The 230,686-nt window shown below is 42.3% G+C and carries 197 protein-coding genes, 8 pseudogenes and 1 riboswitch (2 of these 206 only partly in view); of the genes and pseudogenes, 165 read left to right on the top strand and 40 right to left on the bottom strand.

The annotated features are described in order from the left end of the window. The 8 genes from ACYQ3Q_RS04620 to ACYQ3Q_RS04585 all read left to right on the top strand — a co-directional run. Window positions 1-107, top strand: partial view of a glucose-1-phosphate adenylyltransferase gene (locus ACYQ3Q_RS04620; protein ID WP_459927478.1) — the 3' portion only. 1,084 nt of this gene lie to the left of the window's left edge; the window shows 107 of its 1,191 coding nt (coding positions 1,085-1,191); the start codon falls outside the window, past its left edge; its stop codon occupies window positions 105-107. A gap of 22 nt (window positions 108-129) precedes the next feature. Next, window positions 130-1,251: a glucose-1-phosphate adenylyltransferase subunit GlgD gene (gene glgD / locus ACYQ3Q_RS04615; protein ID WP_459927477.1), complete on the top strand. Its 1,122-nt coding sequence runs from the start codon at window positions 130-132 to the stop codon at window positions 1,249-1,251. Window positions 1,252-1,272: 21 nt separating this feature from the next. Beyond that, window positions 1,273-2,688: a glycogen synthase GlgA gene (gene glgA / locus ACYQ3Q_RS04610; RefSeq protein ID WP_459927476.1), complete on the top strand. Its 1,416-nt coding sequence runs from the start codon at window positions 1,273-1,275 to the stop codon at window positions 2,686-2,688. Between the two features lie 227 nt (window positions 2,689-2,915). Next, window positions 2,916-6,389 (top strand): bifunctional glycogen debranching protein GlgX/4-alpha-glucanotransferase, encoded by a 3,474-nt coding sequence (locus ACYQ3Q_RS04605; protein WP_459927475.1) that lies wholly within the window; start codon window positions 2,916-2,918, stop codon window positions 6,387-6,389. A 281-nt stretch (window positions 6,390-6,670) separates the two neighbouring features. After that, window positions 6,671-6,940 (top strand): HD-GYP domain-containing protein, encoded by a 270-nt coding sequence (locus tag ACYQ3Q_RS04600; protein WP_459927474.1) that lies wholly within the window; start codon window positions 6,671-6,673, stop codon window positions 6,938-6,940. Window positions 6,941-7,589: 649 nt separating this feature from the next. After that, complete coding sequence (locus tag ACYQ3Q_RS04595; protein WP_459927473.1) at window positions 7,590-8,222, top strand: hypothetical protein; 633 nt, start codon at window positions 7,590-7,592, stop codon at window positions 8,220-8,222. A 103-nt stretch (window positions 8,223-8,325) separates the two neighbouring features. Beyond that, window positions 8,326-9,681, top strand: a complete 1,356-nt coding sequence (locus ACYQ3Q_RS04590) for a sigma-54-dependent transcriptional regulator (protein ID WP_459927472.1) — start codon at window positions 8,326-8,328, stop codon at window positions 9,679-9,681. A gap of 53 nt (window positions 9,682-9,734) precedes the next feature. Next, window positions 9,735-9,998 carry a hypothetical protein gene (locus ACYQ3Q_RS04585; protein WP_459927471.1) on the top strand — a complete coding sequence of 88 codons (264 nt, stop codon included), beginning with the start codon at window positions 9,735-9,737 and terminating at the stop codon, window positions 9,996-9,998. 150 nt (window positions 9,999-10,148) lie between these two features. On the opposite strand, the gene ACYQ3Q_RS04580 is transcribed toward ACYQ3Q_RS04585, so the two are convergent. The 3 genes from ACYQ3Q_RS04580 to ACYQ3Q_RS04570 all read right to left on the bottom strand — a co-directional run bounded on the left by ACYQ3Q_RS04580 (window position 10,149) and on the right by ACYQ3Q_RS04570 (window position 13,832). Beyond that, window positions 10,149-11,873 (bottom strand): SulP family inorganic anion transporter, encoded by a 1,725-nt coding sequence (locus ACYQ3Q_RS04580; protein ID WP_459927470.1) that lies wholly within the window; start codon window positions 11,871-11,873, stop codon window positions 10,149-10,151. Between the two features lie 864 nt (window positions 11,874-12,737). After that, entirely contained in the window at window positions 12,738-13,346 is a 609-nt protein-coding gene (locus ACYQ3Q_RS04575; protein ID WP_459927469.1) for a hypothetical protein, read from the bottom strand. Between the two features lie 318 nt (window positions 13,347-13,664). Continuing rightward, the gene (locus ACYQ3Q_RS04570) at window positions 13,665-13,832 is read right to left on the bottom strand and encodes a hypothetical protein (RefSeq protein WP_459927468.1); all 168 of its coding nucleotides are present in this window, start codon (window positions 13,830-13,832) and stop codon (window positions 13,665-13,667) included. Window positions 13,833-14,184: 352 nt separating this feature from the next. Here ACYQ3Q_RS04570 and ACYQ3Q_RS04565 point away from each other — a divergent pair, with 352 nt between their 5' ends. From ACYQ3Q_RS04565 to ACYQ3Q_RS04550, 4 genes are all read left to right on the top strand, one after another. Next, a complete protein-coding gene (locus ACYQ3Q_RS04565; protein WP_459927467.1) occupies window positions 14,185-15,726 on the top strand; it encodes an ATP-binding protein in 1,542 nt (513 codons plus the stop codon). Window positions 15,727-16,380: 654 nt separating this feature from the next. After that, window positions 16,381-17,838 (top strand): SLC13 family permease, encoded by a 1,458-nt coding sequence (locus ACYQ3Q_RS04560; RefSeq protein WP_459927466.1) that lies wholly within the window; start codon window positions 16,381-16,383, stop codon window positions 17,836-17,838. Between the two features lie 236 nt (window positions 17,839-18,074). Next, window positions 18,075-18,698: a hypothetical protein gene (locus ACYQ3Q_RS04555; protein WP_459927465.1), complete on the top strand. Its 624-nt coding sequence runs from the start codon at window positions 18,075-18,077 to the stop codon at window positions 18,696-18,698. A 44-nt stretch (window positions 18,699-18,742) separates the two neighbouring features. Then, the gene (locus ACYQ3Q_RS04550; RefSeq protein ID WP_459927464.1) at window positions 18,743-19,078 is read left to right on the top strand and encodes a hypothetical protein; all 336 of its coding nucleotides are present in this window, start codon (window positions 18,743-18,745) and stop codon (window positions 19,076-19,078) included. A 33-nt stretch (window positions 19,079-19,111) separates the two neighbouring features. Here ACYQ3Q_RS04550 and ACYQ3Q_RS04545 read toward each other — a convergent pair whose 3' ends face one another. Beyond that, window positions 19,112-19,354: a hypothetical protein gene (locus ACYQ3Q_RS04545; RefSeq protein WP_459927463.1), complete on the bottom strand. Its 243-nt coding sequence runs from the start codon at window positions 19,352-19,354 to the stop codon at window positions 19,112-19,114. A 316-nt stretch (window positions 19,355-19,670) separates the two neighbouring features. Here ACYQ3Q_RS04545 and ACYQ3Q_RS04540 point away from each other — a divergent pair, with 316 nt between their 5' ends. The 37 genes and pseudogenes from ACYQ3Q_RS04540 to ACYQ3Q_RS04360 all read left to right on the top strand — a co-directional run bounded on the left by ACYQ3Q_RS04540 (window position 19,671) and on the right by ACYQ3Q_RS04360 (window position 59,433). After that, window positions 19,671-20,138: a hypothetical protein gene (locus ACYQ3Q_RS04540; protein ID WP_459927462.1), complete on the top strand. Its 468-nt coding sequence runs from the start codon at window positions 19,671-19,673 to the stop codon at window positions 20,136-20,138. A gap of 84 nt (window positions 20,139-20,222) precedes the next feature. After that, window positions 20,223-20,786: a universal stress protein gene (locus tag ACYQ3Q_RS04535; protein ID WP_459927461.1), complete on the top strand. Its 564-nt coding sequence runs from the start codon at window positions 20,223-20,225 to the stop codon at window positions 20,784-20,786. A 1,013-nt stretch (window positions 20,787-21,799) separates the two neighbouring features. After that, complete coding sequence (locus ACYQ3Q_RS04530) at window positions 21,800-23,098, top strand: sulfite exporter TauE/SafE family protein (protein WP_459927460.1); 1,299 nt, start codon at window positions 21,800-21,802, stop codon at window positions 23,096-23,098. Further along, window positions 23,095-23,808: a hypothetical protein gene (locus ACYQ3Q_RS04525; protein WP_459927459.1), complete on the top strand. Its 714-nt coding sequence runs from the start codon at window positions 23,095-23,097 to the stop codon at window positions 23,806-23,808. The genes ACYQ3Q_RS04530 and ACYQ3Q_RS04525 overlap by 4 nt, the downstream gene beginning before the upstream one ends. 317 nt (window positions 23,809-24,125) lie before the next feature. Then, entirely contained in the window at window positions 24,126-24,695 is a 570-nt protein-coding gene (locus ACYQ3Q_RS04520; RefSeq protein WP_459927458.1) for a universal stress protein, read from the top strand. Window positions 24,696-24,783: 88 nt separating this feature from the next. After that, window positions 24,784-25,371, top strand: coding sequence for a hypothetical protein (locus tag ACYQ3Q_RS04515; RefSeq protein ID WP_459927457.1), 588 nt, complete (start codon window positions 24,784-24,786; stop codon window positions 25,369-25,371). A 317-nt stretch (window positions 25,372-25,688) separates the two neighbouring features. After that, on the top strand, window positions 25,689-25,892 hold the full coding sequence (locus ACYQ3Q_RS04510) for a DUF3006 domain-containing protein (RefSeq protein ID WP_459927456.1): 204 nt from the start codon (window positions 25,689-25,691) through the stop codon (window positions 25,890-25,892). Window positions 25,893-25,908: 16 nt separating this feature from the next. Beyond that, entirely contained in the window at window positions 25,909-27,138 is a 1,230-nt protein-coding gene (locus ACYQ3Q_RS04505; protein WP_459927455.1) for an MBL fold metallo-hydrolase, read from the top strand. A 532-nt stretch (window positions 27,139-27,670) separates the two neighbouring features. Beyond that, on the top strand, window positions 27,671-28,666 hold the full coding sequence (locus ACYQ3Q_RS04500) for an arsenic resistance protein (protein ID WP_459927454.1): 996 nt from the start codon (window positions 27,671-27,673) through the stop codon (window positions 28,664-28,666). 46 nt (window positions 28,667-28,712) lie between these two features. Next, complete coding sequence (locus ACYQ3Q_RS04495) at window positions 28,713-29,603, top strand: NAD(P)-dependent oxidoreductase (RefSeq protein ID WP_459927453.1); 891 nt, start codon at window positions 28,713-28,715, stop codon at window positions 29,601-29,603. Window positions 29,604-29,673: 70 nt separating this feature from the next. Continuing rightward, window positions 29,674-30,582, top strand: coding sequence for an NAD(P)-dependent oxidoreductase (locus ACYQ3Q_RS04490; RefSeq protein ID WP_459927452.1), 909 nt, complete (start codon window positions 29,674-29,676; stop codon window positions 30,580-30,582). Window positions 30,583-30,825: 243 nt separating this feature from the next. Further along, complete coding sequence (gene hpsG, locus ACYQ3Q_RS04485; protein ID WP_459927451.1) at window positions 30,826-33,312, top strand: (2S)-3-sulfopropanediol dehydratase; 2,487 nt, start codon at window positions 30,826-30,828, stop codon at window positions 33,310-33,312. Between the two features lie 112 nt (window positions 33,313-33,424). Then, window positions 33,425-34,360, top strand: a complete 936-nt coding sequence (locus ACYQ3Q_RS04480) for a glycyl-radical enzyme activating protein (RefSeq protein ID WP_459927450.1) — start codon at window positions 33,425-33,427, stop codon at window positions 34,358-34,360. Between the two features lie 133 nt (window positions 34,361-34,493). Beyond that, complete coding sequence (locus ACYQ3Q_RS04475) at window positions 34,494-34,829, top strand: DUF3870 domain-containing protein (protein ID WP_459927449.1); 336 nt, start codon at window positions 34,494-34,496, stop codon at window positions 34,827-34,829. A 197-nt stretch (window positions 34,830-35,026) separates the two neighbouring features. Beyond that, the gene (locus tag ACYQ3Q_RS04470; protein ID WP_459927448.1) at window positions 35,027-35,269 is read left to right on the top strand and encodes a 4Fe-4S dicluster domain-containing protein; all 243 of its coding nucleotides are present in this window, start codon (window positions 35,027-35,029) and stop codon (window positions 35,267-35,269) included. Between the two features lie 2 nt (window positions 35,270-35,271). Then, window positions 35,272-36,414, top strand: a complete 1,143-nt coding sequence (locus ACYQ3Q_RS04465; protein WP_459927447.1) for a 2-oxoacid:acceptor oxidoreductase subunit alpha — start codon at window positions 35,272-35,274, stop codon at window positions 36,412-36,414. Beyond that, window positions 36,411-37,235: a thiamine pyrophosphate-dependent enzyme gene (locus ACYQ3Q_RS04460; protein ID WP_459927446.1), complete on the top strand. Its 825-nt coding sequence runs from the start codon at window positions 36,411-36,413 to the stop codon at window positions 37,233-37,235. Before ACYQ3Q_RS04465 ends, ACYQ3Q_RS04460 begins: the two co-directional genes overlap by 4 nt. Next, the gene (locus tag ACYQ3Q_RS04455; protein WP_459927445.1) at window positions 37,235-37,780 is read left to right on the top strand and encodes a 2-oxoacid:acceptor oxidoreductase family protein; all 546 of its coding nucleotides are present in this window, start codon (window positions 37,235-37,237) and stop codon (window positions 37,778-37,780) included. Before ACYQ3Q_RS04460 ends, ACYQ3Q_RS04455 begins: the two co-directional genes overlap by 1 nt. Beyond that, window positions 37,773-38,336: a 2-oxoacid:acceptor oxidoreductase family protein gene (locus tag ACYQ3Q_RS04450; protein WP_459927444.1), complete on the top strand. Its 564-nt coding sequence runs from the start codon at window positions 37,773-37,775 to the stop codon at window positions 38,334-38,336. The genes ACYQ3Q_RS04455 and ACYQ3Q_RS04450 overlap by 8 nt, the downstream gene beginning before the upstream one ends. Next, the gene (locus ACYQ3Q_RS04445; RefSeq protein ID WP_459927443.1) at window positions 38,326-39,468 is read left to right on the top strand and encodes a 2-oxoacid:acceptor oxidoreductase subunit alpha; all 1,143 of its coding nucleotides are present in this window, start codon (window positions 38,326-38,328) and stop codon (window positions 39,466-39,468) included. The genes ACYQ3Q_RS04450 and ACYQ3Q_RS04445 overlap by 11 nt, the downstream gene beginning before the upstream one ends. Continuing rightward, on the top strand, window positions 39,469-40,299 hold the full coding sequence (locus tag ACYQ3Q_RS04440; RefSeq protein WP_459927442.1) for a thiamine pyrophosphate-dependent enzyme: 831 nt from the start codon (window positions 39,469-39,471) through the stop codon (window positions 40,297-40,299). A gap of 70 nt (window positions 40,300-40,369) precedes the next feature. After that, entirely contained in the window at window positions 40,370-41,542 is a 1,173-nt protein-coding gene (gene sucC / locus ACYQ3Q_RS04435; protein WP_459927441.1) for an ADP-forming succinate--CoA ligase subunit beta, read from the top strand. Then, window positions 41,526-42,404 (top strand): succinate--CoA ligase subunit alpha, encoded by an 879-nt coding sequence (gene sucD, locus ACYQ3Q_RS04430; protein ID WP_459927440.1) that lies wholly within the window; start codon window positions 41,526-41,528, stop codon window positions 42,402-42,404. Before sucC ends, sucD begins: the two co-directional genes overlap by 17 nt. Before the next feature lie 518 nt (window positions 42,405-42,922). Next, the gene (locus tag ACYQ3Q_RS04425) at window positions 42,923-43,930 is read left to right on the top strand and encodes a tripartite tricarboxylate transporter substrate binding protein (RefSeq protein WP_459927439.1); all 1,008 of its coding nucleotides are present in this window, start codon (window positions 42,923-42,925) and stop codon (window positions 43,928-43,930) included. A gap of 93 nt (window positions 43,931-44,023) precedes the next feature. Continuing rightward, on the top strand, window positions 44,024-44,506 hold the full coding sequence (locus ACYQ3Q_RS04420; RefSeq protein WP_459927438.1) for a tripartite tricarboxylate transporter TctB family protein: 483 nt from the start codon (window positions 44,024-44,026) through the stop codon (window positions 44,504-44,506). A 17-nt stretch (window positions 44,507-44,523) separates the two neighbouring features. Beyond that, entirely contained in the window at window positions 44,524-46,011 is a 1,488-nt protein-coding gene (locus ACYQ3Q_RS04415) for a tripartite tricarboxylate transporter permease (RefSeq protein WP_459927437.1), read from the top strand. A 107-nt stretch (window positions 46,012-46,118) separates the two neighbouring features. Beyond that, a complete protein-coding gene (locus tag ACYQ3Q_RS04410) occupies window positions 46,119-47,807 on the top strand; it encodes an aldehyde ferredoxin oxidoreductase family protein (protein ID WP_459927436.1) in 1,689 nt (562 codons plus the stop codon). A gap of 105 nt (window positions 47,808-47,912) precedes the next feature. Beyond that, the gene (locus ACYQ3Q_RS04405; RefSeq protein ID WP_459927435.1) at window positions 47,913-48,515 is read left to right on the top strand and encodes a succinate dehydrogenase cytochrome b558 subunit; all 603 of its coding nucleotides are present in this window, start codon (window positions 47,913-47,915) and stop codon (window positions 48,513-48,515) included. 45 nt (window positions 48,516-48,560) lie between these two features. Beyond that, the gene (gene sdhA, locus ACYQ3Q_RS04400; RefSeq protein ID WP_459927434.1) at window positions 48,561-50,297 is read left to right on the top strand and encodes a succinate dehydrogenase flavoprotein subunit; all 1,737 of its coding nucleotides are present in this window, start codon (window positions 48,561-48,563) and stop codon (window positions 50,295-50,297) included. A gap of 12 nt (window positions 50,298-50,309) precedes the next feature. Next, window positions 50,310-51,062: a succinate dehydrogenase iron-sulfur subunit gene (sdhB, locus tag ACYQ3Q_RS04395; RefSeq protein ID WP_459927433.1), complete on the top strand. Its 753-nt coding sequence runs from the start codon at window positions 50,310-50,312 to the stop codon at window positions 51,060-51,062. A gap of 356 nt (window positions 51,063-51,418) precedes the next feature. Further along, window positions 51,419-52,629 (top strand): annotated as a pseudogene (locus ACYQ3Q_RS04390) (IS110 family RNA-guided transposase). Window positions 52,630-53,133: 504 nt separating this feature from the next. Then, complete coding sequence (locus ACYQ3Q_RS04385) at window positions 53,134-53,994, top strand: amidohydrolase family protein (protein WP_459927432.1); 861 nt, start codon at window positions 53,134-53,136, stop codon at window positions 53,992-53,994. Between the two features lie 39 nt (window positions 53,995-54,033). Beyond that, entirely contained in the window at window positions 54,034-54,927 is an 894-nt protein-coding gene (locus ACYQ3Q_RS04380) for an NAD(P)-dependent oxidoreductase (protein WP_459927431.1), read from the top strand. Window positions 54,928-54,987: 60 nt separating this feature from the next. Beyond that, entirely contained in the window at window positions 54,988-55,902 is a 915-nt protein-coding gene (locus ACYQ3Q_RS04375) for an NAD(P)-dependent oxidoreductase (RefSeq protein ID WP_459927581.1), read from the top strand. A gap of 101 nt (window positions 55,903-56,003) precedes the next feature. Then, window positions 56,004-57,221, top strand: coding sequence for an MFS transporter (locus ACYQ3Q_RS04370; RefSeq protein ID WP_459927430.1), 1,218 nt, complete (start codon window positions 56,004-56,006; stop codon window positions 57,219-57,221). Between the two features lie 479 nt (window positions 57,222-57,700). Continuing rightward, window positions 57,701-58,576 carry an ABC transporter ATP-binding protein gene (locus tag ACYQ3Q_RS04365; RefSeq protein WP_459927429.1) on the top strand — a complete coding sequence of 292 codons (876 nt, stop codon included), beginning with the start codon at window positions 57,701-57,703 and terminating at the stop codon, window positions 58,574-58,576. A 50-nt stretch (window positions 58,577-58,626) separates the two neighbouring features. Then, complete coding sequence (locus ACYQ3Q_RS04360; RefSeq protein WP_459927428.1) at window positions 58,627-59,433, top strand: ABC transporter permease subunit; 807 nt, start codon at window positions 58,627-58,629, stop codon at window positions 59,431-59,433. Window positions 59,434-59,445: 12 nt separating this feature from the next. On the opposite strand, the gene ACYQ3Q_RS04355 is transcribed toward ACYQ3Q_RS04360, so the two are convergent. Next, window positions 59,446-60,630 carry an MFS transporter gene (locus ACYQ3Q_RS04355; protein WP_459927427.1) on the bottom strand — a complete coding sequence of 395 codons (1,185 nt, stop codon included), beginning with the start codon at window positions 60,628-60,630 and terminating at the stop codon, window positions 59,446-59,448. Between the two features lie 275 nt (window positions 60,631-60,905). Between ACYQ3Q_RS04355 and ilvB the strand changes: the two genes are divergently transcribed. Beyond that, complete coding sequence (ilvB, locus tag ACYQ3Q_RS04350) at window positions 60,906-62,606, top strand: biosynthetic-type acetolactate synthase large subunit (RefSeq protein WP_459927426.1); 1,701 nt, start codon at window positions 60,906-60,908, stop codon at window positions 62,604-62,606. After that, window positions 62,603-63,106 carry an acetolactate synthase small subunit gene (gene ilvN, locus ACYQ3Q_RS04345; protein ID WP_459927425.1) on the top strand — a complete coding sequence of 168 codons (504 nt, stop codon included), beginning with the start codon at window positions 62,603-62,605 and terminating at the stop codon, window positions 63,104-63,106. Before ilvB ends, ilvN begins: the two co-directional genes overlap by 4 nt. 81 nt (window positions 63,107-63,187) lie before the next feature. On the opposite strand, the gene ACYQ3Q_RS04340 is transcribed toward ilvN, so the two are convergent. After that, window positions 63,188-64,048 carry a DUF4474 domain-containing protein gene (locus tag ACYQ3Q_RS04340; protein ID WP_459927424.1) on the bottom strand — a complete coding sequence of 287 codons (861 nt, stop codon included), beginning with the start codon at window positions 64,046-64,048 and terminating at the stop codon, window positions 63,188-63,190. A gap of 142 nt (window positions 64,049-64,190) precedes the next feature. Between ACYQ3Q_RS04340 and ACYQ3Q_RS04335 the strand changes: the two genes are divergently transcribed. After that, on the top strand, window positions 64,191-64,415 hold the full coding sequence (locus ACYQ3Q_RS04335) for a DUF6765 family protein (protein WP_459927580.1): 225 nt from the start codon (window positions 64,191-64,193) through the stop codon (window positions 64,413-64,415). Between the two features lie 145 nt (window positions 64,416-64,560). Here the strand turns inward: ACYQ3Q_RS04335 and ACYQ3Q_RS04330 are convergent, their stop codons facing one another. Next, the gene (locus tag ACYQ3Q_RS04330) at window positions 64,561-64,836 is read right to left on the bottom strand and encodes a hypothetical protein (RefSeq protein WP_459927423.1); all 276 of its coding nucleotides are present in this window, start codon (window positions 64,834-64,836) and stop codon (window positions 64,561-64,563) included. A gap of 187 nt (window positions 64,837-65,023) precedes the next feature. Here ACYQ3Q_RS04330 and ACYQ3Q_RS04325 point away from each other — a divergent pair, with 187 nt between their 5' ends. The 7 genes from ACYQ3Q_RS04325 to ACYQ3Q_RS04295 all read left to right on the top strand — a co-directional run bounded on the left by ACYQ3Q_RS04325 (window position 65,024) and on the right by ACYQ3Q_RS04295 (window position 73,612). Beyond that, window positions 65,024-66,817 carry an McrB family protein gene (locus ACYQ3Q_RS04325; RefSeq protein ID WP_459927422.1) on the top strand — a complete coding sequence of 598 codons (1,794 nt, stop codon included), beginning with the start codon at window positions 65,024-65,026 and terminating at the stop codon, window positions 66,815-66,817. Further along, window positions 66,789-67,421 (top strand): DUF2357 domain-containing protein, encoded by a 633-nt coding sequence (locus tag ACYQ3Q_RS04320; RefSeq protein WP_459927421.1) that lies wholly within the window; start codon window positions 66,789-66,791, stop codon window positions 67,419-67,421. Before ACYQ3Q_RS04325 ends, ACYQ3Q_RS04320 begins: the two co-directional genes overlap by 29 nt. A gap of 208 nt (window positions 67,422-67,629) precedes the next feature. Continuing rightward, complete coding sequence (locus ACYQ3Q_RS04315) at window positions 67,630-68,478, top strand: class I SAM-dependent methyltransferase (RefSeq protein WP_459927579.1); 849 nt, start codon at window positions 67,630-67,632, stop codon at window positions 68,476-68,478. Window positions 68,479-68,773: 295 nt separating this feature from the next. After that, complete coding sequence (locus tag ACYQ3Q_RS04310; protein WP_459927420.1) at window positions 68,774-69,904, top strand: BMP family ABC transporter substrate-binding protein; 1,131 nt, start codon at window positions 68,774-68,776, stop codon at window positions 69,902-69,904. A gap of 167 nt (window positions 69,905-70,071) precedes the next feature. Next, complete coding sequence (locus ACYQ3Q_RS04305; RefSeq protein WP_459927419.1) at window positions 70,072-71,601, top strand: ABC transporter ATP-binding protein; 1,530 nt, start codon at window positions 70,072-70,074, stop codon at window positions 71,599-71,601. Continuing rightward, complete coding sequence (locus tag ACYQ3Q_RS04300; RefSeq protein WP_459927418.1) at window positions 71,598-72,683, top strand: ABC transporter permease; 1,086 nt, start codon at window positions 71,598-71,600, stop codon at window positions 72,681-72,683. Before ACYQ3Q_RS04305 ends, ACYQ3Q_RS04300 begins: the two co-directional genes overlap by 4 nt. Beyond that, entirely contained in the window at window positions 72,680-73,612 is a 933-nt protein-coding gene (locus tag ACYQ3Q_RS04295; RefSeq protein WP_459927417.1) for an ABC transporter permease, read from the top strand. The genes ACYQ3Q_RS04300 and ACYQ3Q_RS04295 overlap by 4 nt, the downstream gene beginning before the upstream one ends. Before the next feature lie 158 nt (window positions 73,613-73,770). On the opposite strand, the gene ACYQ3Q_RS04290 is transcribed toward ACYQ3Q_RS04295, so the two are convergent. Next, a complete protein-coding gene (locus tag ACYQ3Q_RS04290; protein ID WP_459927416.1) occupies window positions 73,771-75,987 on the bottom strand; it encodes an N-acetylmuramoyl-L-alanine amidase in 2,217 nt (738 codons plus the stop codon). Window positions 75,988-76,173: 186 nt separating this feature from the next. Next, window positions 76,174-77,013, bottom strand: coding sequence for a site-2 protease family protein (locus ACYQ3Q_RS04285; RefSeq protein WP_459927415.1), 840 nt, complete (start codon window positions 77,011-77,013; stop codon window positions 76,174-76,176). A 244-nt stretch (window positions 77,014-77,257) separates the two neighbouring features. Here ACYQ3Q_RS04285 and ACYQ3Q_RS04280 point away from each other — a divergent pair, with 244 nt between their 5' ends. From ACYQ3Q_RS04280 to aguB, 4 genes are all read left to right on the top strand, one after another. Next, window positions 77,258-77,545 carry a hypothetical protein gene (locus tag ACYQ3Q_RS04280; protein ID WP_459927414.1) on the top strand — a complete coding sequence of 96 codons (288 nt, stop codon included), beginning with the start codon at window positions 77,258-77,260 and terminating at the stop codon, window positions 77,543-77,545. Window positions 77,546-77,713: 168 nt separating this feature from the next. Beyond that, window positions 77,714-77,881 carry a hypothetical protein gene (locus ACYQ3Q_RS04275; protein ID WP_459927413.1) on the top strand — a complete coding sequence of 56 codons (168 nt, stop codon included), beginning with the start codon at window positions 77,714-77,716 and terminating at the stop codon, window positions 77,879-77,881. A 545-nt stretch (window positions 77,882-78,426) separates the two neighbouring features. Further along, the gene (locus ACYQ3Q_RS04270; RefSeq protein WP_459927412.1) at window positions 78,427-79,467 is read left to right on the top strand and encodes an agmatine deiminase family protein; all 1,041 of its coding nucleotides are present in this window, start codon (window positions 78,427-78,429) and stop codon (window positions 79,465-79,467) included. A 1-nt stretch (window position 79,468) separates the two neighbouring features. Further along, window positions 79,469-80,356 (top strand): N-carbamoylputrescine amidase, encoded by an 888-nt coding sequence (gene aguB, locus ACYQ3Q_RS04265; protein ID WP_459927411.1) that lies wholly within the window; start codon window positions 79,469-79,471, stop codon window positions 80,354-80,356. A gap of 450 nt (window positions 80,357-80,806) precedes the next feature. Here aguB and ACYQ3Q_RS04260 read toward each other — a convergent pair whose 3' ends face one another. Beyond that, entirely contained in the window at window positions 80,807-81,385 is a 579-nt protein-coding gene (locus ACYQ3Q_RS04260) for a hypothetical protein (protein WP_459927410.1), read from the bottom strand. 96 nt (window positions 81,386-81,481) lie between these two features. On the opposite strand from ACYQ3Q_RS04260, the pseudogene ACYQ3Q_RS04255 reads away from it, so the two are divergent. From ACYQ3Q_RS04255 to ACYQ3Q_RS04225, 7 genes and pseudogenes are all read left to right on the top strand, one after another. Continuing rightward, a pseudogene (locus tag ACYQ3Q_RS04255) lies at window positions 81,482-82,043 on the top strand (citrate/2-methylcitrate synthase); the annotation flags it as partial. 132 nt (window positions 82,044-82,175) lie between these two features. After that, a complete protein-coding gene (locus ACYQ3Q_RS04250) occupies window positions 82,176-82,823 on the top strand; it encodes a LysE family transporter (RefSeq protein WP_459927409.1) in 648 nt (215 codons plus the stop codon). 246 nt (window positions 82,824-83,069) lie between these two features. After that, window positions 83,070-84,809 (top strand): methyl-accepting chemotaxis protein, encoded by a 1,740-nt coding sequence (locus ACYQ3Q_RS04245; protein WP_459927408.1) that lies wholly within the window; start codon window positions 83,070-83,072, stop codon window positions 84,807-84,809. A 433-nt stretch (window positions 84,810-85,242) separates the two neighbouring features. After that, window positions 85,243-85,695 (top strand): hypothetical protein, encoded by a 453-nt coding sequence (locus ACYQ3Q_RS04240; protein WP_459927407.1) that lies wholly within the window; start codon window positions 85,243-85,245, stop codon window positions 85,693-85,695. Window positions 85,696-86,287: 592 nt separating this feature from the next. After that, window positions 86,288-86,872, top strand: a complete 585-nt coding sequence (locus ACYQ3Q_RS04235; RefSeq protein WP_459927406.1) for an accessory gene regulator ArgB-like protein — start codon at window positions 86,288-86,290, stop codon at window positions 86,870-86,872. Between the two features lie 3 nt (window positions 86,873-86,875). Continuing rightward, window positions 86,876-86,998 (top strand): cyclic lactone autoinducer peptide, encoded by a 123-nt coding sequence (locus ACYQ3Q_RS04230; protein WP_459927405.1) that lies wholly within the window; start codon window positions 86,876-86,878, stop codon window positions 86,996-86,998. Window positions 86,999-87,139: 141 nt separating this feature from the next. Continuing rightward, the gene (locus ACYQ3Q_RS04225) at window positions 87,140-88,948 is read left to right on the top strand and encodes a two-component system sensor histidine kinase NtrB (RefSeq protein WP_459927404.1); all 1,809 of its coding nucleotides are present in this window, start codon (window positions 87,140-87,142) and stop codon (window positions 88,946-88,948) included. Between the two features lie 4 nt (window positions 88,949-88,952). Here ACYQ3Q_RS04225 and ACYQ3Q_RS04220 read toward each other — a convergent pair whose 3' ends face one another. After that, a complete protein-coding gene (locus tag ACYQ3Q_RS04220) occupies window positions 88,953-92,198 on the bottom strand; it encodes a DEAD/DEAH box helicase (RefSeq protein WP_459927403.1) in 3,246 nt (1,081 codons plus the stop codon). 323 nt (window positions 92,199-92,521) lie between these two features. After that, window positions 92,522-92,607: riboswitch (cyclic di-GMP riboswitch) on the top strand. A 59-nt stretch (window positions 92,608-92,666) separates the two neighbouring features. Between ACYQ3Q_RS04220 and ACYQ3Q_RS04215 the strand changes: the two genes are divergently transcribed. The 16 genes from ACYQ3Q_RS04215 to ACYQ3Q_RS04140 all read left to right on the top strand — a co-directional run bounded on the left by ACYQ3Q_RS04215 (window position 92,667) and on the right by ACYQ3Q_RS04140 (window position 111,222). After that, complete coding sequence (locus tag ACYQ3Q_RS04215) at window positions 92,667-93,749, top strand: HD-GYP domain-containing protein (RefSeq protein WP_459927402.1); 1,083 nt, start codon at window positions 92,667-92,669, stop codon at window positions 93,747-93,749. A gap of 169 nt (window positions 93,750-93,918) precedes the next feature. After that, window positions 93,919-94,506 (top strand): hypothetical protein, encoded by a 588-nt coding sequence (locus ACYQ3Q_RS04210; protein WP_459927401.1) that lies wholly within the window; start codon window positions 93,919-93,921, stop codon window positions 94,504-94,506. 245 nt (window positions 94,507-94,751) lie between these two features. Next, window positions 94,752-95,507 (top strand): phosphatase, encoded by a 756-nt coding sequence (locus ACYQ3Q_RS04205; RefSeq protein WP_459927400.1) that lies wholly within the window; start codon window positions 94,752-94,754, stop codon window positions 95,505-95,507. Between the two features lie 147 nt (window positions 95,508-95,654). Continuing rightward, window positions 95,655-97,046, top strand: coding sequence for an aspartate kinase (locus ACYQ3Q_RS04200; RefSeq protein ID WP_459927578.1), 1,392 nt, complete (start codon window positions 95,655-95,657; stop codon window positions 97,044-97,046). 16 nt (window positions 97,047-97,062) lie between these two features. Continuing rightward, the gene (locus ACYQ3Q_RS04195) at window positions 97,063-97,518 is read left to right on the top strand and encodes a YbaK/EbsC family protein (RefSeq protein WP_459927399.1); all 456 of its coding nucleotides are present in this window, start codon (window positions 97,063-97,065) and stop codon (window positions 97,516-97,518) included. Between the two features lie 151 nt (window positions 97,519-97,669). Then, window positions 97,670-98,620 carry a DMT family transporter gene (locus ACYQ3Q_RS04190; RefSeq protein ID WP_459927398.1) on the top strand — a complete coding sequence of 317 codons (951 nt, stop codon included), beginning with the start codon at window positions 97,670-97,672 and terminating at the stop codon, window positions 98,618-98,620. A gap of 140 nt (window positions 98,621-98,760) precedes the next feature. Next, window positions 98,761-100,953, top strand: coding sequence for a DNA topoisomerase III (locus tag ACYQ3Q_RS04185; protein WP_459927397.1), 2,193 nt, complete (start codon window positions 98,761-98,763; stop codon window positions 100,951-100,953). 246 nt (window positions 100,954-101,199) lie between these two features. Continuing rightward, window positions 101,200-102,396 (top strand): ABC transporter substrate-binding protein, encoded by a 1,197-nt coding sequence (locus ACYQ3Q_RS04180; RefSeq protein WP_459927396.1) that lies wholly within the window; start codon window positions 101,200-101,202, stop codon window positions 102,394-102,396. Window positions 102,397-102,538: 142 nt separating this feature from the next. After that, window positions 102,539-103,420, top strand: coding sequence for a branched-chain amino acid ABC transporter permease (locus tag ACYQ3Q_RS04175; RefSeq protein WP_459927395.1), 882 nt, complete (start codon window positions 102,539-102,541; stop codon window positions 103,418-103,420). Window positions 103,421-103,433: 13 nt separating this feature from the next. Continuing rightward, window positions 103,434-104,402 (top strand): branched-chain amino acid ABC transporter permease, encoded by a 969-nt coding sequence (locus tag ACYQ3Q_RS04170; RefSeq protein WP_459927394.1) that lies wholly within the window; start codon window positions 103,434-103,436, stop codon window positions 104,400-104,402. A 2-nt stretch (window positions 104,403-104,404) separates the two neighbouring features. After that, window positions 104,405-105,187, top strand: a complete 783-nt coding sequence (locus ACYQ3Q_RS04165; protein ID WP_459927393.1) for an ABC transporter ATP-binding protein — start codon at window positions 104,405-104,407, stop codon at window positions 105,185-105,187. A 15-nt stretch (window positions 105,188-105,202) separates the two neighbouring features. Next, on the top strand, window positions 105,203-105,940 hold the full coding sequence (locus ACYQ3Q_RS04160; RefSeq protein WP_459927392.1) for an ABC transporter ATP-binding protein: 738 nt from the start codon (window positions 105,203-105,205) through the stop codon (window positions 105,938-105,940). Window positions 105,941-106,120: 180 nt separating this feature from the next. Continuing rightward, window positions 106,121-107,104 carry a glycyl-radical enzyme activating protein gene (locus ACYQ3Q_RS04155; protein WP_459927391.1) on the top strand — a complete coding sequence of 328 codons (984 nt, stop codon included), beginning with the start codon at window positions 106,121-106,123 and terminating at the stop codon, window positions 107,102-107,104. A 161-nt stretch (window positions 107,105-107,265) separates the two neighbouring features. Beyond that, complete coding sequence (gene hypD / locus ACYQ3Q_RS04150) at window positions 107,266-109,623, top strand: trans-4-hydroxy-L-proline dehydratase (RefSeq protein ID WP_459927390.1); 2,358 nt, start codon at window positions 107,266-107,268, stop codon at window positions 109,621-109,623. Window positions 109,624-109,642: 19 nt separating this feature from the next. Next, a complete protein-coding gene (locus tag ACYQ3Q_RS04145; protein ID WP_459927389.1) occupies window positions 109,643-110,713 on the top strand; it encodes a DUF2157 domain-containing protein in 1,071 nt (356 codons plus the stop codon). After that, complete coding sequence (locus ACYQ3Q_RS04140) at window positions 110,710-111,222, top strand: GDYXXLXY domain-containing protein (RefSeq protein WP_459927388.1); 513 nt, start codon at window positions 110,710-110,712, stop codon at window positions 111,220-111,222. Before ACYQ3Q_RS04145 ends, ACYQ3Q_RS04140 begins: the two co-directional genes overlap by 4 nt. A gap of 369 nt (window positions 111,223-111,591) precedes the next feature. Here the strand turns inward: ACYQ3Q_RS04140 and ACYQ3Q_RS04135 are convergent, their stop codons facing one another. From ACYQ3Q_RS04135 to ACYQ3Q_RS04125, 3 genes are all read right to left on the bottom strand, one after another. After that, window positions 111,592-112,731 carry an acyl-CoA dehydrogenase family protein gene (locus tag ACYQ3Q_RS04135; protein WP_459927387.1) on the bottom strand — a complete coding sequence of 380 codons (1,140 nt, stop codon included), beginning with the start codon at window positions 112,729-112,731 and terminating at the stop codon, window positions 111,592-111,594. 263 nt (window positions 112,732-112,994) lie between these two features. Next, entirely contained in the window at window positions 112,995-114,671 is a 1,677-nt protein-coding gene (locus tag ACYQ3Q_RS04130) for a fatty acyl-CoA synthetase (RefSeq protein WP_459927386.1), read from the bottom strand. 90 nt (window positions 114,672-114,761) lie between these two features. Further along, window positions 114,762-116,405: a long-chain fatty acid--CoA ligase gene (locus ACYQ3Q_RS04125; protein WP_459927385.1), complete on the bottom strand. Its 1,644-nt coding sequence runs from the start codon at window positions 116,403-116,405 to the stop codon at window positions 114,762-114,764. Window positions 116,406-116,733: 328 nt separating this feature from the next. On the opposite strand from ACYQ3Q_RS04125, the gene ACYQ3Q_RS04120 reads away from it, so the two are divergent. The 7 genes from ACYQ3Q_RS04120 (at window position 116,734) to ACYQ3Q_RS04090 (ending at window position 125,261) form a co-directional block, all read left to right on the top strand. Beyond that, window positions 116,734-117,645: an AMP-binding protein gene (locus ACYQ3Q_RS04120; RefSeq protein ID WP_459927384.1), complete on the top strand. Its 912-nt coding sequence runs from the start codon at window positions 116,734-116,736 to the stop codon at window positions 117,643-117,645. A 156-nt stretch (window positions 117,646-117,801) separates the two neighbouring features. Further along, complete coding sequence (locus ACYQ3Q_RS04115; protein ID WP_459927383.1) at window positions 117,802-118,953, top strand: thiolase family protein; 1,152 nt, start codon at window positions 117,802-117,804, stop codon at window positions 118,951-118,953. A 35-nt stretch (window positions 118,954-118,988) separates the two neighbouring features. Next, window positions 118,989-119,756 carry a 3-hydroxyacyl-CoA dehydrogenase gene (locus ACYQ3Q_RS04110; RefSeq protein ID WP_459927382.1) on the top strand — a complete coding sequence of 256 codons (768 nt, stop codon included), beginning with the start codon at window positions 118,989-118,991 and terminating at the stop codon, window positions 119,754-119,756. 102 nt (window positions 119,757-119,858) lie between these two features. Further along, on the top strand, window positions 119,859-120,995 hold the full coding sequence (locus ACYQ3Q_RS04105) for an acyl-CoA dehydrogenase family protein (RefSeq protein ID WP_459927381.1): 1,137 nt from the start codon (window positions 119,859-119,861) through the stop codon (window positions 120,993-120,995). Window positions 120,996-121,021: 26 nt separating this feature from the next. Then, entirely contained in the window at window positions 121,022-122,185 is a 1,164-nt protein-coding gene (locus ACYQ3Q_RS04100) for a CaiB/BaiF CoA transferase family protein (RefSeq protein ID WP_459927380.1), read from the top strand. A 238-nt stretch (window positions 122,186-122,423) separates the two neighbouring features. Continuing rightward, the gene (locus tag ACYQ3Q_RS04095) at window positions 122,424-124,502 is read left to right on the top strand and encodes a sigma 54-interacting transcriptional regulator (RefSeq protein ID WP_459927379.1); all 2,079 of its coding nucleotides are present in this window, start codon (window positions 122,424-122,426) and stop codon (window positions 124,500-124,502) included. Window positions 124,503-124,637: 135 nt separating this feature from the next. After that, window positions 124,638-125,261: a DUF2680 domain-containing protein gene (locus ACYQ3Q_RS04090; RefSeq protein ID WP_459927378.1), complete on the top strand. Its 624-nt coding sequence runs from the start codon at window positions 124,638-124,640 to the stop codon at window positions 125,259-125,261. Window positions 125,262-125,761: 500 nt separating this feature from the next. Here ACYQ3Q_RS04090 and ACYQ3Q_RS04085 read toward each other — a convergent pair whose 3' ends face one another. The 3 genes from ACYQ3Q_RS04085 to ACYQ3Q_RS04075 form a co-directional block, all read right to left on the bottom strand. Continuing rightward, window positions 125,762-126,073, bottom strand: a complete 312-nt coding sequence (locus tag ACYQ3Q_RS04085) for a zinc-ribbon domain containing protein (RefSeq protein ID WP_291300189.1) — start codon at window positions 126,071-126,073, stop codon at window positions 125,762-125,764. 206 nt (window positions 126,074-126,279) lie between these two features. Further along, a complete protein-coding gene (locus ACYQ3Q_RS04080; RefSeq protein ID WP_459927377.1) occupies window positions 126,280-127,893 on the bottom strand; it encodes an ABC-F family ATP-binding cassette domain-containing protein in 1,614 nt (537 codons plus the stop codon). A gap of 221 nt (window positions 127,894-128,114) precedes the next feature. Continuing rightward, window positions 128,115-128,471, bottom strand: a complete 357-nt coding sequence (locus ACYQ3Q_RS04075) for a carboxymuconolactone decarboxylase family protein (RefSeq protein ID WP_459927376.1) — start codon at window positions 128,469-128,471, stop codon at window positions 128,115-128,117. A gap of 141 nt (window positions 128,472-128,612) precedes the next feature. On the opposite strand from ACYQ3Q_RS04075, the gene ACYQ3Q_RS04070 reads away from it, so the two are divergent. Together ACYQ3Q_RS04070 and ACYQ3Q_RS04065 are read left to right on the top strand one after the other, a co-directional pair. Then, entirely contained in the window at window positions 128,613-128,852 is a 240-nt protein-coding gene (locus ACYQ3Q_RS04070) for a DUF2164 domain-containing protein (RefSeq protein ID WP_034143132.1), read from the top strand. Window positions 128,853-128,967: 115 nt separating this feature from the next. Further along, window positions 128,968-129,468 carry a GNAT family N-acetyltransferase gene (locus tag ACYQ3Q_RS04065; RefSeq protein ID WP_459927375.1) on the top strand — a complete coding sequence of 167 codons (501 nt, stop codon included), beginning with the start codon at window positions 128,968-128,970 and terminating at the stop codon, window positions 129,466-129,468. Between the two features lie 52 nt (window positions 129,469-129,520). On the opposite strand, the gene ACYQ3Q_RS04060 is transcribed toward ACYQ3Q_RS04065, so the two are convergent. Further along, window positions 129,521-130,873 (bottom strand): ATP-binding protein, encoded by a 1,353-nt coding sequence (locus ACYQ3Q_RS04060; protein ID WP_459927374.1) that lies wholly within the window; start codon window positions 130,871-130,873, stop codon window positions 129,521-129,523. Between the two features lie 433 nt (window positions 130,874-131,306). Here ACYQ3Q_RS04060 and ACYQ3Q_RS04055 point away from each other — a divergent pair, with 433 nt between their 5' ends. Next, the gene (locus ACYQ3Q_RS04055; RefSeq protein ID WP_459927577.1) at window positions 131,307-133,079 is read left to right on the top strand and encodes a MutS family DNA mismatch repair protein; all 1,773 of its coding nucleotides are present in this window, start codon (window positions 131,307-131,309) and stop codon (window positions 133,077-133,079) included. Between the two features lie 121 nt (window positions 133,080-133,200). Next, window positions 133,201-133,680: a 2-thiouracil desulfurase family protein gene (locus ACYQ3Q_RS04050; RefSeq protein WP_459927373.1), complete on the top strand. Its 480-nt coding sequence runs from the start codon at window positions 133,201-133,203 to the stop codon at window positions 133,678-133,680. A 3-nt stretch (window positions 133,681-133,683) separates the two neighbouring features. Here ACYQ3Q_RS04050 and ACYQ3Q_RS04045 read toward each other — a convergent pair whose 3' ends face one another. Then, entirely contained in the window at window positions 133,684-133,917 is a 234-nt protein-coding gene (locus ACYQ3Q_RS04045) for a DUF2249 domain-containing protein (protein WP_459927372.1), read from the bottom strand. A gap of 579 nt (window positions 133,918-134,496) precedes the next feature. Here ACYQ3Q_RS04045 and ACYQ3Q_RS04040 point away from each other — a divergent pair. From ACYQ3Q_RS04040 to ligA, 5 genes are all read left to right on the top strand, one after another. Next, window positions 134,497-136,515 (top strand): methyl-accepting chemotaxis protein, encoded by a 2,019-nt coding sequence (locus ACYQ3Q_RS04040; protein ID WP_459927371.1) that lies wholly within the window; start codon window positions 134,497-134,499, stop codon window positions 136,513-136,515. A gap of 103 nt (window positions 136,516-136,618) precedes the next feature. Continuing rightward, a complete protein-coding gene (gene asnS, locus ACYQ3Q_RS04035; protein ID WP_459927370.1) occupies window positions 136,619-138,010 on the top strand; it encodes an asparagine--tRNA ligase in 1,392 nt (463 codons plus the stop codon). A 470-nt stretch (window positions 138,011-138,480) separates the two neighbouring features. Continuing rightward, entirely contained in the window at window positions 138,481-141,831 is a 3,351-nt protein-coding gene (locus tag ACYQ3Q_RS04030; protein ID WP_459927369.1) for a UvrD-helicase domain-containing protein, read from the top strand. Window positions 141,832-141,892: 61 nt separating this feature from the next. Continuing rightward, the gene (locus ACYQ3Q_RS04025) at window positions 141,893-142,825 is read left to right on the top strand and encodes a putative manganese-dependent inorganic diphosphatase (protein ID WP_459927368.1); all 933 of its coding nucleotides are present in this window, start codon (window positions 141,893-141,895) and stop codon (window positions 142,823-142,825) included. Window positions 142,826-142,979: 154 nt separating this feature from the next. Continuing rightward, on the top strand, window positions 142,980-144,962 hold the full coding sequence (ligA, locus tag ACYQ3Q_RS04020) for an NAD-dependent DNA ligase LigA (RefSeq protein WP_459927367.1): 1,983 nt from the start codon (window positions 142,980-142,982) through the stop codon (window positions 144,960-144,962). A gap of 224 nt (window positions 144,963-145,186) precedes the next feature. Here the strand turns inward: ligA and ACYQ3Q_RS04015 are convergent, their stop codons facing one another. Continuing rightward, on the bottom strand, window positions 145,187-145,795 hold the full coding sequence (locus ACYQ3Q_RS04015; RefSeq protein ID WP_459927366.1) for a hypothetical protein: 609 nt from the start codon (window positions 145,793-145,795) through the stop codon (window positions 145,187-145,189). Between the two features lie 217 nt (window positions 145,796-146,012). On the opposite strand from ACYQ3Q_RS04015, the gene ACYQ3Q_RS04010 reads away from it, so the two are divergent. The 6 genes from ACYQ3Q_RS04010 to nifV all read left to right on the top strand — a co-directional run bounded on the left by ACYQ3Q_RS04010 (window position 146,013) and on the right by nifV (window position 152,102). Beyond that, a complete protein-coding gene (locus ACYQ3Q_RS04010; RefSeq protein ID WP_459927365.1) occupies window positions 146,013-146,531 on the top strand; it encodes an RNA polymerase sigma factor in 519 nt (172 codons plus the stop codon). Window positions 146,532-146,537: 6 nt separating this feature from the next. After that, window positions 146,538-147,308: a DUF4367 domain-containing protein gene (locus ACYQ3Q_RS04005; RefSeq protein ID WP_459927364.1), complete on the top strand. Its 771-nt coding sequence runs from the start codon at window positions 146,538-146,540 to the stop codon at window positions 147,306-147,308. Between the two features lie 231 nt (window positions 147,309-147,539). Then, window positions 147,540-147,824: an Asp-tRNA(Asn)/Glu-tRNA(Gln) amidotransferase subunit GatC gene (gatC, locus tag ACYQ3Q_RS04000; RefSeq protein WP_459927363.1), complete on the top strand. Its 285-nt coding sequence runs from the start codon at window positions 147,540-147,542 to the stop codon at window positions 147,822-147,824. Window positions 147,825-147,846: 22 nt separating this feature from the next. After that, window positions 147,847-149,337, top strand: coding sequence for an Asp-tRNA(Asn)/Glu-tRNA(Gln) amidotransferase subunit GatA (gene gatA, locus ACYQ3Q_RS03995; protein WP_459927362.1), 1,491 nt, complete (start codon window positions 147,847-147,849; stop codon window positions 149,335-149,337). 10 nt (window positions 149,338-149,347) lie between these two features. Then, window positions 149,348-150,772, top strand: coding sequence for an Asp-tRNA(Asn)/Glu-tRNA(Gln) amidotransferase subunit GatB (gene gatB / locus ACYQ3Q_RS03990; protein ID WP_459927576.1), 1,425 nt, complete (start codon window positions 149,348-149,350; stop codon window positions 150,770-150,772). Window positions 150,773-150,965: 193 nt separating this feature from the next. Beyond that, a complete protein-coding gene (gene nifV / locus ACYQ3Q_RS03985; protein WP_459927361.1) occupies window positions 150,966-152,102 on the top strand; it encodes a homocitrate synthase in 1,137 nt (378 codons plus the stop codon). Window positions 152,103-152,372: 270 nt separating this feature from the next. Here nifV and ACYQ3Q_RS03980 read toward each other — a convergent pair whose 3' ends face one another. Further along, window positions 152,373-152,678 (bottom strand): hypothetical protein, encoded by a 306-nt coding sequence (locus ACYQ3Q_RS03980; protein ID WP_459927360.1) that lies wholly within the window; start codon window positions 152,676-152,678, stop codon window positions 152,373-152,375. A 7-nt stretch (window positions 152,679-152,685) separates the two neighbouring features. Here ACYQ3Q_RS03980 and ACYQ3Q_RS03975 point away from each other — a divergent pair, with 7 nt between their 5' ends. The 21 genes and pseudogenes from ACYQ3Q_RS03975 to ACYQ3Q_RS03875 all read left to right on the top strand — a co-directional run bounded on the left by ACYQ3Q_RS03975 (window position 152,686) and on the right by ACYQ3Q_RS03875 (window position 175,864). Beyond that, window positions 152,686-153,321 carry a putative nucleotidyltransferase substrate binding domain-containing protein gene (locus ACYQ3Q_RS03975; RefSeq protein WP_459927359.1) on the top strand — a complete coding sequence of 212 codons (636 nt, stop codon included), beginning with the start codon at window positions 152,686-152,688 and terminating at the stop codon, window positions 153,319-153,321. 485 nt (window positions 153,322-153,806) lie between these two features. Continuing rightward, the gene (locus tag ACYQ3Q_RS03970; RefSeq protein WP_459927358.1) at window positions 153,807-154,325 is read left to right on the top strand and encodes a cob(I)yrinic acid a,c-diamide adenosyltransferase; all 519 of its coding nucleotides are present in this window, start codon (window positions 153,807-153,809) and stop codon (window positions 154,323-154,325) included. Continuing rightward, complete coding sequence (gene meaB, locus ACYQ3Q_RS03965) at window positions 154,322-155,266, top strand: methylmalonyl Co-A mutase-associated GTPase MeaB (protein ID WP_459927357.1); 945 nt, start codon at window positions 154,322-154,324, stop codon at window positions 155,264-155,266. Before ACYQ3Q_RS03970 ends, meaB begins: the two co-directional genes overlap by 4 nt. 5 nt (window positions 155,267-155,271) lie before the next feature. After that, a complete protein-coding gene (locus ACYQ3Q_RS03960; RefSeq protein WP_459927356.1) occupies window positions 155,272-156,909 on the top strand; it encodes an acyl-CoA mutase large subunit family protein in 1,638 nt (545 codons plus the stop codon). 21 nt (window positions 156,910-156,930) lie between these two features. Beyond that, on the top strand, window positions 156,931-157,338 hold the full coding sequence (gene icmB, locus ACYQ3Q_RS03955; RefSeq protein WP_459927355.1) for a coenzyme B12-dependent isobutyryl CoA mutase small subunit: 408 nt from the start codon (window positions 156,931-156,933) through the stop codon (window positions 157,336-157,338). 6 nt (window positions 157,339-157,344) lie between these two features. Further along, window positions 157,345-158,130, top strand: a pseudogene (locus ACYQ3Q_RS03950) (enoyl-CoA hydratase/isomerase family protein). A 64-nt stretch (window positions 158,131-158,194) separates the two neighbouring features. Next, complete coding sequence (locus tag ACYQ3Q_RS03945) at window positions 158,195-158,713, top strand: DUF6125 family protein (protein WP_459927354.1); 519 nt, start codon at window positions 158,195-158,197, stop codon at window positions 158,711-158,713. 577 nt (window positions 158,714-159,290) lie between these two features. Continuing rightward, complete coding sequence (locus ACYQ3Q_RS03940; protein WP_459927353.1) at window positions 159,291-160,526, top strand: L-lactate MFS transporter; 1,236 nt, start codon at window positions 159,291-159,293, stop codon at window positions 160,524-160,526. A 116-nt stretch (window positions 160,527-160,642) separates the two neighbouring features. Next, window positions 160,643-161,941: an acetyl-CoA hydrolase/transferase family protein gene (locus ACYQ3Q_RS03935; RefSeq protein ID WP_459927352.1), complete on the top strand. Its 1,299-nt coding sequence runs from the start codon at window positions 160,643-160,645 to the stop codon at window positions 161,939-161,941. Between the two features lie 253 nt (window positions 161,942-162,194). Further along, window positions 162,195-163,928 carry a sigma-54 interaction domain-containing protein gene (locus ACYQ3Q_RS03930; protein WP_459927351.1) on the top strand — a complete coding sequence of 578 codons (1,734 nt, stop codon included), beginning with the start codon at window positions 162,195-162,197 and terminating at the stop codon, window positions 163,926-163,928. Between the two features lie 397 nt (window positions 163,929-164,325). Beyond that, a complete protein-coding gene (locus ACYQ3Q_RS03925; protein ID WP_459927350.1) occupies window positions 164,326-165,624 on the top strand; it encodes an acetyl-CoA hydrolase/transferase family protein in 1,299 nt (432 codons plus the stop codon). A 26-nt stretch (window positions 165,625-165,650) separates the two neighbouring features. After that, window positions 165,651-166,838, top strand: a complete 1,188-nt coding sequence (locus tag ACYQ3Q_RS03920) for an acetyl-CoA C-acetyltransferase (RefSeq protein WP_459927349.1) — start codon at window positions 165,651-165,653, stop codon at window positions 166,836-166,838. A gap of 38 nt (window positions 166,839-166,876) precedes the next feature. After that, window positions 166,877-168,016, top strand: coding sequence for an acyl-CoA dehydrogenase (locus ACYQ3Q_RS03915; protein WP_459927348.1), 1,140 nt, complete (start codon window positions 166,877-166,879; stop codon window positions 168,014-168,016). A gap of 24 nt (window positions 168,017-168,040) precedes the next feature. Continuing rightward, on the top strand, window positions 168,041-168,886 hold the full coding sequence (locus ACYQ3Q_RS03910) for a 3-hydroxybutyryl-CoA dehydrogenase (protein WP_459927347.1): 846 nt from the start codon (window positions 168,041-168,043) through the stop codon (window positions 168,884-168,886). A 69-nt stretch (window positions 168,887-168,955) separates the two neighbouring features. Beyond that, window positions 168,956-169,738, top strand: a complete 783-nt coding sequence (locus ACYQ3Q_RS03905; RefSeq protein ID WP_459927346.1) for a short-chain-enoyl-CoA hydratase — start codon at window positions 168,956-168,958, stop codon at window positions 169,736-169,738. A gap of 53 nt (window positions 169,739-169,791) precedes the next feature. Further along, window positions 169,792-170,934: an acyl-CoA dehydrogenase gene (locus ACYQ3Q_RS03900; protein WP_459927345.1), complete on the top strand. Its 1,143-nt coding sequence runs from the start codon at window positions 169,792-169,794 to the stop codon at window positions 170,932-170,934. 223 nt (window positions 170,935-171,157) lie between these two features. After that, complete coding sequence (locus tag ACYQ3Q_RS03895) at window positions 171,158-172,336, top strand: acetyl-CoA C-acetyltransferase (RefSeq protein ID WP_459927344.1); 1,179 nt, start codon at window positions 171,158-171,160, stop codon at window positions 172,334-172,336. A 286-nt stretch (window positions 172,337-172,622) separates the two neighbouring features. Beyond that, a complete protein-coding gene (locus tag ACYQ3Q_RS03890) occupies window positions 172,623-173,330 on the top strand; it encodes a CPBP family intramembrane glutamic endopeptidase (protein WP_459927343.1) in 708 nt (235 codons plus the stop codon). A 39-nt stretch (window positions 173,331-173,369) separates the two neighbouring features. Continuing rightward, window positions 173,370-174,671 (top strand): 23S rRNA (uracil(1939)-C(5))-methyltransferase RlmD, encoded by a 1,302-nt coding sequence (gene rlmD / locus ACYQ3Q_RS03885; protein WP_459927342.1) that lies wholly within the window; start codon window positions 173,370-173,372, stop codon window positions 174,669-174,671. A 352-nt stretch (window positions 174,672-175,023) separates the two neighbouring features. Further along, entirely contained in the window at window positions 175,024-175,281 is a 258-nt protein-coding gene (locus ACYQ3Q_RS03880) for a hypothetical protein (protein WP_459927341.1), read from the top strand. A gap of 208 nt (window positions 175,282-175,489) precedes the next feature. Beyond that, window positions 175,490-175,864: a hypothetical protein gene (locus tag ACYQ3Q_RS03875; protein ID WP_459927340.1), complete on the top strand. Its 375-nt coding sequence runs from the start codon at window positions 175,490-175,492 to the stop codon at window positions 175,862-175,864. Window positions 175,865-175,909: 45 nt separating this feature from the next. Here the strand turns inward: ACYQ3Q_RS03875 and ACYQ3Q_RS03870 are convergent, their stop codons facing one another. Beyond that, complete coding sequence (locus ACYQ3Q_RS03870) at window positions 175,910-176,710, bottom strand: helix-turn-helix domain-containing protein (protein WP_459927339.1); 801 nt, start codon at window positions 176,708-176,710, stop codon at window positions 175,910-175,912. 119 nt (window positions 176,711-176,829) lie between these two features. On the opposite strand from ACYQ3Q_RS03870, the gene ACYQ3Q_RS03865 reads away from it, so the two are divergent. After that, the gene (locus ACYQ3Q_RS03865; RefSeq protein ID WP_459927338.1) at window positions 176,830-177,744 is read left to right on the top strand and encodes an HNH endonuclease signature motif containing protein; all 915 of its coding nucleotides are present in this window, start codon (window positions 176,830-176,832) and stop codon (window positions 177,742-177,744) included. Between the two features lie 717 nt (window positions 177,745-178,461). Here ACYQ3Q_RS03865 and ACYQ3Q_RS03860 read toward each other — a convergent pair. Continuing rightward, window positions 178,462-179,964, bottom strand: a complete 1,503-nt coding sequence (locus ACYQ3Q_RS03860; protein ID WP_459927337.1) for a phospholipase D-like domain-containing protein — start codon at window positions 179,962-179,964, stop codon at window positions 178,462-178,464. Window positions 179,965-180,151: 187 nt separating this feature from the next. Between ACYQ3Q_RS03860 and ACYQ3Q_RS03855 the strand changes: the two genes are divergently transcribed. After that, window positions 180,152-180,322, top strand: coding sequence for a hypothetical protein (locus ACYQ3Q_RS03855; RefSeq protein WP_459927336.1), 171 nt, complete (start codon window positions 180,152-180,154; stop codon window positions 180,320-180,322). Window positions 180,323-180,486: 164 nt separating this feature from the next. Here ACYQ3Q_RS03855 and ACYQ3Q_RS03850 read toward each other — a convergent pair whose 3' ends face one another. From ACYQ3Q_RS03850 to ACYQ3Q_RS03825, 6 genes are read right to left on the bottom strand one after another with little or no spacing between them, the layout of a single operon-like run. Beyond that, the gene (locus tag ACYQ3Q_RS03850; protein WP_459927335.1) at window positions 180,487-180,690 is read right to left on the bottom strand and encodes a DUF1657 domain-containing protein; all 204 of its coding nucleotides are present in this window, start codon (window positions 180,688-180,690) and stop codon (window positions 180,487-180,489) included. 31 nt (window positions 180,691-180,721) lie between these two features. Further along, window positions 180,722-181,075 (bottom strand): stage V sporulation protein AE, encoded by a 354-nt coding sequence (spoVAE, locus tag ACYQ3Q_RS03845; protein ID WP_459927334.1) that lies wholly within the window; start codon window positions 181,073-181,075, stop codon window positions 180,722-180,724. Between the two features lie 12 nt (window positions 181,076-181,087). Next, window positions 181,088-182,092, bottom strand: coding sequence for a stage V sporulation protein AD (spoVAD, locus tag ACYQ3Q_RS03840; RefSeq protein WP_459927333.1), 1,005 nt, complete (start codon window positions 182,090-182,092; stop codon window positions 181,088-181,090). Further along, on the bottom strand, window positions 182,093-182,572 hold the full coding sequence (gene spoVAC, locus ACYQ3Q_RS03835) for a stage V sporulation protein AC (protein WP_459927332.1): 480 nt from the start codon (window positions 182,570-182,572) through the stop codon (window positions 182,093-182,095). It abuts the gene before it with no gap. Window positions 182,573-182,590: 18 nt separating this feature from the next. Continuing rightward, window positions 182,591-183,448, bottom strand: coding sequence for a DUF421 domain-containing protein (locus ACYQ3Q_RS03830; RefSeq protein WP_459927331.1), 858 nt, complete (start codon window positions 183,446-183,448; stop codon window positions 182,591-182,593). A gap of 14 nt (window positions 183,449-183,462) precedes the next feature. Then, window positions 183,463-183,669 (bottom strand): DUF1657 domain-containing protein, encoded by a 207-nt coding sequence (locus ACYQ3Q_RS03825; RefSeq protein WP_459927330.1) that lies wholly within the window; start codon window positions 183,667-183,669, stop codon window positions 183,463-183,465. Window positions 183,670-184,261: 592 nt separating this feature from the next. Between ACYQ3Q_RS03825 and ACYQ3Q_RS03820 the strand changes: the two genes are divergently transcribed. From ACYQ3Q_RS03820 to galU, 5 genes and pseudogenes are all read left to right on the top strand, one after another. After that, a complete protein-coding gene (locus tag ACYQ3Q_RS03820) occupies window positions 184,262-184,678 on the top strand; it encodes a hypothetical protein (RefSeq protein WP_459927329.1) in 417 nt (138 codons plus the stop codon). Window positions 184,679-184,861: 183 nt separating this feature from the next. After that, window positions 184,862-185,590 (top strand): YetF domain-containing protein, encoded by a 729-nt coding sequence (locus tag ACYQ3Q_RS03815; RefSeq protein ID WP_459927328.1) that lies wholly within the window; start codon window positions 184,862-184,864, stop codon window positions 185,588-185,590. Window positions 185,591-185,602: 12 nt separating this feature from the next. Continuing rightward, window positions 185,603-185,968 carry a DUF4363 family protein gene (locus ACYQ3Q_RS03810; RefSeq protein WP_459927327.1) on the top strand — a complete coding sequence of 122 codons (366 nt, stop codon included), beginning with the start codon at window positions 185,603-185,605 and terminating at the stop codon, window positions 185,966-185,968. Between the two features lie 85 nt (window positions 185,969-186,053). Further along, window positions 186,054-186,338 carry a hypothetical protein gene (locus ACYQ3Q_RS03805; RefSeq protein WP_459927326.1) on the top strand — a complete coding sequence of 95 codons (285 nt, stop codon included), beginning with the start codon at window positions 186,054-186,056 and terminating at the stop codon, window positions 186,336-186,338. A gap of 234 nt (window positions 186,339-186,572) precedes the next feature. Further along, window positions 186,573-187,386, top strand: a pseudogene (galU, locus tag ACYQ3Q_RS03800) (UTP--glucose-1-phosphate uridylyltransferase GalU); the annotation flags it as partial. Between the two features lie 31 nt (window positions 187,387-187,417). Here galU and ACYQ3Q_RS03795 read toward each other — a convergent pair. Then, window positions 187,418-188,488 carry a DUF3231 family protein gene (locus ACYQ3Q_RS03795; protein ID WP_459927325.1) on the bottom strand — a complete coding sequence of 357 codons (1,071 nt, stop codon included), beginning with the start codon at window positions 188,486-188,488 and terminating at the stop codon, window positions 187,418-187,420. A gap of 671 nt (window positions 188,489-189,159) precedes the next feature. Between ACYQ3Q_RS03795 and ACYQ3Q_RS03790 the strand changes: the two genes are divergently transcribed. The 5 genes from ACYQ3Q_RS03790 to ACYQ3Q_RS03770 all read left to right on the top strand — a co-directional run bounded on the left by ACYQ3Q_RS03790 (window position 189,160) and on the right by ACYQ3Q_RS03770 (window position 195,846). Then, window positions 189,160-189,549 carry a helix-turn-helix domain-containing protein gene (locus tag ACYQ3Q_RS03790; protein WP_459927324.1) on the top strand — a complete coding sequence of 130 codons (390 nt, stop codon included), beginning with the start codon at window positions 189,160-189,162 and terminating at the stop codon, window positions 189,547-189,549. Window positions 189,550-189,553: 4 nt separating this feature from the next. Further along, on the top strand, window positions 189,554-190,366 hold the full coding sequence (locus ACYQ3Q_RS03785; protein ID WP_459927323.1) for an ImmA/IrrE family metallo-endopeptidase: 813 nt from the start codon (window positions 189,554-189,556) through the stop codon (window positions 190,364-190,366). Between the two features lie 298 nt (window positions 190,367-190,664). Continuing rightward, window positions 190,665-192,347, top strand: coding sequence for an IS1634 family transposase (locus ACYQ3Q_RS03780; protein ID WP_459927322.1), 1,683 nt, complete (start codon window positions 190,665-190,667; stop codon window positions 192,345-192,347). Window positions 192,348-192,905: 558 nt separating this feature from the next. Further along, entirely contained in the window at window positions 192,906-194,672 is a 1,767-nt protein-coding gene (locus ACYQ3Q_RS03775) for an IS1634 family transposase (RefSeq protein ID WP_459927321.1), read from the top strand. 202 nt (window positions 194,673-194,874) lie between these two features. Further along, window positions 194,875-195,846, top strand: coding sequence for an abortive infection family protein (locus tag ACYQ3Q_RS03770; protein WP_459927320.1), 972 nt, complete (start codon window positions 194,875-194,877; stop codon window positions 195,844-195,846). 35 nt (window positions 195,847-195,881) lie between these two features. Here ACYQ3Q_RS03770 and ACYQ3Q_RS03765 read toward each other — a convergent pair whose 3' ends face one another. From ACYQ3Q_RS03765 to ACYQ3Q_RS03755, 3 genes are all read right to left on the bottom strand, one after another. Next, window positions 195,882-196,769 carry an IS3 family transposase gene (locus ACYQ3Q_RS03765; protein ID WP_459927319.1) on the bottom strand — a complete coding sequence of 296 codons (888 nt, stop codon included), beginning with the start codon at window positions 196,767-196,769 and terminating at the stop codon, window positions 195,882-195,884. Further along, window positions 196,723-197,061 (bottom strand): transposase, encoded by a 339-nt coding sequence (locus tag ACYQ3Q_RS03760; protein ID WP_459927575.1) that lies wholly within the window; start codon window positions 197,059-197,061, stop codon window positions 196,723-196,725. Before ACYQ3Q_RS03760 ends, ACYQ3Q_RS03765 begins: the two co-directional genes overlap by 47 nt. Window positions 197,062-197,183: 122 nt before the next feature. Then, window positions 197,184-197,891 (bottom strand): two pore domain potassium channel family protein, encoded by a 708-nt coding sequence (locus ACYQ3Q_RS03755; RefSeq protein WP_459927318.1) that lies wholly within the window; start codon window positions 197,889-197,891, stop codon window positions 197,184-197,186. A gap of 479 nt (window positions 197,892-198,370) precedes the next feature. Here ACYQ3Q_RS03755 and ACYQ3Q_RS03750 point away from each other — a divergent pair, with 479 nt between their 5' ends. Both ACYQ3Q_RS03750 and ACYQ3Q_RS03745 read left to right on the top strand, forming a co-directional pair. After that, window positions 198,371-199,099 carry a DUF421 domain-containing protein gene (locus ACYQ3Q_RS03750; RefSeq protein WP_459927317.1) on the top strand — a complete coding sequence of 243 codons (729 nt, stop codon included), beginning with the start codon at window positions 198,371-198,373 and terminating at the stop codon, window positions 199,097-199,099. A gap of 12 nt (window positions 199,100-199,111) precedes the next feature. Further along, window positions 199,112-199,476: pseudogene (locus ACYQ3Q_RS03745) on the top strand (DUF4363 family protein). A gap of 724 nt (window positions 199,477-200,200) precedes the next feature. Here ACYQ3Q_RS03745 and ACYQ3Q_RS03740 read toward each other — a convergent pair. Further along, complete coding sequence (locus tag ACYQ3Q_RS03740) at window positions 200,201-201,976, bottom strand: reverse transcriptase/maturase family protein (RefSeq protein ID WP_459927316.1); 1,776 nt, start codon at window positions 201,974-201,976, stop codon at window positions 200,201-200,203. A gap of 670 nt (window positions 201,977-202,646) precedes the next feature. On the opposite strand from ACYQ3Q_RS03740, the gene ACYQ3Q_RS03735 reads away from it, so the two are divergent. The 3 genes from ACYQ3Q_RS03735 to ACYQ3Q_RS03725 all read left to right on the top strand — a co-directional run bounded on the left by ACYQ3Q_RS03735 (window position 202,647) and on the right by ACYQ3Q_RS03725 (window position 205,781). Next, entirely contained in the window at window positions 202,647-203,516 is an 870-nt protein-coding gene (locus ACYQ3Q_RS03735) for a C1 family peptidase (RefSeq protein WP_459927315.1), read from the top strand. Between the two features lie 504 nt (window positions 203,517-204,020). Continuing rightward, the gene (locus ACYQ3Q_RS03730) at window positions 204,021-204,641 is read left to right on the top strand and encodes a hypothetical protein (protein WP_459927314.1); all 621 of its coding nucleotides are present in this window, start codon (window positions 204,021-204,023) and stop codon (window positions 204,639-204,641) included. Between the two features lie 27 nt (window positions 204,642-204,668). Then, a complete protein-coding gene (locus tag ACYQ3Q_RS03725) occupies window positions 204,669-205,781 on the top strand; it encodes an IS91 family transposase (protein WP_459927313.1) in 1,113 nt (370 codons plus the stop codon). Between the two features lie 344 nt (window positions 205,782-206,125). Here ACYQ3Q_RS03725 and ACYQ3Q_RS03720 read toward each other — a convergent pair whose 3' ends face one another. Next, window positions 206,126-206,623, bottom strand: a complete 498-nt coding sequence (locus tag ACYQ3Q_RS03720; protein ID WP_459927312.1) for a GNAT family N-acetyltransferase — start codon at window positions 206,621-206,623, stop codon at window positions 206,126-206,128. Window positions 206,624-207,561: 938 nt separating this feature from the next. Between ACYQ3Q_RS03720 and ACYQ3Q_RS03715 the strand changes: the two genes are divergently transcribed. The 3 genes and pseudogenes from ACYQ3Q_RS03715 to ACYQ3Q_RS03705 form a co-directional block, all read left to right on the top strand. Next, window positions 207,562-207,981 (top strand): putative zinc-binding protein, encoded by a 420-nt coding sequence (locus ACYQ3Q_RS03715; protein WP_459927311.1) that lies wholly within the window; start codon window positions 207,562-207,564, stop codon window positions 207,979-207,981. A 77-nt stretch (window positions 207,982-208,058) separates the two neighbouring features. Beyond that, on the top strand, window positions 208,059-208,883 hold the full coding sequence (locus tag ACYQ3Q_RS03710) for an MIP/aquaporin family protein (RefSeq protein ID WP_459927574.1): 825 nt from the start codon (window positions 208,059-208,061) through the stop codon (window positions 208,881-208,883). A 97-nt stretch (window positions 208,884-208,980) separates the two neighbouring features. Beyond that, window positions 208,981-209,167: pseudogene (locus tag ACYQ3Q_RS03705) on the top strand (DUF1287 domain-containing protein); the annotation flags it as partial. Between the two features lie 214 nt (window positions 209,168-209,381). Here the strand turns inward: ACYQ3Q_RS03705 and nifJ are convergent. Together nifJ and ACYQ3Q_RS03695 are read right to left on the bottom strand one after the other, a co-directional pair. Then, a complete protein-coding gene (nifJ, locus tag ACYQ3Q_RS03700) occupies window positions 209,382-212,996 on the bottom strand; it encodes a pyruvate:ferredoxin (flavodoxin) oxidoreductase (RefSeq protein ID WP_459927310.1) in 3,615 nt (1,204 codons plus the stop codon). A gap of 322 nt (window positions 212,997-213,318) precedes the next feature. After that, complete coding sequence (locus tag ACYQ3Q_RS03695; protein WP_459927573.1) at window positions 213,319-213,573, bottom strand: pro-sigmaK processing inhibitor BofA family protein; 255 nt, start codon at window positions 213,571-213,573, stop codon at window positions 213,319-213,321. A 288-nt stretch (window positions 213,574-213,861) separates the two neighbouring features. Here ACYQ3Q_RS03695 and ACYQ3Q_RS03690 point away from each other — a divergent pair, with 288 nt between their 5' ends. Genes ACYQ3Q_RS03690 through ACYQ3Q_RS03680 form a run of 3 tightly spaced genes read left to right on the top strand, consistent with a single transcriptional unit; the run spans window position 213,862 to window position 217,080 of the window. After that, a complete protein-coding gene (locus ACYQ3Q_RS03690; protein ID WP_459927309.1) occupies window positions 213,862-215,094 on the top strand; it encodes a tyrosine-type recombinase/integrase in 1,233 nt (410 codons plus the stop codon). Further along, on the top strand, window positions 215,091-216,041 hold the full coding sequence (locus tag ACYQ3Q_RS03685; protein ID WP_459927308.1) for a tyrosine-type recombinase/integrase: 951 nt from the start codon (window positions 215,091-215,093) through the stop codon (window positions 216,039-216,041). Before ACYQ3Q_RS03690 ends, ACYQ3Q_RS03685 begins: the two co-directional genes overlap by 4 nt. After that, window positions 216,034-217,080: a tyrosine-type recombinase/integrase gene (locus tag ACYQ3Q_RS03680; RefSeq protein ID WP_459927307.1), complete on the top strand. Its 1,047-nt coding sequence runs from the start codon at window positions 216,034-216,036 to the stop codon at window positions 217,078-217,080. The genes ACYQ3Q_RS03685 and ACYQ3Q_RS03680 overlap by 8 nt, the downstream gene beginning before the upstream one ends. A 160-nt stretch (window positions 217,081-217,240) precedes the next feature. Here ACYQ3Q_RS03680 and ACYQ3Q_RS03675 read toward each other — a convergent pair. Continuing rightward, window positions 217,241-217,524, bottom strand: a pseudogene (locus ACYQ3Q_RS03675) (reverse transcriptase domain-containing protein); the annotation flags it as partial. Window positions 217,525-217,937: 413 nt separating this feature from the next. Here ACYQ3Q_RS03675 and ACYQ3Q_RS03670 point away from each other — a divergent pair. From ACYQ3Q_RS03670 to ACYQ3Q_RS03650, 5 genes are all read left to right on the top strand, one after another. Next, window positions 217,938-218,309, top strand: a complete 372-nt coding sequence (locus ACYQ3Q_RS03670; protein WP_459927306.1) for a Na-translocating system protein MpsC family protein — start codon at window positions 217,938-217,940, stop codon at window positions 218,307-218,309. Window positions 218,310-218,445: 136 nt separating this feature from the next. After that, window positions 218,446-218,970: a 5-(carboxyamino)imidazole ribonucleotide mutase gene (purE, locus tag ACYQ3Q_RS03665; protein ID WP_459927305.1), complete on the top strand. Its 525-nt coding sequence runs from the start codon at window positions 218,446-218,448 to the stop codon at window positions 218,968-218,970. Continuing rightward, window positions 218,967-219,848, top strand: coding sequence for a phosphoribosylaminoimidazolesuccinocarboxamide synthase (locus ACYQ3Q_RS03660; protein ID WP_459927304.1), 882 nt, complete (start codon window positions 218,967-218,969; stop codon window positions 219,846-219,848). The genes purE and ACYQ3Q_RS03660 overlap by 4 nt, the downstream gene beginning before the upstream one ends. A gap of 102 nt (window positions 219,849-219,950) precedes the next feature. Next, window positions 219,951-220,487, top strand: coding sequence for a carbonic anhydrase (locus ACYQ3Q_RS03655; RefSeq protein ID WP_459927303.1), 537 nt, complete (start codon window positions 219,951-219,953; stop codon window positions 220,485-220,487). Between the two features lie 671 nt (window positions 220,488-221,158). Next, window positions 221,159-222,040 carry a DEAD/DEAH box helicase gene (locus tag ACYQ3Q_RS03650; protein ID WP_459927302.1) on the top strand — a complete coding sequence of 294 codons (882 nt, stop codon included), beginning with the start codon at window positions 221,159-221,161 and terminating at the stop codon, window positions 222,038-222,040. 562 nt (window positions 222,041-222,602) lie between these two features. Here the strand turns inward: ACYQ3Q_RS03650 and ACYQ3Q_RS03645 are convergent. After that, window positions 222,603-223,376, bottom strand: coding sequence for a formate dehydrogenase subunit gamma (locus tag ACYQ3Q_RS03645; RefSeq protein ID WP_459927301.1), 774 nt, complete (start codon window positions 223,374-223,376; stop codon window positions 222,603-222,605). Continuing rightward, complete coding sequence (locus ACYQ3Q_RS03640) at window positions 223,357-224,427, bottom strand: 4Fe-4S dicluster domain-containing protein (RefSeq protein ID WP_459927572.1); 1,071 nt, start codon at window positions 224,425-224,427, stop codon at window positions 223,357-223,359. Before ACYQ3Q_RS03640 ends, ACYQ3Q_RS03645 begins: the two co-directional genes overlap by 20 nt. Window positions 224,428-224,694: 267 nt before the next feature. Here ACYQ3Q_RS03640 and ACYQ3Q_RS03635 point away from each other — a divergent pair, with 267 nt between their 5' ends. From ACYQ3Q_RS03635 to ACYQ3Q_RS03600, 8 genes and pseudogenes are all read left to right on the top strand, one after another. After that, window positions 224,695-225,693, top strand: a complete 999-nt coding sequence (locus tag ACYQ3Q_RS03635) for an arsenic resistance protein (protein WP_459927300.1) — start codon at window positions 224,695-224,697, stop codon at window positions 225,691-225,693. A gap of 304 nt (window positions 225,694-225,997) precedes the next feature. Then, window positions 225,998-226,252, top strand: a pseudogene (locus ACYQ3Q_RS03630) (thioredoxin family protein); the annotation flags it as partial. A 72-nt stretch (window positions 226,253-226,324) separates the two neighbouring features. Then, the gene (trxB, locus tag ACYQ3Q_RS03625; RefSeq protein WP_459927571.1) at window positions 226,325-227,278 is read left to right on the top strand and encodes a thioredoxin-disulfide reductase; all 954 of its coding nucleotides are present in this window, start codon (window positions 226,325-226,327) and stop codon (window positions 227,276-227,278) included. Window positions 227,279-227,418: 140 nt separating this feature from the next. Next, complete coding sequence (locus ACYQ3Q_RS03620) at window positions 227,419-227,571, top strand: hypothetical protein (protein WP_459927299.1); 153 nt, start codon at window positions 227,419-227,421, stop codon at window positions 227,569-227,571. Window positions 227,572-227,590: 19 nt separating this feature from the next. Beyond that, window positions 227,591-228,211 carry a methyltransferase domain-containing protein gene (locus ACYQ3Q_RS03615; RefSeq protein WP_459927298.1) on the top strand — a complete coding sequence of 207 codons (621 nt, stop codon included), beginning with the start codon at window positions 227,591-227,593 and terminating at the stop codon, window positions 228,209-228,211. A 207-nt stretch (window positions 228,212-228,418) separates the two neighbouring features. Continuing rightward, window positions 228,419-229,780 carry a radical SAM protein gene (locus ACYQ3Q_RS03610; protein ID WP_459927297.1) on the top strand — a complete coding sequence of 454 codons (1,362 nt, stop codon included), beginning with the start codon at window positions 228,419-228,421 and terminating at the stop codon, window positions 229,778-229,780. 12 nt (window positions 229,781-229,792) lie between these two features. Beyond that, window positions 229,793-230,404, top strand: a complete 612-nt coding sequence (locus ACYQ3Q_RS03605; RefSeq protein ID WP_459927296.1) for a DUF1847 domain-containing protein — start codon at window positions 229,793-229,795, stop codon at window positions 230,402-230,404. 23 nt (window positions 230,405-230,427) lie between these two features. Next, on the top strand, window positions 230,428-230,686 hold the 5' portion of the coding sequence (locus tag ACYQ3Q_RS03600) for a DsrE family protein (RefSeq protein WP_459927295.1). Its footprint extends 86 nt past the window's final position; 259 of the gene's 345 nt are visible here — the first part of the coding sequence; its start codon is at window positions 230,428-230,430; the stop codon falls past the right edge of the window.

Genomic DNA, 230,686 nt, shown 5'->3' with positions numbered 1-230,686 from the left:
AACCAGGCCCTATTCCCAATCAGTCTGGAATTACAGTCCTAGAGGACCATTATGTGCTCGAGAAAGGCTCTGTCATCCAAGCGGGCAGCAATCTAAATGCATGTTAAGATAAACTAAGGGGGAAAGAAGATGCATAATGCCATTGGTATCCTGTTTGGAAATAACAGTTCGGATATTTTGCAGGGGTTAGCGTTCCAACGATCAATAGCGGCGGTTCCCTTTGGAGGACGATACCGTTTATTGGATTTTGCTCTCTCCAGCATGGTTAACTCTGGAATCAGGACGATTGGATTAGTGACCCCTCGCCATTATAGGTCGTTGCTTGATCACTTGGGGGCCGGAAAAGAATGGTTTCTGGATCGGAAATCTGGCGGATTATTTATCTTACCTGGAGCAATTCAAGGGTTATCAGGACAAAGTGGAAAGTTTAGATTAAAAGACTTACAGCTTAATTTTGAGTATCTGCAGAAAGAATTCTGTGAAAACATCATTATCAGCGGGTGTAATCACGTTTTTAATATCAATTATCAAGCAGCTTTAGAGATACATGAGACTAAGCAGGCGGATATTACTCTATTCTATAAAGAAAGCACAGATTCTGTGGCGATGGCGGGAAAAGAACACCTGATTATCGGAGATAACCAAGAAGTCCTTGATATTCTGGGAAATGATACTGCAGAGGCTAGTGGACAAAACGTGGCCTATTTTGTGGATATGTTAATTATTCGGCGCAAGCTACTTTTAGAAATTATTGAAGGTTATAGATCGATTGAAACCGTGAACCTTATGGACGCTATTTATGAAAATATTCGTTCGCTTAAACTATTTGGGGTTCCTTTTAAGGGCTATTTTGGAACCGTAAATTCCGTCAAAGATTATTTCGACAGAAGTATGGAATTACTCAATCCAGAGATTCGCAAAGAAGTCTTAACAGGTCAGGATCAGATTCATACCAAAATTGTGGACAATCCTCCGACTAAGCACGGTGCTCAGGCGAACGTATCAAACTCTTTAATTTCAAGTGGGTGTACTATCGAAGGAGAGGTCCATAATTCAATTTTAGCTCGAGGTGTGATCGTTGAATCGGGAGCCATAATTAGAAACTGTATTATTATGCAGAAGTGTAAAATCGAAGCCGAGGCTAGTTTGAATTATGTTATTCTCGATAAGTTTGTTAAAGTTCACTCAGGCAATGTGTTGAAGGGAAACAAGAATACTCCCTTGGTCGTACTTAAAGGCTCATTAGTCTAAGATTGAGAGAAGAGGGATTATATGAAGATTGTATTTGCAATTGCGGAGGCAGATCCCTTTGTCAAAACTGGTGGTCTGGGTGAGGTTGGCGGTTCCCTTCCGAGTGCTTTGCAAAGACAAGGTGCTGACGTACGTGTTATTATGCCCAAGTATAGTGTTATCCCCGAACATTTTCGTAAAGAACTTAAACATATTAATCGTTTTTCTGTCCCTTTGGCTTGGCGTCGACAATATTGTGGACTGGAAGAATTAACCTATAAAGGTGTTCGTTATTACTTCATTGACAATGAGTATTATTTTAAGCGTGCCAATCTCTATGGGGAGTTTGACGAGGCAGAACGATTTGCTTTTTTTTCTCGGGCTGTGTTAGAAAGCCTCCTTCACATTCCGGAATTCAATCCGGACATTATTCATTGTCATGATTGGCATACGGCTCTGATTCCTCTGATGCTCAAAGAGTTTTATACTAAGAGTCCCCTCTATTATTCGATTAACACAGTGTTCACCATTCATAATCTGAAGTATCAAGGGATTTTCCCTAAAGAGGTTCTGACAGATGTGATCGGGTTGGATGAAACCTTTTTTACAGAGGAGACTCTAGAATTTCACGGTGCAGTTAATTTCATGAAAGCGGGTCTTCTCTATGCAGACTCGATTACAACGGTGAGTCCTACCTATGCTCAGGAAATACAAAATTCGTTTTACGGAGAGAAGCTGGAAGGGATTTTACAAAAACGCAAGGATTCTTTGGTAGGAATTCTCAATGGCATTGATTATGAGGTCTATAACCCTGATACGGATCCTTATCTTGTTGCCCCACGAGCGAAAGACGACAATAAAAACGATTTACAAGTTAGTTTAGGGCTTCCTGTCCGAGGGGATCTACCCATACTAGGGATGGTCAGCCGCTTGGTTGATCAGAAAGGACTGGATCTGCTTAGCTTCGTTATGGAAGAAATTCTGATGCTGGATGTCCAAATGGTGATCCTTGGGACAGGAGAACAACCTTATGAGCAGAAGCTGCAAGCGTTTGCTGACAAATATCCTAAAAAAATTGCTTTCAAAAGAGAATTTAATGATCAATTAGCGCATAAAATTTATGCTGGGCTTGATATTTTACTAATGCCTTCACTCTTTGAACCCTGTGGTATATCCCAAATGATTGCTATGCGTTATGGAACGATCCCGATCGTACGGGAAACGGGAGGGTTAAAAGACACGGTGATTCCTTATCAGGAATTGACAGGGGAAGGTAATGGCTTTAGTTTCTCAAACTATAATGCTCACGAATTATTGTTTGCTGTACAGCGGGCGGTTAGGCTCTATTACTCCGACCAATCAGCCTGGACTAAGTTGAGAGAAAGTGCTATGAAACGGGATTCAAGTTGGGCCCCATCTGCCTATGCATATACAAAAATTTATGAGTCACTGTTATAATGGGCGGCCGCCTTCGCTTCTCACCATCCGTGGCTACAGGGACACTCGGCCATCACGGCGCCTTGCCATCCATGGCGGTGTTCTAATCTCGAACATCCTTGTTCGAGTCATGGCCAGCGCTTCTCCGCAATGCTAACACGTGCGAAGACAGTGTCTTCGGGCGCCAGCCAAGTTTTCTTAATAGCTCAGACAGAACGAACTAAGGAAGATGCGGTAGGAGTGTGGAAATGAGTTTTTTTATATATCATGACTCCCATAGTCTAGACTACCGTCAGCCCTTTGGAGCGGTAACTTGTGGACAGATGATTAGGATTCGTTTAGATCTGAGCTCAGAAGTTCCTATAGAGTCCTTGCATTTACGCCTCTGGGAGAGAGACCGGGAGCGATTAGTCCCAATGTGTCCAATATCTGGGGAGTTTTCCGAACAAAGGGTCGTGTTTGAGGTGGAGTATGAGGCCCCAAACACCCCCGGACTTGTCTGGTATTATTTTAGGCTTCAAGTCGGTGGACAAACCTACTGTTATGGCAATAATGTGGATAAGTTGGGAGGGGAGGGACACCTCGGGAATGAAGAGCCTCCTGCCTACCAAGTGACTGTCCATAGTCCCTCGGAAGTTCCGGCTTGGTATAAACGGGGAATCATGTATCAGATCTTTGTGGATCGCTTCCATCACGCCCATGAAGATGGGTTCGTGCTATACCCCAGAAAAAATGCCCTCTTACATGCTGATTGGTATGACACTCCCTTCTATATTAAAGACGAACAAGGTAGAGTAACTCATTGGAATTTTTTTGGGGGGAACCTATTAGGGGTTATTAAAAAACTACCTTATCTCCACGAGTTAGGGATAAGCATCATTTACTTTAATCCGATCTTTGATGCTCCTAGTAATCATAAATATGATACTGCGGATTATCACAAGATCGATCCTATGTTTGGAGATGAAGAGCTCTTCGAGCACTTAATCAAAGAAGCTAGGCAATACGGAATGGCTATCGTGTTGGACGGTGTGTTTAGTCACACAGGGAGTGACAGTGTCTATTTTAATCGCTATAATACTTACCCTAGTGTGGGTGCTTATCAGTCAACAGAGTCTTCCTATTATCTATGGTATCAATTCAAGCCCAACAGCCAAGAGTACCAGTCGTGGTGGGGTGTTGATGCACTGCCAGAAGTGGATGAACTAAACCCTTCCTATCAAGAATTCTTATTCGGTGCTGAGAATGGGGTTATCCAAAAGTGGATGAAAAAAGGAATTGCTGGTTGGCGGTTGGATGTGGCTGACGAGCTTCCGGATGAATTCATTCGAAAATTGAGGCAAACGATCAAAACCATCAATCCCGAAGCAGTTCTCATAGGGGAAGTATGGGAGGATGCCTCTAATAAAGGGAGCTATGGTAAACTTCGCGAGTATTTTTGGGGTTATGAGCTGGATGCTACGATGAATTACCCTTTCCGAGATAGTTTCCTTGGCTTCATGCTTAGTAAAACTACTTCAAGCTTGGTTCATCAGCAAGTGATGAGCTTGTATGAAAATTATCCCCGGGAGAATTTTTATGGGGCTATGAACCTGATCGGAAGTCACGATCGGGAGAGGATCTTAACTCTATTAGGGGAGGCTCCCGATGAACAGGCTTTGATAGAAACTGAGAAGCAGAGCTATAGGCTTTCTCCAGAGGCTCGAAAACTTGCCGTGCAAAGGCTTAAGCTAGTTAGTCTGATCCAAATGACCTTTCCTGGTGTGCCTTGTGTGTATTATGGGGATGAAGTGGGACTGGAAGGATATAGTGACCCTTATAACCGCGCAACGTACCCTTGGAATAGGGAAGACCAAGCAATCTTGCAGTGGTACAAAACGGTGATTCGCCTGCGTCTCGAGTATCAGGTATTACAGTCGGGTGATTTCCAGTCATTTTACTCTGAGCCGGATATTTATGGTTTTAAACGGTCTGATAGAGATGAGGAAATCATAGTCTTGATTAATCGCCATGCCACGCAAGCTAAGGAAATCACCTTGCCCTCGACTTTGCACACTAATCTGATAAAGGGTCCCTTCGTTATAGATTTACTGAGTGGGCAGATTATCACTGGACAGACGGCACAAACCCTTAACCTAGGCCCTTTGTCAGCCCAAGCTTTATATTGTAAACAAAGCCTACCAGCATTTCCGCTTCAAAACTTGGGGCGTTCTTGCGGAGTGTTAATGCACATTAGCTCCCTGCCTTCGGACTTCGGGTCGGGAGATATGGGCGAAGAGGCCTATCGTTTTATCGATTTTTTAGTTGACACTGGTCAATCTTTGTGGCAAGTGCTGCCTTTAAATCCTGTCGGGTTAGGGGATTCTCCCTATCAAAGCGATTCTGCTTTCGCTGGAAACCCGAGGCTGATCAGTCTGGAAGGTTTGGTCCGGGAGGGCCTTCTCGCAGCAGATTTTGCTGAGGAGTTGCAACTGTCAGAGTTGTCAGCTGAAATGTTTAAAGATGCTAGTCTGCGAAAAGCGTTTAAAGTCTTTAATGCTAAACTCCAAGAACAAGGTCAACTCCAGGACCAAACTCAAGACTCCGATCGAACTGGGCCAGAGTTTAGGTTTCTTGCTCGGCAGAACTATTTGAGATTTCAACAGGATCACCGGGAATGGCTGGATGATTATGCTCTATATCGAGCTTTAAAGGCTCATTTTGGGGACATAGCCTGGTATGATTGGGAACAAGAGCTTGCTTGGCGCAACACGGAGAGGGTGGCGGAGTATGTCCGACTGCTTGAGGACGAGGTAGAATTTAATCGTTTTGTTCAATATGCTTTTTATTATCAATGGCAAGGGCTTCGGCACTATGCCAAAGCAAAGGGAATTAAATTAATTGGGGATATCCCTATTTTTGTCGCAGCCGATAGCTGCGACGTATGGGTAAACCACCGGTTTTTCAAACTGGACGAGGGCGGCAGACCTGCCAAAGTAGCGGGAGTTCCTCCCGATTATTTCAGTAAGACGGGTCAGTTATGGGGAAATCCAGTCTATGACTGGGATGTCTTAGGGTTAGAGAATTACACTTGGTGGAAGCAAAGAATCAAACTTGTTCTCGGGCTTTTTGATTTTATACGTCTTGACCACTTCCGAGGATATGAGGCTTATTGGGAGATTGAGGCCAAGGAAGAAACAGCGATGAACGGACGATGGCTAAAAGGACCAGGGAAACGGTTTTTTGAAAGTCTATCTGAGGAATTCGGGGTGTTACCCTTCATTGCAGAGGACTTGGGAACCATCACACCGGAAGTCAACGTGCTAAAGCGAATTTTTGGTTTTCCAGGTATGAAAGTTCTACAATTTACCGCGCTAAAGGAGATAATCTTCGAAGAAGATTCTAATCTGATCTATTACTCGGGTACTCATGATAATGATACTTTGGTGGGATGGTATAAATCGACCTGGACAGATGAAGAGAAGGCTAACTATACTGGAGAAGATCATAAGGATGGTCCAAAAGAAGCCTGCCGTAAACTGATTAAGGATTTGTACAGAACTCCAGCCCCTTGGGTTATCATTCCAATGCAAGATATCCTGGGTTTAGACGCAGACGCTAGGCTGAATGTTCCAGGGACGATCGAAGGGAATTGGCAATGGCAGCTGAGTCAGGATCTGTTGACAACTGAAGTGAAGGAGTGGCTTCGTTCTATTGCTAGGGAAGCGAAGAGACTGCCATAGGTAGGGAGTAGCGAAACTGAAGTTTTCGCTACTCCCTTTTTTCATATAAGTTGCTATCTAATGCAGTCCTTCTTGGCCATTCCCTAATGGGGGATTATGCTTTGAATCCTAGGAGATTTATTATCTTAAGTGAAGGATATCTAAAGATTTTTGTCGAATTCAGTGGAGCTGATATGAAGAAAAATCTACTATCTTGAGACAAGCAAAAAGAATAACCTGAAAGAATATGCCGTAGATTGCTTATCGAATACAAACCTATTTTAGAGAAAGGAGGTAGCGAAGTGCGAGGAGTAAGTGTTGAGCTTGCGCTAGGTGCGCTGCTCCATGATGTGGGAATTGTCAATTTGCCTAAAGAGATTATTAATAAAAGAAGTCTATTAACGAAGGAAGAATTAGAGTTATACCATACTCACACGACCCAGGGCTATGATCTCATCCGTAAAAAGAGAGAAACCAGTATAATCATTGCCCATATGGCTTATCAACATCATGAATGGTTAAACGGTAAAGGTTATCCGCGCCAATTAAAAGGGGCAGCTATTATTGAATAGCTCATTTTTTGCAAGGCGTGAAACAGTTTCTAGAACTGCAAATACTAAAGTAGCTATGGTACACCCACTTCTTGTAAGTGGGTGTCTTAGTTTCTGCATTAGTCTATCCTTCGCATTATCCCAGGGCCTTGGCTAGCTTTAAAAAATCTTGTAATAACCAAGGGGGATTACGCTTAAATTGATTTGCTGAAAATAAAACGATCATAATGATAATCATTAATTATGGTCAATTAATTTATATGAGGAATTTTTAGCTAATTTTATGAAGGTAAGAATAATAACCGTGCAAACTGAACGAAAATGAGGTCTTAAGAAAGGCCGACTCAAAATTCCACCAGAGATAATCCCCAATAAAATCTTCTAGCTTGAGATATCTCAAGCATGTTTCATAACATATCTTAATTAAGAACATACTGATATTCTATAGACATAATCGTGTCCATAATGATAATCTTTAATTGTGATCAAAATCACACATGAAAGTAGAAGGAGGTTGATAGGACGAAACCTGAAGTTAGCTCAATGTCAATCAGTTTTTTTCTTGACTATAATTATAAAGCTGTCTTTAAAGACCGCTAAGAAATTTGATCGTAGTCTTAAAACCGAGCTAGAGATGTGACCTGACAATAAAAGAAAGGTGGGGTACGATATGTCCTGCTTAACTTTCAATAACAATCAATTTAATGGGGACAATATGAAGAGGGAATTAGGAGATAGAAACTATCCAATCTGGCTGTTAATAAATCCAAAATACCCTGCAGTTCGCTATGATATTTGGAGACCTGTGTTAGATGAGATCCAGGACAGAGTATTTAGAGATTTTCAAACCAGGATAGATACTTCAAATCTTTATATTAGGAGCGCTGTCGTCGATGGCGGAATAGTTCCGAATACCTTAAATTGGTGGGGTAAGGAAGTTGCCAAAGAAATTGAATATTACAGGGCAATTGTTCAAGAACACAAGCCTAAAATGCTGATCTCTTTTGGTGCTTTTCCTTTTGAATTTGCAAGGCGTGTCTTCGAAATTAAACCGGAAAAAGGACCTAAGGCTTGGAGCACTTCTATTTTGAAAAATGAGTTCGAGAAATCTATTGATGACTTTGATATAAATCAAACAAACAGGATTCCCTTACTACGTCGAGTCATTGCCACTGATAAGTTCATAGAAACCCGTAATATTTTATCTCCGACTGACAGTGAGACTTACTTTCAACACGTTGGGACTAAGATCGCTGAAAAGATTATTGAAAACAGGGATCAGCTAGATATTTGGATAAAGTGAATCGAGTACTAACCGTCTGAGGATTACTAATGCTGAAAGCGCAGAGCCCTTAACGAATGAATGGTGGTAACTCACTTTCCGTTAAGCGAAGGAAGTGTTTTTATTGAATAAGATTCTTATCATTGATGATGAAGAGCATCTGTGTTGGGCTCTCGGGAAAGGCCTCCGTCAGGAAGGATATCAGGTGATAACTGCCACCGGGGGGGGAGAAGGCTTAGAACTAATCCAGAATGAAACACCTTCCTTGGTTATTCTTGATCTCAAAATGCCTGAAATGGATGGGTTAGACGTATTGATTAAGGCCAAAGAGCTTATTCCGAAGCTTCCGGTCATTATGATAACTGCCCATGGGTCAATTGACACTGCCATAGAAGCCATGAAACTGGGGGCAATTGACTATATTACCAAACCATTTGATCTTGATGAGCTCAAGTTAGTCGTAAAACAGGCCTTAAAGGTTAATCGTTTACGGGAAGAAGTTGTTTTTCTACGCTCTGAACTAAACAAAAAACACGGCCGAATTTTAGGCAACAGTTCAGCGATTCAAGAAGTTAATACACTAGTCGAAAGGGTAGCCGACAGTAATGCCACGGTATTAATAACCGGGGAAAGCGGGACAGGCAAAGAGGTTGCGGCGCTGTCGATTCACAACCTAAGCTATCGACGTGAAAAATCCTATGTGCCTATTAACTGTGCTGCACTACCGGAGTCATTACTGGAAAGTGAGTTGTTTGGCCATGAGAAGGGTGCCTTCACAGGTGCTGTGGTTCGAAAAACGGGTCGTTTTGAACTGGCTGATAAAGGAACACTTTTCCTTGACGAGGTCACTGAAATGCCACTGTCTATGCAAGTAAAGCTGCTGCGAGTTCTTCAGGAAAGGCAGTTTGAAAGGGTAGGCGGTACAGATAGTATTAAAATTGATGTAAGGGTAATTGCGGCTACTAATCGAGATCCGATGGATTGTATTAAAAAAGGGACTTTTCGTGAGGATCTCTACTACCGATTAAATGTTTTACCGATTCACATTCCCCCCTTAAGGTTAAGAACTGAAGATATCCCCTTGTTGGTGATGCACTTTCTGCAAAAATTTAACCCCTCTCAGGAACAAATGATCTCTCCTGAAGCCTTGGGGTTACTGATGAACTACGAGTGGCCTGGGAATATCCGAGAGTTACAGAACGTGATTGAAAGGTCTGTTATTCTCTCTCAGGGAAATGATATCAAAGTACAGCATTTACCAAAGGAAATCCAAAAACTTGAAAACAGTAAAAATGCGGCCGATCGTGGTTTGATTCTTAATTTCCCAGACAAGGGGATATCTTTTGATGCGGTGGAAAGAGAGCTGATTCTTAAGGCTCTTGAGAAAAGTACTGGGAATCAAACTAAAGCGGCACAACTGCTAGGCCTTACTCGATCGGCGCTTCTTTATAGGGCTCAAAAGTACCAAATCAAGTTGTAGGAAAACCACGAAATTGGTTACGATTGGCTAATTATTTCTAAGGGAGGTATATCATGAAGGTCACCTCTAAGTGCAGCCAATGTATTATGGAACAGTGTCCTATTCGCTCTAATCTTCACAAGATAATTCAAGAGGTCATAAAAAATGCAGAGGCTGAAGTAAAACAATTGACACCTAAAGAGATAGATTACATGATTCTTACGGACATTTCGATAATCCCTACTCGATGTGAAAATTATCAATGCCGTCAGGAGTCGCCTGAAGAACGGGATCGTTTATTCATATTTAGAAACGACATGGCACCAACGTCTATATAATTAACTAGGACATTTACGGTTCTATTCTGTGCGAAGTGAGGAGAGGAAAATACATTCAATATCTAAAGATGTGCTTCCCCTTAAGAGAAACTTTGATCTCTTAGGGGGATTATGTTGTCCCATCAGCCAGAGTTATAATAACACTTTCAATTAGCAGGTGCGAACAGATCTCTCCTCAGTCTTATAACTCACGTTTCTGACAAAGGAACTGGCTTCGTCCAGAGCCTTCCCGGATGTGGCAAATACCTCATCGTCTTCCATATAGATATTTTCATGCCCGACATAATCGATAATGTGCATTTTATTTAACATCCTAAGAATTTTAGGTGTAACTCCAGATAGAATAACCCTCTTTTTTTCCTCTAAAGCTCTGTTAATAAAAGCCTCGATAACTTCCAATGCCGTAATATCGATAATTGAAACAGCCTTGAAACGTATGAGGAAGACTTTAGAGTTGGAGTAAGAGTCACTCAACTTCTTGTCGAGATCGGCCGAAGAACCAAAATATAGATTCCCTTCTAGTTGAAGGATTGAGATAGATGTATCTTGGCCATTGACAAGCTGTTCCACAAATCGCCCGTCACTCCCTTTAACTGGTTCAAGTGTTCTGACGGTTGCCACGCCTGAATCTTTGAGGTAGAGCAATAATGAAATTGCAACGCCTGCATAAATAGCTTGTTCTAAATGAGGTGCAAAGATTGTGGTTAACATGGTTGCTAATAATACTATCCCATCATTTCGGTTCGTTGTTAAGACTTTTGTCAGGGTTTTTTTGTCAATCATGGAGTAAGCAACTAACATGATAACCCCAGCTAAACTCGCATTAGGGATATACCTGGCAAAGGGTGCTAAGAAAACTAACACGACGAGAATTATTACACCTACTAATACACCCGTTAGCCTTGTTTTCCCACCGTTTTGGTAGGTTATGGCAGAACGTGTGAAGGAGCCAGAGCCCGCGATACTGCTAAAGAAAGAGCCTCCTAAGTTCGCCATACCCTGGCCAATAAATTCCTGGTTAGGGTCTATCTTTTGATGCGTTTTGGAGGCTATGGCCTTGGAGATGGATACAGCTTCAACCAGACCAATGATAGCGATGACCATTGCACCTGCTCCTAAATCACCGATAGCAGTGAGAGTAAAATTTGGCATACTTAACGGTGGGATGGCCTGTGGTATTTGCCCTACAACCTTGACTGCATATTTTTCCAATCCTAAAACCATTACTAAAATTACTGAAAAAATAACACCTAATAATGCTCCTGGCAAATTCTTGTTAATTTTCTTGCATATTAATATAACTGCCATGGTAAACATACCAATCCCTAAGGCGTGATAATTGATTTTTTCGATATTTTGGAAACAGGCGACAACTTTACCGATACTAGAAAGGTGACCACTTGGAAGCGTAAGGCCCATTAAGTTATTAAGCTGCCCCATTGCAATAATGATACCTGCCCCAGCGGTGAAACCAACTATGACTGCGTGGGAAACATAGTTGACTAGGGAGCCTAGCCTTAGTACACCCATTGTAAGTTGAATAGCGCCTACTAAAAAGGTTAAAAGAAATAAGTTAGCATAGAAGTTATCATTCCCTGCAAAGGGTATCATATAAGAAGCAATCAAGAGACAGATAGCGTTCGTGGGTCCAGTTGCTAACTGGTTGGAACTACCAAACGATGAAGCCAGAATTGTTAGCACAATACCTGAATATAAGCCATAAGCGGGGTGAACACCTGCAATCATAGCATAAGCCATGGTTTGTGGTAACGCGACGACTGCAACCGTTAGGGCAGCAATTAGATCAAAGCGAAGGTTCTTTCTGTCATAATTGATTAAGGTATCCAAAATCGGGATAAATTTAATGATGCTCATCATTATACCCCCAAGCATATTTTGTTTAACCCATTAGCTAAACTCGCTCAAGTTTTAAAGTTTGAGAGGAATTAGTTCGTGAAATATGGTACTTTTTAATGTAAAATGATGTCAGCTACAGATTTTGAATGCACTAGGGTATGACGACTGACAGTAATACCGTCCTCGAGATTATAATTAAGAATTGGCATTGTTAAGTTTTGCTGTTCACCAAACATGATGAAATGAGGTAGATCTGTATTTTTTGTTCGCTTGACAACTCTTATTGAGTATCCTGTCAGGGAATCGGGATGTTGATTGATAATCTTCAAAGAATGAAATTTTTTGATTCTATCCAACATCATCACCTCACTAGAAAATTATCCCCCTACAATCACTGGGGATATTCCATTAACTCGAATCTTTGCCTTGTATATGGGGAAGAGCAAATGCCCGGAACTCATACCTGCGTAAAAGACTTGCAACTTCCGCTGATTGTGCTTTTTATATATAGATAGTTTTTATTGTTTGTATTCGAACAGTTACAAGTTGATTGTCTGATTTCACACACAAGGAAAAATGGATTGTCAAACAAAGACAGAGAAGAAGGCGTAGCTTATCAAAGAATTGACGGGAAAGCGTCCAATGAACAAGAATAATAAAAGGATCGAGGGCGCCTCGGTCGCTCATACGGCGCCCAGACTTTTTGAACCAGTTGCTTTGGGGCGAAATGATGACATTAAGTCAATTTAGCGCTTTGTCTAAGGTTTCTTCATCACAATGCCAGAGCCAATAACCGAAGAAAACCAAGAACCCCCAAAAAAATTTCCAAGCACCCATATTTATCGTCCTTTCTCCATTGCAATCTCTTCTAACTGTCGCTTATCAAATCCATAGTTTAAGACCATCCTTGTTTTCAATAATCTTTTCAGCAATCTTGGTTGCAATACCATGATAGTAATTTTCACTGTCTTCCCAATCTTTAAGGCTCTTAGTTTTCTTCGTTACTCGACAAACTAAAGGAATCCAATTTGTATGGTTTATATCAAAGTTCGCAATAGATCGTTCAAATTCATCCGCTATGTTACTAGTATTCCAATACTTAGGCCCATTCTCAGGCCTTTGAACGAAGACACGCCTCACAAACTCATTTGTAATGGTACCGAAAGTAATTAGAAGTTTGGGTTGATGTTCGAGGACACTTTCCCTTAAGAATGCAATTTCTTGAGCTACTTCTGCTTCACTTGAAGCATCAGGAACTCTTCCAATATCGCTAATCGTATTCATTATGAAAATATTTTTACTATTAATTCTGGCATGGAGTTTACGATATACCTGGTCCTGAATCTCATACATTATGAGAGACCAAATATCGTAAATATCAGCAGGATATTTGGGATTAACTAATAGCCAAATCGGACAAGATCTATCTCCGGATTCTTTATTCATTCTATCAACAAACGTTAAATCATTATTAAGTACACAGCTGGACAAACAAATCCCACCTTTCAATGCTAAATCGACTATAATTGTGTAAAGAACGAATGCTTAGTTCCATCAGAATAATATGCATTTAAGGAACTGAATCCTTATTTCAAATACCTCCTTTTCCTACACCTGGCTTGGAAATTAAGAGAAATGCCGAGGGTGTTTATAGGTATATAAAAAGTTAGATCAGATAAGGATAAATAATCCGAGCCCTTAAGATATCGAAGTTAAATGCTTGCATATGATCCATATAGTTTATTAATAATGAATTTAATGATTTGATATAGACGGAATAATGTTATAATGTTAGTCTTGGTTTACCTTCTACCGTAACATTGCGCTGACTGCTACCTGATCTTGAATTTTTTCCTTGTTTAGAGAGTGGAATTTTCTCATCACTTCCACAATAAGCTTGCTCGTTTCTATCTCATTGTGGATATTGCATGAATCAAACACTTCTTGAACCCATTCGATGAATTGAGTAGTATTCATAAGAATTACCCCCTCCTTAAATTAAGTTATCTCTCCCTATTGTTTAACATGAGACCCATGAAAATATTGGTTCTTACACTTTGATGTATTCAAGCAATACTTACCTTTGTTTTCAGTATCACTTGTGTAGTTATTTATGCAATTATCATGCCAGCTATTTTACCCCTTTTTCGGTTATGTTTTGTATGTTTTCAGACATCTCAATCTGTGGAAGACTAATTCCTTGAGCCCAGATTTACCTTAGGCAACTCTTAAGTCTACTACTTGTGCTCTTTAAAACAGTCAATAGGTTTTGTTTGATTTTGAACAGCTGGAAATGAATTGCCTGAATTCATGCAGAGGAGGCGTTGGCATGTTAAGAATTCTGAAAAATAAATCCTTCGCTTCTCAAATAATGATCACTGTTTCTGCCATCTTATTAATCCCCATTCTAGTGATGATGTATGACATCTTTTTTTCTGGTGCCAAAGATGAAATGCTTTTAAAAACAAAGGAAGAGCGATTGGGTACCATGGTTAATGCCACAGTTCAAGGATTAACAGAAGTTCTGGACCGTGCAAATGTAGAATTCAACTCCTCTCTCGCTCTTATGGATACAAGCTTAATTGCCAATGCCTTTGATATAATTGCTAAACCCTTGGCAGATGCAAACCCTGGAGTACGCCTGGGCCTTTACATTCCTGAAACAAATGACCTATTCGTTAATGGTTTTCTCCACCAATACAGGCCTCAAACACCCGAAGAAATCAAAGCGAGAGAATATCGAATTTTAGACGAAGCTTCCTCAGGTCTAGTCGCTGTTAATGCTACCAAAAAACCACTTTCTCGTATCACCGGGTCACTAGGAAACCAAACCTTTGAATATTTAATGCCGGTAATGCAGCAGGGAAAACTAATTGCCATAGCTTGGGCAGACGAGCAGGTTCATCCGGTCTTTGCCCAGAGTAGGCAATTTAGCCTAATCACTCGATACCTGACGCTTTTTGGACTGATCTTTGGTCTGGGAGCCGCTCTTTATGTCATTCATAACTTGGCCACTGAAGTACAGATGATTAAAAATGGAATCCTGCGCATGCAGGAAGATAGTGACAAGAGGCTACCTGCCATGCCGGGGGAAATCGGAGAAGTCGTCCAAGCCATTAACAATATGGCTGATAACCTAAAGAAAAAGAAACGACTGGAAGAAGAATTAACTAGATCAGAAAGACTCGTAGCACTTGGTCGCCTCGTGACAGGAGTTGCGCATGAATTAAGAAATCCCTTGGGGATAGTTAAAGCGACTGTCCAAGTTATGGAGGGAGAATTTAAAAATCAAGAGGAGTTGAAGGAATATACTCAGGTTATTTGTGAGCAAATCGATCGCGGCAATAATGTTATTAAAGAGTTGTTGGATTTTGGTCGTCCTAGTAAACCTATCGTTAGTCCCACCGAGTTGAATAGTTTATTAGAATCCGTTCTTACCTTTACCTATCCAATGTTACGGCAAAATAAGATTGGGCTGGAGAAAAGGTTTGAATCAAATCTTCCCCTAGTAAACATTGACATGGATCGAATGAAACAAGTTTTTGTTAATTTGATTATAAATGCTATTCAAGCAATGCAAGGTGGAGGTAAACTCATCATCAAATCAATTGTCAAAGAAGAGACCATTGAAGTATTTTTTATCGATTCGGGTTCCGGCATCGAGGCCAATGATCTTCCTCGGATTTTTGATCCATTTTATACGACAAGAGATGATGGGACTGGTCTAGGGTTGTCTATCAGTTATCAAATTATTCACATGCACATGGGTAGAATTTGGGTTTCTGAAACTTCCCCTAAAGGGACTACATTGGTGGTAAGTATACCTAAATCGAACCTACATCCTATAAAAGAGAGTTTATTACTTTATTAGACTCAAAGTGAAAAAAATTGCTACGAAGAAAAACCACTTTTTCTTCGTAGCAATTTTTTTGATAATAGTTCTAATTAATTATGAAAGAATTGAATGCTCATACTTATAGTCTTTAAATGCGGTGGAGAAGATTCAGGGAAGGAAACACTTAACGTGTAGCACCTTTTTCCTAACGAGAAAGAGCAAAGGATCAAAAATAATGATAATTTCAACTGATATCAGAGAAAAAGCTCCTATAGTGTTTGTTTTGGCAATAGCTTAAATCGATTAAGAGCATATTGAATTGCTATAGACGCAATGCAATCACAATGATAACCTTTACTTGTGAGTATAGTCACATAACAGAAGTGAAAGGAGGTTGGTCTGACTTAATGACTTCCGAGGAAGTTTCTAACCTTTGTGGCTGTATGGGCCTTTAGTGATTGGAGGGATAACATGGACAAAACAAAGTTGGAAAGTGTTTCTAGTCACAAAAGATTCTAATAAAAAAGCAGCCTCGAAAGGCCGCTAAGAAATTTAATCGCAATGATATTATATCATAAATGAAGGAAAAGTGTGTCAAGTGCTAAGTGATTTTTCTAGTAAGGTGGTCGTTAGTGCCCCTTAGGACAGCATAAATAGGCACCTTAAAAAAAGAGAGAGGGGTGTAGAAATATGAGTGGCAACAATACAAAACGAATTTTCTTTATTTTGCTGGGTATAGCATTATTTTTGGTATTCTTTTATGCTCCACAATTTGGACCGGCGGTAGATCCCAGCGGTAAAGCCTTTGAGTTAAGTCAACAGGGTAAAGCAGCAATTGGTTTATTCTTTCTAGCCAGTATTTGGTGGGTATTTGAAGTAACTCCCATCGGGGTTACTAGCCTAATGATTGGTGTTGTTCAAGCCTTATTCCTAATTCGTCCAGCTAAGGAAGCGTTTAGGGATTTTATGGATCCCACGGTGGTATTTATTTTAGGATCTCTACTCATTGGTTTAGCTTTCACTAAAGCCGGAATAACTAAGCGAATCGCATATAAAATGTTAGATGTGGTGGGTGAAGATACCCGAAAGATTTTATTAGGAGTCTTTGTTATTACGGCATTATTAACCCATATTATGGCTCACACTGCCGTAGCGGCTACTATGTTTCCGATTTTAGTAACAATTTTGGCCTTGTATAATGGAGAAAACTCCGATGGCAAACCTACCAAATTTGGTAAGGCTTTGTTCATAGGAATGGCCTACACTGCAGGTGCAGGAAGTATCGCTACTCTTCTAGGTGGGGCACGTAACCCTGCAGCAGTAGGTTTCTATACTCAGTTTACTGGTAAAGAGGTTTCTTTTGTTGACTATTCCATTCACATGGCCCCTTTTGGATGGGCAGCAGTATTTCTGGTTTGGGCACTGTTATTGATCATTTACAAGCCTGAAAAAACTCATATCCCCGGCTTACGTGCTAAGGCTAGATCCGAGTATGCAAAACTTGGACCAGTTAGTAAACAAGAAAAATTTGTTGGGACCGTGGTGTTCTTTGCTTTGGCAATGCTTGTATTACAAGCCGTTATCCCGGCTTTAAAGACCATGGACCGTTCTGTTCCGTTGCTGCTCGCGGGAATATTATTCTTCCTCGCCAATGTATTGACGGTTGAGGATCTGGAGAAGAAAATCCCTTGGAACATCGTTTTATTATTTTCCGGTGCCATGAGTATTGGTTTCTGCCTATGGCAGACAGGTGCCGCTCAATGGATTGCGATCAAGTGGTTAGGAATGATATCTGGTGCACACTGGTTAGTGTTCTTGTTAGCTGTTTGCTTCTTAGTACTGATCATGACGAATTTTATTATGAATGTGGCAGCTATTGCAATTACCCTACCTGTAGCTCTTGTTATGGCTCAGTATCTAGGCGTTAATCCAGAGCTTGTTCTCTATGGTGCCGTAGCAATGGCGGGTATGCCTTTCTTACTGCTGATTGGTGCAGCTCCTAACGCAATGGCCTATGAATCTAAGCAGTTTACTACAGGCGAATTTTTCGTGAGTGGTATTCCTGCAAGTGCACTAATCATGGGCATCCTGGTAATCATGACATTTACCTACTGGCCACTGGTAGGTTTGGCTCCGCTTCTGAAGTAGATAAGGATATGTATTAAGAACGACTTAGATAATAGTTAGAATCGAGGGAAGGTGTCTTCTCAAGAGCAAAAAAAAACAGCCTCGAAAGGCCGCTAAGAAATTTAATCGTATCTAAATTATATCACAAAATTCTGAATATGAGAAGCCGGTTATCACAACAAATGTTAACAGATTCACGTCAAATGATTTGTTAATTGGGTCGAAGTAACCTAAAACTATGAAGGGTGGGGGATTCGTTGGCCGGCTTTTCACGCGATAAATATATCCCTTTAGTTGACAGGGATTCAGGAGATAAGAGCTATCCAATTTGGCTACTAATTAATCCAAAATACCTTGATGTTGTCAATTATATTTGGAAACATGTGTTGGATGAGATACAAGACAAAGTTTATAGGGAAATACATTCCAGAATTGAGACGACTAATATATACATTAGGAGTGTTGTCAGTGATTGTGGAATAGTCCCTAGTTCATTAAATTGGTGGGGAGACGAAGTAGTTAGAGAAATAAAGTTATTAAGGAATTGTATTTTGGAATACAATCCTAAGATGCTGATTTCTATTGGTGGGTTTCCCTTTGAATTCATGCGACGAGTCTTCGAGATCAAGCCAGAAAAAGGACCTAAGTACTGGGGTTCTTCAATTATAAGGAATGAATTTGAAAGATCAATTGAGAGTTTCGATGTAAACCATACAAATCTGATTCCCTTACTTCGACGAGTAATTGGGAGTGATATAGGCTTAGAAGCAGATAATTATTTGAGTCGCAATGACAGCGAACAATACTTTCATGATGTTGGAACAAAAATAGCTGAAAAGATAATTGAAAATAAGGATAGTTTTAAAATATGGGTGAAATAGAAAAATGATCAAAACAATACTTTTTAAGATTGTGGGGATGGACAATGGAAGTTAGATGTGTGGCTAGGATTGATTTCACGTCTCTCCAGGCGTTGAAGACGTTCATGAGGATAGTGAAAGAAGCCGGTGGAAGCGTTTCTATCAGTGGTGAAATGCCGGATAATTGCGCAATATTAGACAATCCGATTCTTATTCCTAATATCGAATTAGAGAGGATATTTAGTTCAGAGGTCAAGGATGACGTTACTTCATCAATTAATGTAGAGAGAGTCAAAGTAGTTCTGAACTTAGAACCTAGCGATAAGACAGAGAAATCAGCTGCGTGTACACTATTAGAATCTGTTGCTAATTTCCCAGGGTTCGCCACACGTGCCAAGTAAAACCGTTTATAGCCGTAGCTAATTGTTTTCGCCTTAGAAATACCGTCCTAGAAAGGACCCTGCTTGCTTTAAGTGGTAAGGATCTCCACCGCAATCCAAGAATTGTTCATAGTGATAAACCCAATCATCAATTTCCGGAACGACTTCTTTCAAGGATCTAATGCCCAAAATCTTGTAATACCAATACATCATTTGAGAGTTAACAAGCTTTGATGAGTTGCAGTACTTCTTTTCAAATTCTAAAAGTAATTCCAAGGATACATTAGCATTTTCCATACTATCTCACCTTCTTTCTTTGAGACGGTTGTCAAGCTCTTTCTAATAACTAGAATTACCATTGTATAAATTAATTATAAGCATTTTGTTTTCCTATATACGTGATAAAAATACAATGATAATCTTTAATTAGGACTATTTAGACAATAAGATGCAAGGAGGCTAGATTTTCAAATTGTAGTCCATGAAGAAATTAGGCCTTGGTATTAATAGAAAGCAGACTGAAAAGGTCGCTAAGAAATTTAATCGGTTTTCGTTATGACGTAGAAAAAATCTTAAACTTAACATTTCGCTCCAAGTGAAAGGAGGGTTAATAATGAGAGAAGAATCCCTTAATTATGGGGTCAGGCACACTAGAGGCACGTTTTTAAATGTTGTACCAGTGAATCGACCGGAGGGTGAGCGTAATTTCAAGTTTGAATTATATAATAATCGGGTCCGGGCCAAACGGCCTATAGCAACTCTTACGACAAATGTGGGGACAGTTTTCCTAGAAGGTATGGTCAAACGATCGTTTAAAGCAACTATGGAGATTAGACCGGATGTGCCATTTAGCCAAGAAGAGTTACACGATCTACCAGCTGACGTTGCCACACTGATGATTCGGGAGTTAGGCGGTAACCCCTCAGAAGAACAGTTTATTATTCAAATAACTTGCCCGATCAGGGATGCTTCAGGCGAAAAGAAAAATCATATTGTTTCAGAAACTTGGATGAGCGGTAATATAGATTTTAAGCATTACAATATTTTTTCCAACAGTTCTTTAATCGCATCTTTTGGGTAAGGGCTTAGGCCTCAGAATAGTAGCTAAAGCGCGAAAAACCTTATACCAGTTAAGTGTTGTACTATTTGAGAAAGGGTATTTGAGATGAATGAAGCAAAGTTTAATGTACTTCTTTACTCGAATGAGTCACAGCACGACTTTTGGGGAGTTGTATACTCCGCTATTTTATTAACGAATATGCCTAACATGCATTTAACCATTGTGCAGCTAAAAGAAAGCAATGACGGCTCAATGGGTGCTAAAAATAGTCTCATTAATTCTTGGCCGATCAGCCCACCCTTGAACTGGATGATAGATATTATGGGCGAGGCTGATTCGGGCGCTATAAGTAGGTATAATGAAATTCTAAGCAAAACCAATGAAGTTTTTTTAAATAGAGCGGAAGACGTAAGTCATCAAGTGATATATTGCAATCCGAGTATTCCCGAGGCGGTAGACGCACTTCTCGAGTATACAAGAAAAAAGTCAATTGCCCTAATAGTTATTAGCACTCGGAGACTTACAACTCTAAAAGACTTAATTTTTGGCAGTTTAGAGCATACCTTACAAAATAGGTCACCAATTCCGGTATTGTCGGTTAAGAATCTACCTCTCGATTTTCCTAATAGTATGAGATCAAAGACGAACCTGAAGGTTATCCGAAAATGACTTGCAAGAGAGAATTTGCTCAACGACTTGGTTACCAAGAAGCCTAAAATTGATCTTAATTTTATAGTATTGAGATTTATTAGAAGTGTTGCATTTGCTACACTTCTTTTTATATCCACTTGACGCCAGCGGCACCCGACCATCACCATTCATGGCCATCGTTTGATGCAGGAGACTTTGTCAGGTAATCATTTTTTTGAATTGGACAAGAAAGTCATTAGATATTTCAATTATGAGGGATTTGTTCTTTATATTCATTAATATGGGGTTTGAGAGATTTTTCCCATTACAAGAGTACAATCATTCGAATTCTTAACGACCGATTTTGGTAATCATCAATTTCCAAAATCGGTCGTTGATTCACGTTTAAGACACCTTCTTTATTAGTAGGTGTTCCGATTTTTGCTTCGGTAAAGCCGCTATACCTAATACGAACACTTAACGGCGATGGGGGTAAGTGCCCAATTGAAGCCTGGATGTTAAGCTTAAGCTGAACGAGTTCACTTATGTATCACAAAACTATCTAGGTAGGAGTAACTGGGCTTGCTTCTATTATAAATAACGCACGATTTTGGCGTCATGACACAAATTAGGGGATTATTCCATAGATATCATTGATTGTGGGGATATGTATTAACTATAGACACCTCTGGAATGCAGTGCTAAGGTTAACTTGTGAAAGGAATTTCTAAAGAAGGAGAGGTGAGCCATTACTTTTGTTTTCATATAGGTCCAGATAATGAAGAAAAGGAACCTGTCTATCTTGAAGTGTTTTAAGCAAAAAGTTAAAACTAAATATTGCCCTAAAAATCACAAATTACAAAAAAGTGGAACGCGTTTGATCAGTTTAGCAATGAAGTTCAAGAGGCCGTTCTCAAAAAAAAGCAGTCTGTAAAAGACCGCTAAAAGAATTTGACATTAGTTATTATATCATAAATCTCCGAAAAAGTGAGGTTTTGTAATAACTAAAAGCTCCAATTGAACTAAAGATCAATGGAGGAGGGAAGACGACTATGAAAATTTTATACAACTCTTTAATGGGCGCCGCTAGGGCTCATGCTCAATGGGAGATTGAAACTTCCTTTAATATTATCAAAAACAGGAAGAAATTATTGATACTGTTCATAATGGCCCTGCCCTTGCTTATTCCAGCAATGGCTCATGCTGCAGCTACTCTACCGGCCTTTATCGGTGGTAAAGCTGCCTTCGGACCATCCTATTTTTCACCGGAAACTTTTTACGGCTCCATAGCCGTGGGTGTCATTGCAGGTCTTATTACAGGCTGCATAGGAGCTGGCGGGGGCTTTGTTATCACGCCTGCGCTGATGAGCCTAGGAGTAAAAGGAATATTGGCAGTAGGGACTGACATGTTTCACATCTTTGCTAAGGCAATTATGGGCACCACCCTGCACAAAAAAATGGGTAACGTTCATGCGGGTCTGGCCATCGCCTTTTTGGTTGGTTCTGGACTGGGAGTCACAGGCGGCGGTAAGTTAAATCGCGAATTATACAATTTCAACCCTGTAATGAGCGATTTCGTAATAAGTGCTATATACGTGGTTCTGTTGGGATTCCTGGGATTCTTCGCTATGGGAAAATATTTTGAAAATAGGAAAAACGCTCCTAAGGACGGTGGCGACGCTCACGGAGGCCCAGAGACAATGACATCACTAGGAGTTAAGCTACAATCCATAAACCTTGCTCCTATGATTAAATTTGATGAGCACATGGTCCCCGGCGGAAGAAAGATATCCGGCATCTTTGTAGCAATATGCGGAGCATTGACGGGCTTCTTAGCTTCAATACTAGGTGTTGGCGGCGGTTTCGTTACCTTTCCAATGTTTGTTTATGGTCTCGGAATCTCCACCGCAACCACTGTGGGCACAGATATATTTCAAATTATCTTTACAGCTGGTTACGGTTCCATTGCACAGTACGCTATCTACGGTTATGTATTCTACACCCTAGCCATGGGTATGCTACTGGGTTCGTTATTCGGCATCCAAATAGGCGCCATCACCACCAAGGTGGTCCCCGGTACGCAGATCCAGGCCTTCTATGCCTTGGCCATAATGGCGGGCTTTGTCAACAGACTATTTGCTTTACCCGAAAAATTGGCAAAAATGGGCTATATCACTATGACCGACTCTACTGGCGCGTTAATCAACTCGATAGGAGTCTGGTTATTCTTCGGCCTAATTTCCATCTTTGCCGTCTGGATTATAGGCACATTTATTGTTAATATACCGAAGCTTCGGGCAGAGTCTGCTGCGGATGATGTTAAGGTTACCGAAGGAGGTGTTACCCAATGAGTGTAGTTCGAAACAAAAAGACTTTTGGCATCGGAGTTGCATTGCTCGTGAGTTTTGTACTAGTCTACGTTGGCATGATGTCTCCCAACTTCGGTAATGGCAGAAATGGTCTGGAATACGCAGACGATATGTTTAACTCTTTGTCAAAAGGCTCGGCCTATTTCATGAAAGACGCTCAAAAAGTTGCTGATAGTCAAAAGGGAAAAAACATCAACCTCACCGTTAAAGCTTCATCACCCGCAGATGCCGAAAAATGGGGCAAATTATACACTACAGCTGGCGCCACTGTGACTGTTAAAGAATCCTCAGTGACCATCGATGGAGATTTTGGCAAAATCCTAGGCGCCGTCGTAGCTGATAGCGACTTAATGTATCACAATGATAGTAAAACAGTGGAAGCAAAATATGGTTACGATGGCCGTGAAGCAACCTACAACTGGAACAGCTCATTAAAGAAAATTGATGCCGCACTGAAAGCTAAATCGCAGTTTCTAGAAGGATCTGCCTTGCTCAAAGTGCAGCAAAAGGCCCTTGAGCCGGGCTACAATTACTATGGAGTAGAAATAAAGAAGGTAAGTGAGAATAAAGGAAGTCTCATTTTCCTGCTCAGCTTCTACCTTGCATACACGTTATGGTACGGTTTTGGACTCTTTTACCTCTTTGATGGTCTTGGTATTGTCGTTGGAAAATCGAAAAAGAAGGTAGCCTGAAATTGAGAATTGAGACCAAAAGGTTGTCTATTATTTCATGAGACTTTTCCTTTTGCTACTACTAGTACCAGAGCCGGAGTTTTATCCAGTTTTCAAGACCTACTTCTAAGTTGGGCTGGGTTCACCGTTAAGTAAGCTTCAGACGGGTAGACGTCCTACCAAATATCAGTGTTCTTTTGGGGACATTAGTCTCTACTGGAGACTAATGTCTTCTCGCCGGTAAGTGTTGCTTTTGGGATAGCTGCTTCGGCAAAAGTAATCCTCAGCACGATCGTATTGATTAAGAGCGGTGCGCTTCGATGAAAGGAGTATTTGTTATGAATGATGCTAAGTTTAACGTACTCCTCTATTTTAATGATTCACAGCAGGCCTTTTATGCGGCTGTTCATACTGCTATACTACTGAAGAATATGCCCAATATGCATTTGACTGTCGTACAGGTGCAAGAAGGCTGTGAAGACTCTAAAATTACAGAATATAGTTGGATCGATACAAGAGACCTAGTAAATTGGGCTTTGGCAAGAAGTAACGGAAAGGGAATTAAATATCGTTGGCCGATAAGTTCAACCTCGAATTGCCTGAAGCATGTTTTTGACAGATCCAATGTCTCTGTTAAAAACAAATATCATGAGATTCTCTCCGATACTAACGGGGTATTTTTAGAAAGAGCAGAGAACGTCAATCATGTTATGATATATTGCAATCCAGGTATTTCTGAGACTTTAGCGGCACTTTATGACTATGCCTCGAAAAATTCTTATAATTTGATCATTATGGGTACACAGGGGCTTACTACATTGAAAGTTTTGCTTTTTGGTTTGTTAATCAATAACTCTCCAATACCCTTGATGTTAATTAAAAAGCTTCCCCAAGTTTTTAATAAGTAATTAGATAAGGTTTTTAGAAAAACCTGTTAAACCGAGTTTCATGTTCTATATTTTTCAGCCTTAATCTAATTGATGAGGGGACTGTGAGATGATTAAGAAAGAGTCCGGGGAAAGAAGTAATCCAATTTGGGTATTATTTAATCCAAAACACCCAATAAGCCACGACAATTGGACACCTGTATTAGATGAAATTCAGGATAAAGTATATAGAAAAATAAATACTAGAATTGAAACTTCGAAGATTTATTTAAGAAATGCTGTTAGCGATAGCAGGATTATTCCTAATACTTTAAATTGGTGGGGACCCGAAGTAGCTAGAGAAATCGAGTTGTTCAGGGAAATTGCCTTTGAGTATAAACCAAGAATTCTTGTTTCTCTAGGTGCTTTTTCTTTTGAGTTTTTGAGACGTGTCTATGAGATAACACCTGAAAAAGGGCCTAAGGCTTGGAGTACTTCAAACTTAGGAGATGAATTCGAAAGATCAATGGAAGGCTTTAATATTTATAAAACGAATCTTATTCCCTTACTCCATCGAGTTGGAGCGAATTCTAGTTTTATAGACACGGATAATCATTTTTGCAGAAAAGACGGTAAAAATTACTATCGTTATGTTGGTAGTAAATTAGCTGAAAAGATTATTGAGAACAAGGAACATCTCAATATTTGGATTCAATAAAAGGTCGGTTTTACTTATTAATCGGTCTTCAAGGGTTACTTGAGGACCGATTGAATTAAAACCAAAGCAAGCAATAAACCAGATAATCAATTTAAGGGGTCCTATGTGTCATAAATCCTTCGTGGTAGACTAAGATTATCTACTATGAAAGGATTTTATTTGTGAGACTAACACTTCTACTTTTGCTTATAATGTTCTATGCTCTTATTAGAACTGGATAAAAGGCGTAGTCAGGGACCATGGAATTGTTCATAGTCAATGATATAATTGTACTACGACTGTTGGGGGATTTCATGTTGACTTGCAAGGAGGTAACAATGTTAATCATTGATCGATTTGAAGGAGATTGGGCGATTATCGAAACAGAAAATCGTGACACGTTTAATTTGCCACGCATCGTTTTACCACCAGGGATTAAAGAAGGGGATGTAATAAGCATACAGGTGGGTATTGACGTAGTAGCGACAAAGGAACGCACAGAAAAATCTAAACACAGGTTAGATAACCTCTTTGATGAGTAGGAATGGAGTTGCTTAATTGTTCTTTCGGAATAGGCGGGTTAGCTTACCGCTGATTATCTTATCTTTCTTTCTTCTTGCTGGCTGTGGTACAACAGACAAGGCGATGCCACTTGGTACGGCACCCAATCAAACCCTATTACAAGTCCATTTCCTTGATGTTGGTCAAGCGGATAGCATTTTAGTGATTGCCCCAAACGGCCAGACAATTCTTGTAGATGGTGGAAATGCTGATGACGGTCCTGGGATAGTAACTTATCTGAAATCCCAGGGAATCAAGGAACTTTCAGCTATCGTTGCAACCCACCCACATGAAGACCATATTGGTGGACTAGATAGCATCATGCACAGCTTTCCGCCAAAACAGGTTTATATGACAAATGGTACTTCTAATACAAAAACGTATGAGGATTTTATTTCGGCAGTCAATGTTAGCGGTGCTAAAAAAATTAGAGCGAAAGCTGAAGTTAAGCTAGATGTGCCAGGAATCTCAGGAATATTCCTGGCACCTAATAGTGACGAATATGACGATCTCAATAACTACAGTGCGATCTTAAAGATCACCTTTGGGAAGGTTTCCTTCCTATTAACAGGGGACGCAGAGGATGTTTCAGAGACAGAAATGTTGAGTCGTGGGCAGGATTTACAGGCTACAGTGGTTAAGGTTGGACACCACGGTAGTACGAGTTCAACGACAAGTGTGTTTCTAAAAGCTGTTTCTCCAAAGTACGCAGTGATATCCGTTGGAGCAAATAACAGCTATGGGCATCCTGCTCAAGGGACGTTAAATAAATTAGCTAATTCTGGGGTGCAAGTCTATAGAACAGATCAAGACGGAACTATAGTTGCCACTTCGGACGGAGATACAGTAAAGTTAACTTCTTCCAGCCCTTCGTCCAGCCCCAAACCCGAACTGACAGTTCCTGCAATAGCTACTGGTTCGACTGGTTCGCTAATGATTTCAACGATTGATTTAAGGGGTGAAGTTGTTACCTTAATAAATAGTAATGATAAAGCGCTTAATCTTACTGGTTGGAAGTTAGTTAGCGAAGCAGGCAATCAAACATTTATTTTTCCATCGGGTACAATATTACCTGGGGGTGGGACGCTTAAAGTTGTAAGCGGAAAAAATGCACAAGCACAAGCTGGAACAAATGTCCTGGTTTGGACGGAATCAAATATCTGGAATAATGAGAGCGATCCAGGACTGCTTTACAATGCTCAGGAGCAGTTGGTATCCCGAAAATAGAGTATATCCAGCTGAACCGAGCATGTTAGATTCGATGAATGAATCTGACCCCAATATTGTAAACATCAGTCCATTTCATTAAACTAGAAATAAGGCAGGAATTTTCTGCTTTATTTCTATATACCAGTGAATAAAGAATTTTAAAATAATTTCCTACATTGATTCTTGACAAAACAATGTTATATTAATATAATTTAATAAATCCATAAAGTATTATTATTAATTGAATATTCTGGGTAACCTTCTGACATTGAGCTCAAACTTAATGTTTATAAACTAGGTTAAAGGCCCAGTATGCCTAATATAATTGGCGTACTAGGCTTTTTTTATTTTAACTATTTTAATTTTTATTTAATAATTTTATTTAAAATTAATTAAATAAAGAAAGTTTTACACTCGGGAAATGAGGATTAATTCAAGACTGAAAAAAGAAGATCATAAATAATAGGAGTTACAATTTGATAAAAGCGTATCCATTTCAGAAAAACCTAGAGATTAACCAACAATTTTTGGATGAGGAGAAATTTAAAAAATGCATATAGCAAAACTTATTAATAAGCACTTATTTATTCTTTTGATGGCTGTTATTTGTTTAGGACTGGCCTTGGGCTCTCTGTACCCCAAAAGTGGCGAATATTTGGAATCATTTTACCCGATTACACTTTTTATTATGCTTTATCCAATGATGGTAGAAATTAAGATTAATGAAGTAGTCAAGGCGTCTAGACGAATAAGTTTCATAATACTCATTATGATTTTAAACTATATTGTTTCTCCTCTCTTAGCAGCACTTCTCGCGCATATATTTTTATCCGGTTACCCTGACTTTGCTATAGGACTCATTATTAATGGAACGGTTCCTTGTGGCGGTATGATTGTAGCATGGACGGCCATGTCCAAAGGCAATGTGCCGATGACCGTGGTGATAATGGTTATAAGTATGCTGGCTGGCATTGTAGTGATTCCGTTTTGGATTTTGGTTCTGGCCGGGCAATATGTTCCGATAGACGCATGGAAAATGTTGCAGACTATACTGTATACCATTGTAGGGCCTTTGCTCCTTGGGCAATTAACTAGAACATGGTTAATAAAAAAATGGAGTGAGGAGAAATTAGCCCAAATTAGACCAATATTTCCAGCTGTTTCGGCTATAGGATTGTTTATGGTATTCTTTATTGCTATGGTATCTCAATCAACTGTCTTGTTTAACAACCCCAGATATTTGGGTCTAATAGCTTTACCATTGACGGCTTTCTATTTTCTTCTTCTAAGTTTAATTATCCTTTACGCTCGCTTTACCCGAATGGATTATCCGGATATGATATCTTTATTCTACGGAGTAGGCGGTAAAAATGCTGCCATTCCTTTAGCACTTGCTGTGGTTTTCTTTTCACCATTGACGATTTTCCTGCTAGCAGCAAAACTAGTAATTCAGATCACTTTCCTAACTGGATTTTATAAGATAACTCCATATTTAGAGGTATATTGGATCAATGTATTGCAAATTCCAAATCAGAAAACTATTTAAGAATAAGCAGGTGATTTGCAGTACACTTGCTGAAAGGAGAAATATGGTGGAGAAAATAGGTATTATTGGTTTAGGAACAATCGGTTCTCTAATAGTGAAGCGGTTATTGGAAAATGATACAGAAATGATAGTTTATGATAGGGATCCAAATAAGATGGCATCACATGAACAGTTAGGGATAAAACTAGCTGTTTCTCCAGCAGATGTGGCTGCAAATAGCAGTTTTATTATAAATTGTGTTGCTGATGCACAAACAGTAGAGGATGTATTAATCGGCAATAATGGAGTCATTGATACTATACAACCGGGAAGTGTGGTAGTGGATATGTCCACATCCACCCCAAATACAACAAGGAGAGTTGCCGAATTTTTAGATAAAAGAGGTGCAGATATTATTGATGCGCCTGTTAGTTTAGAGGTTACTACAAACGGAAAAGATATCCGATCCTTTATGATTGGAGGAAAAGAAGAGGTTCTTGAACGTTGTCGCCCGATACTTAGTATTCTGGGAACGGATATTATTCATGTCGGAGATTTGGGTTCTGGACATGTGGTTAAAGCGATTACTACAATGATGTTAGGGGCCAATTTGGTTGCTGCTGCAGAAATAGTCGCACTTGGAGTAAAAGTGGGTTTGGACAGTAAAAAGATGTTAGATGTCATAAATGTAAGCAGCGGTGAGAGTTTTGTAACGTCCAATCACTATATCAAGCATATTTTACCGGAAACTTATGACTCAAATTTTGCAATGGGGCTTATGCTACAAAATATTAGTATTAGTACTCGAATTGCACATGAAATGGATATTTGTGCTTTAGTGGGCACACGCATTGAGGAGATTTATGCTATGGCTTGTTATCATGGGATGGTGTCTGAAGATAGTATCAAAATCGTTCCATATATAGAACGTTTGATGGGATTACAATCTAAGATTTAATAATTATATTCAAGACAAGAGAATTTCGAAATTATAATAAACTGGTTAAGTCAGAAAGGAGTGATAAGCGTTGGAACGAATCGGTTTTATAGGTCTTGGAGCAATGGGGAATTTAATGTGTCGACGCTTATCGTTAGTAAACCAGCCGATATCGGTGTATGACGTTAATCAAAAAGCGGTTGACAGCATGTTAGAGGTCGGTGTGGAAGCAAGGAAATCGCCTGCAGAAGTGGCGGAATACAGTGACATTGTTCTAGCTTCGCTGCCTAATGAGTCCGTCGTTGAGACAGTAGTATTTGGAGAAAACGGTTTGTTGTATGGGATGAGACCTGGAAGTGTATTCGTGGATTTATCCAGCTCCACTCCCGCAATGAGCCAAAAAGTAGGGAATGCTTTATCAGCTAAACGGGCTGAAATGATTGATGCTCCTGTGAGTCGTGGAGCAACTGCTGCAAAAGAAGGAACCCTTTCTATAATGGTAGGGGGCAAATTAGAGGTCATGGAACGTTGTCAATTTATACTTGAACAACTTGGAACGGATATTATTTATGTTGGGGATTTGGGTACAGCCCATACTCTAAAATCATTAAATAATTTACTCTCTGCTACAAATTTAATTACCTCCATAGAAGGAATAATTATTGCTTCTAAAGCAGGAATCGACCCTTATAAATTTATTAAAGCTGTTAATGCCAGCAACGGATGCAGTAATATGACCACTGTTAGGTTTCCCAAATATTATTTACCGCGAAAATTTGATTCAAATTTTGCTTTGGGCCTAATGTATAAAGATTGCTCAATCGCGTTAGACCTGGCTAGACAATTAGGAACACCAATGCTGTTTACAAGTCTAACTCAACATCTTTATGCTATGGCAATGTGCAAAGGAATGGGAGGTGAAGACAATACGAAGATTATGCTACTAATGGAAGAGTTAATGAATAATACCAGATCATCCTTTCAATTTACCACAAAGTAATATTATAATAATTAATGATTGTACCCTATTGACAATTCCTAACCATCTTAGATATACTTCTAATAAGAATTCATAATATTTGCTCTGGGTGGCCTACTAACATTGAGCGAAAACTTGATGTTTCTAAAATAGGTTAATAGCCCAGTATGTCAAAGCTTTTTTGACATACTGGGCTATTTTATTTATTCAAGTTTATTGAGTGACAAATTCAGAAAAATCTATTAAAAAGTGAGGGCCAAAGATATGGAAGCCACAAAGATACTAACTCCGCAAGAAGAACGGATTACAAAAGGGTTACACAAAGAAGAATTAACCTCAGTCGACGGTAAAAACAAAAGATCAAGAGTCAATAAGCTCCTGGAGAAATTTACCTTTAGAAAACCGCGGATTGATATACAAAGGGCTGTGCTGTTTACGGAATCCTTTAAAGAAACTGAGAGCTTACCGATGGTGTTAAGATGGGCAAAAGCCATAGAGCATACCATGAAGAGTCTTTCGTTAGTCATTGACGATAATGAACTTATTGTAGGTACCTGTGGAGGTACTGGAAGACACAGTATTCTCTATCCTGAGTTGAGAGGAACCTGGTTTGAACATGGTTTAGAAGCGCTTAAAAAACAAGGTTCCTATTTGGTATTAGATGAGGATATTCAAACAGTCAAAGAAAAGGTAGTTCCATATTGGCGCGGCAAGACGGCCCATGAAACCTATATAAGTTTTCTTCCTGAAGAAACAAGATATCTAATCTACGGTGAAGATAATTATGGCGCCTCGGGCTTAATGCAGGATAACTCAAATATCAACGCATCACTAAACTGGGCTGTCGATTATAAAAAGGTCATAGAGAAAGGATACTTAGGCATTAGACAAGAAGCTGAAGAGAAGTTAAACTCTCTAGATGTTATTGATCCTAGTAATCATATTGCAAAAGCTCCTTTTTTAAAGGCTGTGATAACTGTTTGTGATGCTATGATAGCGTTTGCTAAAAGGTATGCCGACCTAGCGAGAGAAATGGCCGAAAAGGAACAAAATGAAACAAGGAAGAAAGAATTAGAGGAAATTGCTCAAGTTTGCGATTGGGTTCCTGCTCATCCTGCTCGCACATTCCATGAAGCAGTTCAATCCCAGTGGTTTACTCAGATAGGCTGTAGAATTGAGCAACCCACGACGGGAATAATTTCAAACGGAAGAATTGATCAATATTTTTATCCTGCTTTCCAAAAGGATATGAATGAGGGGCGGATCGATGAGGATAGTGCCCTTGAGCTGTTAGAGTGTCTTTGGTTGAAGATCGCTGATTTTGTACCAGTGAATTCTACAAATGCAATGTCTTTTTGGGAGGGATATGCTCACTTTGAGCAAACTCTGCTTGGTGGTCAAACTAGAGAAGGAAAAGACGCCACTAATGATTTATCCTATTTAATTTTGAAATCTAAGCAAGAGTTCCCTCTTCATTATCCCGATTTGGCAGTAAGAATCCATTCCCAAACTCCTGAGCCCTTTTTACGTGAGGTATGCCAATTAATTAGAGAAGGTACGGGTTTCCCTAAGCTTCTCAATGATGAAGAGATTATCCCTCATCTATTAGCAGAAGGCGCCTCCTTAGAGGATGCCCGGGATTATACAGGATGCGCTTGTACAGAAATTCGAATGATTAATACGAGTACCTATATGGCTGTTGGTGGAAATATTAACTTACCGGCTGCCCTAGAAATGGCAATGAATGATGGGGTTGTTAAACTTAAGGACAAGGAAGAGCGCTTGGGAGTTTCATCAGGAGACTCAAAAGAGTTTGAAACATTTGACCAGTTAATGAAAGCGTTTGAACAGCAAGTTGAATACCTAATGAAGCATTTTTATATTCGTCAAACAGCACTTGAAATGACCAACGCCATGAGACTCGCCGCTCCCTTGGCCTCGGGCCTCCATGATGTTTGCATGGATGAACTCACGGACATTCACCAACCATTAAAAGGAGGTGTCTCGGCTGATACGGGTAATATTAACTTAAATGGTTTTGGAACGGTGGTAGAATCCCTTGCAGTTATTAAGAAACTTGTCTACGATGATAAACTAGTCAATATTGCGGAGTTATTAGAGGCCTTGCAATCAAATTTCGAAGGGAAAGAACCCCTTAGGCAATTACTCCTTAACGCACCTAGATATGGGAATAACGATGAGCAAGCGGATGCAGTCGCACGCCGAGCTGATGAAATGTTCTTAACTCTTGCTCGGAAGTTCAAAACTCCAAACGGTCATCAATATATCAAGTTTGTACCTGTCACATCTCATGTAGGAATGGGTGCAGCGCTTGGAGCAACTCCAAATGGACGTAAAGCCGGAGAGCCTCTATCGGAAGGAATCTCACCAAGCCCAGGTGCCGACATGAAAGGGCCACTGGTTACATTACTATCCATTGATCGTGCCAAAAGTAGGAAATACTCCAATAGTCTTGCTCGATTGTTAAATATCAAACTCAGTCCACAAGTTGTTGCTGAAGAAAAAGGGTTAAAGGATCTTATGTCATTAGTAAGGACGTTCTGTGACCTGAAATTATGGCATCTCCAATTTAACATCTTAAATAGTGATATCTTACGAGCAGCTCAAAAGAACCCCGAAAAGTATCGCAATTTGATTGTTCGGGTGGCAGGATATAGTGCTTACTTCGGAGATTTAAGTCCAAAGCTACAAAGCGAAATTATTAACAGAACTGAACACAGTTTTATGTAGTAACCCCCAGGCCTAGTGACTATTTTTACCCCTCGTTATCTTGAGTCTTTGAGTAGGATAACGAGGGGAGCATAAGAACTTACGGTTAAATATGATTAAACGGGGTAAAAGTATGGTGAATAATCAAGGAAAAAGAGTAGGTAACGTTTTTAATATTCAAAAGTTTTCGGTCCATGATGGACCAGGAATCCGAGATTTAATCTTCTTAAAGGGTTGTCCTTTAAAGTGTAAATGGTGTTCCAATCCAGAATCACAGAACTTAGGCTCGGAAATTGCCTATATACAGAAGCGCTGTCTTGGAATAGAACAATGTGGCTATTGTGTTAGAGTCTGTCCGACTGATGCGATTCAAGCGGACTCTGAAACAGCGTTTGCTAAAATTGATAGACTAAAATGCAATAATTGTGGTAAATGCGTTGATGTTTGTCCACCTAAAGCGATCACATTCTTTGGTAAGCCAATGACCGTGGATGAAGTCATAAAAACAGTTCAACAAGACCATGTCTCATGGCGAAGTGGTGGTGGAATAACGATAAGTGGTGGTGAATTACTGCTACAAGCCGATTTCGTTCACGATCTATTAAAGGAATGTAAGAGATACGGAATTGATACAGCTATAGAGACGTGTGGCTATGCTAATTGGACCGATGTTGAAAAAGCATGCGAATATGCTAACCTAATTTATTATGATATAAAGTCTCTGGATACGGAAAAACACAAAGCCTTCACGGGTGTCCATAATGACCTTATTCTTAAAAATCTATTAAAAATCTCTGAACGATTCCCAGCAACTCCTCTAATTGTACGAACTCCATTGATCCCCGGATTTAACGATTCTGACGAAGATATCAAGGCAATTATTGAGTTTATCGGACGGATTAACAATTTAACAAACTACGAAATCATACCGTATCATGCTTTTGGTGAGGCAAAGTATCTGCAGCTAGGTAGAGACTATACATTATCGCATCTTGAGGTACCGGATAAGGAGCATGTAGAGCATTTAAACAAACTGGCAAGGACTTTATTAAATGTTTCTGGTGAGTAATATTGGTAAGGTTTAACAAGAAAATGAATCTTCGGGTTAAATTCTTAAAATTCAGAAGAATTTACAATTGAAAACTTCCTTTGTGTATGGTAGATTAGTAAAAAGGATTGCCATTTTGAACTTGGAGGTATTAATGTACAATTTAAACGGTGAAGATTTTGTTTTAGTAACTGGATTTGCGCAGACACCTAAGGGGACCCCCTTAAATGAAACTTTAAAGTATATCAGTGCTATATTAGTTATTGATAGAAAGACTAATTGTATTGTGGAATCGGATTTTGGAGTAATCTCTAAGTTAACAAATCAATTCTTACAAACTACAATTAATGGCTACTGTGTAGACGAACCTTTTGAAGATTTTGTAACTAAGACTAAACAATGCATTTCAGTCCCATCGTTAGGAGCGATTCAGCAAGCGGTTAAATCTGCCATTGATCGATATAAGGATTCTTTTGACTACCGAAAGTAAGTAACGATTAAACACGTAACCTATAAAGTATAGCCAGCTGGTTATCTGTGGGTACATGTCGATAAAACTTGTATCTTTTAGCCGATAATACCCAGCGCAAAAATCTATCACCAAAATGTGATAGCAATTTGCTTGGGTATTTTTTCATATTTTCCCTTGGATAGAGGAGCTATGAATTAATTTGAGGAGGTCAGACAATGAGTAAAAATGTGGAGAAGATTCATGTCGATGCTATTCTATGTAAAGGATGTAATCTTTGCATAGACTTTTGCCCAAAAGGGGCGTTAAAGCCCAGTGAAACGATGAACAAAAAAGGGGTATTCCCGGCAGTAGTTGATGAAGAAAAATGTAATCTTTGTGGAACCTGTACCATGTATTGTCCAGACTTTGCAATCTTTAAAGGGCAAGATTCCAGCCCTTTAGAATCTAAGGGGGTTTAAGGATGAAGGGGAACGTGGAATTCATCCAGGGAAATATTGCCTCTGCCAAAGGTGCAATAGCAGCTGGTTGCAAGTTTTTCGCCGGTTATCCAATTACGCCTTCTACCGAAATTGCGGAACATATGTCTAAAGAGTTACCTAAAGCTGGAGGGTACTATGTTCAAATGGAAGATGAAATAGGCTCCATGGCTTCTCTGATAGGTGCTTCTTATACGGGTTTAAAGGTGATGACTGCAACCTCAGGACCTGGGTTCACCTTAATGATGGAAAACCTTGGGAATGCAGTGATCGAGGAAGCACCTTGTGTCATCGTCAACGTGATGCGGGGAGGTCCAGCAATTGGACAAGCGACGAAATCAGCTCAAAGTGATGTAATGCAAGCCCGTTGGGGTAGTCATGGCGATTATGAAATTATTGCCTTAGCACCCTATTCAGGCCAGGAAATGTTCGACTTAACCGTTAGGGCCTTCAATTTAGCGGAGAAATACAGAGTTCCGGTAATTGTCTTAGCAGATGAAATTCTGGGTCATTCTAGGGAAAAGGTGATCATTCGAGATCAATCTGAGCTGGAAATAATCAACCGTAAGAAGCCACACACCCCACCTGGAGAGTATAAAACGTTTCAACCGGATGAGGATATGATTCCACCGATGGCAAGTTTGGGTGAGGGTTATAGAATTCTTGTAGAACCTCAATCTCATGATGAAACAGGTCGAAGAGCAGCTCATATTCCAGAAGCCCATGATAAGTTGATTAGACGTTTGTGTGCGAAAATAAATGATAATGTTGATGAAATTGCTGAAATCGATGCAAGATTTATGGAAGATGCAGAGTCGGCTATCATTTCTTTTGGCTCTGCCGCACGCTCTTCATTAGGAGCTGTAAAACAAGCAAGAGCCCAAGGAATAAAGCTCGGATATATAAGACTTAAAACAATTTGGCCATTCCATGAAGCCCGTATCCGTGAGTTAGTAAAAAATCAAAAGGCCTTGTTTGTGGTAGAAAACAATTTAGGAAAAATATATCGAGAAGTCCAGCGGGCTTGCAGAGACCTAGTCAGTGACATAGTGTCGATACCGAAAATAGGTGGAGAGATGCATACCCTTGAAGAAATATTAGAGCCTGTAAAGAAGGTGATGGCATGAGACACCCCTTATTAAAACATATCAGAGAAAGTGAATTACCCTTTATTTTTTGCCCGGGTTGTGGAAGTGGTATAATCTTGCGTACTGCCTTGGAAGCAATGGTAGAGGGCGAACGTAAACTAGAAGACTATGTACTCTTATCGGGAAGTGGTTGTAACGGCTGGATAGCCCCGCCTATAAATATGGATGTCTTGCATACCAATCATGGACGGCCGATTGCCTATGCAACAGGTGTCAAAATCGGTAGACCACAGTCCAAGGTGGTCGTGTTTACAGGGGATGGAGATTCAGCTGCTATCGGTGGTAATCATTTAATCCAGGCAGCACGGCGTAATATTGATATGTTGGTCATTTGTATCAATAACAATAACTATGGTATGACCGGTGGCCAGTTATCCCCAACCACACCTTTTAAGGCGAATACCGTAACGAGCCCTTATGGAAATCCAGAACCGCCCTTTGACCTCTGTAAACTTGTCGAAGCGTGTGGAGCAGGTTATGTAGCAAGATGGACAACGGCTCAACCAGTACAATTGAAAAAGGCTATTGCCAAAGGCTTATCCTTTAAGGGCTTTGCCTTTATTGAGGTAATTAGCCAATGTCCAACTCAATTTGGTCGACGTATGGGCTACAAGAGTGCTGGGGAAATGGTAAAACAGTTTAAAAGTGAAGCCAAGACCTATAACGGTCCCGAAGGTTTACAGGCCTATAAAGACGGAAAAATCCCTGTTGGTGAATTTGTCAACAGAGAGCTGCCGGAGTTTTCTGACATAATTCACACTATTACTCGGAATGCTATGCAAACGGGGGGTGAGAACTAGTGGCTCGCATAGAATGTAGAATCACGGGTTTTGGTGGACAAGGGGTTATCTTAGCAGGGGTTGTGCTAGGTTTAGCGGCAATCTTAGATGGCAAAAATGCTGCTCAAACCCAGTCCTATGGTCCTGAAGCGCGGGGAGGTGCTGCTCGTTCGGATGTGGTTTTTCTAGATGGAGAAATCGACACTATACAAGTTACTAAACCTAATATTATTATTGCTATGTCTCAGGAGGCCCATGATAAGTATCTAAAAGGCAAAGCCTTTGATTACGCGTTTATTGATTCAAGTATCGTCCAAGAGTATGATAGGGCTCCTAACGTTTATGCACTGCCGATTACCCAACAAGCTGTAGATGAATTAGGCTCAAAGGTTGTGGCTAATATGGTGATGCTAGGATTTGTTAATAAGATCGCTAAGATTTCCTCTGACGATTTATTAAGGACGGCCGTTGAAAACTCAGTACCTCCTAAAACTAAAGAGTTAAATCTTCGGGCAGTTAATTTGGGGTTGGCTCTTGCTGAAAGGAGGGAAGCTGAAAATGGCTAAATATGAGATACGTTTCGGAGGCTTTGGAGGACAAGGCGTGGTCCTGGCTGGAGTAGTTTTGGCAAAGTCAGCAAGCTTAGAAGAGGGTAAAAATGCTGTTCAAACTCAGCTTTATGGTCCCGACAGCCGCGGAGGCGGTGCAAGGTCTGAAGTGGTTATTTCTGAGCAAAAAGTTGATTATCCTAAAGTTGGATTAGCGGACTTGCTAGTCTTGTTATCTCAGGAGGCAGCCGAAAAATACAGTTCTGAGCTAAAGGAAGAAGCGATTATTATCTATGATCCTGATTTAGTTAAGCTGGATAATGGGAAAAGCTCAAAACAATATGCTGTGCCTGCCACCAAGATCGCTCAAAACTTAGGGGTAAAGATTGCCGCGAATATGGTAATGCTTGGTGCGGTAGTAGCAGCTTCCAACATTGTCTCCTTGGAATCACTGCTGAAAGTCATTGCGAGTAGTGTTCCTACCCAAGCCAAGGAATCAAACTTAAGTGCTGCAAAAGAAGGATTTAGTTGTGTAGAAGTGCTTAAAGGAGGGAGGGGAGACCGTGAAAATTAAAGGACGCCAATTTTTGCAGGGCAACGAAGCGGTTGTCGAAGCTGCCTTAGACGCCGGATGCCGCTATTTTGCGGGTTATCCAATCACACCTGCTTCTGAGATTGCTGAATATATGGCAAAAAGGATGCCCCAGCAAAAGGGGATCTTCATGCAGATGGAAGATGAATTAGCCTCGATGAGTGCCATTATGGGTGCTTCATGGGCTGGAGCAAAAGGAATGACGGCTTCTTCAGGTCCTGGTTTTTCCTTGATGCAAGAAAGCATTGGTATGGCTGTGATGACGGAAACACCCTGTGTTGTCGTGGATGTACAGCGTAGTGGTCCTAGCTCTGGTCAGGCAACCCGTGTCGCCCAAGGCGATATAATGCAAGCAAAATGGGGAAGTCACGGTGACTATGAAATTATTGTCCTTTATCCTAATTCCGTCCAAGAACTCTACGATAAGACAATTGAGGCTTTCAATTTGTCGGAGAAATACCGAACTCCAGTGATTTTACTGAGTGATGAAATAATTGCTCATATGCGCGAAAATATAGATATTCCGGAGACTGTAGAAATTATTAATCGCAAAACACCGCGGCCAGAGGATAAAGAGAACTTCCTACCCTGGAAACCTGATGCAGATGGGATACCACCAATGGCCAAGTTTGGCGACGGCTATAAAATCATGGTTGAAAACAATACCCATGATTATAGTGGCAAAACAAACCAAACGGATGCCAAACTTCATACTGAACTAATCTATCGTTTGAGTAATAAAATCTTAGACAATAAGCAGGATATCATCAAAACGGAAGACCTGTTTCTAGAGGATGCTGACTTAGTTGTAATATCATGCGGTTGTGTCTCTCGTTCCGCTTTGGAAGCAGTAAGGATAGCCCGGGGAAAAGGACTTGAAGTAGGATACTTAAGACTAATTACCATTTGGCCTTTTGCTGATGAGCAGATTGCTAAAGCCGCGCTGACGACTAAAAAGATGTTAGTCGCTGAAATGAACACGGGTAAACTGCTTCGTGAGGTTAAACGAGTAGTCGATCCTTACGAAGTTGAAGTCTCACATTTGCCGAAAATTGGCGGCGATTATCATACCCCAGGTGATATTTTGGCTTCCATCGAAAAGGCGGTGAAATAAATGAGTGTAGTTACTCAACAGCATCCAGCGTTTAAGTATTTACGTAAAAGTGCCTTTCCTCATATATGGTGCCCTGGTTGTGGGAATGGGTTAATTTTAGCGGCCATCGTCCGGGCTATTGATGAGTTAGGGATTGATATTGATAAAACTAGTTTTATTACTGGCATAGGATGCTGGGGATTAACAGGAAATTATATAAATAGTGACTGGTTACATGGGCTACATGGTAGAGCTCTGCCACTCGCAACAGGGCTGAAGGTCATGAATCCAGAACTCAAGGTATTTGCCCTAACTGGCGATGGTGACTTGGCGGCGATTGGTGGCAACCATTTTGTTCATGCGGCACGTAGAAACGTCGACTTGATCACCATAGTGTCCAATAATATGATCTATGGTCGTACAGGAGGGCAAGTCGCCCCAACAACACCTGTAGGCATGTTTGCTTCAACCTCACCTTACGGTAATGTTGAGCAGCCCTTTGATCTTTCAAACTTGGCAGAAGCCGCGGGTGCCACCCATGTAGAACGATGGACAGTGATGCATTCTAAACAATTAACAGAAGCTATCAAGCGTGCGATTCAGCATAGAGGGTTTTCTCTGATTGAGGTGCTTTCTCCTTGTCCCGTACAATTTGGCAGCAAGAATAAGATTGGGAAACCGAGCGATTTATACCGCTGGTACAAAGACTTAACAGTGACTAAAAAGCAGGCTCAGAACATGTCCCCGCAAGAACTTAAGGATAAATTCGTGGTAGGGGAATTAGTTAAGAAAGAAAATGTTCCTGATCTGAGCGAACAATTAAAGAAGGTTCAAGACTTCTTTGCGGAGTAAACTTCCTTTTGACAGTAATTGGAATTGACTAATTTAAAAGATTAAAAGAATTCAGATGGGGGAATAAAGAATGCTTTTATATGAAGTTGAGGGAAAAGCGGTGTTTAAGTCCTTTGGTATCCTTGTTCCCCGGGGCGAAAAAGCAACAACTCCGGAAGAAGCAAGGCTAGTAGCCCAAAGCCTCGGCAGCGAGGTTGTTTTAAAGGGTCAGATTTCGTCAGGTGGGCGGGGTAAGGCTGGTGTGGTTAAGTTTGCCCAGACTCCTAACGAAGCGGAGAGCATTGCCAAAGACTTATTCTCAAAAGTTATTAATGGAGAGCAAGTTAAACTTCTTTTAGTAGAAGAAAAGATTAATATAGCAAATGAGTTATATCTTGGTATAACTCTCGATCCTGCCCTGCAAAAGCCAGTCATCATCGGCTGTACTGAAGGCGGGATGGATATTGAAGAGGTTGTAGAGAAATATCCGGATAAAATTGTCAAGTACCCATTGGATGTATTAAAGGCTTTCAAAGTGCACTATGCCTATGAATTTATGAAAGAATTAGGATTTAGTGGTAAACAATTGACTAAAGCCGGAGATATTTTAGTTAAGCTCGTAAGAGCCTATTTTGAGTATGATGCCATAACTGTTGAAATTAACCCTCTGGTGATAACCAAAGAAGGAGAGATTGTTGCAGCAGATTCTAAATTGGTTGTGGATGATTCAGCTCATTACAGACATCAAGAACTACCCTGGGAGAGGCTCGATGAAAGTCTTAAACCTTTAGAAAGGGAAGCGAAAGAGGCAGGCTTTCCCTTTGTATTACTAGAGAACGAGGGAAATATTGGTATTATTGGTGGGGGCGCCGGGGTCGGCTTAGCAACGATGGATACCATTTATCATCATGGGGGAATACCTGTTAACTTTTTAGATACTGGTGGTGGGGTTACTCGAGAGAGGATGGCCAAAGCGGTAGAGGTAGTACTAAAGAGTCCGGGTGTAAGAGGAGCTATTCTCAATCTTTTTGGTGGAATCAATAATTGTGCCATTATGGCTCAAGGCGTGATTGATGAGTTAGAAAAACAGACGGTAGATATACCAATTGTCGTTAAAATGAGAGGGCATCATCAGGAAGAAGGTTGGGAATTGCTTGAAAAATCCAAGGTCCCTCTCGTCAAATATGGCTCTACAGATGAAGCCGCCGCACTACTTATGAAACTTGTTCGAGAGAGGAGTGAAGAAAATGTCTGTGCTAGTTGATGAAAATACTAAAGTTATTATTCAAGGAATCACCGGCAAGCACGGTTCTCATCACACTAAGCTCATGCAGGAATATAATGCGAAGGTTTTAGCAGGAGTTTCCCCTGGTAAGGGTGGCTCGGAAGTTTATGGCGTACCCGTATTTGATACTGTTAAGGAAGCTATTAAGCAACAACCGGATATTAATGCTTCGTTCATCATAGTCCCCCCTGCTGGGGTATTGGCTGCCGCTGAGGAAGCGATTGAGAACGGGATACCCTTAGTTGTGATTATTACCGAGCACGTTCCCGTACACGATACCCTAAAAATTAAATGGCTGGCAGAACAGAATGGAGCTAAGGTTGTTGGGCCGAATACTATTGGGGTAATTAGTCCTGGAAAATCTAAGGTGGGGATTATGCCTGGCTATATTTATAGTCCTGGTAACATTGGGGTTATCTCAAGGAGCGGAACCATGACGCATGAGATCTCTTCAAATTTGAGTTATCACGGAATTGGTCAGTCTACCTGCATTGGAATTGGCGGTGACCAAATTAATGGTTTTACCGCAGTTGATGCTCTAGAATTATTCAAAGATGATGAAGAAACTAAAGGAATCGTTCTAATTGGAGAGATTGGTGGAAGCAACGAAGAGTTAGTGGCAGAATACATTGAAAAAACCGGTTATCCAAAACAGGTATACGCCTTCATTGGCGGTCAGTTGGCGCCTCAAGGCAAGAGGATGGGTCATGCAGGGGCCATTGTGCAAAAAGGCAAGGGTACAGCTCAATCAAAGATGGAAGCTCTCAGCAAAGCAGGAGTAAAGGTTGCTAAGACGATTGATGAGTTAGTAAACACGATCAAATTTGATGTAAATGGTTAAACGAATGAGTTTAATAATTAAGAGCAAAACTGAATCTAACGACTTATCGTAAATATTTGACAAATTAATACTTGTTTTTTTTAGAGTATAGTGTTAAATTTTAAGCAAGACATGGTAAAGGCAATACTCTGAATCTTATAACTGCTGGTTACCTGTGGATAAGGCCTTTAAAAACTTTATCTATTAGCCGGTAATACCCAGCACAAAAGTCTATCGAATAGGTAGGTTTTTGTGCTGGTTTTTTTCCTCTAACAATTATTGTAAGGTAATTAGACAGAGTTAAGTATGCCCAAACCTTCTAAGAGGCCAGACTTGAAGTTAGGCTTTCTTTAGAAAAGATTTATCGAATTTTGCCTAAAACTAATTAGATTGACTGGAAGGGGGAGATTACACCTATTATAGGTACAAATTATTATTGTAGATCCTAACTACTAGTTGCAGAGGTGAATGTCACAAGCAAAATCCGTAAAAAATGACTTCGTAAAGAATAAGTGAAGATGAAGGAGAGGGAAATGAACATGAAAAAATTCCGACTACCAATCTTGGGGCTCGCGCTGTTATTTATGCTATCTTCAGTAGTGGGTTGCGGTTCTAAAACAAACAGCACTAGTGATACCCCGACTAAGAAGGCTGAGTCTTTCCCCACAAAAGGGATATCCTTAGTTGTTCCATATGCAGCAGGTGGTGGAACTGATATGGTTGCTAGGATTCTAGCTACCCAAGTGGAGAAGGAGCTAGGTCAAAGTGTTACAGTTGTGAATAAACCAGGTGGAGGTTCTGCACCAGGTATGCTCGATGTGTCTCAGGCAAAACCTGATGGTTACAACCTTGTAATAGTTGCTCCTCCAGTAGTTGCAATGAGCCGCCTTGGGCAAGCAAAAATAAGTTATAAAGATCTTCAACCAGTAATTGGAGTTAACAACGACTATTTTGCAGTGACAGTTGCCAAGGACGCGCCTTGGAATACGATTCAAGAATTCATTGAGTATGCGAAGAAGAATCCGGGTAAGGTTCAAGTAGGAACGACTACTCCCGGTGGGGCATGGCATACTGCGGCTATAGCACTGGAAGATAAAACAGGTATTGATTTGAAGATTGTACCCTTTGAAAAAGGAGCACCACCGGCAATTGCAGAAATGTTAGGAGGCCATTTGGAAGCTATTACTGTCAGCGTTCCTGAAGTAGCAGCTAATGTAAAAGGTGGAAAATTGAAGATTCTTGCAGTAGCAGGTAACGAAAGAATAGAAGATTTTAAAGATGTACCGACCTTCAAAGAGGCAGGCATTGATGTTCCAGCGATTGGTGCCTATAGAGGAATCATGGCTCCTAAAGGGACTCCAGACGATGTCGTTAAAACGTTACACGATGCCTTTAAGAAAGCCGTTGACTCCAAAGAAGTAGTAGACTTTTTAAAGAAAAATATCTATGGTAAGATGTACCTTTCAACGGCGGATTGGACTAAGTTCTTAGAGAATGAGGATAAAATCTTCGTTGAGCTACTGGAGAAGAATAAGGATATGAAGTAGCCCATGGTTTTCCTTATTGATTTTGAATTTTCTATTTAAAGGGGCGGGAATAACCCGCCCTTGTCCCCAAACTTATATTGTGGGGTGAAAGCAATGTCCAAATTAACTAAATCTACCGTCAATATTTTGATCGCACTTGTGTTTTTGTGTTTAGCTATCTATATGTATACTGAGACATCACACTACCCAGCACCCCCTGAGGGCATGCTTGGTCCTGCTTTTTTCCCACGTTTTATTGCGCTTACAATGGGAATTTTGGCCCTAACCCTACTTGCTATTTCAGTAATAACAAAGGACAAGAGCAGGGCAAATTTGACGGAAGATATCGATGGTAAAAAATCGCTTATCTTCATCATAGGCATGGTTTTATATGTAGCACTATTGGAACCTCTAGGATTTATAATTTCAAGTTTTATATTTATGTCGTTTTTAGTTATGTTAATGCAAAATTTTGCAAAGCAAGCCTTACTGAAGTCAATAACACTTTCTTTAGTATGTGTATCTGCAGTGTACTACCTTTTTGGAGAGGTTTTTGAAGTAGCCTTACCTACAGGAATTCTTAGTACATGGTTTTAGAGTAAAGGGGTGAGGAAATGAATGAAAGTTTAATGGCTGCTTTCTCTATGGCATTCTCCTTCGAGTCTTTAGTTTATATATTTCTAGGGGTTTTTGGCGGAATAATTGTGGGGGCACTGCCTGGGTTAACTGGCACGATGGGAGTGGCCATCTTAATCCCGTTAACGTTCGGAATGCAGGCGCATGAGGCTCTTCTATTGTTGGCCGGCGTATATAATGGTGCGATGTATGGTGGATCGATTTCGGCTATCTTAGTTAATATTCCTGGTACACCTTCTTCACTTGCCACTAATATGGATGGTTATCCCATGGCTCAACAGGGTAAAGCTGGGAGAGCTTTAGGGTTGGCTACAGTAGGGTCCTTTATTGGTGGCACATTTAGTGTGATTGTCTTATCCTTAGCGGCACCTAAAATTGCTCAAGCTGCGCTGATGTTTAGTAACCCTGAGTACTTTGCTCTAGCCGTTTTTGGACTAAGTATTATTGCTGGTATTTCCGGAAATTCCATATTAAAGGGTTTGATTGCAGGGTTATTGGGGATGTTTTTAGCTACTATTGGTATGGATCCACTTGTAGGCTATGAAAGATATACCTTTGGATCGGATCGACTATTAGGTGGAATTGATCTACTTCCACTTATGATTGGTCTTTTCGGATTATCTGAAGTAATGGGACAAGTTGTTGATATTAAAGAATATAAAGTATTAAAGCAGAAGTTGACAGACTTTGTTCCAAAGTTATCCCTTCTCGCTAAACATTGGTTTACGATATTGCGTTCGTCGGTAATCGGCACCTTTATTGGGGCGGTACCGGCTGCTGGTGGTCCTATCGCAGCACTTTTAGCCTATAATGAGGCTAAGAGAACCTCGAAAAATCCAGACAACTTCGGAAAAGGTGAGGAAGAAGGGGTCATTGCGGCTGAAACGGCTAATAATGCCACATGCGGTGGCGCTCTTATTCCACTCTTAACATTATCCATCCCAGGTGATGGAGTAACCGCGGTCATGCTCGGAGCCTTTATGATTCACAATGTACAACCTGGTCCACTCCTGTTCAAGGAAAATGCCGATTTAGTTTATACGATATTTATGGGTATGGGAATTGCCAATGTATTTATGTTAATTCTAGGATTGGGTGCCTTAAGATTTTTCGCAAAGATTATTAATACACCAAAATATTATTTAATGCCAGTTATTGTGCTTTTGTGTGTCGTGGGATCGTATAGTGTGAGAAATAGTATGTTCGATGTGTATACAATGTTGTTTTTTGGTGTTCTAGGTTTCGTTATGGATAGGATAAAGATTCCTGTTGCCCCCATTATTTTAGGCTTGATTCTTGGCCCTATGGCTGAAGCAAACTTCAGAAGAGCACTAATCTCTAGTGATGGGGACTATTCAGTATTTTTTACCTCTCCCATTAGTGCTGTAACGCTAGCAATTACGGTCTTAGTTTTGGTGCTACCAATCATCAAAAAGGCATTAGCCCTCCGCTCAGTTACTAAGTAACTATGTATGGACGCGACAAATTGCTTTTTATCAGCCCCAAACGGGGCTCCATTTAACTTTTCTTTTAAAATAATATAAAACAAGCACCAAATTGGAGGTGAGTAGAGATGATACTTCGTGTCGATATGGCTAATCTTACCATTGACCATGAACCAGTTAAAGAAAAATACAGCTTGCTCGGTGGACGGGCATTGATTGCCCGGTTTTTGCTAGATGAAGTTAACCCGACCTGTGAACCCTTAGGCAGGCATAACAAACTAATCTTTGCTCCCGGCCTGTTAGGTGGAAGCAAGGTGTTTAGTTCTGGCCGAATCTCAATTGGGGGAAAAAGCCCACTCACCGGCGGTGTCAAAGAAAGTAATGGCGGTGGGGTCGTTGGCGTAAAATTAGGCCGTTTAGGGTATAAAGCGATTATTATTGAGGAACTTCCTCAGAACGACCAGAAGTATTTGTTATATGTCAATCAAGAGGGGATAAAACTATTACCTGCCAACGACTATTGGGGATTAGGAGTCTATGATACGGCTGCAAGGCTCCGAGAAAAGTTTGGTAAATCTATTGCCATCTCCTGTATTGGACCGGCGGGTGAGAAAAAGTTTTTATCCGCTGGAATCGCAAATACTGATACAGAGGGAGTCCCTAGTCGCTATAGTGGACGTGGTGGTTTGGGTGCAGTCATGGGTTCTAAAGGAATTAAAGCTCTGATTATTGATGATTCTGGGGTCAAATCAATAGAGCCAATCCACGCAGAGAAGTTTAAAGCAGCCTTAAAAGAGTATGCCCGCTTGTCTGGTGAATCTCCAGTAACTCAAGTTTATACTAAGTATGGGACGGCGGCTACTTTGCAAGTAGCAAATGCTCTGGGAGGTTTGCCGACTAGAAATTTTTCTGCAGGTGTCTATGAAAAGGCAGAAGTGATTAGCGGTGAACATTTATATGACGTTCTTGTAGAACGCAAAGGAAAACCTTCACACGCTTGTATGCCAGGCTGTATCATTCGTTGTTCAAATGTCTATGTCGATAAGCAGGGAAAGGAGATTGTATCTCCGTTAGAATATGAAACCATTGCTTTAATGGGCTCGAATTTAGAGATTGATGATTTTGATGTCATTGCTCAACTAAATTACCTATGTAATGATTACGGTATAGATACCATTGAAACTGGCGCAACTCTAGGGGTTGCTATGGACGGAGGTCTGCTAGCGTTTGGGGATGCAGAGGGTGCGCTTAACTTAGTTCACGAGATTGGGAAGGGATCATTAGTTGGTCGTGTGCTAGGCATGGGGGCTCAGATCGCTGGGAAGGTTCTTGGGGTAAGTAATGTTCCGGTAGTTAAAGGACAAGCTATGCCGGGCTATGAACCGAGAGGAATCAAAGGGACAGCCGTGACCTATGCCACATCCCCAATGGGAGCAGATCATACTGCTGGGATTACAATCAGAGCTAAAGTTGACCATCACTCTCCAGAAGGGCAAGCGGGATTATCTCGAAAAGCTCAGTATACTGTCCCTATTTGGGATGAATTAGGGCTGTGTTTATTTGCTTCTGCAACCCTAGGACCAAACTTAGAGTTATTATGTGAAATTATTAATTCACTAATGGATCTGGATCTAGATGAAGCAAAGTTATTCGAATTAGCGGCTAATACGGTTCAGTGGGAACGGGAATTTAATAAAAGAGCTGGCTTTACTAAGGCTGATGATCGTTTACCAGAGTATTTCCGTGAAGTTAACAATCCAGCGAATAATTGTGTCTTCGACGTCAGTGATGAGGAATTGGATAGTGTACACGAGTAAACAAGACAGTGACAAATTCTCTGAGAAATTGGACTTAAATATAGAAGCGGATTACGGATTGAATCATCCTGTATGCTGGAATAAGTAGAGAGGAAAGGTAGATAGATGACTACATTGACAAGCCCTTACCACTTTTTGATTCGTCGAGTTCATTCTTTGTTAGGGTTAGTGCCCATTGGAATATTTCTCCTGTTTCACATGTTTTTGAATCTATCAGCCCACTTTGGAGCGGCACTCTATGACAAGGTCATTGAAACTATGCAAAGTGTTCCCGGGATCTTCATTATTGAGCTAATCGTAATTTTCCTGCCAATTGCCTTCCATGCTATCTATGGTGCTTGGGTGGTCTATACAGGACAAGGTAATGTCTTGCGCTATCGTTATGCACGAAATTGGTTTTATCTAATTCAAAGGGTCTCAGGAATCTATACCGTTCTTTTCGTGATTGGCCATGTCTATGCTTTACGCTTTGGTGAAGCGAACTTTGCTGCTATGCAAAGTTTTGTTGCTAATTCAGGGGGACTTATTTTTTATGCCTTAGGAATTCTATGCGCGATGTTCCATTTCACGAACGGGTTGTGGGCGTTTGCCATTACTTGGGGAATAACAGTAGGGCCTAATGCTCAGAGAATATGGTCATATGTATGTGCAGCAATATTCGTTTTAATGTCTGTTATCGGGCTGATTGACTTAGCAGCCTTCCTATAATGTTCTGAAATCTTTATACCAGATATTCAAGAGAGGGGATAAGATGTGAGCAAGGTTATCGTAGTCGGCGGGGGACTAGCAGGATTAATGGCCACTATTAAAATCGCAGAAACTGGGACACCTGTCGATCTATTCTCTTTGGTTCCGGTGAAGAGATCTCACTCTGTCTGTGCTCAAGGTGGTATCAACGGAGCCGTTAATACCAAAGGAGAAGGAGATTCACCCTGGGAACATTTTGATGACTCAGTCTATGGCGGGGATTTTCTCGCGAATCAACCGCCAGTCAAAGCAATGTGTGAGGCGGCACCAGGAATTATACATTTGATGGATCGGATGGGGGTAATGTTTAATCGTACTCCTGAAGGACTTTTAGACTTCCGCCGTTTCGGGGGGACAAAGCATCATCGCACAGCCTTTGCTGGAGCTACTACCGGACAACAATTGATATATGCTCTTGATGAACAAGTTCGGCGCTTTGAAGTTGAAGGGTTAGTTCAGAAATATGAGGGCTGGGAATTGCTTTCTGCAGTGCTTGATCAGGGAATCTGCAAAGGGATAATCGCCCAGAACCTAAAAGATATGAGCATTCAAGCTTTCGCAGCAGATTCCGTAATAATCGCCACAGGCGGACCGGGTATGATTTTTGGTAAAAGCACGAATTCAACCATCAATACGGGTTCTGCTGTTTCTGCCCTTTATCAGCAGGGTGTGAAATACGCCAATGGCGAGTTTATTCAGATCCATCCTACCGCTATTCCTGGTGAAGACAAACTAAGGCTAATGTCAGAGTCAGCTCGTGGGGAGGGTGGACGAGTCTGGACCTATAAGGAGGGGAAACCCTGGTATTTCCTGGAGGATATGTTTCCTGCTTATGGTAATCTTGTTCCTCGTGACATTGCAACTAGAGCTATTTATCAGGTTGTGTTCGATTTAGGGTTAGGTATCGATGGAGAAAACATGGTTTACCTAGACCTGTCTCATAAAGATCCAGAAGAACTACAGATTAAGTTAGGCGGAATTCTGGAGATTTACGAGAAGTTTATTGGGGATGATCCCAAGAAAGTCCCGATGCGGATTTTCCCGGCCGTACACTACTCTATGGGTGGACTATGGGTAGATAATGACCAAATGACCAATATCCCAGGTCTGTTTGCAGCTGGAGAGTGTGAATATCAATATCACGGAGCTAACCGTTTAGGTGCCAATTCTCTTCTCTCGGCTATCTATGGCGGAATGGTGGCAGGGCCAAAATCACTTGAATATATCAAGAATAATAAAGTTAAGCCCGCTTCTGTAGATGAACTTGTCTTCAAAGACCAGAAAAAGCACGAGGAAGAGAAATGGGCGAAGATTCTAAACCTGAAAGGAAAAGAAAATCCGTACCTCTTACATAAGGAACTCGGCGATATTATGACTCAAAACGTAACGGTTGTACGTTATAACGATAAATTAGAAGAGACTGATCAGAAATTACAAGAGATTATGCAGCGTTGGCATGATCTTAAGCTTATTGATGAGGTTCGCTGGAGTAATCAGACAGCCCTGTTTATCCGGCAACTATGGAATATGCTGGAACTGGCTAGGGTGATTACTATTGGGGCACTAAAACGTAACGAAAGCCGAGGAGGCCATTATAAGCCGGAATTTCCGGAACGTGATGATGAAAACTGGCTTAAAACCACCATTGCTACCTGGACGACCGGAGGACCAGAGTTCAGTTATGAGCCTGTAGATGTCTCACTAATTCCGCCGCGAGCCAGGCGTTATGATGTAGAGAAGTAAGGGGGGATAAATATGACTGAGCAAACAACAATTCGCTTAAAAATACGTCGCCAAGGTGGTCCAAACACCGCAGCATGCTGGGAAGAGTTTGAACTTCCCTACAAGCAGAAAATGAACATCATATCCTGTCTGATGGAGATACAGAAAAATCCTGTCAATGCTAAGGGCCAGATAACAAACCCAGTAGTATGGGAATGTAATTGCCTCGAGGAAGTATGTGGAGCTTGCACTATGAATATAAATGGTCAAGTACGGCAGGCTTGCTCTGCTTTAGTAGACCAGATAGAGCAACCAATTGTACTTGAACCGTTGAGCAAGTTTCCGCTCATCCGCGACTTGATGGTAGATAGGACGATTATGTTTGAAAACTTGAAGAGGGTTCACGCTTGGATTGACATCGATGGTACCTATGATTTAGGACCAGGTCCTCGGATGGCCGAGGTTAAAAGACAATGGGCGTATGAACTCTCCAAATGCATGACCTGTGGTTGCTGTATGGAATCCTGCCCACAAGTCAACTCACGCTCTAAATTTATCGGTCCTTCGGCAATCTCTCAAGTTCGCCTGTTTAATGCTCACCCAACCGGTGAAATGCATAAGCACGTTCGATTAGATGCACTTCTTGATGAGGGCGGCATTGCGGACTGTGGTAATGCTCAAAACTGTGTGAGAGCATGTCCGAAGGAGATTCCTCTGACCACTGGAATTGCAGAGTTGAATAAGGACGTTAATAAGTATGCCGTGAGTCGGTGGCTGAATAAATAGGAGTTTCTTAATATAAATGTTCGGGTTAGTCTTTTAGTGTTGGGTTCAAGCGTAATGCTCTTTAATAGGCTAAAAGCCCAGTATGGTTTTATAGGCATACTGGGCTTTTTTGAACTAATCAGACCCCCATGCCGCTGCGCGGCACCACTGATGGATGAAAATTTTGTCCATAATACTACTAAGGCTGGCGAAGGTAGGTCGAACTTTCTTGGTGCCGCGAGCCCGTTAGTCAGACGGACCACATCGACCTGGTGTATCGCAGATTGTTGCTCCTTCGGGAAGCACGCAGGGCAGAATAACCCGTATTGGTTGTTGCACCAGCCTTAAACAAAACCAGTCTAAGGAGAAGTTATGGTATGGAAGTCTTGCATGAACGTTGTTGCGGTCTGGATGTGCATAAAAAGAGTATCACAGCCTGCATCATCACTCCCAAAGGAAAGGAGATTCGAACATTTACAACAATGACCCGGAATCTAATCGAACTGTGTCAAAAGCAACCGCAGCACCCATGTCGCGATGGAGAGTACGGGTGATTACTGGAAACCTATCTATAACCTTTTAGAACTAGAGGACCTACAGCCGATGGTAGTCAATGCTCAGCACATAAAAGCAGTGCCTGGACGGAAAACAGATGTTAAAGATGCCGAGTGGATTACGCGTTTACTGCGTCATGGTCTGGTACAAGGGAGCTTTATCCCGAACCGAGAGCAAAGAGAATTAAGAGAGATCGTCCGCTATCGACGAAGCATCATTGAAGAAAGAACGCGGGAAGTGAATCGTCTCCAAAAGGTATTAGAGGGAGGTAACATAAAACCATCCTCTGTAGCTTCAAATGTTTTGGGCGTATCTGGGCGAAATATGCTGGAAGCTATGATCAATGGAGAAAACGACACTTCGGTTTTAGCGGATTTTGCTCAAAAGGCGCTAAAGGCTAAAAAAGAACAATTGAAACTTGCACTAGAGGGACGACTCGGAGCACATCAGTTGTACATGATGGAGAAGCAATTAGCTCATATCGATTAAATCAATGAACTAATTAGCAAGTTGGACGATGAAATCGAGAAACGTATGAGCCCTTTTACGGAAGACCTGAAGTTATTGGATTCCATACCCGGAGTTGGAAAACGAACCGCTGAACAAATTATAGCGGAAGTTGGTACAGATATGTCACGATTCCCTACACCAGGCCACCTATGTTCGTGGGCTGGGATGACTCCAGGTCATGATGAAAGTGCAGGAAAAAAAGTCCACCAAGACGCGTAAAGGAAACAAGAAGCTACGAAGTGCCCTGACTGAAGCAGCAAAAGTGGCGTCTCGTACGAAAAACACCTACTTATCGGCTCAATACCATCGTATCGCGGCTCGACGAGGAAAGAATAAAGCGGCGATAGCTGTAGGACATACTATACTATCCCTAGTACATATCTTGTTAACGCGAAAACAAGAATATGTGGATTTAGGATTCAACTATTTTGACGAACGCAAGAAAGACATCTTGATTAGAAATTCGATCAAAAGACTGGAGTCCTTTGGTTTAGTAGTGAGTGTCCAAGAACAAACGGCATAAAAGTAATCAAAAAAACTATAACTAAGTTAAAGAATAGCCCGGGTACTTTGTTTTATAGTCATTAAAGTACTAACACTTACTCTTTTTAAACGGTAACCTTAGGGCTTGGTTTCCTATTGTCAGAACGAAAATCATACTACTTTTTGAATTTTCAGGGCAGAAAGTATAACTTACGTTACATACTTTCTGTAGCATAAGTGCAACTAGGCGGCCGCCTCGCCAAGGCTTAGCACCAGCCAAGTTTTCTATATACTAATCAGACCCCCATGCCGCAATGGGGCACCACTGAAGAATGGAAAACTTATTTTCCAGGGCAGAAAGCATAACCTAAATGCAATATACTTTGAGTGCAACTAAGGACCGCCTTCGCCAAGGCTTGGCACTAGCAATGTTTCTTTATACTAGGCTCCCAAGCCGCTAACGGCACCATCAAAGAATGAAAACTAATAATAACAAGAACTGAATAGCGCGAAGTTCAAGCTTAGTTACAAAGGAGTTATAGTAATGATTATTGATTTTAGAATTAGGCCCCCTTTTGGTAGTTTTCTAGATGCTATTATGTATAGTGATATTCAACGAACTGCTAACTTTTCAGAAAAAATGGGGATGTATCAAGCTGAGTCTGTTAATAAGAAATCCATGGACCTTATGATTAAAGAGATGGATGAGGCAGGAATTGATATTGGTGTTATTCCTGGCAGGAAAGCAAATCCCAAAATGGGAATTGTAGCGAATGAGGATATTGCTATTCTACTTAAGGAGTATCCGGAGAGGTTTATTGGGTTTGCTGGGATTGATCCGACTAATCACAAGGACGCTTTACGCGAGATCGATGATTTAGTAACAGATGGACCGTTTAAAGGGGTTGTGCTCGAGCCAGGGGTGTTGACCGAGACTATGTATGCAGACGACCGAAGAATCTACCCGATATATAAGAAGTGCTCTGAGCAAAATATCCCCGTAATTTTAATGGTGGGAGGTAATTCAGGCCCCGATGTTAGTTATTCAATGCCTCTTGCAGTAGATCATGTTGCTACTAACTTTCCCAACTTGCCTTTGATAATATCACACGGAGGTTGGCCACACGTCACTGAAATGTTGCATGTGGCTTGCAGAAGGCCTAATATTTATATATCTCCCGATATGTATATGGTTAATCTTCCTGGGTTTCAGGATTATGTGATGGCGGCCAATTATATTCTTCAAGATCGATTCTTGTTCGCAACATCTTATCCCTTTGTTCCCCTTAAAGAGGGAGTAGAGTATTTCTGCAATTTACCGATTAAGCCTGAGGTGCTACCAAAGTTGTTATATAAAAATGCAGCAAAGATCTTAGGGCTAGACGTTGATGGGATTAAGAAATAATTTCCTTATTACAGTACATTTCTGAAAAGGGGAAACATTATGGAGAAAATAGGGGTTATTGGTTTAGGGATAATTGGTTCCCTGATAGTAAAGCGGCTATTGAAAAACGATATAGAAATAATCGCTCATGACATGGATCCAAATAAAATGGCCTTACTTAAACCTTTAGGACTAAAGCTAGCTGGATCTCCGGCAGATGTGGCTGCAAATAGCAGTTGGATTATCACTTGTGTTACAGATGCTCAAACAGTAGAGGATGTGTTAATCGGCAATAATGGGGTCATTGATACTATTAAACCTGGAAGTGTGGTAGTGGAAATGTCTCCATCTACCCCAATTACAACCAGAAGAGTTGCCGAGTTTTTAGAAAAGAGGGGTGCGGATATTATTGATGCGCCTGTTAGTTCAGAAGTTAGTGCGAATGGAGAGCATACTTTATCCTTTGTGATTGGCGGGAAGGAAGAGGTTCTTGAACGATGTCGCCCGATACTTAGTTTTCTAGGAACAAATATTATCCATGTCGGAGATTTAGGTTCTGGCCATATCGTTAAAGCCTTAACTCTCATGATGTTAGGGGCAAATTTAGTTTCTGCAGCAGAAATAGTGGGACTTGGAGTGAAGAGCGGTTTAGACAGAAAAAAAATCTTAGATGTCATTAATGTTAGCAGCGGCGAGAATATTGTCACGTCCAATCACTATCTCAAGCATATCTTACAGGATACGTATGACTCTCATATCTCAATGGAGCTTATGCTGCAAAATATTATGCTTAGTACTCAAATCGCACATCAAATGGATGTTTCAGCCTTAGTTGCCACACGCCTCGAGGAAATTTATGCTATGGCTTGTAATCATGGGGCGGTGTCGGAAGATAGTATGAAAATTGTTCCATATATACAAGGTTTAATGGGATTACAAGCCGAAGATTTTTAAACCATATAAAGGTCAGGGAATTATATTTGGAACATTATCGCTAAAAAGGAGTGATTAGCGCTGGAACGAATACGAATAGGTATCATTGGTCTAGGAGTCATGGGAAGTGCCATGTGTCGACGTTTATCGTTAGTAAATCAGTCGATATCGGTGTATGATGTTAATCAAACAGCGGTTGACAGAATGTTAGAGGTCGGTGTGGAAGTTAGAGAATCGCCCGCAGAAGTGGCTCAATACAGTGACTTTATTCTAGCTTCGCTGCCTAACGAATCTGTGATTGAGACTGTAGTATTCGGAGAAAATGGTTTGCTGTCTGGGATAAGGCCTGGAAGTATATTCGTGGATTTATCCAGCTCCACTCCATCAATGACCCGAAGAGTAGGGGAGGCATTATTAGCGAAACAGGTTGAAATGCTTGATGCTCCTGTGAGCCGTGGAGCAAGAGCTGCAAAAGAAGGAACCCTATCCATTATGGTAGGGGGCAAATTAGAGGTTCTGGAGCGTTGTCGTTTTATACTTGAACAACTTGGAACGGATATTATTTATGTCGGGGATTTGGGTACAGCCCATACTTTAAAATCCTTAAACAATTTACAAGCTGCCACTAATTTAATGATATCCTTAGAAGCCGTGAATATTGCCACTAAAGCTGGAATTGATCCTTATACATTTATCAAAGCGGTTAATGCTAGTAGCGCAGGCAGTAATGTGACAGCTACAAGGTTTCCTGATTTTTATTTACCGCGGAAATTTGAGTCAAACTTTGCTTTGGGCCTTATGTATAAAGATTGCTCAATCGCGTTAGACATAGCGAGACAATTGGGAACCCCAATGCTGTTTACAAGCCTAACTCAACATCTTTACGCAATAGCAATGTCTAAAGGAATGCAGGATGAAGATAATACTAAGATTATGCTTTTAATGGAAGAATTAATGAGAGTTAACTATAACCCACTTAGCGATGTGACGTCTTAAACGTGATAACTTTGTATTAATATTCAGGTGTAAAAGGTAGAAAGAAGAGGATGAACGTTAAAGAGAATAGCAAAAGTAGGTATCATGGTTGGAACATAGTCATGGCAGCTTCGATGATAACTCTGTTGACCGTAGGATTTCGGCTGGGGGTTGGTCCTTTTGTCAAACCAATTATGACGGACCTAGGGATGTCTCGAACGGACTTTTCACTGATAGTGGCCATAAGTGCGCTAATTTATGGAGTAGGGATGCCATTAGCCGGATTTCTGTTAAAACGCTATAGCACACGTTTTGTCTTGATAATAGGCGTGATCATGGTTTGCATCTCCCTAGTCTGGACAATTTTTGCCAAAGGAACGATTCCTTTTTTACTGTCGTTTGGAATTCTGCTGTCACTAGGGCTTGCCTTCTTGAGTCCAGTCACCATGACACCGATTATTAGCAGCTGGTTTGTTCGCCAGCGAGGTAGAGCGCTTTTCTATTTGTCCAGTGGCTCCATGGCCGGAATTGCGATTATGTCCCCTCTTGAAACGTTCTTAATCGAATTATGGGGATGGCAGAAAACGCTTTTGTTCTTTGCTGGGTTGTTTATCTGTGTCGTGATTCCCTGTGCCCTTTTTGTGATGCGGGATGAGGTACCTGAGGGCGCAGATGAGGAAAGCAGAGAAGTTGCAAAAGGCGTTAAAGCTAAGGCGTCGGTGAAAAAGCAGGAAATCACTTGGAGGGACGCTGTTAACACACGAGCCTATTGGCAGATTGTTATGGGACTCTTCGCTTGCGGATTCAGTATGAATCTCTTAGGTTCTCATGCTGTTCCAATGCTGATCGATCATGGTTTTGAACCAATGACAGCCTCGTTCGGAGTAGGAATCATAGGGATAGTAGCGATTTTCAGTACCTTACTCTTAGCCTCGATTGCTGATCGTTATTCGCGGAAGAACATTTTATTCATAATCTACTTTGTTCGTGGGTTGGGGTTTCTAGGCTTAGTCTTTGCAGCCGCGCCATGGCAACTCTATCTTGTTGCAGCAGCTGGTGGGATGGTATGGGCTGGATCCACTGCGATGTCTTCTGCTATTCTTAGCGATCTTTATGGTGTAAAGTTACTAGGCCTTTTATACGGATGGGCTTATTTTGGACATCAAATTGGCGGAGCAATTGGCACATTTTTAGGTGGCTGGGGATATGAAACATGGGGTACGCATTTCTTTGCCTTTGGATTGACCACCGTTATTTTGTTGACCGCCAGTGGAATATCTTATCAGTTACCGAGCATTACACACCCCATTAGCAAGCAAAAGCACTTTCAAGCATCATGAGATTGTTCAAAAACTGGAGTACAAATGGACGACAACCATTTGATACTCCAGTTTTTTGGTGCTAGGGAGACAGACACATCTGGTTTGCCTAAATACATATAATGGGATGTATAGAATAAGTTGGAACACGATGCCCTGGTTTTGATGCTAGGAAGTATAAAACCAACTGATATAAGCAGAATGAAACTTTCTGGAGTGTCAGTGCAACTTAGGCTAACGCCGGCGCCTAAAAGGCTTCTCCGCTAAACTAACACGTGCGAAGACAGTGTCTTCGGGCACTAGCCAATTTTCTATACAGCGCTTATGATATGGGAGGTGAATCTCCATGGAAATAGGTGTGCTGGCCCTTCTTGGGAAGACGGTTTCGCTCATGGAGATTAAAGTCTCTTACTATTTCTTCGCTAGAAAGCCGTTCGATTGATGAGGTGGCGTTAAACATGAAGCAGGTCTTTCTCAGGAACTCAGGAAGGAGGAAGGCTATGATCGAGGTTAAGGAACTGACCAAAGTATATCGTGAAGGGCGAGGAATATGGAACACTAGCTTTCAGGTCGATCCGGGAACAGCGTTTGGATTTCTCGGTCCGAACGGAGCAGGGAAGACCACGACTATCCGCCTATTAATGGGGTTTTTAAGGCCTGATTCTGGACTAGTCACGATTAACGGCTATGATTGCTGGAGAGAAAAGACGGAAGTGAAGAAGATGGTCTGTTACCTTCCTGGTGAACTTCATTTTATGGAAAACCTAACAGGCCTTGATTTTTTAGATCTTATCGCTGGAATGCATAGTGATTGTCTTCAAATAAAGAAGAACCGAGATCATTTCGTTCGTTCTCTAGACTTAGATTTAAAGATTCTCATCCGGAAGATGTCTAAAGGGATGAAGCAGAAGTTGGGGATTATATCAGCCTTGATGTTGGACGCCAGTGTGCTTATCCTCGATGAACCGACTTCAGGACTAGACCCATTAATGCAAAAAGTGTTTATTGATTTAATCCTCGAGGAAAAGAAAAAAGGGAAGACTTTGTTTATGTCTTCCCACCAATTTGCGGAGATTGAACGCACGTGTGAACAGGTTGGAATTATTCGGGAAGGGAACCTTCTAGCCGTTCAAAGTATTTCTCAGCTTAGAGAAGCAGAGTATCAAACGTTCGAAATTGAAGTCGAGAGTGAAGAGGACGCTGAGCTTCTCAAGCAGAGCCAGTTAGAGCTAACCCCTATTCAAGGGAGATGTTTCGTCATCCGTGTTGCGGGTGAACTGGATAGACTGTGGTTGGTTCTCGCCCAAGTTCGGGTCAAAGGCTTTAGACAACGTTCTCTGGAGTTAGAAGAGGCTTTTATGAATTTTTTCCGATAGTCCTCAAAATTCGGTCGAGAGGCTCAGTGGCAAACTAAGGTGGGGTGACTATGAATAGGGCATTGTTTCGAGCGATGTTTAAGCAGTATCGCAAGAAAGTAGCTGCCATCTCAACTGGAATTATCCTTTATGAAGGACTCTTAACCTGGGTTTACCCTGTGATTGCTAAAAATCCAGCAGTTACACGGGTTGCAGAGTCTATGCCATCAACGGTCAAGACTGTGTTTGGAATCTCTGAAAATGCCCGGATCGATACGTTCGAGGCCTTTATATCGGGCCAGTTTTTTGCAAGGATCTGGGTAATGCTCATGGCCTTATATGGAATTCAAACGGCGAATGCCGTTCTTGCGAAGATGGTGGATGATGGATCTTTGGCTTTTCTTCTCTCTACACCAGTATCGCGAAGTGAGATTCTTGCAACTCAAACTGCCGTTTTAATAAGTACAAACGCGATTCTAGTCACTGCTACGATCGCTGGCCTGTATTTTGGGACCTTTTGTTCAGGAATTGAAATAAATTATGCGCGTTATTTTCGAGTAGGGCTCTTAGGAGTGGCCTTTTTCTCACTGATAGAAAGCTATAGTCTCTTTTTTTCAGCTTGGTTTGTTGAGGAAGAAAGGGCTTTAACTTATGCTACTGGGTTGACGTTGGCCTTTTACGGATTGGATATTGTGGGTGGGCTCAGTAGTAAATTATCCTGGCTCAAAAACTTCTCTCTTTTCCAATGGTTTCAGCCGCAAGAAGTACTTGAGGGGACCATGAATCCTCAGCGGACCATTATAGGGCTTAGTGTCGCTTCAGCCGTTCTATGGTACGTGACAAAAAAAGTATTTGAGGGCCAGGATCTAGCTATTTAGTTCTTGATAAGTTTAATTTGGCAGCTTTTTGCGAAGTAAGGTATAGTACATGACCAGTGCTAACAGAGCAAAAATAGCTGAGCTGCCATACATGTATACGTAGCCCATTTTTTGGGCTAAGAAGCCGAGCAAAACAGCACCCAGCCCAATGCCCAAGTCCATTGCCACGGCAAAGGTTGCATTAGCTGCGCCTCTACGTTCAGGTGGAGATAAGGATATAACCAGGGCGTTTAAAATTGGTTGAACGGTTCCAAAACCAAGACCGTAAACAACACCCACGAGCAGAAACATGGGTAAAGAAGTAGCCATAACCAGCAAAAGCAGAGCGGTAGCTATCAATAATATTCCGGGAACCAGGAATTTTCGTGCTCCATAACGATCAGCCAGTTTTCCGATGATCGGACGGCCAAACAACAATACCAAGGCATAAACCGTAAAAAACATTCCTATGTTTTCAACTCCCCGGTAGTGCGCGTAAGAAGGTAAAAAGCTTACGATTCCTCCGTAGGTTAGGGTGATAAAGAACAAAACTAAAGCCGGAGGTAACGCGGTCTTTTCCAGGATTACACCTTTTGTAAGTGGGACTCCGGCCTTTTGACTATTGATACGCGGTGTTTCATAATTGATAAAGAACGAGCCTGCCAAGCCAAGGGCGGCTAAAATCGCTGAGCCAGTGAATAAGACAGAGTAACTGCTGTACTCGACAAGGTATAACCCCATTGCTGGCCCAAGTGACATGGCGATGGTGGCGGCTATTCCGTAATAACCCATTCCTTCGGCCCGCCTGACAGCCGGTATTACGTCTGAAGCCATCGTTCCTGTGGCAGTAGTTGATGCACCCCATCCGACCCCATGAACTACTCTTAGGGCTAGTAAGGTAATGATAGAGAAGGCAAGGTGGTAGGCCAGGACTGAAACAAGGAAAATGCTAACCCCGATGAGCAGTATTACTTTTCGTCCCTTCCGATCAAGCATGTTACCAAACCAAGGGCGCACTAAAACAGCGGAGAGCGTAAAAAGAGCAACAATTGTTCCGGCTACAGTCTCGTTACCTCCAAGGGTTTGGGCATATAAAGGAAGCGTCGGGAGCAGCATATACATTGATAAAAACATACAAAAGGAGACAACCAGAATTAAAAAGAAAGTTTTGTTCCATATTTGGGCTTGTGGTACGGCATTAGCTTTGGGCATTGACATTGGTAGCCCTCCTCAGATTAATAATATTTACTTTTCTACAGCATTGGCAGCCATTTTTTGTAATAACCCGAGTGCAGTTTCTGATTCACGTTTCAGATAAACTAGAGGTGATAATATCAAGCTGTAATTGCAACTAATATACTATTGAATCGTTGCTAGCGCAACTAATTTTATTTAAGCTTAGTTCAGTGAGACTATGACTTTATTCTAGTCAATTTATGAGTCCTGGTCTATAATGTATTAAGTTAGAAGAACGTGAAAGTGAGGTCACTAACTTGAGAATGACAGGAGCAGAGGCTATTATTGAGTCTCTGAACAATGAAAACGCAGACGTAGTGTTTGGCTATCCTGGTGGAGCAGTCTTAACACTTTATGATGCCTTGTTCAAAGCAGAATTTAACCATATTCTAACGAAGCATGAACAGGGGGCGGTCCATGCGGCCGACGGTTATGCCCGGGCGACCGGAAAGGTTGGGGTTGTTATTGCTACTTCCGGGCCAGGGGCCACCAATCTGGTGACCGGGATCGCCACAGCTTACATGGATTCTATTCCATTAGTGGCTATTACGGGTCAAGTTTCTGTTCCATTGATCGGGCGGGATTCCTTTCAGGAGGCAGATATTCGAGGCATCACGACCCCGATTACGAAACACAACTATTTGGTTAAGCAGGTTGAAGATTTACCAGGGGCTTTAAAAGAAGCTTTTTATATTGCCCGTACAGGCAGGCCTGGACCCGTAGTTGTGGATATCGCCAAAGATGTTTTTGCGGCTTCGTTAGACTATCATTACCCCACCGAAGTTAAATTGCGTGGTTATCGTCCAGTCTATGAAGGAAACTTAGAAACGATCGATAAGGTCTTTGACGAATTAAGAATAGCTAAAAAACCCCTTATCTTTGTAGGGGGTGGTGTCAATCTCTCTGATTCGTCTGAGGAATTAAAGAGTTTGATTGAACAGACTGGGTTTCCGGTGATCTCAACCTTAATGGGTTTAGGTTGCGTTCCTTTTGATCATCCTCAGTTTCTAGGAATGGTTGGCATGCATGGAACTTATGCAGCGAATATGGCGACAACGGAGTGTGATTTGCTCTTAGGAATTGGAGTGCGTTTTGATGATAGAGTCACAGGTCTCCTGGACGAGTTTGCTGCCAAGGCCAAAATTATTCACTTTGATATCGATCCTGCTGAAATCAACAAAAACGTTTTGGCCCATCTACGCGTTATCGGAGACGTGAAATGGTCGATACCTGCCCTATCTCAACGGGTTAAGCATGTTTCTAAGGAGTTGCAAGACCATGTTCAATCATGGATCGAGAAATGCCTCTTCTGGCAAGAGGAAAAGCCTTTAAGTTATGAACAGGATGCAGATCTTGTCATGCCTCAAGCGGTGGTTGAAAAAGTCAGTCTGTTGACTCAGGGTAATGCAGTGATTGTGACGGATGTTGGACAACACCAGATGTGGGTTGCGCAATACTACGGTTTTAAAAATCCACGCTCTTTGCTTACGTCAGGAGGGTTGGGGACGATGGGCTATGGTCTTCCTGCTGCCCTAGGAGCACAATGTGGTATGCCGGATAGACCGGTTATTCTTTTTATCGGTGATGGTGGAATGATGATGAATTGCCAGGAATTGGCTGTGGCTGCGGAATATAATTTTCCGGTTAAAGTCCTAGTCTTTAATAATCAGTGTTTAGGCATGGTCGCTCAGTGGCAGAGGATGTTTTACGGTGGACGCTATTCCCATACTAGTCTTAAAGGGTCGACGACTGATTTTGTAAAATTAGCCGAGGCAATGGGTGTTAAGGGTTTAAGGGTTCATAAACCAGAAGAATTGGGACTGATCTTGGAAGAAGCGATGGCCATTCCCGGTCCAGTAGTTGTTGATATTCGGATACCGGAAGTGTTAGACGTCCTACCAATGGTTCCATCCGGTGCTCGCTTGGATCAGATGATTATAGGGGGTAAAGAGGGATGAAGCATACACTCGCCGTTTTAGTCGAAAACAAACCGGGAGTTTTAACCCATATATCCGGACTGATTAGCCGTCGGGCCTTTAATATTGAAAGTATTGCCGCTGGATACACGGAGGAACCCGATACCACCAGAATCACAATTGTGGTTGAGGGAGATGAAATTGAGCAAGAACAGGTTGTTAATCAGTTGTCAAAATTAGTGGATGTCATCAAAATTAGTGACCTTACGGCGGTAGAGTCGATTCAACGGGAGTTAGCTTTGATTAAGGTCAAAGCCAGTGCTGCGACACGTTCAGATATCATCAATATTGTCGAGATTTTTCGAGCAAGCATTGTCGACGTTAACAGGGAAACGATGGTGATCGAGCTTTCTGGTGATGAAACAAAGATTGATGCCCTATGTCAAGTACTTGCAGAAGATCATGGAATTATTGAAATCGTACGCACGGGGAGGATCGCTCTTTCGCGAGGACCTGTTCCGGCAAAGGATCAAGGCATTTAATATAAAACAAAAGAGTGGGGCAATCCCCACTCTTTTGTACGTCGTTTCGTAGAACTCCAAAGTGTTTTAAACCTGTCAAAATTAATTGCGTACATCTTTTTTAGCTGAGAGAAACGAGTTAATGAGAGTTTCATACCGCTCGTAGGACGGTTTAGATTTCCCAAGCTTGATTATTTTTTGGTACATCATTGGTGCTTGTTCCTCAATGGCTTTTACTTTATCCTGCACAGTAGCAAAGGGTTCCGTAATTTCTTGATACTTAAGACATAATTGCTCATTTTTCCTTTGTATGATCCAATCTGTGGGTTTAGTTCGAGTAAGGGGTTGTGGTGTAAGAGGGGTACCAAACGAAAAATTAACGGTGTTTCCGACTCTCGTGAATCGATCTAAGAAATATCCCGCATTCCATAAACCCGTCACAAAGGCATCACGCATCATTGAATTTTCCAAGGTAATTGTTATATCCATCCTTAGTTCCGAAGGCTCGGAGAATTCACCAAGTTTGAATCCGGTTAACCACCAGTGTTTCCCTTCTCTTGAAAAGAGGATTTTGCCGTTCTTTCTAAGGGTAAACGACATTGGCAAGAGATGGTCATTACTAACGCAATGATAAAAGGTACCCTCAAATATTCCGAGGATTTTTAAGTTAAGAGCCTCGGTATACACACCTATTTCGCCACCGGTCACCATGTCATATTGACCTTTCCAGAAGGCTATCATCCATTTTTTGTCCCCGTATTCGAATAATATTGGTTCACAGTCCATAATCATCCCCAAAGGCGCGGCTGCTTCATCATATAGACGACAGTAGCCGACCTTTCTTTGCCAAGCATCCAGATTAGAATAGAAGATATCTTGGGTTGAATCATAAGAGTAGCCCACGATTTGGATGGTTTTATCTAATTCATCGTTACCCGTTCCCTGTAATAAGAAGTCAGACATAGGAATCTCCTCCTCAGTACATTTTATGAGATATAGGCATAGTATGGTGCATCAAGGTTGTGACTTTAAGCAAACCTCGATTCTTTAGGAGGGATGGAGGTACAAGGAGGGTACTTATGAACAGAGATGCCCATTTCTACCCATCATTTTAGATATTTTAAGTGATGTTTTTCACGAGCGAGACTTAATTAAACTGGGCATTGTTCTACATGCTTACGCTGATACGTTTGCGCACCAAGGGTTCAGTGGCATGGTGAGCAAAGTTAATGATATTAAGAGTTGTGAGGCTCTATCCAACAATTTAATTTATAAAAGCCCCATGTGGCTATTGAAAACCAAACAGAAAAACCAAGTAAAGGTAATATAATCCTACTTGCAGATTTGAAAATACCCAAATCAAGGAGCATTGTATGGTACAATACGGAAAAAAAGATTGCAACAATAGCAAATATATAATTTAGTGGCTTTTGTTTTGGCAAAAAATAAAAATATAATGAAAAATATTGACCATGTTATAAACTGGGAAAAAGATGAACGCCTATGAATCCAAAAGGTCCGTAATTTATCCAAGCAAATAGTCCAGTAACATATCCAAAACTATGAACCAGAACATCAATTATTCCACCAAAAATGATTCCATAAATAGACAAACGTTGGATTTCTTGTCTCGGTACATTTGCTATTAGGATGATTGCGAAAATTACTGTAAAGATAGGATAGATAAAGTATTTGGGCATTGATGCTGTCCCCTTCGTATTATCAGGTTTTAATTTAATTAGATTATCCACTATCCACGAGCAATATTCTCTCGATAGCTGGTATTTCAGTGGAGCTTAATTAATCGCTCCGTACGTTACGACAAACTAGGGCAGGATACCCTATGTTTAGGGGTTAATTTACTTTTTTATCAGAAGGGATATTTTGGGTTTTGCCGAATCATGTGTAATAGGAGTATTAGGAAAAAGGTGGTAGAAAATGTTGCTTGCCACTGATGAAATTCTCAGGTCGGTGCCCGAAGTTTCCCTTAGAGAACATTTTTTGAATGTCATGAATTCTTATGTTAAGTCTAAAAGCGAGCCGTTCAATGGACATGCGCTGGGAACTTTAATGAGAAAAACGATTCCAGAGGATCTACAACGCCTACCTTTCATCGATGAACGATACCAGGTTGAGGGTTCTGTAGGTATGCGCAACTGGACGAATATTCCTTGGATTGCGATCATGGATCGGAGAATAATGGAAATAACTAAGCGTGAGGAATATGTTCGCTATCTCTTCTCAGAGAACATGGAGTCGGTGTACTTGACCATTCAGCTTGGAATTACGGAGCCCTTGGATGAAAAAAAAAGGAACGGTGGTAACCAAGACGCTCAAAACAGGATCCAAGCCTTAAAAAGCATGCTTGCACGAGAGCCACGCTATGATCGACATAACATGCCGGACAATCTGATTCTAATCGAAGATTTAAGTCAAGCAATTAAGAGTTATAAACAGTATGTAGAAAGAGTACTAGCAAAGGAGTCCCCAGCTTCGGAGATGTCTGAAGAGACTGTTCAGAGTGACGAGGTCGAGAGAATTAAACCGATCATTGTATCTCCCAAGCAGCGGATCGAGGAAATTAAGAAGTATATTAGAGGTAGGGGCTTCTCATACCCGGCGGAAAGTATTGAGAACCTGTATTTAGCTCTAAAAACCAAGCCTTTTGTGATTCTAGCTGGTATTTCAGGGACAGGTAAGACTAAGTTGGTGAAGCTTTTTGCCGAGGCAAGTGGTGCTACGGAGGAGAATGGGCAATATTGTCTCATTCCAGTGCGGCCAGATTGGAGCGATCCTTCAGATCTGCTGGGTTATACGGATTTAGCGGGAAACTTTCGACCAGCTAAGTTTACGAGATTGTTAGCTCGAGCTTCACAACTGGAAAATAGGGACAAGCCTTATTTCGTCTGTTTGGATGAGCTTAATTTAGCGCGGGTGGAACACTATTTTAGTGATCTCCTTAGCGTTATGGAAACCAGACGCTGGAATGAGGAGGGGATCATGACGGACTCCGTACTATCCCTTGATGATAAAGATGTCGTATTCCAGGAAGAGTATCAGAAGCTGGCTCTGCCAGATAATGTTTACCTGATCGGGACGGTAAATATGGATGAGACTACGTACCCATTTAGTAAGCGGGTATTAGATAGGGCGCAAATGATTGAATTTAGTCAGATTGATCTGGGTCGTTTTCCGGAACGTCGGTTAGATGAGGAAGGGGATAAGCGGTTAGTCGGTTTGGCAAGTGGTCCGATCAACAATTCTTTTTTTCGAAGTGATTATCTTACGCTTCAGGATGCCAATCTCGAAAACGATGTCCTGATTCGGCGGAGTACAGGACGGCTGATCGAGGTTAATCAAATTCTGGAGGGGATCTATGCTCAGGTCGGGTTTCGGGTACGTGACGAAGTCAACTTTTACCTTCTCTATAACGACCGATACGCCCTGATGGCTGAAGAGCAAGCTTTTGACCTTCAGCTTTTGCAAAAGATTTTACCACGCTTGCAAGGAAGTAGTTCCTCCATGAAGAGGGTGCTTATCCAATTAATGTTCTTCGCCCTAGGTGAATCTAAAAATCCTGAGGAAATGATGGAAGATGCGTCAGCTCTTTATCTGCCTTGGCAAGGAAACGGAGTTTTTATCAAGGCAAAATTTCCCTTGAGTAGCCGTAAATTAGCGTATATGTTGCGGAGGTTTGAGGAAGATGGTTTCACCTCATTCTGGCTTTCTTAAAGAAAGGATCGGTTTACGAGTCGAGACAGAGCTGCAAGATATTCTTGCTTTAGGTTCCCTAAGAGGTCAATCGGAAGCCTGGATAAAGGTGTTAGAGCATTTAATAGCTACCGTAAACCGTATTCAATCTGGATTATGTCCTCCTTTAAAGAAGGGAAATACCGTTAGGAATGCTGCGCGAGTCAAAAAAATTGGACGAGAGAGTTTGAAGTTTCTAGCGAAAAAACCACAATATCTTAAAAAGGATCTAAAATCTGGCTTCATTCGGGTCGACACAGATTATTATCGCCCGGCTCTACTGATCGATCCCAAACCTGAAAAGGACTATGATACGCTGGAAAATCGATTTCTGCGCGGAATTCTTACCAGGATCAGACAAGCAGTATGCCTAAAAAAGGGTTCTCTTCGTGAACTGGGGAGGGCGTATGATCCCAACTTACGTAAACGCTTAGAAAATCTGGAGGGGCAATTAGATTGTTGTCTTAAGGCAAATTTTTGGACAGATGTCAGTGAAATACGGCAAATGTCTGTGAATCAGGTTTTGCAGATGTCTCCAAGTTATCAGGATATCTACCGCTGTTATTTAGTCTTAATCAAATGTTAGATTTAAAAAAAAGTGCTTTTCACCCCTAAAGTTAGTGTGAAAGGCACTTTTCACTATCCCTAATAAATACTGAGTTTTCTTTTTTCAACTTTCGTTGAACGAGTTCATTTGGACAATTGTCAGCAAGTATGCTTAAGGAATATTATACCATATACCCTGAAGGGAGGGGTAATTTGTGGTATTGAGTGAATCCAAAAAAGTCGAAGAGATGAACTATTTTGAACTGTTGGCATGGCTTGGTATCGGCAGTTCGCATCCGGGAGGCTTTCCGGCGACCCAACAGAATTTAAACGCATTGCAAGTGAAGAAGGAAGACTATGTGCTGGACGCTGGGTGTGGGACGGGTCTTACGGTTTGTCATTTGGCTAAAACGGTTGGCTGCAGAATCATGGGAATTGATATTAATCCTCAAATGATTGAAAAAGCGTGCCAAAGAGCAGAGCAAGAGAGAGTTTCTCATCTCGTGGAATTTAGAGTAGCCGATGTCTATAAGTTGCCGTTTGAGGAGAATTGTTTTGATAAGGTCATAGCTGAATCGATCACGGTCTTTTTAGATAAAGTTAGAGTATACCGAGAATTTTATCGAGTGTTGAAGCCTGAGGGAAGTGTGGCAGATCTAGAAATGGCCCTTTTAGGGAAATTACCTGCTAATCTTAAACAGCAGTTGGCAGAGTGCTTTGGATCCGGCACTGACCCGTTGTCCTTCAAAGATTGGCAGGAGGCTTTATCACAAGCCGGATTTTTAGATGTCGAAATCAAAAATCCCCAGCGCTTGAGGAATAATGGCAATGTGATCCTAAAAGCGCTCAAAAAGGATTGGATGCTGATCAAAGATCTTACGCATAAAGTCGCAAATCAACCAGGGTTAGTGACTAGATTGAAGAAAAATGCTGATTTCATGAAACGAAACCAGAGCTACTTTGGCTTTGGTCTTGTCCATGGGCGAAAACCAACTACCCCACCTCCTCCAGAAAAATTAGGTGTTAAAGGTTGGATTGGGCAGGTATTTAGTAATTTTCTGCGCCATCGTAAGAACATCTTTTTGCAAAAATCGTAAAGAAGTTGAATCCCTTAGCATTGGTCGATGAAGGGTACCCTCAAGGTACCCTTTGCCAACGGGGAATATTTAGCCTTACAAAGAAATCATTGTAATTTTCAATTATAGGTAATATAATAGATGAGTATCCGGTAATTAACGCAATGAAGCTTTTTTGAGAGATTTTTATCTCAGAGAAAGCTTTTTTTATTACCGGGGCTGGGAGGTGAGCTGGGACCTATATACCATGTTCATTTTTTAGTAAGCAAGACTCGTACCTATCAACTATTAGAGAAAAAAAGGAGGAGATTTAGAAATGAATTCTAAACGAAGAAGTGCTGTTTTGGTCGCTTTGCTAGTATCCTTTCTACTCGTAATCACTGGCTGCGGCAACAAACCCACCGCTACACCAGCACCAGCAGAAGTTAAGAAGGAAGAAGTTAAGAAGGAAAAATTCAAGGTAGCCTATGTTTATGTTGGACCAGTCGGTGACGCGGGCTGGAGTTATGCTCATGACCAAGGTCGTAAATACCTTGTTGACAAAATTCCCGATGTTGAAACAACCATTATTGAGTCAGTTCCTGAGGGTGCGGATTCTGAGCGCGTAATTACTCAACTGGCTGAAAAGGGCAATAAAGTCATCTTTACGACCAGTTTTGGTTATATGGATCCCACCATCAATGTAGCTAAAAAATACCCTGATGTTGTATTTATGCATAACTCAGGTTATAAAACCTCTGAAAATGTGGGTACTTATTTCGGCCGCATTTACCAGGCACGATATCTTACGGGTATCGTAGCAGGTAAAACCACTAAGAGTAACACCATCGGTTATGTAGCGGCTATGCCGATTCCAGAAGTTATCCGAGGTATCAACGCCTTTACTCAAGGGGTACGCTCTGTTAACCCTGCTGCTAAAGTAAAAGTAGTTTGGACTAATACTTGGTATGACCCTGCTATGGAAAAGGATGCTGCTAAGAGTCTGCTGACAGCTGGAGCTGACGTTATTGCTCAGCACCAGGATACTCCTGGACCTATGCAAGCTGCAGAAGAGGCAGGTAAATTTGGTGTAGGTTATAATATGGATATGTCCAAAATGGCTCCCAAGGCTGTGCTGACCTCTGCAGTTTGGAACTGGGGTCCTTACTATGTGAAAACTGTTGAAGCAGTCCGTAACAAAACTTGGAAAAATGATCAATACTGGGGTCCAATGAGCGATGGTATTGTTGACATTGCTCCATACGGCCCTATGGTAGCAGACGATACTAAGAAATTAGTGACTGAAGCGAAAGATAAGATCTTGGCTAAGAAGTGGGATGTCTTCACAGGTCCAATCAAGGATCAAAAGGGAGAAGTAAAAGTTCCTGCAGGTCAAGTCATGTCGGATAAAGATATGCTTTCCTTCAACTGGTTTGTTGAAGGGGTAGACGGTACAATTCCTAAGTAACAGTTGAAACTAAATTACTCATTATATGGTAGTTATGAATTCAGAAATTACGCTTTGAAGTTGCTATAGGTGGCCTCAAAGCGTAATTTCCTACTATAAAAGAGAATTTCTTGAGGGATAATTAGCCGGAACCAGGTTTGTGAATTGAATTGAGGGAGACAGACTGTATGAATCAAGCACTAATTCAATTACAGGGAATCGTTAAAAAGTTTCCAGGTGTCCTAGCCAATGATCACGTGGACCTTGACATTAATCCAGGAGAAATTCATGCTATTTTAGGAGAAAATGGGTCTGGGAAAAGCACTCTAATGTCCGTGTTGGCAGGTCTGTATAGGCCAGATGGTGGAAAGATCTTAGTAAATGGGGTTGAACAAAAGTTCCGTTCCCCTAGAGATGCTATAGCCTGCGGTATCGGTATGGTTCATCAACACTTTAAATTAGTAGAGCCCTTTACTGTGGCAGAAAATATTACCTTAGGTGAACAGGGGAGTTCCTTTCTGCTTGCCAACAAAGAACTTAAAGCTAGCATCAATGAGCTTGGGAAAAAATACGGTCTCGAAATCAATTTGAACGCTAAAGTATGGCAGCTTTCCGTAGGCGAAAAACAGCGAGTAGAGATCGTCCGCATGCTCTATCGCGGTTCCAAAGTATTGATATTGGATGAACCCACGGCTGTGCTTACCCCTCAGGAAGCCAGTGAACTCTTTGAAAATCTGCGCAGAATGGCCTCTGCAGGATGTGCTGTAGTTGTCATTACTCATAAATTGAATGAAGTTGAGGCGATCGCAGATCGGGTTACCGTGTTGCGACTTGGAAAGTTAGCTGGTGTATTAGAACAAGGCCAGATCAATGCCAAAGAGATGGTCCGCTTAATGGTTGGCAGGGCTGTGGCCTCGAAGTATGAGCGAGACTCTTCTCCTGTAGGTGGGGTCGTACTAGAACTAAATAAGGTAAAGGCCTTCAACGATATGGGGCTTCCCTGTTTGCGTGAAATCTCCCTTTCTGTAAACGAAGGGGAAATTCTCGGTTTAGCGGGTGTGTCCGGCAACGGACAACGAGAAATGGCGGAAGTCATCGCTGGCTTGCGCCGAGTTGAGGGCGGTAAAGTCCTCCTGAACGACCGGGATATCAGCAACCTCTCCCCTCGTACGATTATTGACCTAGGTGTTGCCTATGTGCCTGAAGATCGCCTAGGTATGGGACTAGTACCGGAGCTAAATGCCTTAGAGAACCTTATTCTGAAAAATTATCATCAACCTGAGTACTCGGGGCGTTGGTTGTTAAAATCCCAGGCAATAGAGCGTAATGCTGAAACTCTAGTTAAGCAGTACCAAGTCAAAATATCCAGCTTGCGTCAGCCTGTCAGGGTACTGTCAGGTGGTAATTTACAAAAGTTGTTATTGGCTAGGGAGATTTCTAGTTCTCCCAAATTGATGGTAGTAATTTACCCGGCACGGGGATTAGATATCGGGGCCACTGAGGCAGTTCATAAATTACTGCTGGAATTAAAGACACGTAAAACCGCGATCTTGCTGATTTCCGAGGACCTTGAAGAAATATTCAAATTAGCCGACCGGGTTGGGGTAGTGTTTGATGGTCAGCTAACCGGGGACTTTCCCATTGAACAAGCTGACTTGGAGGAAGTGGGACTCTTGATGACAGGTTCCTGCTCGGCCAGAAAGGATGATGGACGATGAACCGGCTCACATTTAAACTAGAAAAACGCTTAACACCTTCGCCGGTGATGGTTTTTATCATCCCTTTAATATCCGTGCTGTTGGCCCTTTTGTTGGGGGCAATCTTCTTGGCCCTGACCGGGGAAAAACCACTGACTGTGTATAAGATTATGTTTGAAGACAGTTTGGGTTCAAAATATGGACTAACGGAGACCATGGTAAAAGCTATTCCGTTGATGTTAACCTCATTGGGTGTTTCATTGGCGTTTAAGATGAAGCTGTGGAACATTGGTGCGGAAGGGCAGCTCTATATGGGGGCAATGGGGGCAACCTGGCTGGCCTTAACCTTCCCCACTCTACCTGTATATCTTATGTTGCCGGGAATGGTTGTCGTTGGGATGATCGCAGGGGGACTGTGGGCCCTTTTGACGGCTATTCCGAGAGCTATTTGGAAGGTCAATGAAATCATTACGACCTTAATGCTAAATTATGTAGCAATCCTATGGGTAGACTATTTAGTCTATGGTCCATGGAGAGATCCCAAGGGTTCGAATTTTCCCATAACTGCATCCTTTGCGGAGGCTGCTAGGTTACCGGGTTTGGGCGATTCCCGCATTCACACAGGGTTGTTCTTTGCTTTGGCTTTGGCAGTTATCCTAGCCATAGTTTTCAAATATTCCCGCTGGGGATATAGCATTAACGTAATTGGTTCAAGTGAGCGGGCAGCGCGTTATGCTGGTATGAATATCAAACGCAATATTTTGTTGGTGATGTTTCTCAGTGGCGCAATTGCCGGATTAGCGGGTATGGCAGAAGTCAGTGGCATTATTGGCAAGCTGCAACATGGAATCAGCCCAGGGTACGGCTACACAGCGATTATTGTGGCATGGCTCAGTAAACTTAACCCCTTAGCGATCCTGATTGTCTCGGTGTTGTTTGGGGCATTGCAAGTGGGAGGATACGCAGTTCAAGTGGAGGGTGTGCCTGCCGCCGTCGCGACAATGTTACAGGGCGCGATTCTTTTCTTTGTCCTCGGTGGTGAAATTCTTACCAACTATCGAGTGAAACTGTTCGACCCGAAAGGAGAGGAATTGAGCAAGTGAGCATTCAAGAATTCTTAATCCCTTTATTGGCAGCTGCAGTGATTGCTGGTACGCCGATCCTCTATGCTGCCTTGGGTGAACTAATCACTGAACGAGCAGGAATCATCAATCTGGGTGTAGAAGGAATTATGTTAGTGGGTGCCGTGTCTGGGTTTATGGCTGCAGTCACTGTAGGCAACCCCTGGATTGGTCTGCTGGCTGCCATGCTGGCAGGTGGAGCAGTGGCCCTCATTCATGCTTTTTTAACCATTACCTTACGGGCTAATCAAGTTGTTAGTGGCTTAGCTTTAACTATTTTTGGGACTGGGCTAAGCGGCTACCTTGGTAAAGCTTATATCGGAATACCGGTTGAAAATCCTTTTTCCCCGGTGCCTCTTGGCCCCTTGGCTGATATCCCGTTCATCGGCCCCATTTTCTTTCAGCATGATGCTTTAGTTTATATCAGCTATGTACTAGTCGTTGTAATATGGTATTACATGTATCACACCAGGCCCGGGCTAAACCTCAGAGCTTTAGGGGAGAATCCGGCAGCTATGGATGCCCTTGGTTTAAACGTTTTTTATTTAAGATATCTCTATGTTGTGGCAGGAGGCGCCTTAGGAGGTGTAGGGGGAGCTTACTTATCCCTAGCCTATGCCCCCAGTTGGTTGGAAAACATGACGGCAGGCCGAGGCTGGATTGCGGTGGCTCTGGTTATCTTTGCTCTGTGGAATCCTTGGCGAGCTTTGATGGGTGCCTACTTGTTTGGGGGAATTGATGCTCTTGGTTTCCGCCTTCAAGTTTTGGGTATTCAAATGTCACCTTTTTTCTTGAAAATGTTGCCTTATTTATTTACCGTCCTAATCTTAGTATTTGTGGTTGCTCGTTACAAAGGACGCTTGTCCACGCCTGGAGCTTTGGGTCTATCTTATGACCGAGAGGAAAGGTAGGCAATACAGTTTATAATTTGTTTATAATCTGTTTATACAAATTTAAGATTATTAGTTTAGAATATTACTATAAAAGAAAAAAATGATGAAAAATGAAGAGGTAAAGCCCAGACGTGGGCTTTACCTCTTCATTTTTATTCTATTCAGCATATCTAGGTTCAATCGCGAGGTAGGGGATTTGTATAATAATTATAAATCCCTTTAAAGATAGCGGCTGAGACGTTCTTCCGAAATGTTGGGTTTTGTAACCTTGCTTCTTCATAGGGGTTCGAAATAAAAGCGGTCTCAATCAAGATGGATGGCATGGTAGTATGTTTCAAAACATAAAATCCTGCTTCTTTAACTCCACGATCAGTAGTTTTGAGGGTGTCGATCAGAGCAGTTTGAACGCTGCTGGCTAGTTGTAGGCTTTCATTTTGCCTAGGGTTATCCCTCGAATAAAACGTTGAGGTGCCTTGAATTGTAGGTATGGTAAACGAATCATTGTGTATGGAGATAAAGAGGTCAGCATTACAGGAGTTGGCTAAAACCATTCGGGCTTGAAGGTCTTCAAGTTGAGAATATTTGGTGGCTGGTGAGACATCGGTTGTCCGTGTAAGGATTACTTTCGCGCCAGCTTGTTTTAAGATGTCATTCAAAGCTAGTCCAATGGCTAAGGTATTATTCTTTTCGTAAGTTTGGGTAGGACCCTTTGCTCCGGGATCTGGTCCGCCATGGCCAGGATCTAGAAAAATTGTCTTGCCTGATAGGGCATTGGCAGGGATTCCCTGAAACGGATTGACGAGAACTTCTTTAGAAGGATCATAATCAGTGACTTCGTCTTCAGTTGCAGGCGGCGGATCAGGCTTGGCTAGTTCTGAAGGCAGAGGTGGGAAGTCCCTGAGGTTACTTTGATAGCTTGAAGAAGCTTTACCCTCGATAATGTTTTGCGTATTGAGGCTAATAATGCCTGTCCCTCCTAAAATATAGACAGTTCCATTGACACTGAGATCAAAGGGTGGAGTTGTGGGAGAAGCTGTCGTAGAAATTGTCTTAGGCGTAGAGCTGACCTTGCTCGTGGGGGCAAGCGTCACATAGTCAGCAGAAACCCAGCCTGTTTTTGCTTGGTAGGTTGTTTTATACCATTGACCTTGCTGATCGGTGAGCGCTATCGTCGTATCTTTCGGGATGTTGAGAAGCACTTTTCCTGTCGGGGAGGGGGTTTCTCTGAGGTTTAAGCCCCCTGAAGCGTTGACTATTCCCGTCGATGTGATACTGACATAGTCAGCCGCAATCCAACCTGTTTTAGATTGATAGGTTGTTTTGTACCATTTATCTTGCTTTTCAGTGAGTTCCACCGTTGTCCCTTCCGGTATCATGGCAAGTATTTTACCAGTTGAGGAGGGGGTCTCTCTAAGATTTAAAACTCCGGAAGCAGTGATCTTACCTTTAAGGAGACCTTCTTTACTATCTGGGTTAGAGTCAGAGTCGGGGTTAGGGGTAGGATCCTTTGCTGGTGGTTCAATTTTCATATGTTCACGCATGATAGTGTATACTGAAGGCGGAATATCCATATGTTCGGTCAATAATAGGGGGGCCTTAAATTTTGCAGCAAGGACAGTACCGGCTACTGCATCTGGAAAGGTGATGCCCGAAGCCATGAAAAGATCCGTGGATTGATAGGTGTCTTTCATAAAGGATATGACCTTGGCATTGGTGTCGTAACGGTCCAGACCACCCAAACGTGTTTCTATTATAAAGTTATGTTTAGTTAACTGCTCGGAAGGAACCACAACTTCTCCGCCAATGACGATCAGGTGCTTAGCTACTGTTTCTTTCAAGTGTTCAATTACGGAATTAGGAAAGGTGGTTGAGGTAAGGACGATAGGAATTTGTTGAATGCCGGCATAGGTCGCGGCTGATAAGGCATCGGGAAAATCATCCCCGTTAACAAGAATAAGCGAATTGTTGGCAAGTTTTTTGGCAAGCAGAATGGAGGTTTCATAACGATCAAATCCCCCAATTCGTTCCCATTGGAGCGCAGATTTTTCAAGCTCCTTTTCTATGGTAGGTTTCAGAGTAGCTGTCCCTCCAAGAAGAATAACCTTCTGTGGTTTTAAGCGTTGCAGCTCTAGGACAACACGCGGGTCAATCGAGTCTCCTTTGGTTAGAAGAATCGGAGCATTTAGGCTGACTGCGAATGGGGTTGCGGCAATAGAGTCGGGGTAGTCGGAGTATTCGCATAAGATAACAGTTTGAGCTGATTGCCAGCCTTTTTGAGATATTTTAAGGGCTGTTTCCACCCTGTCTTGTCCAGCTAAACGCTCCGTCTGGTATGCTAAAGGGCTGGCGTAGGTTATAAAAGGCATGCATAGTACGACAGTAAGCGATGTCATGATCGAGAAAAAAAACTTTTTCAGAAGTGTCACCCTTTCAATTAACAAAGTCATGTCGATTATACCATAAAAGCTCATAATTTTGATGAAATTATGGGTTTCATTATTCGAAAGGGACCTTAGTCCTAAGGTGACAGGGGTGGAATAAACGGCAACTACTATGTTGGGTTTCCTGAGTTTTTGGACTCAATAAATTGAGTCTGTGAAGGCTTTCGAGATCTCTAACGAATACATCATTAGAAAGACTAAAATGGCGATTAGAGCGAGATAAGAAATCCCTATTCTTAACCTGAAGCTAGGCTCTACGCTCAGGTATTGGGTAGTGAATGATTTGTGTCGATACATGGTTATGACTTCATAAACCCCAAAGAACAAGATAATGAGCAGTATATAGGCATGCAGTTTCCAGATGAGAACAATAGCCATAACTAAGCCGATCACCCAAATAAAGGGTGAGATTGCCTTGGAAATCCTACCCCCATCTAAGGAGCCAAAGGGAAGAAGATTGAAGAGATTTATTAGGGCACTAGTATAGGCTAGCCCTGCCCAATAATGATTATTTGTTATTAAATAGAGCCATAAACAAACAACCGTTATCAACGCTCCAGCTGCCGGGCCCCCAATGGCTGAGATCGCCTCTTCTCGAACACTTTTAGGAGTGCTCTTCATTTTGATAAACGCCCCAAGAAAAGGAATAAACGTTGGGGTAGAGACATCCAGACCAAGTTTCTTACTCGTTACGTAATGACCCATCTCGTGAACGAAAATGACTCCAACAAAGCCCACTGCAAATAACCAGCCAAATATTTGTGCATAGAGAACGACTGTCAAGCCCATAGTCAAAAAGGTTCCGGCAAATTTAGAAGCTTTGATTAAGGCAAACAGTAACTTGGCAATTAAAGCTAGCTTACTAAAATTTAGTATACCTAGCAAAGCTGTGATCACGATACTCAGGATTGTTTTTGAGTTTCTCTTCTTAGGCTTTTCTACGAGATCGTCAAGACTTTGATTTTCGTCGTGAAGCATTTAGTCCCCTCACTTTCCAAAGGTAAATTACTTAGCCTAGTTTATCATGGTTATTCCCTATTCCATAGAGCTATTATTATTGCAACGAGCTCAGAATTTGCTGTGACGCGAGAGCCATGAAGCGTCCCTAGATTTGTTAAAGAAGAGATTGGAAGAGGACAAAGAGTCTGATATGATAGATTATAAGATCAAAGCGGTGCAGAGGAAATTGAGTATTAAAATTAAAATTTAAGGTGGTAGTTATATGTTTAAGATTACGGAAGATTGCATCGAAAAGAAAACGTTGACAGAGTACTTTAGCTCAGAGTCCCCAAAAGGGACCGCGGAATTTGAACAGCTTATTCAAAAATTCGAATCTGAACCTCAGTATAAATTCCGCATGCGGGACCATGATCAAGAAGTTTACTACATTGGTTATTCTGATGATTGTACTCGCAAGAGTGGCTTCGATCCGCTCGATATGTATGGGGAGTACTATGGTTGCATTGACATCCAATATCTTAATGATAAAGGGGAGTATGAGCGGTTGTAGGAAAAACCTGTCCCTTTTGGCCATAGTTTATAATTTCTTAATGAATTGTTTAGAGAAAGTTATAACAATTCGTTTATACTATATAAAGGGAAACTTACTTAATATGGGCAGTTGGAAATTGTCCAATCACAATTTGCAGTCTTTACTAGGTTATAAGGGAGGGTTTGTATGGAAGGATTAGATTTTTTGATAACGGCCATTGGGTTTTCTGTTTTAGGTTATGTATTATGCTATATGACCCTTTCAGTTAATCGTAAATCCAAGACACAAAACGCAAACTCGGAAAAACCGTTGCAGACTCGAGAACGAACTGTTCAGCATAGACATAGTGCATGATATTTATCCTCGTTTAAGACAGCTACTTTTAAAAGTGGGGGTAGAGTCCTCCTTCGCCGCGAAGTGTTCCTTTTGAGAATAGGCGGCTCGGCGAAACCTATCCTCAGCGCGATCGTATTCGTTAAGGGCCATGCGCTTCGGCGATACTCTATCCTACGCCGGTAAGCATTTCTTTTGGGATCGCGGCTTCGGCGATACTCTCCACTGGAGACTATCGTACTGGAGACTATCGTACTAGAGACTATCGTCACCGGAAGCTTTCGTCACCTAAGTCTCGATGTTCAGCTTTAGCTGAACGAGTTCACTGGTAGAGTATAAAATAACAAGAGGGCGTAGCGAAACTAAGGTTTCTGTTACGTCCTTTTTTATTGAAACGTTTCATGCGCGGAGTAGTGCTCATTCTTTGAATTGATGAAAGCTAGGCCATTTTAATGTATAATGCTAACAAGGTATTATCAAACTCCGTCAAGAAAGCTGCTTTATATTCTTTAATATTGAAGCATTATATAAAGCAAGCCTACTAACTAGGAATATGAGGGATTACAATGTATCCAAGCACTCTAAATTATAAAATGCCTCCGGAATGGACTAGGCATACTCGTACCTTCATTTCATGGCCGATCCAAGCGTCTATGTGTTATCCAGAGGATTATGACGAAGTTTGCCAAGGCTATGCCGGAATTATCCAGGCTATTGCCGAATTTGAATCCGTAACGGTTGTGGTGAATGCTGTGGATTTAGCGAGGCTTGCGCGTTTATTTCAGGATGAACGGATTGATCTTCTTCCTATTGAGCATAACGATGCTTGGCTAAGGGATAATGGGCCTACATTTCTTGTCAATGATACTGGGGACGTGGCAGGGGTTAACTGGAAATTTAATGCCTGGGGTGGCAAATATGCACCATGGGATTTGGACGATCAGGTGGCCGCTGAAATCTTGAAGCATTTTGAGTTGAAACGGTTTGATGCCCCCTTGGTTATGGAAGGGGGTTCTCTTCATGTCGATGGAGAAGGCACGTTACTAACCACGCAAGAGTGCCTCTTAAACCCTAATCGGAATCCGGCCATGACCCGAGAACAGATTGAAGCTGAGTTGAAGAACTTTCTCAATATCCAGAAAGTAGTCTGGCTAAAGAATGGATTAGACGGGGACGAGACGGATGGACATGTGGATAATATTGCTTGTTTTGTTGCTCCTGGAAAGATTCTAATACAGGTTTGTGACGATCCTGAGGATAAAAATTATGTGATCACTCAAGAAAACTTAAAGATCTTAAAGAGTGAAACTGATGCGCTGGGCCGAAAATTAGAAATCATCCCTATCCAGCAACCACCGAGCTTAATTGATTCAGAGACTGGTAAGCGCTTGACCCTGAGTTATCTAAACTTTTACTTTGTTAACGGGGGAATTATTCTGCCTATATTCGGTGGGGAAGCAAAAGATACTGATCTGTTAGCCACTCAGGTACTGGCAGAGCTATTTCCTGAACGACGAATACGCACAGTTAATGGAATGGGGATCATCCGCGAGGGTGGGAATGTGCACTGTACGACTCAACAGATGCCCCGAGGAAGGCGGATTTAAGATGAGAAACATTAAAGTGGCGGCTACTCAGATGGGCTGTATTAATAGCATCGATCAAAACATTGAAAAGGCTGACGCCCTAGTAAGGGAAGCAGCGAATCTGGGTGCACAAATTATCTTGTTACAGGAGCTGTTCGAAACACCGTATTTCTGTCAGAAGGAAAAAGCGGATTATTATTTTTATGCGACAGAACTGGAACAAAATAAGGCTGTCAGGCATTTTCAAGTTGTGGCAAAAGAGCTTCAAGTGGTTTTACCGATCAGCTTCTATGAAAAGAAAAACTATGCGCGATATAATTCGCTGGCGGTTATTGATGCCAGTGGTGAAGTGCTGGGAAAATATCGCAAGAGTCATATTCCAGCTGGTCCGGGATATGAAGAAAAGTTCTACTTCAACCCAGGGGATACAGGGTTTCAGGTCTGGAATACTCGCTTTGGCAAGATCGGGGTAGGGGTCTGCTGGGATCAATGGTATCCAGAAGCCGCACGATGTATGGCGTTAATGGGGGCTGAGCTGCTTTTTTATCCGACAGCGATCGGCTCGGAGCCTCAAGATGGATCGATCGATTCCAAGGAGCATTGGCAAGCTTGTATGTTAGGACATGCTGCAGCTAACCTGATTCCAGTGATTGCCTCGAATCGGGTCGGAGTTGAGGAAGACGAAGAGTCTAAGATCACCTTCTACGGATCCTCCTTTATCGCCGGCCCGCAAGGAAACAAAGTGATAGAGGCTGGTCGTGTGGAAGAAACGGTACTGGTGGCAGAATTTGATTTAGATCTGCTTGAGATACAGCGACTGGAGTGGGGGATCTTCCGGGATCGGCGGCCTGAGCTATATAAAATTATTTCTTCGTATGATGGAGAGTTAACGATTAAGGAGACTCGTTAAGTAGGGCGTGGCTTAAATATGAATAAGACTATTTTTTCCTCTTTTCAAGATTGATGGATTTCGAAGAGGGTGGAGATATAGGGTCGGATCGCCTAAAGATGATGAACAGTCCAACTAGGATCAGAGCGATCGGGGCGAGTAATCCGAAATTGATCCAGGTATGTAAGACTTGGAGAAAAAGAATGCCAAAGGAGACTACGGAGACTGTCGATAGTATAACTTTATTTATAATTCTATCATAAGGACAGACGCAGAAAACAGAGGTTGATGCTTGTTTATTAAATAATTAGTTTAAGGTTATGCTTAATAGCTGCTCGGACTGGAATTAAGAGTAGCTGAAATGGGGTATGCTTTGGAAAGCCGATTTGCGCGGATTTGATTTTCGCCTTTATCTTTTAGAGATAAAACTGTATTTTAACCCCAGACGTCGTCTGGGGTTGGTTATTTTACTTAATTTTTTGGCTCTAATAGGTGGTGGGATTTTAAGTAAGTAAGGATTTTTTGTTTTTCACTTGCTTCAACATGAATAAGGGGTTGAGGTTTTTGGGCAATAACTCCAGGCCATTTGGTATAAATGGTTTGGATATATAGTTTTCGAGTGATTGGATCAGTATAACTAAGATGAATGATAAGAAACTGTGGCTTGATATCGGTTTGCTGAAAATCAACACTCTTTATGCTAAGGAGCAAACTTGTGGTGGTATCTCTAGGAATATCGTTAACAACGGTGTAATCATCAACAAGAATAGGCTCTTCTAACAAGCTTTCGTCAAAGACGATAGTTTTACTGGAAAGGTTTGTGGCTGGATGATTTCCTACATTATTAAATTTAAATTCGAAACTAATCTCGTGGGTTAGATGGATGGAAGGAGATTCTTTGAAGGTGAAATATGGACGTGCTGCTTCGCGTTGGGTCTGCCAGGTGATGACAGAGATAAAGACGGATACTATCGAGACAAAAGCAAAAATTGCTGTGGACATCGTCATCAAGATGCCTGACCAATTGCGTTTTTTTAGGTCCCAAGACATAGCTTCCCCCTATTCGGACGTATCTGTTGACTATATATATTGATCGTTTGTTTAAAACATTCATCTTGACGGTGGTAAATAATTAGAAACCAAATGTACCAAAGGCTACCTGAAGATTTTGTTCGGGACATGATTTTAAAAGCGCCCAGTAAGGATATTATGAATACGCTGGCCAGAAGCGTTTTAGCTTTGTATACCTTTGACGATAATCCGGATGATACATCCATGAAAAACGTCCTAAAACAGTGTCTTAGGTTGGTTGATTGCCTGCTTTCCGTCTTTAGCAGTCTATGGCTATCAGGCCTTCTCCCATTACCATGGAAACCAAAGCTTATATATTCACAGCCCACGCCCTGATTTGAGTATTGCTGAGAACATTCTCTCCATGTTGCGGCCGGATAGTAACTATACCAAGTTAGAGGCTTCACTGCTTGATCTTGCCCTTGTCCTGCACGCCGAACATGGAGGGGGTAACAATTCATCCTTTGTGACCCACGTCGTGACTTCTACAGGTACGGATACCTACTCTGCTATTGCTGCGGCAATTGGAGCACTTAAGGGACCGCGGCATGGAGGTGCGAATATTAAAGTTATTGAGATGTTTGACGATATCAAAAACAAATTGACGGATTGGAAAGATGATGAAGAGATTGAGAATAAAATAATTGGAAAAATTGTAACGGCTGAGCTGAAATTCTCTTCTTTTACTTCTTAGGCGAAGTTTAAGAAGGGAATTTCTTTGTGATGTAGAAATAACGGATATCACGAAGAAGTAGGACGGTGGAATTACATGGGATTAGCGGCAATCTTTATGACAAGTATGTTAATGGGTTTTTCCGGAGCTATTGTGCCAGGACCTTTGCTCACAGTTACCATCAATGAAAGTCTGAGGCGTGGTGCTAAGGCTGGACCTCAAATTGCTTCCGGCCATGCGCTAGTAGAACTTGCCTTAGTGGTGGCGATTTTCTATGGTTTGGGAACCTATATCTCTTGGCCAGTTGTAAAAGGAACGATCGGAATCGTAGGGGGGTTATTCCTTTTTTGGATGGCGTACGGAATTTTGAAAGAGTCCTTTAATTCTGCAGTCCTTGATTTTTCGGGAGAGACTACGGCTAAAGGTCTTCGGCCTTGGGTTTCAGGTATTACTGTGACTGCCTCAAATCCTTATTGGTTTCTGTGGTGGGCGACCGCTGGCGCTGGCTCATTGATGCTTGCTGCAAATTATGGTATTATTGGAGCCGTTTGCTTTTATTTAGGACATATTTTAGCGGATTATATTTGGTTTACGTTTGTGGCATTCACCGTTGCTAGAGGAAAGAAACTCTTTACGCCTTTGGTGTATCGATTTGTTTTAGGAGTCTGTGGATTTTTTTTAGTCGGTTTAGCGGGTTATTTTGTTTATTCTGGGGCAGGTTTCTTAATGTCTTTCAGAGCTTAAGTCAGTGGACGCGACATGTGTCTTATCTAGTTTGTATGACACAAGATGAAAGTTCTAAGAGTCTTGTAACTTTTTTTCATGCTGGAAGAAAAATAAAGGATTTTGGGTTCATCTGTAGAAATTAATTATTATTATGCCAAGATAATCCATCTTGTTGTTTATGCTTATGTCTTATGGATTTAGCGCCCTTATTAGGCATAAGCAGGGAATTAGATCCTATAGAAAGAATGGAGTGGAGATTAAACGTTGGATGATAAGCTTAATACCTCGGGTTCTGTCATAAGATATGGAATAAGACTTAAGTTACTGCTGGGTTTTTTTGTTGTACTCCTATTTACACTACTTGTGGGAGGCGTGGGCTATTACGGTGTTTATAAGATCAATCTGGAAGCGGAAGATCTAGGGGAGCATTGGTTGAAAGCAACAAGTTCCTTGGCAAAAGTCGTTGCTAACACAGAAGACACTCGGCGCTATCTTTTGGCAGGATTTCTGATGCGTTCAGATGAGAAAACTTTTCAAGAGCATAGAGCTCAATTCGCAATTATAAAAGTGACATGGGAGCAAGATTTTGCCGAATATAATAACTATGTAACGACACCTGAAGGAATAGCCAAAAGCGAGGCAATGAGGAAATCATTTAAAGTGTACATAGATGATGCCGAGCAAGTTTGGATGTTAACTCAGTTAGGTCAGGATGTTGAGGCTAGAGCCATCTTAACTCAAAAGAGTAAAGAAAGCTTTGACCAACTCCTTAAGGATATGGAAGCTCAGATGGAGTTTATGGTTCAAGGAGGGGTTGAAGCTACCCATCATGCTCAGACTACTGAAAACTCTGTAGTGAGATTGCTTATTATTTTTGTTACGCTTGCCTTGATTGTTGGAGCAGCTTTGGCGATTATGATTGCAAGACATATTAGCCGCCCTCTTGTTTCTGTGACGATGGTAGCTCAGGCCGTAGCAACTGGAGACTTGAACGTTAAGATGCCGAAGATTAAAAATCATGATGAAATCGGCGTTCTCACTCAAGCTGTCAGTGAGATGGTAGATTCACTTCGAGACGTCATTAGGGAAGTACTAACACAGTCAGAAGGTGTGGCAGCAACCAGTCAAGAATTATCGGCTGCGGCAGAGGAAGCAACTGCTGCCAGTGAACAAGTTTCAGATTCTATAGCGCAGCTTGCAGCTGGTGCGACGGATCAAGCCATGTCTGTGAGAAATACTGGTCTGGTCATCGAACAGTTGTCTGAAAGCGCCCAACAGGTAGCGGTCAATGCAGAGGTTGTTAATCAAAGTAGTGGTAAGGCAGCCAAAGCAGCTCAGGTGGGGGCTCTTCAGGCAGAAAATGCAGTTCGTAAAATTGAACAGATCCGTGATGTTTCCCTACAGACGGCAGAAACCGTGTTCAAATTGGGTGACCAATCCAAAAAGATCGGGCAAATTGTAGATGTGATCAAAGGAATTGCGGATCAAACGAATCTATTAGCGTTAAATGCTGCGATAGAGGCTGCTCGGGCGGGTGAGAATGGGCGAGGCTTTGCAGTGGTTGCTGAAGAGGTCCGGAAGTTGGCGGAACAATCATCGCTTTCAGCAACTCAGATCGCGAGCTTAATTGGTGATATTCAACAAGAAACGGAACGAGCCGTCGGATTGATGGATAAAGGGAAGGAAGAAGTGGACTCAGGAGTAGAAGCTGTTAATTTGGCGGGAGTATCCTTCCATACTATTGTAGGAGAGATAGATATCGTCGTTGATCAGATTAGGCTGGTAACAGCTGCTGCGCAACAAATGGCTAGTGGTGCTGCTCAAACCGTGAAATCTGTGGAGAGCATTGGGGTCATTGCTGAGCAAAGTTCATCCAGTGCCGAAGAGATTTCTGCTACATCAGAAGAACAAGCTGCCACGATGGTTTCGGTGAGTCAGTCTGCGGAAGCCTTGGCAAAGCTTGGGGAAAGCCTTATGAAAGCTGTTGATAAATTTAAAATATAGTTAAGATCACCATTCTAGCAAAATTATGGTTAAGCAAACCAACAGCAAGGTTTTGATGAACGGCGTCCCAAGACAAGCCGTTGGCTTTTCGAATCGCTCTTCGTGTTGATCTTCTATATAAATCAAAGTAAACGCCCCGGAGCTTTTAGCTTTGGGGCGTTTACTTTGTACTAGGCAGAAAGTATAACTGAATGTTACATACTTTCTGAAAGCATAAGTGCAACTAAGGCGGCCGCCTCCCTGAAGCTTGGCGCCAGCCAAGTTTTCTTTATAAAGGTACTTACTTCAGATAAACCCTATTTCACCTATAATCTTAATAGTAAACAGGCTAGACAAGATTTACGCGAATTCGACATTTAGAGTGTGCGATAATAGAAATTAATAGAGAGTGGTGAGGGGTTATGGAGTAATATCAACTTGACAGGAGATTTAGATGAACATACCAGTGATTGTTTTGCTCTTGCAAGGAATACCTGAAGGAACTGCGATTACGACTCTAGCGTTTGTGATTTCTAGAATTCCCCTAAAACTTAATCAGATTCTATTGATCGGGACTGCTTTAGCCGTTTGCGCGTATGTCGTGAGACTGTTTCCTATTCCTTTTGGGGTTCATACTATTTTGATAGTCTTTATTTTATTTATAGTTTTAACTATATTAAGTAAGGGGGATGTCGGTCTATCCTTTATGGCAAGTATATTGAGTTGCTTAGCTCTAGTAATAATTGAGACTGCTTGCTTATCATTGTTAATGCCTGTTCTTAGTATAACACCGAAAATTTTATTTACTAACCATGCTGTTTGGATTGGATTAGGCGAAATTCATGTACTTGTTTTATTTACCTCTGCTTTTCTACTAAATAAATTATACCTAAAAAGAGTTACTTGAAGTTTTCAATAGAGGGGGAGGAGCGTTGCTTAAGATTCTATATTTATAGGCTAAGCCCCCCTATTTTGTTCATTTTCAGTAAAGTCTAGGTCCTATTATGTTAACGTTTAGTGGGAGAGGTTGTGTGATTTATAAACATTCCATTTATTGCTTTACTTGTACAAGGCATACCTGAACAAACTGCAGTTGTAACTTTAGCCTTTGTGATTGCCAGAATACCTCTAAAATGGAAAAAAATTATAATATTTGGAATTGTGTTAGCATTTATTTCGTATGTAGTAAGACTGTTTACTATCCCTTTTGGGATTCATACTATTTTGTTAATCATTTTATTATTTATAGCTTTAACTTGGCTCGGCAAGGGGGATTTTAGTTTATCCCTTATTGCAAGTTTATTGAGTTTCTTAGCTTTAGCAATATTTGAGTTTGCTTGCCTATCATTGTTAATGCCTGTTTTTGGAGTAACCCCTGAAACTCTATTTACTAACTTGGTAATAAGGATTGTGATAACAGAACCTCATGTATTTCTTTTGTTTATCTCTGCTTATTTATTATTTATTAAATAAGCTTATACAAAAAAAGGGGTAGAATAATGAATTTCTCCGAAAATATAAGTAATAAGCTTACTGAAGTAATAACAAATGAACTAAATTATAACGACGATAAAAAGGCAATTATTGCATATGCCATTGAAACTGCACTATTATTCGTCTTAGGCTCATTTCTCCTGATATTTTTAGGATATTCTTTTAATGCATTAATGCCGACTGTTATTGCTGCCATTTTCGGTGGCTTATTACGAAGGGTATCGGGAGGAGCACATTTTAATACCCCTCTTAAATGTTTAGCCTTTGGTTCTATAGTTTATAGTTCTATTGGAGTTTTCGCAAAAAAACTTGTCGATTATGACTTAACTAATAAGCATGTTCTTTTCTTTGCTTTGTTTATTTCTTTTTTACTAGTAGTTTCCTTAGCTCCCGTGGACAGTGAATCAAAGCCAATCCATTCTAGTAACTTTAAATATAGATTGAAGATTTTTTCTGTGCTTTTCTTAATTGTTTCATTCTTAGTGGTTGCTTTTACTGATAATAAATTAATAAGTGTTAGTGCAGTTATAGGTGTATTTTATCAAAGTATCACCTTACTGCCTATTTTTAATAGAAGAGGAGGTGAGTGAATTATGAAAAGATATTTTTTCGCTATAGTTGCATCATTACTAATGCTCCTAGGAAGTGCATCTTCCGTTTTTGCGTGTGGAATTTGGGCATATCAACCCAAAACGCCGAAAGCATTGCAAAGATAATCAGGAGGTTAGCAGCAGCGTGAACACATTTGGTAGCCAACAATATAAAAGCTGGGTTGGATATCCCAGCTTTTATATTTGATTCAATAAACTTTTCATAAGTTTTTATTTTTCAATTTCGGATAGTTGGAGGATAATTTGATGGTGTTTAGTCTAAGAACTATCTTGAAAAAACAATCTATCATTCAATTTACTTTATTAAAAGTTATAGTTAGTATCTTTGCTTTCCTTATTATATTTATCCTTCTCTATGGACGAAATTTTTGGGAGAAGCAAGCCTTAAAATTCAATTATGATTTGATATTAAGTGCTTCAAGTGTTCAAACGAAAATACAATCTCAGATATTGACTGTCGAAGAATTAAAAAGAGATAAAAACCTAACGAAGAAGGATAAGGTATTAAGAATAGAAGGTATTATACAATTCATAATTAATAACAATAACAATAACAATAACAATAACAATAGCGATTATATTATAGGCTATTATGATAATGAGTTAGATTTAATAGTTAAAAATCAATTTAACAATAAAATCTTATTGGACGAAATTCGTTCTGCAATATTATCACTAGATGAGTTTGATAACATTTCAAACAGTAATAAAGAAATTAGAATCATGCTGCCAATATATGATGAGAGGAAAACAGTAGGCTATGTTTGGGCCTATGCGCAGAATGCTGATTTAGTATTAATGTCTTTTAATGAATTGAGTGCAATAGTAATATTAGCTTTAAGTTTATCAGCACTAATTATAATTTCAATCAGAAAACATATGAAGCAGATTGAATCATATTTAGAAAAATTTTGCAATATTATAATTAATAATGATAGTGAGCAAGAAAATATTTTGATCAAATTACCAGAATTAAAACCTGTTCTTAATAAAATCACTTGTTTTACAGATGATTTAAAACAGATGAACATAGCCTTGGAATCATCAAAACTGAATATAATCAAAATTATGGAAGGAATCTCAGATGGTTTTTATGCATTAGATCGCAACTGGCAGTTTACGTTTGTTAACAAGGAAACAAAAAAGTTTATTAGCGGGAATAACACTGAACTAATAGGAAAAAGTATCTGGGAAGTGTTCCCACTGATTAATGATTCCTTAACTTATTTTAAAATGCAAGAAGCGATGTATCAAAATGAATCGGTTCATTGGGAAGCAGGAGGCTTTGCAAATCCTGATCAAGACCATGAATATCATGCTTATCCGTATACGGAAGGCTTAACAGTTTTTTTCCGAGATGTTACAGAGCTGAAACGTCAGCAGCAAGAGCTTGGTCGATTAGAAAGACTTAATCTAATAGGTCAATTAGCAGCGGGGATTAGTCATGAGATTAGAAATCCCCTTACTACGGTAAAGGGATTCTTACAGTTAATTGGAGCAAAATCTAACTACGCTCACGATAAAGAGTATCTGGATTTGATGGTGTCGGAGATTGACCGTGCTAATTCGATCATTACGGATTTTTTATCATTGGCTAAATCGAATAGTGAGAATATTTTATCCGGTAATATTAACGATGTGATTAATAAAGTATTTCCGATGCTCCAGGCAGATGCCTTCAATAGCAATAAAGAAGTAGCAACGGATCTCGAACTATTACCTAATATCATGATCAACGAAAACGAAATCAAACAGCTCATCCTAAATTTAGTGCGCAATGGGTTGGAGGTTACGAATGAACATGGAAGTGTCATTATTTGTACATATTTTAACGGAGATAGAGTTGTCTTAGCTATCAGAGACCATGGGAATGGCATTCCTATTGAAATACAGGAGAAAATAGGCACTCCATTTTTCACGACCAAAGAAACCGGAACTGGACTCGGGTTAGCCATTTCCATGGGAATTGCTCAAAGGCATAATGCGGTATTTGAGTTTGAAACAGGAAAAAATGGTACGACCTTTTATACACGTTTTCCCACCAGTAATTCATAATAGATTAATTTAGATCAAAAAGTTCGCGGAGTTCTTTTTCCGATAATTTGGAGAGCATGGTTTCTCCAGGTTGGATGACTGAGTCGATGAGGGTCTTTTTTTTGACTTGTAAGGCGTTGATTTTTTCTTCGACTGTCCCCTGAGTAATGAGTTTGATCACCTGTACGGCGCTTGTTTGGCCAATGCGATGAGCTCTGTCTGTAGCTTGGTCTTCAACAGCGGGGTTCCACCATGGGTCGTAATGAATGACCATATCTGCACCGATTAGATTTAATCCTGTGCCGCCCGCTTTGAGAGAGATCAAAAAGACCTTACCTTGCCCATTGTTAAAGGAATTGGCCATTCTTAAACGTTCAGCTGCTTTTGTTATGCCCGAAAGATAGAAATATTCGATGCCCTCAGAGATGAGATGTCCTTGAATGATATCCAGCATGGTCGTGAATTGAGAGAAAACTAGAACCCTGTGACCGCTGTCTAAGGCGTCAGTAAGGATTTCCTCTAAGAGAAGCATCTTGCCGCTCTCACCGGTGTAGTTATCGATGAACATTGACGGGTGACAGCAAATTTGCCGGAGCCTAGTCAGAGCTGCAAGAATTTTCATGTGGCTTTTGTTAAAGCCCACTGAGGCAATTTCCTGAGCTATTTGACCTTTCGCTTCCTGCAAATAGGCGAGGTAGAGCTTTTTCTGTTCTTCTGTCAAGGAAGCACTTAGCTGGGTTTCGATCTTGTCCGGCAGTTCTTTTAAGACATCTTTTTTCAATCGCCTTAGAATGAAGGGGTTAATATGTCGACTTAGTTCGGTAAGAACATTTGAGTCTTCCCCTTTAATAATGGGGATTACAAATTTTTTGCGGAAGTCCTGGTGGGAGAGGAGATAACCAGGCATAATAAAATTAAAGAGGGACCAAAGTTCGGAAAGCGAGTTTTCAATGGGCGTCCCGGTAAGTGCGAAATAGCTTTTGGCCTTAATTTGCTGGACAGATTTTGCGTTCAGAGTTTGAGGGTTTTTGGTGTGTTGGGCTTCATCCAAAAAACAGTAGGAAAAGTCTAATTTAGCAAATTCATCGATGTCCCGCCGTAGTATGGGATAAGAAGTAACGACTAGATCACACTGATCATCTATTTCGGACAATTGTGTCTGTCTTTCCTGGGGATTGCCTTCCACGACAAGGACTTGAAGAGTAGGGGTGAATTTCTTCGCTTCTTCTTGCCAGTTATAGATCAACGAGGTGGGAGCAATAACCAAAGCAGGGGCTATGGCGGTCAATTTTGCGGATAGGATGAAGGCTAGGACTTGCAAAGTCTTACCCAACCCCATATCGTCGGCGAGGATGCCTCCAAGACCATAGGATGATAAGGTTTTAAGCCATTGAAATCCAGTCTTCTGGTAGTCTCTTAAGATATGATGCAACTCATCAGGTATTTCAAATCCTCCGTCTTGAGGTTCTAAGATGCTTTGCACTAACTGCTTAAAGGCTTTATTACGCTGCACTCCAGGCAAGTTGGCTTGGCGCAGAAAGCTATCTATATACATGGCACGGTACTTAGGCAGATTGAGCATTTTTTCATTGAGATCTGAGGCCTTAAGGTCTAAATTTTCAATGAGTTGGGCGACAGCGTTCATCTCCGGCTGATTTAAATCGAGGAAAGATCCATCGCGAAGGCGATGGTATTTTTTCTTTAAGTGTAGAGAATGAAAGATATCCGATAATTCATTGTGTTCGATATCAGTATATTGAAAGGATATTTCCAAGATATCTAGAGTTTCGTCTAAGCGAACTTGGCCGGAAAACGTCGTAGAGGTACGGATTTTGAGCTTGAATTGATCCGAATAATAGAGTTCTGCAAGGTCTCTCAGTTGAGGAAGCCAATTGACGGTAAAATCAAAAATTTTATCTTCGTCTTCAAGAAAAATTTTTCCTTTAGATACGATGAAATCGGCGTGTTCCAGAATGTTGAGGATCATTCGTTCTTGATTGACAGAACGGATGAGAATAACATCGCTGGCTGTTGACTCGTTACTAGTATCCCGGGTCGCAGAAAATGGATTAATGATGGTCTCTCCATAGTGAAATTCTAAACGAGCTGTGATGCCCATATCGCTTGAACGATCAAAATAGATTTTGGCTTGTAAGCTTTCCTGATTAAATTTATCTTCTAGGACAGGATCAATGATAACTGGACCTAATTTCCCGATTAAGGGCAGTGCCTCTGAGGCGAAAAGCTCCTTCTGGGCTGCTGGAATCACAATATTGGTCACGGATCCTTGGCGAAGGGCTGACAGAAGAGGCAAAAGGAGTTCTTTTTGGTTGGGGGAAGCTTGATGGATTTTAGCTTGGTAAACGTAGTAGCTCCCATCGTCCGTCAGTTGGAGGGGCATTTCTTCAGTTTCGAGTGTTAATGCAAGATCCTGACCTTGTGACTGGAGGGAAAATTCGATGGGTAGCCCATGCCGGATAATTTGGGTGGGTGTGGGAGGGGGAGCTTCGAAGCTCCAAGAAAACACTTTATCTCCCAAAGCGTCTAAAAACTTAGTTAAATAATAGCCCGTCAAGGGCAACAATTTTTGATTGAGCACGGTTGTCGCGTAAAAGGGCCCTTGCATCTCGATTATGGCTGAATGTTGGTCATTCATTTCTTGCAGCATGGCAATTAACCTACGATCTTCCTCTTTGAAGGTTTGTCTCGTAGGTTCAAGGGTAAATTGCTTACCAAATTCTAGCGAGCGGCCTGATTTAAGCGCAGTGAGAAATTGTCCGATGTCTTTTACTACATAAAGTCGCTGCAGACCGACTCTAAGCTGTAGATGTGTAGAAAGCCGATGGCTGGGCAGGGTTTGGAGTTCCACGTTTAGAGTCAGTTCTTCGTAAGGAGTTTCCTGACGTTGATTGGCAAAAACAGTGAGAAGCTCATCAACCACGCGGCTCTGAACGACAGGGTCAGTCCAAGCTGACGGTAATTTTTGTTGGGCTGTTTTTAAGACGGCGATAACGTGTTTGCAGGCTCCAGGATAGTCTTTGAAGGCTGGGCATGTGCAGCGATATGAGCGTACGGAGTTGTCCTTCTCAAAGGCAAGCTGAACAATATAGCGTAAACCTCCGATGACAGAAGCGTTTATTAGGCCTTTATCGGGGAAAAAACTGAAATTGTAGACTCTACCAGCCGCGTAATAGGAAAGCCCTTTTTTATATACACGATCATTATCCGCTAGATCTTGAATTATTTGTTCAGAGATATAAAAGCGAGGCATGAAAATACTCCTTTGGTAGTAATATTTGCTGAGTTAGATAAGGGTATCAGTTAAGAATATCATAGTTTGAGTCTACTCGTCTAATTTAGGGACCAGAGAGTTGATCCGAGTTGCTCTTTGCACAATTTATTGATGCTAAATCTAGCGAATGATAGTTGAAAATGATGGAATTAAGCCAAAATTAAATATTATAATAAGATTGTATTATATTGTATATTTTTGTTGTGTGTGATATATTAGCGAAGGTATATCCTATAGGTCTAAAGGCCTACTATAGGTCATGTTTTCTGTAATGTAGTTAGGCCATAATCAATTTAATACCTCTGCGATAAAGGCAAACTCAGTGAGAACTGAGGGCGCAAAGCCACGGGTCTTAACACATTATGGTGAAGAAAGCCGGGATACCGAAAAAACTTGTCGCCGTATACTTATTTGGCGTCTTTTGTTTTATAAGGAGGAAAGTTGGTTTTGATAACAAAGTTGGAACCCCTAACAACGAACAGCTTTGAAATTGGGGAACTTTCAGAGCTTGACCTATATGATATACAGGGAATATTGTTGTTATCTAAAGGTAAGCCAATCACCGCAAACATTTATGAACTTCTTCTCCAGCGACAGCTATATACTTTACAATATGATTTGGAGAATTCTCATCCTCCAAATGAAGAACGTAGATTTCCTTCCTCGGAGTACCGTTTTATTGTAGGCTATGTTCGAAAAGTCTTTGAGAGCGTATGCCTTTTTAGCTCTACACGTTTAATCGATTCGTTTGCTATTGTTGATAAAATTATCAACGAGTTAGAAGGAAATTCCCGTGTGTATATAGATTTTAATGAATTTCGAAACTTTGATAATTATACATATATTCATTCCGTAAATGTTGCGTTAATAGCTACTCTAGTAGGGTTGAAAATGGGGTTTTCAGGACAAAAACTAAGAACTTTATCAATGGGTGCGATGTTCCATGATTTGGGTAAAAGTTCTTTGCCCCTTGAAATACTGAATAAACCTTCGGGCCTAAATAGAGAAGAATTTAAGATTATTAAAAAGCATCCAGAGCTGGGTGTGGAAATGCTTAAATACTCCAATATCTCAAAGGAGATTCTCAGCATAGTCCGTCATCATCATGAACGTTGGAATGGCGAGGGCTATCCGGATGGGTTAAGACAGAGAGCTATTACGACTAATGCACAAATCGTTGCAGTTGCTGACGTTTTTGATGCCCTTGTTGCGGATCGACCCTACCGCAAAGGGTTGCCCCCATATCACGCTTTAGAAATCATCGTGGCTGGTTCAGGTAAAGATTTTGATCAAGAGATTGTACATTGTTTTGAACGGTGTTTAATACTTTATCCGCAAGGTTCTATAGTTACTTTAAATACAGGTGAAATGGGAACAGTCGTCGGTATTCATCACAATTACCCGAGTAGACCGCTCATAAGAATTTTATTTGATAAAAACGGAAAATTCGTTAATGAGGAACTAACCTGCGATTTGCTTAAGGATTTAACAAGGTTTGTACAATCGGTTAGTTTTAACCACGTTACTTAGAGAATGAAGGAGACTGATGGCTCGTTATTTCGGTGTCGAAAATTGTATACAGTTTGATTGCAGGAAAAATGTGCACTTACGCAGAAACAGTGATAGAATAATTAGATAATATAAAGTGTAAACAATCAACCAGACAAGCTGGCATATGAAGCTTTGGGGGGGATGTTCCGTGCTTATTACCTGCGATAACAACATGCAAATGGGCTATATCTACCTTATGCCTAATCAAACGACTGACGAGTATACCCTCGAGAAAAGCGATATCGGGCTTTACTATGATGTGAACAGTCTTAGCATTCCAAGAATTAAATGGCATAGCATGGGTCAAAGTTTGAGTCAAATGCGTTTAGCAACGAAGACGTATAGAGAGTCAGTGGATAAATCGTTTCATTGTGAATATTGGAATGACCTAGATAGTGAAGGTTACATGATGGGAATCGAATTGTATTTAACTGAAGAAACTTTTTTACCGTTAGTGGCCCATCAGGCCTTTAAGCTTTACGATATACGTTGGCGGAACAGTGATTTCAGGATGCTTACGCTAGATGCCTATCATGATGTTCTGAATAAAAACAATGTTATCTATCCTTTAACCTCTGAAAAAGATGCTTTTGTGATCGTTGCTATTGATCCATTATCAAAAATCGGGAAGATAATGGCGCTGATTTCTGCAAGGGATGATTTATATCCCATCGATTATTTGAGAAACCCATTGTTTATGTTAGCAAATTCAAGCCGCTATCTAAGTCGGGATTAGTATCAAACTAGAGATAGGAATAGGCCACGACGAAGTGTCGTGGCCTATTCCTATTGCAGGTCTCTTTTTCCTATATTATAGTTAAGCAGTAAAGAAAATTTAAAAGCGATGATCTATTTATATTTTAACAGATCCTTAACCTCAGCATAATTTGGACTTTACACACAAAGTATAATATAGAATTAGCTAAAAATATTAAGATCCAAACCAAGGTTTGCCTGATAATATAAAATGAGGTGATTAAAATGGAACTATTGGTTGACTTGCATACTCATACCATTACAAGTGGACATGCCTACAGTACTATTACTGAAAATGCGCAAGCAGCCTCTCGCAAAGGGCTCAAATTGATGGGAATGACGGACCATGGTCCAAGTATGCCAGGGGCACCTCATCTATACCATTTTGGTAATTTGTCAATTCTTCCTGATGAAATTTCTGGGGTGAAACTATTACCAGGGGTTGAAGCAAATATTACGAACTATGAAGGTGAGTTAGATATGCCCATCCCATATTTAGCTAAGCTGAAGCTGGTTCTTGTTGGACTTCATCCGATCTGCTATCCTGGAGGTACAAGTGAACAAAATACGCAAGCCTTTATTAAAGCGATGGAAAACCCATATACGGATATGATGGTCCATCCGGGACGTCCACATTTTGAAATGGATCTTGAGCGAATTGCCTATGCCTCGGCTCTTCTAAATGTTCCGGTTGAGATAAACAATAGTTCACTTTCCACAATCAAAGAAAAAAGTGGAGCCCAACAGAATTGCCGTTTTATTGCCCGTTATCTTGCCAAGTTCAAAGGCCCCGTGATTTTAGGCAGTGATGCACATTTTTGGGATCGAGTCGGTGAATTCAGTGAAGCCCTGGAATTAGTTCGTGAGGCAGGGATTTCTCAGCACCAGATTCTTAATACTTCACCTGAGCGAGTGCTTGATTACTTGGCGACACGCCGTAAACATCGACCACTCATTGATCCATTATCACCTAAATCATAACAAAGCATTGCTTAGAGTGAGGTTGGCTTTTCCTTTTTGAAGTGGAGGGATTGGACTTATTTCGCAAGAGTTGAAGGAATATCCTAAATTCTGACGAATAATGCTTAAATGGAGAAAAAGAAACAGAAGAGGGGTTCGGATTTTATTATGCTAACTGTAGAAAAAATCGGTGGTACATCAATGCTCCAATTTCAGACTGTGCTTAATGACATAATTGGCTTCCCAAGTTCAGAAGATTTTCGTTATGGTAGGGTGTTTGTCGTCTCTGCCTACGCAGGGGTAACGAATATGCTGCTTGAAGATAAAAAGACTAAAGCTGCGGGAATCTACCAACGTTTTATAAAAGGGGAAGACTATGAAACGGCCATGGATGAACTATTAAGTGAGGCCCTTAAACTTAATGATACGTTTATAGACCTAGGTTTAAACCCTAAAGTTTGTCGAGTATTCATAGTAGAACGTGTTATGCAGACGAAAGCCTATCTGAATAGTATGGAGGATATTATTGCTTCAGGGTATGTCGGAAGAGACAGTATCTACTCGGCGGCTAGGGAGTTACTGGCATCGATCGGAGAAGCTCATTCCGCCTTTAACACGGTGAATATCCTGCGCAATAACGGTATTCTCGCGGAGTTGGTAGATTTAACGGGTTTCCGTGATTCTAAGCAACTCTCGATCAGCGATCGTATAGAAAAATCCTTTAAGAACGTTAATCCTCACGAAGCAATCATCGTTGCTACTGGATATACCAAAGGGACTGAAGGGATTATGAGGCAATACGAAAGAGGGTACTCAGAAATTACCTTTTCTAAAATTGCAACTCACTTAGCCGCGGATGAGGCAATTATCCACAAGGAGTATCATTTATCATCAGCCGATCCTAAAATAGTGGGTGTCGATAAAGCAATTCCGGTAGGTAGGACGAATTATGATGTTGCGGATCAACTTGCTGACATTGGAATGGAGGCCATCCATCCTAATGCGTCTAAGCCGTTAGAAATTGCGGGGATTAACCTGCGTATTAAAAATACCTTTGAACCTACCCACCCGGGAACTGTTATTTCCAATGACTATATAGGTCCTGAAGCGAAGATAGAAATCATTGCCGGGTCGGATAAAATTGTTGTTTTGGAAATCCATGATACTTCTATGGTCGGAGAATCTGGGTTTGATTTAGACATTATGAAAAAGTTTAAAAAGTATAATATTAGCTATATTATGAAAACCACCAATGCGAATAGTATCTCACTTGTAATTTGGCAGGCAGATCTCGCTGAATCTTTGGTGTCTGAACTTCAAGCTGAATACCGAACGGTTACCGTACAGGAGGCTGCGATTGTTTGTGCAATCGGGTCGAATATTGCAATGCCTCGGATTCTCGCTAGAGCCGCTAATGCCTTGGCTAAAAATAACATCAACATCAAGTGTGTGTCGCAGTCCTTACGCCAGGTGAACATGCAATTTGTGATTGATCGGGGAATGTATGCTAAAGCAATCATCTGTTTAAATGAAGATTTATGCTGGGCGAATCACGTGTAATCGGAGGGGTTAGGTTATGTCGGTAGAATCCGTAGCGGCATTTTTAAGGCAGAACAAAAAGGAAATTGAGATATTAAGCTTTGAGGATACAAGTACAGTATCAAAAGCAGCGGAGGCCTTAGGCGTAACTCAAGGTGAAATTGCCAAGTCACTGCTCTTTAAAGTCAAGGAAGATTTTATCATGATCCTCATGGCTGGGGATAAGCGGCTGGACAATAAGAAGTTTAAAGAAATCTTTTATACCAAGGCAAAGATGCCCGAGGCTAAGGAGGTATCCGAGGCGACTGGGCATCCTGTAGGGGGAGTTTGTCCATTCGGGTTAATTCAGCCGATACCTATTTATCTGGATTATTCCCTGCAATCATATACCCATGTTTTCCCTGCGGCCGGTGCCTCAAATACTGCCATAAAGTTAAACGTGGCTGAACTGGAGGAACTAACTGCGGGTCAGTGGGTTCAGGTGACGACATAGTTATTGGATAATGATCGATCTTTGACTCACAATCTAGGTTGCTTTTCTCGGAGGACCTTACTAGGTTCTCTTTTTTCAATGTTTGACCATTTCTCTGCTAAGCCTTATTATTTAGGAATAGAATACAGAATCTTTCCTAGGAAGGACATAAATGAACTTGATTAGAAGTAAAGAACGCAATTATGGATTCTACTTAACTAACAGGTTTTGGGTTATTGTTATTGCCCTATTTTGCGCTGTTCTATGGGGAAGCGCCTTTCCAGTTTTGAAAGTCAGTTATGAAGAGCTTGGCATAGCGACCGGAGATCGCTCCGCGATTATTGTACTCGCAGGATTACGATTTTTTTTAGCTGCCCTGCTTATTTTTGCCTTAATTATTTTTGGATTGCGTTTGTCACCCAAAGTAAAACTAAAAATGCTACCTCAGCTTTTTTTGCTAGGGCTACTACAAATTAGTTTGTTGTACTTCTTTTTTTATAACGGATTAGCTCATACCACAGGAATGAAAGGTGCTGTTTTATCGTCAGCGGGTATTTTCTTTGTGGTCGTTTTAGCTCACTTCGTTTATCGTGATGACCGATTAGACCTGCGTAAAATAGTAGGCTTAGTCGCAGGTTTCGCAGGAATTATCTTAGTTAATTCTGGACAAAACTTTACGTTAAATTTCACTTGGCAGGGCGAAGGATTTATGATTTTATCGGGTCTGGTGGGTGCTCTGGGAACTATCTTAGCAAAACGAATGTCAAAAGAGCTTCATCCCTTTATTCTGACGGCTTGGCAAATGCTTTTAGGGTCCTTACTTCTGATCGCGGTCGGGCTACCTGGGCTGAAACCTCAGGCTATGCTTTTTACGAACAGAGCGTTCATTCTGCTCTTGTATTCAGCAGTTCTCTCGGCAACTGCTTTTTCTCTCTGGTATGCAATTTTAAAAGGCAACAAAGCGGGAGAAATCAGTGTCTTTAAATTCATGACCCCCGTTTCAGGAGCTATCTTATCCGCCATGTTCATTCCGGGCGAACGATTGACTTTAAATATGTTTTTGGCTTTAGCATTAGTTGCCTTAGGGGTAATTGTAGTGAATTACCAACGGAGGGACCCTTGATCAAGGCTGATTGACCTTGTAGAAAGCTGAAGTTAGGGTTGAAGGATATGCCACCGGCAGATAAAGTGATGTGTATTGCAACCAACAGATGGTAGATTTCTGGGAAAAACGTGAGACTATAAAAGATGGGAAGTTATAACATGGGAAAGACGCTAGTATTAACGGAGAAACCGTCAGTGGGTCGTGAAATTGCAAAAATCCTCAATTGCAACCAGAAGGGCAATGGCTGTTTCATAGGCTCAAGATACGTTGTGGTATGGGCCCTAGGACATTTAGTGACGCTGGCAGATCCAGAAGCCTATGATGAGAAATATAAAACTTGGAAGATGGATGACCTACCTATGCTTCCAACGAAGATGGACTTAGTGGTTATGAAAGAAACCTCCAAACAATTTGGCGTGGTTAAGAATCTGATGAAGAGTCCGGAAATAACGGATCTTATCATCGCTACGGACGCCGGGCGAGAAGGCGAGCTTGTCGCACGCTGGATTATGCAAAAAGCGGGTTGGCGAAAACCCATTAAACGTTTGTGGATCTCTTCTTTAACCGAACGCGCCATAAAAGAAGGATTTAACAATTTAAAACCTGGCAAAGATTACGAGCCATTATTCGCTGCGGCAGAATGTCGCGCGGAAGCGGATTGGTTAATCGGGTTGAATGTCACTAGGGCTTTGACGTGTAAATATAATGCCCAACTCTCCGCTGGCAGAGTACAAACACCCACTTTGGCGATGGTTGTGGCCCGAGAAAATGAAATTAAACAGTTTGTTCCTAAAGACTATTGGTCAATCAATGTCTTAGGAAATGGCTTTACTCTTCACTGGCAAGATCAGAAAGGTCAAACCCGCATTTTTGATAGAAACAAAGCGGAGGGCTTGTTGGCGAAAGTGATGGGACAAACGGGGGATGTCATCGAGGTTAAGAAAGAAGCCAAAAAAGAACTCCCTCCCCTAGCCTACGATCTAACGGAACTGCAACGGGATGCTAATCGCAAGTATGGATTCTCTGCCAAAACAACCTCCTCTGTGATGCAGCAACTCTACGAGAATCATAAGTTAGTGACCTATCCGCGTACGGATTCCCGACATATCAGTGAGGACATTGTCAGCACTTTACCAGAACGCCTAAAAAGTATTGCTCTGGGACCTTATGTTGAATTAGCGCGCAATATCTTGAGAACTAAACTTAGCATCACGAAACGGTTCGTGGACGGTTCTAAAGTGTCAGACCATCATGCAATTATTCCAACCGAACAACCTCCTACGCTAGCTAGGCTTGGTTCGGAAGAACTGAAAATTTACGATTTAATCGTTAGGCGGTTTCTTGCCGTTCTTTCTCCGGCGTTCGAATATGAACAGACCCTGGTTAAGGTTAGCATAAAAGGGGAAATTTTTACGGTCAAAGGGAAGGTCGTTCAGTTAAAAGGTTGGCGGAAGGTCTATGAAGGACAAGGCTCCGTAAATCTAGATGATCCATCCGAAGATGGCGATGGAGATTCAGAGCACACTCTCCCAGAAATCCGCAAGGGGGAGATGCTGAAAAATCTAGCCGCTAAGTTAGTGGCAGGTAAAACTAAACCTCCGGCCAGACATACCGAGGCCACACTACTTTCTGCTATGGAACATCCGGGAAAATTGATCGAAGACCAAAAACTCCGAGAAGCGATGGACCAAAGCCATGGACTGGGAACCCCTGCAACCCGAGCCGAAATTATTGAAAAGCTTTTCAATTCGTTTTATATGAATCGTCAAGGGAAAGAGATTATTCCCACCTCTAAGGGGATTCAACTTATTAGCTTAGTGCCTCCTGAACTAAAGTCACCGGAACTGACCGCTAAGTGGGAACAACAATTGACTGAGATCAGCAAAGGTCGAGCTAGTCGTCAAATTTTCCTCACGGGAATCAGGGGGTACGCCACCCAATTGGTATCCACGGTGATTGGTAGTGAGCAGAGCTTTAAGCATGATAACTTGACGAGGAATAAGTGCCCAGAGTGTGGAAAATATCTTTTGCAGGTCAAAGGGAAAAAGGGTGAGCTGCTTGTCTGTCAAGATCGGGAATGCGGTTATCGAAAAGGGCTCTCTCAAATTTCTAACGCGAGATGTCCTGAATGTCATAAAAAGATGGAGATCAAGGGAGACGGGGATAATAAATTATTCTCATGCAGTTGTGGGTTTCGTGAAAAGCTCTCTGCTTTTACGAAACGAAGAGAAGCTGAGAAGGGGAATCTCAACAAGAGGGATGTCGGTAAATATTTACAGAACCAACAGGATAACGGACCGATTAATACTGCTCTAGCGGATGCCTTAGCGAAATTAAAGCTGAAGGGCTAACTAACTTTCTCGGAATCGTCCCTAAGAAGGATTTGATGTTCTATAGATTAACTGGATTTGGTAAAATTACTCATTGCAGGTTCCATCTCTATCAATTACTCTTAGAAGCATCAGAGAGGGTATCTACTCAAGTAGAAAGAAGTCTTATTGCAAAATAATATTATGCTTTTTTGAAATGCTTGCAGGGATTTCTAATATTCTGTCTAATATTACTTATGTAAATCCCAAAATAGAAGGAGGAAAAAAATGATTCGCAAGAAGAGTAAAGCCCTAGTTGCCATGAGTTTAATTATGTCCGCTTTGATCATGGTTAGTGGATGCGGTGCGAGTAAGCCTGCAACACCCGCACCCGCTCCGGAAGCAGCAGCAAGCAAAGAACCTATTAAGATTGGTTTCCTAGGTGCCAAGACTGGGGATGTGGCAATCTACGGATTGAACACATTAAAAGGTTTGAACATGGCAATTGCTGAACTCAATAAAGAGGGTGTTCTTGGACGTAAGGTAGCGCTGGTAGAAGAGGATAATGCAGGACAAAAGGATCAAGCAATCAACATCACCAATAAGCTCATTAGCCAAGACAAGGTTGTAGCCATCATCGGTGATCCTACGACAGGAATTACCCGTGTGGCCGGATCTATTGCCAACAGCAAAAAGACGGTCATAATGTCAGCAGGGTCTACTGGTACGGACGTTGTGGAAATCGGACCCTATGTTTTCCGGGATACCCTGTTGGACACGATTGCTGCTCCAGCAACCATGCAATACGTAATTAAGGAAAAAGGCTGGAAAAACGTTGCCTTAATTACTTCCAAGAACAATGATTATAGTGTATCCTTGTCCAAAATCTTTACAAAAGCTATCAATGATAACGGTGGTAAAGTAGTCATCGAGGAGTTCATTCAAGATAAAGACACTGATTTTAGTGGTCAAATCACTAAAATTAAAGCAGCAAACCCTGATGTAATTGTCTTTTCTGGTTATTATACTGAGGGAGCTTTAATCATGAAGAAAGCTCGTGAAGTTGGAATCAAGGCTGTTATGGTTGGAGGAGATGGTCTCCAAGGAGACGATCTGATGAAAATTGGTGGAGCTGCTGTGGAAGGCTCAATCTCCTATGCTGGTTTCTCCCCTGAACAACCAACTCCAAATACTGAAAAGTTCATTAACGCTTTCAAAGCAAAATATAACAATGAATTACCGGATCTTTTCGCTGCTCAGGGGTATGATGCTCTGATGCTGATTGCTAAAGCTATCAAAGATGCTAATAGTGCAGATCCAGAGAAATTTAAGGATACCCTCGCTAAGACCAAAGCCTACGATGGCGTATCAGGCACCATCACGTTCCAGGCTTCCCGTGAACCTATTAAGAGCCCAGTATATCTGCTAGAAGTTAAAGGTGGCAAGTTCGCCCTTCTGAAGAAAGTTCCTGTTGAAGTTAAGTAATCGAATTTTTCCTATTTACGTTTCTTAACTGTCAGATTAGTAGCAGCACTAGGTCCCAGGGATCGGTGCTGCTACTAATTGTTCAAAGTTATTTAGTGTTTTTGTTATGGTATTATGTTTTTTTAGTTTAAGGAGGGGGCCAATGTTTAACAATATTATGCAGCAACTGGTCAACGGGCTCGCCCTGGGTAGCATTTATGCACTCATTGCCTTAGGCTACACCATGGTGTACGGTATTATCGGCATGATTAATTTCGCTTATGGCGAAATATTTATGTTTGGTGCATATGCTGGCCTAGTTTTGGCGCTGACTAATTATGTCAATGTTTACGTGGCTTTACTGGGCGCGACGCTTATAACCATGGTGCTTGGAGTTGTTATTGAGCGAGTTGCTTATAAACCGTTACGCCGCTCATCGCGACTTTCGGCGCTGATCAGTGCGATTGGGGTATCCATCTTTCTATCTTCCTTCATGGTTCGAGTGAAGGGTCCTAATACTAGGGGTTTCCCTAAACTGTTTGAAAACAAAATTTTTGAAATAGGAAGTTTTCAAATTACTATTTATCAAATTGTGATTATCGGAGTTGCCGCTCTCTTGATGCTTGGATTACACCTTTTTGTAAACTATACTAAAACTGGCCGTTCTATGCGTGCTTGCTCTCAAGATCAGGATGCTGCGAAGCTTATGGGGGTGAATGTTGACCGAGTTGTATCGATCACATTTGCTATTGGATCCGGCTTAGCAGGAACCGCTGGGGTGTTAGCAGGTATTTATTTTAACGCTGTTCAGCCATATATGGGGCTTTTGGCAGGTCTTAAAGCGTTCGCTGCTGCAGTCCTTGGCGGAATCGGAAGCATACCTGGGGCCATGATCGGGGGGCTAATGATCGGTATGGCTGAAATAATGGGAATCACTGTGAATTTATCCGAGTACAAGGATGCCTTCGCCTTTACCATCCTGATATTGGTGCTCTTGTTTAAACCGTCTGGAATTATGGGACGTAAAGCCAATAAGAAGGTGTAAGGAGGGAATGGCAATGAAAAAATTATTAAACAATTGGATTGTTCAAGTTTTGCTGTTCCTGAGCATGCTTGGCTTGACTGTTATCGTGGCACAAATCATTAACGACATCACTCCACCCTATATTCTAATGATTGGCTTGTTTATAGGCATTAATTTAATCATGGCTCTGGGCTTAAACCTGATTACGGGGGTAACGGGTCAGCTGACCCTAGGTCATGCAGCTTTTATGAGTATTGGTGCTTATGCTTCGGCAATTGCGACTGTGAATTATGACCTCCCTTTCTTACTTGGAGTTTTGATTGGTGGCCTTGTTGCGGGTCTAGTGGGTATCATCATTGGATTTCCAACCTTGCGTCTAACGGGGGATTATTTAGCGATTGCGACGCTGGGCTTTGCTGAAATTGTTAGGGTCCAATTCACCAATATGAAAATAACTAATGGTGCCATCGGTTTCTTGGGGATTGAGGGAGCAACAACCTTCCCGATCGTTATGACCATAGCGGTCATAGTAATTTGCGCTATGGTATGGTTAGAAAATTCCCGAAATGGCCGGGCAATGCTTGCTATTCGGGAAGATGAGGTGGCTTCCTCCGCGGTAGGAATTAACACCACTCTGTATAAGATTCAGGCCTTCGCCATTGGCGCTTTTTGTGCTGGGGTGGGGGGCGCTCTGTTTGCCCATACGACCACCTTTATTCAACCCACCGATTTTGGCTTTCTTAAGTCCATTGATATTTTGAGTATTGTTGTGCTGGGTGGTCTGGGGAGTATTCCTGGCACGATTATTGGTGCAATAGTGCTGACAGCGGCTCCTGAAATCTTGAGGCCACTGTCCAACTATAGGATGATGGTATACGGTGTCCTGCTGGTTGTGATCATGATTTTCCGTCCCTATGGGTTAATGGGCGGAGTCAACTTAAGGCAGGCCGTTCGTCGGGCAATCATGTGGCCCAAGAAAAAACAGGCCGGACGGGGGGAATAAAGGTGAGCCTACTAAAATTAGATAATGTTACCATCCGCTTTGGCGGTTTGACTGCGGTTGATACTGTAAACCTAGAAGTTAAGCAGGGCGAAATACTGGCCTTGATAGGGCCCAATGGAGCGGGTAAAAGTACTGTGTTTAACCTGATCACAAGTATATATCAACCTACCGAGGGCGCGATATCGTTTGATGGCAAGCCTTTAGTTGGGATCCCTACGCATAGGATTGCGGATATGGGCATTACTAGAACCTTCCAAACGATCCGCCTGTTCAGTGAGCTTTCTGTCTTAGATAATGTTAAAATTGGTGGCCACTGTCGAGGAAAAGCAGGTTTATTTCATGCCTTAACTCGGTTGCCCAGTATGAAACGTGAGGAAGCCGAACTAGAAGAAAACTCGATTAGAGCGCTGGAATTTCTGGATTTGGCAGGGAAACGGGAGGAAATGGCTAAAAATCTCTCGTATGGAGAACAGAGACGTTTGGAAATTGCCAGAGCTTTAGTTTCCAAACCCAAGATACTTCTTCTTGATGAGCCTGCTGCAGGGATGAATCCTCAGGAAAAACTAGTCTTAATGGAAATGATTCGCAGAATTCGCGATACAGGGATCACGATATTTCTGGTAGAACACGATATGAAGCTGGTTATGAATATTTCTGAGAGAATCGCTGTGCTCGATTATGGTAAAAAAATTGCTGAGGGAACCCCTCTAGAGGTTCGCAGTAATAAAGCTGTAATCGAAGCATACTTGGGCTCCGGTCAATTTAAAAGCAGAATCCGGCGCTAGAGAGGAGACCAAGACATGTTGAAGTTAGAAAAAGTTGATGTATGCTACGGCTCGATTAAGGCTTTACATGGTATTTCCCTTGAAGTAAAAGAAGGAGAGATTGTTGCCTTGATCGGCGCCAATGGAGCTGGAAAGAGTACAACCCTGCGCACAATCTCAGGACTTTTGAAACCCTCTAATAAAGACAGTAAGGTTATATTTAAGGAAGAGTATATTTATGGAATGCGAGAAGGAAGCCGCAAATACGAAAGCATGCCCCCTTATAAAATAGTGGAGATGGGTCTATCCCATATACCGGAAGGACGCCGAGTGTTTCCACAGATGACGGTCTACGAAAACCTGCTCATGGGTGCCCATAGTCGAAAGGGTAAGCCTGGACAGGCAGACTTCGACCGGGTGTATCATCACTTTCCTAGGTTAAAGGAGAGAATTAAACAGGTGTCAGGTACTTTATCCGGTGGGGAACAGCAAATGCTCGCTATGGGCAGGGCTCTGATGGCTAGTCCGAGCCTATTAATTCTAGATGAGCCGAGCATGGGCTTGGCACCGATGTTAGTCGAAGAGATCTTCCATATAATCGAAGATATTAATTCGGCAGGAACCACGATTCTCCTAGTCGAGCAGAACGCCCACCTGGCACTAGAAATTTCCAACCGGGCTTATGTCCTAGAGACAGGAACGATCGTGCTAGAAGGCCTGGCTCGAGACCTGGCTCAAAATGAGGATATACGTAAGTCTTACCTCGGAGAATAATTTTTTTAAGAAATCAGTATTTTTTTTGGTAAGTCAAATAGCATAGGTTACGAATAGAGTAAAACAGCAGATTACAAGGATCTGCTGTTTTACTTTGTTCTACTATCGTAAGTTTTCCTCATTTTTAGAGGAACTATGGGATTCACGGAGAATTAAAAGGTATAGTATAATTATATCATTTTGAATAATGGTTCAGCCGAAGGTGAAACGTTACCCCTATCTGCAGAATTGTGTTCAATAGTGAGAGTTGGTGGAACTATGATTACGGGCATGATCTTTAATATCATGAAGTATTCCATTCACGACGGGCCAGGTATACGGACGACGGCTTTTTTGAAGGGTTGCCCCCTCGACTGCCCATGGTGTCATAACCCTGAGGGGCAGAAATATGGACAAGAGTTGATGTTTCGCCCAGACAGATGCGTCGGTTGTGGGCAATGTTTAGAGGTCTGCTCGCACGGAGCAGTGACTCAGTCTAAGGGGATATTTAGTTATTTGAGAAATCAGTGCAGGGCTTGTGGGGAATGTGCTAAGGTATGCCATACTGGTGGAAGAGAACTTGTAGCTAAAACAATGTCCGTGAGCGAAGTCATGGCTGAGATTGAGAAAGACTTGATATTCTATGACGAATCGGGAGGCGGAGTCACGTTTTCCGGTGGAGAAGCGCTGTTGCAGCCTGACTTTGTGTTAGAAATTCTCAAAGAATGCCATAATAAGGAAATCCATACAGCAATAGAGACCTGTGGGTTTGTCAAACCGGACTCCTTGAAAATGATCAGCCCTTACGTGGATCTCTTTTTGTATGATTTAAAACTCATGAATAGTCGAAAGCATCAAGCTGTAACCGGGGTTTCTAATGAGCTAATTTTAGCCAACTTACGCTGGCTTGCCGAGAACCATCCCCAAGTCATTGTTCGAGTAGCGATCATTCCGGGAATCAATGACGATGAGGACAATCTCCAACAATTAGGGGAATTTGTTGCTTCTCTAAAACGTGTGAAGGTAATTCATTGCTTGCCCTATCATAAGGCTGGGGTGGATAAGTACGAGCGGCTTGGTCTGGAGTATCGTCTGCCTGATCTACAGTCCCCAGACAATGAGCGTATGGTACAGATCGCTCAGAAGTTGGAGCAGTTTGGGCTGAAGGTTAAAATCGGAGGTTGATATAATTTGCCATTGTCATTAGGTTCTCGCCCGCAAATGAAAAGTAAAAATTAGTCAACAGGTACGATCTATTAAGGTATAATTAGACCAGTGCAAAGAAGCGGTTAATTAGACTATACTGTACTATACTATACTATAACACCTGGAGGAGAGGGCTAAGAATGAATGAACGAGTAACCATGCTCAGGCAGCGTAGCCTAGAGACTGAAGCAAATATCTCCGCTGAAAGAGCTGAGCTAATCACGGAATTCTATCGCTCGGCCGGGAATACATCCGTTCCCGTCCAGCGGGCTTTGGCGTTTAAATATTTGTTGGAGCACAAGGAGATTTGCCTCAATGAAGGAGAATTGATTGTAGGGGAGAGAGGACCGGCCCCGAAGGCTACCTATACCTACCCTGAACTTTGCTGTCATAGCCTAGAAGATTTGGACATTCTGGATTCTCGTCCCAAGATCTCGTTTAAAGTTAGCCCAGAGGTGCGCCAAAGCTATGCAGAACAAATTATTCCTTATTGGCAGGGCAAGTCCATGCGGGATCTGATTTTTACTGAGATGTCTGAGGAATGGAAAACGGCCTATGATGCCGGGATCTTTACCGAGTTTATGGAGCAGAGAGCTCCGGGGCATACGGTGCTTGATGATAAAATCTACCGCTTGGGTATCCTAGACTTCATTGCTGATATTGATGTTCATTTGGCGAAACTGGATTATTTTAAGGATACCGAAGCGTACTACAAGCAGGAAGAACTAAAAGCGATGCGAATCAGTGCCGAAGCCATCATCGGCTTTGCTGAAAGGCATGCTGAAAAGGCTCGGGAATTAGCCCAAGTGGAAGCAGATGGAGTGCGTAAGGAAGAACTGGAGAGGATTGCTGAGGTCTGTAGGTATGTACCAGCCCATGCCCCACGGAACTTTTGGGAAGCCTTGCAAGCTTACTGGTTTGTGCATTTAGGGGTCATCACAGAACTTAATACCTGGGATGCGTTTAGTCCTGGACGGCTGGATCAACATTTATATCCCTTCTACAAAAAGGGCTTGGCTGAGGGGACCTTGACCGAGGAACAGGCAAAAGAACTCCTTCAGTGCTTTTGGGTCAAGTTTAACAATCAACCTGCTCCGCCCAAAGTTGGGGTAACTGCTGCGGAAAGCGGCACATATACGGATTTTGCTAATATTAATAGCGGCGGACTGAAAGCAGATGGATCTGACGGAGTTAATGAGGTCACTTACTTAGTTTTAGATGTGATCGATGAAATGCGACTCTTGCAGCCCAGCTCGAACATCCAGTTAAGCAAGAAGAATCCCGATCGTTTTTTGAAGCGTGCAGCTCGGATTATTCGTAAGGGCTGGGGTCAACCTTCGGTCTTTAATGCGGATACTGTAGTCGAGGAACTTTTGCGCCAGGGTAAATTAATCGAGGATGCTCGGCAAGGTGGGACGAGTGGCTGTGTGGAAACAGGGGCCTTCGGCAAGGAAAGTTATATTTTAACTGGGTATTTTAATCTACCTAAAATCTTGGAATTGGTCATGCATAATGGAGTGGACCCGAGGACGGCTCAGCAGTTGGGTTTAAAAACTGGGGATCCTCGAAGTTTCCAATCCTTTGAAGCATTATTCGATGCTTTTAAGAAGCAACTGCATTATTTTATGGATATTAAGGTTAGAGGAAGCAATATCATCGAACGGCTTTATGCAACTTATATGCCGTCACCGTTTCTTTCTCTGCTGATTGATGATTGTATTGCCAAGGGCAAAGACTATAATGATGGTGGAGCTCGCTATAACACGAACTATGTGCAGGGGGTTGGCTTAGGGAGTCTGACCGACATGTTATCCGGCCTAAAATATCACGTTTTTGACCAGCAGGATCTAATCTTAGATCAGTTGCTCAAGGCCTTAGACGCTAATTTCTCGGGGCATGAGGCAGTTCGCCAGCTGCTGGTCAACAAGACGCCGCATTTTGGCAATGATCAGGAGTATGCCGACGATGTGATGGTGGATATTTTTAATGCCTACTACTCTGAAGTGAATGACAGACCTAATACTAAGGGCGGTGTCTACCGGATCAATATGTTGCCGACGACTTGCCATGTTTATTTTGGTTCTGTCATAGGCGCCACAGCTGAGGGGCGGAGGGCCTGGGAACCGCTTTCGGAAGGGATTTCTCCAGTTCAAGGAATGGATCGCTTAGGTCCCACCGCGGTCATTAAATCGGCTTCCAAACTGGATCACGCCCGGACTGGGGGGACACTGTTAAATTTGAAGTTTACACCTCAGGTCCTCGAAGGGGACGATGGAATTAATAAGCTGGCTCAGTTAGTCCGGTCCTATTTTAAATTGGGGGGTCACCATATTCAGTTTAACGTGGTTAATGCCAAAACCTTGAGAGCTGCCCAAGCTGAACCAGAAAAGCACCGTGACTTGATCGTTCGAGTGGCTGGGTATAGCGACTATTTCTGCGATTTGAGCGAGGCTTTGCAGGAAGAAATCATCGCCCGGACGGAACATGCTGTATTTTAGTATAAAGGGGGAAAACGGTTTGAAAAGGCAAATCACTAAAGCAAATTTCTCCTTAGTCCATCAAGAACTCGACCACTTTGAACGTGCTGGTCTGATCACGGGGGAGCAAAAAACTGGAATCTTAGAGATTTATGAAGTAAAGGGTGGTCTTAACTTTATTCGAGTAGTGGTCACGATAGGCGCAATTTTAGTGGGTCTCGGGATTTTAAGCTTTATCGCTAGTAACTGGGATGGGATCAGTCATTTAGTTAAGCTGCTGATCATCTTTGGAGTTTTCGGTGGTGTAAACCTAGCAGGATATATGCTTTCCGAAACTATTCCGAAGACGGGTCGGAGTTTGATTTACCTAGGTACCCTGGTTTATGGAGCAGGTATCTTTCTCATTGGACAGATGTATCATTTTGGAGGGGACTTTCCCACCGCGTTTTTGCTCTGGTCATTAGGAGTCCTCCCGATGGCATTCCAACTTAAGGACAAATATTTAATGCTCTTTACGAACATCCTGTTCGGGGTTTACCTTTTAGGATCGTTTGAGCAGGGGTTTCCCTATGCGGGCTGGGTAGGGGTACCTATCGTGTATTTAGCGTTTAACTACTTTGACAAGTCAAGACTACTCTTGTTCTTCGCTAATTTGACGAGTCTAAACTTTATCTTGCAAATCACCCTAAGATATGAAGTTGAGGGTTTATATGTAGCATTGCTCTTTTTCTGCATAGGGCTTGTTATGTATGGAGTCAAACACAACTTAGAGCCGGATATTTTCCGAATTCAGGGTAACATTCTGTTTGGGATAACGGGCGTGATTCTGACTATTCCCGATTTATGGGATGTTCTAGTCAATGTTCAGTCAACGCGTATGGTAAGTATCCTCTTTGCACTCGCTTTTGTTACTGTTCTCTTTTTCCTAATTAGAACGGGTAGCCTTATCAGCTTGCTCTTTGTGTGTGTTACCATCTTCCGGTATTATACGGATACCTTTGCATTTTTACCGAAATCTTTGTTCTTTATTGTAGGAGGGCTGCTGTTACTTGGCTTTGGTTTCTACTTTGAACGCATGAGGAAATCAACGAAAGGGGGGAGGATCGCATGACTACGAGAAAGAAGTTCTTACTAGCTGTAGCTATTCCCTTGTTCATCCTCCTAGCGATGACCATCAAACCTCAGGCAACCGTTGTCTTCGGGAAAGAAATTGTTTTGGAAACGAAGGCCTATGATCCGACAGATTTGTTTAGGGGGGACTATGTGGCCATTAATTTTGCAATATCGGATGTTCCAAAGTCTAAGGTGACCTTACCACCTGATAAGATTTACGATAAGAATCTCTACGTGAGTCTTAAACAAGAGGGTAAGTATTATGTAGTCGATCAAATTAGTGAAACGAAACCTAAGCAAGGGGTCTATCTGAAAGGGAAGTTTCAGGAAATATTTAATGAATTTAATGGGTCAAGTAATTACAGGGTCGATTACAGTCTCGACAAATATTTTCTTGAACAAGGAAGTGGCAAGGATCTAGAGCAAGAATCCATTAAGGGAGGACTTGTAGGAACGGTGAAGGTCCTCGACGGTTATGGAGTTCTGACGGGAATCGCACCGCGTTAGGGATTTAAATAATAACATTTCATATTAACATTTAAGAAGCAAACGATATCAAGTTGTGATATAGTTTGCTTTTTTGACGTTTTCATAGCCTGGAAACCACTTACAAGGGTATCCGCTGTGATCCATGGATCATCAGATCTGGGATTATCGATAGATTAGGAAGTTAGAGCTGTCTATAAAAATACTGTATTATAGTCAGAAAAGTAAAGACATTTTAGTATAATACATTTCATACATCGCCATGCTCTTACCTCGAAAAGATTGAGGCAAGAAAACAGCAGATTTTTGATCTGCTGTTTTCTCTATCCATTTTCCATTTTTGACTGATTTAAATGAACAGTATTCTGATTTTCTGGTATTTAACTTGATCTAAAAAAGTCGCTTGGCGATCGTTATTTTCTCGATTTCTTTTGCCCCTTCGTAAATCTCCAAAATCTTTGCATCCCGATAGAAGCGTTGAATGTCATATTCGTCAATATAGCCATAGCCACCGTGCATTTGCAAGGCTTTGTCAGTGACCCAGACCGCTGTTTCACCAGCATAAAATTTAGCCATAGCGTTGAGTGAGGGATCTAACTGGCCGTTGTCCGCTTTCCAAGCGGCCTTGTAGATTATGTTGCGGGCCAATTCTATTCGGGTTGCCATCTCGGCCAGTTGGAACTGAATGGCTTGGTTTGCGGCTAGGGGGACGCCGAAGGTTTTGCGCTCTTGAACATATTTAAGAGCCAAATCTAAAGCTCCTTGCGCTAAACCGAGTCCTTGGGAGGCTACCATGATGCGCGTTTGATCAAAGAAATGCATGAGTTGGTAGAAACCATTACCTTCTCGGCCAACAAGATTTTTTTGAGGTACTCTCACATCTTCGAAGGTGATTTCTGCCGTATCCGAGGCTCGGATCCCCATCTTGCCATGAATTTTCATCCGTGTAATTCCGGGGAGTTTTGCATCAACAATAATTAAGCTGTGGCGCTGTGTTTTTTTAGGTGCCTCCGGGTTCGTGACGCATAGGGCGACCATATAGTCACAGATTGTTCCGTTGGTGATGAAGGTTTTACTGCCGTTTAGGATATAGTCTGAACCATCTTTGGTGGCCCGGGTTGTTGTTCCAGCCACATCGCTTCCGGCGTTTGGCTCGGTATAAGCTCCAGCAAAGATTGCTTGACCGGCAGGAAGCAAAGGAAGATAGGTTTGCTTTTGTTCTTCACTGCCATAGTTCATAATATTTTCGGCACCAAACGTTGCAGCCCCAACGACTAAGCTGAGCCCTAAATCCACTCTAGATAGCTGCTCTGTGATTAAAGCTGTCTCAGTCCAACCAGCCCCAGGTCCTCCATATTCCTCAGGAATTGCAATTCCGACCAACCCTGCTTCGCAGGCCTTTTGCCAGAGTTCACGTGGGTATTTTTCCTCTCGGTCACATTCTTGGGCAATCGGTGTGAACTCTTTGAGCGCAAATTTGTAGGCCATGCTTTGAAAGGCTCTCTGTTCTTCTGATAATTCGAAATCCAAGGCTGTTCCTCCTCGTTCTTCTTCTAATATACGGGGTATTATAAAATCCCGTATTTTAGTATCGTCCTATTTAGGGGACAGGGTTTTCCTAGGACATTGAGAGTATTCTCCACTTGTTTTTGATTGTCTAGCTAAAGTAAATGCAATTTCAATGCCAATCCAAAAGGGGTCCTTTTTCGGTGTTTTTAGGTGTGAAAAGAGAGGTGGCGTGTCCATTGTGTTGTCAACTGTCCGTTATTCCGGACAGTTATTTCGCATTTTCATTATGATTTGGCGTCGTTGATTTCTCTTCGGTAAAATGCAGCATATTGGTGGCGTAAGTCCCGCTTAAGAATCTTTCCGCTGGGAGTTTTAGGCAGATCGTCTAGAAAAATGACACCTTTGGGGACCTTGAAGGCCGTCAGGTTTTTACGGCAAAGGAGGATGATCTCTTCTGAACTGAGGACTGCCCCTTGTTTGAGAACGACCAAGGCGGTCACCGCCTCTATCCATTTTTCATGGACAAGGCCGACTACTGCGACCTCTGAAACCCGGCTGTCTTGATAGATCACTTCTTCCACTTCTCGGCTTGGCACATTTTCGCCACCGCTTTTGATCACGTCTTTCTTCCGGTCCATGACGGTGAGGTAGCTATCCTTATCTAGAATCCCGATATCTCCGCTGTGGAACCAATCGTGCGCTAAAGTGGTCTCAGTCTTTTCCGGATCTTTGAAATAGAGCAACATGGTGTGGGGACCACGACCGCAAATTTCGCCAGGGCGGCCTTCCTTCGTAATCGGTTGATGCTCCTCGTCTTCCAATTGAGATACCATGTTCAAAGCAGCCTTGCCTGCTGAACCTGGTTTGGTCAGCATATCCTCAGGTTTGAGCATCGTATGGTAAGGGCTGAGTTCTGTTTGACCATAGAAGTTATAAAATTTTTGGCAATTGGGTAGGCGACGGATGATCTCCTTTAGAACTTCCACAGGCATAATCGACGCCCCATAATACCCTTTGACTATAGAACTTAAATCATAACTGTCGAACTCAGGGTGGCGCATGAGACCGATCCAAACCGTTGGCGGCGCAAAGAACATGGTTGCTCGATATTTTGCAAGGTTGTCCATAATTTCCTTCGGATCGGCTTTAAACAGGAGGATGTTTGTGGCTCCCACCATTAGAGCGGGAGTGAGGAATACATCTCTCTGAGCGCAGTGAAATATTGGCAATGCATTGAGGTTAACATCCCCGGGAGTAAATTCTCCATCAATAATGCAGCTCGTGTATTCGGCTAATAGAGACTGGTTGGTCAGAATCACTCCTTTGGGCAGGCTCTCAGTCCCGGATGTGTAGGTCATTTGAACCGGATCCTCGATGTGAAGCTCTACATCAGGCTCATCAAATGGATACTTTTTGTACCAGGTCTCAAAGTTGGTGAAGTTCGCTGGGACTGTCTGCTCCAGTCCTTGTCGGGACCAGAGAAGGGTTTTTACGGAAGGCATATCATCTAGTACATCTTTAACCAGATGGTAAAGGGCGTCTTCAATAATGAATACCTTAGCCTCTGAATGGTTTATGCAGTAAGAGATGTCTTTGCCGAGGAGAAGGAAGTTGACTGCAAGGTATACTCCTCCGGCTTTGGCCGTGCCCAGCCAAGTGAGGACATGGTCGATCGTGTTGTGGGCGAGTATGGCCACCCTATCGTATTTTTGCACACCTAACTCGATTAGGGCATTGGCCACTTGGTTAGATTCCTTCTCCAGTTGACGGTAGGTGAGTGTGGTATTTCGGTAAATTATGGCGGGTTTCTCCGGGTGACGATGGGCGCTTCGTCCAACGATATCGGCGACGACCCAGCGGGTGATCCGGTTATAGCGGGTGCGAAGAAAGCGGACGTTTTCCCCATTGAGCGTATGGTAATGCTCTTGTTCTGCTTCTGTTAGCGGGGCATTTAGGGTCATGGGAATCCTCCTCCTCTTTTTTTCCTAGTTTTCAATTAGGCTTGTGTTTCTACAAAGATCATTTCATGGGCGCACTCCCATCAAGGATTGTTACCCGACTGTTTGGCTTGGATCTTCTTTGGTACTCGAAATTTCGGCAAAACGCGTTCTCAGGGCTGCCTTAAAGAACTTCCCGACGCTTGTTCGGGGAATGGCATCTATAAACTCCACTCGGTCCGGTACCCAAATCTTTGGGGCTTTTCCTTTGAGAAAATCAAGGATGTCTTGAACATTAACTTGTCCTTCGTATTCTTGTTTAAGGACAACGCAAGCCAAAGGCCGCTCAACCCATTTAGGGTGAGGGATGGCAATTACGACTGCTTCTAAGACCGCCGGATGCCCCATGATTGTATTCTCTAGATCTAGAGATGAAATCCATTCGCCGCCGCTCTTGATTAAGTCTTTGCTTCGGTCGGCAACGGAAACATACCCTTCTGAATCGACGGTGACGATGTCCCCAGTACGCAACCAACCGGAGGAAAAGGCTTCTTGGGTGCGAATGGGGTCTTTATAATACTCTTTAGCTATCCACGGTCCGCGGACCAAGAGTTCTCCCATCGTTTTACCGTTCCAAGGTATTTCGTCACCATCCTCTCCGACAACCCTCATTTCAAGTCCGGGGACGAGGAGACCTTGCTTTGCGGATAAATGAAATTTTTCTTCCATTGAGATGTCCGTCAGGGAGCTCTTAGGTCGGGATACGAGAACGACTGGCGTGGTTTCCGTCATTCCATAGGCATGAAGAATAGAGACACCCAATTTCTCGTGGTAGTTCTTGATCATGGATACAGGCGCGGCGGAACCACCATTCACAAGTTCACGTAGGCTGGACGGGTCGTATTTTCCACTCTCCCACAGTGGATAAGTGGCCATCCAAATGGTGGGTACACCGGCGGCCAAAGTTACTTTATGTTCTTGGATAAGCTGACAGAGATCCTCTGCTTGGGGGCGCGCCCCTGGAAAGACCTGAGTAGCTCCTAGCCAGGTACAAGCAAAGGGTAGTCCCCACGCATTAGCATGAAACATAGGTACAAAGGGCATTACCCGGTCGGATTCTTGGAGGTTCAAGGAATCCGGGAGAGAAGCAGCAAAACTATGGAGAACTAGGGCCCGATGAGTGTAAACGACGCCTTTCGGTTTGCCAGTAGTGGCTGTGGTATAACACATGGCCGCTGGATCCCATTCGCTTAAGTCTGGAAACTCGAAGCTTTCACTAGCCTCTGCTAAGAGCGTTTCATAGGAAAGTGATTTTTTTAAAGTGCTTGGAGGGATCTCTTTCGTGTCGGACATTACGACGATGTACTCCAGAGTTGGGAGCTGATCATGGATGCTTTCCAGTAGGGGGACTAAATCTTTATCTACAAAAATAACCTTATCTTCGGCATGGTTGATGATGTAAACTAGTTGCTCCGGCGCGAGGCGCAAGTTCAAGGTGTGAAGCACAGCGCCGCTTACTGGAACTGCAAAATACAGCTCTAGGTGACGGTGGTGGTTCCAAGCCAGAGTGGCTACCCGGTCTCCCTTGTTAATGCCCAAATCCTTGAGCACATTTGCAAGGCGTTGGGTTCTCTTGTAGAAGTCACTGTACGTATAGCGGAAGGTCCCTGAATAATCGCGGGTGATGATTTCCTTCTTAAAAAAGAGCTTGGCTGCCCTCTCCAGAACCGCTCGCAAGGTGAGATCATAAGCCATCATAGTGCAATCACTCCTGACATTTTAATAATTTAATTATATGTTCAGAATATTTGAAATATTAATGCCAATTAAAATCCCTTGCTTCTTCACACCTTTTGCGTGTAAAAGGAAAGGGCAAAGTGTATATTATGTTGTCAACTGTCCGTCATTGAGGACAATTATAACGAAACATGGGAAGGGAAGTTATTGAGTTTCTTTATCGGAGACTGCCAAAGGGAGATGCCTAGGGACTAGTGGCATAGGATTTGCATTTGTTTAATACAAGCAAAGAAGAGATGGATGCAAAATACTCAGAATATTAAGATTAATATGAGGGGGGAGATCAAGAATGATTCTGGCGCAGGACAAACGGATTGAAGATTACAGTTGCAAAGGATGGTGGGGGACTAAGACAATCCTTGATCATTTTCAAGAGCATGTAGTTACCATTCCAAATCATATTGCCCTGGTGGATCCGCCTAATCGTGAAGAGCTTACAGGCTCGGCCCCAGAACGCTTAAGCTATCGTGAGCTTGATGTCATAGTCCAGAAAGTAGCAAGAAAACTCATAACTTTAGGCGTCCAAAAAGATGATATTTTGATGGTTCAACTGCCCAACACCTGGGAGTTGGCGATGCTTTATCTGGCCGTTGCTAAGACGGGTGCTATAATTTCCCCTATACCGATGCAGTGGCGTCTTAAGGAGTTGGGCTATGTAGCTAAACTCACGGAATCTAAGATCTTTATTACGATCGAGCAATTCAAAGATACCTTTCACGTAGAAATGGGGAGAGAGCTTCTACAGAATGGATCAGGAAGCCTTAAGCTCTGTATTAGCTTGGACACCTTAAGGGAGTGGACGAAAGGGAAAGAGACCCTAGAAGATGAACGAGCAACAGAGCAAAGTAAAATAGAGGCAAATGACATATTTACTATCTGCTGGACATCTGGAACAGAAGCAGATCCGAAGGGTTGCCCGATGAGCCATAACAACTGGATATCTCAATGCGGCATTGCGATACAGGCTGCAGGCATCTGTAAAGGAGATGTGCAGTTTACAGCTGGACCTTTGGTGAATATGGCATCCTTGGGTACCACATTTGTACCTTGGCTGATGCTGGGAGGAACCTATGTCCTCCACCATCCTTTCGATGCTCAAGTATTTGTTAAGCAGATGATTCAAGAAAAGGTCAAACTACACACTATTGGTTCCGGCTGTAGCCAACTTGCTTGCCAAACACCCACAGGCGGATCTGTTTGACTTTAGTTCGGTTCGATCAGGCGATCCCTCGCAATCCAACGGGCAAGATCCTGAAAGCACCTCTTAGGCAGAAATTAAGGAAAAGTGTTCTGTGATGAAATTCTGAATCTGGGGGTAGTTAAGCGAAAGTAATGCATTAGGAAAGGGTGTTAAACGATGAGAGAAGCAGTGATTGTAGAAGCAGTAAGAACTCCCGTAGGACGGAGAAATGGAGCTTTAAGTGGTATTCGTTCTGAGGATTTGGCGGGCCAAGTCCTCAGAGAGGTGGTTAAGCGAGCGGGAGTCGATCCTGCCTTGATCGAAGATGTGCTAATGGGTTGCGTTTCTCAAGTGGGGGAGCAGGGTTTTTGTATCGGGCGTCAGGCTGCCTTGATCGCAGATTATCCCCAACACGTTCCAGGTTTAACGATTGATCGTCAGTGTGGATCTAGTCAGCAAGCTATCCATTTTGCGGCACAGGCGATTCTGGCTGGGGATATGGATATCGTTGTAGCAGCGGGTGTGGAAAATATGTCCCGAGTTCCTATGGGCTCAAACGTAAAGGATACAGAGTTATCACACGAGTTGACCTCACGTTATGAGATCATTAATCAAGGACTTTCTGCAGAGCGGATCGCCGCACAATGGGGTCTCAGTCGCGAACAAATGGACGAATTCTCTCTGGAGAGCCATGAGAAGGCGCTAAAATCTCAGGAGGAAGGGCGATTCGAACGAGAAATTATGCCGCTAAGTGTGGTTCTTCCGGATGGTAGACAAGCAGTTATTAAAATGGACGAGGGCCCACGGCGGAACACAAGTCTGGAAAAACTTGCTACTCTAAAGTCGCCCTTCCAGGAAAACGGTCGAATCACGGCTGGAAATGCGAGTCAAATTTCGGACGGAGCAGCAGCGGTACTCGTAATGTCGCGTGACAAAGCGCTTGAACTGGGTCTGAAGCCTCGTTTTCGGATAGTGGCTCGGAGTGTCATAGGTTCTGATCCGACCCTGATGCTTACCGGTCCTATAGCGGCTACTGCTAAGGTGTTGGCTAAAGCAGGTCTAAGTCTTGCCGACATTGATATCTTTGAGGTGAATGAAGCATTTGCAGCAGTTCCATTGGCTTGGCTGATAGATACGGGTGCTGACCCGAAGAAACTAAATCCGAATGGTGGGGCTATTGCCCTAGGGCATCCCTTGGGCGCCAGTGGGGCTAAGTTGATGTCTACAATGATACACGAACTTGAACGAACCGGCGGCCGTTATGGACTGCAAACTATGTGCGAGGGACATGGTATGGCTAATGCGACAATTATTGAGCGATTAGATTGAGAGACAAACAGGTATTAAGGAAGGAGTAATTCACGATGGATTTGAAACAAGTAGTTGGATTCGTCACGGGAGGGGCCTCTGGTTTGGGGGAAGCGACTGTACGGCGGATAGTTAACGATGGAGGTAAGGCAATGATTCTTGATCTAGCGGTAGAACGAGGAGAGAAGTTGGTTGCTGAATTGGGTGACAGTGCCCTATTTTGCAAGACGGACGTTAGCAGTGCAGAGAGCGTACAAGCGGCTCTGGAACAGGCAATTAAGGGGTTCGGACGCGTTAATGTAGTTGTGAATTGTGCAGGGATTGGGGTAGCGGAAAAGCTGCTAGGTAAGAAAGGGCCTCATTCCCTTGAGATTTTTTCAAAAACTATTCAGATAAATCTTATTGGTAGTTTTAATGTTATACGCCTAGCTGCAGAATATATGGCGAGCAATGAGCCCAATGCTGGAGGAGAGCGGGGCGTGATTATCAGTACTGCTTCAGTAGCTGCCTATGAAGGACAAATCGGGCAGGCCGCCTACAGCGCGTCTAAAGGAGGGATCGTAGGAATGACTCTGCCTATTGCTCGAGAGATGGCAACCCATGGCATTCGCGTGATGACGATTGCCCCTGGTCTCTTTGAAACTCCGATGTTTGAATCCTTGCCAGATGAGGCTCGCAAGTCGCTGGGCGCTATGACTCCGTTTCCCTCTCGACTGGGCTATCCAGAGGAATTTGCCCTTTTAGTGAAGAGTATCGTGGAGAATCCAATGCTCAATGGTACTACGATTCGTTTGGATGGGGCAATCCGTATGCAGCCTAGGTAAAAACATTGTGGTCATATGAGAGAATCGTAATGATAATAGTGATCTCAGGAAGCGTGATTTAACATTAAGACTATTGGTTAATAGACCGAAAGGAAGGGAACGATGGACATCTATTCGGAAGACCACAAAATGTTTCGTCGAGCCTTCGTAAAGTTTGTAGAAAAGGAGCTCTCTCCTCATATCGAAGAGTGGGAAGCACAGAGAGAGATCCCGCGTTGGGTATGGAGGCGGATGGGGGAACAGGGCTACCTCTGTCCATGGTTGGAAGAGAAATACGGTGGTTCTGGAGCGGACTTTGGCTTCTCTGCCATTATTAATGAAGAATTAGCAAGAGCGGGCGTGGGGATTGGGATGGGATTGCATAGTGACATCATTGCACCTTACATTCAGGCCTTTGGGACAGAAAAGCAGAAATCGGACTGGCTTCCGGCGTGTGCTCGCGGTGAAAAGATCTTAGCCCTTGCTATGACTGAACCCCAGGCCGGGTCAGACCTTCAGGGAATGAAGGCTACTGCAGTCAGGGATGGAGAAGCTTATATTATCAATGGGTCCAAGACCTTTATCAGCAATGGGGTTTTCGCGGACTTAGTTATTGTTGCGGTCAAAACTGGTTCTGAAGAGCTGCCCAGAAGCAAGGGAATCAGCCTGATCGTGGTGGAAGATGGGACTCCCGGTTTTGCTAAGGGCAAAAACATGAATAAGCTTGGAATGCACAGCCAGGATACAGCGGAACTCTATTTCGACAACTGCAGGGTACCAGTTACTCAGCGATTGGGCGAAGAAGGTAAGGGATTTTCGTATCTTATGGAGAAGCTTCAGCAGGAGCGGCTGATTTCTGTTCTTGGTTCGCAAGCTCTGGCGGAACGGATGCTTAGTGATGCACTGGCTTATGTCAAGACGAGGGAAGCTTTTGGGCAGCCAATCGGCAAATTTCAACATAATGCTTTTAAAATAGCAGAAATGGCAACCGAAATTGAGATCGGGCGCGTGTTTGTAGATAACTTAGTGGCTGATCATATGGCAGGGCAAGAGATTGTGGCTAAGGTCTCTATGGCAAAATATTGGGTCGGAGAAATGGCTAACAAAGTGGGGTATAACTGCCTTCAGCTTTACGGCGGCTATGGGTATATGGAAGAGTACCCCATCGCCCGGCATTATCGAGATGTGCGGGTGCATACCATCTTTGCTGGGACTACAGAGATAATGAAACTCATCATTGCTAGAAAGTTAGGGTTGTGAGTAGGAAGGAGTGGGGATTGAGATAAATGTATCAACTTTTAACTGGGGTGCGGATTCTTGATTTAACCCGACTACTGCCCGGAGGGTATGCCAGTCAGTTGCTGGCAGATCTGGGGGCTGATGTGTTGAAGGTGGAAGATCCCTGGCAAGGGGACTATCTGCGTTGGATGAAGCCCTACTTGCCGGGTACTAAAGATAGTGCCCTTTATTGGTCCCTGAACCGCAACAAAAAGAGTCTTAAGCTGAATCTAAAAAGCAGTGCAGGACGGCAAGCCTTTTTTCGTCTGCTTACCAAGTATGACATTGTTCTGGAAGGGTTTCGGCCTGGAGTGATGGATAGCTTGGGTCTCGGTTATAAAGAGCTGCAGAAAATCAATCCTGCTGTTATCCTCTGCTCTATTTCGGGTTACGGACAGGACGGGCCGTATAGTCGACGTTCGGGTCATGATATCAATTATATGGCGCTTAGCGGGGCCTTGGGTCTTACGGGACAGGCCGGAGGGGTTCCTGTATCTCCAGCAGTTCAAGTGGCGGATATTGGTGGCGGGGCCCTCATGGCGGTGACTGGAATCTTGAGTGCCTATATCGCCCGGCAGCATACGGGTCGAGGACAATATATTGACGTCTCGATGCTGGACGGAGTGGTCTCCTGGATGGCGATGCTTTATGCTCAGAAAGCGGCTGAGAGTTTCACTCTGAAGCGTGGAGAAGGAATGTTAAACGGTGGAGAGGTTTGCTATGCTGTTTATGAGACTCGAGATGCTCGTTTTATGAGCCTTGGAGCCTTAGAACCAAAATTTTGGCAAGCTTTTTGTCAAGCTGTAGATCGTCCGGATCTTGCCGGCCAGCAATTTTCTCACGAGCCAAGGGTTTTGAGCGAGGTGGAGAAGATCTTTAAGAGTAGGACCCAGGAAGAGTGGACTGCTTTCTTCAAAGATAAAGACGTTTGCTGTGAGCCAATCTTAGAACTATCCGAAGCTCGCCAGCATCCTCAGGTTCAGGCTCGGCACCTATTTACTCCCCTTAGTCATCCTGAGAGTGAGGCTGTGGAGACTGTTAGGAATCCCCTCAAATTTCCGGATCAAGAGGAGCTGCCGGATCAAATTCCTCCGGGCTTTGGGGAACAGACGAGGGAGGTTTTAAGAGAGGTAGGTTTCAGCGAGGAGGAAATCAAGGAGTTTGAACAGTAGAGGTAGTTGAGTTGATTTGTCGAAAATTGACTTGCCTATTATAACAATGAGAGTTAGCAAAATAAATCTGATATAGGCTTTTAAGCCCCCTGATAGAGGGGCTTTTTTCTATTGAAGCTCGAATGTTCTGAAATAAAGGAATAGCCGTTGTCTAGGGAGAACAATTAGAGTGTTCCATATTTGGAGAAACCATGAAGTTGATTGTAGTTACTCCAGTTTGACGACGAGGTGAGCTTTAATGCTAATGAGCGATATGATGACCAGAGATGTTCCTCTTATTCATCCTGAAGATAATCTTAGGCAGGGGATAGAGCTTTTACGCTGGACCAAGCTGGATGCCCTACCTGTGGTAGATGAAGCTGGTTTTTTGATTGGGATTTTTACCAAAGCCAATGTACTAGATGCTTTTTTGGCCGGTGCGGACACCACTGAGAAGATTGAGAGACATTATAATCCCCAAGTCGTGACGGTCGAAGCCGACACACCTTACCGTGAAGTAGAACAGCGGGCGAAACATAGCTCAGTGGGTACGGGTGTAGTCGTAGACAAAGAAGGGAAAGCACTTGGGATTTTTACTAAGGTAGACATGATTATGGCTCTCTTTGGTGAAGCGGAACAATTGGCCACTAAGCTCAACACGGTGTATCAGGCCATGCCCAACGGAATTATCGTCGTGGATCGCAATAACCGTATCCAACAGATAAATCCGTCCGGCGAGAAAATCCTTGGCTTGGAGCAAGAAGCACTTAATGGTCGCCTGTTCAGTAGTGTTTTTCCCGGCTTAGATCTGAGCGTGGTACTAAAGCAGTCGCGACATCTAGTGGGAATTCAGACTCAAATGAATCAGGTGACCGTTCTTTGCAACATTAGCCCTGTGAGTGAGCTGGCAGGAGCAGTAATCGTTTTTCAAGCTTTGACCGATTTAGACCAAGTGGCTTTAGAGCTAGATGCTACCAAGCGCCTGTACGAGACTTTACTTACTGTCACCAATATTGCTTATGAAGCCATCTTCGTTGTAGACGACCAGGGAAAAATCACCTTGATCAATGAGGCAGCCTGCCAATTTTTTGGGAAGAGAGAAAAAGAGCTCTTGCAAGAGCCTGTAGATCAAGTGATCGAAAATACCCGTCTTCTGCGGACATTGAAAACAGGCATGGCGGAAACCAATGAAATCCAAGTCATTAACGGTCGAGCTTACATCGTCTCACGCCTACCTATTGTGCGTCAGGGTAAAATTATTGGCGCAGTGGGCAAAATTACCTTTCAGAAATTGGAAGAAGTTAAGGATGTTGCTCAAAGACTTGCTCAGATGGATCATGAGTTAAGTTTTTACAAGGAACAATTGGGCTCAACCAGACTACCGGTTACATTCAGTCAAATCATTACAGTAAGTCAGGATATGCGCCGCTTGAAGCAAGACGCGGAAATGGCTGCTCGTGGGAATTCAACAATTATGCTGACCGGAGAAAGCGGCACAGGTAAAGAACTTTTTGCCGAGGCCATTCATCAGGCAAGTCTTCGTCGCAAAGGACCCTATGTGAAGGTTAATTGCGCCGCAGTGCCTGAAAATCTTCTGGAATCGGAATTTTTCGGGTATACCAGCGGGGCGTTTACTGGAGCCCAAAAGGGAGGCAAAGCGGGTAAATTCGCGGTCGCCAATGGTGGGACGTTATTTCTAGATGAAATAGGGGATATGTCTCTCAATTTGCAGAGTAAGCTTTTGCGGGTTTTGGAGGATAAGTGTTTTGAGCCTATAGGGAGCAATGAAGTCATGAAAGTGGATGTAAGGATTATTGCAGCCACAAATCAGGATCTGATTCGAAAAGTTGAGAAGGGTGAATTCCGAAGGGATTTTTATTACCGACTTAACGTCATTAATTTTCACCTTATTCCACTGCATGCTCGATTAGAAGACGTCATTCCACTCGTTCATGTATTTTTAGAGCGGCTAAATCATGATTTTGGCAAGCAGATCGAGGGCGTTTCTCCGGATGTACACAGAACTCTTATAGGTCATCGTTGGCCAGGGAATGTGAGGGAATTGAAAAATGTCATCGAGCGAGCTGTGAATTTTGCCTCGGGAGATAGGCTGGAGCTTGAAGATTTGCCCTTTTACCTTAAAGAACCTAAGCGTGTAGAGATGGTTAGGTTTGAGAAAGGGTGGAACCTAGAAAATGCCCATGAACATTTGGATAAAGACACGTTGGAAAAGGCCTTAATCAAGGTAAATGGTAACAAGTCTGAAGCGGCGCGACTCCTAGGGATTTCACGGTCCTGGCTTTATGAAAAAATTCGGCGCTATGCGATTCGAATATAACATTTTCTTTACTGAAAGCTCACAACTTCTTAAACTTCAATTCACACTTTAAACAAACTTTATGGTTAAGATAATAGTAGGCCAATCAGATGCGCAGACTTGATTGGTAATACTTTACCTAAGGAGGAATGTTGTTTGAAGAAAAGACTTATTGTAGGGGTGCTTAGTGCAGTGTTGTTAGTAGGAGGTGCGACAACTGTTTTCGGTGCCACAGATTCTGCTAAGCTCGATGAAATTAAAAGTTTGACACAGCAAATGTTTAGCATCCAGAAACAAATCGTCGACAAAGAAGTGGAAGCAGGGCTCAGAACTGCAGAACAAGCGGACACTATGAAGAAATTTATCGACCAGCACCAAGAAGTTAGAGAACAAGCCATTGCAGACGGTAAGGTTTTCGGTCCGGGTATGGGTGGGAAAGGTATGAGAATGCGTGGCGATGCCGCTATGTTTAATAATGGTCAACCTATGACGGACGAGCAACTTAAAACATGGAGCGACGCTGCTGAAGCCCGTTTAGCTGCTCAATTAGAGGCCATGAAAAGTAATGGGAAGTTAACCGATGAGCAACTTAAAACCTGGAGTGATAAAGCGAAAGCTCAGCTAGAAGCTAAAAAAGAGGCTCTCAAGAATGGCACCTTTATGCAGGGAGACATGGGTATGGGTAAGCGCGGAGGTCATGGGGGTCGTGCTTGGGGCAGCAAAATAGCGCCTTCTGATTCAGCGCCAGCTGCAACGACTTCTGCAACAAATCTACAGTAATTGAATTGCCCCATCTCCAACCTTAGTGAACATACGTGATCTTCAGCATAAATTTAAGAGATAATGCTTAGACAACCTTGACAAGATTTTCAATGGACCATTTCAATAACTAATAGAGATTTTGGTGAAGTAGTAGGAAGTCTAAAGGGCTAAGTCATCCTGACGAGGATAACTTAGCCCTTTTCATTTTAGTAAGTTTACTTAATTAATAAAGGAAAATTGGCTAGCACCCGAAGACACTGTCTTCGCACGTATTAGTCATTCTGTCAGTCTTCAGGCGCAGGCGGTCACCTTAGTTGATAACTTATGCGCTGGCCATGACTCGAACAAGGATGTTCGAGATTAGAACACCGCCATGGATGGCAAGGTGTCGTGATGGCTGTAGCCATGGATGGCGAGAAGGGACCTTTCAGAAAGTATAGAACTGAAAGTTATACTATCTAATAGTACTAAAAAACCCTCCATAGCCTTTCGGCTTGGAGGGTTTCAAGATTAGCGATTTACCAATTGCTACGTGTACGTGGCTGATAGCAGTCACGGCAATATACTGGCTTGTCACCAGAAGGTTGGAAAGGAACGGTTGTTTCTTTTCCACAAGTAGCGCAGATAGCAGGGAACATTTCGCGTTGTTGACGCGCATAACCGCCACCGCCGCCTTGGTTTCTGGTTTGTGCTTTTTTAGCTGCACGGCACTCTGGGCAACGTCCTGGCTCATTGGTGAACCCTTTTTCAGCATAGAACTCTTGCTCGGAAGCTGTAAACTCGAAGTCACGACCACAATCTTTGCAATTTAACACTTTGTCATTGAACATTATAAAAAAACCTCCACTAATATATTACCCGCGCCTACATGGCAAGTTAACCAACTTCTTCCCGGAGCCTTAGGTAATAGAGAAGGTTTGCTTAAATCCACTAGTTTTAACGAGCTTTCATCAGTATAACTAAAAAAACTATTGATGTCAAATTATTATTTTAAACTTGCTAACATACCGAATATTTCATCGATGATTGCGGCTTGTTAAGCATACATTTCTGCTAGTAAGGCCTTAACATCTTCATTTTCTAGATATTCATCAAAGGTCATTTGTCGATCGAGGAGTCCTTTCGGTGTGATCTCAATAATCCGGTTAGCGATGGTTTGGACAAACTGGTGATCTTGGGATACGAAGAGGATATTTCCATCAAGGTTGGTTAGGGAATTATTGAGAGCTGTAATGGATTCCATATCAAGGTGGTTGGTAGGCTCGTCTAATAAGAGAACATTCGCGCCACTTAGCATCATTCTGGATACCATACAGCGTACCTTTTCTCCCCCAGAAAGCACGCGGGCCGATTTTTGGGATTCATCTCCGGAGAAAAGCATTCTGCCAAGAAATCCTCGCACGAAAGATTCATCTGGGTCTTTAGAAAATTGTCTAAGCCAATCGACAAGATTAAGATCAGTATCAAAATAAGCGGAGTTATCTTGAGGGAAGTAGGCTTGGGTCGTTGTAATTCCCCAATTGATTTCCCCTTCATCAGGCTCGATTTCACCCATTAAAACTTTAAATAAGGTAGTCTTGGCATTGCCGTCCGGACCAACAAAGGCAATTTTATCCCCTTTATTCATCATAAACGAGAGGTTATCAAGTACTTTTTGGCCATCAATGCTCACGCTCAAGTTCTTGACGGTCAAAATGTTATTGCCCGCTTCTCGGTCTGGAGTGAAAGCGATATAGGGATATTTACGGGAGGACGGTTTAATATCATCGAGGGTCAGTTTATCGAGTTGTTTTTTACGGGAGGTTGCTTGCTTTGCTTTGGAGGCATTGGAGCTAAAGCGTTGAATAAATTTTTGGAGCTCTTCAATTTTATCTTCTTTTTTACGATTTGCTTCTCTCATCAGTCTGAGGGCTAGTTGACTTGATTCATACCAGAAGTCATAGTTACCTACGTACAGTTGGACCTTCCCAAAGTCGATGTCGGCGATGTGCGTGCATACTTTGTTTAAAAAATGGCGGTCGTGCGAAACGACAATGACGGTATTCTCGTAATTGTAGAGGAAGTTTTCCAGCCATGCAATCGAATTAAGGTCAAGATGGTTGGTTGGCTCATCGAGTAAAAGAATGTTCGGGTTACCAAAGAGCGCTTGAGCAAGCAAAACACGAACTTTTTCGTTGCCGCTCAGTTCTTTCATTTTGGAACTCTGGAGATCTTTGCCGATTCCTAGTCCCATTAAGAGTTCTGAGGCCTCAGCCTCTGCTTGCCAACCATTAAGTTCTGCAAAGTCTCCCTCGAGTATGGATGCCCTAATGCCATCTTCTTCTGAAAAGTCCGGTTTGGCATAGAGAGCGTCTTTCTCTTGCATGATCTCAAATAACCTGGCGTGCCCCATTATGACAGTTTGCAACGCTTCGGATTCTTCAAATTCGAAGTGATCTTGTTTTAGGACGCCGATTCGTTCACCAGGTGTTAAGATGACATCTCCGCTCGAAGAGTCTATTTCACCCGATAATATTTTTAAAAAGGTTGATTTTCCTGCGCCATTGGCCCCAATTAAGCCGTAACAATTTCCTGGAAGAAATTTTACATTAACATCTTCAAATAATGCCCGTTTACCAAATCTTAAAGTTAACCCACTGGTACTAATCATTTTTAATCGTTCCTTTATTATAGATTTACTTATATCAAGGTTATAGTATATCATTTTTTTACAAGAAGATATAGATTGATAAAAGTGGGAATGGAAGAATTAAGCAAGCCCTCATACCTTAATCAATGGTAGAGGGCTTAGAATTCTAACATAATTTAGTCGAATTTAATCTAATCGAACCTAAAGTTTTTCCGGTTATTAAGCTGGTGCTTGGTTAAATTTTAGTGAATCGAGCTTGTTTCAGCTTCATTCAAGAGACTTCTCAGGGCTAGTATACCAGACATTGTTCTTGGAAATCCAGCACTGGGAGCCACTAAGAGAATGGCATGTTCAATTTCTTCCTTTGTGCAACCACTGCTTAAGGCTTTATAAATATGAGTTCTTAGGGCCCTGGGATACTGGCACTCTGTGGACAAGGCAACTTTAATTAACCAGCAAGTTTTTTCATCTAACGGACCACCTTCTTCGTGTATTAATCGACCATACGTTTCGTAGGCCTTATAAATACTCTCGTGATGTTCCGTAAAATACTTTAAATTAAGCTCTGTACTGTCTATGTTATCAAAAGAGTCATCCATGCGAGGTTCCCCTTCCTGTTTTTAACATTATTCTCTAGTACCTGAAGCTTTATGCATACCTGAAGATAGGTTATGATTGTTTTGCGTATCTAATCTCAGATAAGTTAGAATGGATTTAGTGAATTAAAAGGAGAGAGTCAAATGCCGAAAATGGAAATAGAACTTAAAAAAGAAGTCAGAACGGTGCTTGTGGAGACTATTAGAAGGTATTTCTGGAATGAGAGGAATGAAGAAATCAACCATTTAGGAGCTGAATTGCTACTTGACTTTATTATCAATGAAATTGGACCTTACATATATAACAGAGGGATCGAGGATTCGTACACTTATATGAATGAACGAATCGAGGATTTACTCGGTCTTGAGAAACGGCCAAGATAATGAACTCGTTAAATACAGTTGAACATTTAAAAAAGGGTAAAGGGCAACACTCCCAGTTGTAGAAGTGGAGTATCCCGATTGGAAATAATACTGGACGAGATGGAGAGGGATTTTAATGAGCTATCAAATTAGAGAAATGTCTGAAACTGATTGGGAACAAGTAAGAGATATTTACATCGAAGGGATCAATTCGGGTAACTCTACCTTCGAGACTGAAGCGCCAAGTTGGGAAGTGTGGGATGTTGCTCATGTTAAGAGCTGTCGATTAGTTGTTGTAGGCGAGGGTAAGGTTTTGGGATGGGCTGCTCTGAGTCTAGTTTCCAGTCGATGTGTTTATACGGGTGTTGCGGAAGTAAGTATTTATCTGGCCCAAGACTATTGTGGCCAAGGGATCGGATTTGGGCTTATGAAAGAATTGATTGGGTGTTCTGAGGAAAACGGTTTCTGGACGTTACAGTCAGGCATCTTCCCAGAAAATGGGGCAAGTTTAGCCTTACATAAAAAATGCGGTTTTCGCCAAGTTGGCCGACGTGAGAAGCTTGGGAAAATGAACAACGGTACTTGGCGCGATGTTGTGCAGGTGGAACGCAGGAGCGAAGTGGTGGGGACTAAGTAAGGAAGTCTTACAGGTATGGCTAAAGGGGGAGATTCACTTGAGGCGGGTAAGCTCATTGATTTTCAAAGACCTCATGTCCTTCGATCCAATCGACAAACTGCCTTGCTGTCCTTGCTGAACGGCCATTATACCATAGTGCCCATTGCAAAGCCTCTCTTTGCAAGCGTTCTTTGTCGATGCTTAAATGTCTACTAGTGGCAATCCCTTCAACTATTTTTAAATAGCGGTTTTGATCGGGTGAAGAGAAAACAACATTGATGCCAAATCGATCTGCTAAAGAGAGTTTTTCTTGCATGGTGTCACCTGCGTGTACTTCTTCATCATGGTTGTTTGATTGCAAACCCGCTCTTTCCTTGAAATACTCTTTAACTAAATGTCTGCGGTTAGAGGTGGCATAAATGAGAATGTTAGAGGTTTTGCTTTCTAGGCCACCTTCAAGTACGGCCTTCAGCGAAGTATAGTTTTCCTCATTATCTCCAAATACCAGATCATCTACGAAGATGATGAATTTTTGAGTTCGATTTTTTAACTGTCTAATAATTAGGGGAAAGTCGGCAAGATAGGCCTTGGGGACCTCTAACATACGAAGGCCTTGGGTATGATATTCATTAAGTATGGCCTTAACTGTTGAGGACTTTCCGGTACCGCGATCTCCATAGAGCAGAACATTGTTCGAGGGAAAGTCCTTCAGAAATTGAAGAGTATTTTCGATGACTCTGGAACGTTCATTTTGGTACTCCACTAATTCGTCTAAAGTGATAGGATCGGGGCTATCGATTCCCCTGATGTAACCTGAGCCGTCAATTCTTTCCCAAACAAAGGCAAAATAGCGCGCGAATAATCCACAACCGTAATGTTTATGGAACGTTTTGAGCTCGTCTAGACTGTCCTGCCAGTGCTGGCAGGAATTCAGGTGTGCTTTTATGTGATTAAGATGGTTGGAAAGAGTATGAGTTTGGGTTTCAAGAACCCACTCGGGCAGTTCCTGAATGAGAGCATTATTGGAGTCATTTTTGAATAGCTCGGTTAAGTGAGCTTTAACTAAAGCAGGATCAAGCTGTGCTATAAGTTGAAGACCTTTTAAATCTTGGGCCGCAGCTTGTTCAAGTACCTGATTGGAGTATTTAATCTGGCCAGCTTGCTGTTGAAAGGTGAATGGATTTTCATCAAAGATTATTTGCTCGAGAAGATAATCTTTAAGTGACATAGTAGTACTGTTTTCTCGAGCAAGTTCAAAGTAAAATTCATGATAGGAGTTGATAAGCTCTCGAAGCTCAATATTGGCTTTGTTTAATAAAATGAGCAGTGTTTTCAACTTACTTAATACCCTATTCTCTAAGAGTCCTCTGTAAATTGAAAGAGAATCCATTGCTAGTAAAGTTGATGATAAATTGCTGTGTTGCATAATAATCCCTCCAGTAAACAAGTATAGCATTCGAGTATTAAGAAAGAAAGAAGGGAAAAATAAAGGTTATTCTAGATCTTGTTATGAGTCTAAAGCGAAAAGTTTAAGATTCTTGATCGGATAAAATTGATATGGAAACCGATTAAGTAGCTTGGAATTAATGAATTCCAAGATGTGGCAATGATTGTTCGGGTGGTGTATAATACTAATATACAATTTAAATGCAGTTATTAAGCAATCCTTAGAGGAAACAAGGAATGAGTATATCAATTGAAGAGTTTTAGTGTAAACATTAATTATGCGTGACCTGAAGTCAATCAAATAGATGAAGTAATCAAGAAAGGAATCGTTGAAGATTGGAGTATTTCATTGACGAAGAATTGGGGGTAGTTAAGATTTGAGAGAACCAAAAGAACAGTATGAAAAACGAAAGATGTATTATGCACGACGGTTGGAAAACCTAACCCACAAAATTAACCGTTTAAGCAATATAAGACTTTTGACGTTCTTGGCTGGCAGTGGGCTGGCTGTATTTTTTTATTGGAAGCGTAGTGCTTCTTTGGGGGTGGGTATGGTGGCTTTTACAGTACTGTCATTTGCCGCCTTGGTTATTTGGCACCATACTTTAAGAAAGCGCCAAAGTTATATTCGCTTACTTTATGAAAACTATGAGCAAGCCTTGAAGCGCTTAGCCGGCGAATGGAAATCCTTCTTAGATGCAGGAGACGACTTTAAAGATCCTGCTCACCCCTATTCGGATGATCTCGATCTTTTTGGCTTTGGTTCCTTGTTTCAATGGATTAATACAGCAAAGACTTTTAGGGGAAGGGAAACGCTGAAAGAGTGGTTGTCCAAGCCCCCAGTCGAGATTGATTCGATCCTGGAAAAACAAAAAGCCATCAAAGAAGTGGCGAGGAATTTGGCTTGGCGACAGCGGTTTTTAGCGGATGCCAGCATGTCAAAGGGTACGCTGAACTCTCCACAAGCCATTATCGAATGGGCGAAGGCCTTCGACTCTAGCTATCTGAGGGTTAGAGTACTAATTCTAGGACGTGCGCTTCCGATCATTACGATCCTATTTTTGCTGCTTTATATTTTGACTAGCAAAGTTTCCTTTTGGTTCCCACTGGCGGGTATTATAATTCAGTCGCTCATTCTCTTACAGGGAAAGCAAAGAGGTAAGGTGCTCAATGCGGTTTACTCTTATCGGGAAAGTCTAAAGATTTATGAAAAGATGTTAGAGCGGTTCGAAAAACGATCCTTTCAGTCGAAATACCTTCAGTCTCTGAAAAAAGGCTTACGCGATCGTGAGGGTAAATCTGCTTCTGAACAGATCCAAAAACTTGCACGCTTGGCCGATCTAATAGCAAACCGTAATAACGCCATGTTCTTAGTCATTAATATTCTAACGCTGTGGGATATCCAATGCATGATCGCTTTGGAATCTTGGAAAGAAAAATCAGGTCGTTCTTTAGTTCGGTGGGTGGAGACGATCGCTGAATTGGAGGCTCTATCCAGTTTATCAATTATTCATTTCGATCATCTAGACTGGGGATTCCCAGAGATCAGCCCACAAAAACCAGGTATTGTGGCAATCAAAATGGGACACCCGCTTTTGAAAGAGTCCGTATGTAATGACGTAGCGATCGAGAAGCGGTCCGGAATATTGTTAATAACGGGTTCCAACATGTCTGGCAAGAGCACGTTACTTCGGACGGTAGGTATCAACCTCGTCTTGGCCTATACAGGGGCACCCGTATATGCTCAGTCCTTTAGCTGTTCCATGCTGGAAATTTATACATGTATGCGAGTGAGTGATAACCTTGGGGAAAATATCTCTTCGTTCTATGCGGAATTATTGCGAATCAAGCAGATTGTCAGTGCATCGAAGACGGATAAGAACGTTTTCTTTTTGTTAGATGAGATTTTTAAAGGGACCAATTCCCAGGACCGTCATGCAGGAGCCAAGGTGTTAATTCGGCAACTAAGCAAGGTTGGTTCGATGGGAATGGTTTCAACCCACGATTTGGAACTCGGAGACCTCGAGCGAGAAAACGACCGAAAAATTCGAAACTATCATTTCCGAGAGTATTATAAAAACGATGAAATTCAGTTTGACTACAAACTAAGAGCTGGAATTTCCACGACGCGAAATGCGATGTATTTAATCAAAATGGCGGGAATTGAGGTGGATGCAGCGGATTAGGCGAACGCCCTCTCTAGGCTTGTGGAGAGGGCGTATTGTTCAATTTATTGATTTTTTTAACAGGTTTTGATTAGATGGTCTTTCCTAGCTAGAGTAGGTTAAGTAGAGAGAGGAGAGAACTATGATTATTGTAAGCGCGTGTTTGCTCGGGCTGAATACAAAGTATGACGGCAAAACCAATGCCCATGCGATGCTTCAGAAATACAGTACCAAGGGAAAGTTTATTCCAGTTTGCCCAGAGCAACTAGGTGGTTTGCCAACTCCCAGAGTGCCCGTAGAGATTATCGGTGGAACAGGTCAAGGTGTTCTTAGTGGAGATTGTGTGGCCCAAGGGGAGCAGGGAGAAGTAGTCACCTGGGAATTTATCCTGGGGGCCAAAGAAGTGCTTAAAATCGTCGAGCTAGTTCCGGTCACTGCCGCGATTCTCAAGGAGCGTAGTCCTTCCTGTGGCGTAAATTGTATTTATGATGGAAGCTTTTCACACAGGATCATATCAGGTCAGGGAGTGACCGCGGCTTTGTTGAAAGAGCATAATATCCCGATCTATTCGGAAGAGGAACTGACTGAGGAGAGGTTAGTTGAGTTATTAGAAAGAGTTTAACCCTTATTTTTTTGTAATAGCGACTCGCCAAACGTCAGGCCCTTCTTGAAGATAGTCCCAAGTAAACAGTCCGGCATGTTCTGCAGAAAACAGATAGTAAAGTGGTTTGGGGTCATGGTCGTTGGTGAGTTCCATTGTTTCGCCCGATTTTAGACTATTCCACGTGCTGAAAATGTTAGGTTGCTTATCCTTAGGAGCATATTGACGAACGTCTATTTGGGCCGCGAATGAAGTCATTTTGATTTCCTCCTTAAAGCTTAAATCACATCTTAAGAATAGTGTGTCAAGATTTCACGATAATATTTGAGGAATTTACAAAGATTTTTAGAGATTAATGACGGTTGATAGGCTTAAGTTAAATGTACTGAAAAAAACGAATACAGTTGTGATTTCAATTATACTCTCTAGGTCATAAAGCACCCAAGGTCTTCGTTTTTGGGTGCTTTATGTTTATTTCCCGACTATGTCGCTTAAGGGACATAAATTATGTCATGTGGATTTCATTAATTTTGGATCATCCAGTGTAAAATGTTAAAGATTAGGAAAATTTAGATGGTTCAGAAGATAAGGTATTTTAAAATATTTTTTTTGAAAGGGGTTGCAGATTAATTAAGCTGGCCTGGCAAATAAGTTGGATATAAGCCTCGAAGAGATGACTTCTCTTTGAGGCTATAATTTATTAATTGTTTTCTGATACATGCCAGCGAAGGGGCTCTACCCCCCTGAAGTTTTACGAAGCCCCCACTTACGGAAGTGGGGTTCTTAAAAAATATTAATAGTCAGATGTCGCAAATTTAGAGCTGGGGGAGTTTTATTATGTCTAAACTGACCAAACGTTCCATGTCAATTAAAACCCGGATTACCCTTTTAGCTGGTCTGGTTGTTATTGTTGTTGTGGCAGCGTTATCTGGGGCAAGCCTTTGGAATGCCGAGAAGCTGCTTAGTACTAGTGAGCTTCAAACGGAAAAGCTTGTGGAACAGGGAATACAGGATGAATTCGTTAATCGCCTAGATCGCGCGAAGTCTTCGGTGCTATCGATGACCCTCAATCCAGACGTGGCAAAGGCCTTAGCAGAACGTGACAGAGCTTCAATTGTACGTCTTGTACAGCCCGTTTTTGAAGAGATCAAGAAAGAAGGCTTTAGCCAACTTCAGTTTCATCTTGCACCAGCCACTTCGTTTTACCGGGCGCATTCGCCCAAAAAATTCGGGGATGATCTTTCAAAAATTAGGCCTACGGTTGTGACGGCTAATCAAGAACATAAAATAGTGCAAGGGCTAGAAGAGGGTGTCGAAGGATATGGATTTCGAGTGGTGGTACCAGTCAAGTATCAAGATCAGTGGGTAGGAACTGTCGAATATGGAATGGATTTCGGTGATGATTTTTTAAGAGCTTTACAGAAGAAGAACCCCGGAGATTATTTTATCTATTTACTCGATCCATCGACTTCAATGGTTAAAAATGTGAAGGAGAATGGAGGGTTACTGTCTGGTACTGGACAAGATAATTTTCCAGTCTCGGAAGGATTGGTAAAAGCACTCGTTAATGGACAAGCTCAATTTACGATCAGTGGGGATGGCCAGTCGAATGTTTTACTCATTCCTTTTAAAAACTATCAAGGTGAAGTAAAGGGCTATATTAAGACCGTACTCTCTCGCGAAAGTGTGGTGCAAGAGTTAAACTCCTTAAAACGTTGGATATTTATGGTGGGATTATTGGTCCTTATTTTTGGTGTGCTTTCTGGATACTTTGTCTCTATAGCCTTTACCAGGCCGTTGATTCAGTTAGCGGAAGATGCGGAGGTTTTGGCCACAGGTAATTTGAACATTGATATTAAAACGAATTCGTATGGAGAGTTAGAGACCCTGGCTAATGCAATGAAAAAGATGCTGGATAATACCAAAGAAATATGTTTTTCGATTAATCAAGCTGTGAGGCATGTAGAGGAATCAACGAGAGGAATTTCGGTTGCAACCGATCAAACCTCAGAAGGAGCAGATCAAGTTGCTTTAAGTGTCAGTCAGGTAGCTAGTAGTGCTCAGAAAATTGCAGAGAGTACGAGTGAGATCGGGGTGCAAAGTAAAGGCATCAATCAGAGTGTCCGAATTTTAGCTGGGCATATGGAGCGCGTCGCTGGAAGTACCTCTAAAGTTACTGCCCAAACATTGTATGGTGAAGAAATACTAAAGGATCTGGCAGCAAAGATGCATATCTTTACGGCTAAAGTGGAGGAAATCCAAAAGGGAAGTCATATTCTGAGAGAGCAGACGAGAGAAATTCGTGGGATTACCCAAATTATTACCGAGATTTCAGACCAGACGAATCTCCTTGCTCTTAATGCTGCGATTGAGGCAGCTCGCGCTGGGGAAGCAGGACGTGGATTTGCTGTTGTAGCAGAGGAAGTCCGCAAACTGGCCGAAGGATCAAGGCAAAGTGCCTCTCAAATTGCAAAGCTAATCGATGAAGTAACTCTGAATGTTGAAGATTCAGCTCGAGCTACAGAAGAGGCAGTCAGCTTAATCGAAGAACAATCAGGCATTGGGGATCGGGCATTGGGACAATTCACGGAGATTTCTCAGGGGACCCAAACTATCGGTCAACTGCTGGCGGTCATGGAGGGTGAAGTTCGGCAAGTCGTTCAGATGGAGCAGGCAGTATCTAAGTCTGTTCATAAGGTTTCAGAAATGTGTCAAGAAGATGCTGCTGCTGCAGAGGAGATAGCCGCTTCAACGGAAGAAATGAGCGCAACGATCAGTACGATTCGGGATAGTGCGAGACAGTTGATTGTCTTGATGGAGGAATTGAAAGCCCAAAGTAAGCGGTTTGTAATTTGAAGTTCGGATTCCAATCAGGTATAATTACAAGACTACTTATTGATATTCAAATTTAGCTGATTTAGAGTTTAACACTCTCTTGGGTAGCTTGAGGAGGAAAACTATGCAATTGGCAACCGTTAAGGAAATTTACAGAGGGACTGACCAGTTTCTCAATCAAAAGGTGGAGCTATCTGGGTGGGTTCGCACCGTACGCACTTCCAAGGCGTTTGGCTTCATAGAAATTAATGATGGAAGTTTTTTTGAAAACATTCAGGTAGTTTTTGAAGAGAGTCTTGAAAATTTTATGGAGATTGGGAAGCTTACGATTAGTTCCGCCCTGCGTATCCAAGGAACCCTTGTCCCTTCACCGGGAGCAAAGCAACCATTTGAATTAAAAGCGGAGAAAATCGAGATTCTGGCCTTGTCTGCGGCGGATTATCCTCTCCAGAAGAAGCGGCATACATTTGAATATTTACGGACGATTGCCCATCTGCGCCCCAGAACGAATACATTTGCTGCAGTCTTTCGGGTGAGGTCTGTGGTTGCCTATGCCATTCACAAATTCTTTCAGGAAAAGGGTTATGTCTATGTGCATACCCCGATTATTACCGGCAGTGATGCCGAGGGCGCTGGAGAGATGTTCCGGGTAACGGCACTAGACATGGCTCAACCACCTAAGGACGAGGCGGGCAACCTTGATTTTTCCAAAGACTTTTTTGGACGTGTTGCCAGCCTAACGGTCAGTGGTCAGCTCAATGTAGAGACGTATTGTATGGCTTTTCGCAATGTCTATACGTTTGGCCCCACGTTTCGAGCGGAAAATTCCAATACCGCGAGACATGCTGCGGAATTTTGGATGATTGAACCAGAGATTGCCTTTGCGGATCTTACCGATAATATGAATTTGGCCGAAGAGATGATGAAATTTATCATTCAGTATGCTTTGGATAATGCTCCTGAGGAAATGGCATTTTTCAATAGCTTTGTCGATAAGACCTTATTTGATCGGTTAGGAAATATCTTAAGCTCCGAGTTTGGTCATATTACCTATACTGAGGCAGTAGAACTGTTGGAGAAGGAAGATGTGGACTTTGAGTATCCCGTTCATTGGGGTATGGATCTTCAAACAGAGCATGAACGTTACTTGACAGAAAAGATCTTTAAGAAACCAGTCTTTGTCTCAGATTACCCTAAAGGAATTAAAGCGTTCTATATGCGATTAAATGACGATAACAAAACCGTGGCAGCCATGGATTTGCTTGTTCCAGGAGTTGGTGAGATCGTCGGGGGAAGTCAGCGTGAAGAACGTCTTGAGATCTTACAAAGTCGAATGCAAGAATCTGGATTGAATCCTGAGGATTACGGGTGGTATCTTGACATTAGACGATATGGTGGCGTAAAGCATGCAGGGTACGGCCTGGGTTTTGAACGAGTTATCATGTACTTGACTGGAATGTCCAATATCCGCGATGTGATCTCTTTCCCGAGAACGGCGAATTCTTGTGAGTTTTAGCGGTCCTTCTATGAGGCTGGTTGTAGATGTATTGTCAGTTAAGTATGAGGTTTTTTGTGATTCTTCTGGACAGGTGTGCTAATTTGGTACATCTGTTTTATTTTTTAAAGTCTCCATTAACGTTACTTATGCCACGATAGATATTTTTTGAGGAAGATCCAGGTATTAGACACCTGCCTTAAGATTTATTTGTCTTTATTTCAGTACTTCTCACCAATTTCTGTGTCAAATTTTCTCTTTATGTGCAAAACTATAGGTCTTTACGCACCAAGGACGGAGCTATCCAAGGAGATTTCGGTAATATTCCGTTCATTAACCCAGTAATAAAGTTTGTCCTATGATGTCCATTACCTTTAGGTATAGCTAATAATTATTGTGATATCTTAAAGGGCAAGAGACTGTTAGCAAATCAAGCAACAGTCGGACGTACAGTATGTTATAATAAGTACAAGAAGTGAGGTGAAGTGGTCATGTACCGGTTAGATGATTTGAATCCAGTGCAGCGGGAAGCTGCAGAGCATAGAGAGGGGCCGCTTCTAATTCTTGCGGGAGCTGGTTCGGGAAAGACTCGCGTGCTTACCTATAGAATTGCCCATTTGATTGCTCAAGGGGTAGAACCCGGTGAGATATTAGCGATTACATTTACCAATAAAGCGGCCAAAGAGATGCGGGAACGAGTGGCCACCTTACTGGGCAGTGAGGGGTATGGATTATGGGTCACGACATTTCACTCGGCATGTGTCCGCATTCTGAGACGTGAAATTGATAATTTGCCAGGATATACGAAGAATTTTGTTATTTATGATACAGGGGATCAACAGTCGATACTTAAAGCGTGCTTAAAAGAACAAAATTATGATGAAAAGAAATTCCCAGTGCGCGGTGTGGCGGCAGTTATTAGTGATGCCAAAAACAAACTTCAAGATCCCGAAGCATTTTCCTATAAGGCTGCTAGTTATTTTGAACAAAAAGTCGTGGATATTTATCGTTCGTATCAGAAACGACTCAAGAGTAATAATGCGCTTGATTTTGATGATATTATCATGCTTACAGTTCAGCTCTTTCAGCAAAACAACCATGTCTATCGGTATTATCAGGATAAATTCCGCTATATTATGGTCGATGAGTACCAAGATACGAACCACGCCCAGTATATGTTGATCAAACTTTTGGCGAGTGAATATCGGAATCTCTGCGTGGTGGGAGATGATGACCAATGCATTCTTCAAGGAATGCAGGTGAATACTCCTCATGGGACTATTCCCATTGAAGATGTCGAAGTGAATCAAACTCTTGTCTGCGCCTCTGGTCAGGGAGAAACGATTCACGGAACCGTCGATCATGTAGCAAAGAAACACTACCAAGGTCCTGTGATAAAAATTACAACCCAAACAGGTAAAGTAATTAAAGCCACTCCCAATCATATTGGTTTTGCTAGAGTTAACTCTAATCCAGGCGTTTATTACGTTTATTTAATGTATAAACGTGGTATAGGATACCGAATTGGTCAGACTCAAGGAGTAAGAAGTAGGAAGGGCGAAATAGTCAACGGATTATTCGTTCGTCTAAATGGTGAACATGCTGATAAAATGTGGATTCTGAAGGTTTGCAAGGACAAAGCAGAAGCTGCTTATTATGAACAATTACTTTCTGTCACTTATGGAATTCCGACAATGGTGTTTCACTCAGCTGGACGTAAGCTTGTAATAGGTCAGGAATATATTGATAAGTTATTTAGAGAAGTTAATACTAACCTAGCAGCTGTTAAGATAATGAAAGATCATATGATTTTTGAAGAATACCCACACCATTTCAGTAGCGCTGTGATTAGGGGTCAATCTGTAAGAAGAATCGTTAATGTAAATTTTTTTGCGGGCAGAAAATCGGGAGCGACTAATTATTGCAGCCACAGAATTGCGTTAATTACTTCTGGAGAGGAACTTAGACATCAAGCAGTAGAAAATGGTTTTCCAGTGCGCGATGGACAGAGAAATACATGGAGAACTGAAACTGAAAGACTCATCTATGATGAAGCAGATGTGTATGCTAAAAAGCTCTCACAAATTGAAGATGGGTTGGAGATCCATAAGAAGGCAAGGTTAACAGATGGTGAGAGTTTTCGATTTATGCCTTTTGCCCACTTAAGACCTACAATGAGTGTACCCGTTTTTGAGAACGGCAGGATTGTTGAAGATATGATTGAAGCGGTTGAAGTAGAAGACTATGACGGGTATGTCTATGATCTCTCCGTACCAGACCTTAGACAGTTTATATGTGAAGGGGTTGTGGTGCACAATTCCGTCTATGGATGGCGCGGGGCGGATATCCAAAATATCCTCGACTTTGAGCGGGATTATCCAGAAGCCAAAGTCATTAAACTTGAACAAAATTATCGATCGACGCAAAAGATCCTTAATGCTGCTAATGCAGTGGTCAGTAATAATGAATCGCGTAAAGAGAAGTCACTCTGGACGGAAAATTCTGAGGGGCAGTCCGTCGTGTGTTATGTGGGATCTGATGAGCGAGATGAAGCGGACTATGTCGTTAATCGGATTCAACGCTTACATGAGCTAGAAGGTCGTCCGTTTAATGATTTTGCGATTCTTTATCGGACGAATGCTCAATCACGGGCTCTAGAGGAGCGTCTGATGAAGGCGGCTACGCCTTATCGCGTTTTCTCTGGGCTGAAATTCTATCAACGTATGGAAATCAAAGATATCTTAGCGTATTTAAAAGTCTTATATAATCCAGCTGATCAAGTGAGTTTTGCTCGTGTGCTCAATGTGCCCAAGCGCGGCCTTGGAGACAGCACTTTGCAAAAGATTTTAGAATACTCCGATGAACAAGGAATGCCTGTGCTGGACGCCATTTTGGAGGCAGAGTATATTCCGGATTTGTCGACACGAGCTAAGAAGCCTTTGTTAGGCTTTGCCCAAATGATGCAGGGCTTACTAAACTTGGCACGAGAGGCAAGTGTATCCGACTTAGTAGAAGAGATTCTGAACAAGACGGGGTACAAAGCGATCCTTAAGGCTGAAGACACACCTGAAGCGGAGACTCGGCTAGAAAATCTAATGGAATTTCTGTCCGTAACCGCTGAGTATGATGCCAAAGCTGCCCAAGCTGAGCAAAATGCCTTAAATGATGGAGTTGAACCAGAGGAAGCTGTCCGTGGCTTAAGCGGTTTCTTAGAACAAGTATCGTTGGTTGCTGATATTGATGAATTAGATCAAGCAGAGGCGGCAGTAGCCTTAATGACGATGCATAGTGCGAAGGGTTTAGAATTCCCGGTTGTTTTAGTGGTTGGTATGGAAGACGGGATTTTCCCTAGTAGCCGTTCACTCATAGAGCCAATTCTTTTAGAGGAAGAACGCCGACTTTGTTATGTCGCTATCACTCGGGCGAGGGAGAAACTATACCTGTGTAATACAGAAATGCGGATGCTCTATGGCAAGACGCAATACAATCAGCCCTCTCGCTTTTTGATGGAGATTCCGTCGGATTTAATGACGGATATTGACCCACTTGATCCACCAAAACGTCGTCTCGCTACTCCAGCGAAATCAACGAGGAGACGGGATTCTATGTCGGATCGAACCATTCCTTTGGGTTCAGGGTCGTGGGAAAAGGATTTTGGAAGTACACTCGTTATTAAAGGGGGTGAGGCGCATCAGGTAGGAGAAAAAGTGGAACACGCGACGTTTGGTCGAGGGATTATTGTCTCCATTAAGGGAGAGGGAAATCAAGCGGAACTGACAATTGTTTTTGACGGTGGAATCAAGAAACTAATTGCGGAGTATGCCAAGTTAACGAAACTGTGACATTTTTTTTACCATGGTGCATTTCCCAAAATTGAGGAGAAGAAAGGTTTAGGTGTTAAATATGTCAGATAAAATTTATATTGTTGGACACAAAAGCCCAGATACAGATTCAGTTTGCTCAGCAATCGCTTTGGCTCGTTTAAAAGAACTCATGGGAGCCGACAATGTTGTTCCCTGCTCGGCCGGAAAACTCAATAAAGAGACTGAGTATGTGCTCAATTATTATGGAGTAGCTATTCCTGAAGTATTAGAGTCCATAGAAGCTAAACAAAAATTGATTCTCGTCGACCACAATGAGTATGGTCAAGCGGTTGCTGGTGCAGATCAAGCTCAGCTCGTGCAAATTGTTGATCATCATAAAGTGGGCGGCTTCCAAACTTCGGAACCCCTTTATGTTCGTATTGAGCCCGTAGGTTCCACATGCACGATTGTAGCTCAAGAATACAAGGAAAAAGGCTTAGTTCCTGAAAAAGCGATTGCTGGCATTTTACTCGCAGCCATTCTTTCCGATACTGTCATCTTCAAATCTCCAACCTGCACTGAATTGGATAAGACGATTGCTGCTGAACTGGCTGCTATTGCCGGAGTTGATCCTAAGACCTTTGGTATCGACATGTTCAAAGCATCTTCCAACATTGCTGAGCGTACTCCTCAAAGCATGATTGAAGAAGATCTTAAGGCCTTCACGATGGGTCCTCACAAAGTTGGAGTTGGACAAGTAAGTCTGATGGGTTTGGATGGATTTGAAGAGGTTCGGGCAAACTTAACTGCAGCCATTGAAGCACATCGTGTGGCTCAAGATATGCGTTATCTCTGCTTGATGATCACGGATATTTTAACAGATACCACAGAGCTGATCGTAAAAGGGGACAACCCAGAAGAAGTAGCTAAAGCCTTCGGCAAAGAAATTGTCAATGGCAGTGTTGATCTTCCAGGAGTGCTTTCTCGTAAGAAGCAAGTCGTACCACAAATGACGACATATTTCCAAGCTTAATTATTTGTACCTAGGCAATGAGTTAATGAGTTAAGTAGTAGTATTGTGGGAAAAATAGTAATAAGCTTACTAAGTCATTAACTTTGAAAGCCTTGTGCTATTGTTTTAGGGTTATTGATTAACGTTTAGAGAGACGAGGATCGGAGAGATTTCAGTGCAGGATGAATTCGAGCGCTTAGCCACGCTTCGCAGGGAACTTGAAGAGGCTAATAAGCAGTATTATGGGCTTGACCAGCCACACATCACAGATGCAGAATACGATACTTTAATGCAAGAGCTCCTGAACTTAGAAGCCAAGCATCCAGACTGGGTAACTCCGGATTCTCCGACTCAACGGGTTGGGGGAGAGGTCGCCAAAGAATACACGAAGGTGCGGCATTTGGAACCTCTCCTTAGTTTAGACAATGCCTTTGCTCCAGGAGATTTACGAGAGTTTGATCGACGCGTACGTCAGGTAGCCGCCTCAGTGAACTATGTAGTTGAACTTAAAATCGATGGTTTAACAGTCGCTCTAACCTATGAGGAAGGGCTTATGGTGCGTGGAGCAACTCGGGGAGACGGTTCTATCGGAGAAGATATCACCGCTAATGTTAAAACCATGGGTTCAATTCCTCTGCGTTTAAATAAGGCAGTTCCAAGGTTAAGTGTGCGGGGAGAAGGGTATATGCCTAAAGCTTCCTTTGCTCGTTTAAATCAAGAACGTGAAGAGGAAGGGCAATCCATATTTGCCAATCCGCGTAATGCTGCAGCAGGGTCATTGCGTCAACTGAACTCTCGAATCACTGCCGAGCGTAAACTAGACTACTTTGCCTATCAAGTTTTATCAGCCAGAGAGTTGGGATTACATAATCAATTAGATGTGCTCACCTATTTAAAAGAACAGGGGTTTGTGGTAAACCCTGAGTATAAAGTATTTAGTGATATCGAAGAGGTAATTACATATTGTGAAGAAATGGCAGCAGAGCGTCACCGCTTCCCATATGATATCGACGGTCTGGTAATTAAAGTGAATGAGTTTGACCTTCAACAGGAACTTGGCTTTACAGCCAAAAGTCCGCGCTGGGCGATTTCATATAAATTTCCGGCGGAACAGGTTGAAACGGTCGTTGAGGATATTATCATCCGAGTAGGGCGTACTGGAGTTTTAACGCCCACCGCCGTACTGAAAGCAGTTTCCGTGGCAGGGTCCACAGTGAGTCGTGCCACACTTCATAATCTAGATAACATTCGGGATAAGGATATCCGTATCGGAGATTATGTACTCTTGCATAAAGCAGGAGATGTAATTCCAGAGGTTGTCCGAGCGTTACCCGAAAAACGCACCGGTGAGGAAAGGCTTTTTGAAATGCCAGATCTCTGTCCAGAATGTCAAAGTCCGGTTTTGCGTGAGGAAGGGGAAGCGGCGTACCGTTGTCAAAGTATTATCTGCCCTGCCCAACAACGTGAGGGGATTATTCATTACGTCTCGCGAGATGCCATGGCAATTGAAGGACTAGGACCCGCAGTTGTTCAACAACTCCTAGAGGCGGGGTTGATCAAAGATGCGGCTGATCTTTATTCAATGACGTTCGATGCTTTAACCCCTGTGGAACGGATGGGGAAAAAATCGGCAGAGAATTTGCTGAAGGCCATTGAAGACAGCAAAGAGCGCGGACTGGCACCGTTGATTTTCGCCTTGGGAATCCGTCACACTGGGGAAAAAGCAGGGAAGATTTTAGCTCAGACGTTTGGTTCGATGGAAAAACTGCAGGAGGCCACCCTAGAGGAGTTACAAGCGATACCGGACATTGGACCAGCAATGGCGGAAAGTCTGGTGCAGTTTTTCAGCCTGGAGAGTACGGGAGATTTTGTGGCAAAATTGCGTGCAGCCGGTGTGAATATGACCGCAGGAACCTCGACCAAACCACAGATATTTGCGGGTAAAAGCATCGTCGTGACCGGTTCTCTAGAGCGCTGGGAACGGCGGGAGATCGAAACAATGATCGAGGAGTATGGTGGAAAAGCGGCAAGTAGTGTTAGCAAGAAGACCGCCTTCGTCGTCGCGGGAGAAAAAGCTGGCTCAAAGTTAGTGAAAGCCCAGGGACTGGGAGTACCTATCTTGACCGAAGAGGAATTTGAACAGATGATTAAGCATTAATAGTGAAAGCCGGTTTCTCCATAATGTGAGAAACCGGCTTTTACACGTGTTACGAGGATGCTCTTTTTAACGTGTTAAGGGTGTGTTAAGGGTGGCGTGTTAACGTGTTAAGGGCGTGTTAAGGGGACGGTCCTTTTAACACGCTTTAAGTAAGGAAGTGGGCAAGGTTCTTGAAACGCATTTTATGCAAGTCACAAACCGTCACCACCTGGCCTATCTGCAAGTCAAAAACCCTCCCCAACTTGCATATTTAGATAAGGTGGATAGCTAAAAAGGCCTTTACCTTCGTTGTCTTTGGCAATAATTTGTTTGACTCCAGCGTTAGACCCTATTCTGGCATAGTTATAAGTTTCTTGATGTTCATAAAATACTAAATAGATGATCGCAGTATCATCAAAAATTATCTGCATCTCCTTAATGTTCTTATCATTTATAACTCCTCCCAGGAATATGTAAGGTATTTCTTCGTTTAATTTTTTCATGAATGAAGTCATAAAGTGAACATCAAACGGTGTGTTTTTGTTACTTGGTCTTATATTGCTAAAAACTACTTCACTGAAGTCGATGTTTTTTGATATTTGTAAAAAGCCAATATATTCATCACCGTTACCCTCAAACAAAATCTGAATTAAGTCTCCTTCTGGAGTTTCGATCATTGATATTATCTTTAACTGACTAACCTTTAGGGTTGAATGCTCTTTAGAAAGGTGGGTCCTTATCGTAGAGTCAAGAAGATTAAGTTTCTTTCTTGTTTGATTAGCTTCAGTTGTTGAACAGCCGGTTACTATTAGACTTAACAATACTATAAAAAATAATATCTTTAATTTTGACAATATCAAAATCACCTCTTTTAAATTCCAGGGTAGAAGATTACTTCACTCCATTACTTGCTTAAACTCACCCTAACTCTTCTAAAATTATTTTTGTATCCCCCTCTCTATATAGAGGGATTAAATATGCCATAAGGTTACACTAAATTTATAAAAATTTAAATATTTAGGAGGTTTTAATAAAAATTACTAGAATTAATAGTTTCAGGAGGCGGATAAATTGTCAAGTAAGGACTTAGAAATCTTTGAAATTCTAGCCAAGCAGACTTATGAAAGAGTCTATCAAACAGTATATTATTATACTAAAGATAAATATATATCAGAGGATGCTGTCCAACAGGCCTTTGTAATAGCGTATAATAAACTTAATCAGCTAGAATTTAAAGATAAATTTGCTTCATGGGTTATTTCTATAGCTCTAAATGAAGCTAAACGAATGTTAAATAATAAAAACAATGATAAGATTACTTTATTAACTGATTTGCACCTAGGCATGCTGTCTGATAGTAGTCTTGAAAATGATATAGAACTTAAAGAGGACATCAATAATGTCCTTAAAAGACTAAATAAAAAAGAACATGAGATTTTAGTGCTCAAGTATTATGCCGATTTAACCTTGCATCAGATTGCTATGTTATTAGATATTAATCTCTCAAATGCTAAAGTAAGACTACATAGAGCAAAAGAGAAATTTAGAAACTTGATAGATAAGGATCTTAATCAAAATTTGGGAGGTTGAACTTAAGTGAGCTTATCTGAAATAGAGCTTGACGAAATAATAATAAATCATTTGTCAAAAGAGTTAGCTTCCGAGATTGAGATTCCGAATATAGATGATCAATGGCAGAAGATTAAGAATCGAATTAATGTAGAGGATGATATTCCTCAAATACCAAAAACAGTCATCAATCGAAAAGGAATAGCTATGGTTGCTACAGTTCTGATATTAGTGAGTTCTATAAACTTTTTATATCCACATAATGCGAATGCGGTTGGGAAGAGTATTGCTAAATTTTTTAGTTATGTCGTTGGAAAAACCACTAGAAATATGACTGAAACTTACCACCAGGTTAATGAGCCTCCGATGCCAAAGATACAGGATTTAGGTGATCTTGTTGAGGAAGAAGTAACTCTGGATCAAGCCAAAACTGCGACTCACTTTAAATTAGCTATTCCAACTTATCTCCCTCCTGGAGCTAACATTAGACGAGTTATACTTACATCTGTAGGGGTCAAGGTTTACCAAGTCACAATTGAATATAATCTTAATAACAAGGTCGTTGTTTTTAGACAACAAGATAACGCTAAAGGAACTTCACGGGGAACATTATATGATACAGATGATACAAGCGTAAAAGACCTAATAGTGAACGGTAGCCCAGCTATTATGTATCTGAGTAAGAATGGCTTGAATACCTTGAATACCTTGAATTGGCAAGTGAGAAATCTCCTACTGCAAATCACAGGGGTAATAACTGAAGAAGAAATTACTAAGATGGCAAATTCCATTAACTAAGAAATACCACGGCAAAAATCGTAGTATTTCTTAGTGGTATTTTTGGGACGGTTCTTGGTGTTTGGGGACGGTCCTTTTAACACACGTTAAGGTGTGTTAAAAGGACGTCCCCAAAACACGAAAGGACCGTCCCCAAAACACGTCTTATATTCAATATTTCTTGCCCCTGTCCCCTATATTTGTTATGATAGAGGATAATGCAACAAACACTCCAAAGGGAAGGTGAATAAATTGACAATTTCACGTGAAGACGTTGAATACGTGGCAGCCTTGGCGCGCCTTGAGTTAACCGAACAGGAAACTCAAGAGTATACTGAACAACTTAACTCCATTTTAGATTATGCGGCTATGTTAGAGCGTTTAGACACGAGGGATGTAGTGCCTACTGCACATGCTGTTCCTCTGCATAACGTATTGCGCGAGGATGAAGTGAGACCCTCAATTAATCATGAAAAAGCCTTAAAGAATGCCCCAGATGGGGAAGAGGGTTTCTTTAGGGTTCCTAAAATAGTCTAACCTAGAAAGGAGGTTGCGCGAAATGGCAACAGGGGATATAGAAAAGTCGATCAGTGAACAACACGAGCTACTTGTGCATAAAGATGTCAGCGCTACTGAGTTGACGAAAGCTTACATAGAACGTATTCATAGCCTTGAACCTGATTTACAAGCGTATTTAACAGTTTTGGAAGATCAGGCCTTAGCCCAAGCGGCAGAGATTGATCGCAAGATCGCTCAGAGAGAGGCTCTCAGCCCCTTAGAGGGAATTCCGATGGCCATGAAAGATAACATGTGCACAGAGGGCGTTCGTACAAGTTGTGGTTCAAAAATGTTGGAAAATTTTATTCCGCCCTATAATGCAACTGCAACAGATCGCTTACGGACCGCAGGAACGATCCTACTCGGTAAACTAAATATGGATGAGTTTGCCATGGGTTCCTCGACAGAAAATTCATATTTTGCCAAGACTTGTAATCCTTGGGATCTAGAGTATGTTCCCGGAGGATCTTCCGGGGGAGCTGCTGTCGCCGTAGCAGCGGATGAGGCCTGCTTTACTTTGGGATCTGACACAGGTGGGTCTATCCGTCAGCCTGCTGCGTTTTGTGGGGTGGTGGGAATGAAGCCAACTTACGGCGCAGTCTCCCGGTATGGCTTGATTGCATATGCGTCTTCACTTGATCAGATTGGTCCACTCACCAAAAATGTACGGGATAATGCCTTGGTCCTGAATGCTATAGCGGGATATGATCCCCTTGATTCAACATCGGTTCCTTTTGAAAAGCCGGATTATACGAAGTTCCTGGTCAATGATATCAAAGGTCTGAGAATCGGGATTCCTCGTGAGTATTACGGTGAGGGCATTGATCCGGAGGTTGCCAAAGGAATTCAAGCAGGGATTCAAACCCTGATTGATCTTGGCGCAGAAGTGTCAGAATGCTCATTACCACATACAGAGTACGCCATCCCGGCGTATTATCTGATCGCCACGGCGGAAGCAAGCTCTAATCTAGCTCGCTATGATGGTGTACGCTATGGATATCGGGCGGAGTCTGACGATGTTTTAGGTATGTTTAAATCAACCCGGGCTGAAGGATTTGGACCGGAAGTGAAACGAAGGATTATGCTCGGAACCTATGCCTTAAGTTCGGGGTATTATGATGCCTATTATCTGAAAGCACAGAAGGTCAGAACACTGATCAAGCAGGATTTTGACGAGGCGTTTGAGAAGTTTGATGTCTTACTCTCTCCGACGGCTCCGACTTCGGCTTTTAAATTTGGGGAAAAATCCGCCAACCCTTTAGCAATGTATTTATCTGACATTACGACAGTTCCTATCAACCTAGCAGGTATTCCGGCCATTTCTATTCCGGCGGGATTCGTCAAAGGTTTACCAATCGGCATGCAACTGATGGGTAAAGCGTTTGATGAAGGGACGTTGTATCGTGTAGCCTATACTTTCGAGCAAAACACGAATTATCACACGTTGAAACCAAGTTTGTCTGGGGAGGTGCTGACGCGTGGTAGTCGCTAACAACTATGAAATGATCTGTGGACTAGAAGTACATGTCGAACTACAAACCAAGACGAAGATTTTTTGTGGCTGTACAACTGAGTTTGGGGGAGACCAAAACACGCATGTTTGCCCTGTGTGCTTAGGAATGCCAGGTGCGCTCCCCGTCTTAAATGCTGAAGTCGTCAATTACGCGATTAAAGCGGGTCTCGCCCTGAACTGTGAAATCGCGGAGTTTTCCAAGTTCGACCGTAAAAACTACTTTTACCCCGACTTGTCAAAAAATTATCAGACATCCCAATTTGATTTGCCGATATGTGGCAAAGGCGGGTTAGAGATTGAAGTCGATGGAGAAAAGAAATGGATTGGGATTACTCGCGCCCATATGGAAGAAGATGCTGGTAAACTCGTACACAGCGGAGAGACCATCTCAACCTCTCATGAGTCTTCTGTCGACTATAATCGAGCTGGTGTGCCGCTGTTGGAAATCGTTTCCGAGCCTGATATGCGCTCAATTCCCGAAGTGCTTGCTTATCTGGAAAAATTAGTGCAGATATTGGAGTATACTGAAGTCTCGGACTGTCGCTTAGAACAAGGCTCAGTGCGTTTTGATGTCAATGTTTCGTTGCGACCGATTGGAGCGACGACCTTAGGAACACGTACAGAAACTAAAAACCTAAATTCGTTTAGCTCGGTGCGACGCTGTATGGAATATGAAGTGGCCCGTCAAGCTCGGGTTCTCGAGGCGGGGGAAAAGGTTATTCAAGAGACTCGCACTTGGGATGAGGGACGAGGGGTTACGTTAACCCTTCGCTCAAAAGAAGAAGCGCATGATTACCGGTATTTTCCTGAACCTGACCTAGCTCCACTAGTCATCGATCGGGAATGGGTAGAAAGAATCCGCAAAACCCTGCCTGAACTTCCGGCGGCACGTCGTGCTCGTTTGCAAGCCTTAGGGCTGTCGGCTTATGATGCTGGGGTTATCACCCAAGCAAAAGCGTTGTCTGATTTCTTCGATGCAGCTTTGGCTTACTATGGGGACGCCAAGACCTTAGCAAACTGGGTCATGGGCGACCTTACGCGTTTACTCAACTCCAATCAGTGTAGTGTGGTTGATTCTCCGATCTCACCAGAAAAATTGGCAGAACTCCTGGCACTTATTGAAAAAGGAACCATAAGCGGCAAGATTGCCAAGAGTGTGATTGAAGAAATGTACAACACGAGTAAGGATGCCAAGACGATCGTCAAGGAAAAAGGACTCGCGCAGATTAGTGACGAAGGGGCCTTGCTAGGGATTATTGATAGCGTGCTGGCTGCCAATCCCCAATCCGTAGAAGACTACCGAGCAGGAAAGGATCGAGCGATAGGGTTCCTGGTCGGGCAGATCATGAAGGCTACCAAAGGACAAGCAAATCCGGGTGTAGTAAATCAGTTGCTTAAGGAGAGATTAGCTTAGAGCAATTTTGCGTAGTTAGTGCACACTGAATTTGCCTACGGAGAGTGCCGAGCTACTATTAAGAATAACAAGTATACAGTATAAGGAAATGGGCATCCTTCAATCTCAGGGGAGATTGTGCTACTATAGATAGTAATTATAAGGCGTACTGTATAATTATACGTGCGAGTTTAAATTAAGGGGTGAGTCTGAAATGAGACATCTAGTGATTGTAGATACCACATTACGTGACGGAGAACAAACAGCTGGGGTTGTTTTCTCAAATCAAGAAAAAATGCGCATCGCGCGATTGTTAGATGAGCTTGGCGTTCATCAGATTGAAGCCGGGGTAGCAGTCATGGGCGGCGATGAAAAGCAAGCAATTACTGATATCGTAAAACTTGGTTTAAAATCGAGCATTATGGGCTGGAATCGGGCAGTCATATCGGATATTGAAGCCTCCTTGGCTTGTGGTGTCGATGCTGTAGCAATTTCTATTTCCACCTCGGATATTCATATTGAACATAAGCTCATGACCACTCGAGATGATGTTCTGGAGCGGATGATCAAGGCCACGGCCTTTGCTAAACGAGAAGGGATGTATATCTCTGTCAATGCAGAGGATGCTTCACGCTCAGACATGGATTTTCTTGTGCAATTTGCCAAAGAAGCTAAAAAAGCAGGGGCGGATCGTCTTCGCTACTGTGATACTGTCGGAATCTTAGATCCTTTTACAACCTATGATCGGATTAAAACTCTGATTGAAAAAGCAGATATTGATGTCGAAATGCATACACACGACGATTTTGGAATGGCAACAGCGAATGCTTTGGCAGGAGTGAAGGCAGGGGCATCACACGTGGGAGTCACTGTCAATGGTCTGGGTGAGCGGGCTGGAAATGCAGCTTTAGAGGAAGTTGTCATGGCTCTTAAGCATTTGTTAGATACGGATTTAAGCTTTGCAACCGAACGATTTGTCGAGGTTTCTGAATATGTTGCTCGGGCCTCGGGCAGGACGCTTCCTGCTTGGAAATCAATCGTAGGAAGTAACATGTTTGCCCATGAGTCTGGGATACATGCTGATGGAGCTCTAAAGAATCCTAAAACCTATGAAGCATTTAGCCCTGAGGATGTAGGACTTGAGCGGCAGATCGTGATTGGTAAACATTCTGGGACGGCTTCAATCAAGGCAAAATTCTTACTTGAGTATGGTAAGGAAATGTCGAACGAAGATGCTGAGGAGATGTTATCTCGGGTCAGAGCTTTAGCAGTTGACATGAAGCGTTCGCTTTTTGATAAGGAGCTCGTTTACATTTATGGCGATATGTTGAAGCAACATGAAGGTAGATAAATCTTAAAAAAATTAAAAGGCGGCAAGGAGCCGCCTTTTTCACTGGTCCAGGTTCTTTGTGGAGTGACCGGTACAGATGACGGCTGCTTTTATTGAGGCAATGGGTAATATCTTAACATAAATTTACAAAGAAAATAGCCATTCGCCGTATATCCTCCTATTTTTTGGGAGGATATTTTTTTGTCTAGGTAATGAGAATATTATTCCAATTATTTTTCGACAGTGCTACCTAGGTTTAAGTTAGTGGAGGTAGAATGATATAATAAATACTCATAAAAAGATAAACGCTAATAGAACCGCCACATAGGCTTTCCATGGTACAAAGTGTTGGACTACTTCAACAATTTTAGCACAAACAAAATAAATCCAAATGAGTGCAACCCCAATAGAAGCCAGCATGAGCATTGAAAGAGAAGTGCCTGCTTGAAGAGAAATAAAAGCAGGTAATGCAATAACAGAAGGAATTAAAGCAATAGTCGTACTTTGGTAAAGGATTGCTAAAAAGCCACCACCACCTAAGCCTCTTGATCCTGCCCATAAAAGTAAAGTTAACCCAACTTTAGTTAATAACATCATTAATATTATGTCTACTAATCCCGCATGGTGTCGTTCGATAACAAATTGGAAAAACACGGTACACAGATGGGCAAACACGCCTGATCCAGACGCTGTTCGTCAGTTTACGATTTTTTTGGATTTCAGATCAGTTTATGGACAAGAGTATTTGGCTCATGCGCTACGTGATTATACATTGCATGTGTTTCGGAATACTCCTACCCTATTTCATTTCCTTACGAGTGATACGCTTAGCCATAGAGTACCTCTTAATCTCTTCAAAAACGTAATATTGGAAAAGAACAAAGACCATAAAAACGAAGTAGATCTAAAAAGAGCCGCTGGTGTTCTTCTTGTGGACTGTATTCGCATTTTTGCGATGTGGAAAAGCGTAGTTGAGGTTAATACTTTAGCGCGACTAAAAAAGCTTGTCGAATTTGAAGCCATCTCCGCCGATGATGCCGAGTACTTCGAAGCGGCCTTTCAATCCCTTATGATGTTTCGGATGCGGGAAAACCTGCGAAAGCTTAGTCTGGGCTTCATTCCAGATAACTATATTAACCCAACTAATCTCAGTGAAAGAGAACGCTCTGTTATGCGCGAGAGTTTTGTGGCAGTTGATCGTCTGCAAAACGTAACCAGATCCGCTTTTCAAATCAAATAAGGCCATTTAATCTTTCTCTCCATTAAAGAGAAAGAAACACTTTATGGTACAGCATTTGTATGGGGGAATTAAAGATTAGTATATTTGTTAACGAAAAGTTGTACCCTCTTATTTTGGACACCTATTTGATCTCACATTTACTTTTCGCCGACCAAATAAGCCGAAACCTATAAAGTGTCAACGAATCGTTACATGTATCCAAAGTAGACATAGGGCTAAAGCGAGGACAAGAACGCAGAACACGAGTCTAGTCGCTATAAGTGTAAATAGTTGTATACATTCTTGAAGTGAGATGTTTTAAACCCCATAGGGGGTTATAAGGACCCAAACCCTTGAAACCTGCTGAAATGAGCTTTAAAAATAATAAAATGGGTCTATGGCATGATAATTGCAAGATAATTCGGGATATTCGGAATAAATTACAAATTCCAAACACGAAGGAGGATGGGACTGGAACTATATTGAAAGAGAAGGGGGTTAGGTGGTTGTCTGGACTAATACTAGTCTATACAGGGAATGGGAAGGGCAAGACTACAGCGGCTCTGGGGTTAAGTATGAGAGCACTTGGGCATAACCAAACCGTTGGGTTTCTTCAGTTTATGAAGGGGAGTAAGAATTACGGGGAAGTAAAAATTGCCGCCGTGCTACCCAACTTCACCTTGGTTCAATCGGGTCAGGAATCCTTTGTTTCATATGAAAATCCTGATCCCATTGATATTCAGATGGCCCAAGATGGGCTCGAACAAGCAAGACGTTGGTTCGAAGAAGATAAATTTGATCTGATCGTCCTTGACGAAATCCTAGTGGCGGTGGCTTTTAAATTAATATCTGTGGAGCAGGTCCTTGATTTAGTTCAACAGCGACCACTTCGACTTAATTTGGTGATGACCGGACGGTATGCTGCACCTGAGATCAAGGAAATCGCAGACACTGTGACTGAAATGACAGAGCATAGTCATGCTTATCAACAAGGGGTCGAGGCAAAGGCAGGGATGGAATTTTGAACAAAGATGCATTGGATCAATGGTTAGTACGCCTCTTTGAACGAGATCGCAGGGCAACCGCCAAACTTATTTCTTGGGTTGAAGACGATATAGAGCGAGCGTATATCATGCGTTGTGTCCTAAAACAAACTGGAAAGCAGATGGTGTTAGGAATTACCGGGCCGCCGGGAGCTGGAAAAAGCTCGTTAGTGGAGGCTTTGACAACGCTTTACCGTGCTAAAGACGAAAGAGTAGGGATTGTTGCAGTAGATCCAAGTAGTCCGTATTCTGGAGGGGCTATATTGGGCGATCGTATTCGTATGCAAGTCCATGGGACAGATCGGGATGTATTTATCCGAAGCATGGGAACTCGTGGGCATTTAGGGGGAGTCACACGTTCAACCTCCGATGTCTTACGTATTTTAGAAGGCGGAGGGTATGGGAGACTTCTATTGGAAACGGTCGGAGTTGGGCAGTCTGAACTGGAAATTATGCAAATGGCCGATACCGTCGTGGTAGTACTTAACCCAGGGACAGGGGATGGAATACAGGCCATCAAAGCAGGGATTATGGAAGTTGCGGATGTTTTCGTGATAAATAAAGCAGATTTAGCTGGAGCCGAGCGTATGAAGGGTGACATCGAGATGATGTTAAACTTAAGTTGTGATGGATTGGGCTGGCGTTCACCGGTTGTCTTAACGAGTGTTGTGAATGGAACCGGAGTGGAGACGCTATTCGAAAAGATTGAGGCTCATCAAGCGTATATGCTGGAATCTGGGCAGAGGGATGAACGCCGTAAGGAACGTCTTCGCCAGGAAGTCTGGCGACATTGGGAAGATAAATTACTGGCAACCTTCGAGGACTTATGGGGAGCAGCCCAAGGGAAATTGGGAGATATAGAAAAACAGGATCCCTATGAAGTAGCTAGGGTGTTATGGGCAGAGCGTTTTAAAGGAGGATAAATGGAATGAGTAATAACTTCTTGAGCTGGAAAGCGAACTATGACGCTCAAAAGGAGCGTAAAGGACCTTTTTTCACAGTGTCTAGTGTTCCGATTGATCCGCTCTATGCACCGGGGCATACAGCAGATATTGATTATGAGCTGGATTTAGGAAATCCCGGCGAGTATCCCTATACTCGTGGAGTCCAACCCAATATGTATCGCGGACGACTCTGGACTATGCGGATGTTTGCGGGATTTGCTACAGCCAAAGAATCTAATGAGCGCTATAAGTTTTTACTCAGCCAAGGGCAAACGGGTTTAAGCGTGGCTTTTGATATGCCAACCATCATGGGTTATGATTCGGATCACCCGCGCGCCTACGGAGAGGTTGGCCGGGTCGGGGTGGCTATTGATTCGCTGCAAGATATGGAAACCTTGTTTCAGGATATCTCACTCGATAAGGTCAGTACGTCCATGACCATCAATGCGCCCGCCTCCATCATTTGGTCTATGTATGTTGTGGCTGCGGAGAAACAAGGAATCTCGGCCAATAAATTAACAGGAACAATCCAAAATGACATTTTGAAGGAATATATTGCGCAAAAGTCTTGGATCTTCCCGCCAGATCCTTCAATGCGTCTGATTACGGATATTTTTAAGTTTTCTAAAGATCATGTGCCGAAGTGGAATACCATAAGTATCAGCGGCTATCACATTCGAGAGGCAGGGTCAACAGCCCTGCAAGAATTGGCTTTTACGCTCGCTGATGGATTTGCCTATGTTGAGGCAGGTATCAAAGCTGGGTTGGATGTGGATGACTTTGCCCCTCGTTTGTCGTTCTTCTTTAATTCCCATACCGACTTCTTTGAAGAGATCGCCAAATATCGTGCGGCTCGTCGGATCTGGGCGCGTCACATGAAGGAAAAATACGGGGCCAAAAATGAAAAAAGTCTGCTGATGCGCTTCCATACCCAAACCGCGGGCTGTTCTCTAACGGGCCCTCAACCGGAAAATAACATTGTGCGCACAGCCTATCAGGCGATGGCAGCCGTCCTCGGGGGAACTCAGTCGTTGCATACCAATTCCATGGATGAGGTCTTGGCGTTGCCTTCGGAAAAGGCAGTTCAGATTGCTCTTCGAACCCAGCAAGTTCTGGCCTATGAAACAGGCGTAGTGAATACAATCGATCCGTTGGCCGGCTCATATTTTGTGGAGACTTTAACCAACCAAATGGAAGAAGGCGCAGAAGAGTACTTCCGCAAGATTGATGAACTTGGGGGAGTTCTAGGTGCAATTCGGGAGAATTTCTTCCAGCAGGAAATTGCCGATGCGGCTTATCGTTATCAAAAAGAGATCGAAAGCAAAGAGCGGATTATTGTCGGCATTAATGAATTTGTCAATGAGTCAAAAGACAAGATTGATTTACTAAAAATTGACCCTGAAGTTGAGCGGTCGCAAGTAAGCAGGCTTAAGGAATTAAAACAAAGCCGGGATAATCTCCGCGTTCAGACCACATTGACAGACTTGAAAGAAGCGGCTCAGGGAGACGATAATTTGATACCCAAAATCATGGACGCCGTACGGGCTTATGCGACTGAGGGAGAAATGATTGCAGTCCTTAAGGAAGTCTTCGGAGAGTACCGAGAACAAGCTGTATTTTAGTATAGTGTGGGAGGAAACGTTATGAATAAAACTCGAATTCGCGTCCTGGTGGGAAAACCAGGTTTGGACGGACATGACCGAGGTGCCAAGGTGATCGCACGTGCTCTGCGTGATGCAGGAATGGAAGTCATCTATTCCGGATTGCATCAAACCCCAGAACAATTAGTGGAAGCAGCGATCCAAGAAGATGTTGATTTAATCGGGGTAAGTGTTCTATCTGGAGCGCATATGACGATTTTTCCAAGAATTAAAGAGCTCCTCAAGGAGCAAAATGCGGAAGATATTTTACTCATGGGTGGGGGAACGATTCCAGAGGAAGATATCGAAGCGTTGATTAAGGCTGGGCACGTTGAAGCTTTGTTTACGCCGGGAGCAACTACGACGGAGATTGTGAGTTGGATTAGAGAGAGAGTAAAGTTATATGAGTAAAGTCTAATGCAAAGGAGTCATTTTATGGGGCTTGAGACAATTATTGTGGAGAAAAGAGAAGGAACGGCAATCCTCACCTTAAATCGGCCAGACAAACTCAATGCTGTCAATATGACAATGAGACGTGAAATTCTTGCGACCCTCGCTGAACTGGAAGCAGACGTTGAAACCAAAGTCTTGATCGTTACTGGATCGGGTCGCGGATTTTGTAGTGGAGCTGATATTAATGAATTAGCCGCGGGAACTCAGGATGCAGCATTGCAGAAAACTGTCAATCATAGTCTGTTAGTCATGGCTAAATCCTTCTACGAATTTCAGAAACCTGTTTTAGGTGCGATTAATGGTGCAGCCGCTGGTGACGGCGCCCAATGGGTTTTGGCCTTTGATTTGAATGTGGCCTCCGAAAAGGCAAAGTTTGGCTGGCCGGCCACGAGTCTTGGTATATTGTGACCGTATGGAATCATAAGGCTTCCGTGCGAAGTTGGGCGTTTCCGAGCCAAAGAAGTACTACTGACAAAGAAATTTGTCAGCGCACAAGAAGCGGTTCAGTGGGGTTTCGTTATGAAGGTGGTTCCCCCTGAACAATTGATGGAGGCTACTTTGGCGCTGGCCGAAGAAATTAAGCAAATGCCCCCTCTATCGATTCGTGCTGTTAAAAAGGCTGTTAATAGAGGGATGGAAGGATACGAATTTGCAGAATACGTCTTAGACACATTACAAAATACCGATGATGCTGCAGAAGGAACAAGGGCTTTTCTAGAAAAGAGAAAACCAGTTTTCATGGGGATGTAAACCTTGCATAGCCATTTTTTATTTTGAGGTCTTTGGCGTTGTACAATATAGGGAGGTAACTAGGATGTTAAACTCTAAAGAAGATTTAACACGAGAACAAGCTCTTGAACTATTAGAAGACTTTGCCAAACGTTGGATAGCGCACGATGGGCTATGGTTCCAAGCTGTTGAGCAAGCACGCGGAATGGACGAAGCAGTGGAGCGTGATATTGAGGCATGGCGACGGTTTACTGTCCTTGAGGCGAAACGTATTATATCTTTCCTTGATTTACCTAAAAACGGTGGGCTAGACGCTTTGGAAAGAGCACTAAAGTTCCGACTATATGCCTTTCTAAATGTTCAAGAATGTTCTCGACCAGACGATCGGACATTAATTTTTAAAATGCTCGATTGCCGTGTTCAATCTGCCCGAAAACGAAAAAATCTTCCTGACCATCCTTGTAAGCCAGTAGGAGAAGTTGAGTATTCGTTATTCGCTTCGACGATTGACGCTCGAATTAAGACGATTTGTATTGCATGCCCACCAGATCCCCATCCAGAGGAATTCTATTGTGGATGGACGTTTACCATGGACGTGGAGTAACTTAATAATAAAGCGAAGCATAAGCCCTTCTTCTGAAGGGCTTATGCCGTATTACAGGATGATTGATAAAAAGTAAGATACCCTCAAACGGGAATAAAATTAAAACTAATATAGCTCTCGGCAAACCGTCTGGGAGGCGCCATTTAAGATGTAAACACTCGGGTACATGTATCCAAAGGTAGACATGGTTATAAAGCAAGGACACTTAGACAGAAGATGAATTAAGTGCCTTTGAATGTAAACGATAGTGTACATCTCTGGGTCGAGGCATTTATGAAAGTCATAAGAGATACAAGACCGTAACCCGTATGAATAGCTTTTATCAGCTTTATTAAGCAGAGAAATAATTCTTTGGCATGACAATTGCAAGATAATTCTGTAGATTCAGAATACAACAACACTATTAGTTATTTTGGGCACAGAAAGAGACGGAAAGGAGAGAACCTGAAGGGAAGGGGAATATCATTGTCAGATCACAGCATCTGATGAACTTGCATTACCTAATCACGTAAATTTTTTGTCATCATTATCTATTTATAGGGTCAAAACAAAATATTTATAAAAAGGAGAATCGCAAATGAGTAAACGCTGGATCGTTGCCCTTGCAGGAATGATAATTATGCTATGTTCAGGTGCAGTATATATCTGGGGAGTATTTCAAGGACCTTTAGTCAAAATGTTTGGTTGGACACAGGCAGCTGCAGCCCTTACATTTTCTGTTACCTTGGGAATCTTCGCTTTAGGTACTGTTGTTGGAGGTAGGATTCAGGACAAATTTGGCCCTCGCGAAGTAGCTTCTGTTGGCGGTTTTATGATCGGCTTAGGCGTCTTTTTGGCCAGCTATACTACTGCTGATCGAGCGTGGCTTTTGTATCTGACGTATGGGGCTTTGATGGGTTTTGGTGTGGGTATGATTTATACTCCGGTTATTGCTTGCGTGTCTAAATGGTTCCCAGATAGAAAAGGAACTATTACCGGATTAGTGGTAGGCTCTTTAGGTGCTGGTGGATTGATATTTACCCCGATTGCAAAAAGTTTAGTCAGTAGCAAGGGGGTGCTAGAAACCTTTGCAATATTCGGCATTGTTTTTGGTATCTTGATTATCGGAGCGGCACAGTTTCTGAAAAACCCACCACCTGGTTATCAACCATTTGGTTGGACTCCGCCGGTTGCTGGTACTAAGGCTGCAATCGTGGCTCGGAATTATTCACCCAAGGAAATGTTGGCAACTCCTCAATTTTATATGCTCTCTATGATCCTTTTGATTGGTTGTATCTCAGGTTTAATGGTGATACCTTTTGGTAAGATTCTGGCGCTCCAAGCAGGTCTTTCTGACTATGCGGCAACGTTTGCAATCATGCTGATCTCCATTGGGAATGCCTCGGGACGCTTTCTTTGGGGCGCTGCTGCGGATAGGATGGGTCGTGTACGTACTCTGATGGTGCTATTATTTGTCTCTGGTGTTACCATGCTCTTCCTCAACCAACTGCAAGGTTTCATATCACTGGTAGGCATTGGTATCGTTGCCTTCTGTTACGGTGGTTTTTTAGGTACCATGCCAGCTACGGTTGCTGACTTCTTTGGTGCGAAGCACCTAGGTGTAAATTATGGTTTAGTACTCTTATTCTTCAGTGCTTCAGCGGTTGGTGCTCCGATAGTTTCAGCGATGGCCAAAGATGCAACGGGTAATTTTAAAAGCGCCTTCATCATCGGTGGAGTTGCCAGTTTAGTTGGTTTGGGCATTGCCTTCATTACAAAACCACCACTGGATAATAACGGTGAGTTAAAGGCTGCTACAAGCGTGAGTAAGTAAGCTGTTAAACACGTCTTAGCTTTAATGTGATTGTAATAATTTTAGAGTTCTCGAGGGAGTTTGTTTCCTCTGGGCAGGAAGTAAATTATCAAAAGAATGTTTTGAGGTGAGAGAAAATGCCGAATTTTAAAGAACTTTACCAAAAGAAACTATGCACAGCGGTCGAGGGTATTAAGCTACTCCAGGACGGAGATTGTCTTATCGTACCAACAGGAGTTGGTGAACCACCGGCTCTTTTAACTGCTTTATCAGAGCATCGTCGGGAGTATCATGATGTGAAAGTATATCAGATTCTTCCGTTAAGGAAGTTCGGGTATATTGATCCTGAAACAGTTGACCATATCCGCCATGTGGCATTCTTCTTCGGAGGCGCTACACGAGCGGGGGGTCAGCAAGGCTGGATCGATTACATTCCCAGTTATTTTAGCGAAATGCCAAGGTTGTTTGAAGATGGACTCTTTCCATCGGATACTGTCTTTTCGCTTGCCTCACCGATGGATGAACATGGGTATTTTTCGATCAGTTTAGCAACGGATTATACGATGGCAGCGATTAAGAAAGCCCGGACTGTGGTGTTGGAGGTTAACCCCAACGTTCCATTTGCCAATGGAAATTGCTTAGTTCATATATCTCAGGTTTCAGCCATTGTCGAAGATAACACACCTCTAACAGAAGTCGGGCTCCCTAAAATTGGCCCGGTTCAGGAAGCAATCGGTAAATACGTGGCAGACCTAATTGACAACGGTTCAACAATTCAGATCGGTTTTGGGGCTATTCCAGACGCTGTCGTAATGCAACTCACCCATAAACATGATCTAGGCATTCATACAGAAATGGTTGGGGATGGGATCTTGACCCTGATTGAAAGTGGCGCAGTTACGAACCAAAGTAAGAATTATTTACCAGGTAAATTCATAGCAACCTTTGCACTGGGTACAAAGCGTCTCTATGACTTTATGCACCGCAATCCGCAGCTGGAGATGCATCCGGTCGACTATACGAATGATCCATTTCTTGCGGGACAGAACGACAATTTAATCACGATTAATGCTTCAGTGCAAGTAGATTTCCTTGGCCAATGTTGCTCGGAGAGCATGGGAAGCACACCTTACAGTGGAACTGGAGGACAATCAGACTTCGTGAGGGCAGCAAATCGTTCTAAAGGTGGAAAATCCTTTATTGTGCTACCTGCCACCGCGAAGGATGGAAAAATTTCGCGGATCACCCCGACCCTAACACCGGGTTCTGCAGTTACAACTTCGAAAAACGATGTAAACTATGTCGTTACGGAGTATGGTGTAGCCCAGTTGCGGGGGAAATCTGCTAAGCAACGAACGCAAGCATTGATTGCTATTGCTCACCCAGATTTCCGTGGAGAACTAACGGAAGCGGCCAAGAAGATGAATTTACTTTAAGAAATCTTTGGGGTTAAAGAGGAATAAGCACAAGGAACTTCGTCGTATGAAAAGTTCCTTGTGCATTATTCTTTGTGCAACTAGTCAGACACTTGACCAGGCGTGGTCAGCGCCGGAAAGCATAGCGCTAGCCAAGTTTTCTTTACATACTACTGTATTCAATAACTCTAAGGCAAAATTTACTGTTAAAAAAGGGATTAATCTCATCTTAGTCGAATAATTCAATGAACAACAAGTTTCAGGAGGTCTGGCGATGTTAATGGATGAACGATGCTGTTTGATCCCCCTTGATGAAATACTAGACAATACAAATAACGCGATCATTGCCATTGACCCGCAAGGACGAATTATATACTCAAATGACGCAGTACTTAATATATTAGAAAAGCCCGAACGAGATCTTTTAGGGCAGTCCATCACCTCCCATTTCCCTCAAACTGGGCTACTCCGAGTATTGGAAACTGGAGTTGCTGAGTTAGGACAGCAGTTGAAGGTTAATAATACTATCTTTTTAAGTAATCGTACCCCAATCTATAGTCATGGTGAACTTGTCGGAGCCGTCGCTGTATTCCAGGACATAACGATTCTTCAAAATTTCCTTGACAATTTAGTTATCGAGCACGAGAAGACTAAGGAGCTTCAACGCACGCTCGAGGTCGTTCTTAACACGTCCAATAATGGGCTTATCGTAGTTAATAAAGAAGGAACTATCACTATTACGAACAGGGCATTTGCTAACTTTTTCCATAAATCTCCTAAAGATTTAATGGGTAAACATATTATGGAAGTTTATAAGAATCCGAAATTTATACAAGTTCTTGAAACAGGTCAACCTGTGTTTGGATATGTCCATGATGACTTAAACGGTCATGAAGTTATTGCCAACAGAATCCCGATTATCCAGGATGGTAAAGTTGTAGGAGCTCTGGGAGAAGTAATTTTTAAAGATGTGAATGAACTCTTTGCCTTAACGAAAAAAGTTGATTTACTGCGGAACGAACTAGATTATTATAAAAAAACGATTCTGAAAAATAATAGTTCCGCACTAGAACTCTTAAAAGGGAAAAATCAGACCATGGCTTCATTGGTACAAACTGCCAAACGGGTAGCTAAATCAGGCTCTACAGTGCTCTTGAGGGGAGAAAGCGGGACTGGAAAAGAATTATTTGCGCAACTACTTCATTCGGAAAGTACACGCTGTCAAGGTGCTTATATAAAGGTGAACTGTGCGGCTGTTCCTGAAAACCTACTCGAGTCAGAATTGTTCGGGTATGTAGAAGGGGCCTTTACCGGAGCCTCTAAAGGGGGCAAAATTGGAAAATTTGAACTGGCTGATGGAGGAACCCTCTTCCTTGACGAAATCGGAGATATGGGAATGGGCATGCAAGTTAAGTTGTTGCGTGTTATCCAGGAGCGAGAAATTGAGCGCTTAGGAAGTAACAAACCTCGCAAAGTAGACGTGCGTTTGGTTGCAGCGACTAACCGTGATCTAGAAGCGATGATTCGCGACAAGCAATTTCGCGAAGACCTATATTACCGCTTAAACGTAGTGACCTTAACCATTCCTCCTTTAAGAGAAAGGAAGGATGACATTGAGAGTTTGATTCGAACTTTTATAAAGAAATTCAATTTCCAGTTCGCGCAAACCGTGACGGATTTATCAATAGAAACGCAAAACGTCCTGATGAATCATCGCTGGCCAGGTAATATCCGAGAACTTGAAAATATTATTGAACGGGCCTTTAATATGATTGACGGCTCGCAAATCCAGCTTAAACATCTACCGACCTATTTACAACTACTTTCTGGTCAGGAAACGCGTCCTTTTGACGGAGGATCGCTGGAGAATATTCTTGCTGGAGTGGAAAGAGAAGCTATTATCTATGCGCTGGATACTGCAAACGGGAATAAAGCCCAAGCTGCAAAAAATTTAGGCTTGTCCCGGGCTGGTTTATACAAGAAATTGAAAAAACTTGACATACATTAACTCTACGACACTATACAGGTTCCGAAAATAAAGTGTCATTTGATATGTAAACATTTAAGTACATGTATCCAATAGTAGACATGTGCTTAAATGTGAGGACAAAGAAGAAGGCCGCCAGTTAAGTGCTTAAAAGTGTAAACGTTAGTGTACAGCCTGGGAATATGGTATTTATGGGATCCATAAGGGCTGCAGCCCTTATGGATCCCATAGTTTGATCATTATAAACAAGGGCAGAAATCCTTGGCATAACATTTGCAAGATAATTCAGTACATTCGGAATTTAGGAACTTTAATAAAGTATATGGGCCTGGCATAACCATTGAAACCAAACCCAGGCCCAACAGAGCTAAACGTAGAAAACACTATTATCAAAAAACTAAAGAATGGGTGAGGTAAAATGCCGAATTATAAAGAACTTTACCAAGAAAAACTTTGCACAGCAGTCGAGGGTATTAAGCTTGTCCAAGATGGAGATTGTCTTATCGTACCAACAGGAGTTGGTGAACCACCGGCGCTTTTAACTGCTTTATCAGAGCATCGTCGGGAGTATCATGATGTGAAAGTATATCAGATTCTTCCGTTAAGGAAGTTCGGGTATATTGATCCTGAAACAGTCGACCATATCCGCCATGTGGCATTTTTCTTCGGAGGCGCTACACGAGCGGGGGGTCAGCAAGGCTGGATCGATTACATTCCCAGTTATTTTAGCGAAATGCCAAGGTTGTTTGAAGATGGACTCTTTCCATCGGATACTGTCTTTTCGCTTGCCTCACCGATGGATGAACATGGGTATTTTTCGATCAGTTTAGCAACGGATTATACGATGGCAGCGATTAAGAAAGCCCGGACTGTGGTGTTGGAGGTTAACCCCAACGTTCCATTTGCCAATGGAAATTGCCTAGTTCATATATCTCAGGTTTCAGCCATTGTCGAAGATAACACACCTCTAACAGAAGTCGGGCTCCCTAAAATTGGCCCGGTTCAGGAAGCAATCGGTAAATACGTGGCAGACCTAATTGACAACGGTTCAACAATTCAGATTGGTTTTGGGGCTATTCCAGACGCTGTCGTAATGCAACTCACCCATAAACATGATCTAGGCATTCATACAGAAATGGTTGGGGATGGGATCTTGACCCTGATTGAAAGTGGCGCAGTTACGAACCAAAGTAAGAATTATTTACCAGGTAAATTCATAGCAACCTTTGCACTGGGTACAAAGCGTCTCTATGACTTTATGCACCGCAATCCGCAGCTGGAGATGCATCCGGTCGACTATACGAATGATCCATTTCTTGCGGGACAGAACGACAATTTAATCACGATTAATGCTTCAGTGCAAGTAGATTTCCTCGGCCAATGTTGCTCGGAGAGCATGGGAAGCACACCTTACAGTGGAACTGGAGGACAATCAGACTTCGTGAGGGCAGCAAATCGTTCTAAAGGTGGAAAATCCTTTATTGTGCTACCTGCCACCGCGAAGGATGGAAAAATTTCGCGGATCACCCCGACCCTAACACCGGGTTCTGCAGTTACAACTTCGAAAAACGATGTAAACTATGTCGTTACGGAGTATGGTGTAGCCCAGTTGCGGGGGAAATCTGCTAAGCAACGAACGCAAGCATTGATTGCTATTGCTCACCCAGATTTCCGTGGCGAGCTAACGGAAGCTGCTAAAAATATGAACTTACTTTAGGAATATAGAAGTGAAGGAGAGATTTAATGACCAGAGCAGTGATTGTGAGTGCCGCAAGGACCCCTTTTGGCACGATGGGCGGGAGTCTTAAGGATATTGCCGCGGTTGACTTGGGCGCACATGTGATTCGGGAGGTTCTTAAACGAGCAGACCTTCCCGGGGACATTATCGATAATGTCCTAATGGGGATGGTTATCCAAGGTGGGGTAGGGCAAGTACCCTCGCGTCAAGCGTGTATTAAAGCAGGACTTCCTGTGGAGGTCACCTCCGAGACAATCAATAAAGTTTGTGCCTCAGGGATGCGCGCAGTAAGCTTAGGCGAAACTATCATCCGTGCTGGAGATGCCGATGTAATTATTGCTGGAGGAATGGAGAGCATGTCAAATGCTCCGTTTGCCTTAAAAAAAGCCCGCTTTGGTTATCGGATGGGAAATGATAGTCTTCTGGACTTGATGGTCAATGATGGATTGTGGTGCGCTTTTCATAATGTTCATATGGCTGTTCACGGTTCGACAGTGGCCAAAGAGTATGGAGTTTCACGTGAAGATCAGGATGCCTTTGCGTTTCGTTCTCAACAATTAGCGTCTAAGGCCATCGAAGAGGGCAAGTTTGCCGAGGAGATCGCTCCATTGGAAATTTCACAGAGAAAAGGAGACTCTCTTTGGTTTACAGTCGATGAAGGACCGCGTCGGGATACCACTCTGGCAAAGCTTAACTCATTACCACCTATTTTTGTCAAAGATGGAACAGTTACAGCAGGAAACGCACCGGGTGTTAATGATGGGGCAGGAGCGATGGTCCTGATGAGTGAGGAGAAGGCCCGTGAAATGGGTAAAAAGCCACTGGCAACAATTCTTGGGCATGCCAGCGTAGCCCAAGAACCAGCCTATATCGCCACAACGCCGGGCTTGGCAATTAATAAACTTCTCAAACAAAAAGGAATGACTATTCAGGATGTTGACTTAATAGAAGCCAATGAAGCCTTTGCAGCGGTCGCGTTAACGAGTCAAAAGATTGCTAAGTGGGATCCCTCTAAGGTCAACGTCAATGGTGGGGCTATTGCCCTAGGGCATCCGATCGGGGCGAGTGGAGCGAGAGTTATTATGACCTTGATTTATGAGTTGCGTCGTCGTGGTGGAGGAATTGGGATTGCTGCAATCTGTAGTGGAGCAGCGCAGGGCGATGCTATCATGCTTGAGATATACGGAGCTTAAAAGGGCAAAGGTGTAGAAATCGAAGGAGGAAAAACTGGATGGACTTTCAGTTGAACCAGGACCAACTGATGATGCAGAAGATGGTCCGAGATTTTGTCCAAGATGAAATCATTCCGGTAGCAATGCTAACCGATGAGACGCATGAGTTTCCTTTAGAGACCCTTCGGAAGATGGGTGAACTCGGACTCATGGGAATTCCTATCCCTGAGGAATACGGCGGTGCTGGCTCAGACTTCTTGTCCTATATTATAGCGATCGAAGAAATTGCTAAGGGATGCGCTTCGACAGCGGTGATTTTAGCGGTTCATACGTCGGTGGGAACGTTCCCTATTCTTTATTTTGGGACAGAAATGCAAAAACAATACTATTTGCCTAAGCTGGCTAGTGGACAATTTATCGGGGCGTTTGCGTTAACAGAGGCCAATGCTGGCTCAGATGCGTCGAGCTTAAAAACGATGGCAGTGCGTCAAGGAGACCATTACATCCTGAATGGAACAAAACGCTTTATCACCAACGCCGGTTATGCAGATGTATATTTAGTTATGGCCTCCACAGATCGAGCAAAAGGGCCCCATGGGGTCACTGCTTTTCTGGTGGATAAAGATACGCCTGGCTTTAAAGTTGGGAAAAAGGAAGAGAAGATGGGACTGAATGGCTCCGCAACGTGTGAATTGATCTTTGAAGACGCTAGGGTGCCAGTGGGAAACCTTCTGGGAGCAGAAGGGCAAGGCTTCAAAGTTGCGATGTCTCTGCTGGATGGTGGACGGATCGGAATTGGCGCCCAAGCCTTGGGAATCGCCGAGGCGGCGTTTGAAGCAGCACTCGCTTATTCACAAGAACGGATACAGTTTAAACAACCCATTGGCAACTTTCAAGGGATTCAATTCATGCTTGCCGATATGGCAACTCAAATTGAAGCGTCGAAGCTACTAGTTTATCAGGCGGCTTCACTTCGAATGGCCGGGCTTCCTTATGCTAAACAAGCCTCGATGGCTAAAATGTTTGCCAGTGATACCGCGGTCAAGGTGACGGCCGATGCTGTGCAAATTTTCGGGGGGTATGGGTATTGTAAAGAGTATAAAGTTGAACGCTATATGCGGGATGCCAAGATCACCCAAATTTACGAGGGAACTAACCAGATTCAGAGGGTTGTTATTGCGAAGCATTTGAGAAAATGAGAGACGAAAATGGAGGAATAAATTATGAAAACAATTATGGTTATAGGTGCGGGACAAATGGGGGGCGGAATCGCCCAAGTCGCCGCTCAAGCAGGCTACTCTGTGATTTTAAATGACATTAAGGATGAATTTATCATGAGGGGTTTCGGCATAATCCAGAAAAATCTCAAACGCAGTGTCGAAAAAGGAAAATTGACGGCGGAAGATGCGGAAGTCATCTTAAGTCGTATCACAAAATCGACCTCCCTGCAAGATGCCGCTGTGGTCGATTTAGTCATCGAGGCCGCGGTAGAGAATATGGCTATCAAAGCCCAAGTGTTCTCTCAACTTGACGTCATTTGCCCTGAGCACACGATACTTTCGACCAATACCTCCTCATTGCCGATCACTGAGATAGCAGCATTTACTAAACGTCCAGATCGAGTGATTGGAATGCATTTTATGAATCCCGTTCCTGTGATGAAGCTCGTCGAGGTGATTCGTGGTTTGGCCACGAGCGACGAAGTCTATAAAACGGTTGAGACCTTAAGCCTGGCAATGGGCAAAACACCTGTGGAAGTTAATGATGCTCCCGGATTTGTCGCGAACCGGATCTTAATTCCCATGCTTAATGAAGCCATTTTTACCCTATACGAGGGCATAGCTACAGTTGAAGCGATTGATAATGTCATGAAATTAGGTATGAATCACCCCATGGGGCCATTGGCTTTAGCAGATTTAATCGGACTGGACACCGTGCTATCTATTACAGAAGTTCTCCATGAAGGTCTCGGCGATAAGTATCGACCCTGCCCGTTACTTCGTAAATACGTTAAAGCGGGTTGGTTGGGACGTAAATCTGGACGTGGCTTTTACAAATACGGTGAATAAAAAATAGATCCTGTCCATTAAGAAGATCCAAGTCACGAGACAGAGACAGGATCAAAGAGGAGGATATAAGTGGAGTATACAAACCTATTACTTGAACAGAGCGGTGCAGTCGCCATTCTGACCATCAATCGACCTAAAGCCCTAAATGCTCTGAATAGTGACACATTGTCGGAACTGTCCACCGTGCTCGATGAGTTGGGGAGGGATTCCAGTGTCAAAGTCGTAGTCCTCACAGGCAGTGGAGAAAAGGCCTTTGTAGCGGGAGCCGACATATCCCAGATGAAAGACTTTAACCCCTTAGAAGGACGGCGATTTGCCCAATTAGGGCATGCCACCTTCCGAAAACTTGAGCTGATGCCCCAGCCTGTGATCGCCGCCATCAACGGATTTGCCTTAGGAGGAGGGTGCGAACTAGCCATGGCTTGCGATCTCAGAATTGCCAGTGAAAACGCTAAGTTTGGCCAACCAGAAGTTACCCTAGGGCTGACCGCCGGATTTGGGGGCACCCAGCGCTTACCTCGCTTAGTCGGCACTGGGATCGCCAGCGAATTACTGTTTAGCGGAGATATCATCGATGCCAATGAAGCATATCGAATAGGCTTAGTCAATCGAATCTATCCATTAAATACCCTCAAGGAAGAAGCACTAAAGCTAGCAAATCGTATCGCAGGACGAGCGCCAGCAGCAGTACAGCTCAGTAAAAGTGCAATCCAGCGGGGCATGAACATGGACTTAGACAGTGCACAAGCCTACGAAGCAGAAGTCTTCGGTCTAACCTGTAGTACCCAAGATCAAAAAGAGGGATGTACGGCCTTTTTAGAAAAACGCAAACCCGTGTTTGAAGGAAGGTAATATGGGTAAGAAGTGAATCTGAAAAGGATTAGAAAATGAGAGGATGGATGGAAATGATCTTTGATTTAACCCAAGATCATATCATGATGCGGAAAATGGTGCGTGATTTTGCAGAGAAGGAGTGCGCACCAGGTGCAGAAGAACGGGATGAGACGGAAGAATTTTCAGTCGAGATATGGAAAAAATGTGGAGAACTCGGCTTAGCTGGGGTTACTTTCCCAGAAGAGTATGGTGGGGTCGGGGCTGACTACATCTCTTATGCTATCACAGTCGAAGAACTATCTCGGGTCGATGCCTCTGTCGGGGTCACAATTTCTGCCCACGCAAGCTTATGTGCCAATCCGATCGCAATGTTTGGAACTGAAGAGCAAAAGCTGAAATACTTGACTCCGCTAGCTACTGGCGCAAAACTCGGAGCGTTCGGTTTGACCGAGCCCATGGCGGGTTCAGATGCTTCAGGGACACGAACAACAGCGGTTCGAGATGGCAATGACTACGTTTTGAATGGTAGTAAAATCTTCATTACTAATGCCAACTATGCAGACCTATATGTTGTTACAGCTCAAATGGATAAGAGCAAAGGAAATAAAGGAATTGCCGCCTTTATCCTCGAAAAAGGAATGCCAGGCTTCAGCTTTGGCAAAAAAGAGAAAAAGATGGGGATTCGTTCCTCAGCCACCTATGAATTAGTGTTCGAAGATGTTCGGGTTCCCGCTGAAAACTTACTTGGAGCAGAGGGACAGGGGTTCAAAATTGCGATGCAGACGCTTGATTATGGCAGAATCGGCATAGCCTCTCAAGCCTTAGGGATTGCTCAAGGCGCCTATGAACAGGCCCTAAAGTATACCAAAGCAAGAGAGCAGTTTGGCAAACCCATCTCTGCTTTCCAGAATACACAATTTAAGTTGGCGGATATGGCAACGCAAATTGAAGCTGCGCGACTGCTCGTCTATCAATCTGCTTACCTGGCATCTGAACATAAACCCGTTGGTAAGGCATCCGCAATGGCGAAACTATTCGCTTCCGAGACAGCGATGGCAGTAACCACTATGGCCGTACAGCTCCATGGTGGATATGGATATACCCGCGAATATCCCGTGGAGCGTATGATGCGGGATGCGAAAATTACGGAGATTTACGAAGGAACCAGTGAGATTCAACGCATAGTAATCAGTAGTCATATTCTAAAAGACTAATAGGGTACGAAGAGCTTCACATTCTTTGAAGTTCGAATTAGTGAAGTAAGAAGTACATTTTGGTGTTTTGCTACCTTATAGGAATACTTACCGGCGTTGGACTCTATCCTACCTGAAGTTTTACGAAACTCCCCCGCTTCTAAGAAGAGGGGGTCTTGAAAACTGGATAAAAAGAAATTGCTACGCTTAAGAAACTAGCTAAATAGAAAGGAGATAAAAATATATGAGAGAGGTTGTTATCGTCAGCGCTGTGCGTACTCCGGTGGGTTCTTTTTGTGGTACATTAGGGCAAATACCTGCTGCGGAGTTAGGCGCACTCGTCCTAAAGGAAGCAATCCTAAGAGCTGGAATTACTGCAGATCAAGTTGACGAGGTTATTTTAGGGAACGTACTTCAGGCTGGTCTAGGCCAGAATCCCGCTCGTCAAGCGGCCATAAAAGCGGGGATTCCTCAGGAAGTGCCTTCTTGGACTTTAAATAAAGTATGTGGATCCGGACTTAAATCGATTGTTTGTGCCGCTCAGAGTATTATGGTAGGGGATGCAGATATTGTGGTTGCCGGTGGAATGGAGAGTATGTCCTTAGCTCCCTATTTACTTCCCAAGGCCCGTACAGGATATAGGATGGGCAATGATACCATGGTCGATTCTATGATTCAAGATGGATTGACTGATGCATTTAACAACGTTCACATGGGTATTACGGCAGAAAATATTGCTGAACAGTTTGGGATTTCTCGTGAGGATCAAGATAATTATTCAGTGGTTAGCCAAAATCGTGCTGAAGCTGCTATTAAGGCTGGAAAGTTTTCTGAGGAAATCGTCCCCGTATCCATTCCTCAACGTAAAGGGGATCCCCTCGTAGTCTCCCAAGACGAATTTCCTCGCTTTGGAGCAACCTATGATGCCGTCGCAAAACTACGCTCCGCTTTTAAAAAGGATGGAACTGTAACGGCTGCCAATGCTTCGGGGATTAATGACGGGGCAGCTGCTCTAGTCGTCATGGCCAAGGAGAAAGCGGAGCAACTTGGCTTGACTCCTTTGGCAACAATTACCTCCTGGGCCTCCGCGGGCGTGGATCCCTTGATTATGGGCACAGGTCCTATCCCTGCAACTCGAAAAGCCTTAGAAAAAGCTGGCTTAAGTATCGAAGATATTAATCTCGTAGAAGCCAACGAAGCCTTTGCTTCACAAACCTTGAAAGTGGCTAGAGACTTAGAACTTGATATGGAAAAAACAAATATCAACGGAGGAGCGATTGCTTTGGGGCATCCGGTAGGTGCTTCAGGAACCCGAATCCTTGTTTCATTACTTCATGAGATGAAGCGTAGCAACGCGCACCGTGGTTTAGCTACGTTATGTATCGGTGGAGGTCAGGGGATCGCGCTTATTGTGGAACGTTAATTAGTTGATATACCTTGATCCTTGTTGTCAGTGAACTTGTTCAACTATAGTTGACATCGAGTCTTCGGTGGGAAAAGTTGCAGATGGGATAAAGTTACAGGTGAAAAGGTAGGCGAATTGGCAAATAATTCACCTGCCTTTTTCCTTTGGGCATTACCTTTTCAGACTTTTGACTCTTCTTTATTAATATTGGACAATGCTATAGCTTACCGTTAGAATTGATAAGGGATAAGAAGATATACTTAATAGACCATAGACAGCTAGGAAGATAGAGGAGATAATTACAATGGGCAAAAAAATCGACCTAAGGATACCGCCGCGTCAACCAGTTTGGAATATATGGCAAGGGTTGCTGGTAGTGTCGATTGTGACGTTAATTGAATTTCCGCTCGGATGGTTGGAGACTCCTAAGGAATTAGATTCCGTTCGCGGGGTACTTAACTTTATCGGGGTTGGCTTAGGAGATGCCTTTGTCTACTTAATCGTGATTGGGCTATTTCTGAAGATTATCCGTCGGCCGTTTACAGACCTAGGGTTTGTTAAACCTCAAAAGAAATTCCTGGTCTTGGGATTTATAGTAGGGGTATTATTATTTGTGGGCATCGGTCTCTTAGGAAATGTATTGACAAAATTACTTGGAACACCGGCTCCTCAGAGTTTTACCGTGGCAATAAAAGGGGCAAACTATTCATGGGAATTTGCACTTCTCACGATCTTAGGAGGAGTTATTGCTCCGATTAAGGAAGAGATGCTTTTTCGTGGCCTAATGTATCCACCGCTTCGTCAGTCCTTTGGAAAAGGTAAAGGGATTTTGCTCGCAGGAATCTTCTTTGCTACTTTGCATTTAGAAATGGTGCGCTTCATACCCTTATTTATTGGTGGAGTCGTGCTCACTTGGTTATACGAGCGTTCTTCGAGTATTTGGCCGGCTATAGTAGCCCATGGGACTTGGAATATTTTAATGGCAGTTGCACTGCGGATTCAGCGCTATTAAGGGCTGGATTCAGGGCAATGAATGTAAGAAGGAGATATCATGAACAATAAATTGAATCACAATCTTTTGGGTGAAACGTCCGAAATTGAGTGTTTACGTCTCATCACAGATGGCTCAGGGATAGGGTATCAAAACGGTATTGCAACCTTCGTGCCGGGACTGTTGCCTGGAGAAATTGGGGAAATAGCCGTCTATGAAGCTAAGAAGAAGTGGCAGCGCGCCCATCTTCAGAGGGTTACTAAGCGTTCCCCCCTGCGTCTTGATCCTCCTTGCACTGTCTTTGAACAGTGCGGAGGATGCCAGCTTCAGCATACAACCTACGAAGAGACCCTTTTATGGAAGCAACGCTGGGTTGCCGATGCACTCAAGCGAATCGGAAAAATCAACGTGGAGATCAAACCCACGATCGGAATGGACCAACCATGGCGCTATCGGAACAAGGTACGTCTACACCGTAAATCCGACGGACAATTGGGATACTACAAGGAAAAATCCCAAGCCCTTGTCGACTTTCAAGATTGCCTCCTCCTAAGTGAACGTATGAATCGTTGGATACGATTGACAGGAGAATTCTTAGCCGGTAGTTATCCAGAAATACATACCTTGACCTTCCGCGAAAACACAAAGAACGAAGGCCTCCTATTATTAGAAGGAACCCCAACGAAAATCCTTTCTGCAGAAGAAAATCCGGAATTCTTTGAGACTCTTTTCGAGCAAGGACTACGTTCCGTTTGGGGAACCGACGAAGAAGGGAGTTTAGTCCTGATCTGGGGTGACGAAGATTTTAGCCAAACTATTCTCGATCTGACCTTTGAGGTGTCCCCCTTATCTTTTTTGCAGGTCAATTCACAGCAAACCGACGTCCTTTACAAACTCGTTTTAAGTTCGGCCGCTCTGACCGGAGAAGAAATTGTCTGGGATCTTTATTCGGGGATAGGAACCCTAACCTTAGCTTTAGCAGCGCAGGCTAAGAAAGTAATGGGTATTGAAGAAAATCCATATGCCGTTGAAAACGCGATTCAAAATGCCGTTAATAATCACGCCGTAGGTCATGTCGAATTCCTGAAAGGAAAAGTTGAACAACGGATAATGAAGATAGAAGAGCAACCTGATGTGGTGGTCCTAGATCCCCCGCGCGCAGGGCTGCATCCTGAAGTTGTGCAACGCTTACTAGAGCTAAAGCCCCAACGTATCGTCTATGTGTCATGTGATCCAGGGACTCTAGCTCGGGATCTGGGTGCGCTGACTCAGGGTGGGTATAGGGTAGATAGTGTGCAACCGGTGGATATGTTTCCGTGGACGATGCACGTCGAGTGCTTAATAGTGCTATATTTACCTTGAGTGAAAGCCTTGATATAAGCGGGACGTAGAGTAGGATATTATTTTTATCGCGTCATGGTGTGTGTGGAAATAGTGCAGCGACACGTTGCTGTACAAAATTGTGTGTGGGGTTAAATCCTGCAACAAAGTAAAAACAGCGGGGAGTAATAATCTCTAACTGATAGTTTGAGGAGTGGAATGATCGGGTAACATCGTGAAACGCTCCCTCTGAGACTACGGCAAAAAGGAACGTTTGTAATAACAAATCCTTGATGCAGCCCGTCGAAGTCGGCGGAAGTCTGCCCCAGCAATTGTTGTTGTGGAAACCGGCTTGGAGGCAAGCTGTGCAGATGATACGTCGGGAGTCTATAAAATGCTCATGGTGAGAATGTGGTATAGTAGCCACTGGCGAAAATCCGAACGGAAGGGTCTAAACGCGCAAATGGTAGAAATGCCATTGCCGTGCAATGCGGCGTATGTGGGGAAAAGTAAAATGTGTTTCTATGAAATTCCCTATACTATTAAAGGTAGTATCAAGCATACAGGCTCAAAGGATAACCTAAAAGCATATGTAAAGATAGAACTATCGGAACGTGGGAAGGTCGGAACGCAGAGTGATTACACACAATGAAGCGTTGGCAGGGAAAGCATGAAACTATGTATAACCTGACTTCATTCGATTGATAGCGCAGCCAACGTACCAATGAAACGGGGATAATAAGCCGTGGAGGGATAGGCTGTAGTCACAAAAAGTATAAACGTCTAAGTGCATGGTATTCGAAGGTTCGAGTATGACTAACAAAGGTGAAATCCCCCCGTAAAGGAGAAAGTAACCGACTTTGACAACTGAAAAGAAGCTTAAAAGGCAAAAACTACGAAATGCTGAATACTACGACTTCCAAGCAATTCAAGATGAACTTTACGAACGAAGCAAGCGAAATGAAGTATTTACTAATTTGGTAGAATTAATTACGATGAGAGAAAACATCGGGCTTGCCTATCGCAACATCAAGAAAAACAAGGGAAGCAAAACAGCAGGTGTAGACAAAAAGACGATTAATAATTTGGCAAAATGGCAAGATGAGCAACTTATTGATTATGTGAGAGCCAGGCTACAATGGTATAAACCGCAAGCAGTCCGCAGAGTAGAAATACTGAAAGACAATGACCCAACGAGGAAGCGCCCATTGGGAATACCGATGGAAAGTTCATAATGCACCCTCCTCAATAACGTTTTGGAAAGAGACCAAACGACTCGGCTAGTCCCTGGCTTTTGATACTCTAGCCTTAATGATCTTGGTTGAAGTATCAGTGTATGTACTTAGCTCTTTTTCGGTAGTTTCGTCGATTGTTATCCTGTATGGCCGTCCTGGTCCTGATCGTTTACCCTGAATTTTGCCGGTTTCAAGCCAGTAGTATACAACTCCAGGGCTCACGTTGAATTTGGAGGCCACATCTTTAACGCTAAGTTCATTACTCTGTTTAACAAGTCCGGGAATCCTGTAACGGTACCTTAGCCAGGCAATAGAACTTTCAGTAAATGTGCGTCCTTCCGGAGTAAGGTATTCGTTCTTGTTGAAACGGTCTGCAATTTCGGCACTCGACATCGTCTTAGACAGTTCTTTAACAAGTTCAACCGTGTCGGGAACGTGCTTGCGGGTGATTGAAGGAGGCAACGTTTTCTTTGTGTGAATTAGTTCGCTGTGTCGGCTGCGCCAACGTATGCCTAAATGTACATCTGGGTCAAGCGGTTGGCAAGTTACTGTAACATCTTCAATTAAGAGTCGGACGAGCCGTTTTCTGTCCTTCATAGTGGTCGTCGGAGCATTCCAAATACGGGGAATATCCTCGGCTAAGCGCATGATCATGTGACGATCTTCGTCCGTTGGGGACCAAGCTCGCTTTGTCTTATATTGTTCGTATTCCTCCTTTAACTGGCCCAAAGCTAGTAGCTTTTCGTTCCATTTGGCTTCTAATGTGCGTACAACTAGACGGTTTTCTGGCTCGGATAAATCATATTGGCGGTAAGCCCGATCAACCTCAAATTGGGATTGTTCCAAAGCCAGTTGCCAACTTTTGTTGGCAGTATGATCTTCGCCAATGAGTTTATCACCTCAAAATTTTTTGCCGCAAAAGAAGTGATGCTGTAAAGCTGTTTAAAGCGACGAAAAAATGGTTAATGGATCGATTGGGATTAGAGATAAGTCCAGAAAAATCCAAAATCGTAAACCTCAAACGCCACTATTCTGACTTTTTAGGCTTCAGACTTAAACTTCACAGGAAAGGTAAAAAGAAAAACGGAGAACCCAGATATACCGTAAAATCTCACATTTCCAAGAAGGCTGAAAAGAAAATCAAGGATAAAACACATGAATTAGTAAAAGAAATCCAGAGACCGCAAAGAGCACAGACTGGTTACGGGGCAGTTAATAAATATAATGCTTACGTAATTGGGGTACACAACTATTATGCTATAGCGACTCTTGTGAGTAAGGATTTCAACCAAATTGCCTTTGGAGTTAAAAAGAGTCTTAAAGCAAGGTTAAAAGATGGAATAAAGCGGGCAGGAAAAGCCCCGCCGAACTATGTTAAAGAACGGTACGGAAGCAGCAAGGAACTGCGATATATCTATGGCACAGCAATAGTTCCCCTGGCCTATGTACGGCATAGAGTAGCGCTGTATAAAAAGAAAAGTATCAATAAATATACTGAAATAGGTAGAGGAGAAATTCACAAACGACTGGAATATGTAGACATAGATATGCTCATGTATTTAATGCGAAATCCTAAAGAGGGGCAAAGCATTGAATATAATGACAACAGGTTATCGCTGTATGCGGCCCAAAAGGGTAGATGTGCTGTCACTGGGGTAATTCTTGAAATTGAGACTATGTATTGCCATCACAAAAAACTAATATTAATGGGTGGTGAGGATAAATATAAAAACCTCATACTTGTCACTAAGGCGATACATGAACTTATACATGACCCAGACAAAAGCAACCTTAAACTTGCTGCTTCTGCTTTATTACTTAATAAAAAACAAGCTGAGAAATTGATACATTTGAATAACCTTGCTGTAAAAGTCTCTTAAGCAAAATCTTTCGAGTTGCAAACTATGCAAATTAGGATAACTACTAATTGTGATTGAACGCCGTGTGAGGGAAAACCTTCATGCACGGTGTGAGACGGGGGAAAAGGCAGCGATAATATCAAAGCCTTACCTATCGTTATTATTGATTTGTGTTGCCAGATGTTGACGGTCTGGCTTTTTTGTTTTTCTTGGAGTATTTTGCTATCGTGGGAGGAGCAGATTCCTTTTTAATAGAGGCATTAATTAGTTAGATTACCTATACCCGCTTTACCCTCTACTACGTAAAAATCGGATCCACAAATTTTTTCCGAGTAAATAGATTCGGAACCGAATTCCTGTACCTGTCAAATTGATGTAAAGTAACGCCCCACTCAAGGCTAACCTCATGCTTCTCGTTTTTGGAAGTTCGAGAATCATAGTATCAGTTCCTTTAGTTTCCCTATGGTTATCACATAGGGAAACTAAAGGAATTTGGTTACATTTGGTTACCACACTGAACCTCTCATTCCAAAAATCAAAAACAGTCCTTTCAGACTGTCATAATCACCTATGTATGGTGGAGGCGAACTTACACTACTGGAAACCCTAACAGTGAAGCTGTGATAATAAACAAACTTCACCTATAGTTCATAGTACCCGTCGCTGGGGTTCGCTCCTACCTATCTCGACCAACCCGACAGGGTAAAGCTGAAGGTTGGGAAACGTTAATATGTCAGACTATAAAAACGGGGAAAGCAAGCGGGCTCCTTGTTCAAGAACACGCTGTGCAGGGGAACGCTGAGACAAATTTTCAACGCGTAACGCTATAGAATGAGTGAGATCGTATTCAAATTGCTCGGTGAGTTCCTTTGCTACATCGACACTGTAGATCATTTCGCACACTTCATAATCCAAGCGAAAACTTCTTATATCATAGTTCGCTGCTCCTACTGCGGCGATCTCCCCGTCGATTATCATTACCTTCGCATGCAACATACCATTATTGTACAGATAAATACTAACTCCTGCTTCCAATAGTTCTCCGTAGTAGGTACGACTTGCTTGACCAACGATCAGGGTTGAGAGATCTTTTTGGTTCGAAGCAAGCAATCTAACTCGAACACCGCGTGCGATAGCTGTCTTCATCGCCATGATAATATCCTCATCGGGAACAAAGTAGGGTGTGGTAATATCGATCGTCTGAGTCGCTTGTGTCAGACCAATAAAGTAGGTCTCTCGGATCACTTCTGTAGGTATTTCCGGGTTACCTTCCAATGTTTGTACATATGCACTATTCAACGCATCAGTGTTCGTAATGGTTACCAAATCGATGCCATCCATTGTGCCAACCTCATAGTTCCATTCTGTAGACATTCCAGAAAGAGCTGTCCTACTAGATGAAGAAATATTTCGGGATAGTTTATCCGAAGCCTTTCTCTTCGGCTGGATCTTAACCCGTTCCGGTGAAGCGATGTTCCAGTGACCATCAAAAATTGCCTGCAGATCGACTGCAACTTCACCGATCAGTCGCACATGAGTATCACGCCAGAACCCTACATCTGGCTTTAATCCGGTATACTCATACCCAATATTGATACCGCCGGTAAAAGCTTCCTTCCCATCGATCACCGCATTTTTACAATGATCACGGTAACTTATATTCGATAATATCCACGGAAAGCGCAATGGAAATATCGTCCGGCATTCAATCCCAGCCTCTAGCATCCGAGTGATTTGATGTTTCGAAAATTGTCGACTTCCCCAACCATCTCTCATAAAGCGGACCCTGACACCGGCAGCGGCCCGTTCGATCAACAAGTCCGTAATCTGTCTGCCAATTTGGTCATCCCGATAGATGTAATATTCCAGGTCAATTGTACTTTGAGCGTACTTTATCGATTCGTTGAGTCTCTCGTAGGTTTTAATACCGTTCGCAAGCACCTGAACTCGACCGGACCGAAGACCATGCACTGTCAAATGACGTAAAGCATAAGCGATGATTGAAGCCGAATGGCTGAATGAATCAGGCAACATGTCCGACTTATTCTGTGGAGACGTCAGTCTTTCTCGACGAATGCTCACGGGATTCGATGTGATGAGATAGACGACAAAACCTATGACCGGTAAAATGAGGCTGATAGTTAACCAGAATAAGGCCTTGGCCGGTTTACGCACCTCGCTAATTGCAACAAATAACATAAAGACCGTATTTAACAAGTATAGCCCAAGAATCCAATTCAATAAAATCAGCCTCCATTTCAATCGGAAATATAAAACTGTTATATGCAGTTTATTTTCTCCAGCCAAGGATTTTCTATCCTGTGAAAAAGGGATCTTCCTTTTCCAGTAAATACCCCCTTTTCTGTTGCACAATAATTTACAAATGAATACTATGAATACTATGAAGGGCTCTAGGAGGGATAGCCTTGTGGAATCGGATGAGAAGAAAAAATATTGGCGTGAACTTACTGTTTTTTCGCTTTTATTACTATTGGCTTTCATATTGAGCCTGCTGCAAACTATGGGTGTCAAGATACCCAGCCCGATGAAAGGCATACAATATCTGATCAAGGATATATTGGGTTTAAGTTATGAATAAAGATCAATACTTTCTTACATACAAGTGGGCTGTTGCCAGGCTTGTACGCGCCAGGGTTTGGATCTACCCTCCTTGTATAAATCATGATGTCCTTGGGGAACACATAAAATAGAAATAAAGCAGGAAATTCCTGCTTTATTTCTATTTTTAACTTTCATAACTGCTTATTGCTTATACTGGGGTTCCTGTTGTCCGATATATTGCTCTCTTCCGTTTAACTCGTTTAGAGCAGAATCAAATGTTTGAGCAAGCTTTTCAAAGCTCTTTTTAGCCTTCTGATCCTGAGTTTCTAGAGCAAACGTCTTCATGGTTGCCGCTGCGCTTTGAACTGTTGCTATCGCTTGTTGCATCTGGGTTCCAACTGTCATCTTTTAATCACCTCCTTATTAGAGTATCACTTTAACCCTTAGGTCTGAAAATGAGTGCCCCCATGAAGGCGAAAATAATTGCCGCTGATATGCCTGCACTGGTAATCTGAAAAATACCAGTAAGGACTCCGATAGGACCGGTAGAATCAAATTCCTTGAGAGCACCCTTGACCAACGAATTCCCGAAACTGCTAATCGGTACGGTCGCTCCTGCACCGGCAAATTTAATCAGTGGATCATAAAGACCTAATCCTCCCAAAATTGCTCCTGTAATGACTAAAGTAACTGTTGTGTGAGCAGGAGTTAATTTAAGCCCATCCAATAATAATTGTCCAATGACACAAATAGTTCCACCAATCAAAAATACCCATAGAAATTTTTCCATTGTGATCGCTCCTTATAGTTCGATACTTACCGCATGAGCAACTGATGGAATACTTTCTTTCTGCTGGTAAGACATAGGTGATAATAGGGCACCTGTTGCGATGACTAATATTTTTTTCAGTTCCCCTTTACGCATCTGATTCAAAAAATGCCCAAACGTTGTCGTCGCAGCACAGCCACACCCACTTCCTCCTGCTAATACCCCAGGTTGATCCTCCCTATAAATTAAAATCCCACAGTCTGTAAAAATCTCTTCGGGGATGTCCAAACCATGTTTCTTCAATAAGTCACCAGCGATTCTATGGCCTACTCTTCCTAAGTCACCGGTTGCAATAACGTCATAATAGGAAGGGTCTCTCTTTAAGTCCCTAAAATGAGCCTCAATAGTATCAACTGCCGCTGGAGCCATTGCTGCACCCATATTAAAAGGGTCGGTAAGGCCCATATCAATGACTCGACCGATAGTAGCTGTTGTTACTTCCGGACCCTCTCCGTGATCCGTTACCAAGGCGGCACCTGACCCCGTAACAGTCCATTGGGCAGTAGGCGGCTTTTGGGCACAGTATTCCGTCGGGTACCTGTATTGTTTTTCTGAAGCAGCATTATGACTCGATGTACAAACGAGAACGTTTTTTGCGAATTTGCTATCGACAAGAAGGGAAGCCAAAGCCAAACCTTCCATTGAAGTAGAACATGCACCGTAAATACCAAGGAATGGAACACCCAGTGTACGAGCAGCAAAACTACTGGGAACAGTTTGGTTCATTAGATCCCCAGCCATCAGGAACTGAACATCCTCTTTTTTCATATTCGCCTTTTTAATCGCTGTCTCACAGGCTTGTTCCTGTAGTTTCTTTTCCGCTTTTTCAAAGCTGTCTTGCCCCAACCAGAAATCTTCATGGAGGAGATCAAAATCACCAGCCAAAGGACCCTGTGCTTCGTGGGGGCCTCCCACGGCCGCGGAGGAAATAATTGTAGGCCTTGACTTAAAAACCCAAGTTTGATGACCTTGTAGCATTTACATCACACCCAATGCTCTAAAAATTATGACAACGATTGAGACAACAAAAGCAGAGAATACACCATAAACGATCACGGGACCTGCTAGTTTAAACATATTGCCACCTACACCAAGAACAAAACCTTCACTTCGGTGGTCGATAGCAGCGGATGCCATTGTATTAGCAAAACCAGTCACTGGAATGATAGTACCAGCTCCGGCCCATTGGGCAATATGGTCAAAAACACCGAAACCAGTGAGTAAAACCGTCAGTATTATTAAAACTGCTACAGTAGGGTTTCCTGCACTTTCTTGGGAAAAATGAAAGTAGATAACAAAGAACATCTGTATACCCTGACCGATTACGCAAATGAGACCTCCTACAAAAAAAGCCTTAAGACAATTTAAGACAATCGGTCTTTTTGGTTCCCTTGCCTGGGCAAATGCCTGGTATTCCAGCTGAGTAGGAGTAAGATTTTTTTTCTTTTTCTCGGACATGTAACACCTCTTAATTTCCTAATTTAACAAGTAAGGGCGTAATTTATCGAGAAGATTCTGGAGCTTTTGAGAGTTTCTCAGGTACATGCCCTTGGCAGTTTTATTGTCAGTTTGTAAAGAAAACGTTGAAAGGTCTGCTTGAACCTTTTGAAGGTTAGCATATAGTAACTCTTTAACCTTTGGTTGGGGAAGTTCCACGGCATCATCAAAAAGGTCCAGGAATAAGTCTCCAGACGAGTCGACCTGCGCGAGAAACACATTTTCGAGGGCAACTCCCATTTTCTCAAGTTCGACTTTAAGCCATTCCTGGTTAAGACCTAACGAGAAAAGAGGCTCATTGAGGATGTTTCCATCCATGATTACGGTTTGTGGTTCAGCCTGAGGGGTTACCTTTTGACTTAAATCGTGTGCAGTTACTGGTTTTTTATCAGATTTAAGATAAGTATTAAGCTCACCGTTTGTTTCCATGACTGCAAATTCTACGTCGGTAAGATTAAAGATGTTCTTTGATCTTAGTTCTGCTAGAAGGTCTTCTCCGGTCATTCTGAGTTGGATAAGGTTTTCTTCCATGATCTTGCCATGCTTAATCAAGACGGTTTCTTTTCCATTGATCAATTGATGGATCACTTCACTCTTGATCGATAAATAATCAAGGGCTATAGGAAGGACAAGCCAGGTTAGCAAAACTATAAACCCGGAAATGATATTTACTAGGTTTAAGGACATTAGAGTAGCCACGATGGCTAAAACTATATAGCTCATAAAGTTAAACGGTTTTACTCTGCTTATATTTCTTTTTCCTATAAGTCTTATTGATAACCCTACTAAAACAAATAGAGAAAGTGATCTAATAATGACCGCCAGCGGTTCCTGCATAGTTTCACACCCTTTTAATTACCTTTATACTGTGGTTCTTCAAATTCAAGAGTTTTTAGTTGATCTTCCAAATCACTGATAATGTTATCGGTCATTTCTAGAGAATTAGTGTAAACTGATTGGGTTTCGTCATCCCTTGTTTGGGCTGTATACATACCTAACGTTGCACGAACTCCTTTTAAAGTGGCTAGAGTTTGTTTTACCTGCGAAGCAACCGTCATATTATCAACCTCCAATTAGCTAACCTTAGTATTACAATTACTTCCTTTTTAATTCTTATTTTGAGTTGGTAAACTAAGGTAGGTTGTGAATCAACAGAAACAACAAGATATGGTATGGAACTATATTACCCTATTCGGGATATAAAAAAGGCCCCCACCGTAAAACGACAAGAGCAAAGTAAGACAAACGATTTAGTTATAAATATCATGCCCGGGATTTGGTCTATTATGCGGAGGTGAATAGACAAAACCTACCAGCTTACCGAACTCACTACTTGGATATAATTGAATTTAGAATCCACGAGGAAACACTCCTAAACTAGGAATAATAACACCAAAATCAAAAGTAATAGCGGAAAAGACGGATATTCCAACTAATGAAAATGCAGATCCTAGTCATGATTGATTATTCACCATCTCATATGGCTTGGGCTGTCCTGTTTTTTGACTACTTACATGAATCCCAGTTCATCATTCTGGGGCCTACAGAATTAGTGACAACGAAAAAAGTAGACTTGAAGCCATTTTGATGCGAATTAGGGAGCAGTTCTGAACTATTTTTATAGTATAAACTGTAAAGGAAGTGATGATGTTGACTATAAATAATACAACCAATGTACAACTAGATATTAGTTTGGTATACGAAGAAAGAATGGGTGATATTATTTTTCTTATTGGTACAATATTGGCAATAGTTTCTACCTATCAAGCTGAGCAATCTATAATTGATAAACTATTTATGATTAAATCCTCGGAAAAATCAGCATATACAATTGCAACTGCAAGCTGGCTTTTTTTTATTGCGAGTCTAATCTTTGTTCATGTGGCAATCGTTGGGACTGCAGAATTTAAAAATAACATTAACACTGGCACCTCATATTCAACAATAAGGGCTAGCCAAATTATTATGAATGCAGATATTATAAAGAGTATTGGGTTCGGATTAGCATCGATTGGGAGTCAATTAAGGGTTAGAAGTTTAAGTCGTACAACTGCAATATCTCAGTAACAAACTAAATGTAAGGGAATGTGCCCTGACCTGTTTTCAGATAAGCTATTCTCCCATAACCGTGGTTCCATATTACTCCACTTTAAATAGGGAGTGCATTAATATTTGAGCGTAATGGTTGTAGTATAAAGATTTATTTATGTCAGATAATACCCTTATACTATGCGAATTATGGAGGTTAATATGGATGAGGGTTTAGTGGTAATTGTTAGAGCTTTTATAGGTTTTTTCTCTCTTCTGATCTTTGCAAGAATTATTGGCAAAGAACAGATAAGTCAGCTTAACTTTTTCGATTATGTACTCGGGATTACAATTGGTTCCATTGCCGCTACCTTAACAACCGATTTATCCAGTCGGGCGTGGCCACATTTTGTAGGCCTTTTAACTTGGTGTGTCTTAGGATACTTGATGGAAACCATATCCTCAAAATGGCGCTATGCTGCTAAATTTTTAGAGGGTGAACCGACGATCGTCATCATGAACGGCAAAATTATGGAGAATGTGTTAAAGAAAATGAAATATAGGATATCAGAGATTTTAGAACTGCTCAGGAACAAAGGTGTATTTGATGTAACCCAAGTCGACTTTGCAATTATAGAGCCCAACGGGCAGATTTCTGTTTTATTAAAACCGGAACACCTGCCTTTAACTCCCAAGGACATGAACATTGCAGTTTCCCCCTCAGGAATAAGTTCCGAATTAATTTACGATGGTCTTCTTGTAGAAGAGAACTTAAAACAGCTTAAGAAAGACAAAAATTGGCTCCTTAAGGAGCTCAAAAAGCAGGGAATAAGTGACATATCAGACGTTTTCTTGGCAACCATAAATCCATCAGGGAGTTTGTATGTGGACAAGTACGAGGATCATCTTAAGAATATGACAGATATTGGTGATTATAAGGGGCCCTACTAAGGAGATGATTTTATGAGACGGTTTTTGGTGATATCTATTCCAATAGTCACACTCGTTTTCTTTGTCATGGTCATGTTAAGTGGTGATTTATTAAAACAACCCCTAGGGGGAGAAGACAATATCCCCCAATCCATTGAAACGCTTGTACAGGATATCAATCACGAAAATTGGGAAGCGGCTAAGCTAGATACTGATAATTTAAATAGAGTATGGAACAAGGTCGTTAACAGAGTACAATTTAGTTCAGAACGTGATGAAATTAATGCCTTCTCAAGCAATATTGCTAGGCTTAGGGGTGCTATACAAGCGAAAGATAAATCCATTGGTCTAACGGAATTAAGTGATGCCTATGAACATTGGAAAGGACTCGGTAAATAAGAGTACGCGATGCCTTATAGGGTCCTGTTACACAATGAGTTATCGCTGAATAATATGAATTAATATGGGTTGGAGGGATAGCCTCGTGGAAGCAGATGAACAGAACCTACTCGTATTAATAGAAGTGCGGAAAATGAACCGCTTGCAGAGAGAAAATAAGCAATCAATTGACAAGATGAGGGACCAAATTACCTATTATCAGGATCTTTTTGATACTGTCATCGCCAATAACAGGAATACCAATCAAAGTACTGTAAGAGAGATACGATCGAATCTTCTCCGATTAACGATACTGGCCAATCCAAATATGGCGGCAATGTATCGAAGTAGCAAAAAGAACCATTATAAAATCAAAAAAGGACCCGCATGATGTAATAAGAAAGATTCGAAGGACGTGTTAATTAAGAGTTAGGCCACCTGTTTGAATCAGGTGGCCTTGTGATTCTGTCGCTTTGTCCGATCGTTTCTGACGCTACCAATAAAGCAGTCCAGCCAACCCGGCGGCTTGAATTGATGTTGCTGGATTCGGTGACCACCTGGATTCGCTCAACCCACCGACTCCTGAAATAGTACCCACTGCTTTGGTTAAGTTGGAAAAAAATAAAAGGCCCAACCGAAAGAAATGCTGCCCATCGTGGATAAGCCAACCATTCAATATATTGTGGAAGAGGCTATTCAATCCGGAATCGAAGACATTGTTATTGTTACCGGGCGGAATAAGCGAGCCATCGAAGACCACTTTGACCGCTCGATGGAACTAGAGGTGTTTTTAGAAAAGAACGCGAAAGAGGAACTTCTGGATTTAGTTAAGGATGTCGCCCGGATGGCGGATATTTATTATGTGCGGCAAAAAGAAGCATTAGGCTTGGGACATGCGATCTATAGCGCCCGCAAATTTATTGGAAATGAACCGTTTGCGGTCCTTTTGGGAGATGATGTCATTTACTCCGAAGTGCCTGCTCTGCGCCAAATGATGAATCATTACGAGCGCTATGGCGCCAGTATCGTAGGGGTACAGGAAGTTCCGATCGAGGATACGTCCAAATACGGGATCGTAGATGGCGAAAAGTTTGCCGATCGGCTTTATCGAGCTAAGAATATGGTGGAGAAACCTCTATCAGAGGATGCCCCAGAAACTCGCTTAGCCATTTTGGGAAGGTATATCTTAAATCCAGAGATCTTTGATATTTTGAGTGCCCTTCCACCAGGGAGGGGCGGGGAGATTCAACTCACGGATGGAATTAAGGAACTGGGTCGATATCAAGAAATCCTCGCATATGAGTTCGAAGGCCTAAGATATGACGTAGGAGACAAGCTAATGCTTTGTGGAAGCGACCATCGAATATGCTTTGCGTAGGGGGGATCTTTCGGAAGATCTCATGAATTATTTGCGTGATCTGGTTCGGAAAGCTGACTAAGGCCTCTCGGAGTTTCAGTGATTGTACTCACTCAGTTCATTAATTCTTTACGATTAGCTGTTTGGGGAACTTTCTCTAGCCACCCGCTTTCAATCATTAATTCTGCTCCGTCCTTTGCTAAAGCAAGAGCCTCAATTAATAAATTAGCGAAGGTAGCGGCCAAATCTTTCCTGGCAGTATTGGACGCCGAAAGCCCGAATTCAGCAATAATAGTCCCTATTACAACGGTGACGTGACACAGGATTAATTTATCACTATAGGGTGATTCAGTAGAGTCGGTCACTAAATTGGAGGTTATTATTGGTTCAGGTAAATCTTCATCTTCTAAATAAGAACTAAGTTTCTTTAGTTGCTTATCAGCGGTTTGTTTTGCTTGGGATATAAAACGCTTAACCTTCTCTGACTTAACCACTTGAGCATAACCTAAATTCAGGGTTTTCAATAACTGCTTTGTCTCTATCAAGGTGACGAGGTGACTGATTTCCAGGGCATTAAGCGGTCGATGCTTTCCAATACCCAAAATAGAACCAAGATAATCCTGGTTGTGCACAAAGTCTACCCTGTCAGGAATCACAATGCTAGGAGATTTCTCCAATAAACCTTTTGCTAATAATACCTCCGTTGCTTTTTGATGGACCTCCTGAGCAGTATTTAGGCATTCAGAAAAATAACTACGAACGTCAGAACGAGACGATGCACTTAATGATTTGCTATAATTTATTAAGATAAACTTGTGCATCAGTCTAGTATATTGAAGTGTAAAAGACTCGGAAAACAACTGTTTAGCATTGACGTCAACGTCCTTTTCACCGTAGGCTTCGGGAATAGGATGATGAATCGAATTAAAGATGTTCTCCATAGTGTTTATCCGTTGGCTTGAGACATCAAGTGCGCGTTGCAAAACAGCGTGAATATCGGGGTCTTTAGATTTAGCTACATAATATTTGAGAAAACACGCAGCCATAGATTCCGCTAAGTAACTAGTCCAAAGGTGACCAATTTCGGAAGCGGAAGGCAAAATATCGGACAAGTTGTGTTGGACGGCTCCAAAAGGAACTTGCTCTGTATTGCCTGGATTATATTGTTGTTGTAAGTCGCTCATAATCAAACCTCCATTATTATATTCCACCTTCTCTAGTATTTACTCTTTTGTTTTCTGATATTCTGCATGTTTTTCTGTTCAACGACTACAACCTGTTAAAGGAGATGACTGCGAATATTGAAATGATTATAAGTTAAGACCGCCTGTAGTCAGGCGGTCTTGTTAATTTGTTCGTTTATCCAGCACTAGCAACCCTAACAATAAAGCCATAGGGGCACACTCGGCAGCTATGAAGTGATGTTGCGGGATTGGGTGTCCACTAGAATTTCCCCCATCCCACTGTTCTCAATCGGTAGATTTGCCCCACACGTCCTGACGTATCAAATAAATCTGGTTCCGGACACACCCGGCGGCTTTATGAAGGAGTGTTGGGGAGATAGAGTGTATGTCTAGGTTTCCTCCATCCCAAGGAGGGAAGTTGAGAATACGTAAACTAGAGAGATGGCTCGGCAGAAAAAAATTTGCTGAGCATATCTTTTCCATTTTGGTACTTGTAGTTGCTTATTGGTAAACTTGGCTGTTGTTCGCCAATATAAATGGATAGTGGTCATGACCTGGTAGAGTTGGTAAAATTTACGCATGTACAAGAAAACAGGGATATGTTATATTAAGCTTGTTAGCAAAGAAGCGAAATAGCAAATTAGTAAATAACCTTTTTGGGGGTGAAAGATATGGATCAAAAGGATGTCAGATTCGGTGATTTCATTAAATCAAAACGATTGGTATTAGAAATTACTCTTAGAGATATGTGTGACAGGATTGGATTTTCTCCTGCTTATCTAAGTGACATCGAAAACAATCGGCGTTACCCGATGGATAATGACAAAATGGAATTGCTGATTAAGGAATTAAAACTATCGGCTGAGGATCAGGAAACATTGTATGATTTAGCGGGCAAAGAACGTAAAGGAGGTGTATCTCCTGATTTGCCAGAGTATATCATGGACTCTGAGGTCGCTCCCTATGTAAGGATGGCACTTCGTAAAGCTAAACAAAACGATGTAACGGTGGATGATTGGAAACGCATTATTGAAGAGATTAGCAAAAAGGATAAGGAGTAATTTTATGCTAGAATTTTCATGGAGAAAAAAAGATAAAAATAATGTTCCAGTCATGAGCGCCAAGGAAATGGACGAGCTTGCTGAATTGCTAATTATGGATTATAAGCCCACTCTTATCAAAGAACCACAGCCTATTAACTATGAGCATTTTTTGGAATTGTATCTTGGAGTGAATTTACGGTATACCGACATAACTGCCAATGCAACAATTCTTGGAATGATTGCCTTTGATGATGGGAGAGTACAGGTATACGATAACGAACTAGGGTGTGAGACAAGTATCGAAATCACCGAAGGGACCGTCATGATCGATAATCATCTTTTAGCATCCGACAAAATCGGTCGATTACGATTTACCGCTTTGCATGAAGGCGGAGGGCATTGGTGGTGTCATCGGGGAGTCTACGCTCGAAACAAAGGTCAGCTTAGTCTTGATTTTATAGATAATCAACATCAACATAGTGTTATTAAATGCAGAGTCAATTCGGTAGAAAACTTTGCCTATCGAAGGCATACAACCTCCGAAGATTGGATGGAATACCAAGCAGACTACATGGCTTCAGCGATTGCTATGCCGAAAACACCGTTCAAAGTTATGGCAGAACAACTATTAAACCAAGCGGGTATAAGAAACAAACGAATCGTGGTTGGGGAAGACGCTGAGACCGACTTGTTCGCCAGGAGAGATTTCCCTTTGTTAGTTGCCAATGTTTTTGAAGTATCCCGTCAAGCAGCAGAGATAAAGTTAAAAAACTTTGGCTATATCAAAGATATGAAGACTATAAAACAAGAGGTAGATCAGTGTATATTCTTCTAAACATATATTTTTTATCGTATTGATCGCAATACCGCGAAAAAGCTAACTTATAAAAATATAGAAGAGTAAGTAATTTTGATAGGTGAAGAGGAGGAATACAAATGACAGAAATGGATCTTAAACTGGACTTCAACCATAAGTGCCCTTTACTATCAACAAACCCGGTAATTTAGCCACTTCTTGATCTTCATGTAGTATAGACTTATGACGAAATAATAAGTAAATATTGGCTAAAATATATTGATATTGAAAGGTTTTTCCTCTATAATAGTAGTGTAGACTACTAGGGGGGATCACTTTGTTTGTAAAAGTTACGCCTCGTACCAAGAGTGGAAAGACCTACTACTTTGCCGAATTAGTTGAAGCTTACCGAGATAGTGGGAAAGTGAAGCATAGACGACTCTTATACTTTGGTAGTGTAGACCTAGAGATTGCCGAAAAGCTCAAAATCGTCTTCTCTAAGGATTTCGACTCATTTACTAACCTGAACAAGGTTGATTTCTCGAGTGCTGTACCCTATGGCGCCTTTTTCTTGATCCATTCGATCTTTGAACGGCTTGGTATGTTCGATCTTTTTAAGAGCCGCTTTAAGTCAAAGGACAAACACATTTCGACTGATACGACCTTAACTTGCCTGAAGACCATGATTTTTCAGCGTATTATTCAACCAGACAGTAAATTAGCTCTGACAGAGTGGCTCGATGCAACCCCCATCCAACATTTTCTTGGTAAGGATGCGACGCTGCCTGATTTACAAACAATTTACCGTTCGCTCGAGGCTTTAAACGATAATTTTCCGATTGTCGAGCAATGTCTTTATCAATGGGCTGAGACTGTATTTCAGCAGAATATGCAGGAACTTTACTACGATATTACAAGTTCCTATTTCGAAGGTCATCAATGTATCATTGCAGACTACGGCTACTCTCGAGACCATAGAGGTGATCGTGAGCAACTGGTCATCGGACTGGTTACTACCCCCGATGGATTCCCGATTAAATGTAAAATCTACTCAGGTAATACCTCCGACAAAACAACGGTATCAACGATCGTGGAAGAAATTAAAAATGCCTACAAAGTTAAGGAGTTTATTTTTGTTGGAGACCGAGGTATGTTAAGCGAAAAAAATATTAAAGCAATTATAGGGTTAAACCAGAAATACGTGATGGCGATCCCTCGGGCCTGGAGTAAGAAATACCTTCAAAATATCGCTATTGACGAAGCTCAAATGAAGGAGATTCAAGACAGTCTTTTTGTACGGTTCTTGCCGTCAGTTGAGGGTCAAAGGTTCTTGTTATGCCTAAATACCCAGAAAAGAACGGATGATACAGAGTATCGAAACCACTGCATAGAGACCATTAAAGAAGGGCTCGAAGCTTTGAACAAGACTTTGGCTGAGGGTAAGAAAAGCCAGATTAAGTCACGTGATGACATTATGAAAAAAGTCGGTGCTCTATTAAAGCTTAATAAAGCAGGCAAATATTTTATCGTTCAAGGCAAAGATGACAATAGAGGGCACTCAGGATTTGTTTTAGAGTACAGCGTAAACCAAGAGAAGCTAGACTCCGATCAACGTTTGGATGGTACCTTTGTCATTCAAACGAATGAAGAAGGATATGAAGGTGACAAACTCGTCAAAATCTACAAGAACTTAAATAAGGTAGAAACCGCCTTTCGCATCATCAAAAACGACCTTGATATTCGGCCAATGTATCATTGGAAGGAAGAGAGAGTCAAAGGACATATCTATATCTGTGTTCTGTCGTATTTTGTGGTTATGGCGCTTGACTACATCGCCCAACAGAAGAAGGTCCAAAAATCGGCCCGCAAAATTCTGAGGGAGTTACATAAAATTGGCTTAGTAGAGATTCATCTTCCGAGTGGAGAAAAAAGGTATTCGTTAACGACGATCGATAAAGATAAGCAGTTATTACTTAATTCCTTTGGCATCAAAAAAATGAGGTTGCCAGGTGTAGTCTAGAAATTTTTAGAGGAATCCCCATTATTGGCGACTTTACGCTAATTTATGGTTGAAGGCCAGCTTAAAGGCGTGGTGGCATGCCCCGCATGTGGAAAGGGATTTGTATTTGCATACTCAGACGCGAAAGGCCATGCTTCGGTGCCCTGCATAAGATGTAGTAGAATTATAATGGTTGATTATGAGAGACTTGAGGCAACGTTAATACCACCTAAGAGGAGAAAAAATCTAACTTATGGGAAGTGAATACGAGACCGAGCATTAAAGACATGGCAACTGCCATAGTTACCCACATTCCGCGGGTGTGACCTGTTGATGAATAGTTTTTTATTGTCATAGATGTAATAATGAGGAATGTGCAATAGAATATCTTTCGCTTGAATTATGCTCATTGAGCGTTATCACTTGATTATTCGATTGTACGTTATCCTCTTTTGCAAGTGAATTAATGGTTCATTTATTAGGTTTGTAGGTTTTTATGGGGTTTTTAATAATAGCTGGACAAACTGAGCCCTGTAATTTATGATGTTATCAAAAGTCTGTAAAAAGAGGGATGGCATCATGAAAATAAATGAATCAAAGAAGAGTACACCGACCCTGAAGATTAGTTTTTTAATGGCCATGGCGAACAAATTTCTTGAGAATATCGGCTTTACTGGGATTATCAACAATCAAACCGACGAGGGGACGAAGAGTCGTTCTAATATGGACACCGGAAACTTAGCCAAAGCCATCATTTTATCGACATTCTATAGCATGAGAGCCCCTCTTTACAAAATTGAACGTCGATTTAATCACAATGAGGTGGATGTCGAGTACTTCTTTGGTAAAAATGCCAAAGTCGGATCCCTCAATGATGACGCGTTGGGGGATTGCCTTGATAAAATTGCAGCTGCCGGAGATGAAACGCTCTTTAAATCCGTTGTGTTAAGTGCCCATACCACGTATGATATTGCCTTTAAGAGGCTACATGCCGATACCACCACCGTCTCCTTTTATGGGGAATACGCTGACGAAGAACCCCAAGTTTTTGATAACGCATTAGACATTGAGTCAGGACAAGAGCCTCGTGAAGAAAGCCAGATGGCAGAGAACACCACTCTAAACATTACACAGGGATATAACAAGGACCATCGGCATGAATGCCCCCAAGTGGTCGTGGGCAAGATCGTTAACGAACATGGCATACCGCTCGCTGCAAAAGTTATGGATGGGAACACTTCGGATATTGAATGGAACAAAATGGCGATTGATCTTGTCCATGATTTACAGGAAAACGGCTTGAACCAAGGGATTTATATAGCGGATTCAAAGCTGATGACAACGGATCTGGTCAGAAAAATGCTCCAAAAGCCCAAGGGAATCCAATTTATTTCAAGGTGTCCGGCGAACTTCTATCATAAATTGGAAAGCAGAATGGTAGAACGAGCCTATACAGAGAACCAGTGGCAGGATATTGGAGTCCTGGGCAAAAGCAAAAAGGCTTGCAACTATTGCGTGCAAGGGTTTAGCGAGCGATTTGAGGAAACCGATTTGCGTGTCATCGTGGTCCAGACTTCCGCAGGGGAATCCCGATATAACAATAAATTGGAGAGACAGCGCAACATCCTGGAGACGGCCATTGAAGATAGTTCGAAAAAGAGCTTTGCCTGTGAAGCAGATGCCGTAGCGGAATGGGATCGGTTTAGCAAAAAGCACAGTAAGCTTGCCTATGTGTGTCAGGTCGTATTTGAAGAGACAAAGACCCTGAAACGCAGACCGGGTAGACCTTCGTTGAAAGTGGAGGTTCCAAATGAATACAAATCGACTTGGAAAATCCATATCACTCTGGCAGGACTTGACGAAGAAAAGGCTAAAACACTGAAAGAATCTGAACAATCTTTCGTGCTGGTTTCCAATGTACCCGTTGAAGAAGCTTCAGATAAGGATATTGTTGCCTATTACAAAGATCAGATGGTGGTTGAGATAGATTTCAGATACTACAAAGAACCCTGCCTCGCATCGGTTATTTTCTTAAAGCATCCTCATCGAGTGAGGGCTCTGATGATGCTATTAAACGTATCCTTGCTGATACGAGCTTTAATTCAATATAAACTGAGAAAAGGACGCAAAGAATGGACAGGTGAACTCCCCAAAATTGGCTATAACGGGGCAAAGCTTCAGGATGCCCCGACCTTTGCTTTCTTACAGTATGCTTTAGAGGAGATGCATTTTATAAAGATTGGACATGAAGAATACACTTTTTATCTTGATGATAGCTTAAATACACTAAGGGGCATGACGCTATTAAAGATAATGGGTATGGAACCCAAGGACTTAATGGAATAAATTAACTATTTATTTTCTCAGAATGAGCGCGGAATGTGGGGGATATGATGGAAAAATGCAGAAATCTTATAGAGGAACAATCTGGGCGCTTCGAAAGTCCTCCACTGTGCGAGTATGAGATTAAATTGCCTTAACGTGCTCAAGTGATACACAGAGTCCCGAGAAATAAATAAAAAGCAATAACTCAGGGAGGATAATGAACTTGCATAAAATAAGTGAAGTAACGCGCACTGATATTTTTGATATACTGACTAACGGTTTCGTTGACATTGAAATGGTGGACAAGCCACATCCGGACTATTTCTATTACCAAGAAATTGTTGAAACTGAACTTAAAATGAACTGTTCAGGGCGGTTGGATGAAGCTACCTTTTTAAACAGATTATTTAAATTAAAAGAACTTCCATCCACAGACAGCAGATACAAAGATGCAGAAAGTGATATTTGGAAGCACACTGTTGCCAATGATGATTGGGAAAATGGCTGGGTATTTAATGATAGAAGGTTCGAGTTATACCACGGAAATGATGACGAAATTCTCCTTACTTTTCTAAGCGAAATATTTCACCCTGCAGTTCGGAATGAGAAGCAACCTTGGATGAAATTTTTAAACAAATTAAATGAACTGTTAAAGATTGATGGATATGAGATTTGCGAAAAGGATCACATTTCTGGACGAAAAGTGTATGGATGGAGAGAGATTCAATCTGGTCAAAGAGTCGTGGCCGGACAAATAGATAATATTAAGCAGTCATTTAACACGAATTATGTGAGCATACAGGTGGACTTAATGTATGAACTCATTAATACCGCACCCCATTCAGCAATCGGCAAAGCTAAAGAACTATTAGAAATCTGCTGTAAAACTATTTTGGATGAAAGGCATATTAAATTCAACTCGGATCTTGATTTAAACCAGCTTATGAGAACAGCTTGTGAAAGCATTGATCTAAGTCCCAAAAAGCTCAAAGAAGGTGTAAAAGGTCAAGACATTGCAGGAAGAATTTTAGGAAATCTTGCAAACATCTCACACGGAATGGCAGAGCTTAGAAATTTATACGGGGATTGGCATGGGAAGTATAGTGGCTCGGATGTAAAGACAAAAATAATCAAAAAGATAATGTACCAGATATTGTATAGTAGTAGTCTTCATTTTGTTAGAGCGCATCATTGAATTTTGTGCTATGTAGTGGCCTACCGAGTGTAGGACTACGCACTCATTTGTAGTAAAGCAGGGTAATATATATCTGCCGGAGTTTCGTAATTCAATGCTGAGTGCAATTTCACAAAGTTATATTTGTGAATAAATCCTCCAATTTGTTTCCTAGCATCCTTGATATGTTCATAATCCTTAAGGTAGACTTCATCATATTTAAGTGTCCTAAACCATCGCTCTATGGGTATGTTGTCAGCCCATCTACCCTTACCATCCATGCTGATTTTACTCTTGTTATTGATAACAAATTCAATATATTCATGGCTTGTAAATTGGCTGCCCTGATCGGAATTTAATATCTCTGGTGTGGCAACAGCATAGGCCATCTTTAGGGCATGGATCACCATTCGTGTGGATAGAGTGTCATCCAGCTCCCAGCCAACGATGCACTTGCTGTGCCAATCAATGATGGCAGTTAAGTAAATGAATCCACGTCTTAACTTGATGTAGGTAATGTCGATTGACCAGGCCTGATTTGCTCGGGTGATGACGGCATTACGTAGTAGATATGGGTAGATCTTATGTCCCTTTGTAGGCTTGGATAGGTTGGGTTTCGGATAAATTGCAGAAATGCTCATCTCTTGCATAAACTTCCTTGTTTTGAGCCTACCAATTTCAATGCCTTGTTTTTGTAATGTTTTGGATATTTGCCTTGAGCCCCAAGATGGGCTTTCGGTATGGATTGCATCAATTTTATGCTTAACCATTATTTCAAAGTCGGAAGGCTCTTTTGGTGCGTAGTACACGCTTGTTCGGTTGACGTCTAAAAGCCCTGCAACAGTGGACAAGGGTAGCGGTTTATCGCCATTTTCACTGTTCTTATGATCCTTGATTTCAGCCTTTTGGGCGTGGAGTAAACCGACTCTCCCAGTCAGGTCCAAGAATTTCTTCAGATTTTTTTTTGAGCCAATCGACTTGTGTAGTCAATTGACCGACCTTTTTATATAAGCTATCGTTTTCCCGCTCCTGATCCTTAACTTTCTCCTGTAACACCTTGTCCTTTTTGTTATCAAATACATTGGCTGCATTAGCCAAAAATTCATTCTTCCAGTTCCGCAGCTGGTTAGGCGCTATCTCATGGGTGCTGGCGATTTCGTTTAGTTCTTTTTCGCCTCGCAAAACCTCCAAAACTCTCTCCGCCTTAAATTCTGCGCTAAATACTCTTTTCTTCATCAATAATAAACCTGCTTTCTTTAGTGGTTTTATTATATCAGGTTCATTATCTTTTCAGAAAATCTTGTCGAGTTTTCCTAGACCATTATATCCATCGTTGGTTCTCTTTAATTCCTCACGTCTTAGGAATCGGCAAAAAAGACAATCCCCATTGTAAAGATATATATAAAGAACATGACTTCAAGAGTTACTAGAATTCTTGAGGCATTACTGATTGGCGAGAAGTCTCCCATGCTTGCAGTAGAAAAGGTTGTAACACTAAAATAGAAAAACGTAAATAATTCGGTGACGATGTCATTTCCGAAATGACTTCCTGTAAAACTTCCCGGAACCATGTTATATTCAAGGTCATAAGCAGCTGTAAAATAAATTAATAAAAGAGTAATGGCCAAAACCACCGGAATAAATGCTGTAATCAAAGGCCCATCGGTAGCTGTCAACACCTTGAACACATAGTATGACACACCTGCAGTTGCGATCATTGAATAAATGACGACTACAGCCGATCCGACCGGAGTACCCTGAGGCTCAGGATATCCTTCAAAACTCCCTTTATTGCTCTCATCCTTCCATTGCTTATGGTTCGCCATAAGCAGCAATAAGATCACTGCTCCAGCCCCAACAGCGGCAGGCAATAAAGGCCAAATATCAGCAGCAACAATATCTCGTTCCGTAAGTCCCGCAGACTTATGCTCAGGTTTTAGGAAAGGCTTAGAAGTGTTGATGGCTTCCTTCCCCTTCTCGACAAAAGGATAATTTATAGGGCACTGTTGTGGCGGATACCAAATATACGGAGGGTATTGACCCTTAAATTTATCCCGCGGACCCATTCCCTCACCTCCTATACCATAATATTCCATATAGTTGAATTCTGTGTTTCTTTAAAACATAAATACAACCACCACTTTAATAGTATTGCTTTATTAGAAATGGCTGTTGAACTAGTTTTATATTCCTCTGGATGAGTTAGTGTTAAGAAATGAGTGTGAAGGATAAAAATCACGAATCAGAGAATAAAAACAGCCAAATCGAATAGGCTCCACGCGGGTATCACGGAAAGCAAGTCAGGAACTTTTTTCGTGGTAATTTAGATGGATCAGTCATTGGCCCGTTCTATCCAATGGCTTTACTTTGTTTTTACCACCAGTAATGATGGGGACATCCATATTGTGGGTTATTGCTCTAGGAAGATGAGGATGTCCCCGATAACCGTGATACCCCATTGTGTCCTCTAAGTTATTGTTATGGTATAAAGATTTATTCATGTCAGATAATACCCTTTGACTATGCGAATTATGGAAGGTGTAATATGGATGAGGGTTTAGTGGTAATTGTTAGAGCTTTTATAGGTTTTTTCTCTCTTCTGATCTTTACAAGAATCATTGGCAAAGGACAGATAAGTCAGCTTAACTTTTTCGATTATGTACTCGGAATTACAATTGGTTCCATTGCCGCTACCTTAACAACCGATTTGTCCAGTCGGGCTTGGCCACATTGGGTAGGCCTTCTTACTTGGTGTGCCTTAGGATACTTGATGGAAATCATATCCTCTAAATGGCGCTATGCAGCAAAATTTTTAGAAGGGGAACCGACGATTGTCATCATGAACTGCAAAATTATGGAGAATGCGTTAAAGAAAATGAAATATAGGATTTCAGTGATTTTAGAAATGCTCAGGAACAAAGGGGTCTTTGACGTGACTCAAGTTGATTTTGCAATTATAGAGCCCAACGGTCAGATTTCGGTCCTATTAAAACCAGAAAACCTACCTTTAACTCCCAAGGACATGAACATTGCAGTTTCCCCCTCAGGAATAAGTTCCGAATTAGTTTACGATGGTATTATTGTCGAAGAAAATCTAAGACAACTTAAGAAAGACAAAAAATGGCTACTTAAAGAGCTCAAAAAGCAGGGAATTCGTGACATATCAGACGTTTTCTTGGCAACCTTAAATCCATCAGGGAGTTTGTATGTGGACAAGTACGAAGATCATCTTAAAAATATGACAGATATTGGTGATTATAAAGGACCCTACTAAGGAGATGTTTTTATGAGACGGTTTTTGGTGATATCTATTCCAATAGTTACACTCGTTTTCTTTGTCATGGTCATGCTAAGTGGTGATCTATTAAAACAACCCCTATGGGGAGACGACAATATTCCACAATTCATCGAAACGCTTGTACAGGATATCAATCACGAAAATTGGGAAGCAGCTAAGCTAGATACCGAAAATTTAAATAGAGTTTGGGATAAGGTCGTTAACAGAGTCAATTCAGTTCAGAACGTGATGAAATTAACGCTTTCTCAACCAATATTGCCAGGCTTAGGGGTGCTATACAAGCGAAAGATAAATCCATTGGTCTAACGGAATTAAGTGAGGCCTATGAACATTGGAAAGAACTTGGTAAATAAGAGTGTGTTCTTGCCAAATATGGTTGTTTACCCGACCGTTCCACTCCTACTTAAATTTGCCTTCACATGTAAAATGGTTTTGCTAGGGGCAAATGCCAATTAGGGAACAGATCTAAAAAATTTTCATAACATAAACTGAAGAGGAATTGATGAATGTTATGTTTAACAATTATAGAACTGATTTACTACAACTATTAGTTTAGTATACGAAGAAAGAACTGGTGATATTATATTTCTTATTGGTACAATAATAGCAATAGTTTCTACCTATCAAGCTGAGCAATCTATAATTGATAAACTATTTATGATTAAATCCTTGGAAAAATCAGCGTATACGATTGCAACTGCAAGCGGGCTCTTTTTTATTGCAAGTATTACTTTTGCTCATGTGGCTATCGTTAGGATGGTAGAATTGAAAAGTAACCTTAACACAAGCACTTCAAATTTGACTATAAAGGCCAGCCAAGTTATAGCCATTGCAAATATTATATAAAGTATTGGGTTCGGCTTAGCAGCGATTGGGAATCTAATAAGGATTAGAAGTTTAAGTGGTATTACTGCGATATCTCAATAACATTAATGCGTTGGTTGAGAAGATAGAAATTCTCACACCAACGCATTTTATTTTTGAGTATGAAATAGGCGGATTAGCAAAGTAACCCGCCCCTTCCCGAACCGTACAAGCGACTTGTCACCGCATACGGCTCTCCATATTCCAAATGGGTTATCGTCGTTTCAGCTGATTAAGCTGGAACCTGTCAGCTTCGACATTAGCAAAGCAGTGTGCGCAAAGGGGTATCTGACGCCTGTTGATGGCCAGCATGATCGTGGCAATCGGTGAGTAGGGCTTGTCGAGCTTCTTCTTCGTTTTCCTGTGATACATGCTGACATGGGACTGCTGATTACCGCAGATGTAGCAGGCACGGGCAAGCGGGTCCATCAAGCTGAACTTGGGCAGGAAAAGAAACGATATAACTGCCAACTTGATTTTGGCGAAGAAGTTCTTTTGTCTCGAAAAAGATTTGTATAGTGCCAGACTGACTGAGCAGGCTTTACCTTTGACATTTGTGTAATTGATCATGAGAGCTTTGCTGTATCGGGCGAACACTTTCTTTATGCTGATGTCGAATTTGCGAGCCAGAGTTTTAGCTATTGAAAACGTTACGATGTATTGGATGCGCGCACCCATATAGAAATTGGTGCAGCCACGCTGTTGAGTCAGGAGTCCACGCAGTACCTGGTTGCCGTATTTGATGATTTCTTTCGGAGATTCTCTAAAGAGGCGAGTGATACCTTTGGGATAGCCATTGCCTGTACACATACCGTTTTCACGTAGCTTTTTCAGAATACCATCCGTATTCATGTAAATACGGATGGTTGAGTCAAAAGGGTTGGTTTGAAATTTTCCGTGTTTGACAGCGCCCTTGCGAATGATATATCCGAGAAAGGTCACGTCACTATCTACGGCATGTGTAATTTTGGTTTTCTCGTTGCTTAACCTTAGGCAGAGTTCGTTTTTCAGGAACTCCTTGATTTTCTGCTTCAAGTCAACGGCATAAGCCTTGGGAGCAATCAGGCCAATCAGAAAATCATCAGCATATCGCACATACTTCACTCTGCGGAAATTGGGGTCGTAGCTGTCCTTGGACGGGAGGTTCTCCATTTTATATTTCAGGTGCTTAATGGTTTTTGGGTCGCTGCCGTTGCTGATCGCCTTTTTGTAAAGGTATCTTGCTTTGGCGTAGTCAGGATTTTGCTTGCGGTAATCACCTGTGGTGTCCACCTCGATAATGTTTTCCATGAATCTGTCCAGTTTATCGAGATAGATGTTGCAGAGTATGGGGCTACAACAAGAACCCTGTGCGTTTCCGGTTTTGGTTCCGTGGTAAATGTGCCGCATGTCGAAGTAACCGGCCTTGAGTATCTTATTGATAAGCCGGATGAAACGTTCGTCGTTAATACGCTCACGAAGTATCGTTTCAAGTGTGCGATGGTCGATTTCATCAAAGCAGGCGGATATGTCCCCCTCAATAAACCAAATTGAACCTCTCCACGTCTCCACCTCAGCTATGGCGCTTTGTGTAGACCGTTTTGGCCGGAAGCCGTGAGAAAGGTTTGAGAAGGTAGGTTCGTAGATGCACTCCAGGATAATGCGGACTGCCTCCTGAACGAGCTTGTCCTTTCCGTTTGGAAAGCTAAGTTTGCGCATTTTACCATTGCTTTTTGGTATCATCGTTGTTCTGTTTGGCTGAGGCAGGTAGGACTCGTCGCGCATGGAAGCGATAAGTTCCGTAATCCATTCCTCGCAGAAGCCATGCAGGGAGGTGCCATCAGCGCCAGAGGTCTTCGCTCCGTCGTTGGACTTTACGGAGTTGTAAGCAATGATGTACAAGTCCTTGTTGTAGAACAATCGGTAAAGGTCATCGTTAACATAGCAATGGTCGGCATTGTTTCGACGGCGATAACCTTCCAATCTTTCCACGAGTTTTGATTGCTCCATTCAAAGCAACTCCTCTCAAAATTGGAACTTGGAATACTGCCCCCCTTCACCATGTACCATGCATTACAGAAGGCCGTTAGGCTACTGTTAGGGCTCTCTGCCATATACCGAGAACGGCACTTAGGCAGGTCACGTTTGACAGTTTCATATAGTGTCTCCATACGTAGGTATCCGGTTGGTCGTTACCCTGCTTACCGCAGGTGCGTCAATAGGCCTGCTTATGCCCAATTCTTCAAATATTGGGCATACCCATTGATACCAGTTTTTATTACGTCCGGTAGCGCCCGAAGCCACAGACCCGGATTCAGCCCCTAGGCTTTACCATATATGGCCTGACTCGCCAGGCCACTCGACAGCACTTGCTGTCTAATCCTGACTTTACCGACATGCTGTTGTCCCCCAGAGGCTTTCGCATGAGGTTAGTCGGTTGTCTTACATCGCAATTGCAGGAGCGATGATTTCTACGAAATATATATGAAACGCACAACGTGCGCAATGAAGAGCGGGATGAGGGTGGAGGAAGGAGGGGAATAAAAATTTGGAATATATGCTGTGCTGTCTTGAGTCGTATACTTTTATTTATTCCGGGTTATCCCAAAGCTCGTCACGTTTAACTTGCATATGAAATATATTATATTGGACAACTAATACGATTGTAGGAGGAAAAAAGATGGTTGATGGGTTAATCAAACCTGGAACGGGCTATGTACCCGATCCTTCGGATTCGAGAGACTATACAGTTGAACACCCTCAAATTAAACCGTTCTTTGATAAAATGGGAAGTATTAGCTTAATTATTGGACACAGCCATGTGGATTTAAGAAAATGGTGTTCGCCAATTAGCAATCAACTTTCGCTCGAATCATGTTGTGCCTGTTCAGGAGTTGGTATTCTTGAATATTTTGAGAATAAAACCTATGGTAAATATCTAGCAGCGTCCAGACGGTTTTTATTCAAAGTTACCAGAGAATTATTGCATAGGCAAGGTAATGTAGGAGTAACTTTGAGAGACACAATGAAATCAATGGTATTGTTTGGTCTCCCGCCAGAAGAGTATTGGCCTTATAGTGAAGAAGAATTTGATATTGAGCCATCGGCGTTTGTTTATGCTTATGCAAATAACTACAATGCCTTAAAGTATTACCGGTTAGATCCTCCGGATACTTCCCGTGGGACCTTGCTAAGAAGAATTAAGACTTTAGCTTGTATGGGGCTACCGTCAATGTTTGGTATGGATTGCTATGATTCCTTTCCGGAAGAATCGACTACCGGAAAAATACCTTTTCCTGCACCTGGCGAAGGGGTAAAATTCGGACACGCTATGGTTGTTGTAGGTTATGATGACCGAATGAAGATTATGAATCCGAACCCGGGCGGAATAGAAACAACTGGGGCCTTTCTCATTAGAAATTCATGGGGCACAGGGTGGGGAGACAATGGTTATGGTTGGCTACCTTACAAATTTATTTTAGAAGGTGTTGCAGTAGACTGGTGGTCTCTACTGAAAAACGAATGGCTTGATAACGATGAATTTATATAAGAGTTAGCATGATATTACCTGCTCTGTTAAAAAAAATTATTAGTTACTGCTTTTAAGTGGGTTAAGACTAAACCCACTTAATTTTTTTGTCCGACAAGGGAGTTGTCTTATGAGGTAAGAACCCTCAATGGGACAACTGACAGAGATGATAAGACAGAGAGGAGCCTACGATCATATATAATTATGAAATTATCAAGACTTTTCTAAGACGTCATATCATACACTCGATGTGTTTTTTTGGCACTACACGAACCTTAGTCACGGCAATATAAAAATATATCCCTTTTAACGTGACAGGGCACGTGGAGACCGTGGTTCTCCTGCAAAGAAAACACAGCTAAAAGGCTTGCAAATTAAAGGCCTTATGGATATATTCGATGTTTTGCTCGGTCACATGGGGCTGTATGGGGGAATATTAACTTTGTCCATCAGGTTTCAATCATATATGAATAGAATTTTCAACGAAGAGCACCTTTCGAATTAAACATGTTATATCAAAGGCAATTGTCTACCAGGGAACAATTATTGAATGAGATACTACGCGTAAAATTGACTTTGAAGAATCTGTCAGACAATTCCAATGTTTTAAATGACAAAGAAAAATTATTTCAATTTATGAAGAAAACAACTGAGGATGAATTAGGCTTCTTTCCCGCCGACAGAGATGTTTTTTTTGATATTTTTGAAGCTTTAAAAGATGTTGATTTAATAGATTTCACTCTTGAGATATATAAGAATGATCGTATGGGTACGGTTATCTCACCGAAATATTTAAATGCATATATCAATGAAAAGATCCAGAAACTTAAGCCACAGAAAATACTTATTACTGAGGCTGAAAAGCATTTATCTGGGCTTAGGGAGATCATAAAGCAAAACTATAATTTTGAGTTATCATTAACAACCCAGCTTAAACCGATGAACCTTTTACTGAAGTTAGCCTTTGGCGAGAAGTCAAATGTGACAACCCGGTTTGAATCAATCTATACAGATTGCTTGCTGGATGAAAAGTTTGATTATATATATTCACTTCCAACCTTTGGATACAAGCCAGATGAACTTGGCAGAACGTTTATCACCAGAGAAAGCGATGGGGTGGCTACTCAAAACATGCTTCCTCCGTGAAAAGTCCTCTTGATGGGGGCGATCCGATTGCCTGAACTTCAGGATATTTTTAAACAGGTTCAACTCAAGCGTCTTTCTCCGGCTCAGGCCAAAGCGTTCCATATGATTCGGCTTTGTCGAACCTCCACCCTTGGTTCCCATGCTCAGGTTTGCACGGACTGTGGTGTTAAGGAGGTTTCCTTTAATTCCTGTCGTAACAGAAATTGTCCAAAATGCCAACATTCTGTTCAGCAGGAATGGGTTGAGGCTCAGATGTCCAAGCTTTTACCGGTCGGTTACTTCCACGTCGTTTTTACAATTCCTCAGGAACTTAACACCCTTGTTTTCCAAAATCAAGCGCTTCTTTATTCCCTTTTGATTCAATCCGTAGGAAATACCTTGATGGAACTGGCTTCTGTCCCTAAATATCTCGGTGCTACGATCGGCGTTACTTCAGTCCTCCATACGTGGGGACAAAATTTATCGTTCCATCCCCACGTTCATTGTATCGTCCCTGGTGGGGGGCTTTCCAATGATGGACTTCGCTTCGTCCGTTCTCGTAAGAAGTTCTTTATTCCTGTTAAAGTTATTTCGAAGAAGTTCAGAGGTAAGTTCCTCGACCTTCTAAAACAGGCCTTTGACAATGGGGAACTTGCTTTCTTTAACGAGGCTACCACACTTGCGTTAAGAAGCAATTTCCTTTCTCTTGTCGACACTTTATATGACAAGAATTGGGTTGTCTTTTGTAAGAAACCATTTAAATCTCCGGGTCACGTTGTTCGTTATCTTGGCCGTTATACGCACAGAGTTGCGATTAGTAACTCCAGAATTCAGGCGTTTGACGGTCAATCGGTTAGTTTTGCCTGGAGGGATTATAAGGATGGCAACAAATCCAAAGTCATGACTCTTGATGTTGCTGAGTTTTCAAGACGGTTTCTTCTTCATGTTCTCCCAAATCGCTTTGTTAAGATCAGACATTATGGTCTCCTTAGCAGCCGTAATATTAAGTCAAAGCTTTATAAATGTATGAGGCTTACCGGGAGGAAGCCCTTGCATCCAATTATTAAGTCAAAGGAAAACAATAAAACCTGCCGTTCCTGTGGAAGTACACATATTATTACGCTTATTCCTTACTCTTCGGCTACGTCCTCAAGTCCATAATAGCTGTAAAACTGAAGAGCTACGGAAGACTACCTTCTTGGGGAGGGGGAAAGTCTACCCATTATTAGGTTTTTGTTATGCTGTTTCTAAATTTAACGAGAACAAACTCGTCCTGATATCCTTACAAGAGAATTTATACCCAGTTGGAAAAGATTGAATTCCCATATAGATTGAGTGCGATCTGCAGACGGTTCAGTACAACAGGAGATTCATAAGGGTCAGTTTTCTGCATCGAATTATTACTTTCCTTTTAGCTATTGATTTTAATCAATGGCTTTTTCTCTATCTAGGACCCTCATAAATCTCTAGAAGTTATACGGCGTCGGTTAAGACTATCTTAAACCTTAGCTAATGTTCTTCTTCATTTTTACTGCTGGAAGGTTCTTCCCAGACCACTTTAATTTCACCTGCTCGATAATGTTGAAACCTTTTGAAATCCAGAAATTGAGTACATTTTTATCGTAGCTGGTTACAACATCAATTCTTATTCGTTTAGATTTATGCACCTTTGCAAAATGTTCGAACCCTTTGTAAACCTCCGAGCCAAGACCTAAATACTGATTATCAGAATGTAACATTAATAGTGACAAATAGCTTTCTTCGTTAACTAAAAAGTCCAACACACCTATAGATGTGTTACTATTTTTTAGCATCACTTTACTAGACATAAAGCCGATCTCTTTCATAGTATTCATTTCATCCTCAACCCATTTGGCATTAATCCTTTCTCTGTCTAAATGAGCCATTAAAAAGCCAGGGTTGGAGTTATAAATTTCTACAATACTGTCAATGTCATCAGCGGCAACCACGCTGATATATGTTTTGTCCGTTTCAAATAGCATAATTATCTTCCACCTCTTATTAAGTTATCGAAAAAGCAGCAAAATGGACCCTTAAACTAATCCCTTACACAAATGCTTAGATGCCGTATAACGTTGGTTTAACGAACTTCGTTAATTGTCTGTCTGATTGACTTAATGCGAACCTGTTCGTATATTTTACCTTTACTGTCACATGGAATTTATTCATCAGCTAGAAATAATTTACCTTTATTTTGCTCCTTGGGTCCTATAACTCACACTATGACAAGTTCATCAAAATTGTATTCTCTGTTTAAGTCCAAATTCTCCATTGAGAGCGGATTTACCTGTTTTTATTTTCCATCTTTTTGGTTCATTTAGTGTGTTTTTGTTCGAAAGGTCAAAGTCCGTTTCTCTCGCTCACGTCGATTTACTATAGTGTTTGATTCGGGTTTCTCCTATTCGGGTCACGTCTAATCCTTGGGGCATGGATAGTGCCAGCCTGGGCATACCACCCCAAAAGATCGTATATTAAGAGAAGGATGAACATGCCCCATCCTAGAGACAATAAACAGCAGGGATTAGCTGCTATGAAGAAATATTTAATGCGTTGGTTGAGAAGATAGAAATTCTCACGCCAGTGCATTTTGTTTTTGAGTTGAAGAGTGGAATGAGGTGGAGGAAATAGAGGAGTAAATTTGAAAACCCCATCTTGTCCGATAATGGTTGTTACATAAACACGACCAAAATTCGTTGGTTGCTGTTTTCTAAATTCTTATTTAGGTTTTTTATTTTAATATTTCCGGGTAGTGCTCTAAACTATATACGCAAATCCAACATTGACATATTTACATATCCATATTATTATTAAATACGCGTTATACCCCTATAGGGTATATAAATCAGGAGTTAATTGTGACAATTGGTACCAAAACTTCATCTGAAGTAATTTTTTTTATTAGAGGAGGAAGACAGTGGGAATGAATATAAGTAAAATTGCTATCACACCTTGTGCCGGAATTGGTCAGATTTTCGGCCCAATAACACGGGAAGCAGGATATAGGCTAGTGGATGATCTATACCCTGAACAAACAGTATTAGTATGTCCACCTGCTTTGGCCGTGGATATTCAAGAGGATATCGATTTCATCAATGAGTATCCAGTGTTAGTCTTAAACGGTTGCAAAGATCGCTGTGCTTCAAAGATGATTTTGAAAAAAGGCGGTCAAATCGATGCTGAGGTTTATTTGCCAGCTATCCTCAAACAAGACAAACTCTCTTTGCATGGCGAAAAGAGAAGCAGGCTTGGAGCAAAATCTGAGTTGGCTATCCAAAAGATGACCGAAAAGGCCAGTTCACTTATCCTTAAACTTTTACAAGAAGAGAATATTAATGAATAAACACGTCCACTGGGTGAATTATTATTGAAGATGCTAAGGCTGTTATAAACTAAATTAGTTAACGGAGATGATTTGCTATCAAGTACAAACGCGAATTTATCGGAGAATTCCTGGGAACTTTTTTGTTGGTTCTGTTCGGGTGTGGAGCAGTCGCAGTGTCTGTATTGTTTGATGCTCATCGGAGCTTAGTGGAAATCGCATTGGTTTGGGGAATCGGTGTCAGCTTAGCCATTTATGCCACACGGCATTTATCCTGTGCCCACCTTAATCCCGCTGTCACTCTGGCAATGGTGACAAGTAAAAGAATGTCGCTAAAAAAAGTACCCACTTATCTCACCGGCCAGCTTTTCGGCGCTTTTTTCGCGGGATTGGTCTTGTATATTTTATTTGAACCCTCCATTTATGCCTTTGAAACTGCCCATAATATCATTCGCGGCGCAGCGGATTCCGTGCAAACAGCGAAAATGTTCGGCGAGTACTATCTACAGCCGGGAAGCAGTGCTGTAGTATCCATGCCTTTGGCGATGGGCGCTGAAGCTTTTGGTACTTTTTTGCTCGTTCTCATGATATTCTCTCTGACGGAGGGCTGCAATCTGGGACGACCCGATAACAACCTGGCACCAATTTTTATTGGGTTAACAGTAACCTCGATTATCTGTCTGATTGCACCTCTGACTCAGGCCGGATTGAATCCTGCCCGTGATTTCGGTCCCCGTCTTGTAGCATGGATTTTTGGGTGGGGCGCTGCTGCATTTCCCGATCAATCCGGTGGATTCTTCTTTGTATACATACTTGCTCCATTGATTGGGGGTCAGGTAGCGGTCTTGCTGTTCACACGCGTGCTGGAGCCGCTGATGAATAGACCGGATGTGCAATGCTGCTGCAATAACGATGATAATTGAAATAACTGATTTCGGGAAGAAGTTAAGAGGGGATTATCATGGCCAAAGATGAAATCGGAATACTATTTGAATATGCAAGAGGTAGTATCCACTGCTTTGGCAGCCCGGGGACATCGTGACTTATGGCCCACCCAATTGAGCATATCGTCATTGTATCCGATAAACGCAGATCTGATGGCGTCCCTTATATTCTCCATAACGCGGGACCCACAACTAGTGAATCCGATCAATTGCAGAGCTGGCCTTCCCAGATGACGGGTCATTTTCGCTTTCCACGGTTTTAGGACAAAGCTTAAGGAATTGGTTAAGCGAAAGATATCCACCTCACGGTGGACACCCTTGCTCTTGGCTAATGGTTGGCAACTACAAGCCCCCATAGTGTACTTTCACCACCAAGTTAATCGCCATGCGTGACGCACTAAAAAAAGGAGCAGGTTTAACCTGCTCCTCAGATCTAATGATGTTATAGTGGCAATTCATGAATTGCCCTTACGAGCCTTAGTTCCACTTTTGGTCAGCTAGACGTTTGTAAGAATCATAGCGGACCTTTGCGTATTTTTCAGCACCCTCAAAGAGTTCTTCTGCACTATCCGGGAAAGTATTCAGCAAGGAAGAGTAACGAACTTCGCCCATGATGAATTCTCGGAATGACATAGTTGGCGCTTTGGAATCTAAGCTAAATGGATTCTTGCCTTCCTCGATCAGATCTGGGTTAAAGTGATAGAGATGCCAGTAACCGGAATCAACTGCTTTCTTCGCCTCTTGTAAACTCATGGTCATACCTGCCTCCAGGCCATGGCTGATACAGGGCGCATAAGCAATAATCAAAGAAGGTCCTTTATAAGCTTCGGCTTCTTTAATTACCTTAATCGTTTGAGCCATGTTAGCGCCCAAAGCAATTTGCGCGACATAAACATATCCATAACTCATAGCCATCATGCCTAGGTCTTTCTTCCGAATCTTCTTACCCGCTGCAGCGAATTTGGCCACTGCTGCTCGAGGAGTAGATTTGGAAGCCTGTCCTCCAGTATTGGAGTAAACCTCGGTATCCATGACAAAAATATTCACATCGTCACCGGAAGCTAAGACGTGGTCTAAGCCGCCAAATCCGATATCATAAGCCCAACCGTCTCCACCGAGGATCCACTGAGACTTTTTAATCAGATTATCTTTTAAAGCAATAATTTCTGCGAGGACTTTGTTATCCCCGACGTATCCTTTAAGTCCAGCAAGGACCTTAGCTGTCGCTACTTTAGAAGCGTCAGCATCATCCCAACCCGTAAGCCACTCTTGGAAAGCTTCCTTAAGCTCAGCACTAATCTCCATCTCCAACGCTTGATTCAGCAAATCAACAAGTTTTTCACGGAGTTGACGAACTCCCAAGTACATTCCATAGCCGAACTCTGCGGTGTCTTCAAATAAGGAATTAGCCCAACTCGGTCCTTTACCTTCTTGGTTAGTGGTATAGGGAACTGCTGGAGCACTGCCACCCCAGATGGAGCTACAGCCAGTTGCATTGGCAATCATCATACGGTCGCCATAAAGTTGAGTGATCAATTTGATATAAGGTGTTTCACCGCACCCTGGGCAGGCACCGTTGAACTCTAGTAACGGTTGAGCAAACTGGCTACCTTTAACTGTATTCACGTCAAAAAGTTTGCTCTTGTTTGTGAGGGTCATCGCAAACTCCCAGTTCACCGCTTGTTGTTCCATTTGTTCTGCTGCTGGTTTCATGATCAGAGCTTTACCTTTAGCTGGACAAACTTCAGCACAGTTCCCACATCCAGTGCAATCTAACGTACTCACCTGAACACGGAATTGCAGACCTTCAGCCCCTTTACCGGCCGCTCTCTTGGTTGCGAAAGTTTCCAGAATGTTTTTCTCCTTTTTGTTTAGCTTCTCATCTACCAGCTTTTCCCGAAGTTTCTTGATCTTGAAGTGAGCATTAGCATAGTAATTTTCTAATTTCTCAGCCTCGTTCATTAAGAACGGGCGAATCGCCGCGTGTGGGCAAATATAAGAACATTGATTGCATTGGATACATTTATCGATCTGCCACTCTGGTACCATGACAGCGATACCACGTTTTTCAAAACAGGCGGTTCCTACTGGGAACGTTCCATCTTCACGTCCTAAGAACGTGCTCACGGGGAGGCTATCTCCCTCTAGCGCATTCATCGGGCGAAGAATGTTTTTGATGAAATCTGGCTCTTCAACAGTTGCGGCAGCCTGAGCTTGTGCGTTATCTGCATTTTCCCAATCAGCCGGGATTTCTACCTTAATTAGGGAAGAAACGCCGTGATCAATTGCCGCAATATTCATATCCACAATGCTTTGTCCCTTATTACCATAGGTTTTTATGACGGAATCTTTAAGATAACCAACGGCCTCTTCGACAGGAATTACGTTTGCAAGTTTGAAGAAGGCAGCTTGCATGATCATGTTAATTCGGGAACCGAGACCAATTTGACGAGCGATTGATACGGCATCAATAATGTAGAAGTTGACATTATTTTTTGCAATCGATTGTTTCATAGCAGCCGGAAGTTTTTCTTCTAGTTCTTCCGCTGTCCACTGACAGTTCAAGACAAAGTTGCCACTCTTCTTGACACCTTTTAGGAGGTCATATTGGTAAACATACGTTTGATTATGGCAAGCGATATAATTCGCGCTCAAAGTTAAATAAGGAGATTTGATTGGTTTTTTACCAAAACGAAGGTGGGAAACCGTAATGCCTCCGGATTTCTTACTGTCGTACTGGAAATAAGCTTGCGCATAAAGCTTGGTGTGATCCCCAATAATCTTAATCGCTTGCTTATTTGCACCGACTGTGCCATCAGCACCGAGTCCCCATAATTTGCAGGAAATAGTCCCTTCAGGCGCAGTGTCGATGATTTCATCTTCCGCTAATGATTTATAAGTTACATCATCCACTATACCTATGGTAAAGCCATTTTTCGGTTCTTCCGATTGAAGGTTTTTATACACTGACAGAACTTGAGAAGGAGTCGTATCTTTAGAACCCAAGCCATAACGTCCGCCGACGATCACCGGTTTGATATCGCTTGTGTAGAAAATAGCATTAATGTCCAGATAAAGAGGTTCACCTATGGCACCGGGTTCTTTTGTACGGTCAAGAACCGCAAGTTTCTTAACAGTTTTAGGCAACACTTTAAAGAAGTAATCACTGGAGAACGGACGATACAGGTGAACTTTAACTACCCCAACTTTTTCCCCTTTTGCCACGAGATAGTCAATTGTTTCCTCAATCGTGTCACAGATCGAGCCCATTGCCACGATGACATACTCTGCATCGTCTGCACCATAATATTGGAAAGGGTGATATTCACGGCCAGTAAGTTCCTTGTATTCTTGCATAGATTGTTCAACTAAATCAGGAACAGCAGCATAGAAACGATTAGAAGCTTCACGGCCTTGGAAGTAAACATCCGGGTTTTGAGCCGTTCCGCGCAGAACTGGATGCTCGGGATTCAACGAACGGTCACGGAAGGCTTGCACCGCTTCCATATCTAAGAGTTTTGCAACTTCTTCATACTCCGGTACTTCAATTTTTTGAATTTCATGAGAAGTACGGAATCCGTCAAAGAAATGAAGAAACGGTATACGGGATTTGACCGTTACTAAGTGAGCAATAAAGCCCATGTCCAAAGCTTCTTGTACGTTGTGTGAAGAAAGCTGGGCAAAACCCGTCGACCGTACGGACATAACATCCTGATGATCACCAAAAATTGAAAGTGCATGCGTTGCCAAAGCACGGGCGCTAACATGGAATACGCACGGCAGAAGTTCACCGGCAATTTTATACATGTTGGGAATCATTAAAAGTAACCCTTGCGAAGCAGTATAAGTCGTAGTCAACGCCCCTGCTTGAAGTGAACCGTGTACTGCTCCAGCAGCACCTGCCTCTGATTGCATCTCCACTACCTTAATAGTTTGCCCAAAAATGTTTTTCCTGCCATGAGCAGCCCATTCATCAGCAAATTCAGCCATAGTTGAAGATGGGGTGATGGGGAAAATTGTGGCAACTTCTGTAAATGCGTACGACGCGTGTGCGGCCGCTTCGTTGCCATCCATAGTTTTCACTTTAGCCATTATTCGTATCCTCCTAACATGTGATGTAAGAAATCTAACTTCAAGGCTTTTTGGAGGGTGTACCCTCCTTGCTATCCCCTAAGTCCAAAAAATAATAATACTATGTGAAAGTTTTTAATAGTCTGAAATCTAACTACAAAAAAATATAATTCTACCTATAATTAAAATGTCGCCGTTTGTTAAGGAACTAATTCACATATGGTCCAAATGGTTTCCCTTTAGACTGAAGTATACCCCTTAATTGTTTCATTCGTCTATAATTTATAGTCATGTATCTTGAATACAATTCCTCAAGACCTAAACAGTACCCAATTAACACCTATTAGATCCCCAATAACTGGAGCACAGTTAAGGCTAAAACGCCGGGAAACCCTAGAAGACCAACCATAGCTATCGTGAAAATATTAATAGGAATCGCGTATCCCAGAATACTAAGCAAAAAGTAGAACAACCAGAGTCCCACAATCCCACCTAACATATGAATAATTAGTTTCAAAAATAAGTTTGGCTTCCCGAGTGCAGAACGGACAACTAATCCTATAAGTAAAATGAACAGACCCAGAAAAATCAAGGTTATGTGAATTCTCCTTCTCATCCAGTGCTAGTCCCTAAATAAGTATGCACTCGCAGGACAAAGAAGACCTTCATGTTTGACAGGGAATTTTAAAAAAATTAGCATTAATCGGGTAGGAGGCCACCCATTATTTGAGTGGCCGACCTCCCACACCACTTATCCCGCAAAATGCGGCATCCCGACTAATTGTCATAAGCCCTCATATCAAGCCCTTCCTTCACAAAAATGGCGGGATAATATTTCTTTCATTATGCTGTATATTGAATTCACTAAATTCAATAGGAGGCTTACATGGAAGACAATACGATTTTTGGAATCATCCAACAGACATTGGCAATCTTAGAAAAGGAAGTAGGATTAGCAAAATCTACACTTGATGTAGTCGCATCTCGTAGTTTCAAACCGATCTCCGAATTCTTCAAGGAAAAGCAGGAGGTATATTACAGTGCAGATTTGCTGAACGAGCTAGATCAACGCTATCAGGAGAATCTGAAGACAGGGGCGATTTCACGGAATGTATATAACCTCCGCACTCGAGGTACCAGAATACTGCGAGAGGTGTATGAGACAGGCAATTTCGTCTGGAAAGGACCAGTTAGCAAAAGTATCCCCGTTTTACCGGAAAGCTTTGAGCATATTATCAACGGTCTCGCCGATGCAGTCCGCATGGAGATGCGAAGCCGCGATACGCTGTACATAGTTAGGCGTTTTCTGTTGCTGCTTGCCAGTTTTGACATCAACAACATTTCTCAAATTGAGTCAGAGCATGTACAGATGTTTCTGAGCGATGTTTCCCAGTCACGCGCAAAAAGCATGGATGATGTTGTCGGCGCTCTTCGCAAATTAAATCGATATCTTACTGGATCGGGACTATCCGGTCTTCCATACGCAGGCTTACTTATGGCACCGAGAGCAAGAGAAGGAAAAATATATCCGTGTATGCCCCAAGATGATTTGGGATTAGTCATAAAGTCAATTGACCTAAGCACGGCAATCGGCAAACGCGACTATGCCATTTTGCTGTTGGCTGCAAGCAGTGGTATGCGGGCTGGGGATATAGCGAAAATCAAACGTTCAGATATTGACTGGCGAAAAAGCGAGATTCATATAGTTCAGGGGAAAACCCAAGCGCCTGTCAACCTTCCGCTGCAAAGGGGCGTTGGAACCGCCTTGGCCGACTACATTCTTAATAGTCGTCCGGAATCGAAATCCCCGGAGATATTTTTAAGAAGCCTTGCGCCTTTTCAAGGATTTAAGGATGGCGTCTCGGTAGCATGTGTCTTGCGCCGACGGATGAAGGCAGCGGGAGTATCACATACGCTTGGTGATGGAAAAACGATGCATGGCATTCGGAGGATGCTTGGCACCCAAATGACAATGGAAGGCGTGCCCATAACAACGATTGCACAGATACTTGGTCATCAAAACACTCACGCGACTAAACCGTATATTTCTCTGGATATTGAGGGCTTGCGCGAATGCGCATTGGGGTTCGACTCTGTCGGGGAGGGCTCCAAACGATGAAGACGTTCAACGAATATATTGAGGCTATGCTCCTCTACAAAGAATCCATAGGATATTCCAGAAAATCTTACGAGTACGACCTGATGCGTTTTTGTAATTATATAGTGACGAAGCAATTAGACGTGTCCGATCTCAAAGAAGAAATAGTCTTAAGTTGGTGTTCACGCTGGGAAAGCGAATCCCAGACCAGCGCGAGAAGAAGGATTCAATCAGTTCGGGAGTTGCTTAAATACCTATCTGCAATCGGTATTGATTGCTATGTGATCCCATCGAGTTTTCTCCCAAGGCCAGAGACACGGACGCCGTATATTTTTACTGACAAGGAATTACAGAGCATTTTCAAGGAGTGCGACGATCTATTGCCTAATAAATGCTCCCCTAACCGGCACCTGATTCTTCCTGTATTATTGCGATTGATTTTTTTTTGCGGCTTACGTCCGAACGAGGGACGGGAACTGCAAAGCTGCGACATAGATTTCGACAAAGGCATCTTGCTTGTCCGAAAAAACAAATCTCACAAAGAGCGTTATGTCGCCATGTCCGATGATGTGTTGCAGATGTGCAAGGATTATCATACTTCCAATGCCGACATTTTCACTGGTAACACATACTTTTTCCCATCTCCGAACGGCTTGCCATACAATCGGCGCTGGCTTTCCGGACAGTTTCGAATGATTTGGCACAAAGCCCGCGCAACCAGTAATGAGGCTTCCGCCGTTGTTTATGATCTCAGGCATCGGTATGCAACGACGATGATGATGAAATGGTTGGACGAAGGTGCTGATCTTTTCGCAAAACTCCCTTATCTAAGCGCATTTATGGGCCATACTCATTTTTCGGATACGGCATACTACATCCACCTCTTACCGGAAAACCTCATTCGTTCATCGGCTATCGACTGGAGCCATTTCTCGGATTTGATCCCGGAGGTGTTCGAAGATGAATGAGAAAAGCACCCGCTTCTTCAAATTAGTACGGGACTTTCTGACGGTATATCTCCCAGATCAAAGGGCTGTGAGCGTCAATACTATTAAGTCGTACCGTGAATGTCTCAATCAATTGTTGAGCTATATTTGCGACAGAAACGGTTTCGCTCTGGGAAAACTCAGTTTCGAATATCTTTCCAGGGAGACAGTTGAGAGCTATCTGGAGTATCTTGAAAAGGAAAGGCATTGCAGTGTTTCCACACGCAACCATCGCCTTGCATGTATCCGGTCTTTCGTTAAATATGCCGGTGTCAGGGATGTTAGTGTTCAGGCATGCGTTAATGATTTATGCACTATCCCTCAGAAAAAGGTGGCAAAGACCGCCGTCATTAAGTTCTTCAGTGAATCTGCGTTGAAAACTATACTTGAGCAGCCAGATGCCAGAAAGAAGAAGGGGCTACGAAATCTGTTCTTTATGATACTGATGTATGATACCGGAGCCAGAAACCAAGAGTTGCTAGATATCAGGTTAAGTGACATCCACTTCGAAGGTAAATCGCCCTACGTTGTCATTACTGGGAAAGGTGGGAAAACGCGCTTGGTGCCAGTAATGCCCAAAACCGTTGATCATTTCAGAAAGTATGTTGATGTCTTCCACCCTGAAATTTCCTTTAGCAATCATCTTTTCTACATCGAACGAAAAGGGAACCGATCTGCTATGTCGCCAGACTGCTCAGAAAAGTTTGTCAAGAAATACGGTACCGCCGCGCATAACGTCAATCCAAAAGTCCCAGAGTCACTTCATTGCCACATGTTTCGTCACTCTCGTAGCATGCACCTGTATAAAAGTGGGATGCCAATGGTTTTGCTGGCTGAATGGCTCGGGCATGCACAAATTTCATCGACATTGATCTATGCGAATGCTGATACTGAAATGAAAAAAGAGGCTATCATGAAAGCTACTTCAAAATTGAACCCGTTGCTATCCGGCGAAACTGCATATCTTGAGTGGGAAGATGATGAGGCGTTAATCAGGCAGTTATATGGGTTAAGCCAGTAAATATTATCCCGCCATTTTTGTGAAGGAAGGGCTTGATATGAGGGCTTGTGACAATTGGTCGGGATGCCGCATTTTGCGGGATAAGTTCTGTTATCCCGATATCGGGATAACACCACCGTGCATACCGTTCGGTACACGGCGGTTCCTCAGTTCACGCTTGATGTATTCTGACCCTCATTTTACCTTTGGTTCGGTAAAACGAGAATCCAAGAAACTTTACCTTTCCTACGTAGTCGACCACTGTTTTCTCCTTATTCACTTTGAGAAATAGCTTCTTCTCGATGAAGAGGAGGATGTTGTTTAGTACACGCTGTGCGCTTCTTCTGCTTTTGCAGAAGACCATTAGATCTTCCGCATAACGGACGACCTGTGCCCCCTTCTCTCAAGCTGCTTGTCCAGTTCAGTTAACATAATGTTACTAAGAATTGGACTAAGAGGGCCCCCTTATGCAAAGAAAGTTATTATGCAAAGTTAACTACTGAAACACTTATAGATCCCTACATTTTCTTCTATTTACTTTGCATAATGTCCAAGATGATAATAAGAGCTTTTGCTCTAAAAATCATTTTGGGAGGCTTATCTTATGCAAATGAAACCATTAAAGAATTTACTTAAGGACTATTGACGAGTATGAATTCGCATTGTATACTTACTGAATTAATAGTGAGTAGTTATGAGAAGCATAATGAACACAATACTCCTATGAGAGTTGAAATACAATGTCATAATTTGCGGAATTACACTTTTAGCGAACTCTTCATTCTGTAGTGAGTTCGAAATAGGCTAAATAGTTTAATAATCGTCATGTACTTATAGCTTTACTTTATTTGAAAAGTAATTTATTAAGGAGGATAGAAATGGATACTCCAAAATACTCAAAAGGTCAAATTGAGGCACAAATAAGTGATGCAGTAAGTAAGTTTGAGAAGGAGTATATGGGGCGTGGTCCTAAGGACATCAAAACAAAGATAATCCAAAACCACATATTGATAATTATTGATGGGTTTTTAAGTAAGTCTGAACAAAAGCTTGCTGATAACAACCAAGGTATAAAACTAATTAAAGATATGAGGACGGCTTTGTTTGAAAATGATAGAAATCACTTGGAAGAACTAATAAATGATATAGTTAATATTGAAATTGTCAGTATGCACTCTGACGTAAGCACAAAGACTGGGGAAAAAGTAATTGTTCTAACAGTTGATTGTGATATTGAAGAAAGAATATAATCCAAAATAATATTTTGGTTGACCAAGCGAAGGGTATGAAATACTTGTTGCAGTGTAGGCCAATATTATTAACTTGAATATTCAAGTTAATAATATTGGCCTTTTTTTATAGTTTAATGCGAAAGGAAGAAGCAATATGAATAGAAACAAAGAACCAAAAGTGGCAGTTATAATGGGAAGTGACTCTGATTTCCCAGTTTTAAAAGAGTGCGTCAAGCTCCTAGAAGAATTTGGAATAAAGACAGAGGTTTCAGTAATATCTGCTCATAGAACACCAGAAAATGTTAGTGAGTTTGCTAAAGCTGCTGAGAAAAATGGCTTTAGTGTCATAATTGCAGCAGCAGGCAAAGCTGCACATTTGGCGGGAGTTATTGCGGCATATACAACCCTACCTGTTATAGGAATACCTATAAAGTCTTCTACACTTGATGGCTTGGATTCACTACTATCTATTGTACAGATGCCATCAGGTATACCTGTTGCTACCGTTGCAATAGATGGGGCAGAAAATGCGGCTATTCTAGCAGCGCAAATAATTGCTTTATGGCACGATGAAATTAGGGATAAAATCAAAGATCACAAATCCCAGTTGGCAAAAAAGGTTGAAGAAAAAGACAGGGCATTGAAAGAAAAAATAGCAGCAGAGGTGTTAAGAAAATGATAAATAATGATATGAATTTAAGCATTCCGCTTTTAATTAAAGGTAAGGTTAGAGATGTATATGATCTGGATGACAAGCTTCTGATCGTTGTATCGGATAGAATATCAGCATTTGATGTGGTATTTCCTAATCAAATTCCGAATAAGGGAAGGGTGCTAAATAAAATTTCAGAGTTTTGGTTCAACCATACCAAGGACATTGTTGGTAACCACATGATAAGTACGGATATTGATGAATATCCCAAATCACTTTTAGAACACAAGGAATATTTGAAGGACAGATCAATGCTGGTAAAGAAGGTAGAAATGATCAAAGCGGAATGCATAGTAAGAGGTTACCTTACAGGTTCAGCTTTGAAAGAGTATGAGAAGAACAAGAGTATTTGTGGAATTAAACTTCCAGAAGGTTTTAAGGAGAGTTCCAAGTTAATTGAACCAATCTTTACGCCAACAACAAAAGCCCATCAGGGCCATGACGAGAATATTACTACAAATGAATTGGAAAATCTGATTGGCAAGGAATTAACGCAGAAAATTATGGAAGTTAGTATAACACTCTATGTCAGAGCGAGCAAGCATGCAGAAAGCAAAGGTCTAATACTTGCAGACTCGAAATTTGAATTTGGTATTCTAGATGGGACTCTTATACTTGCAGATGAGCTTTTCACGCCTGATTCATCGAGATTTTGGGCTTTAGATGAATATGAGATTGGAAAGTCTCAGAAGAGCTTTGATAAGCAGTCTGTACGTGACTATCTGGAAAGAATAGGTTGGAATAAAACACCTCCTGCACCAAATCTCCCTAATGATGTTATAAAGCAAACTGAACAAAAGTATTTGGAAGCATATGAGAAAATTACAGGGCTTAAACTAGTGTGATTTTTATGAAGGGGTATTTTAATAGACAAATGCGTTTAAGACAGAATATCTTGATCTAGTCCCTATGAGGATGTGCAATAAATATTTAATAGGAGTGATAACATGCAAATTATAAAGATAACGAATGATAAACAAATTCCTTCTATTTATACGAAGACACCTATTAGTGAGCTTATATCATACCAAAATTTAAATGCAGAACTTAAAGGATATAATTCTGCTGAACTTCTTATTGGGATGTGCATGGATAATAGAAAGCAATTGCGTATACCTGAAAATTTTGCTTATATAATAAGAACTGGCGGAGCGAACTTGAGATATAGTGAATTTAAGGTATCTTACGCCATTGCAATTGGTGGAGTGAAATATATTGCATTAATTGCTCATGATAATTGTGGTATGGTGAACCTGATTTCAAAAAAAGCGAATTTTATTGATGGATTGTGTAGAAATGCGAATTGGGATAGGAAAAGGGCAGAAGAACATTTCATGAATTATGCTCCCATGTTTGAAATTGATAATGAAGTGGAATTTGTTGTGAATGAGTCTAAAAGACTTTCTGAGAAATATCTGGGAGTACAAGTTGTTCCACTTCTATATACAATTGAAGATAATATGTTGAGTATAATTTTGGAGTAGAATGACGAGAATCACAGGGCCGCCATTTGAATGCAAGTGAGGATGAAAAGCTCTTAGAACATGGACCATGATTCATTCGCGATAGTTTCTAAGACGATCCAAAGTCGAGATGAAGCGGATGAGGATAGTTAGGACACCAAATAGAACAAAGGATGTGCTCAATGGAGTGGGATATTGCGGAGAAACAATTAAGTAAAGTGAAAGTGACATCTAATGGAGAAAATGAACTTGTTACCGACCGTAAAAGGAAACTCTGATAAATTTGAGTGTATAGGTGTGGGGACGGATGCCGCAGTGTTTCGTTTGTTCATACGCCGAACTATGCTTTTAAAGTGTTTAGTAATGACCAGCTTGGAAAGATAGAATTAGAGACTGAGGTTTATTTAAAACTCGGGCATTCAGAGTATTTCCCTGAATATTATGGGAGTATGTTTAAAATTCCCATTATTATACAATGTCCATCATAGTTTAAAATTTCCATTGACTCAACCTAAATATTAATGCTAATAGAATGTGTGATTGGCTTCACAAAAAACCTTGCTATGTACTTGTCTAATTTTGTGGTACAACCCCTAGGAGTTTAGTGATGAAGGACACTGTCATCATAGGAATTGGTAACATTCTTCTGCAGGATGATGGCGTGGGAGTTCATGTCATAACACAACTTGAAAATGAAACGCTTCCATCGACGATTGAGTTTAGTCGATGGAGGCACTTCCACCCTTGTAGAAAATAATTTATCAAGGATGCAAGTACACTGTGGACAGATGGGCGGAGAGTATCCTTTATCTCCATCACAAAGGGAAGCTGTTAATCATTTTAACTATATGAATGATGGTGAATTCGAATTGCTAAAACAGACTGGGTTAAATAGCTCCAGATCCAGTGTAATGAAAGTTGCTGCAAAGTGCTGTAAATATGAAAAATTTAATGAAAAAGGTTTGTTCTTAAGTGAGCATCGCCGCTGCTATAATGAAATTATTGACTACTGCAATAAGCTGATATACAAAGGAAATCTTCAGCCGATGAGAGGAAAAGGAGAACAAGATGAAAGGCTTGCTATAAAGCAATGGTCACAAATGGGTTTCAAGCGAGTTGATTCTGAGTATTCTAGCAGGAAAGGTAGCAGTAGAATAAATCTCTTAGAAGCTGAACAGATCGTAGAATGGCTGAAAAGTAATTATAAAATCATATTAAAAGCCTATCCTGAAGATGCAAAAGAAAATTTAGTTGGTATCATTACACCATTTAAAGCACAAGTCAATTGTATACAAGCAGAACTGAAAAAACAAATGCCAGGTTATTATTCTATGATTAGTGTTGGAACGGTACATACTTTTCAAGGGGCAGAAAGAAAAATTATCATATTATCTACAGTTTATGGAAAACAGGATGGATGTTTCTTTATTGATAAAAACAAGAGTTTGATGAATGTTGCTGTCTCCCGCGCCAAGGATAATTTTTTCGTGTTTGGAGATATCAATTGTTTGAAAGATACTCAAAGCAGTGCGAGCGGACTGCTAAAGAAATGTATCAGTTCAAATGCGATGTAATATCGACAATCTCTCATTGGCGTCTGATTTTAATTAAAGCTAATAGCGATAAATCCGCATTAACAAAGATTAAAACAAGATTTTAGGATAAATAATTATCCGTATTGTAGCCCCAAGGCACGTGGAGTACTTAATAGTGCTATATTTGAGGTGATTGAAAGCCTTAGTATGAGCGGGTTTGAGAAGGCCAATAGTCTTTTTGGAGTGTGTGGCGTACGGGGAATATATTTGATTTGTGTTACCAGATCGTTTTGACGGTCTGCATTTTTGTTTTTTCTTGGATTATTTTGCTATCGTGGGAGGATATGAGAGGTGTTAGAATGGAAAAATTGGGCGATTTGAAAGTCCTCTCACGGAAGAGTAAGGTACTTAGTATCACCCAGTGTAGGTTGGATTAACGTAACTGATGGCAAATCGGAATGGTACTAATGTCTAACCTGAAAATTGCCTTTTAGGGAAGACTATCACTAGTCTTCCCTAAAAGGCGATGATCGCAAGCAAAAACTATGTCACTGAAAGCGCCCAGAGATACTATGATGTAACTTCTTTTCAGGACTATCGCTTACACTGAACTGGCTTTGCCAACTTCCGATTGCTTCTGGTTGTTTTGACTGGAGCTGTCCCTAGATTGGGTTTTGGATTCATCTAGGTTGATTTCGCCCTTGCTGAGTAGTTTCGTATACCAAAGGGTATGACGATGTTTGACGTACCCCAGGTCAATTGATCCTGAGAACATTCCGGGAAGAAGTGGGCGATTTTCCTTGAGGAGGAATGCCGCTAAGTGCCCGAAAACCCCAAAAATTATTAAGACTGTACCAAGGTTGTGCAAGGCAGTGTTCCAATATAACAGAGAGAGCGGGAGGTCAACGCCCGGAACATTCTTTAGGGTCTTGATCATACCGGTAACGATCAACAAGAGCAGACTCAGTCCGATAAACAAATAGGCGACACGTTGTTCGGCAAGGTATTTATCCGAAGCCGGCTCTTTGCCTTTAGTCAGCATAGCTTTAATAATCAGATAGGAGTCTTTCATATCTCCTTTACGTGGGAAAATATCAAACTCTCGGCGAGCGAAGGCATAAATTATATGGAACGATGCGGCAAATAGGAGCCCCATCGCACCCCAATAATGAAGATTAATGGTGACGAAATAATCGCCGAGCCATGCTGCGCCGGGTAATTTTGTAACATTGTACCGAGTGTAGAGCGGAAGTTGTCCTAAGCCCGTGATGATCAGCAACACGACCGAAAGGGCTGTTGTCCAGTGGACAAATCGATTGGTCATGCTTTGTCTTAAGATTTTACTCGGCTTTGGGTTATTCAGTTTCTTGGCCATCGATATTCTCTCCTCCTTGGTCGTTTTTGTTGGTCTGTATACGTTTTGCTTTATCCCCTTTCATGGTTCGATAAGCCGTTATACCAGCCACAGCGGCTCCTGCAAAGGGGGCCATGACGGCACTCATCAACATTCCTTTTCCCGTAGAGAGGTAATTTTCGACATTGACAGGCATACCAGGACGGCCTGGGGCAGCATCTTTTTTACTCGTCTTGTCTGCCTTGATCGCAGCATCAATTTTTTCGAATGGAACGGCAGAAATATATAAGGTTGAAGTTCCACCATTTTCTTTATCTCCGTAGACATAGCCCTTGATTTCCTCAGCCTTTTTGTAAGCAAGGTTTCGCATGTCTTCTCTCGGACCAATTGAGATGGCACCCTTCGGGCAAACGCTTACACAGGCGGTTTTTTTTCCCTCTGCCAAAAGATCAACGCACATATCGCACTTATACATGACTCCACCACCCGCTAAGTCTGGGGCGATATCGAGGTAGATTCCCACACCCGCCTGTCGCTGGGGGATACCCCAAGGACAGACGTCCCTGCATTTTGCCCCTCCGAAACATAATTCGTCATCAATGGACACGGCTCCCGATGGGTCTTTCGTGATCGCACTAAAGGGACATAGCTTTGAACAGGTTGGATTATCACAGTGCATACAGCGTCGTGGAACATAGACATCTTGTTCTGTTCCATTATGCACAACTTTGACATGGTCCACGAACGTCCAATTATAGGGCGTCAAGCGGCTTTTCAGATCTCGTTTGTTCGACCAGTCTTCAACTTTCTTCTGTGGCCAGTAATTTTTGAGTGGCTTCGTGGGTTCAGGAAATCGTTCCTGATTGTGCTTGCCACATGCTTGAACACAAAGTGGTGTTTGATAATTTTTACACCCGTCGCACTTCGTTAGATCGATTAAAGTAATTTGCTTCCCATTACTCAGTCCTGCGGCCTGAACAGGTTTGCTTAGACCAGTTGCCGCCAATGCCCCAAGTAAGCCAGCTGCTGTTGTTCTCTTGAAAAATGTTCTGCGAGAAATGTTCTCGTTCATTGACATACCCCATATACCCCCCGTGTGTATTAGATGTTACTATACATTTATCATAGAGTAGTGGATTTGACAAGAGGTGTTTTTTGCATAAATATAGGCCTATGATCCTAACTGTATTCTCCTTTTCCTCGCAAGCATCCGACTTTTATGCAGTTACAAGGAACTGATTTCCGCCTGAATATTTCTTTACTGCTTGCTATAGTATATATAAGTGCTATACTAAACATAGTTAATAATACCCCATACGGGTATAAGGAGGAAAATGGCGTGAGAGAAGTACAGGCTAATTTGGGAAAAAGAATTTTTATGTGGCCCTCTAAGAATATTGCTTTCGTAATCCCTTTGATACTTCTGGTAGGTTTCATAACAGGCTTATTCATCAACACATTAGTTTTGAAGGATCTAGTTCTTCCTATAACGGTTCTGATGATTTATCCGACTATGATCGGATTTAGGCCGCAAGAAATATTCAACATTTCTCACGGGCGCTTAATGGTTAGTGCGGCTTTGCTTAACTTTATCCTAATACCCTTGTTGGCCTATGGGTTAGGCACAGCCTTTTTGCTGAGGGATCCTCAGCTCTTTGCCGGTTTAGCGATTACGGCACTACTACCAACTAGCAATATGACGATTGCTTTTACAATGCTTGCCAAAGGTAATGTACCAGCGGCTATCAAGCTCACAACAGGTGGGCTATTACTAGGATCAATCCTGGCCCCTTGGTATCTCTATCTAATGGTTGGCAAATATGTGCCTGTGGATATCTTGCTGACGCTCAAGACGATCAGCATAGTGATTTTGATCCCCTTGATTGCAGGGATATTCACGTATAACTGGCTTATGCGAATGATGAATCAAGCAGAGTTCCAAAAGAAGATCAAACCGTTCCTCCCCGCAGCTAGCACTTGGGGAATGGTGGCAATTATTTTTATTAGTATGAGCATGAACGCTCGGCGCATTGCTGAGCATTTCGATATTTTCTTCATCGCCCTTATGGTACAAATCGTGTTTTATGCAGTAAATTACCTCATAGCCATTTATACAGGTCGACGGTTCTTCGCGGAGAATGATGGGAAGACGCTAGTCTTTTCCACTGTACTCCGAAATTTATCCATCTCGATTGGGTTAGCCGCCACAGCCTTTGGGGCCAATGCTGCTCTTATGGTCTCACTGGCCTTTCTCATTCAAGGGCAGGCAGCTGCCCTGTTCATCAAACTCAACGAACGCTATCACTGGCTTAAAAGACCAGAAAAATCCATTGCTTAGGATAACAGGAAAACAGGGGAACACGCTGGAATAGGTCGGCTTTTGGAAGTGAAGGGGCCTTTTTGCAAAGAAGATTGTGTTTGAGAGGCAGTCTTGCAGAGAAGAAGACACCCCCACTTATAGGGATTTTGGTCTTGAAAACTGGATAATTAATGATTGAGGAGGAAACTATAAAATAGTATTAAAATAGTGGGAGCATAGTTGACAAATTATAAGGGAGGGAATATATTAAGAAAATCCCCATATACCCAGCAGGGGTATATGGGGATGACGTTGACTAATTAACCAAAAGGAGAGAAAGACAATGAGTGACCGAATCATTCATTTATCAACAGCTGAGTTTGAAGATGAATTACAACACTTTAAGGGTGTCCTTGCCCTCGACTTTTATTCTGAGGATTGTCCGCCCTGTGATCAGTTGGCACCGATCTATATAAGAATGTCTGAAAAATTTCCGGATGTGAAATTCGTTAAGATGTCGCGCCAGTTAAATCGTCCGCTGGCTTTAAAATTTGAAGTCAAAGGAAGCCCTACCGTTCTATTTTTTCGCAATGGAGAAGAAGTAGGACAGCGTCTGAGCGGGTATATCACCATAACCCAAGCGCGCCGGGCGTTTGAGAGTGTGCTGGGAATCAAACCCGAGGAGGTTGTCAAAAAAAAGGTAAGTGCTGATGTCTTGATTTTGGGAGGAGGGCCTGCCGGCTTAACGGCGGCTACGTATGCATCTCGAGCAAGACTAAACGTGATCGTTGTAGAAGAAGGCCTCGCAGGAGGGCAAGCGGCCACCACGTATCACATAGCCAACTATCCTGGAACACCGGGGGTTCTCGGTGGTAAAGAATTGATGCACAATATGATTGAGCAAGCCAAGAGTTTTGGGGCAGAAATCCATGACCTTCAAGAAGTCCTGAGCCTGGACCTCACAAGGGACCTGAAACAAATCATCACGGAGGACAACGAATACGAGGCTCCTGTGGTTATTATAGCAACAGGTGCGGAATCCCGACGGCTAGAGGCTGAAGGAGAAGCAACCTATCGTGGGAATGGCATCCACTACTGTGCTACCTGTGACGGCGCGATGTACCAAGACGCTGAGGAAGTTATCGTGGTGGGAGGTGGAAACTCGGCAGTCGAAGAGGCTGTCTTTCTGACGAAATTCGCTAAACACGTGACGATTATCCATCAATTTGATCACTTCCAAGCATCAAAAACAGCTCAAGAAGAAGCGCTAGCCAATCAGAAGTTGAGCGTGATTTGGGACTCTGAAGTACGGTCCATTGTCGGAGAAAAGCATTTGGTCGGTGTGGTCATTGAAAATATTAAAACCAAGGCTATGAGCACGGTCAGTGCCAACGGCGTTTTTGTCTATATCGGCATGCAACCTCGTACAAAGACGTTTGCGGAACAAATCAAACTCAATTCATGGGGCTATGTCGAAGCAGATGATGAAATGCGGACAAATTTAGCCGGTGTCTTTGCAGCAGGGGATGTTCGGAGCAAAACAGTGCGGCAGGTAGCTACGGCAGTGGGCGACGGAGCAGTTGCCGCTGTGAATGCAGAGCGTTACTTGGCAAGCCGCAAGTGAACTCGTTCAACTAAAGTTGAACATCAAGACTTCGGTGGCGAAACCCTCCAATGAAGGTTTCACCATCGAAGGTGGACTTTTTGGGGATTGCTTGGGGTACACTATACTATAGTCAAATTATATTATAGGAGGTTTTTAAAATGAGTACTATTGACCTAACACCAGAAGAAGTCCAAGTTATCTTAAGTTCTATCGATAATTGTCTCAAGACGTGCAAAGAGGGTGGGGCCGGTACGGGTTGCTCAGATTGTACGAAACTTCAAGGAGTGAAAGAAAAACTTCTGGCTATGTAATTTAACAAGGGTGAGATGTATGACGGTACTAGAAATTGTAAAAAGATATACAGCAGAGGATGAAAAATCAAACTTGAGTTGTGGTGGCAATATCGCTTTTCTCGATTTGCATGCGGGTGAGAAAGTTTTGGATCTCGGATGCGGTCGGGGAGAGGAAACGTTACAAGCTGCAACTCTGGTTGGTGAAGCTGGCTTTGCTTGGGGGTTGGACATTACTCCGAAGATGCTTGAACGGGCCAGGGAGCGTGCGGAGCAAGGTGGACTGGAGAATGTGATTTTTTTACTAGCTTCGATGGAGAAAATTCCGCTGGAGGATACTAGCGTGGATGCTATGCTCAGTAACTGCGCCATAAATCACGTCGAGGATAAGCTGGCTGTCTACCGTGAAATTCATCGCGTTTTAAAATCCGGCGGGCGATTTGTGGTTTCAGACATTATGACGGAAACTCCGCTGCCCCCCGAGATTAAACAGGATCCAGAAGCAATTGCGGCTTGTTTTGGGGGGGCTATCACGGTTAAGGACTATGATGACGTTTTAGTATCCTCAGGATTTGACAGAATCGAGATCTTTAAAGAACGACGCTATGTCAAGAATGGGTACGATATGATTAGCCGTACGTTTCAAGGAACAAAACGTTAAAAACCTAGTCCTAAGGAAAGGGGGTGAAATCATTGCGTCCAATCAGCAAAACGTCTTCAACTTGTTGTACGAGCTTAGCCTTAAATGTCGCACAATGCTGCTCAAAATCATCTCAAATCGTCGCGGGTTGCCACGATTGATTCCGATTGGCGGCAGAATATTCTGCCGCCTTTATTATAAGATTAACGATTAGAAAAGAGTGAAGGCATGTATTTTAGCCGTTATAACCTGATTTTGCCGATGAATAAAAACCCTGATTTCCCTTATGCGATCCTGAATTCGCTCTCTGGTGGGTTTGATCTCGTGAAAGCTGAGGAGTACGATAAACTTCAAATTCTAAAGCAAGGGAACAATTTAGAGGACGAAGAATTTTTGAATTATCTCAGCCAGCGCGGTTATGTCTATGGTGATGAGCAAGCCGAGAAGAAGCGCTTGGAGGAGCGCTGGCCTGAATTTCAAAAAGCCTTGGACGAAACTTCTCCACAAGTTCTCCTTGTGCCGACCTATAGTTGCAACTTTGCTTGCACCTATTGTTACCAAAACGGGATTAAACACAAGACACAACTTATTACCCAAGAAGTCGCTGATGCCTTCTTTGATCACCTAAAGCTTATATACCCCGATCAAAAACCGTTCATTACCCTATTTGGCGGTGAACCCTTGAATGCCTCACCCCGACAGAAAGAAATTATTGATTATATCGTAAAAAAGGCCGCCCAAGGGGGATATGCTATCACGGCAGTCACCAATGGTTACGACTTGCTCGCCTATTTGGACATTCTTCAGCAGACTACGGTCAAAGAAATACACATCACATTAGATGGACCTCAAGATATCCATGACCTACGTCGTCCGACTGCAGGCGGTCAGGGGACGTATGATAAGATTATGCTCGGGGTCACGGAAGCGGTTCGGCGCGGCATCCCCATTAATCTACGGGTGGTTCTCGATAAAACGAATTATCCTGGTCTGGTGGCCCTTGCTGAAGACTTAGACAGTAGAGGCTGGCTTGATTTACCCGCGCAGCGTTTTAAAACACAAATTGGTCGTAGCTATCAACTGTTTGACTGTTCAGCCACAATGCCGGAGCATTTAATGGGACATGCAGAACACTGGGCTATGTTCGTTAAGTTGGCAGAAGAGCATCCCATTTTAAAGAAGTTCACTAGTCCAGAGTTTAAGGGCATTAATCATCTTGTTCAGACAGGTGAACTTTACTTACCATCGTACGACACTTGCCCAGCCTGCAAAACAGAATGGGTCTTTGATCTCTACGGCGATATATATGGGTGCACGGCAACCACTGGGCAAGACGAATTTAAGCTTGGTACGTATTTCCCAGAGTATGCAATCAACGACGATGAAGTGAAAGAATGGCAGGAACGAAGTGTTTTGACGATCCCTGAATGCCAGACCTGTGAAGTCAGCCTGATTTGTGGCGGAGGGTGTGGTACCGTGGCAAAAAATAAACACGGGAGAGTTCTAGCTCCAGATTGTCATCCCATAAAAGACCTGTTAACAATAGGCCTGGCATACTATGGCGATGATCTACTGAGGATGGGTTATTAAGGGGTGTCAACGGTGGAAGAAAAACATCCTGAAAGTTATGGCTGCCTGACTTGTAAAACGGCAGCAAGTTTTAAAGGGGTGCAAGAGCGGATGCCTAAGACTTGCCCAACTTTGACCCATCAAGAGCTGACTACGGATATTACAGCCTATCTTTCGGACCCACTTCAGACGCTGATGCAGGTAGCAGATGAGACTCCTTTTACTCCTGAGCGGGTTTTGCGCAACCGTGTTGAAGAGTTGATATTTTACGCGCATAAAATGGGTTATCAGCGGATCGGGCTAGCTTTTTGTGTTAGCCTCCTTCATGAGGCGCAGTCCCTCGCCAAACTTTTAATAAGCGAGCAGCTTGAAGCAGTGCCTGTTTGCTGTCGGGTTGGCGCAGTGGATTACAGTGAGATAGGATTGCCGAAAGCCCATCCTGATAAATTCGCCTCGATTTGTAATCCTATAGCTCAGGGAAACTTGCTTAATATCGCGAAAGTAGATCTTGTTGTTCAGCTGGGACTCTGTTTAGGCCACGATATTGTCTTACAATCGACCTGTACCGCACCTGTAACGACGTTAGTGGTGAAAGATCGTGTGCTCGATCATCATTCTGTCCAAGTTTTACGGGGAAACACTTAGTCAAGAGGAGGCACGAATACAACATGGCATCACTAGCTGACAAAATGCTGGTTCTTAAAGGGGCACGGATGGGAGAGGGAGATCCAGAACTCGGACACAAAATGATGCGAGGCTTTCTCAAGATGTTGTCTAAACAGCAAATTAAGCCGAAAACCATCTTTTTTATGGGAGATGGTGTCTACCTCGCGACGAAAGATTCGCAGGTGTTGGAGTCTTTGCAGCAACTCCAAGAGGACGGAGTAGAACTAGCCCTTTGCAAGGCGGCCGTCGAATGGTATCACA

Source organism: Desulfosporosinus burensis (assembly GCF_054657535.1).
Note: the sequence above shows the minus strand (reverse complement) of the source record. Positions and strands in the feature narration are given on the sequence as shown.

What these genes read in the sequence shown, in the direction of transcription:
- glgD (WP_459927477.1), top strand. Translation starts at nt 130, where the DNA reads ATGCATAATGCCATTGGTATCCTGTTTGGAAATAACAGTTCGGATATT.
- glgA (WP_459927476.1), top strand. Translation starts at nt 1,273, where the DNA reads ATGAAGATTGTATTTGCAATTGCGGAGGCAGATCCCTTTGTCAAAACT.
- ACYQ3Q_RS04605 (WP_459927475.1), top strand. Translation starts at nt 2,916, where the DNA reads ATGAGTTTTTTTATATATCATGACTCCCATAGTCTAGACTACCGTCAG.
- ACYQ3Q_RS04595 (WP_459927473.1), top strand. Translation starts at nt 7,590, where the DNA reads ATGTCCTGCTTAACTTTCAATAACAATCAATTTAATGGGGACAATATG.
- ACYQ3Q_RS04585 (WP_459927471.1), top strand. Translation starts at nt 9,735, where the DNA reads ATGAAGGTCACCTCTAAGTGCAGCCAATGTATTATGGAACAGTGTCCT.
- ACYQ3Q_RS04580 (WP_459927470.1), bottom strand. Translation starts at nt 11,873, where the DNA reads ATGAGCATCATTAAATTTATCCCGATTTTGGATACCTTAATCAATTAT.
- ACYQ3Q_RS04570 (WP_459927468.1), bottom strand. Translation starts at nt 13,832, where the DNA reads ATGAATACTACTCAATTCATCGAATGGGTTCAAGAAGTGTTTGATTCA.
- ACYQ3Q_RS04565 (WP_459927467.1), top strand. Translation starts at nt 14,185, where the DNA reads ATGTTAAGAATTCTGAAAAATAAATCCTTCGCTTCTCAAATAATGATC.
- ACYQ3Q_RS04560 (WP_459927466.1), top strand. Translation starts at nt 16,381, where the DNA reads ATGAGTGGCAACAATACAAAACGAATTTTCTTTATTTTGCTGGGTATA.
- ACYQ3Q_RS04550 (WP_459927464.1), top strand. Translation starts at nt 18,743, where the DNA reads ATGGAAGTTAGATGTGTGGCTAGGATTGATTTCACGTCTCTCCAGGCG.
- ACYQ3Q_RS04545 (WP_459927463.1), bottom strand. Translation starts at nt 19,354, where the DNA reads ATGGAAAATGCTAATGTATCCTTGGAATTACTTTTAGAATTTGAAAAG.
- ACYQ3Q_RS04540 (WP_459927462.1), top strand. Translation starts at nt 19,671, where the DNA reads ATGAGAGAAGAATCCCTTAATTATGGGGTCAGGCACACTAGAGGCACG.
- ACYQ3Q_RS04535 (WP_459927461.1), top strand. Translation starts at nt 20,223, where the DNA reads ATGAATGAAGCAAAGTTTAATGTACTTCTTTACTCGAATGAGTCACAG.
- ACYQ3Q_RS04530 (WP_459927460.1), top strand. Translation starts at nt 21,800, where the DNA reads ATGAAAATTTTATACAACTCTTTAATGGGCGCCGCTAGGGCTCATGCT.
- ACYQ3Q_RS04525 (WP_459927459.1), top strand. Translation starts at nt 23,095, where the DNA reads ATGAGTGTAGTTCGAAACAAAAAGACTTTTGGCATCGGAGTTGCATTG.
- ACYQ3Q_RS04520 (WP_459927458.1), top strand. Translation starts at nt 24,126, where the DNA reads ATGAATGATGCTAAGTTTAACGTACTCCTCTATTTTAATGATTCACAG.
- ACYQ3Q_RS04515 (WP_459927457.1), top strand. Translation starts at nt 24,784, where the DNA reads ATGATTAAGAAAGAGTCCGGGGAAAGAAGTAATCCAATTTGGGTATTA.
- ACYQ3Q_RS04510 (WP_459927456.1), top strand. Translation starts at nt 25,689, where the DNA reads ATGTTAATCATTGATCGATTTGAAGGAGATTGGGCGATTATCGAAACA.
- ACYQ3Q_RS04500 (WP_459927454.1), top strand. Translation starts at nt 27,671, where the DNA reads ATGCATATAGCAAAACTTATTAATAAGCACTTATTTATTCTTTTGATG.
- hpsG (WP_459927451.1), top strand. Translation starts at nt 30,826, where the DNA reads ATGGAAGCCACAAAGATACTAACTCCGCAAGAAGAACGGATTACAAAA.
- ACYQ3Q_RS04480 (WP_459927450.1), top strand. Translation starts at nt 33,425, where the DNA reads ATGGTGAATAATCAAGGAAAAAGAGTAGGTAACGTTTTTAATATTCAA.
- ACYQ3Q_RS04475 (WP_459927449.1), top strand. Translation starts at nt 34,494, where the DNA reads ATGTACAATTTAAACGGTGAAGATTTTGTTTTAGTAACTGGATTTGCG.
- ACYQ3Q_RS04470 (WP_459927448.1), top strand. Translation starts at nt 35,027, where the DNA reads ATGAGTAAAAATGTGGAGAAGATTCATGTCGATGCTATTCTATGTAAA.
- ACYQ3Q_RS04465 (WP_459927447.1), top strand. Translation starts at nt 35,272, where the DNA reads ATGAAGGGGAACGTGGAATTCATCCAGGGAAATATTGCCTCTGCCAAA.
- ACYQ3Q_RS04460 (WP_459927446.1), top strand. Translation starts at nt 36,411, where the DNA reads ATGAGACACCCCTTATTAAAACATATCAGAGAAAGTGAATTACCCTTT.
- ACYQ3Q_RS04450 (WP_459927444.1), top strand. Translation starts at nt 37,773, where the DNA reads ATGGCTAAATATGAGATACGTTTCGGAGGCTTTGGAGGACAAGGCGTG.
- ACYQ3Q_RS04440 (WP_459927442.1), top strand. Translation starts at nt 39,469, where the DNA reads ATGAGTGTAGTTACTCAACAGCATCCAGCGTTTAAGTATTTACGTAAA.
- sucC (WP_459927441.1), top strand. Translation starts at nt 40,370, where the DNA reads ATGCTTTTATATGAAGTTGAGGGAAAAGCGGTGTTTAAGTCCTTTGGT.
- sucD (WP_459927440.1), top strand. Translation starts at nt 41,526, where the DNA reads ATGTCTGTGCTAGTTGATGAAAATACTAAAGTTATTATTCAAGGAATC.
- ACYQ3Q_RS04425 (WP_459927439.1), top strand. Translation starts at nt 42,923, where the DNA reads ATGAAAAAATTCCGACTACCAATCTTGGGGCTCGCGCTGTTATTTATG.
- ACYQ3Q_RS04420 (WP_459927438.1), top strand. Translation starts at nt 44,024, where the DNA reads ATGTCCAAATTAACTAAATCTACCGTCAATATTTTGATCGCACTTGTG.
- ACYQ3Q_RS04415 (WP_459927437.1), top strand. Translation starts at nt 44,524, where the DNA reads ATGAATGAAAGTTTAATGGCTGCTTTCTCTATGGCATTCTCCTTCGAG.
- ACYQ3Q_RS04410 (WP_459927436.1), top strand. Translation starts at nt 46,119, where the DNA reads ATGATACTTCGTGTCGATATGGCTAATCTTACCATTGACCATGAACCA.
- ACYQ3Q_RS04405 (WP_459927435.1), top strand. Translation starts at nt 47,913, where the DNA reads ATGACTACATTGACAAGCCCTTACCACTTTTTGATTCGTCGAGTTCAT.
- sdhB (WP_459927433.1), top strand. Translation starts at nt 50,310, where the DNA reads ATGACTGAGCAAACAACAATTCGCTTAAAAATACGTCGCCAAGGTGGT.
- ACYQ3Q_RS04385 (WP_459927432.1), top strand. Translation starts at nt 53,134, where the DNA reads ATGATTATTGATTTTAGAATTAGGCCCCCTTTTGGTAGTTTTCTAGAT.
- ACYQ3Q_RS04380 (WP_459927431.1), top strand. Translation starts at nt 54,034, where the DNA reads ATGGAGAAAATAGGGGTTATTGGTTTAGGGATAATTGGTTCCCTGATA.
- ACYQ3Q_RS04370 (WP_459927430.1), top strand. Translation starts at nt 56,004, where the DNA reads ATGGCAGCTTCGATGATAACTCTGTTGACCGTAGGATTTCGGCTGGGG.
- ACYQ3Q_RS04365 (WP_459927429.1), top strand. Translation starts at nt 57,701, where the DNA reads ATGATCGAGGTTAAGGAACTGACCAAAGTATATCGTGAAGGGCGAGGA.
- ACYQ3Q_RS04360 (WP_459927428.1), top strand. Translation starts at nt 58,627, where the DNA reads ATGAATAGGGCATTGTTTCGAGCGATGTTTAAGCAGTATCGCAAGAAA.
- ACYQ3Q_RS04355 (WP_459927427.1), bottom strand. Translation starts at nt 60,630, where the DNA reads ATGTCAATGCCCAAAGCTAATGCCGTACCACAAGCCCAAATATGGAAC.
- ilvN (WP_459927425.1), top strand. Translation starts at nt 62,603, where the DNA reads ATGAAGCATACACTCGCCGTTTTAGTCGAAAACAAACCGGGAGTTTTA.
- ACYQ3Q_RS04340 (WP_459927424.1), bottom strand. Translation starts at nt 64,048, where the DNA reads ATGTCTGACTTCTTATTACAGGGAACGGGTAACGATGAATTAGATAAA.
- ACYQ3Q_RS04325 (WP_459927422.1), top strand. Translation starts at nt 65,024, where the DNA reads ATGTTGCTTGCCACTGATGAAATTCTCAGGTCGGTGCCCGAAGTTTCC.
- ACYQ3Q_RS04320 (WP_459927421.1), top strand. Translation starts at nt 66,789, where the DNA reads ATGGTTTCACCTCATTCTGGCTTTCTTAAAGAAAGGATCGGTTTACGA.
- ACYQ3Q_RS04315 (WP_459927579.1), top strand. Translation starts at nt 67,630, where the DNA reads ATGAACTATTTTGAACTGTTGGCATGGCTTGGTATCGGCAGTTCGCAT.
- ACYQ3Q_RS04310 (WP_459927420.1), top strand. Translation starts at nt 68,774, where the DNA reads ATGAATTCTAAACGAAGAAGTGCTGTTTTGGTCGCTTTGCTAGTATCC.
- ACYQ3Q_RS04305 (WP_459927419.1), top strand. Translation starts at nt 70,072, where the DNA reads ATGAATCAAGCACTAATTCAATTACAGGGAATCGTTAAAAAGTTTCCA.
- ACYQ3Q_RS04300 (WP_459927418.1), top strand. Translation starts at nt 71,598, where the DNA reads ATGAACCGGCTCACATTTAAACTAGAAAAACGCTTAACACCTTCGCCG.
- ACYQ3Q_RS04290 (WP_459927416.1), bottom strand. Translation starts at nt 75,987, where the DNA reads ATGACATCGCTTACTGTCGTACTATGCATGCCTTTTATAACCTACGCC.
- ACYQ3Q_RS04285 (WP_459927415.1), bottom strand. Translation starts at nt 77,013, where the DNA reads ATGCTTCACGACGAAAATCAAAGTCTTGACGATCTCGTAGAAAAGCCT.
- ACYQ3Q_RS04280 (WP_459927414.1), top strand. Translation starts at nt 77,258, where the DNA reads ATGTTTAAGATTACGGAAGATTGCATCGAAAAGAAAACGTTGACAGAG.
- ACYQ3Q_RS04275 (WP_459927413.1), top strand. Translation starts at nt 77,714, where the DNA reads ATGGAAGGATTAGATTTTTTGATAACGGCCATTGGGTTTTCTGTTTTA.
- ACYQ3Q_RS04270 (WP_459927412.1), top strand. Translation starts at nt 78,427, where the DNA reads ATGTATCCAAGCACTCTAAATTATAAAATGCCTCCGGAATGGACTAGG.
- aguB (WP_459927411.1), top strand. Translation starts at nt 79,469, where the DNA reads ATGAGAAACATTAAAGTGGCGGCTACTCAGATGGGCTGTATTAATAGC.
- ACYQ3Q_RS04260 (WP_459927410.1), bottom strand. Translation starts at nt 81,385, where the DNA reads ATGTCTTGGGACCTAAAAAAACGCAATTGGTCAGGCATCTTGATGACG.
- ACYQ3Q_RS04250 (WP_459927409.1), top strand. Translation starts at nt 82,176, where the DNA reads ATGGGATTAGCGGCAATCTTTATGACAAGTATGTTAATGGGTTTTTCC.
- ACYQ3Q_RS04240 (WP_459927407.1), top strand. Translation starts at nt 85,243, where the DNA reads ATGAACATACCAGTGATTGTTTTGCTCTTGCAAGGAATACCTGAAGGA.
- ACYQ3Q_RS04235 (WP_459927406.1), top strand. Translation starts at nt 86,288, where the DNA reads ATGAATTTCTCCGAAAATATAAGTAATAAGCTTACTGAAGTAATAACA.
- ACYQ3Q_RS04230 (WP_459927405.1), top strand. Translation starts at nt 86,876, where the DNA reads ATGAAAAGATATTTTTTCGCTATAGTTGCATCATTACTAATGCTCCTA.
- ACYQ3Q_RS04225 (WP_459927404.1), top strand. Translation starts at nt 87,140, where the DNA reads ATGGTGTTTAGTCTAAGAACTATCTTGAAAAAACAATCTATCATTCAA.
- ACYQ3Q_RS04220 (WP_459927403.1), bottom strand. Translation starts at nt 92,198, where the DNA reads ATGCCTCGCTTTTATATCTCTGAACAAATAATTCAAGATCTAGCGGAT.
- ACYQ3Q_RS04205 (WP_459927400.1), top strand. Translation starts at nt 94,752, where the DNA reads ATGGAACTATTGGTTGACTTGCATACTCATACCATTACAAGTGGACAT.
- ACYQ3Q_RS04200 (WP_459927578.1), top strand. Translation starts at nt 95,655, where the DNA reads ATGCTAACTGTAGAAAAAATCGGTGGTACATCAATGCTCCAATTTCAG.
- ACYQ3Q_RS04195 (WP_459927399.1), top strand. Translation starts at nt 97,063, where the DNA reads ATGTCGGTAGAATCCGTAGCGGCATTTTTAAGGCAGAACAAAAAGGAA.
- ACYQ3Q_RS04190 (WP_459927398.1), top strand. Translation starts at nt 97,670, where the DNA reads ATGAACTTGATTAGAAGTAAAGAACGCAATTATGGATTCTACTTAACT.
- ACYQ3Q_RS04185 (WP_459927397.1), top strand. Translation starts at nt 98,761, where the DNA reads ATGGGAAAGACGCTAGTATTAACGGAGAAACCGTCAGTGGGTCGTGAA.
- ACYQ3Q_RS04180 (WP_459927396.1), top strand. Translation starts at nt 101,200, where the DNA reads ATGATTCGCAAGAAGAGTAAAGCCCTAGTTGCCATGAGTTTAATTATG.
- ACYQ3Q_RS04175 (WP_459927395.1), top strand. Translation starts at nt 102,539, where the DNA reads ATGTTTAACAATATTATGCAGCAACTGGTCAACGGGCTCGCCCTGGGT.
- ACYQ3Q_RS04170 (WP_459927394.1), top strand. Translation starts at nt 103,434, where the DNA reads ATGAAAAAATTATTAAACAATTGGATTGTTCAAGTTTTGCTGTTCCTG.
- ACYQ3Q_RS04160 (WP_459927392.1), top strand. Translation starts at nt 105,203, where the DNA reads ATGTTGAAGTTAGAAAAAGTTGATGTATGCTACGGCTCGATTAAGGCT.
- hypD (WP_459927390.1), top strand. Translation starts at nt 107,266, where the DNA reads ATGAATGAACGAGTAACCATGCTCAGGCAGCGTAGCCTAGAGACTGAA.
- ACYQ3Q_RS04140 (WP_459927388.1), top strand. Translation starts at nt 110,710, where the DNA reads ATGACTACGAGAAAGAAGTTCTTACTAGCTGTAGCTATTCCCTTGTTC.
- ACYQ3Q_RS04130 (WP_459927386.1), bottom strand. Translation starts at nt 114,671, where the DNA reads ATGACCCTAAATGCCCCGCTAACAGAAGCAGAACAAGAGCATTACCAT.
- ACYQ3Q_RS04125 (WP_459927385.1), bottom strand. Translation starts at nt 116,405, where the DNA reads ATGATGGCTTATGATCTCACCTTGCGAGCGGTTCTGGAGAGGGCAGCC.
- ACYQ3Q_RS04120 (WP_459927384.1), top strand. Translation starts at nt 116,734, where the DNA reads ATGATTCTGGCGCAGGACAAACGGATTGAAGATTACAGTTGCAAAGGA.
- ACYQ3Q_RS04115 (WP_459927383.1), top strand. Translation starts at nt 117,802, where the DNA reads ATGAGAGAAGCAGTGATTGTAGAAGCAGTAAGAACTCCCGTAGGACGG.
- ACYQ3Q_RS04110 (WP_459927382.1), top strand. Translation starts at nt 118,989, where the DNA reads ATGGATTTGAAACAAGTAGTTGGATTCGTCACGGGAGGGGCCTCTGGT.
- ACYQ3Q_RS04105 (WP_459927381.1), top strand. Translation starts at nt 119,859, where the DNA reads ATGGACATCTATTCGGAAGACCACAAAATGTTTCGTCGAGCCTTCGTA.
- ACYQ3Q_RS04100 (WP_459927380.1), top strand. Translation starts at nt 121,022, where the DNA reads ATGTATCAACTTTTAACTGGGGTGCGGATTCTTGATTTAACCCGACTA.
- ACYQ3Q_RS04095 (WP_459927379.1), top strand. Translation starts at nt 122,424, where the DNA reads ATGCTAATGAGCGATATGATGACCAGAGATGTTCCTCTTATTCATCCT.
- ACYQ3Q_RS04085 (WP_291300189.1), bottom strand. Translation starts at nt 126,073, where the DNA reads ATGTTCAATGACAAAGTGTTAAATTGCAAAGATTGTGGTCGTGACTTC.
- ACYQ3Q_RS04080 (WP_459927377.1), bottom strand. Translation starts at nt 127,893, where the DNA reads ATGATTAGTACCAGTGGGTTAACTTTAAGATTTGGTAAACGGGCATTA.
- ACYQ3Q_RS04075 (WP_459927376.1), bottom strand. Translation starts at nt 128,471, where the DNA reads ATGGATGACTCTTTTGATAACATAGACAGTACAGAGCTTAATTTAAAG.
- ACYQ3Q_RS04070 (WP_034143132.1), top strand. Translation starts at nt 128,613, where the DNA reads ATGCCGAAAATGGAAATAGAACTTAAAAAAGAAGTCAGAACGGTGCTT.
- ACYQ3Q_RS04065 (WP_459927375.1), top strand. Translation starts at nt 128,968, where the DNA reads ATGAGCTATCAAATTAGAGAAATGTCTGAAACTGATTGGGAACAAGTA.
- ACYQ3Q_RS04060 (WP_459927374.1), bottom strand. Translation starts at nt 130,873, where the DNA reads ATGCAACACAGCAATTTATCATCAACTTTACTAGCAATGGATTCTCTT.
- ACYQ3Q_RS04055 (WP_459927577.1), top strand. Translation starts at nt 131,307, where the DNA reads ATGTATTATGCACGACGGTTGGAAAACCTAACCCACAAAATTAACCGT.
- ACYQ3Q_RS04050 (WP_459927373.1), top strand. Translation starts at nt 133,201, where the DNA reads ATGATTATTGTAAGCGCGTGTTTGCTCGGGCTGAATACAAAGTATGAC.
- ACYQ3Q_RS04045 (WP_459927372.1), bottom strand. Translation starts at nt 133,917, where the DNA reads ATGACTTCATTCGCGGCCCAAATAGACGTTCGTCAATATGCTCCTAAG.
- ACYQ3Q_RS04040 (WP_459927371.1), top strand. Translation starts at nt 134,497, where the DNA reads ATGTCTAAACTGACCAAACGTTCCATGTCAATTAAAACCCGGATTACC.
- asnS (WP_459927370.1), top strand. Translation starts at nt 136,619, where the DNA reads ATGCAATTGGCAACCGTTAAGGAAATTTACAGAGGGACTGACCAGTTT.
- ACYQ3Q_RS04030 (WP_459927369.1), top strand. Translation starts at nt 138,481, where the DNA reads ATGTACCGGTTAGATGATTTGAATCCAGTGCAGCGGGAAGCTGCAGAG.
- ACYQ3Q_RS04025 (WP_459927368.1), top strand. Translation starts at nt 141,893, where the DNA reads ATGTCAGATAAAATTTATATTGTTGGACACAAAAGCCCAGATACAGAT.
- gatA (WP_459927362.1), top strand. Translation starts at nt 147,847, where the DNA reads ATGGCAACAGGGGATATAGAAAAGTCGATCAGTGAACAACACGAGCTA.
- gatB (WP_459927576.1), top strand. Translation starts at nt 149,348, where the DNA reads ATGATCTGTGGACTAGAAGTACATGTCGAACTACAAACCAAGACGAAG.
- nifV (WP_459927361.1), top strand. Translation starts at nt 150,966, where the DNA reads ATGAGACATCTAGTGATTGTAGATACCACATTACGTGACGGAGAACAA.
- ACYQ3Q_RS03980 (WP_459927360.1), bottom strand. Translation starts at nt 152,678, where the DNA reads ATGATGTTATTAACTAAAGTTGGGTTAACTTTACTTTTATGGGCAGGA.
- ACYQ3Q_RS03975 (WP_459927359.1), top strand. Translation starts at nt 152,686, where the DNA reads ATGTCTACTAATCCCGCATGGTGTCGTTCGATAACAAATTGGAAAAAC.
- ACYQ3Q_RS03960 (WP_459927356.1), top strand. Translation starts at nt 155,272, where the DNA reads ATGAGTAATAACTTCTTGAGCTGGAAAGCGAACTATGACGCTCAAAAG.
- icmB (WP_459927355.1), top strand. Translation starts at nt 156,931, where the DNA reads ATGAATAAAACTCGAATTCGCGTCCTGGTGGGAAAACCAGGTTTGGAC.
- ACYQ3Q_RS03945 (WP_459927354.1), top strand. Translation starts at nt 158,195, where the DNA reads ATGTTAAACTCTAAAGAAGATTTAACACGAGAACAAGCTCTTGAACTA.
- ACYQ3Q_RS03940 (WP_459927353.1), top strand. Translation starts at nt 159,291, where the DNA reads ATGAGTAAACGCTGGATCGTTGCCCTTGCAGGAATGATAATTATGCTA.
- ACYQ3Q_RS03935 (WP_459927352.1), top strand. Translation starts at nt 160,643, where the DNA reads ATGCCGAATTTTAAAGAACTTTACCAAAAGAAACTATGCACAGCGGTC.
- ACYQ3Q_RS03930 (WP_459927351.1), top strand. Translation starts at nt 162,195, where the DNA reads ATGTTAATGGATGAACGATGCTGTTTGATCCCCCTTGATGAAATACTA.
- ACYQ3Q_RS03925 (WP_459927350.1), top strand. Translation starts at nt 164,326, where the DNA reads ATGCCGAATTATAAAGAACTTTACCAAGAAAAACTTTGCACAGCAGTC.
- ACYQ3Q_RS03920 (WP_459927349.1), top strand. Translation starts at nt 165,651, where the DNA reads ATGACCAGAGCAGTGATTGTGAGTGCCGCAAGGACCCCTTTTGGCACG.
- ACYQ3Q_RS03915 (WP_459927348.1), top strand. Translation starts at nt 166,877, where the DNA reads ATGGACTTTCAGTTGAACCAGGACCAACTGATGATGCAGAAGATGGTC.
- ACYQ3Q_RS03910 (WP_459927347.1), top strand. Translation starts at nt 168,041, where the DNA reads ATGAAAACAATTATGGTTATAGGTGCGGGACAAATGGGGGGCGGAATC.
- ACYQ3Q_RS03900 (WP_459927345.1), top strand. Translation starts at nt 169,792, where the DNA reads ATGATCTTTGATTTAACCCAAGATCATATCATGATGCGGAAAATGGTG.
- ACYQ3Q_RS03895 (WP_459927344.1), top strand. Translation starts at nt 171,158, where the DNA reads ATGAGAGAGGTTGTTATCGTCAGCGCTGTGCGTACTCCGGTGGGTTCT.
- ACYQ3Q_RS03890 (WP_459927343.1), top strand. Translation starts at nt 172,623, where the DNA reads ATGGGCAAAAAAATCGACCTAAGGATACCGCCGCGTCAACCAGTTTGG.
- rlmD (WP_459927342.1), top strand. Translation starts at nt 173,370, where the DNA reads ATGAACAATAAATTGAATCACAATCTTTTGGGTGAAACGTCCGAAATT.
- ACYQ3Q_RS03880 (WP_459927341.1), top strand. Translation starts at nt 175,024, where the DNA reads ATGCTCATGGTGAGAATGTGGTATAGTAGCCACTGGCGAAAATCCGAA.
- ACYQ3Q_RS03865 (WP_459927338.1), top strand. Translation starts at nt 176,830, where the DNA reads ATGGATCGATTGGGATTAGAGATAAGTCCAGAAAAATCCAAAATCGTA.
- ACYQ3Q_RS03850 (WP_459927335.1), bottom strand. Translation starts at nt 180,690, where the DNA reads ATGACAGTTGGAACCCAGATGCAACAAGCGATAGCAACAGTTCAAAGC.
- spoVAE (WP_459927334.1), bottom strand. Translation starts at nt 181,075, where the DNA reads ATGGAAAAATTTCTATGGGTATTTTTGATTGGTGGAACTATTTGTGTC.
- spoVAD (WP_459927333.1), bottom strand. Translation starts at nt 182,092, where the DNA reads ATGCTACAAGGTCATCAAACTTGGGTTTTTAAGTCAAGGCCTACAATT.
- spoVAC (WP_459927332.1), bottom strand. Translation starts at nt 182,572, where the DNA reads ATGTCCGAGAAAAAGAAAAAAAATCTTACTCCTACTCAGCTGGAATAC.
- ACYQ3Q_RS03830 (WP_459927331.1), bottom strand. Translation starts at nt 183,448, where the DNA reads ATGCAGGAACCGCTGGCGGTCATTATTAGATCACTTTCTCTATTTGTT.
- ACYQ3Q_RS03825 (WP_459927330.1), bottom strand. Translation starts at nt 183,669, where the DNA reads ATGACGGTTGCTTCGCAGGTAAAACAAACTCTAGCCACTTTAAAAGGA.
- ACYQ3Q_RS03815 (WP_459927328.1), top strand. Translation starts at nt 184,862, where the DNA reads ATGGATGAGGGTTTAGTGGTAATTGTTAGAGCTTTTATAGGTTTTTTC.
- ACYQ3Q_RS03810 (WP_459927327.1), top strand. Translation starts at nt 185,603, where the DNA reads ATGAGACGGTTTTTGGTGATATCTATTCCAATAGTCACACTCGTTTTC.
- ACYQ3Q_RS03795 (WP_459927325.1), bottom strand. Translation starts at nt 188,488, where the DNA reads ATGAGCGACTTACAACAACAATATAATCCAGGCAATACAGAGCAAGTT.
- ACYQ3Q_RS03790 (WP_459927324.1), top strand. Translation starts at nt 189,160, where the DNA reads ATGGATCAAAAGGATGTCAGATTCGGTGATTTCATTAAATCAAAACGA.
- ACYQ3Q_RS03785 (WP_459927323.1), top strand. Translation starts at nt 189,554, where the DNA reads ATGCTAGAATTTTCATGGAGAAAAAAAGATAAAAATAATGTTCCAGTC.
- ACYQ3Q_RS03775 (WP_459927321.1), top strand. Translation starts at nt 192,906, where the DNA reads ATGAAAATAAATGAATCAAAGAAGAGTACACCGACCCTGAAGATTAGT.
- ACYQ3Q_RS03760 (WP_459927575.1), bottom strand. Translation starts at nt 197,061, where the DNA reads ATGAAGAAAAGAGTATTTAGCGCAGAATTTAAGGCGGAGAGAGTTTTG.
- ACYQ3Q_RS03755 (WP_459927318.1), bottom strand. Translation starts at nt 197,891, where the DNA reads ATGGGTCCGCGGGATAAATTTAAGGGTCAATACCCTCCGTATATTTGG.
- ACYQ3Q_RS03750 (WP_459927317.1), top strand. Translation starts at nt 198,371, where the DNA reads ATGGATGAGGGTTTAGTGGTAATTGTTAGAGCTTTTATAGGTTTTTTC.
- ACYQ3Q_RS03740 (WP_459927316.1), bottom strand. Translation starts at nt 201,976, where the DNA reads ATGGAGCAATCAAAACTCGTGGAAAGATTGGAAGGTTATCGCCGTCGA.
- ACYQ3Q_RS03735 (WP_459927315.1), top strand. Translation starts at nt 202,647, where the DNA reads ATGGTTGATGGGTTAATCAAACCTGGAACGGGCTATGTACCCGATCCT.
- ACYQ3Q_RS03720 (WP_459927312.1), bottom strand. Translation starts at nt 206,623, where the DNA reads ATGCTATTTGAAACGGACAAAACATATATCAGCGTGGTTGCCGCTGAT.
- ACYQ3Q_RS03715 (WP_459927311.1), top strand. Translation starts at nt 207,562, where the DNA reads ATGAATATAAGTAAAATTGCTATCACACCTTGTGCCGGAATTGGTCAG.
- nifJ (WP_459927310.1), bottom strand. Translation starts at nt 212,996, where the DNA reads ATGGCTAAAGTGAAAACTATGGATGGCAACGAAGCGGCCGCACACGCG.
- ACYQ3Q_RS03690 (WP_459927309.1), top strand. Translation starts at nt 213,862, where the DNA reads ATGGAAGACAATACGATTTTTGGAATCATCCAACAGACATTGGCAATC.
- ACYQ3Q_RS03685 (WP_459927308.1), top strand. Translation starts at nt 215,091, where the DNA reads ATGAAGACGTTCAACGAATATATTGAGGCTATGCTCCTCTACAAAGAA.
- ACYQ3Q_RS03680 (WP_459927307.1), top strand. Translation starts at nt 216,034, where the DNA reads ATGAATGAGAAAAGCACCCGCTTCTTCAAATTAGTACGGGACTTTCTG.
- ACYQ3Q_RS03670 (WP_459927306.1), top strand. Translation starts at nt 217,938, where the DNA reads ATGGATACTCCAAAATACTCAAAAGGTCAAATTGAGGCACAAATAAGT.
- purE (WP_459927305.1), top strand. Translation starts at nt 218,446, where the DNA reads ATGAATAGAAACAAAGAACCAAAAGTGGCAGTTATAATGGGAAGTGAC.
- ACYQ3Q_RS03660 (WP_459927304.1), top strand. Translation starts at nt 218,967, where the DNA reads ATGATAAATAATGATATGAATTTAAGCATTCCGCTTTTAATTAAAGGT.
- ACYQ3Q_RS03655 (WP_459927303.1), top strand. Translation starts at nt 219,951, where the DNA reads ATGCAAATTATAAAGATAACGAATGATAAACAAATTCCTTCTATTTAT.
- ACYQ3Q_RS03650 (WP_459927302.1), top strand. Translation starts at nt 221,159, where the DNA reads ATGAAACGCTTCCATCGACGATTGAGTTTAGTCGATGGAGGCACTTCC.
- ACYQ3Q_RS03645 (WP_459927301.1), bottom strand. Translation starts at nt 223,376, where the DNA reads ATGGCCAAGAAACTGAATAACCCAAAGCCGAGTAAAATCTTAAGACAA.
- ACYQ3Q_RS03640 (WP_459927572.1), bottom strand. Translation starts at nt 224,427, where the DNA reads ATGAACGAGAACATTTCTCGCAGAACATTTTTCAAGAGAACAACAGCA.
- ACYQ3Q_RS03620 (WP_459927299.1), top strand. Translation starts at nt 227,419, where the DNA reads ATGAGTACTATTGACCTAACACCAGAAGAAGTCCAAGTTATCTTAAGT.
- ACYQ3Q_RS03615 (WP_459927298.1), top strand. Translation starts at nt 227,591, where the DNA reads ATGACGGTACTAGAAATTGTAAAAAGATATACAGCAGAGGATGAAAAA.
- ACYQ3Q_RS03610 (WP_459927297.1), top strand. Translation starts at nt 228,419, where the DNA reads ATGTATTTTAGCCGTTATAACCTGATTTTGCCGATGAATAAAAACCCT.